Here is a 226,576-nt window from a genome sequence, read left to right as displayed (position 1 = left end):
GCACTGTCCACATAGGAATAGCGACGCGGCTGGTACGGCCAGTCCCAGTAGGCGCGGTCGTAGGTCCCGCCGTGCAACAGGATCTGGATCGGCGTGCGCGGGGTGAGCTTCCCGCGGACGCAGAGTTCGCCGGCGACCGTCTGACGTTCGCCGTTCACCTGGACCGCGAAGCGGTGTTCGGCGCAGCGGGCCGGTCTTTCCGCGGCGGTCGCCGTCGTGATCCCGGTCAAGGAAAGGAGCGCGGTGAGCAGAGCCGCTTTCGCAGTGAGTTTCATGGCGGAAGCGTCGCTCGCGGGCCGGGGTCGCGTCGTCGTGCCGGCGTGGGGATCGGTGGCTACGTCAGGCGCGCACCATCCCGCTCTGATAGGCGAAGACCACGAGCTGCGCGCGGTCGCGGGCGTGGACCTTGGTCATCGCCCGGCTGACGTGGGTCCGGACGGTCGCCGCGCTGATCACGAACTCCCGCGCGATCTCCTCGTTCGACATTCCCTGCGCGACGCGAAGGACGACTTCGTGCTCTCGTTCGGTGAACGCCGAGCCGTCGGCACGGGGCAGCGAAGGTGACGGCCGAGCGGTGAATTCCGCGATCAGGCGCCTGGTCACGCTCGGGGAGAGGAGCGCGTCTCCCGCCGCCACGACGCGGACCGCCTGGATCAGATCGGCGGGCCTCGTGTGCTTGAGCAGGAAGCCGCTCGCTCCGGCGCGTAGCGCGTCGAAGACGTATTCGTCGAGGTCGAATGTCGTCAGCATGAGGACGCGGACACCGGGAAGCCGTTCGTCCGCCATGATCCGGCGGGTGGCTTCCAGCCCGTCCGTCCCCGGCATCCGGACATCCATCAGCACCACGTCGGGCACGGTTTCCGCGACGACGGCGACCGCCGCCTCGCCGTCGTCCGCTTCCCCCACCACGGTGATCCCGGCTTCCACCCGGAGCAGTGCCGCGAACCCGGACCGCACCAGGAGCTGATCGTCGGCGAGCACCACCCTGATCACGGCCATCGCGCGCTCACCCGGAACCTCCCGTCCTCACGGCCCGCGGTCAGTGTGCCGCCGGTCGTCCTGGCCCGTTCACCCATTCCCCTGATCCCGGCACCGGGGACGTCCGGCCCCGGCGTGCGGACTTCGTTGACCACGTCGAGCCGCAGGCCGCTTTGGTCGGCTCGCACCATCACCTCGGCGGCCGCCCCACCGTGTTTCGCGGCGTTCGTCAGGGATTCCTGGACGATCCGGTACACCGCGCCACCGACCGGCTGCCCGATCCCGGGAGCGTCGAGGTCCAGCGTGACGGCCAGGCCCGCCTGGTTCGCCGACGCGACCAGCGCGGGAATGTCCGCCACCTCGGGCGCCGGCCGGAGCGGGGCGGAGTCGTCACGCAGCAGCCGCACCATCGCGTTCAGCTCGTCCAGGATCGTCCCACTGACCGTGCGGACGACACCGAGCGCTTCCTTCGCCACTTCGGGGTGATCGTCGATCACGTGCTCGGCCATCCCCGACTGGACGTTGATGACCGCCATCGCGTGGCCGACGCTGTCGTGCAGATCCTGGGCGATGCGCAGCCGCTCGCCGAGGACGCGATCGCGTTCCGCCTGTTCTGCGGCCGCGGCCCGCTCACGCCGTCCTCGAAGCGCGTCGGCCGCGAAGACCGCGAAGCCTGCCCAGCCGACGAAGACCAGATCGAGGGCGCCCGCCCCGCCGGTGGCCAGGTTCGCGCCGACGACAATCGCCGCCGTACCGCTCGCGACGGCGTACGCGAGCCGTCGCGGACGCAGGGTTCCGAGCGCGAACAGCGGCACGAGACCGGCGAACAACACCGGACCGTCGGGATAGCCGAGCCCCAGGTAGAACAGCAGCGCAAACGCTTCCGTTCCGGCCGTGACAACCGGAAGCCGCCACGCTGCCGCGAGTGCGAGACAAGCGAGCGCGACGACGGCGAAGCCGAACGCGTCGACCGGGCGTTCCCCCGGCCCGGGTTCGAGATTCGCCGTGCCGACGACGAGCAGCGCGCTCACCGCGAGCCAAGCGGCGATTGCTCCGCCCCTGATCAGCCACTTCACCCGCCCAGTCTGCCGAAACCGGACGGCGTGCGCGTCCGCGTTCCGTGGAGCCCGCCTACGTCAGATGTGCAGCAGCCGCTCGTCGAGCGCCGCCAGATGGTCGCGGCCGAACTCGCCGTTCTCCAGGTCGCACCACAGCACCGGCGGCAGATCCTGAGCCACCTCGGGCGAGCGCGACGCGGCGGCCAGCGCGATCGTCGCGACGGTGTCGACGTCACCGGTGAGCGCGACGGCGGCGTGGAGCATTCCGCTCAGGCTCCGGCCGGTCGCGAGGGTGGTCAGCGCGGCGCGCACGCTCATCCAACCCTGCGGCCCGACCTTGCCCGACCACGGCAGCGCCCAGCCGCCGTGCCCGACGTCCTCCGGAAGGATCCCGTCGATCCACCTCGCGACCTCGGAAAGCGGACCCACCCGATGGTGGCAGTAGTGCACGGCCAGCGCGGCGGCCTGCGCCGCGGCGATCCCGGCCGGGGTGTCGTGCGTGATCCTGGCCTGCAGTTTCGCGTGGTAGAGGACATCGTCGACGGTCGGCAGGAGCCCGATCGGCCCCGCGCGCATGGCCGCACCGCTCTTGTCGCTTTGCGGCTGGAGGCGCCGTAGCAGCTCTTCGCCGTCCCGGACCTCGCTGAGCAGCTGATGGAAACGCGGCGCGTAGCCGTCGTGCGGATCGCGGTGATACGCCCGCACGAACTGCTCGGCGAGCAGCAGCGGCGTCCATCGCCGTCCCGACACGAGCACCTCGGCGATCGCGATCGTCATCTGCGTGTCGTCGGTGTAGCGACCGGCCGGGGCGCCGGGCTGACCGTGATGCGGCACGTAACCGGTCAGCTTGTTGTGTTCGGCGACGAAGCTCGGGTACGCGTGCTCGAAGGATCCTCCGTACGCGTCGCCGATGGCCAGTTCGACCAGCATCCGGTAATCCTGCCAGGCTGCGGGATGTCGCCCGATACCCATACCGTGGAGTCATGGCGACCGACAAGCTGCGCGCGTGGTGGGCACATCGGCAGGGGCTCGACGGAACGCCGCGCGGATCCTCGGCGGCCGCCGTGCTGGAGCGGACCGGCTGGATGCGCTCGGTCGGCGGATCGGCGCCCTATCTCGGGTTGTTCGCCAGGGCGGGCCTCGATCGCGAAACGGTCGACGCGGACGTCGCGCGGCTCGCCATCCACGAACTGCCTTCGGCGCGTGGCTGCACCTACGTCCTGCCGTCGGTGGATTACGAACTCGGCCTGACCGTCGGCGCCGCGGCGCCCGCCGGTGAACTCGCGGCCGCGGAGAAATACCTCGGCGTCACGCAGGCCGAGATCGAGCAGTTGTGCGTCACCGTCGCCGATCTGCTCGACGGCGCCGGCGAACCGCTCGTCCCGGCCGCGATCAAGGACGCCGCCGGACCGGTGGTGCGCAATCTCGGGGAAGCGGGCCGCAAACGCGGCACCACCACGACGTTGCCGCTCGCGCTCGGCCTGCTCCAGGCCCGCGGCGACATCCGCCGGGTCCCGGTCGACGGGCGGCTGGACCAGCAGCGTTACGGCTACGTCCGCTGGGCGCCGTCCCCGCGCGGTGGACTGTCCGATATGGACACCGCGCGGACAGGACTCGCCCGGCGGTACTTCTCGTGGGCGGCCCCGGCGTCGCTGAAGCATTTCCGCTGGTTCTCCGGTTTCACCGCGACCAGTGCGAAGAAGATCGCGGAACAGCTGGAACTCGTGCCGCTCGACGGCACCGATCTCTTGATGCCCGAGGAGATCGCCGACGAGTTCGCCGCGTTCACCGTGCCGGCCGAGCCGTCGTACGCGCTGCTCGCCGGGATCGACGGCGTCCATCTGCTGCACCGCGACCTGCCGCGGCTGCTCGCCGACGCCGACGTCGAACGCCCGGTGCCCGGAGGCCGCGCGGGGGAGACGCTGGGCGGGCAGGCGGATCCGCCGAGTCACGTCATCGTCGACCGGGGGCGCATCGCCGGCTTGTGGGAATTCGACACGGAGACGCGCAAGATCGTCCACAAGTTCTTCGGTGATGAGGACGCCGCGTTGCGCGAGACGATCGCGCGGACCGAGGAATTCGTCCGTGACCAACTGGGCGACGCCCGGAGCTTCGGCTTGGATTCGCCGAAGAGCCGGGCGTCGCGAGTGGCCGATCTCAGGAACTGAGGTCAGCCCTTCGCCTCGTTGATCAGGATGTCGACCGCCTTGTCGTTGCGGGCGGTCTGCTCCGGGATCACCGAAGCGGGCGGGTAGAAGCCGTCGATCCCGCCGTCCTTCGGGTACATCTCGAAGGTGTAGCTGAGGATCTTGTGCTTGCCCCACAACCAGTCGTTGACGTCGCCGTCGGTGACGTACAGATCGCTGGACTGCTCCGGCGTGTAGCCGTTGGTGGCGGCCATCTGCTTGCCGACGTCGGCGAAGCGCTTCGCTTCCTCTTCGTTCAGGCCCGTGTCGGTGTCGGCCTTCGTGTAGCCGTACGGCCAGAGCACCAGTTCCGAGAAGGTGTGGAAGTCGATGTGCGTCTTGATCTGCTGCGCGCCACCGACCACGCGGGAGTCCACGAAATCCGCGACCGCCTTGGTCTCGGGCTCGGAGAACGCCGACGGACCGTGGTAGTCCTCGGCCGACGGGCTGTTGCTCGACCCGCCGCAGCAGTTCCACTTGTAGTCCCAGTTGCGGTTCGGGTCGGTGCCGATCGCGCTGCTGCCCGGCACGGGCTTCCGCGTCTTGCGCCAGCCCTGGTACTCGCCGCCGGAGATGTCGTACTCCGAGCCGTCCGGGTTGACGTTCGGGATCACGTAGATCTCGTGCTCGTCGACCATCTTCTTGATGGCCGCGTCGGTCGCGTAGCCGCTGGTGAACCGCTGCACGATCCGCAGGCACATCTCGGTGGTGAGGTGTTCGCGCGCGTGCTGGTTGCAGGTGAACAGGACCTCGGGTTCGTTCTCGTCCGTGCCCGCGTTGTCGCTGATCTTCAGCAGGTTCAGCTCGCGGCCCTCGTGGGACTTGCCGACGCTGGACAGCGTCGCGATGTCGCTGTGGTCCTTCGCGGCCTTCTGCAGCTCAGCGGTCGTTTCGGCGTAGGTGTGGTACGCCTCGTCGCCCGGAGGGAAGTCGCCCGCGACCGCCGCGGTGCCCGCGCGACCGCTCCGCTGCTTGAGCATGCTGTCGAAGTCGCCGAGCGGTTTCAGGCCGAAGCCGTTCGCGCGCAGGGCCGCGGCCTGCCCCGGCGTGGCGACGACGGTCAGCGCGCCGCCGCGCGAGCCCGCGACGTCGACGCCGGTTCGAGCGACCTCGGTGCGTTTGTCCGGCGTGGACGCGCCCTCCACCGAGTACAGCCCTCTCGCCGGGTCGCCGGTCTGGGCGCTCGCGACGGGCGTCGTGACGGCCAGCAGGGCGAGCCCTGTGGCGGCCAAGGCGCCCCCGATGCGACGGCGTGTGGACATTTCGCCTCCGAACGATCTGGGACAAGGTGTCGTTCACCGTCGCCGAAGTCAATCATCCACGACAACCCGACGATCGTCGTTCCCAGTTACCGTTTACGGCCAGAGGCGTTCTTTGCGCCAGCTTCCGTTCTCGCGCCGGTAGCGGAGCCGCTTGTGCCGCCGGTCGTGGCTCGCCTGCCAGAACTCCACTTCGGACGGCGTCACCAGGTAGCGGGTCCAGGTTTCCGGTGCCACGCCGGGATTCTCCTCGACCCACCGCTCCGCTTCCGCGGCGGCACGGTCGAGATCGGCCGGTTCTTCGAGCACCTGGGACTGCCTGCCGATGAACGCCTCCACCCGGGACGCCGGCGGCCTGGCGGTGAAATCGGCGGCGGACACTTCGGGATCGGCTGCCGAGACCGGACCGCGCAGGCGCACCTGACGGCCTCGTCCCGGCCAGAAGAAGGTCAGCGCGGCGAACGGATTCTTCGCCAGCTGAACCCCTTTCGGGCTTTCGGAACTCGTCGCCACCGCCCAGGTGTCCCCGTCGACGTCCTTGAGGATCACGACCCGCGCGTCCGGCACCCCGTCGGCGTCCACTGTGGACAGAGTGACGGCGTGCGGCGCCAGTACGTGTTCGCCCGCTTCGTCGAGCCATTCCAGGAAAAGCTCCCGCGGGGTCGCCGGTGCGGCCTCGATGCCGAACTCCGGAAGTTCCTCGGGGAACGAAGGCCAGCCGCGCAACGTGCGGTTCATCAGTACCCCGGCGGGCGCTGCGGCGGATAGCCGGGCGCGGGCGGCGGATAGTGCGGCGGATGCTGACCCGGCGGCGGACCCTGCGCGGGCGGTGGCCCGACCGGGTACTGCGGCGGCTGCTGTGGCTGCCAGCCGGGCGGCGGCTGCTGACCGGGTGGAGGAATGGGCGGCCCTGGCGGCATGGGTGGCTGCTGGCCCTGCGACTGCGCCCACTGCACCTGCTGATAGACCTCGGCGGGCTGCGGGAAACAGAACGTCAGCTTCGCGTTGACCGAACCCTGCACCGCCGCGCCCCACAGCTTCCCGCCGACGAACGCGTACATCTGGGCCGCTGAAACGTCGACGGCCACCATGCGCGTCTCGCCGCCGAACTGGTTGCCGGACTTCGCCGACGCGGCCTGCGCGGCGTCCGGGTACACCCGGTCGCCGATCAGCCCGGCGATGACCACCGAAGCGGCCGTCCAGCCGACCGTGCCCATCACGTTCGCGCGCGCGTGCTGCGTCGCCAGCCCGGTGAAGTCGTACAACGCGGGCGCGGTCACCTCCGGGATCGCCGCGGCGACCACGCAGTAGTTCATCGTCGACATCATCACGGACTCGGTGAACAGCCCCACGACGGCCGCGCTCGGCCCGATCTGCACGGTGTTCAGCCTGCCCCCGCTGCGCTGGATACGTTCTGCCACCGCACCCAGGTACTGCTCCTTGCTGAGCACTGACCCTCCCGAAGACTCCTCGCGCAGCGCCATCGTCGCACGAAAACGGCGATCTGCTTCACTGGACGCCACTATGCGACGTCTTCTGATCTTGCCGCTCGTCGTGCCGCTGCTGGCGGCCTGCGGGCCGACGGAACAGCCGCCGCCCGCGGCGAGTTCGCCCGCGCCGTCGAGCACCGCGGCGCCCAGCATCCCGCCCGCCCCGGAACCCACCGGCAAAGGCCCGTGCCCGTACCTCGGTACCGACTTCGTCTCGGACGCCAACGGGCAGAAGGTCTCCAAGGTCAAGACCTCGGCCGATCAGCCGCATCCGACCTGTTTCTTCTATGCGCTGAGCGGGAAACTGCAGCTCACCGTGCGCGTGTACGTCGGGGAACCCGCCGTGGCCAAGGCGCTGGTGGACCAGGCCGCGCCCATCGACACCTCGAACCCGGCCGACGAACCGGCGGGCTGGAAGGGCGGCTACCAACCTTCCGGGGAAGGCGCCGTTTACGCGGTCGCGAAGGGTGGGAACGCGGTTGTCGTGACCACCAACCAGAAGCAGAGCATCAAAGCACGTACGGTGGCGAAGGAGGCTATCGGTGAGCTGAAGCTCTAGGTAGTGGTATCCACACGTCAGAGTGAAGTTGATCTTGTACTACCCTGTGCCGCACGCGCGAGGTTTCGCGGGACCAGCGCGGGCGCCAGATCCGGCGGAGGCCGCCTTGCGGTGTGGCTCGGCGGCACAAAAGATCATTTCTCCCCATAAGACAAAAGGACAGGTTTCGTGGCTGACACCCTCAAGGAAATCTTGCTCGACTCCAGCCGTCGCCCGGCGGTCGTGAGCGACTTCGAAGGTCTCGTCGACGCCGAGGTCTCGGACAAGGGCGGCGTTTCGGGTGCCGTCGTGAAGACCGGCTTCGCCGCCGTCAAGAAGATCAAGCCGGGCATCATCCCCGCCGCCGTCGACACCCTGCTCGACGACTTCACCGTGGCCCTCGAGCCGTTCTACGGCGACTACAAGGCCAAGGGTGGCAACGACTTCGGCGCCTACCTGGTCGGCCGCAGCGACGAGGCTTCGGACGCGCTCCTGTCGGTCACCGACTCGCGCGCCGAGAAGAGCAGCCGCGACAGCATCAAGAAGGTCTACTCGAAGCTGCGCCCGAACGGCAAGAAGAACGTCGAGGAGGCCCTTCCCCGCCTCGGCCAGCTGATCGACAAGCACGCCGCGAACGCGTGACCCGTTCAGCCACGCGCTGAGCCGAACACCCGAAAGGGCGCCGTCCGCTCTCGGCATCACGTCGGGAGTGACGGCGCCCCTTCGTAATTCTGACACCTTGTCAAAGCTCGTGCTCCGCAGATATCTTACAGCGTGTAAGAGTTAACTCAGGCGGCTTGGGGAGCACGATGACGCCCTTTCACGGCACCGATCCGAAGAAGTTCATCGCGGACTTCCACGAGTCCTTCCACGACGAACTGGTGAACGGCGACGAAGACGCGGGCGTGATCGTCGACCGCTATCACACGCCGGACATCGTGCAGATCGCCGACGGGCACCGGATGGACCGGGACAAGCTCATCGCGCACACCCGCCCGGTCCGCAAGAACCGGCCCACCGCCCGGATGGAGGTGCACGACGCGGTGGCGGACGGGAACCGGATCGCCGCGCGGAGCACTCTCCACGTGACGAATCGCAAGAGGGACCTCAAGCTGGAGGTGTACTTCTTCGGGGAGTTCACCCCCGACGGCCGGATGCGGCGGGGACATACGCTCACCCGCACCGTTCCCGCCGAAGCGGCGACGGCATGAGCACGAGCACCTATGCCGTGCGCGGCATGGCCTGTGGGCACTGCGCGGGTTTCGTCACCGAGGAGATCGAGACCATCGCGGGGGTCACCGCCGTGGCGGTGGACGTCGACAACGGCATGGTGACCGTGACCAGCGACCAGGACCTCGACGTCGCAGTCGTCCGCGCCGCCGTCGAAGAAGCGGGCTACGAACTCGTCCCCGGAACGTGAAAGGGCCGCCCAGGACCGGACAGTGGTCCTGGGCGACCCTTCGCGACAAGCAGAAAAGCGTGAGGCGTCAGTTCTTCTTGTCGGCGGAGCCGGCGTTCGAAGCCTGGTGCCCGTTCTTCGGAGCCGCGGGCTTGGCCGCACCCGAACCCCCAGCCGGACCGGAAGCAGCGGGCTTCGCGGGAGCGGCAGGCTTCGCCGGAGCGGGCTTCGGAGCGGCCGCGGCCGGAGCCGCGGGCTTGGCCGGAGGAGCGGGCGGAGCCTTCGGCGGCGCGGGCGCGACCGGCGGCTCCTGCTTGGAACGCAGCGCGTAGGCGGCACCGGCGCCGACGACCGCGATACCGATCACCCACGGCCAGCGACGACGCTTGCGCGTCCCCTTGGCCGCCGACTTCGCCTCGACGAGCGCGGCCTTGAAGTCCTTCTTCGCCGCCTTGAAGTCCTTCTTGCCCCGGCGCTTGGACTCACCGGCGGACTTCGCGGCCTGGATGGCGGCCTTGCGCGCCTTGCGGCCCGGCTTCCGCATCTCGGAAATCCTGGCCAGCGCCTCCTTGCGAGCCGCCTTGGAGCTGCGCTTGAGCTCCTTGCGGGTCAGTTCCGTCTTCTTCGCGAGCTTCTTGCGCGCGCGACGGCTGGTCTTAGCGATCTCACCGGCGCTCTCGGAGAGCTTCTGCTCGGCTACCTCGACGGCGTGGGCGGTGGCTTCCTTGCCCGCCTCGACAGCACGTTTGCGCAGGCCGAGCGCGCCGGCCTTCGCCGACTCGCTCACCGAATCTGCGGCCCGGGTCATGGCCTTCACCTCATCAATCGTTTTGATTCTGCTTCGTTGCTTGTAACCTATCGTGCCCCTTTTCCCCAGATCTTGCCGCAGATGGCACGATGAAGCTCGTGACTGAAAGCAAGGGATCCCTCATTGGTGGCGCGCTGAAGGCCACTCTGCACACCAACCAGGGTGACATCAACCTGAACCTGTTCCCCGACCACGCGCCGAAGACGGTCGCGAACTTCGTCGGGCTCGCCGAGGGCAGCAAGGAGTACACCCAGCCCAACGCGCAGGGCACGAACTCGGGCCCGTTCTACGACGGGTCGATCTTCCACCGCGTCATCGACGGCTTCATGCTGCAGGGCGGCGACCCGACCGGCACCGGCCGCGGCGGCCCCGGCTACAAGTTCGGCGACGAGTTCCACCCGGAGCTCCAGTTCTCCAAGCCGTACCTGCTGGCCATGGCCAACGCCGGGCCCGGCACCAACGGCTCGCAGTTCTTCATCACCGTCGCGCCGACGACGCACCTGAACTTCAAGCACACCATCTTCGGTGAGGTCGCGGACCAGGCGTCCCGCGACGTCGTCGACGCGATCGGCCGCACGGCGACCGGTCCGGCGGACCGTCCGCTGCAGGACATCGTCATCGAGAAGGTCAGCATCAGCCGCGAGGGCTGATCGTAGAGCCGGTTACGGGGGATTTCGGTAGGTTGGTGGCATCGTGAGCCAACCACCGAATCCCCAGTACCAGCAGGCCGCCATGCCCGGCTGCTGGTGGCACCCGAACCGGCCGACCGGGCTGAGCTGTTCACGCTGCGAGCGTCCGGCCTGCCCGGATTGCCTGCGCGAAGCCGCCGTCGGCTTCCACTGCACCGATTGCATCCAGGCGGGCCGCCAGCAGGACCGCGTCCAGCAGAAGCAGTACCGCGACGCGGGCTACGGCGCGCGCACCCTCGCGGGTGCCCAGCCCGTTCAAACGGCTGTCGTGACGCCGGTCCTCGTGGCGGTCAACGTCGCACTCTTCTTCATCACGGTCGCCCTGGCCGGAAGCCTCGCGAGCAACAACATCTCGGAGTTCTTCCAACTCGGCAATCTGGCCAACGCGCCGACGCTCGCGGGCAACGAATGGTGGCGGATCTTCACCTCGGGGTTCCTGCACTTCGGCCTGCTGCACATCGCGAGCAACGCCTTCTCGCTGTGGTTCGTGGGCCGCCCGCTGGAGATCGCGCTCGGTCGTGTCCCGTTCACCGTGCTGTACTTCGTGTCGATGCTCGGCGGCTCGGCCGCGTGCTTGGTGTTCACGGACCTCGGTGCCCGCCCTGTGGTCGGCGCGTCCGGTGCCATCTTCGGGCTCGTCGGCGCGTACACGGTCATCGTCATCAAGCTCAGGCTCAACCCGACCTGGCTGCTGGTCATCCTCGGCCTGAACGTCTTCATCACCTTCCAGGTGCCGGACATTTCGATCCTCGGGCACGCCGGTGGCTTCGTCACGGGCCTTTTGGTGACCTTCGCGCTGCTCTACGCGCCGGAGAAGAACAGGCTCAAGTGGCAGATCGGCGGGATGGCGATCGTCGTCGTGGCGATCATCGGGCTCATCACCTGGAAGGACACCCAGACCGTTACGGCGGCGTACTGCGACTTCGTGCGGTTCCAGGGCCAGATCGTCTACGGCTGCTACCGATAGCTATCCCACTTCCCCCAAGTGGGTTATCCGAATACCCGGTGGAGAAGCAACAAGTCCGGGTACCTTCGAGTTGATCATTGACATCATCAACTTGGGGGTTGAGATGAAGATCCGGAAAGCAGCAGCTCTCGCCGCCGTCGCCGTGCTGGCGTCGGCATTGGCGCCGTCGATCGCGCAGGCCGGTCAAGCCGCCGAGACCTGCCAGACGTACACCAAACGCTATTTCCTCGGCTCCGGCAGCGCGATCACGCTGCGTGTCGCCTACGTCGACGCGGCGTTGAAAATCTGCTTCGGCGATCCCGGAGTCACGTCGTCGGCGGCGACGCAGACCGTCGGCACGACGGGGCCGGGCGCGGCCACCGGCTGGGAGATCACCGCGGGCCAGGCGGTGGTCGAGGACCAGCGGCCTCGGCACGTCAAAGCGAAGTTCAGCGGGTCGCTCCGGAACTGCGTCGTCAAGATCAACCCGATCTGCTCGCCGGCCGCGCCGTACGAGATCTTCGGGGAATACGCGCCGCCCGCGGTCGGCCCGGCCGTCCCTGGCTGGTCACACGGCCCGAACGGCGACGTCCACTACTACGACAACGCCTGACCCTTGAGGGCGGTGAGGACGTCCAGGACGTCCCTGGGGTCCTCACCGAGGTCGATCCGGCCGAACACCAGCAGGTGTTCGCCGGATTCGACCTCGAGGGTCAGGCTGTCCCGGCCGAGCCGTCGTGTCGTGCGCACCCGCAGCCGGGCTTCGGACCAGGAGTAGCGGCGCGTGCCACCGACGGTCCTGGCCAGGATTCCGTCGGGTCCGGCGGCCAGCCGGGGACGGAGCAGGGTGCCGTGCAGCGCGAGCGCGCCCACGGAGAGCATCGCGAGCCCGGTCAGGATCGTGCCGCCGGCGTCACCGCCGATGGCCAGCCACAGCACGCCTGCCAGCAACAACAGGGTGATCACCCAGGCCACTACCACAACGTTCCGCTGCGGCGCCCACGAGGTGGGGTAGTTATCCACAGGGGTTATCCACACTGGGGATGAGTCACACCGGTGTAATTAGGCGTCAAGCCGCCATCCGGGGTAATGCTCACCGCCACCGCATCGTCATGAGCAACCCGGCGATCATCAGCACGAAACCGATGGCGAAGTTCGTGTTGCCCAGATCCGCCATGAAGGGGATCTTGTCGCCCGCGATGTAGTTGACGACCAGCCACATCAGGCCGATCAGCATGAGGCCGAACATCACGATCTTGTAGAACAGGTTCGACGGGCCCGCGGCCTTGACCTTCACCGGCGTGCGGCGGTCGGTCGGCGGGGTGTACGCCGTCTTCTTGCGGACCTTGGACTTCGGCATCGTGTTCCTCGCGTACTGTTCGGCTTCCCTGGTGGCGATGACCCGCTTTCGGGTGCGCAACCAGCGCCACGTGCACACGTTAACGTAAACGAGCGCCGCTGGGCACCGTCCGGGACCGGTCGATTTCCCGCACTGTGACAATGGTGTCACACACGGTTCGACACACTGTGCTGGTTCGACACTGCGGCTTGGTTCGAGACTGAGGAGCTTGGGTGGTGGCTGAGCGGGAAGAGCCGGGCGGGGACCGGCGGCGGTACTCCGAACGACCACCCGGTGGCGGCCGTCCGGCCCCCCGGCGTAGGCCGGAGGACGCAATTCCGCCGCGCCGGGCACCGGGAGAGGCGCCGACGCCTCGACGGAGGCCGCCGGACGGCAGGGCGTACGACGGACCTCCGCCGCGCCGCCGGACGGACGCGCCGCCGCCTCGCCGTCGTCCCGCGCCGCCGGGGTCGACCGAGGAGACCGTCGTCTTCGAACCGGTCGGCGGTGGCACCGCGACCGAGGAACGGCCGCCGCCGCGCGAACTGGGCAAGGGCGGCGCCGCGATCCGGACCGTCGGCGAGCTCCTCATCACCGCGGGCCTCGTGGTGCTGCTGTTCATGGTCTACGAGGTCTACGTGACCGACCTCTTCTCCGCGGGCAAGCAGTCCGAGGCGAGTTCGGAACTGGACGGCGAGTGGGGCAAGGACCGGCAGCTGCACCCCGATCTGGTCGACGGGAAGGCGTTCGCCAGGATCCACATCCCGGTGTTCGGCGCCGACTTCAACTTCACCATCCAGGAAGGCACCACCGAGGCGGCGCTCGAAGTCGGCCCCGGCCACTACAAGGGCACGGCGCTGCCCGGCGAGCCGGGTAACTTCGCCATCGCGGGCCACCGTGTCGGCAAGGGCGCGCCGTTCAACGATCTGGACAACCTCAGCTCGTGCGACCAGATCATCATCGAGACGCAGACCGACTTCTACATCTACAAGGTGCTGCCGTACAAGGACGAGGTCGAGGGCTGGGCGGCGGGCAAGGGCGCACAGCCGAAGTGCAAGAACGTCGGGACCCTGCGCGACCCGAACGCCGTCGACGGCGGCCCCTACGGCGAGACCAACGGCCGCCGCATCGTGTTCCCGTCCAAGGGTGAGACGGTGAACCCGGTGCCGTACAAGGACCCGGAGATCCTGCCGAAGGCCGAGCAGGTCTCGCTGCTCACGCTGACGACGTGTCACCCGAAGTTCTCGGCGAAGGAACGGCTCATCATCCACGCGGTGCTGGCTCAGCAGGTGCCGAAGAACCAGGTCGGCTCCTACGCCGAACTCCTGCCCAAGATCTCGGAGGCGCGCTGATGTACGGCTGGATCTGGCGCAAGCTGCCGGGCCCCTTCGCGGTGAAGCTCGCGACGGCCGTCGTGCTGGCGCTCGGGATCGTGGCGCTGCTGATGTTCGTCGTCTTCCCGTGGCTGGAACCCCGGCTCTGGTTCAACGAAGTGAGCGTCCAGTAGACGCGCGGTTCGGCGTCTTCCTTGTCTCCGGGCGGTTCCCCGGGCAGGAGGACGCCGATGTCCTGCGCCGGTCGGTCGACGCCGCCATCGCCGCGGAACGGGCCGGGTTCGACGACGTGTGGTTCGCCGAGCACCACTTCATGCCGTACGGCGTCTGCCCGTCCGCGATCACCCTCGCCGCGCACGTGCTGGGCCGCACCGAGCGGATCGCCGTCGGCACCGCGGTGAGCGTGCTGTCGGTCGCGCATCCGGTGGCGCTCGCCGAACAATGGTCGCTGCTCGACGCGGTTTCGGGCGGTCGGCTGCGGATCGGTGTCGGCCGGGGCGGGCCGTGGCAGGACCTGGAGGTCTTCGGCACCGGCGCGGCCCGCTACGAAACCGGGTTCGAGGAGAGCCTCGATCTGTTGCTCGCCGCGATGACGTCGAAGACTGTCTCGGCGGACGGGGAGCACTTCCGGTTCCGGGAGGTGCCGATGGTGCCGCGGCCGGAGTGGGCTCCGCGCATGGTCGTGGCCTGCGGGGACGCCGGCTCTCGCGCGGTCCGGCTCGCCGCCGATCGCGGGCTGCCGATGCTGCTCGGGCTGCACACCGACGACGACGGCAAGATCGAAACGCTTGCCGCGTACGGGGATTCCGCCGCTGAACACGTCTCGACGGTGATGTGCCAGGTCGGGGACGACGCGCTGGACGTCGTGCGGTCCGCGCTGCCGGGTTCCCTCAAGGAGGGATTCGCCGGGCATGTGTACCTCGACGGCAAGCGGGGGCTGGACAAGGATCCGGTCTCCTACACCGACCGGCTGTGCGAGATGCACCCGATCGGCGGCGTGGAGTACTGCGTCGACCGGCTGGGAACGAGCATCCGGCGTACCGGGGTCTCCCACGTGATCATGATGGTGGAAGCGTCCGGTACGCCGGAGGGAACGCTCGAGAACATCGCGCGGATCGGGGAAGAGGTCCTTCCCGCGCTACGCAGGGGTTAGCAGTCGCGGAGTTCCGGGCTCTGGTTCAGCAGCTGGCCGCGGACGGAGACGAACGCGCGGTAGCGGTCACTGTCCACTTGGGACTTTTTGAACACGGCGACGCGGTGGCAGTTCTGGAACGCCAGCTTCACGCCGAAGTGCCGTTCCAGCCCGCCGCGGATGGCGTCCGAGGCCAGCGCCCGCAGCAACTGGCCGCGTTCGGCCTCGCTCGGCGGCGGCGTCTCGTTGTCGGCGAACCCGTCGGCCGCGCCCTCGGCCTCCGCGATGACACCGGTGATCACGGTCCAGGCGTAGGGCAGGGACTCCCGGACACAGGCGACGAATTCGGCGTCGGAGACCTCCCCGCGCTCGGCCTTCTCCAGCAGCGCGGGCGATACATCCAGAGACATCGAACCTCCGAGAGAGACACAGTGAACGTGGGCCATCTCCCTGACTACTCACCCTCGGCCCCAGCCACAAGAGAAAACGATCATCATCACCACTTTGGCGGAAGCCGTCGTCACTCCCAGCGAAAGAGCTTCGCCGCCACGACACAACTGCCCACCGCGAAAGCCGCCAGTACGGCGAGTTGCAGCGGCTGGGCGCCGGTGCCGGTCCAGGCGTCTTCGAGGGCTTTGACGCCCGGCGGGACGTACGCGCCGATGTCCCGGATGGCCTCCGGCAGCAAGGGGCGCGGCAGCCAGACGCCGCCGAGGAACATGATCGGGACGTAGGCGATCATCGCGATCCCGCCCGCGGCGCGGCTGGTCTTGGCGACCGCCGCGGCGATCAGGCCGAGACCGAAGATCGCGGTCGTGCCGAGGACGAACGTCAGCAGGAAGCCAAGTGGGTGACGCGGGCTGGGGACGTCGAAGACGACGCCCGCCGTCACGAGGAGGATGCCGACCCCGCCGATCGTCACGGTGACGTTGATGATCAGCTGCGCCACCAGCAGCTGGGCCGGGTGCACCGGGGTGGTGGCGAAGCGGCGGAGGATGCCCTGTTCGCGGTAGGACGCGATGATCCCGGGGATCGCTTGCAGGCCCATCATCGCGATGGTGAGCACGATCATCGACGGCACCCAGGCGTCGAGGAAGCGCATACCCGTCGTTGTCCCGCTCTCCGCGCGAATGCCGGGGATCACCCCGAGCACGGCCGTGATGGCGGTCGGCAGCACGAGCCCGCCGATGACGAAGCCGGGCGTGCGGAGGGCGAGTTTCGTTTCGGTGAGGGTGATTTTGGCGAGTGTGTTCATTTTCCTCTCCTCCGATCAGTCGCGGCCGGTCAGGGTCACGAAGGCTTCGTCCAAAGTGGATTTACCGGCGCGGTCACGGAGCTCGCCGGGGGTGCCGGTGCCGACCACGCGGCCGGCGTCGAAGATCGCGAGCCGGTCGCAGAGGCGTTCGGCCTCGTCCATGAAGTGCGTGACGAGGAGGACCGTGACGCCGGTGTCGCGCACGGTCTCGACGAGCTTCCAGGTGTCGCGGCGGGCGTGCGGGTCCAGTCCGGTGGTCAGCTCGTCGAGAACGGCGACCTCGGGGCGGCCGACCAGCGCGAGCGCGATCGAGACGCGCTGTTTCTGGCCGCCGGAAAGCTTGCCGAAGTACTTGTCCCGCTGCTCGGTGAGACCCAGTTTCGCGAGCAGCTCGCCGGTGTCGGCGGGGTTCGCGTAGAAGGACGCGTAGAGGTCGAGCGCTTCGTGGACCTTGATCTTGTCCGGCAGGCGGCTCTCCTGGAGTTGCGAGCCGAGGCGCTGCCGGAGGGCGCCGTGATCCTTGCCGGGGTCGAGGCCGAGGATCGACATGGTGCCGGAGTCCGGCGTCCGCAGGCCCTGGAGGCATTCGACGGTGGTGGTCTTGCCCGCGCCGTTGGTCCCGAGGATCCCGAAGATCTCGCCCTGTTCCACGTGGAACGAAACGTCGTCGACCGCGACGTGCTCCCCGTACGTCTTGCGGAGGTTGCTGACTTCGATGAGTGGCATGCGAAAACGTTATGGCGCAAGGGACTTCGCCAGAATGGCGCTGAACCCACACCTGGGGTGGGGCTGGGCCCACCCTGATCGGGGGCCTGTGATCACTGTGCCGGGCCGGGGCGGTGGGGAAGACTTCGCCGCATGATCCGCACCTACCTCACCTCAGTGCGCCGGGGCTGCGTGCTCGCGGCCTTGGCGCTGGTGAGCTGGCTGGACCTGCTGCTCGAACTGGTGGGTTTCTGCCTGCTCTGTGTCGGCCTGGTCTTCGCGTACACGCTGGCGCTCGAAGGGACGCGTCCGCGAGCCGCGTTCACCCGGCGGCTGGCCGGACGCTGGTGCGGTGTCGACGTCGAACCGCCCTACCGGCCGGCGCCGCCGGAGCCGGAACGCGAGCGCGACGGCTGGTATCGCGACGGGAACAGCCTGTTCAAGCGGTCGTGGTTCATCAAGTGGACCAAACGGTTCGAGTGGATCTCCGACGATCCGGCCACCGGCCGCGACCTCGGCTGGCAGCTGTGGAATCCGCTCGCTGGCCTGCTGCTGGTGCCCGCGGTCCTGCTGACCGGGCAGCGCGCGCTCCGGCTGTACGGGAAGTGGACGCGCTGGTGGCTCGGACCCCGCCCGGCCCGCGACCGGGACGGTTGGATCAAGAAGGGGTTGAAGGCGCTGGGATTCCAGCTGGGCCTGTTCGCGCTTTCGGTCGCACAGCTCGGGATGGTGATCCCGACGCTGCTCAGCCTGATCTGGCCGTCGCCGCTGTTCCCGACGATGGTCGTCGCCGGCCGTTCGGTGACCGACACCCTGCGCCGCGAGGCCAAGAACTGGACCGGTGTGCGGATCGACCGCCCGTACCTGCCGGAGCCGCCGTTCCCCGTCCCGCGCGCGGACGGGATGTACCAGCATGGACGGCAGCTGTACGACACACCGTGGTGGCCGGCGCGGCTGGCGCGCTGGCGCTGGGCGATGTCCGACCGCGCGACCTGGCGCGACATGGCGGCCGCGGTGGTCAACTCCGTGGTGCTGCTGCTGATGGTGGTGCCGACGGCGGCGCTGGTGTTCTTCGGTCTCTGGGGCGTGGTGGCGCTCTGGGTCTTGCGGCCGTTCGGGCAAGCGCTCGCGCTGACTCCGGTCGCCGTGGCGGCGTTCGTCGCCGGACTGGCCGCGGCGCCGTGGCTCGCCCGCCAAGGAGCGCGTTTCGCGAAGCTGCTGCTGGGGCCGACAGAGGCTTCGCGGCTGGCGCAGCGCGTCGAACGGCTGAAGCAGACGCGGACGGACGCGTCTGTCGCGCAGGCCGCCGAGCTGCGGCGCATCGAGCGGGACCTGCACGACGGGGTCCAGTCGCGGCTGGTCGCGATGGGGATGAAGCTGGGCGCGGTCGAAGCGCTGATCGACGGCGATCCGGCCGCGGCGAAACGGCTGGCCGCCGAGCTCCGGCAGACGTCGTCCGAGACGCTGACCGAGTTGCGGCTGCTGGTGCGCGGGATTCATCCGCCGGTGTTGTCCGAGCGCGGGCTCGGTGACGCGGTGCGGGCGATGGCGCTCGACAGTCCGTTGCGGGCTTCGGTGAACGGCGTCCTGCCTCGACTGGAGCAGCCCGCGGAGGCGTGCGCGTACTTCGCGGTCAGCGAGCTGCTGGGCAACGCCGCGAAGCACGGCGAGGCGCGGCGAGTGTCGATCGACCTCGACTACGACGACGGTCTGTTGCGGATCGAGGTGACCGACGACGGCAAGGGCGGCGCGAACGCGGCCCGGGGGAGCGGGATTCGCGGGATCGAACGCAGGCTGGGCGCGTTCGACGGTACTTTTGCCCTGACCAGCCCGCTCGGCGGGCCGACGAAGGCGATCATGGAGATCCCGTGCCAGCTCGACCCCGATGCGTCGTCGCCGAAGACCAGTACCTCCTCCGAGACGGCTTGACGCATTTGCTGACCGCGCACGGTTTCGACGTCGTCGAGGCGGTGGGCACCGGGCCGGAACTGGACCGGGCGCTGCGCACGCACCGGCCCGACGTCTCGGTCGTCGACGTCCGGATGCCGCCGACGCTCACCGACGAGGGGCTTCAGGTCGCCCTGGCGGTGCGGCGTGACCTCCCCGGACTGCCGATTCTCGTTCTGTCACAACACGTCGAGCAGCTCTACGCGCGTGAGCTGCTCGCCGACGGCGCAGGCGCGATCGGCTACCTGCTGAAGGACCGCGTCTTCAACGCCGGCCAGTTCATCGACGCGGTCCGGCGCGTAGCGGGCGGCGGGACCGCGATGGATCCCGAAGTGATCGCGAAACTGGTGGCGGGCAACGCATCCGACCCACTCGCGGCGTTGACCCCACGCGAGCGCGAGGTGCTCGGCTTGATGGCGGAGGGTTGTTCCAACGCGGCCATCGCCGGACGGCTGCACTTCAGCGAAGGGGCGGTGGGGAAGCACACCGCGAACATCTTCGCGAAGCTCGGCATCGTCGCCTCGGACGACACGAACCGCCGCGTCCTGGCGGTCCTCGCTTACTTGGGCACGCCGTGAAGGCCTCCTTTCCTACCTTGAGCGTAGGGAAGGAGGCCTTCACGGAACGGGTTCAGGAGCGCGAGATGCGGGTCATCTCGTCGCGCTCGACGACCTTGACGCGTTCCCGGCCGTGCGGAGTGCCGAGGGACTTCTCGTGGGCGTCGAGCTTGCCCCAGCCTTCCCAGGTCGTGAAGGGCACGCCGCGTTCGGTGAGGAAGCCAAGGATCGCGTCGGGGTCGTCCACGGCCGGGGCCGTCAGTGCGTCGGCGTCGGCCAGCAGGCTCGCGATCGTTTCGGCCGCGTCGCCCTTGGTGTGGCCGATGAGGCCGACCGGGCCGCGCTTGATCCAGCCGGTCACGTAGACGCCCGGCACCTGCTCCTCGTCGATGTCCAGCACCCGGCCGGCCTGGTTCGGCACGGTCCCGGTGGTGTGGTCGAACGGGATCTCCGGCAGATGCGACGACAGGTAGCCCACCGCGCGGTAGACGGCCTGGACGTCCCAGTCGTGGAATTCGCCGGTGCCGCGCACGTTGCCGTCACCGGTCAGTTCGGTGCGCTCGGTCCGCAGGCCGGTCACCTTGCCGTCCTCGCCCACGATCTCGCAGGGCGAGTGCAGGAAGTGCAGGTGCAGCCGCTTCGGCCGGTCGCCCTGGTCGCGGATCGCCCACTCCTGCAGCGTCTTCACGACCATGTCGATCTGCTTCGACGCCCGCAGCGCGGCGATGCTGCCCTCGTCGAACTCGATGTCCTCGGGGTAGACGATGACCTCGACGTTCGGCGAGTGGTCCAGCTCCCGCAGCTCCAGCGGCGTGAACTTCGCCTGTGCCGGGCCGCGGCGGCCGAACACGTGCACGTCGGTGACCGGGCTGGCCTTCAGCCCCTGGTAGACGTTGTCCGGGATGTCGGTGCTGAGCAGCTCGTCGGCGGTCTTCGCGAGGATCCGTGCCACGTCGAGCGCCACGTTCCCGACACCGAGGACCGCGACCGAGGTCGCGTTCAGCGGCCAGGTGCGCGGCACGTCCGGGTGCCCGTCGTACCAGGAGACGAAGTCGGCGGCGCCGTAGCTGCCGTCGAGGTCGATCCCGGGGATGTCGAGCGCGCGGTCGGCCATGGCGCCGGTCGAGAAGATCACCGCGTCGTAGAACTGGCGCAGGTCGTCGAGCTTCAGGTCGGTCCCGTAGTCGACGTTGCCCAGCAGCCGGATGTTCGGCTTGTCGAGGACCTTGTGCAGGGCGGTGACGATGCCCTTGATCCGGGGGTGGTCGGGCGCGACGCCGTACCGGATCAGCCCGAACGGCGCCGGCATGCGCTCGAACAGGTCGATCGTCACGTCGGCGTCGGACTTGTCGAGGATGTCGGCGGCGTAGATGCCGGCCGGACCGGCACCCACGATGGCTACACGAAGAGAACGGCTCACTCCTACCACGGTAAGTTAGGCAGCCCTAACAATCATTGTGATCTGGCGTACGGTCCACCTGGTGGGAGCCGCTAAGCTGGCTCCATGCGCGTGCTCGTCGTCGACAACTACGACAGTTTTGTCTACAACCTGGTCCAGTACCTGGCCCAGCTCGGCGCCGACTGCACCGTCTGGCGGAACGACGTGGTGGACGTCGGCAAGCTCGGCGAGTTCGACGCGGTGCTCGTCTCTCCCGGCCCCGGCACCCCGGAACGCGCTGGTCAGAGCATGGACGTCATCCGCGAATGCGCCGAGAAGCGCATCCCGATGCTCGGCGTCTGCCTCGGTCACCAGGCCCTCGGCGTCGTCTTCGGCGCCACCGTCGACCGCGCCCCGGAACTGCTGCACGGCAAGACCAGTCAAGTCCACCATTCGGGCGACGGAGTACTCGCCGGGCTCCCCTCCGAATTCACCGCCACGCGGTACCACTCGCTGACCGTTCTGCCCGAAACCATCGACGACGCCGTGTTCGAGATCACAGGCCGCACCGAATCCGGTGTCGTGATGGGCATGCGGCACCGCGAGCTGCCGCTCGAAGGCGTCCAGTTCCACCCCGAATCCGTGCTCACTCAGGGCGGGCACCGGATGCTGGCGAACTGGATGGCTTCGGCCGGGCACCCGGTCCCCGACGCCACGGTCAACGAACTCGAGCAGGAGACCCGCGCGCTGCAGAAGGCCGCTGCTGCGTGACCTCGCTGATCCGGCTCGAAGGAGCCGGTAAGCGCTACGGCCGCGGCGAACCCGTGCTCGCCGACGTCGACCTCGACGTACCGGCGGGTCGCGTGATCGGCGTCCTCGGCTCGAACGGTTCGGGGAAGTCGACGCTGCTCAGGATCCTCGCGGCACTTTCACGGGTGACTTCGGGAAGCGTCGTGGGCAGCCCGCGTGTCGGCTACCTGCCGGACCGCTTCCCGGCGGGACAGCGGATGAGCGCCAGGGCGTACCTGCGGCATATGGCCCGCATCGACGGCCATGTCGACTTGTCGGCGATCGATCCGCTGCTGGACCGGCTGGCACTGGTCGGCGGCCCGGACGCGCCCTTGCGGACCCTGTCGAAGGGCAACGCCCAGAAAGTCGGCCTCGCGCAGGCCGTCCTCGCCGAGCCGGACCTGCTGATCCTCGACGAGCCTTGGTCCGGGCTCGACGTCGAAGCCCACACCGTGCTCGGCGAACTCGTCGCCGAGACCAAGGAACGGGGCGCGAGCGTGGTCTTCACCGACCACCGCGCGGCCGCCGTGCACGCCCACGCGGACGACGTCTATCGGATGGACGGCGGCCTCCTGACCCGCGTCGAAACGAGAGCCGAAAACGCGACGAGGATCGTCCTTCACGGGCCCGCCGGCGACTGGTCCTCGGAACCCGGCGTCAGTCAAGCCGTGGCCGAAGGCGGGAAGGTCGTCCTGACGGTCGAAGCCGGGCACACGGACGCGGTCCTGCTGCGTGCGCTCAACCGGGGCTTCTCGGTCCGGGAGGTGGCGCCGTGCTCGCCATGACCCGCTACTACCTCGCGCTGCTCGGCCATTCCCAGCGCTACCTTCCCGCGATCCTCGCCTACCTCGCGGTGAACACCGTGCTCTACACGGATCCGAAGTCGCCGCTGCTGCCGCAGTACGGGATCAGCGCCGGTTCGCTCCTGGTGGTCTCGTGCTGGCTGACGATCGCGATGCTCGACGTCGAGGACCCGGTCCAGCGGCTGGTGACCTTCAGCCACGCACGACGCTGGCGATCGGTCCTCGGCGGCGCCACCCTGGCCGTCTTCGGCTGCGCCGCGGTGCTGATCGTCGTGACACTGGGCTGGTCGGGCCTCCGCTCCGGCGGCTTCCCGATCGGCGCCCTCGCTCTCGGGGCCGCGGCGCACGCGTTGTGCGCGCTGTTCGGGATCGCTATCGGACTGCCCTGTTCGCGGCTGCTGGTCCCGCGCGTCGGTTGGTCCGTGCTGGCCGCGATCTTCGCGCTCGCGGCCGTGCTCCTGATCAAGTGGCTGCCGCTGGCCAACCCGCTGTTGCGGGCCCTGACCTCGCAACAACCGCTTGCCGTCCCGTTCACGGTGGCCGCGGTGGCGGCGGTCGCCGCCCTGCTGCTGAGCGCGACGGCCGTCGGACACCTGCTGCGGCGCAACGCCTGATGCCGCGTCTCATCGTGCTCAACGGCCCACCCGCCTGCGGGAAGTCGACGCTCGCCCGGCGGTACGCCGAAGATCACCCGTTGACGTTGGATCTCGACATCGACCGGATCCGGGGCCTGCTCGGTGCCTGGCGCGACGACCCCGCGAAAGCCGGAACGCTCGCCCGCGACCTCGCCGTGAGCGCCGCGCGGACCCATCTGCTCGCGGGCCGCGACGTGATCGTCCCGCAGTTCCTCGGCCGCGCCCCTTTCCTCGAACGACTGGAAACGCTCGCCAGGGAGACGGGCGCGGAGTTCCACGAGATCGTCCTCCTCGACACCAAGGACAACGTGCTCCGGCGGTTCGCCGAGCGCACCCGCGCCGCGGCCGAACCCGAACACGTCGAGGCGCACGAGATGCTGGGCGGCCCCGAACGGCTCGCGGCCATGTACGACAGGCTCGTGGCACTCGTCGCGACGCGACCGAAGGCGGTCGTGGTGCACACCAGCGCGGGGCGGATTCAGCAGGCCTACCAGGGACTTCTTCGCAGCTTGGCGCCTTAATCCCTGCTTCCGGCGACAGGCGTGCCGTCGCAGGTGAGGACAAAGCTGTCCCTTCTTCGACGGCACGCATGATGTTCGGCATGTCGTCGCACAGCTCGCGGTGGAGTCCTTGTGCGTGGTTCGAGCCGGTCGACAGGTGCCGGCCGTGTCCGCTTGATGCCTCTATGTGCGGTGTCGCGAGGGGTCGTGAGTGGCAAGGGCGGTTCTAACACTCTTTTTCACTCACGACCCCTCGTGAAACCGTGCAAATCGGGCATCACCCTCTGGGAACGAGTCCCTTATGGATGGTTGAGAAGGTGCCAGGTCTCTTTGGCGGGATCAGCCGGCATGAAAAGGGCCCCGCACGAAACCGTGCGGGGCCCTTTCGCGTCAGCGATCGATCACGGAGGCGGGAAGAGCCGCGAACTTGACGACGTCGGCGTCTCATCGCCTTCGACGATGAACAGCGTGATCGGCGCGTTCTTCGCGACCTTCGAACCGGCCTGCGGGTTGGTCTTGCTGACCTTGCCCGCGTCGTCCTTGTCACCGTTCTTGTCCGCCTGGGTGTTCAGCTGACCGCTCCAGCCCAGCTGCTGCAGCTGGCGCGTCGCCTGCTCCTCGGTCATGCCCTTCAGGTTCGGCATGTCGAAGGTCTCCTGGTTGCCGTTCGACACCGACAGCTTGACCACACTGCCGACGGGGACCTTGCCGCCGTTCGGGGTCTGGTCGATCACGGTGCCCTTGGGCTGGTCGGAGTCCACGGTGGTGACCTGCGGGGTGAATCCGGCCGCCTTCAACCCGGCCTCGGCCTCGGCCTGAGTCTTGCCCTTGTAGTTAGGGACCGTCTTCAGTTCCTGGGACTTCGCGACCGTGATGTCGACCTTGGCCCCCTGGTCGACCTCGGCCTGCGCGGCCGGGTTCTGTGACGTGACCTTGCCGGCTTCGTTCGGGTCGTTGCTCTCTTCCTCAGTGGTCGCACCGAGCTTCAGGCCTGCTTCGGTCAGGGCCGCAAGGGCCTCGGCCGCGGTCTTGCCCTTGAGGTCCGGCGTCTTGACCTTCTCCGGTTTCGCGCCGACGGTCAGCGTGATCTTCTCCGAGGTCGGCGTCATCTGCCCCTCGGCCGGGCTGATCGCGATGACCTTGTCGATCAGGTTCTCGTCGCAAGCGGGCAGGCCGTTGACGGCCTCACCGGTGCAGGGCACCTTCTTGGTGGGTTCGAACGAGTTGAACCCCGCGGCCCGGAGCGTGTCCTTCGCCGCGGACTCGAACTGGCCCGTGACCTTCGGGATCGCCTTGCTCTCCGCGCCGGTGCTGTTGAACGCGTTGGACAGCCACATGATCAGCAGCACCACGGCGGCCAGCGAGACCACGAGACCGGCGATGAGCCAGGCACGCCGCTTCTTCTTCGCGGCCGGGTCCTCTTCTTCGTCCTCGTACTGGTCGTAGCGCGGCGGCACCCGGCGGTCGGAGTCCATGACCTGGGTGCGCTCGTCCTCCGACATCACCATCGGCGCGGCCGGACGCTGGCCGGACAGCGTGCGGACCAGGTCCGAACGCATCTCCGCCGACGACTGGTACCGGTTCGCCGGGCCCTTCGCGAGCGCCTTGAGCACGACGGCGTCGAGCTCGGGCGCCACCGCCGGGTTCACCGACGACGGCGGGTTCGGGTCTTCCCGGACGTGCTGGTACGCCACCGCCACGGGCGAGTCGCCGGTGAAGGGCGGCTCGCCGGTGATGAGTTCGTACAGCACACAACCGGCGGCGTAGACGTCGGAACGCGCGTCGACGGACTCACCGCGCGCCTGCTCCGGCGAGAGGTACTGCGCCGTGCCGATCACCGCGGCGGTCTGCGTCATCGCGGACTGCCCGTCGTGCATGGCGCGCGCGATGCCGAAGTCCATCACCTTGACGGCGCCGTTCTTCGTGATCATCACGTTCGCCGGTTTGACGTCGCGGTGCACGATGCCGTGCCGGTGCGAGAAGTCCAGTGCCGCGCAGACGTCGGCCATGACCTCCATCGCCCGCTTCTGCGACATCGGCCCTTCGGTCTTCACGATGTCCCGCAGAGTCCGTCCTTCGACGTACTCCATGACGATGTAGGGCAGCGGGCCGAACTCGGTGTTCGTCTCGCCGGTGTCGTAGACGGCGACGATCGCCGGGTGGTTCAGTGCCGCCGCGTTCTGTGCCTCGCGACGGAAACGTTCTTGGAACTGGGGATCCCGCGCCAGATCGGCACGCAGGATCTTGATCGCCACCTCCCGGCCCAGGCGCACGTCGTGGCCGTGGTGGACCTCCGACATGCCTCCGTAGCCGAGCGTTTCGCCCAGCTCGTAGCGGTTGCTGAGCAGTCTTGGTGTGCTCATCTCTGCGTGCCGTTCCATTCCGTCCAAGGTTTGCTGCTCATCATTCCCGGATTCGCCTGTCCGGCCGGCTCCTCGGTGCCGCCCTCCGTCGGCACCGCTGGGTATGCGGATGTCGGCGAAGGACCTTCAGACTCCTTACCCGGAGCCGGCGCGTGTTCACTGGTTTCCACGCCGCCCGACTGCGGTCCGTTGCCCGAACCGACCAGTCTCACGATGAGGAAGGCGCCTGCCACCAGTACTGCGATCAGGATCACCGCGAGCAGTACCCACCAGCCCCATTGTGGCCGTCTGCCCGGCAGGCGGCGGACCGCCATCGGCGGCGGGCCGCTGACCGGGTGCATCGCCGGATGCGACGCAGGCCCGACGGCCACCATCGGGTTCGGCGGCGAATGCGGGCCGGGCTGCATCACGGGCTGACCCGCGGAGTACGCCACGTTCACCAGCCCCGACGGTGTCGGCAGCGGAAGCCCGGCGCGGACCGCGGCCACCGCGGCGGCGAACTCGCCACCGCTGTTGTACCGCTGTCTCGGATCCTTGATCAGGGTCGCTTCGATCACCGCGCGGGCGCCCGGTGGCACGTCCGGCGGCAGCGGCGGCGGGAGGTCGCGGATGTGCATCATCGCGACGGTCACCGCGTTCTCCGAAAGGAACGGCCGGTGCCCGGTGAGGCATTCGTAGCCGCATACGGCCAGCGAGTAGACGTCGCTCGCCGGTTCGGCGTTGTGCCCGAGCGCCTGCTCGGGTGCGATGTAGTGGGCGGTGCCCATCACCATGCCGGACCTGGTCACGGGGGCGGCGTCGGCGGCCTTCGCGACACCGAAGTCCGTGATCTTCACCTGCCCGGCCGGGGTCACCATGATGTTGCCCGGTTTGACGTCGCGGTGCACAAGACCGGTTTCGTGCGCGGCCTGCAGCGCGTTACCGGCCTGCTCCAAGATGTCCAAGGTGCGCTCGGCGTTCAGCCGTCCTTCGCGGGTGATGATCGCGGCCAGCGGATCGCCTTCGACCAGCTCCATCACCAGATACGCGATCGACAGCTCGTCCGCGACCGTCTCGCCGTAGTCGTGCACCGCGGCGATGCCGGGATGGTTCAGCGACGCGGTCATCCGCGCCTCGGTCCGGAACCGGTGCAGGAACTCCGCGTCGCCGGACAGCTCCGCCTTCAGGATCTTGACCGCGACCGTCCGGTCCAGCCGCGTGTCACTGGCCTGCCAGACCTCGCCCATCCCGCCGACGGCGATCCGGTTCGTCAGCTTGTACCGGTCGGCCAGCAGCTGACCCGAGGACAGCATCCGCTATCCACCCCCGAGCATGGCGTTGACGGCGGCGCGGCCGATCTCCGCGGCCACGGTGCCACCGGTCGCTTCGAGCCCGCGGTTACCCCCGGATTCGACGATCACCGAGACGGCGATCTTCGGGTCCATCGCCGGCGCGAACCCGGTGTACCAGGCGTGCGGCGGGGTGTTCTTCGGGTCGTTGCCGTGCTCGGCGGTGCCGGTCTTGGAGGCGATCTGGATGTCGCCGCGTTTGCCGGCGCCCTTCGTGTTCTCTTCCGACGCCAGCATCATGTCGCGCAGGATCGCGGCGTTCGCGCTGGACATCGCGGCGTCACCGGTCAGTTCGATCGGGGTGTAGTCCTCGATGGTCGACAGGTTCGGCGCCAGCAGCGACTGCACGAGCTGCGGTTTCATCGCCATCCCGTTGTTCGCGATGGTCGCGGAGAGCAGGCAGTCCTGCAGGGGCGTCAGCCGCACGTCGCGCTGGCCGATGGCGCTCTGGTACAGGGCCGCCTTCGATTCGAGCGGGCCGAGGGAGGATCCGGCGACCCGCATCGGCACGGTCAGGTCCTCGCCGACGCCGAAGTTCTTGGCCGTCGCGTTCAGCTTGTCCTTGCCGAGCTCGCCGGCGATTTCGGCGAAGGGCACGTTGCACGAGTACCGCAGCGCTTCCTTCAGCGTGCTGCCCTTGCAGGCCGCGCCGCCGTAGTTCTCCAGCGTCGTCTGCGTGCCGGGGAGCTTCACGTTGGGCGCGGTGTTGACCGGCATGTCCGCGGTCTTGCCGTCCTCGAGCGCGGCCGCGGTCACCAGCAGCTTGGCCGTCGAACCCGGCGGGTACGTCTCCGAGATCGCGCGGTTCAGCATCGGCTTCTTCGGATCGTCGCGCCACTGCGACCAGGCCGCGACCTGCTCCTTCGTGGTGTGAGAGGCCAGCTTGTTCGGGTCGAACGACGGCGTCGACACCATCGCGAGGATGCGCCCGGTCTTGGGCTCCATCGCGACCACCGCGCCGGTGTAGCCCTTCCGCGTCATCAGGTCGTACGCGGCCTTCTGCACGGCCGGGTTGATCGTCAGCCGCACGTTCCCGCCGCGCGGGTCGCGGCCGGTGACCATGTCCGAAAGACGCCGCACGAACAGCCGCGGGTCGGAACCGTTGAGGACGTCGTCCTCGGACCGCTCCAGACCGCCCGAGCCGTAGTTGATCGAGTAGTAGCCGGTGACCGGCGCGTACATCGGGCCGTCGGCGTAGGTCCGGATGAACTTGTACTTGTCGTTCGACGGGTCGACCTTCGCGAGCGCGGCGCCGTCGGGCGTCACGATCAGCCCTCGCTGGCGGGAGTACTCGTCGTAGAGCACGCGCACGTTGCGCGAGTCGGTGCGGTAGTCGTCGGCCTTGACCACCTGGATGTAGGTGGCGTTGGCCATCAGGAGCACCACCATGACGAGCATGGCGACACCCACCTTGCGGAGCGGGGTGTTCACGACGGGCTCCCCTCACCGGTCGCGGGCGGCCGCTGGACCATCACCGTGTGCGCTTCGGCGAGCGGCGCCTGCGGCTGCTGCGGCTTCGGCCGCACCGCGGGTTTGCGGGCGGCGTCGGAGATTCGGAGCAGGAGAGCCACCAGGATGTAGTTCGCGAGCAGTGAAGAACCACCGCGGGAGAGGAACGGGGCGGTGATCCCGGTGTTCGGGATCAGGTTCGTGACGCCGCCGACGACGACGAAGATCTGCATGACCAGGGCGAACGACAGACCGCCGCCGAGGAGTTTGCCGAAGGTGTCGCGCACGGCGAGGGCGCTGCGCATCCCGCGCATCGCCAGGATCAGGTACAGCATCAGCATCGCCGTGAGCCCGATCAGGCCGAGTTCCTCGCCGATCGCGGTGGTGATGAAGTCCGTCTTGGCCTCGGGGACCATATCCGGCCGCCCGGCGCCGAGGCCGGTCCCGCCGACCCCGCCGGTGCCGAGCCCGAACAGCCCCTGCGCGACCTGGTAGCCGCCGCCGGGGTCGTCGTAGGTGGCCAGCGGGTCGATCCAGTTCCGGACGCGCTGCTGGACGTGCGTGAACAGGTTGTAGGCGATGATCGCGCCGGCGGCGAAGAAGCCGACACCCAGCACGACCCAGATGACCCGCTCGGTGGCGACGTACAGCATCACCAGCGTGACACCGAAGAACAGCAGCGACGTGCCGAGGTCCTTCTCGAACACCAGCACGCCGAGGCAGGCGGCCGCCGCGATGAGGATCGGGCCGAGGTCACGCGCGCGCGGCAGCTCGACGCCGACGATCCGCTTGCCCGCGACCATGAACAGGTCGCGTTTCGTCACCAGGAACGAGGCGAAGAAGATCATCAGCAGGATCTTCGCGAACTCGCCCGGCTGGATCGAGAAGAACGGCAGCTTGATCCAGACCTTCGCGCCGTTGACCTCGGACAGGCTCGACGGCAGCACCGCGGGCAGCGCGAGCGCCACGATCCCGACCAGACCGCAGGTGTAGCCGTAGCGGGTCAGCGTGCGGTGATCGCTGATCACGACCAGCACCACCACGAACAGCACCAGCGAGATCGCCGTGAACAGCACCTGCTTGGTGACGTCCGGCGTGTACTCCCTGCCCTGCTGGATCGCGCGTTCCGCGAGCGCCAGGTCGATCCGGTGGATCATCACCAGGCCGAGCCCGTTCAGCAGCGCGACGCACGGCAGGATCACCGGGTCCGCGTACGGCGCCCAGCGGCGGACCGCCAGATGCGCCGCCGTCAGCACCGCGAGGTACGAGAGCCCCAGCCAGATGATCGAGCTGGTGAGTTCCTGCTCCTGGTTCGCCTCCACCAGCACGAGCGCGACGGTGACGATGAAGGTCGCGAACGCCAGGAGGACGAGTTCGGTGCCGCGCCGCTTGGGCAGCTCGCGCGGAGGGTTCGTGGCGAACTGGGCCGAAGCCGGATCGGCGAGCGGCGTGCTCATCAGTTACCGCCCCCTGGTGCTGCCGTGGTCGGCGTCGAGCAGTCCCTCCCCGCTGGCTGATTCGCCGGACTCGGCGAGGCGGGGGTAGAAGGGGCGGCAGCCGACGACGACACCGGCGGTGCCGGTTCGGTAGGCGGCGTGGAAGTCGAGCTGGAGTTCGGTTTGCAGTCGGCCAGCTGCTTGTGCGGCCGCAGGAAGTCGTCGATGTACTTGCGGGCGTCGTCGAGGTTGTCCTTCTTGACGCCGTTCTTCACCGCGATCCGCGCGTCCTCCTGCAGTGCCGGCACCAAGAGCTTGTCGGTGCACAGCCCGCCCGGCGGGCACGAGCCCTGCTCGAAGGCGTGCAGGTCGATGCCGAGGACACTGCCGGGGACGCCGCGATAGATCACGACCTCCTCGCCGGGACCCTCGCCGACGTAGTACTGGCTCAGCACGAAATACCGCGTGGCGATCGCCGCCGCGGCCAGCACGATCAGGACGACCACAGCTCCCGCCAGCCAGCGAAATCGCCTCCGGCGCTTGACCTTCGGGTCCTCCTGTTGGGGCTGGACCTCGGGCCGCGGCTGCGGCGCGGGCTGGGTCAGCGCGCGGGCGCGGGCGGCGGGGGAGTCGCCCTGGTGGAACTCGTCACTGCCGTCCCCGGCGGCGCCGCCCACGATGGGCGCGTCCTCACCGAAGTCGACGTCGACGACGTCGGCGATGATCACCGTGACGTTGTCCGTGCCGCCGCCCTTGAGCGCCAGCTCGATCATCCGGTCGGCGCAGGCCTGCGGATCCGGGATCTGGATCGCCTCGGACAGCGTCTCGTCACTGACCATGCCGGACAGGCCGTCCGAACAGATCAGGTACCGGTCACCGGCGCGGGCCTCACGCACGGTCAGGCTCGGCTCGACCTCATGGCCGGTGAGCGCCTTCAGCAGCAGCGACCGCTGCGGGTGCACCGCGGCCTCTTCCGGCGTGATCCGGCCCTGTTCGAGAAGTTCGTTGACGAAGCTGTCGTCCCGCGTGATCTGCGAGAACTGACCGCCGCGCATCAGATACGCCCGCGAGTCGCCGACGTGCACGACACCCATCCGCGAACCGGCGAACAGCACGGCGGTCAGGGTGGTGCCCATGCCGTCGAGGTCCGGGTCCTGCTGGACCAGTTCGGCGATGGCCGCGTTGCCGTTCTGGACGGCCTCACGCAGCTGAGCGAGAAGATCGTCGCTCGGATCGTCGTCGTCGAGTGGGGCGAGGGAGGCGATGACGACCTTGCTGGCCACCTCACCCGCGGCGTGACCGCCCATGCCGTCGGCGAGGGCGAGCAGGCGGGGACCGGCGTACACGGAGTCCTGGTTGCTGGAACGCACCAGGCCCCGGTCGCTGCGAGCCGCGTAGCGGAGGACGAGAGTCATGGGCGAAGCTCGATCACCGTTTTGCCGATCCGGATGGGGACTCCGAGCGGGACCCGGAGGGGTGCCGTGACCTTAGCCCGGTCGAGGTACGTCCCGTTCGTCGAGCCAAGATCTTCCACGTACCAATCCTCCCCGCGCAGGGCGATCCGGGCGTGGCGGGTCGACGCGTAGTCGTCGTCCAGCACCAGGGTCGAGTCGTCGGCGCGGCCGATCAGGATCGGCCTGCCGTCCAAGGCGATCCTGGTTCCTGCCAGCGCACCATGGGTCACGAGCAGCTGCTGCGGCGATTTCCCGCCGCGCGGCTTCTTGGTTTCCTTCTTCTTGCGACCGAACGTCGGGACGGCGACTCGCAGCCCGGAGGCCGCGTACAGATCCGAACGGACGACACGCAACGCGGCGAACACGAAGAGCCAGAGCAGCACGAGAAAGCCCACCCTGGTGAGTTGAACGACCAGCTCTGGCACTTGTTGTGTCCGCTCCCGTTTCTCCTGTACGCCGCGGAGAGCCCGTGCCGCCCGGGATGGTCGGCTCCGGACAGCGCTGCTCTCCGCGTACGACCCGAGGTGCCGATCCACCACAGGTCCCGCACCGCAATTCTGCGATACCCCCTCCGGACGCCGCCGGTCAGCCCTGCGTACGGAACACGAGAGACGAGTGGCCCACGCGGATCACGTCGCCGTCGGCCAGCTGCCAGGTCTGCACCGGGGTGCCGTTGACCGTCGTGCCGTTGGTCGAACCGATGTCCGCGAGCGTCGCGCTCTGGCCGTCCCAGGTGATCTCCAGGTGACGGCGCGAGACGCCGGTGTCCGGGAGCCGGAAGTCGGCGTCCTGGCCGCGGCCCACGACGTTCCCGCCCTGCTTCAGCGAGTACGAACGGTTCGAGCCGTCGTCGAGCTGGAGGCTCGCGGTGAGCTGACGCCCGGCCGCCGGCTGACCGCCGTAGCCGCCACCCTGCGCGTACGGGTCCGCGGCGGGCTGGCCGTACTGCTGCTGGCCGCCGCCGTACTGGTCGTACCCGCCCTGCTGCGGCTGGCCGCCGTACTGGTCATAGCCGGGCTGCTGCGCGGCGCCGCCGTAACCTTGGTCGTAGCCGGGCTGCTGCTGGGCGCCGCCGTATTGGTCGTAGCCGGGCTGCTGTGCTCCGCCGTAGCCCTGGTCGTAGCCGGGCTGCTGCTGGGCGCCGCCGTATTGGTCGTAGCCCGGTTGCTGTGCTCCGCCGTAGCCCTGGTCGTAGCCGGGCTGCTGCTGGGCGCCGCCGTATTGGTCGTAGCCGGGCTGCTGTGCTCCGCCGTAGCCCTGGTCGTAGCCGCCCTGCTGCTGGCCGCCATAACCCTGGTCGTACCCGGGCTGCTGCTGGCCAGCCTGCTGTCCGTAGCCGTACTGGCCCTGCTGGCCGTACGGGTCACCCTGGTCGTATTGGCCGTAGCCGGGGGGCTGGCTCATTGCTGGGTCTCCTGCGTTGCTGGGTCGTGCCGACCGTGGCGAACCTTCGGCGCCGTGGGGCTTGACGTCGGGATCGACGGACGAACGGGTCTTGAACTGTCCAGTATGCAGCGCCTCGTTGCGCTCGAGCGAAACTACGACGTCACCATAGGTGTCCCATCCGTGCTCGGCGAGGTGTTCCTTGACCGCCTCCGCCAACACCGAAGTGACCCGACGCTCGTCTCCGGCCATGCGCTCGTGATCAGCCTGCCCCAGCGACACGATGTAGTGATTGGGGGCGAGCTGTCGACCACCGGCCAGCTCACGAACGTTCTCCTCGCTCTCGCGCTCAAGCGCCACCGCCACTTCCTGCGTGACGACGTTGCCACCGAACATGCGCGCGAAGGTGTTGCCTACGAGGTTCTCGAGCCGTCTGTCAAAGCGTTCGACGCGGCCCACCGGGCAACCTCCTCACACGTGTGCTTCCCCGTCGATCCTATCCGGGTACGGCCAGTCGGACACGGCCCCCGGTGAAACCCGCGAAATCCGCCTGCTACGCTTTGCGAGCTGTCAGAGAACGAAGCACTCGGGCGAGTGGCGGAATGGCAGACGCGCACGGTTCAGGTCCGTGTGTCCGAAAGGACGTGAGGGTTCAACTCCCTCCTCGCCCACTCTTGTTCGAGGCCCCCTTCGCTACGCGACGGGGGCCTCTTTCGTGAGGTCGTCGCTCGTCAGCTCCCGGGGGGCCGAGCCCCCCCGGACCCCCGCGGTGCGTCCGGCGGCGGTTGGCGAGCGGGGGCGGCCTAGGGCCTGGCGGCCCTGGCCTGGGAAAAGAAAAAAGACCCGGCCTGGGCCGGGTCTTCGTGGTGCGGGTGTGGGTCAGTTCACGCCGACGAGGTCGACGACGAAGATCAAGGTCTCGTTCGGCTTGATGACGCCGCCGGCGCCGCGTTCGCCGTACGCGAGGTGCGGCGGGATGACCAGCTTGCGACGGCCGCCGACCTTCATCCCGGCGACGCCCTGGTCCCAGCCGGGGATGACCTGGCCGGCGCCGAGGCCGAAGCGGAGCGGCTCACCGCGGTCCCACGACGCGTCGAACTGGTCGCCGGTCGAGTGCGAGACGCCGACGTAGTGCACCGTGACGGTGTCGCCGGACTTGGCCTCCTGGCCGTCGCCGACGGAGATGTCGGTCGTCTCCAGCTCGGAGGGTGCGGGCCCCTCGGGGCGGTCGATCTGGGGCTTCTGCGAAGACATGCACAGGAAGATACGTGAAGCGAAGCTTCTCCGCTGAGGGCGGCGGTGGGGAAGAAGGAGGGATACCTGCGCTGGTCCCGGGTCCGCAGGGCGAGTGTTCCGCCGAACGGTGGCAAGAACGCGAATAGTCTTCACAAATTTGGATACCCGTGGGTAGTGTGCGCCTCGTCACTCTCCGACGACGGAGGTCTTTCATGCGACGAGGCATACGGGTCTTGACGACGCTGGCGGGGCTGACGCTGGTGGCGGGAACCGTCCCGGCACTTCAGGCGAACGCCGCGGAAACCCCACCGGACTCGGTGGTGGCGGCCGCGCTCGACGACTACTGCGGCGGCCAGTGCGGTGACATCCTCCCGCCCGGCACGAAGGGGAACGCCACCCTCGCCGAGATCCTGGCGCACAAGGCGTTCGGCACCCGGCCCGCGCATTCGGCCGATCAGCTCGGCAAGTACGCCTCGCTCGCCGACGGCTACAAGACGCTGACCACGGACAAGATCAACCAGTTCTTCAACGACGCCTCGTTCGGGATTCCGTCCGGGCAGGTCGAGAGCACGATCAAACCGCGTCCGGACGTGACGATCACCCGCGACAAGGCGACCGGCGTGCCCCGGATCGTCGGCACGACGCGGCCGGGCACGATGTACGGCGCCGGATACGCCGCCGCGCAGGACCGCCTGTGGCTGATGGACATCATGCGCCGGGTCGGCCGCGGCCAGCTGACCTCGTTCGCCGGTGGCGCCCAGGGCAACCGCGAACTCGAACAGAGCTTCTTCTCGTCGGCGCCGTACACCGAACAGGAACTGCAGAAGCAGATCGACAACGCGGCGGCCAGTGGTCCGCGCGGCGCACAGGGCAAAGCCGACGCCGAGGCCTATGTCCAAGGTGTCAACAAGTACATCTCCGACGCGCACAGCGGCCGCTACTTCCCCGGCGAGTACGTGCTCACCGGGCACGTCGACGCGATCACGAACGCCGGGACCATCGAGCCGTTCAAGCTCACCGACCTCGTCGTCCTCGCCGCCGTCGTCGGAGCGCAGTTCGGCGCCGGCGGTGGCGGCGAGGTGCAGAACGCCATCGCGAAGATGGCGATGCAGGAGAAGTACGGTCTCGAACAGGGCGACAAGGTCTGGCGGAGCCTCCGGTCCGAGGACGACCCCGAGACGGTCAAGACCCTCCACAATGGACAGACCTTCGACTACGGCAAGGCGCCGTCGAATCCGCAGGGCGCCGCGATGCCGGACAAGGGTTCGGTCACCGGGCAGCAGCTGGTCTTCGATCCGACCGGTTCCGCCGGGACGGCGGCACCCGCCAAGGTGGACGTTCCCGCGCCTGAAGACCAGAAGGCCGTCCGCGGCATCTTCGACGACGGCGTCCTGCCGGGCAACATGCTGTCGGAGAAGCACGGCATGTCCAACGCGCTGGTGGTCTCCGGCGCCAAGACCGCGAGTGGGCACCCGGTCGCCGTCTTCGGCCCGCAGGCCGGCTACTTCGCGCCGCAATTGCTGATGCTGCAAGAAATCCAGGGCCCTGGCATCAGCGCCCGCGGCGCCTCGTTCGCGGGGATCAGCATGTACGTGCTGCTCGGCCGCGGCAAGGACTACTCGTGGAGCGCGACGTCGGCGTCGCAGGACATCGTCGACACCTACGCCGTCGAACTGTGCGAGCAGAACGGTTCCGCGCCGACGAAGAACTCCAACTTCTACCGGTTCCGCGGGCAGTGCCTGCCGTTCGAGATCGTCGAACGCAAGAACGCCTGGAAGCCCACCGTCGCCGACGGCACGGCCGAAGGTTCGTACACCCTGCGCAGCTTCCGCACCAAGTACGGGCCGGTGACGAGCCGGGCGCTGGTCGGCGGCAAACCGGTCGCGTACGCGTCGCTGCGGTCGACGTTCCAGCACGAGATCGACACGATCATCGGCTTCCAGAAGTTCAACGACCCGGACGCGATCAAGTCCGCGCAGGACTTCCAGGCCGCGGCGGCCGACGTCAACCAGACCTACAACTGGTTCTACGCCGACTCGCGTGACGTCGCGTACTTCAACTCGGGCTCGAACCCGGTCCGCAATCCGAACGTCGACCCGGCCATGCCGGTGAAGGGCGACGCCGGATTCGACTGGCAGGGCTGGAACCCCGACGGCAACCTCGCGAACTACACGCCGTCGTCACAGCATCCGCAGTCGATCAACCAGGACTACTACATCAGCTGGAACAACGCGCAGGCCAACGGCTACGCGGCCAGCGGCGCGGACAAGAGTTCCGTGCACCGCGGCGATCTGATCGACGCGCGGGTCAAGAAGATGATCTCCAGCGGCACCAAGGTGACGCGGGTGAACCTCACGCAGGCCATGGAGGAGGCCGCGCTCGCCGACCTCCGCGCGGAGAAGGTGCTGCCGGAACTGTTCAAGGTGATCGACAAGGCGCCGGTGACCGGTCCGGCCGCGGACGCGGTGGCGAAGCTGAAGACCTGGCTCGCCGCGGGCGGTCTGCGCTCGGAGACCTCGCCGGGCAGCAAGGCCTACGCCGACGCCGACGCGATCCGCATCATGGACGCCTGGTGGCCCCTGCTGGTGAACGCGCAGTTCAAACCGGGCATGGGCGACGCCTACGGCGCCATGGTCGGGGTGCTGAAGATCAACGAGTCACCGTCGGGCTGGCAGAACGAGGTTCCTGGCAAGCACGTCGGCCAGTCGCACGCGGGTTCGTCGTACCAGGCGGGCTGGTGGGGCTACGTGCACAAGGACATCCGTTCGGTACTCGGGCAGAACGTCGCCGGTCCGCTCGCCGTGAAGTACTGCGGTGGGGGCGACCTCAACGCCTGCCGCCAGGTGCTGCTCGACTCGCTGACGCAGGCGGCCGCGCAGCCCGCCAACACCGTCTATCCCGGTGACGGCGACTGCGCCGCGGGCGATCAGTGGTGCGCCGACACGATCATCCACCGCGCGCTCGGCGGCATCACGCAGGACAAGATGAGCACCCAGAACCGGCCGACCTTCCAGCAGGTCGTGGAGTTCCCGGCGAAACGCGGCGACAACATCGCCAACCTCGCCACCGGCCGCTCGGTGAGCGCGACCAGCCACGAAACGGGCTGGTACAACTCGCCGCCGTCCAACGCCATCGACGTGAACCTGTCGACGCGCTGGGCGAGCGATTGGAGCGACAACCAGTCGATCACCGTCGACCTCGGTTCGGTGCAGCGCGTCTCCCGCGTGGTTCTGCGGTGGGAATCGGCGTACGGCAAGGCGTACAAGGTGCAGGTCTCGTCCGACGGGACGAACTGGCGGGACGTGGCGTCCATAGTGGACGGAGACGGCGGGCAGGACAACGTCGCCTTCGAAGCGGTGGACGCGCGTCACGTCCGGATGGCCGGTCTCCAGCGCGGCACGAAGTACGGCTACTCCCTCTACGAGTTCGAGGTCTATGCCCACTAGGCGCGCTGCCCGCCTCGCGGCCGGCTCCGGCGATGGCGAAGAACCGACGTGGGAAACGCCGAGGTGACGGAGCAATCCGGCGTCGCGAAGCTCGGCCAGCGCGCCGAAGTGGCCGGCGATCGGAACCGACCCGGACAGCCGCAGGTTCACCGGACGGGTCCCGGCGAGGGGCCTCGCTGGGCAAGCGCATCGCGCCGAACCCCGACCCGGTTGACCGGCAGGTCTCCGAGCGGCCAGGTCGTCACGTGGTGATCATCGCGGGACGGTTTACGGTGACGAGGTGGACACGAACGACTGGTCACCTCGCACCCTCGCCGTCGCCGCCGGACGACCGGAGGGCCCCGGCGAACCGCTGAACGTGCCGATCGTCGCGGCGAGCACCTTCGACGCCGGCGCCGACCGCGCGTATTCACGGGAGGACGGCACCCCGACCTGGGAGGCCCTCGAAGCCGCGATCGGCGCGCTCGAAGGCGGGCACGCCACCGCGTTCGCCTCGGGGATCGCGACGCTCAGCGCCGTGATCGACACTCTGCCGGTGGGCGCGAAGGTCTGCGTCCCGACGTTCTCCTACGCGGGATCGCGTGGCCTGCTCGCGCACGCGCAGCGCACCGGACGCCTGGTGGTGACCGAGATCGCGCCGGACGACACGGCCGCCTGGGTCGCGGCCGCGGACGCCGACCTGCTCTGGCTCGAATCGCCGACCAACCCGACGCTCGACGTCATCGACATCGAGACGATCGCCGCCGCCGCGAACGGCCTGGTCGCCGTGGACAACACGTTCGCCACCCCGCTCGGGCAGCGGCCGCTGGACCTCGGCGCCGACATCGTCGTGCACAGCGCGACGAAACTCATCGGCGGCCACAGCGATCTGCTGCTCGGACTGACCATCGCGGCCGACGAAGGCGTCGCGAAGGACCTGCGCGACGCGCGCACCAGGTTGGGCGCGACGCCGGGAGCGCTCGAAGCGTGGCTCGCCCTGCGCGGGCTGCGGACGCTCCCGGTCCGCCTCGCCGAGCAGACGCGCACGGCCGCCCTGCTGGCGGCGCGCCTGGTCGACCATCCCGCCATCACCCGGGTGCGTTATCCCGGCTCCGGCACGATGATCGCGTTCGAACTCCCGGACGCGGAGACCGCGGACAAGGTCATCGGTTCGCTGCGGCTGATCCGCGCCGCCACCAGCCTCGGCGGCGTGGAGAGCCTGGTCGAGCGCCGGGCCTGGCTGGCAGGCGACGCCCACGTGCCCGCCGGGCTCGTCCGGTTCAGCGTCGGGCTCGAAGATCCGGAAGATCTCTGGACGGATCTGGCCTCGGCGCTCGGCTAGCTTGGGCATGTGGACGAGACGAAACCGCCTCGGCGGCTCGGTCAGTTGCTGTGGGGCCTGTTCTGGCTCCTGGTGCTCGGCTTCCTCGCGATCGTCACCGCGGGTCTGCTGGCCGAGCTCGCGGCGTCGCCCTGCCCGAGCGACGCGATTTGGGCCTGTGCCGCGGAAAACCGGACCTTCGCCACCTTCCTGCCCGCGATCGGGTTCGGCCTCGGCCTCCTGATCGCGGCGGTGGGCGGCGGCCGGGCGGTGCGGAACCGGACGTCGCCGAAGCCCTGGCTGTTCGGCGCGGGCCTCCTCGGCGCGCTCTCCCTCGCCGTGGCCCTGTTCCTGGTGTTCTGATCGTGACCTTCTGGTTGCCCGGCGCCGGTATCCGGACGTAAATGGTCAGGCCTTCACCAAAACGTGGTCCGGACGGGTGAACCGGTCGGCGGCAAGTGTGCGGAGAGTCTTCGAAAAAGGGAGATCCGGCCAGGAAAACCGGCGATTCCGGGCGGTTCGGCTGGCGGAGAAAAAATACTTCCGCACCGCAACCGATCCGGCCCTCCGGGTGTTAACATTCCTTCGTCGCCGCGAGACTTTCCCTCTGTTGAGCGACTTTCGGGCCCTTGTATCGGGCAGAAATACCGCGGCGTTACCGGTTTTCCCAGTGGTTCTTGTCACGACTTTTCCACTACGGCCCCGCTGTACTTTTCCGGCAGGATCACGCTGTCACCCGAACGTGCGATTCCTTTCGGGTGACCACAGGGTGGGGGTCACCCTGTGTTGCGATGTTTCCACTGGGAGATCACTTTGAAGAAGACGTTGGGCCGCCTCGCGGGCGCGGTGCTGGCCGGCGCCGTCATCTCGCTGGCCGTGACGCCGGTCGCGATGGCGCAGACCGAAACGACGACCACGCCTCCCGCGCCGTCGAGCGAAGCGCCCTCCACGGCACCTTCGCCTTCGTGGTCGGGCGGCAAGGTGACGTCGGCTCCGCCGGAGACGAGCACCCCGGCCTCGTCGTCCTCGCAGGAGCCGACGCCGACCAGCAGCGGCAAGCCGACTTCCGGCAAGCCGTCGCCGACCTCCACCTCTGAGGCGCCGACCAGCACCACCCCGCCGATGCCGGAGCTGAACGTCGGCGCCGGATACGTCGAGGGCAACGAGGGTGCGTTGGCCATCCTCTGCGGTTCGGAGCCCGCCGACGTCACCGCGCCGGACTTCACCATCGTCGACTCGTTCCAGGACGGTGGCGAGGCCTACCTGTGGATCTACATCATCGAGGCCAAGCCCGGCTTCAAGGGCACCGCGAGCACCTTCACCTGGACCTGCGACGGCAAGCCGGGCAAGGGTGACATCGAGTTCGAGGAGATTCCTGGCGGCGGCGCGACCGCGCCGGGCGCCGACAAGCCGAAGAAGCAGGTCAAGCTGAAGCCCAAGGGCGGCATCGAGACCGGTTTCGGCGCCACCGCGGCCTGATCCGATGAAGCTTCTGACGCAGGGCGGCCGCGTGGTCGCGGCCGCCCTTGTGCTTTCCCTCGCGCTGACGGGATGCGGCACCGACGAACCCGCCCCGCCCGCCGCGCAGGCGGCGGCGGAATCGACACCGCCGGTCGTCAAACCGTTCAACGGGACTCGCCCGACGAACGTGCGGATTCCCAAGATCGGCGCGGAATCGAGCCTGGTCACGGTCGCCATCGGCAAGGACGGCAAGATGTCCGTCCCGTCGGCGAAGAACCCGATGCAAGCCGCTTGGTACCGGCTTTCTCCGGTGCCGGGTGACGTCGGCCCGGCGATCCTGCTCGGCCATGTCGACGGCAACAAGCAGCCGGGCATCTTCTACAAGCTCAAGGACGTCAACCCGGGTGACGAGGTGCTCGTCGACCGCAGCGACGGCAAGAGCCTGAAGTTCGTGGTCGAGAAGAAGGACCAGGTCCCCAAGGACCAGTTCCCCGAGGAAGCGGTCTACGGCAACACGGACAAGCCGCAGCTGCGGCTGATCACCTGTGGCGGTGTCTTCGACAAGGAAGAGCACAGCTACAAGGACAACGTGATCGTCTACGCGAACCTCGTCGCCTGACGAACGAGTGCCATGAAAGGTCCTTTCCTTGCAAATTTTGCGAGGAAAGGACCTTTCCTCGCATCCGGGGACCCGCTCAGCCCAGGCCCGCGGCCGGGAACGGGAACCCGTCGGGAGCCACCGCCTCGGTGTCGACCCACTTCCGCATCCCCGCGTCACAGGCCGCGTAACCCCAGTTGATCAACCGCTCCTGCAGCACTTCCGGCAGTTTCGTCAGGCGCGTCGGGGTCTCCGCCAGCTTGTGCGTGAGATCCACAGGCGCCTTCAGCGAATCCTTGAGCTCGAAGTTCTCGAGATCGACGTAGGAACCCCAGTAGGCGCCACTGAAATCTTTCTCCACATAGGACTTCAGCAGCGCGCCCCGCCGCAGCTCGCGCACCTGGTTGTCGATCACGTCGAGGACGCGCAGCAACTGCCGCCCCCAGTCACGTTTGACCTTCCGCGCGACCTTCATCCGCTTGCCCGCGTCGCTGACCAGCACCGTCGCGTGCCCTTCGACCGGGTCCAGGCCGAGGTTGTCGTAGACGCCGGCGTCGCTGAGCACGATCTTGCGTTTCCGCTCGTCGGAAAGCGGGTCGTGGATCACGACGGGTGAAAGCATCGGCGGGAAGGCCGAAGACGCGGCCACCGCGGTCGCGAGCGGGATGTTCCCGTGCGGCCCGTTCTGACGGAAGAACCACCACAGCGCGCCGTCCTGGAGGTTCGTCGCGGTGAAGACGAACTGCGGGCCGCCGGGGTCGATGTCCTTGAGGCAGCAGTCGCCGAACAGGTGTTTCGCGTACACCCGCGCGAGCTCCTCACCGGCGCTTCGCCAGGGCATCGCCATGGCCAGCAAGGTGACCGGGATGTCGAGCCGGGTACGTGCCAGTTTCCGCACCGGCGCGACGACCTCGTCGTAGAAGTTGTCCGCGACACCGTTTTCGAACTTCAGGTCCGACCACGCGTGCGCGAGCACGCCCGCGGCGATCGAGCCGCCCGAGACGCTCGAGAACGTCGAGATCTTCGACAGCCAGCCGAGTTCGTTGAGCCGCCACAGCGCTCCGGTGTGGAACAACATCGCGCGGTAGCCGCCGCCGGACAGGGCGAGACCGACACCTTGGCGCGCTGTCGAAGGCTTCTTGATATCCCCCACCTGAGCGAGTGTAGAGGCGGTCAAGCGAGCAGGGGCCGCAAGAGGCGACGTTGCTCCTCGGGGACGTACTCGGCGTAGTTGTCGTACAGGGCTTGCTTCGCCAGCCGTGACGCGCGCTCGCCGTCGGAATCCCGGATCGCCCCCAGCACCTCTTCGTGGTGTGTCAGCCAGTTGCGCATCAGTGCCGTCCGGTCGTCGGCGTGCTCCAGCTTGTCCTCGATGAGCTCCAGTACGACACCGCGGACGACCTCGCCGCTGATCACCAGCAGCGGATTCCCGGTCGCGCGGGCGATGGCCTCGTGGAACGCGACGTCCGCGTGGGAGAACTCCGCGAAACCCTTCGAGACGCCCTCGCGCATCGCCTCCAGCGCCGTGTCCAGCTCGGCGAGATGGTCTTCGGTCCTGAGCTGCGCGGCGAGCAGATGTGCGGAACCGTCGAGGACCATGCGGAACTGCAACAGCTCGGAAAGGCCGATGTGGTCGGCGCGCGCGAGCCGGTGCATCGACCGGTGCAACGCGGCGGGGGAGGCGGCTAGGACCTCGGGCCCGCGCGGGTCGCCCGGGCGCGAGCGGATCATCTCCGCCGCCTGCAGCACGCGCAGCGCCTCTCGCACGGTCGAGCGGCCGACGTCGAACTGCACCATGAGTTCGCGTTCGCTCGGCAGCCGGTCGCCCGGTTTGATCCGGCCGCTGAACACGGCTTCCTCGATCTGCTCGACGACACGCTGGTACGCGCGGACAGGGGCGACCGGCTCGAATTCCATCTTGACCCTGCCGTCTCGTCTGGTTTACTGGTCAGACCAGTCTACCGGTCAGGGGGCAGGATGAAACCCCGGATTCACGCGGCAGTGGCAGCGTTGCTGCTGGTGGCGTCCGGCTGCTCCGCCGGATCGAGTGCCACGGTGGCCAAGGATCCCGGCACGCTCGCCATCGGCTACACCGCCGAACCCGCGAACTTCGACTTCACCCGCACGGACGGCGCCGCCATCCCGCAGGCGTTGCTCTACAACGTCTACGAGGGCCTGGTGAAACTCGACGCGGACGCGAAGATCGTGCCGCTGCTCGCCGAATCGTGGACGATCTCGGAAGACCGCAGGACCTACGACTTCAAGCTCCGGAAGAACGCGAAGTTCAGCGACGGGGCGCCGTTCACCGCCGAGGACGTCAAGTTCTCGCTGATGCGCGTGAAGACCGACTGGACCGTGTCGATCAAGTCCACAATGGACGTCGTCGACCGGGTCGACGTCGTGGCGCCGGACCACGCGCGAGTCGTGCTCACGAAGCCCAGCAACGGCTGGCTGTTCAGTCTCACCAGCCGCCTCGGCGCGATGTTCAGCCGCACCGGTGTCGCGGATCTGGCGAATAAACCGATCGGCACCGGGCCGTACACGGTGTCCTCACGCAGGCGCGGAGACTCCATCGTGCTCAAGGAGAACCCCGCGTACTGGGGCAGGAAACCGGCATATTCCACGGTGGTCCTCAAGTACATCAAGGATCCGACGGCGCTCAACAACGCCTTGCTCAGCAACGGGATCGACGTCATCTCCGCGATCACCGTGCCGGATTCGATCCCGCAGTTCCAGAGCGACGACCGGTTCACCGTCGTCGAAGGCACGACCAACAGCGAGGTCACGCTCGCGTTCAACAACTCGCGCCCACCGCTGAACGACGTCCGCGTGCGGCGAGCGCTGTCGTACGCCATCGACCGGAAGGCCTTGCTGGACACGGCTTGGGGCGGCCGCGGCACGCTCATCGGCAGTATGGTCCCGCCGACGGATCCCTGGTACGAAGACCTTTCGAACGCGTACCCGTTCGATCCCGCGAAGGCGAAAGCCCTGCTCGCTGAGGCAGGCCAGCCGAATCCTTCGCTCCGGTTGAGGATTCCCAACCTGCCGTACGCCGTCTCGTCCGCGCAGGTGGTGGCGTCGCAGCTGGCGGACGTCGGGGTCACGGTGACGATCGAGCCGCTGGACTTCCCGGCGGTGTGGCTCAAACAGGTCTTCACCGACCGCGACTACGACCTGTCGATCATCCAGCACGTCGAGGCGCGCGACATCGTGACCTTCGGCAGGCCGAAGTACTACTGGGGTTACGACAGCAAGCCCGTCCAGCAGAACCTGGCGAAGGCCGACGCCGGAACGCCCCAGGAGCAGGTCGACGCGATGCGCCAGGTCGCGCGGCGGCTGTCCGAAGACGCCGCCGCGGACTGGCTCTTCCTGTTCCCCAACGTGATCGTGGCGAAGAACAAGGTGACCGGGTTCGTTCGCAACCAGGTCAGCGAGTCCTTCGATCTCACGGGATTGGCGCCGCGATGACGGTCAAGGTGCTCCGCCGCCTGGGGATCCTCGTGGCCAGCGTGCTGGTGGCGTCCATCGTGGTGTTCCTGTTCATGGCCGTGCTGCCGGGGGATCCGGCGCAGGTCGCGCTCGGCGTCAACGCGACGCCGGAACTGGTCGCGAAGACCCGCGCCGATTTCGGCATCGACAGGCCGCTGGTGACGCAGTACCTCGACTGGATCGGCGGTGTCCTGCAAGGCGACTTCGGCCGCTCGTACGTCACGCGCGAGGAGATCGGGCCCGCGCTGACCGACCGCCTCGGCGTGACGTTGTGGCTGGTCGGGGCCGGGATGCTGGTGGCGCTGCTGATCGCCGTACCGGCCGGGACGTTCGCCGCGGTGCGGCATCGGAAGGCCGACGGCACCGCGCTTTCCGGGCTGTCGCAGATCGGTGTCGCGATCCCCGCGTTCCTCGCCGGCATCATCCTGGTGCAGATCTTCGCGGTGCAGTTGCGCTGGCTGCCCTCCGGCGGCTGGACACCGCCCGTGCAGGACCCAGGCGAATTTCTCCGCGGTTTGGTCCTGCCGGCGCTGTCGCTGGGGCTCGTGCAGGGCGCGGTCCTCACGCGGTACGTCCGGTCCGCGGTGCTCGACACGCTCGGCCAGGACTATCTGCGCACGGCGCGGTCCAAGGGACTTCGGCCGTTCCAAGCGCTGTTCCGCCATGGTCTGCGCAACGCCGCCGTGCCGGTGGTGACGGTGCTCGGCCTGCAACTTTCGACCCTGCTGATCGGCGCGGTCGTCGTCGAGCGCGTGTTCGTCCTGCCGGGGCTGGGCAGCATGCTGCTCGACTCGGTGGCGTCGCGGGATCTGTTGTCCGTGCAGGGGATCGTGCTGGTCTTGGTGGTCGGCGTGCTGCTGGTGAACTTCGTGGTCGACGTCCTCTACACGGTGCTCGACCCGAGATTGCGGGGTTCCTGATGCGTAGCCGCAGTCTCGTGATCGGCGGCGTGCTCGTCGCGCTGATCGTGCTCGCCGCGCTCCTTTCGTTCGTGTGGACACCGTTCGATCCGGTGAAGGTCGACGCGGCCAACCGGCTGCACGACTTCAGCGGCGCCAATCCGCTGGGCACGGACAGCTTCGGCCGTGACGTGCTGAGCCAGCTCATGGTCGGTGCGCGGACGACGCTGTACGTCGGTGTGGTCGCGGTCGGCATCGCCGCGCTGATCGGGACGCCGCTGGGCATCCTCGCCGGGATGTCGTCGCGCTGGCTCGGCGAGTTCGTCATGCGGGTCAACGATCTCGTGCTCGCGTTCCCCGCGTTGCTGCTGGCGATCATGTTCGGCGCGGTGTTCGGGGCGGACACGCTGACCGCGATGGTGGCGATCGGCATCGCGACCATCCCGTCGTTCGCGCGGATCGCGCGTTCGGGGACGCTGCAGGTGATGAGCAGCGAGTTCGTGCTGGCCGCGCGGTCGGCCGGGCGCTCGCGGCTGAACATCGCGGCGCGGCATGTGCTGCCGAACATCTCCGGGCTGCTGATCGTGCAGGCGTCGGTGTCGTTCGCGATCGCCGTGCTCGCGGAAGCGGCGTTGTCGTTCCTCGGGTTCGGCACGCGGCCGCCGACGCCGTCCTGGGGCCGGATGCTCCAGGAATCCCAAATGTTCCTGACCCTGCACCCGAGGCTCGCGCTCGTGCCGGGCGTCGCGATCGCCATCGCCGTCCTCGGCTTCAACCTGCTCGGTGACGGCCTTCGCGATCGTCTCGACCCCCGATTGGCGGCGCGGCTATGACCCTCGAAGTGCACGGTCTCGGCATCGGCGGCCTGGTCCGCGGCGTCTCGTTCGGCATCGCACGCGGTGAGCGGGTCGGGCTGATCGGCGAGTCGGGTTCCGGGAAGTCGTTGACGGCGCTGTCGATCATGGGCCTGCTGCCCGAAGAACTCGCCGCCTCCGGCTCGGTGAAACTCGACGGCCGTGAACTGCTGGGCGCGCCGGAGAAGGACCTGTCGCGGCTGCGCGGCAACGAGATGTCGATGGTCTTCCAGGAACCGATGACCGCGCTGAACCCGGCCATGCGGGTCGGCGCGCAGGTGGCCGAACCGATGCGGATCCACCGAGACGGCGGGAAACATCGCGAGGCGGCCGAGGCTTTGCTGGATTCCGTGAGGTTACCCGGTGTCGCTCGCGCTTATCCGCATCAACTGTCCGGCGGGCAGCGGCAGCGTGTCGTCCTCGCGATCGCGCTGGCCAACGATCCGAAGCTGCTGATCTGCGACGAGCCGACGACGGCGCTCGACGTCACCGTGCAGGCACAGATCCTGGAATTGATCCTCGACGGCGTCCGGGAGCGGGAGAGCGCGCTGCTGTTCATCACGCACGACCTCGCCGTCGTGGCGTCGGTATGCGAGCGGGTTCTGGTGATGCTGGACGGCGAGATCGTCGAAGCAGGCACCACCCGCGAGGTGCTCACCGCACCGAAGCACGAGTACACGAAGAAACTTCTGGCCGCTTCGGATCTGGAGGCGAGCCGATGATGCTCGAAGTACTCGACCTCGAACGTCGCTACACGCGGCGCGACGTCCATGCCCTGCGCGGAGTTTCGTTCGACGTCGCGGAAGGTCAGCGGTTCGGGATCGTCGGCGAGTCGGGTTCGGGAAAGTCCACTTTGGTCAGACTGCTGGCCGCGCTCGACAAACCGACGGCGGGCAGTGTCTCGTTCCAAGGCCAACGGATCGACACGCTGCCCGAACGCAAACTCGGCTTCCTGCGGTCGGAACTGCAGATCGTCTTCCAGGATCCGATGGGTTCGCTCGATCCGCGGATGCGGGTGCGCGACATCATTTCCGAACCTCTGGGCCGCCGGGATCCCGCGCGGGTGGCGGAACTGCTGAAGGCCGTTGGCCTGCCCGAGGACGCCGCCGGCCGCTATCCGCACCAGTTCTCCGGCGGGCAGCGGCAGCGCATCTCGATCGCGCGGGCGCTCGCGCCGAACCCGAGCGTCCTCATCGCGGACGAGCCGGTGAGCGCGCTCGACGTGTCGGTGCGGAAACAGATCCTCGACCTGCTCGCGTCGCTGGTCGAGCTGTACTCGCTGACGCTGATCTTCGTCTCGCACGACCTCGGCGTGGTGCGGCACGTCTGCGACCGGGTCGCGGTGATGCGGCGCGGTGAGATCGTCGAGATCGGTGACGTCGACCAGGTCTACGACGCGCCGGAACACGAGTACACCAGGGAACTGCTGGCGGCCGCGCCGAATCTGCGGGCCGAGCTGGCGCGGCTGAGGGGAGGGGACGATGGCTGAGTACCCGGAAGGACTGCCGATCGGTGACGAGTGGGTGTCCACTGTAGACACACAGCCGGTCGTGTTCCCGTACGACGGGAGCGAGATCGGCCGGGCGCCGGTCGGGACGCCGGAGCTGGCCACGCGCGCGATCGACGAGGCGGTCGCGGTGTTCAAGCAGGTCGCGGCCCTGCCGTCGCGGACCCGGCGGTCGCTTCTGAACGACGTTGCCGCCGCTCTGGAAGCACGACGCGCCGAATTCGAGCGGCTTCTGGTTCTCGAAACCGGAAAGCCGCTGGTCGACTGCCGGGTCGAGGTCGCGCGCACGATCGTCACCTGGCAGGCCGCCGCGGAGGAGGTCTCGCGGCTGCACGGCGAGACCGTGCCGCTCGACCTGCTGCCGTCCGGCGACGGGCTGGTCGGGTTCTGGAAACGCAAGCCGATCGGTGTCGTGGTCGGTATCGCCGGGTTCAACTACCCGCTGCTGCTGGCGTCGCACAAGATCGCGCCCGCCATCGCCGCGGGCTGCCCGGTGGTGGTGAAACCGGCGCCGCAGACCCCGCTCGCGACGTTGTGGCTCGTGCATCTCGTACGGTCGCTGACCGACCTGCCCGCGATGGTCCAGCTCGTCACCGGCGACGCGGCCGTCGGCTCGGCGCTGGTCACCGACCGGCGGGTCGGCGCGGTGTCGTTCACCGGATCCGCGCTGGTCGGGCACCGGATCGCCCGCGACGCCGCACCCACGAAGACGCTGCTGGAGCTGGGGTCCAACGCCGCTCTGGTGGTCACCGAGGACGCGGATCTCGACGCGGCCGCGGACGCCGTGCTGCGCGGTGGGTTCTACGCGTCGGGGCAGGCGTGCATCTCGGTGCAGCGGGTGCTGGTCGTCGAAGCCGTCGCCGAGGAGTTCACCGAACGGGTTCTCTCACGGCTCGGCGAGGTCGTCATCGGTGACCCGCGAGACGAGAAGACGCGGGTCTCGGCGCTGATCGACCCGGGATCCACTCAGCGCGTCCAGGAATGGGTCGACAAAGCGACTTCGGCCGGTGCGCGGGTGGTCGGGGGAGGTGTCGACGGCACGGTGATCCGGCCGACCGTGCTGCTCGACGTGCCCGACGGCCTCGAATGCTGGGACGAGGAGATCTTCGGCCCCGTGGTCTGTATCCGCACTGTGTCCTCTGTGGGCGAAGCGTTCGACGCGGTCAACGCGTCGCGCTACGGGCTGCACGCTTCGGTGTTCAGCACGTCCTTGAAGACGGCGTTCCGCGCACTTGACGAGCTCGAAGTCGGCGGCGTGGTCGTCAACGAGGTACCCGGATTCCGGTCCGACACCATGCCGTACGGCGGCGTGAAGGACTCCGGTATCGGGCGTGAAGGGCCGCGGTTCGCGGTCGAAGAACTGACCGTGACGAGGATGGCGGTGCTGCGCCCGTGAGCTATGAGAACCTGTTCCGGCTCGACGGAAAGCGAGCCGTCGTCCTCGGCGGTGGCAGCGGGATCGGCCGCGAAGCCGCGAAGGCGCTGGCCGCGCACGGCGCCGAAGTGATCGTCGCGGACCGCGATGTCGCCGCCGCCAAGGAAACCGGCGCGGGCGAGGCGTACGAGATCGACCTGCTCTCGGACGGTGCGGTCGCGCGGGCGGCGGCGGAACTCGGCGAGATCGACATCGTGGTGCTGACCGCCGCGACCAACGTGCGCAAACGGCTGCTGGAGTACTCGCGCGAGGAATTCGACCGGGTGATCGCGCTGAACCTCGGCGCGACCTTCGAGGTCGTCCGCGCGTTCGGCGCCGGGATGGTCGAGCGGGGGCGGGGGAGCATCATCGGGTTCTCGTCGATCCGTGGCACCACCGTCGAGCCGGGGCAAGGACCGTACGCGGCGACGAAAGCCGGGCTGGTGCAGCTGTTCCGCACCGCCGCGGCGGAGTTCGGCCCGGCCGGGGTACGGGTCAACGCGATCGCGCCCGGCGTCGTCGAGACTCCGCTGACAGCGCAGATCAAGGCGAATCCGGGCTGGTACGACGCGTACGCGACCAAAGGCGCGCTCGGCCGATGGGCGCGTCCGGACGAACTCGCGGGCGCCGTCGTCTATCTGGCCTCGGACGCGTCGTCGTTCGTCACCGGCTCCGTGCTGGCGGTGGACGGCGGCTGGACCGCGGTCGACGGCCGCTTCGAACCGCCCGCGACGTAAGCACCTGTTGGCGTAGCTGTGCTTTGTCGGGAAAGTGACTCAATGCGTGAACCCGCCCTGGCCGGAGGCCCCGCTATCGCGGTGGCAGGGCGCCTTCACCACCTTCGTGACCTGGATGTCAGGTCGTGCCCTGCCGACGTCGATCGCGGACGCGGGTTCACCAGACGCTAAGGAGTGCTGCCGTGCCGGAGTTGCCTGATCTGACCGCTGTCGAACTTGTCGCGCGGTACCGTGCCGGGACACTGTCGCCGGTCGAAGTCACCGAAGCCGTCCTCGCCCGCATCGAGGCACGCGAACCCGAACTGCACGCGCTCTACGCGTATGACCCGAGTGGCGCGCGCGAAGACGCGAAGGCGTCCGAAGGCCGTTGGCACGCCGGGGAACCGCTCGGCCCGATCGACGGCGTTCCCTTGACGCTCAAGGAGAACATCGCGACCCGCGGCACCCCGGTCCCGCTCGGCACGGCCGCCACCGCGCTGGAACCCGCGCCCGAAGACGCCCCGGCGGGCGCTCGCGTGCGCGAATCCGGCGGTGTCCTGCTGGGCAAGACGACCATGCCGGACTACGGGATGCTGACGTCCGGGCTGTCGAGTTTCCACACCGCGTCGCGGAATCCGTGGGATACCACGCGCACGCCCGGCGGTTCCAGCGCCGGTGCCGGCTCGGCGGCCGCCGCGGGTTACGGCCCGCTGCACGTCGGCACCGACATCGGCGGCTCGATCCGGCTGCCCGCCGGCTGGTGCGGCCTGGTCGGGCTGAAGCCGAGTTTCGGCCGGGTGCCGGTGGATCCGCCGTTCCTCGGCCGCGTCGCCGGGCCGATGACGCGGACCGTGGCCGACACCGCGCTGCTGATGAGCGTTCTGTCCGGTGTGGACGGTCGCGACCACCTTTCGCTGCCGCCCTCGTCGCTCGCTTGGACTTCGTTGTCGGGCGAGGTCAAGGGCCTGCGGATCGGGCTGCACCTCGACCCGGGTGTCGGTCTTCCGGTGCTGCCGGAGACGATCGCCGCCGTCACCGAAGCCGCACGCGTCTTCGAGGCCGCGGGTGCCGTCGTCGAGCCGGTTTCGCCGTTCCTGCGCCGAGAAATGCTCGACGGCCTCGACACTTTCTGGCGCGTCCGTGCCTGGTCGGACATGTCGGCCCTGCCCGAAGAGCGCCGCGCGAAGGTCCTGCCGTACATCGCCGACTGGGCCGCCGGCGGCGCCGACGTCAGCGGTGTCGACGCCTACCGCGGTTTCGCGCAGATCGACGCCATCGCCGTCGCGACCCTGCGCGCGACCGAACGTTTCGACGTCGTCCTGTCACCGACCTGCCCGGTCTCGGCCCCGCCCGCCGAATGGCCCTCGCCGACCAACGACCCGCGCCGCCCGTTCGAGCACATCGCGTTCACCGTGCCGTACAACATGTCCGGCCAGCCCGCTGTCTCGATCAACTGCGGCTACACGAGCCATGACCAGCCCATCGGTCTCCAGATCAGCGGCCGCCGCTTCGCCGACCTCGACGTCCTTCGCGCCGCTGCCGCCTACGAATCCCTTCGCCCCACTCCGCGCCCCTGGCCCTGACCCGCATTTAGTCCTCTGAATGCGGTCCTTGCGCGCGCAACTACCGCATTCAGAGGACTGAACGCGTCAGCCGCCGATCGCCTCGGCCAGCGCCAGGATCCGCCGCGCGTTGTCCACGTGCAGGTTCTCGATCATCCGCCCGTCCACGGTCACGACGCCCTGCCCGGCCGCCTGTGCTTCCTCGAACGCCGCGATGATCTTGCGCGAGCGGGTGATCTCCTCCTCGGACGGCGCGAAGATCCGGTTGCACGGCTCCAGCTGCGCCGGGTGGATCAGCGTCTTGCCGTCGAAGCCGAACTGCCGTCCCTGCACACATTCCGCCTCGAAGCCTTCGAGGTCCTTCACGTCGTTGTAGACGCCGTCGAGGATCGCCTTGCCGGTCGCCCGCGCGGCCAGCAGCGCGAGCGAAAGCCCGCCCAGCAGGGGCGCGCGGCCGGGGACGAACTCGGCGTGCAGCTCCTTCGCCAGGTCGTTCGTGCCCATGACCAGCACGGTGAGCCGTTCGGACGCCGCCGCGATCTCCTCGGCGTGCAGCATCGCGACCGGCGTCTCCACCATCGCCCAGATCTTCGTGTGATCCGGCGCGCCGCCGAGCTCCAGCGCGCGCTCGATGTTGTGCACTTCGGCGGCGGAGTCGACCTTCGGCACCACGATGGCGTCCGGGCCGGCCTGCGCGGCGGCACGGAGGTCGGCGTCGTGCCATTCGGTGTCGAGGCCGTTGACGCGGATGGTCACCTCGCGCGAGCCGTACTCCTTCGACGACGCGGCCGCGCAAACGCGTTCACGTGCGGCTTCCTTCGCGTCGGGCGCGACGGCGTCTTCGAGGTCGAGGATCAGCCCGTCCGCGTCCAGCGACTTGGCCTTTTCGAGCGCTCTTTCGTTCGCGCCGGGCATGTAGAGGACGGATCGCCGGGGGTTCATTCGGAAGCCTCCTTGGTTGCCGCGTCGTAGGCGGCGGCGAGTTCAGGATCGTCGGCGGCGAGGGCGTCCGCGAGTTCGGCGACCACCCGGCACTGCTTCACCGAGGCGTCGTCCTGCATCTTCCCGTCGATCATCACCGCACCGGTGCCGTCACCCATCGCGGCGATCACGCGCCGCGCCCAGGCGACGTCCTCGGGCGAGGGCGAGAACACCTTCTTGGCGATGTCGATCTGCACCGGGTGCAGGCTCCAGGCGCCCACGCAGCCGAGCAGGAACGCGTTGCGGAACTGGTCTTCGCAGGCCACGACGTCGCGGATGTCGCCGAACGGCCCGTAGTACGGCAGGATCCCGTTCGCCGCGCAGGCGTCGACCATCCGCGCGACGGTGTAGTGCCACAGATCCTGCTGATACGTCGTGCGCCCCTCGTTCAGGTCTTCGCCGGTGGGGTCCGTGCGCACCAGGTAACCGGGGTGCCCGCCACCCACCCGGGTGGTCTTCATCCGGCGGCTCGCGGCGAGGTCGGCCGGGCCGAGCGAGATACCCTGCATCCGGGGGCTCGCGCCCGCGATCTCCTCGACGTTCGCGACGCCGCTGGCGGTCTCCAGGATCGCGTGCACCAGCAGCGGTTTCGTCAGGCCTGCCCGTGCCTCGAGCTGCGCGAGCAGCCGGTCGACGTAGTGGATGTCCTGCGCGCCTTCGACCTTCGGCACCATGATCACGTCGAGTTTGTCGCCGATCTCGGTGACCAGCGTGATCAGGTCGTCGAGCACCCACGGCGAGTCGAGGCTGTTGACGCGGGTCCACAGCTGCGTCTTGCCGAAGTCGGTCGACTTCGCGATGGAGACCAGTCCGTTCCGCGCGGCCTCCTTGCGATCGGCGCGCACGGCGTCTTCGAGGTTCCCGAGCAGGACGTCGACCTTCTTGGCGATATCCGGGACCTTGGCGGCCATCTTCTCGTTGCTGGGATCGAAGAAGTGGATCATCCGCGAAGGAGGCACGGGGATCTGGCGGAGCGGTTCCGGCGCCCCCACCGCGAGCGGGGCGAAGAAATCCTTCGGCGAACGCATCGTTCCTCCATCGCAACGGGCCAAGTGACCGACGAGTAACCCTAAACCCGGAAGGCGGGGAACCGCTGCGGCGCAGCTCACCTCCAAGGGGACACGATCGGGAATCGCGGAGGAATCTGTGGACGACTGGGCCTTGCCGGGTTTCACCGAGATGGGGTCGCTGGGCGAAGGGGGATTCGGCCGGGTCGTGCTGGCTCGCCACGACGAATCCGCGCAGGTCGTGGCCATCAAATACCTGTACGCACGGTTCGCGGCAGACCCGCGGCGGCTGGCCGAATTCCGCCACGAGGCGCAGATCCTGAGCCGCGTTTCGGGGCCCCACATCGCCCGGCTGCACCAGTTCGCCGAGACCCCGCAAGGGGCCGCGATCATCATGGAAGCCGTTCACGGAATCTCCCTGAAAGAGATCCTCGGCCGCCAGGAGAAGCTCGAACCCGAAGCCGCGCTGGCCATCCTCAAGGGCTCGCTGCTCGGTCTCGCCGGCGCGCACGCCGCGGGCACCGTCCACCGCGACTACAAACCGGCCAACGTCCTGGTCACCCGGGAGGGGCAGAGCAAGCTCGTCGACTTCGGCATCGCCGTGCTCGCCGGGCAGACCGGGGTCGCCGCGGGCACACCCGCGTACATGGCGCCCGAGCAGTGGGCGGGTGGCATCGCCACCCCCGCGACCGACGTCTACGCCGCGACCTGCGTGTTCTTCCAGTGCGTCGCCGGACACCGGCCGTACGAGGCCGAACAGACCGAAGTGCTGCGCACGCTGCACGAATACGCCCCGATCCCGTTCGGCGAGGTCCCCGAACCGGTCCGCGACCTCATCGCGCGCGGCATGGCGAAGGACGCCGCCCATCGGCCGTCGGGCGCGGCCGAGTTCGTCACCGAACTGGAGGCGTCCGCCAGGAAGGCGTACGGCGAGGACTGGGAGCGCAACGGCTGGCACTGGCTCGCCAAAGGCGCCGGTGTCCTGGTCGCCCTGTCCCCGTTGGCCCTGCTCGGTGCCGGGACGGCCGCGGCACCGGTCATCGCGGGTGGCGGGGTCGCGGCCACCACCGGTGGCGGGATCGCGCTCGGTCTCAAGGTGACGGCCGCGGTCGCCGCCGTCACCGCGGCCGCCGTCGGCACGGTCGTCGTGGTCAACGCCGACGGTGACGAAGCGCCGCCTCAGACGACGACCGTCGCCGCGATGAAGGTCGACCTCCTCACCCGCACCGAAAAGCTCGACGGCTTCGACTACAACGGCAAGTACGTCCGGATCAGCGGGCTGAAGGACAAGGCCGCCGAAGAACGGGTCAACAAGGCGCTGATGGCGCCGATCGACGGGTGGCTCGCGGGCTTCTGGCCGGACAGCTACCCGCCCCAGCGGGAACCCGACGGCGACATCCCGCATATGAAGACCGAAGCCGAGATCCTGCGCCAGGACGACAAGCTGCTCTCGGTCGTCTACAAACGCTCGATCGACTCCGTCCAGTTCGGCAACCACGGCGGGTTCAGCATCCGTCCCATCGTCATCGACCTGACGAAGGGCGAGCCGATCCCCACCGCGCGGCTCTTCGACAACGTCGACGGCACCGCCGACCGGATGCTCATGCTCGAAGACATGCTCTTCGACGCCGCCAGGCCGGGTGACTGCCTCGCCGACGCGCCAAGCTCGCCCGAGCACTTGCCGGCCCGCGCGATGTCGGATCCGTGGTCCGTCACCGGCGACACCGTGCTGCAGGCGGCACCGACCGCGAACGGGATGACGTTCTACGTCTACGGATCCGTGCTCGGCTACCCCCGTGTCTGCGACCCGACCCAGGTCACCGTCGAATTCCGCCACCTCCTCCACCTGCTGAGCCCGGGGGTCGTGAACCTGCTCGGCGGCACGCAGGGGCAACGCACCAAAGTGGACGACGTCGGCGCCTTCACCATCACCACCCCGGAAAAGTGGTCGCTGCTCTCCGGCGTCCCCATCGAGCGCTACCTGGTGACCGCCGACCAGTGCGCGGGAGGCGGGACGCAGCCGTTCCACTGCGCGGGCGTCGTCTTCAGCGACAACTCGCGGGCCGACCCGGCCACGCGGGCGTATGAACCGGGCAAGCCGTACAACCGCTCGACCGGCCCGCGTCCGTGCCATTCCATCGGCGCACCCGGTGAGACCCAGGGAGCACCTACCCTCCAGATGAAGGAACTTCGCCCGGTCGGGACGAAGCGGGCCGCCTACGAAGAGTGGCGGCTCACGTGTTCTGGCGGCGGCACGGTCACCCAGCGGGTCTGGTTCCTGCCGAAAACGCAGCTCGTGATCGTCGACGAATGGAACACTCCAGGCCTCGACAAGATTCTGGAAGAGGCGCAGTGGAACTGACTGACGAGTGGAGACTGCCCGGCTTCACCGAGCTGGAGCAGCTGGGCACGGGCACCTTCGGCCGCGTGGTGCTCGCACGCCAGGACACCACGGGCCACCTCGTCGCGATCAAGTACCTCTTCTCTAGCTTCGCCGCGGACCCCGCGCATCTCGCCGCGTTCCGGCAGGAAGCCCTGGCGCTGCACCGGGTGTCGAGCCCACACGTCGTGAAACTGCACGAGTTCTTCGAGACGCCGCAGGGCGCCGCGATCGTCATGGAGGCGATCAACGGCGTCTCCCTGCGTTCGGTGCTCCAGGCCGAAGGCGCTCTCGAACCCGAGGCCGCCCTCGCGGTTCTGAAGGGTTCGCTGCTCGGCCTGGCCGCGGCGCATTCCGCCCACGTCGTCCACCGGGACTACAAACCGGCCAACGTCCTCGTCGCCGACACCGGCGAGAGCAAGCTGGTCGACTTCGGCACGGCCGTCCTGGCGGGGGAACGCGGCCCGTCCGTCGGCACGCCCGCGTACATGGCTCCCGAGCAGTGGTCGGGCGGACAGGCCACGCCCGCGACCGACGTCTACGCCGCGACCTGCGTGTTCTTCCAGTGCGTCGCCGGGCACCGGCCCTACCAGGCCGAAGACACCGAAGTGCTCCGCACGCTGCATGAACACGCGCCCATCCCGTTCGGCGAAGTCCCCCAGCCGGTGCACGAGATCGTCGCGCTGGGAATGGCGAAGGACCCGTCGAAACGACCGGTCGACGCGCTCATGTTCGTCAGTGAACTGGAACGCGTCGCCCGCGCGGGCTACGGCGACGAATGGGAGCGCAAGGGCTGGTCACGGCTGGCGAAGGCGGCGGGTGTGCTCGCCGCGGCGACCCCGTTGGTCCTGCTCGGTGCCGGTACGGCGGCCGCGCCCGGGGTCGCCGCCGCCGGGACGGGCGCGGCGGCCGCGTCCACCGGCGGGATCGCGGCAGGACTGAAGATCGCCATCGGTGTCGTCGCGGCGACGGCCGCCGTGGTCGGCTCGGTGGTCGTCTTCTCCGACGCGAGCACGCCGCCGCCGTCTCCGCCGACCACGCAGCAGGCCGTCGCGCTCAAGGTCGCCATGAAGACCCGGACCGGGACCGTGCCCGGGACGAACATCGCGTACAGCGGGGATCACCCCGAGGTGACCGGGTCCACCGATCAGGCCTGGCTGAAGCGCGTCAACGACGCACTGACGGCGCCGATCGACGACTGGAACCGCAAGACCGGCCCGGGCGCCGCCAAGCTGGAGCCGGAACGCGGCCCGTACAAGCTCCTCACGAAGGCCGACGTGCGCTCGCGGAACGAGCGGTACCTCTCGGTGCGCTACACGCACGATCTCGCGAACAAACCGCATTCGACCTGGGGAAATGGTCGTGCCGCGGTGACCATCGACCTGAAGGAGGGCAAGGCGCTCACTCCCGCCGAGCTGTTCGCCCCCGGAAAGTTCAGCGACGACGGCCTGCGGACCCTCGCCGAACTGCTCTGGCCCGACAAGCAGCAGTGCGGTGCGGTCAGCAGCACCTTCCCGTACCAGCCCCTCAATACGGCCGACCTCGCCGAAGAGCCGAAGGTGTGGCTCGCGTTCACCCCGGCGGTCGTCGAGGTGACCGTCGACCTCAACTTGCTCGGCTTCGCCACCGCCTGCGGAGTCCAGGACTACACGCTGCCGTACGACAAGCTGAGCGGTCTCCTGAACCCGGAGCTCGTCGAGGGCGTGACCGGCGGAAAACCGCTGAAGGGAACTTCGTCCGCCCCGCCCGCGCCGGGAGTCACCGACGTCTCGGCGGGCGCGCTGACGCTGCATCTGCCGCAGGGCTGGTCCGTGGTCTCGCAGGGGCTGGAGAAGGTGCTCGTCGATCCTGGCTGCCCGGACCCCAAGAAGTACTTCAACTGCAAGTACGTCCTGCTCACGGACAACACTCAGCAGTCGGCGGAACAGCCGCCGTACCGGCCCGGTGAGTTCTATCGGCGCAGCGCGGGCGGCCGGGCCTGCAACGCCGCCGGGCGAAAGGACCTCCGCCAAGAGGGTGACGCCGTGCGGACGGTTTCCACCACCGCACCGGTGGGCGGGACATCGGCGACCTACGAGGAGTGGACGATCCAGTGTGTTCCTCGTGGACAGACGGGTGGAAGCGGCGAGACGCAAGTGACCCAGCGGATCTGGTTCGTTGCGGACAGGCAAATCGTGGTGATGGACGAGTGGCGGACACCGGGCGTCGAAGAACTCCTCCGCACCGCGACGATCTCGTGACCTGACCTGCGAAGGTCCAAAGTGGAATGGGTATTCACTGGGCTGAATGGTCTAACGTTTTACTTCCCTTGCCGCGCCGGTGTTCGGTGGCGATCAGTCCGTGCTCGTGACCGTTCGGAGACGCCGGGTGACACCACTTACCTCTCCCTCACTCGGTTGGCGGCACGTCGGACTGAAGTCCGATGACCGCCTACCGACCGGTCACCGATGACAAGGCGCCGCCGATCGCAGCCACTCCCGTTGTCCGGCGCCGTCGCCTCCCCGCCCTGTTAGACAGATCATGTGCCGCTTCCACCGAGGTGGCACGGGATGAAGAGCCCTAGGGAAACCAGGTTCGAAGGAGGCGGAACGTGGCGGCTACACCGAACATGGAGAGCTCGACGGTCGCCGGTGGCGCGAAGCGCAGCCGGTCACTGCCGAGCCGGGTGGTGCCGCCGATCGAACTGCCCGCGAGCGTCGGGGAGCTTTCGCGCAAGGCGGCGGCCCTGCTCGGCTGGAACGGCATCGTCTTGCCGGAGACCACCGTGCTCGGCCGCAAGATCTGCGTGGTCGCCCGGCTCCGTACCGACGTGCACGCCGAGCGCATCGCGATGGGCATGGGTCCCGTCATCGATCGCGCCACCGTCGACACCTGGACATGGCCAGAGCTGGCCGCGACCGCACCCGCGCCGGCCGCCGAGATCATCGGCGTCCTCGCGGTCGCCCGGCACTGGCGCACCGCGATGGCCTCCGCGGTTCCGTTCGCACGTTACGGCGAGGCCGCGATGGTTCTCCCATCGCCTGCCGTACTGACGGAAGACTACGTCGGCAACTGCCTGCCGCGAGCCCGCGCCTACGGGCTCGGCATCGTCACCGCCGACCCCAACGCGGTGGCCGACCTCGACCTCGAGGGCCACGGTGAGCGCATGATCCTCGACGAGGACCCTGTCTCGCGCCTGGTCAACGAGATCGTCTACGACCAGCTGCTGCGCGAAACCGAGCTCCCTGCCGAAGTGGACTGAACGCACTAGGCTCGCGGGAATGCGAGTCGTCATTGCGGGTGGACACGGACAGATCGCGCTGAAGCTGGAGAAACTGCTCTCCGCACGCGGTGATCAGGCGGTGGGGATCGTGCGTAATCCCGACCATGTCGCCGACCTCGAAGCCGTCGGTGCCGAAGCGGTCGTCCTCGATCTGGAAAAGTCCGATGTGGACGCCGTCGCCAAGGTGCTCGACGGCGCCGACGCCGCCATCTTCGCGGCAGGCGCCGGGCCGGGCAGCGGCACCGCCCGCAAGGACACTGTGGACAGAGCGGCCGCCGAACTCTTCGCGGCCGCCTCCGAGCGGGCGGGCGTCCGGCGGCATATCCAGGTCGGCTCCATGGGGGCGGACAAATGGGAGACCGTGGACGTCCCGGACGATTTCCGGATCTACCTCAAGGCCAAGAAAGCGGCCGAAGACGATCTGCGCGCCCGCGATCTCGACTGGACGATCCTGCGGCCGGGACAGCTCACCAACGACGAAGGCACCGGCGAGATCCTGATCGCCGAGTCCACCGGCCGCGGACCCATTCCCCGGCAGGACGTCGCCGCGATTCTCGTCGCGCTGCTCGACGCCCCGTCGACGGCGGGCCGCGTTCTCGAAGCGATCTCGGGTGATACTGCTATCTCTCAGGCCTTTTCCGCTCTGTGAAACTCTAGTGTGTGGGCGTAATCCGTCTTTTGACTGAACGGAGTAGGTCCTTGCGCGAGGACATCGCGGTCTTCAGCGGCAGCGCACATCCCGAGCTCGCCGAAGAGATCTGCGCCCATCTCGGCGTTCCCCTGCATCCGGTGAAGGTGCAGCGATTCGCCAACGACTGTCTCGAAGTCCAGCTCGAAGCGAATTGCCGCGAGCGCGACGTCTTCCTGATCCAGCCGCTGGTGCGGCCGGTGCAGGAACATCTCGTCGAACTGCTGCTGATGCTGGACGCCGCGCGGGGCGCGTCGGCCAAGCGGATCTCCGTCGTCATGCCGCACTACTCGTACGCCCGCTCGGACAAGAAGGACGCGCCGCGGATCTCGATCGGCGGCCGTCTCGTCGCCGACCTGATGGCGACCGCCGGCGCCGACCGGGTTCTCGCGATGACGCTGCATTCGCCGCAGGTGCACGGCTTCTTCAGCGTTCCGGTCGATCACCTGCACGCGTTGCAGGAGCTGGCGAAGCACTTCCGCCAGTACGACCTCTCCGCGGCCACCGTCGTTTCGCCGGATCTCGGCAACGCCAAGGAGGCCGCGCATTTCGCCCGGCTGCTCGGAGTTCAGGTCGCCGCCGGCGCGAAGCAGCGCTTCGCCGATGACAGGGTCGAGATCAGCTCGGTGATCGGCGAGATCACCGGCCGCGACGTGATCGTCCTCGACGACGAGATCGCCAAGGGCAGCACGGTGATCGAGCTGCTCACCAAACTGCGCGAGCTGAAGCCGCGCTCGATCCGCGTCGCCTGCACGCACGGCCTTTTCTCCAGCGGCGCGCTCGAACGGATCGGCAGCCAGCCCGACGTGCTGGAGGTCGTCTGCACGAACACGGTGCCGATCCCGCCGGAGGAGCAGAGCCCGAAGCTGCGAGTCCTGTCGATCGCGCCCGCGCTGGCGGAGGCGATGCGGAGGATCCACAACGGCGAGTCGGTCAGCGCCTTGTTCGAAACGGCTTAAGCGGTGCCGAGGACCCGGTCGAGGTACGTGTTCGTGAAGACCCCGGCCGGGTCCACCTCCTTGCGGACCCGCAGGAAGTCGTCGAAGCGCGGGTACCGCGAGCGCAGGGTGGCGGCGTCGAGGTCGTGCATCTTGCCCCAGTGCGGGCGGCCGCCGACCTCGCCGACGATCGACGCGAATCCGGCGAAGTACTCGCGGTAGGGCATGCCGACGAACTGGTGGATCGCGATGTAGGCGGAGTCGCGGCCGTTCGCGGTCGAAAGCCAGATGTCGTCCGCGGCGGCGACGCGCACCTCGACCGGGAACGCGACCGGGTTCTCCAGCTTCGGGACGAACGCGCGGAGCTCGGAGAAGACGTCATGCAGCGCTTCGCGGGGGATCGCGAACTCCGACTCGACGAACCGCACGCCGCGGTGGGTCACGAAGACGCGATGCGACGTGTCGCTGTACTCGCGGGCGGAGAGGATGCTCGAGGCGAACCGGCCGAGCGGCTGCACGAGTTTCGGCACCGCGCGGCCGAGACGGCACAGGCCGCCGAACGCGATGTTCTCCGTGACCTCGTAGTCGACGAATTCCTTCAGCTTGGCAAGCGGACTGCGTTCGCTGCCCGCCGGAAGCCGGTTGTTGCGCTTGACCAGGGCGTTCTTGCCGTAGGGGAACCAGTAGAACTCGAAGTGGTCGTTCTCGTCGGCGAACCGGTCGAAACCTTCGAGGACCTGTTCGAGGGGTTCCGGCCGCTCCTGGGCGGAGAGCAGGAACGACGGTTCACACTGCAGGGTGACCGTGCTGATGACGCCGAGCGCGCCGAGCCCGACCCGCGCCGCGGCGAAGAGGTCGGCGCGTTCATCCGCCGAACACGTGACCACGGCGCCGTCGGCGAGCACGAGTTCGAGCGCGGCGATCTGGGTGGCGATCCCGCCGAGCCGCGCGCCGGTGCCGTGGGTGCCGGTGGAGATCGCGCCCGCGACGGTCTGCGCGTCGATGTCGCCGAGGTTGGTCATCGCCAGGCCCAGCGCGTCGAGTTCGGCGTTGAGCTGCTTGAGCGTGGTGCCGGAACGGACCGTGACCTGGCCTTTCGCGACGTCGGCCGACGCGATGCCCGTCCAGCCGGTCAGGTCCATGGCGTCGGAATCCGCCGCGGCGATCGCGGTGAAGGAGTGGCCGCTGCCCAGCGGGCGCAGGCGCCGTCCGTCCGCGGCGGACCGGCCGATCGCCTCGGCGATCGCGGCCGTGTCCCGCGGCCGATGTACGCGCAGCGGCGACGCCGTCGCGGTGCCGGCCCAGTTGCTCCACCGTGTCATGAGCCACCCGTTTCGTGAGCTGCTGCCCTTGAGATGTCCGAGTGCCGAAACATTAAGTGAATAGTATTCGCGTTTCAAGCCCTTCTGTCGTACCTTAGTTCGGGTGACCAGTGCGACGGTGTACGACTTGGCGACGAAGGACCTGGATCCTCCGTTCGCGGTTGTCGACTTGGATGCGTTCGACGCGAACGGCGCCGACCTGCTGCGGCGGGCAGGCGGCAAACCGATCCGCGTGGTCAGCAAGTCCGTGCGCTGCCGGTATTTGCTCGAACGGGTGCTCGCGCGGCCCGGTTTCGAAGGCCTCATGTGCTACTCGCTCGCCGAAGCCGTCTGGCATGTCGAGCAGGGGACGTCCGAGGACATCGTGGTGGCGTACCCGACCGCCGACCACGGCGCGCTCCGCCGGCTGGCGGCGAACGACCGGGCGCGGGCGGCGATCTCGATCATGGTCGACTCGCCCGAACATCTCGACCTGGTCGATGCCGCGCTGGGGCAGGGGCATCCCGAAATCCGCGTCTGCCTGGAGCTTGACGCTTCGTGGCGGCCGCTGCCAGGGGTGCACGTCGGCACCCGGCGCTCGCCGGTGTTCAGTCCGAGGCAGGCCGCGGATCTCGCGCGAACCATTTTGTCCCGCAAGGGTTTCCGGCTCGTCGGGATGATGGCGTACGAAGGTCAGATCGCCGGGCTCGGCGACGCGGCGGGTGGCGGCGTCAAGAACTCGCTCGTCGGCTGGATGCAGCGGAAGTCCATTGTGGAAATCGCGAAACGCCGCGCGGCCGCGGTCCGCGCGGTGCGGGCCTTGGCCGACCTGGAATTCGTCAACGGTGGCGGCAGCGGCAGCGTCGAATCGACCGGCGCCGAAGCGGCCGTCACCGAGATCGCGGCGGGCTCGGGCCTGATCGGGCCGACGCTCTTCGATGGCTACGCGCATTTCTCGCCGCGCCCGGCCGCGATGTTCGCGCTGCCCGTCGTCCGCCGCCCGGCACCGAAGGTTGCGACGCTCTTCTCCGGCGGCTACATCGCTTCGGGCCCCGCCGAGTCTTCGCGGCTCCCGGCGCCTTACCTGCCCGAAGGCCTCTCGCTGCTCGGATTCGAGGGCGCCGGCGAAGTCCAGACCCCCGTCTCCGGTGAGGCCGCCCGCCACCTGCGGCTCGGCGACCGCGTCTGGCTGCGCCACGCGAAGGCGGGCGAACTCGCCGAACGCTTCACGCACTACCACGTCGTCGTCGGCGACCGCGTCGACCGGACCGTCCCCACCTACCGAGGCGAATCCCAAAACTTCGGCTGACCCGCGCGACCCCACCCCCCACCCATCCCTGGGGGGCGCGCCCCGCACCAGCGTATCGGGAGGAGGTGTCGGGGACGGCGGTTCCGAGGGGTGAGGGGCGAGGTTGTCCACAACTGTGGGTGGGTGTGGACAGGTTATGTGGATAACCGGGTAAGGCCAGGTCAGCGGGCGTGTGCGCGTGGTTGCTGGGAGTCGTGTGACTGGTGGGACGTGGGGTCCAGGCATCGGTGGACACGAATGGAGCAACGGGGATCCACCGGTGTCCTGAAGGCCTCCTTTGGGACGCTCAACGTCTCAAAAGGGGCCTTCAGGACGTTCACCGGGAGTCCATAATGGACGGAGCCGGGCCGGGCTGAACCCCCGGCGAAGCCCAGCAGCGAGCCCCAGCGGAAGTAACCCTCAGGACTCGCCGAACTTGCTCGCCAGGTACCCCTTCACCACGGACTTCGCCTCCGCCACGATCCGCTCTTCCCCTCGCGGGTCCCGCCGGAAGGCCAGCTTCAGCAAGGCGTCGGCCGTCTCGTTCGCGATCGTCAGCGCGAACCGGATGTCGTCCGGCGGCGACTGGATCCGCGCCGAAAGCACGTCGGTGAGCGCGTCGACGATGACGGCGTTGTTGTCGCGGGTCTCGTCGAGGAGCTGCCGGTCCACGACGTCACCGAAGTGGACCTTCGAGAAGCCGGGAACCTCGCGGTGCATCGCGAGATAGATGTCGAGGATCGAATCCACGACGTCCCACCAGTGTTCGGGCGCGAGCTCGTTCAGGGTTTCCGACACCGAGGCGACGAACCGTTCGAGGTTCCGCTGCGTCAGCGCCTGCACCACGGCCCGCTTGTCGGGGAAGAACTGGTACAGCGAACCGACGGCCACGCCGGCGCGCTTCGCGATCAGCGTGGTCGTCAACGCGTCGTAACCGAGTTCGTCGATCAGCTGGGCGCTGGCGTCGAGCATCTGCTCCACCCGCTTGGCGCTGCGCTGCTGGACGGGCTGCCGCCGGAGCGGAGTGGTCTCCGCTTGCGGTTTCGCGGCCTGGATGTCGGACACTCGGGCTCCTCCTTCGCTGATCTGCGACTTTATCGTGCCGACAGGGTTCCCCCCGGTCGAGTGAAGGCATAGTATCTGAGAACTTTTCATGTTCGGCCGAGTCTGAAGAGGAAAGGTGTGCCGCCGGTGGAGAATCCGACCTTCCCGTCCGAATTCCTGTGGGGTGTTTCGACCTCCGCCTTCCAGATCGAGGGGGCGACCGGGGAAGGCGGCCGAGGGCAGTCCATTTGGGACACTTTCACCGAAACGGAGGGAAAGATCGCGCGGGCTGAGCACGCCAAAGTAGCCGCCGATCACTTCCACCGCTACTCCGAGGACATCGCGCTGATGGCCGAACTCGGCGTCGGCGCCTACCGGATGTCCTTCGCCTGGCCCAGGATCCAGCCCGGCGGCGAAGGCAAGCCCCACGCCGAAGGCCTTGCCTTCTATGACAAATTGCTCGACGAAGTCTGTGCCGCCGGCATCGCGCCGACCGGGACGCTGTTCCACTGGGACCTCCCGCAGGCGCTCGAGGACAAGGGCGGCTGGCTTTCCCGTGATACCGCCGAACGCTTCGGGGAGTACGCCGCCATCGTGGGCGAACGGTTCTCCGATCGGGTGAAAATGTGGATCCCGCTCAACGAGCCCATGGTCATGTCGATCTTCGGTTACGCGATCGGCGAGTACGCCCCCGGCAAGACGCTCCTGCTCGACGCCTTGCCCACCGCGCACTACCAGAATCTCGCGCACGGTCTCGCCGTCCAGGCGCTCCGCGCCGCCGGTGCCCGCAGCGTCGGCACGGCCAACAATCATTCGCCGATCTGGCCCGCCTCCGATTCGCCGGAGGACAAGGCCGCGGGCGAATGGATCGACGCCCTCATCAATCGCACATACGCGGATCCGGTGCTCCTCGGCCGATATCCCGAACAAGTCGTCGAACATCTCCCAGCGGGCTTCGCCGATGATCTGCCCACCATCGCACAGCCGCTCGACTTCTACGGGGTGAACTACTACGAGCCGCAGGGCGTCGCCGCGCCCGGCGAAGGCAACCCTCTTCCCTTCGAGCTTCGCGCGATCGAGGGATATCCCATGACCACCAACGATTCCCCGATCGTCCCGCATGGGCTGCGCGATCTTCTCGTCGGCTTCCACGACCGCTACCGCGAGCACCTCCCGCCCGTCTACATCACCGAAAACGGGTGCAGTTTCGACGACGTCGTCGCCGAAGACGGGCACGTCCACGACCAGGAGCGCATCGACTTCCTCGACAGCCACCTCGTCGCGGTGCGCGAGGCGATGGACGCCGGTGTCGACATCCGCGGGTACTTCGTCTGGTCGCTGATGGACAACTTCGAATGGTCGAAGGGCTACCAGCCGCGCTTCGGGCTGGTGCACATCGACTACGAGACGCAGAAGCGCACGCCGAAGGACTCCTTCGGCTGGTACCGGGATCTGATCCGCCATGAGTGAGGTCCGGGAGCTGCCCGAGGCGCTCGCGGAACCGGTCACCAGGGTCCGCGCGGGCTGGATGAGCCTGCTGTTCTTCGCGAACATCGCGCTCTGGCTCGGCGTTTACGCGCCCATCCAGGTCCTCCTGCCGAAGCAGGCCGAGCTTCTGGACGCCGCCAACAAAGAAGCGGTGTTCAGCCTGGTCACCGGAATCGGCGCGGTCGTCGCGCTGATCGCCAACCCGGCCATCGGCCTGCTGTCGGACCGCACCTGCTCCGCCCGCGGCCGCCGTCATCCGTGGACGGCGGCCGGTGCGGCGGTCGCCGCGGCCGGTCTGCTCGTCCTCGCGTTCGCGCCGAACGTCGCGGTCATGGTGCTCGGCTGGTGCCTGGTCCAGGCTGGGCTGAACGGGATGCTCGCGATGCTGGTCTCGGCCATCGCGGACCGCGTGCCCGTGCCCCAGCGTGCGCAGGTCGGCGGGCTCGTCGGCATCGCGCAGATGCTCGGGACCGTGCTCGGCGCGGTGGTGGTCGTGGTGATGCTCGACCTCGCCGGTCTCCCGCTGGGATACGCGGTGTGCGCGGCCATCGTGCTGGCGGGCGCGGCGGCGTTCGTCCTGCGCACGCCGGACGCGCGGCTGCCGGTCGCGTTCCGCCCGTCCGTCCGGACCCGGGACGTGCTGGCGAACCTGTGGATCTCCCCGCGCGGGCATCCGGACTTCGCCTGGGCGTGGGCCTGCCACTTCATGATCAACCTCGGCAACGCGTTCGGGACGCTGTACCTGCTGTTCTTCCTCAAGGACGCGGTGCACTACGAGGATCCGGACACCGGCCTGTTGATCATGATGGGTCTCTACGGTGCCGCGCTCGTCGTCGGCGCGCTCGTCGCCGGGCATTTCTCCGACAAGTCGGGACGGCGCAAGCCGTACGTCCTCGCGGCCTCGGCGGTGATGGCGGTCGCGGCGTCGCTGCTCGTCGTCTGGCAGAACTGGACGGCCGCGCTCGCGGCGTCACCGTTGCTGGGTGTCGGTTTCGGCGCGTACATGGCCGTCGCGCTGGCGATGCTCACCCAGGTGCTGCCCGCCGCGCAGGACCGGGCGAAGGATCTCGGGGTCATCAACATCGCGAACTCGCTGCCGCAGGTGGTCGCGCCGATGCTGACCGCGCCGATCCTGGCCTACCTGGGCGGATACTCGAGTCTCTTCGCGGCTTCGGCGCTGTCCACGGTCATCGCCGCGGTGCTGGTCACGCGGGTGAAGGGCGTCCGCTAGAACGTTGGAGACCGCGGACCGGTGCCGGTCGGGGGAGGGGAGTGCAACGGCACCGGCCCGCGGGGTTCGGGGGATGACAGCGCGCTCCGGGCAGGTATCGCGCTGCGTTTGTGATCATCAACCTAGCGGCCGATTACTGCCTTCGCTAGGTGTTCTGCCGATAATTTTCGATTAATCGCGGTGGGGACCGGAGTGATTACCGAGAGCGGCTCGTCGCGTTCGGGGGTACGCGCGAACCACTGCCGGCGGAGGCGAGATCGTGGCGTGGTTGCCGAGGGGGCGCTCGGACCGCCGTTCACTCGCCCGGCTTCAAGCTGTGTTTTCTCAAGATGAGTCAGGCTGCGGCATTCTTCTAAGCGTGCACGCCGCCGATGGCGGCACGACGCGGGTTGACCAGCGCGTGCCTGCCGGTCGTTTCAGCCGCGCTGACCCTGCTCTGCCCCGGGACACGGCGGCGGCTTTCGCGCCGGTGGTCCTGGGTGGCCGCGGTCTGCTGGGGGGCGAGGCCACCGGCGACCAGGTGCTCGTGCGCGACCTGCCATACCGAGCAGGGGGCCTTGCACTTGTGCCAGCGGGTCGAGCAGGTGGGGCAGTCCCCGCGCTCGTCGGGCTCGTGCGCCTGGAGCATCGCACGCCAGCCTTCGGTCAGGCGGGGGAGCTCCGAGCGGGCGACCGAGACGAGCGACTGCGCGTCGGCCCTGGTCGCGAGATCGGAGAGCATGTCGAGGCGTTCCCAAACGGCGTTGCGGAGAACTTGCCCTAGGACCTGATCCACGGAGAACTCACCGTTACCTTTCCGCCATCTTGGCGGCTTCGTTGAGCGCTGCCCTGAGCTGGCCGAGCTGGCCGGACGTCAGGCGCGCGGTCTCTCCTGGCGGCGAGACGAGAACCACCTGGTTGTCTTCGACGAACACGGTGACGGCGCGTTCACGGCTGATGAGATCGCCGCACTGCACCCGCCAGACCAGCTGTCCGCCTTCGTAACGGCGCACACTCGCGGTACGAGGGTCGACCGGGGCGGAAGGGGAGACCGGACGGTTGGCGACCGTCTGCTGACCGACGGGGCCGGCCGCACGCAGGTGGCGCGTGGCCATACCGGGCCGTCCCGCGGTGATGGAGCCTGTTGCGATCGAGTCCACGAACTCCACTGGCTCTTCTCCGCTCTCTCGTTCCACGTCGTCTTCGTATCCGCGTGTCCGCACCCTTGCGGGGGTTCGGAGACTTGGTAGCTCTCCGTGATGGCTGCCGGTGGCTGGTCGGTCACGGAGATCTGACAACTACAGTGATGTGAAACCGAGTGCGATAGAAGGTCGAACCGCCGTCATAGCGGTGACCGGACGAGGTTTCACGGTAAGCGGTCAAACGACTTCTGCCGGGCCGATCACGACGGGCGATCCGGTGTTTCGCACGGTTGAATAGGTGTGCCTACGCTGTTTCTCGACCCCAACGGAACTGTGAGGGGGCGCAATGGACGCCAGTATCGGTGGCGGCGCTGTCGCCGGCTCGGACGCTGTAAGCGGTTCGAGTCGCCAGAGTCACCCCGTGCCGCCGGATGCCTGGGAGCAGCCGGAGATGCGAGCCGCACTGGCCACACGGGAGATCTCCTCCGTGTACCGGCTGTTGCGCAAGCACGGTGTTTCGCAGCGTCAGATCGCCGCGATGACCGGCCAGTCGCAGTCCGAGGTGTCCGAGATCCTCAAGGGTCGCCAGGTGATGGCGTACGACGTGCTCACCCGCATCGCTGACGGCCTTGGTGTCCCCAGGGGATACATGGGTCTCGCCTATGACGAGGCGACAGCGATAAAGGTCGTCGGTGCTGCCGACGGCAAGCAGGCGGAGGAGGACGAGTCCGTGAAGCGACGGAGGTTCCTCGCGCACGCCGCCCAGGTCACGATGGGTGCGGCGGTGTTCGGTCCGGAATCGGGTACGTGGTCGGCGGGGCCCGCCAAGACGCCCGCCCCCGGGCGGATCGGCATGACCGACGTCCGCCAGGTGGAAGCCGCCACCAGAGCGCTCCGGTCCCTCGACTACCAGTACGGCGGCGGTTTCTGCCGTGACGCCGTGGTCGCCCAGCTGTCCTGGGGACAGCAGATGCTCGAGTCCACCGGCACCGAGATGGTCAAGAGCAGGCTGTACGTCGCCCTCGCCGACCTGCACAGCCTGGCCGGGTGGACCTCATTCGACACCGGGCTCATGGATTCCGCGCGCGGCCATTTCGCGAACGCGCTGGACCTGGCCAAACAAGGCGACAGTCACCCGCTGGTGGCCAACGTGCTGTACCGGATGGGCCGGGTCTACCTGCACAACGACGCTCCCAACGACGCGCTGAAACTGTTCCAGCTCGGCCAGATCGCCGCCCAGGAATCGGGCTCCGAGCTGGCGGTCGCCGTGCTCTGCGCCAACGAGGCGTGGGCCTACGCGATGATGGGCAACGAGGAGCAGGCCACGAAGCTGCTCGGCCGGAGCAAGGACGAGTTCGCCCGCGCCGATCTGGCCGAGGCCGAGTCCTGGGTCAAGTTCTTCACCGAGACCGACGTCTACGCCATGATCGGCACCGTGCACACCGTGCTCGCCGAGAAGAACGCCGAGCACACCAAGTACGCGATCCCGGCACTGACCAAGGCCGTCGAGGCCTACACCGACGACATGGCCCGCAGCAAGACGTTCATGCTCAGCGCCTTGGCGACGAACCACCTGCTCGAAGGCGACCTCGACCACGGTGCGAAGGTGGGTTCGAAGGCCATCGACTGCGCCGAGGGCATCAAATCGGAGCGGGTGAAGGACCGGATGCGACCTCTGCAGGTCGAGGCGGAACGCCGCCGGAACAACGCCGACGCCCGTGACCTCGCCGACCGCCTCAACTCGTTCTACGCCGCCTGAGCCGATCGGCCCGGGCGGCCGGTTCACGCCCGCCATCCTGCGCGACGCCCTCGGGCGGACGTGCGATCTGCTGGGTGTGGACCCCGAAGGCGCCCGCCTGCTGAGGTTCACCAACAACGCCGTCTACGAGCTGGCGAGCGCGCCGTTCGTCGTCCGGATCGTCGGCTCCACCCGGCTGCGGCATCGCGTCGGCACGGTCGTGCGGGTCGCGCGGCACTTCGAACGGCACGACGTGCCCGCCATCCGCCTCGTTCCCGGCCTCGACCAGCCACTGCCGGTCGGCGGACATCTCGTGACGGTCTGGTGGAAGGTGCCGGGGACAGGCCGGAAGGCGAAGGCGGCCGACCTCGCCGCGCTCCTGCGCCGGGTCCACGCGCTCGAACCGCCGGAGGGGCTCGCCGAATGGGCGCCGGTCGCCGCGGTCCGTGCCCGGGTTTCGGACGCGGAGGAACTGGACGACGGCGACCGGCGGTTCCTGCTCGAACGCTGTGCCGAGCTCGAAGCCGCGCTCGCGAACCTCGACTTCCCCCTGTCCCGAGGCCTCGTCCACGGGGACGCGCACACCGGGAACGTGATCCCGGGGCCGGACGGGCCGGTGCTGTGCGATTTCGATTCGTCCTGTGTCGGGCCGCCGGAATGGGATCTGACGCCGCTCGCCGTCGGCCGTGAACGGTTCGGTGATCCACCCGCCCGCTATCGCGTGTTCGCGCAGCGATACGGATTCGACGTGACCACTTGGTCCGGCTTCTCGGTACTGCGCGCCATCCGCGAACTCAAGCTCACGACGAGTGTTCTCCCGATTCTCCGCAGTCATCCCAGCGTGCGGGATGAACTGCGGAAACGGTTGAACGATCTCCGGAACGGGCGCACCGGGGCACGCTGGAACCGGTATCGGTGACTCACCCGGGAAAGGCGTCTGCACGTGCATTCGCCGACGACGAATGACCGTTCGTCGCTTGTCCGAATTCGCCGATCAATCGGTGACGAATTCGCCCCGGCTAATCACTTCTCCGGACCCAATGCTCCCCCGAATGTGCAACTTGCAACTACGCTGCGTCATTCGGCGCGGCGAGCTCACCCGGTCGCCGGGTACCGATTGGGGCCACCGGGTCAGAGCTGCTCCAGTCGCGTGCGCAGAGCGTCAGCCTCCGGGCGGCCGAGGCCGACGAGGATGGGCAACGCCCGGTCGTAGAACCGCCTCGCCTCCTCGGGGTTCCCTTCCGCCTCGGCGACCTCGCCGAAGGCGGACAGCGCCCTGGCGACCTCGAACCGCGACCCGCTGGCCTCCATGGTGGCGAGCGACGCTTCGAGTTCGGTCCGCGCGGCGGCGAGATCCCCGGCCGCGGTGAGGGCGCGGCCGAGGTCGGTCCGGGCGCGGGCCACGTTGTAGGGGTCGGCGGCCAGTGCCTCGCGAGCGCGGGTGAGATGCTCGATCGCGGGATCCGGCCGACCGGCCTTGAGCTGGGTCGAACCGAGGTTGATCAGCGCGAGCCCGACGTCGTGCGTCCGGTTCTGGCGTTCGCTCAGCCGGTGGTCTTCGGTGAACCACCGCACCGCGTCTTCGAGCCTGCCCTGCGCCAGCGCGACCAGGCCGAGCCCTTCCACCGACCGGATCTCGACGACCTCGTTCCCGGCCTTCCGCGCGGCTTCGCGGCCCGCCTCGTAATGCGCGACGGCTTCGTCGTACCGGCCGGTGCCGCGGCAGGCGGCTCCACTGCGGTTGTGCATCAGGGCCTCGGCGGAGGCGTTGCCCCACGCCCGCGCGCACCGCACGCCTGCCTGGCTCACCTTGAGGAAGTCCGGATAGTGCTTGCGCAGCAGGAAGAGCGGCCACATCGCGGCGGCGAGCTGCCAGCCGAGTTCCGGCAGCTGCCACGTTTCGGCGGTCTCGACGGCGGCGATGAGGTTCTCGCGTTCCCGTTCGAGCCAGGCGAGTTCCTCGTCGGCGGACTCGAACGAGACCGGCGTCGGCGGCCGGTATTCGTACCGGTACGGGATCGGGTCCTGGTCGGGGACCGTCATCGCGGTGGTCTTGGACGCAGTGTGCAGGTACCACTCGAGCATGCGGCGCACCGCGATGTCGCGGTCGTACTCGTTGCCCGCCGTCTTCTCCTTGGCGTGCAGCCGCGCGAGGTCGTGGAAGGTGTACCGGTCGTCGCCGCGGTCGATCAGCAGGCCGACGTCGACGAGCTGGTCCAGCAGGTCTTCGGCGACCTCCTCGCGGACGGCGATCGACGCCGCGGCCACGCCGACGCCGAAGTCGGGTCCGGGATGCAGGCCGAGCGCCGCGTACAGCGCGGCCGCGTCCGAGGGGAGTTCGTCGTAGGAGAGGTTGAAGCTGGCTTCCACCGATTGCGCCTCTTTCGTCGAGAGCGTGGCCAGTCGACGATATTCCTTTCCCAGCTCGGTGGCGATCTTCTCCAGCGACATCTTCGGCCGCCCCGCGAGCTTGGCGCTGACCGTGGTGAGGGCGATCGGCAGGCCGCCGCACAGGTCGGCGATGGCCCGCGCCTGCGCGGCTTCGGCGCCGACCCGCTCCGCGCCGACCGCGCGGCCCAGCAGTTCGGCGCTGTGCGCGGAACCGAAGGGGGCCAGCTCGACCAGACGCGCGCGATGTTCGGTCTGGAGCCTGCCCAGACGGCGCCTCGACGTCACGATCACGAGGCTTTCGCCGCCGGCGGGCAGCAGCGGCAGCACCTGTTCGGTCGAACCCGCGTTGTCGAGCAGCACGAGCAACGGTCGTTCGGCGGTCGTCGTGCGGTAGAGGGCGGAGAGCTCCTCGACGTCCGCGGGCAGCCCTTCCGGCGGAACACCCAAAGCGCGGAGGAACCGGCCGAGCGCTTCGCTCGCGGAGAGCGGGCCGTTGGCGCTGAAGCCGCCGAGATCCGCCCAGAGGTGCCCGTCCGGGAACCGGTCGCCGAGGTGCCGGGCCCACGCGGTGGCCAGCGCCGTCTTCCCGATCCCGCCCTGGCCGCTGATCAGGTGCACCGCCGGCCCGTCGGTGTCGTCCTGGGACAGGAGTTCTTCGAGCAGCGCGAGCTCGGCCGTGCGGTTGGTGAAATGCGCGGGCGCGGGCGGGAGCTGACGCGGCCCCGAACTCACCTGCCTGGTGAGTTTCACCGCCGATCGCTGGCGCGGTACCTGTGGCGTGCTGACTTCACTTTCACCCGGCAACGGGCCGCCCATCTACATCCCCTCTTCGGGTTAACCCAGCGAACGCGTAGAGCATCCCGGCGTAGGTCCGACGAGAACAGCGAAATCGGTCAAATGCGGCCGGATGGAGCAAGGCGTGTAACAGCTCGCGAAAAGTCGCGCGGGTGATGTCGAGATCGGTCCGGCGGCTTCGTCCCCGGGGCGGACGCGGCCGGAGTGGCCGCGCGAACCGGAGGGACGGACATGCGCAAGCTCATCGTTCAGCAGTGGGTCACCGTCGACAACATCGCCGCGGAGGAGGACGGCGGCCTGAGCTTCGTGTCGGGCGAGCCCTTCTCCGAGAAGACCGAGCCGGCGTTCAAGGCGAGCGTGATGGGGCTCGTCGATTCGGTCGACACGATGATCCTGGGAGCGAACACCTACGCGATGTCCAAGGACTACTGGCCGCACGCCCAAGAGCAGGGCGAGTACGGCGAGAAGCTCAACAACCTCACCAAGTTCGTCGCGTCGTCCAAGCTGGACGACGCCCCTTGGGGCGGTTTCCCCGCCGCGACCGTAACGCGCGACCCCGCCGCCACCGTCCGCGAGCTCAAGGAACAGCGCGGCAAGGACCTGTGGCTGTGGGGAAGCTCGACCCTCATGAGGTCGCTGCTGGACGCGGGACTCGTCGACGAGATCCGGCTGATGGTCTGCCCGGTGACTCGCGGCAAGGGGACGCGTGTCTTCCAGGACCGGCGGGAGCTGAAGCCGATCGAGGCCACCGCGTTCGAGAACTGAGGGGTGAGGCGAATACGGCGTGATCGGACCCCGGTCGTGCAGGCTGTGTCGGCCGGCTTCACTAGGGATGAGGTGTCCTGGGTGGCGTGGTTCGGACCGGCCGGTGGTCCGGTCCTGCTCAGAGAGTCCACAAGGGACATCCCGCGCCGCTTGAATGCCCGATTTATTCTGATATGTACAGTTCAGCTTCGGGGTCGTGAGTGGCAAAGAGGGTTAGAACGATCATCGCCACTCACGACTCCTGGGCAAAGCACTCATATCGGGCGCGCGGGGCAGACTTGGTGTCCTTTGTGGACAGTTGAGGGTCGTGGCGAACCACAGGCGAACTAGGTGGTCGGCACGACCGGGGCTCGCGTGAGGACGACGGCGAAGCCGAACGCGAGCCCCATCACGGTCAGTTCGAGCGTCGCCCACGCGGCCAGCGCCGTCCGGTTGTGCCGGACGATCTGGGGCATCAGCTTCCAGCGCGTGTACGCGCCGAGGCTCGCGATCACGCCGGTGCACAACAGTTTGAGCAGCACCAATTGCCCGTAAGGTGTGGTGAAGACGCCTTCCCAGAAACCGAGCGACGGGTTGAGCGAGATCTCGATCAACCCGTTGAACAGCCCGGTCGCCGCGCCGAGGATCAGGCACAGCGTCGCGAGTTTGGAGAACCGCGGCAGGGCGTGCGCCAGCAGGGTCCGGTTCCCGACGAGCAGCACCGCCATCGCGCCGAGCCCGCCGGTCCAGGCGACGGCGCTCATCACGTGCAGTTCCATCGAGATCATCGTGTAGTCGTGGTAGTTCCAGTTCGACGCGTGCCCGGTGACCGGCAGCGGCAGCAGCGCGAACAGGCCGAGCCCGACGCGGACCTCGGCGGGCACCTTCTCGCCGTGTTTCAGGGCGAGGACGCCGAGTCCCGCGTGCAGCAGGGCCAGCACCGCCACGATCAGCAGCGCCTTCCCGGCGCCGACGTCGGCGATGTAGCCGCCGACGTCCGACATCGACAGCGTGCTGGAACCCGGGCGGTACTCGGCGGTCTGCAGGATCAGCGCGACGAGCGCGGTGGTCGCCCAGACCAGCGCGGCCGCGACACTCGCGGGCCGCGCGATCCGCATGATCGGCTCGGAGAGCTTCGGCCGGTCGTAGCCGACCAGCACCGAAAGCAGCGCCAGCCCGATCGTGGCGACCGCCGAGATGTCCAGCAGCACCCGCACGATCGGGATCGAGACCGAGACCACCTCGCTGACCTGCGCGACCCCGGGGACCGGGGCGGTGGCCGTCAGCGCGACACCGATCAGGGCGCCGACGATACCCGCCGTCACCACGCAGAACAGGACGGCGACGCGGGCACGCGAGGTGGTCTCGGCCTGGGTCATGAGCCGCTCTTCTCCTTGTCCGCGCCGGTGCGCAGCGCGACGGTCAGTCCGACGGCGAGCAGCACGACGGCGCCCGCGATCCACACCCAGATCGGCACCCCGGACGAGCCTTCGCCGCCGGTCGCCGGGGCCGTCTCGACCTGGCCCGCGTTGCTGCGCGCCGCGTCGGCGCTCGCCGGGGTCCCGGTGCCCGCGGCGGTGAGCGTGAACGGCACTTCGCCGGTCACGGCGTGCCCGTCCGCGGACAGGATCCGGTAGCCGATCTTGTACTCGCCCGCCGGGCCGAGCGGCCGCAGCGGCACGGTCACGACGCTGTCGCGGACCTCGACCTGGCCTTCGGCCCACTGGCCGCCGCCCGGTCCGATGACCGCGATCTGGTTGACGTTCGCGTTCTGGACGTACTGGTCGAACGTGAGCGTGATCTTCGCGGGCCCGGCGGCGATCGAAGCGCCCTTCGCCGGGTCCGAGGAGATCAGGACGTTGTGCGCCAGGGCCGGGGTGGCGGTGGCGAGCCACGCCACCCCGGTGATCGCCAGCGCGACGATCGCTTTACGCATTTACTTGGTTCCCTCGGTGTTGCTGGTGCCGGAAGCGGCGGTGGCGCGGCGGGCGCGCAGGGTGGCACCGGCGCCGACGCCGAGGCCGAGCGCGCCGACGACCAGTCCGGCGCCGCCGAGCCAGCGGGCGGTGTTGTCGGAAGAGGACGACGCGGCGTGCGACTCCTCGGACGTGGCCTTGGTGTCGGTGCCGTGGCCGCCACCGTGTCCGTCAGCGCTCTTCTCGGCGAGCTTCACCGTCGGCGCGGGGTGCTCGGGCTCCTCACCGGAGGCCGGGGTCGGCTGGTTCCACTCGACGACCTTGCCGTTCTCGTAGGTCTGGGTGGCGGGGAACTCGATCGCGTCGACGTTGGTCGGGAACTTACCCGCGCTGATCTGGAACTCCTGGAACTCGGTCGATCCGGCGGCGATCTTGGTGCCGGGCTCCGCGGTCCAGGAGACCTTGGTGACGGCCTCGGTGATCTGCGTGCCGGAGTCGGTGGTCACCGGGGCGGGCAGCTTGGACTTGACGACCTCGGCCTTCCAGCCGGGGAGCGGCTTGGCGCGCACGGAGCTGAGCGCGTACTCGGGCTTGAGGGTGATCTCGACCTTGACCGTCCCGGCGTCCTTCTCCTCGTTGGGGACGCGGAAGAAGATCGATCCGTAGCCGCCCTTCGACGGCTGGGGGCCGTAGACGTTGGCGGTGACGTGGGCCGAGGCGATCCCGGCCGAGAGCAGGCCGGTGATCCCGACGGTGGCGGCCAGGAAACCGGCGCGCTTGAAGACGTGCTTGGACACGAGAACTCCTGAACGTGAATGAGACGGCGGGTTCGGGGACCGCGCCGATTACGGGGGATGAGCTGGGGTTCAGGAGAACAGGGGTGGGCCGCGCCTGCCGTGGACGCGGCGGAGGTCCACGCGGACGAGGTGGCCGGGCCCGGCCGGACGGGCGAGCACCGGGGACCCCACCGCGGCGGGCACCGGGAGCGCGTTGAGGATGAAGGGGACCAGCGCGCGCAGGCAGGCGAGGACGCCGAGCAGCAGTCCGTCGGCCTTGGCCAGCAGCAACGCGGTGATCAGCGTGGCGACGACGTGCGCGACGGTCATCGCGAGGCCGCCCGAAAAGGGTCCGGGTTCGCCGTGCGGTTCGTGGCTGCTCAACGAGCTGAGCACGAGGTGCATCACGACCTGACCGGCGCCGAGGTCGACGATGGTGGCCAACGGCCCGCGCGCCTTCTCTGCGAGCGCGGCGGCGTTCCAGCCGATCAGCACGGTGAGCAACAACGTCATCGCCGTATCGGGGAGATCGCCGTCCCCGATCATGTGCGCGGTCACGGCCAGCGCCGCGGAACTCACGCCGAGCAAGCCGCCACGCACAGCGCGTAACGCGCTTCGGTGATGGCTGCCTTTACTCACGGGTGAAGGGTATTCGACGTACGTCCGAGTGGTCGATCTCCTCCCGGCTGGTGAGCAGTGGGAAAGACACCGCCGGACCGGCGCGTGCGTTTGCCCATTTAGGCCGAATGGGGAAGGTTGACGGGATAAAAGGCGGTAAACAGGGGTTTGACCGCGCGGCTTTTGGGTAGTCAGGCTCCCGATACAGCTACTCCGAATGGGTGAGGAGTCTCACCCAGAGGCGGCGGGAGAACCAGCACGCGATGAATCTCTTCGAGTACATCTCGGATCGGTGGGACAGACTCGCCCTCCAAGGGCTCCTCCATGTCAGCGCGGTCGTGCAGTGCACGATCCTGGCCGCCGTCCTCGGCGTGGTGATCGGCGTCGCCGTCTACCGCAGCCCGATCGGGTCGGCCGTGGCCACGGCGCTGGCGAGCACGATCCTCACCGTCCCCTCCTTCGCCCTCTTGGGCCTGCTCATCCCCGTGTTCGGTCTCGGCGCGAACACCACCGTCATCGCCCTCGTGCTCTACGCGCTGCTGCCGATCGTGCGGAACACGATCGTCGGGCTGAGCGGCGTGGATCCGGCGGTCAGCGACGCGGCACGCGGGATCGGCATGAGCCGCTTCGGCGTGCTGACCAAGGTGGAGCTGCGGCTCGCCTGGCCCGCGATCCTCGCCGGTATGCGGGTCGCGACGCAGATGCTCATGGGCATCGCGGTCATCGCGGCCTACGCGAAGGGGCCGGGCCTCGGCTCGGAGGTCTTCTCCGGCCTCACCAACGCGGGGAGCACGAACTCCCTCAACCAGGCACTGACCGGGACGCTCGGGGTGGTCGTCCTCGCACTGGTCCTCGACGCCGTTTACGTCCTGATCAACCGTTTGACCGTCTCTAGGGGTGTCCGTGGCTGAGTCTCCTGAAACCGTATCCGGCGTCGAAATCGAGCTGGAGAACGTCACGAAGCGCTACCCCGGCACCCGTGAGCCCGCGGTCGACGACTTCTCGATGGTGGTGCCCGCCGGCAAGATCGTGGTCTTCGTCGGCCCGTCCGGCTGCGGCAAGACCACGACCATGCGGATGATCAACCGGCTGATCGAGCCGACGTCGGGCCGGATCACCATCGGCGGTGACGACGCGCTGAAGCTCGACGTCGACACCCTGCGCCGTCGCATCGGCTACGCGATCCAGCAGGCCGGGCTGTTCCCGCATTTCACCGTCGCGCAGAACATCGCCGTGGTGCCGGGGCTGCTCGGCTGGGACAAGAAGAAGGTCAACGACCGGGTCGAGGAGATGATGGACCTGGTCGGGCTGGACCCGGCCGATTTCCGCGACCGGTTCCCGCGTCAGCTGTCCGGTGGACAGCAGCAGCGCGTCGGCGTCGCGCGGGCGCTCGCGGCGGATCCGCCGGTGCTGCTGATGGACGAGCCGTTCGGCGCGGTCGACCCGATCACCCGCGGCAACCTGCAGGACGAACTGCTGCGGCTCCAGACCGACCTGAAGAAGACGATCGTCTTCGTCACCCACGACTTCGACGAGGCCGTGAAGCTCGGCGACAAGATCGCGGTGCTCGGCAACCAGTCGAAGATCCTCCAGTACGACACCCCGGACGCGATCCTCGCGAACCCGGCCGACGACACCGTCGCCGGCTTCGTCGGTGCCGGCGCCTCGCTGAAGCAGCTGACGCTGCTGCGGGTCCGTGACGTCGAGCTGAAGCAGGACGCGCTGACGGCGACGGTGAGCGAGTCGCCGTCCTCGGTCCGCGAGAAGCTGACTCAGCAGCGCAAGCATTTCGTGCTGGTGCTCGACCAGCGCCGCCGTCCGATGCGGTGGGTGCACGTCCGCGAGCTGACCAAGGCGACGTCGCTGTCCACCGCGGGCAAACCGCTGCGCGACTACGTCAGCCTCCAGTCGACCCTGCAGGACGCGCTCGAAGCCATGCTCGCCGAGGGCGGCAGCGTCCCGGTGACCGGCGCGCGCGGCGAGTACGCCGGGACGATCGAACTCGACACCGTCATCGCGACGATCCAGCAGCTGCGCGAGGAGCACTCCGACGACAGCCCGGCGGAAGGTGTGACCGCATGACGGCCACCGTCGATACCGGCTTCTCCACCGAGTCCTCGTCGAGAGGCGCCGAACGGGTCCGGCTGTTCGCCCAGCCCGCCGCGGTCCTGCTGATCGTCGCCGCGGTGCTGATCTGGGTCTTCGCCAGTGACCTCACCGCGACGGAGAAGGAAACGCTCAACGCCGCCGGGCTGCTGGCCGCGCTGCGCGACCACCTGGCGATGACCGTCGTGGTCACCGCGATCGTGGTCGCCGTGGCGGTGCCGCTCGGCGTGCTCGTCACGCGGCCGTGGGCGAAATGGGCGGCGCCGGTCTTCCTGGCGGTCGCGAACATCGGCCAGGCCGCGCCCGCGCTCGGTGTGCTGGTGCTGTGGTTCATCGTCACCGGCGCCACCGGCGGGCTGTGGGTGGCGGCGCTGCCGCTGGCGTTCTATTCGCTGCTTCCGGTGCTGCGGAACACGATGGTCGGCCTGCAGCAGGTCGAGCCCGCGCTGATCGACGCCGGCCGTGGCATCGGCATGTCGGCGTCCGGCGTGCTGTGGCGGGTGGAGTTCCCGCTGGCCATCCCGCTGATCCTGGCCGGTCTGCGGACCTCGCTGGTGCTGGCCGTCGGCACGGCGACCTTCGGCATGTTCGTCAACGCCGGTGGTTTCGGCCTGCTGATCGACACCGGCTACAAGCTCAACCTGACGAAGGTGCTGATCACCGGCTCGGTGCTCGCCGTCGCGCTGGCGCTGCTGGTCGACTGGCTCGGCGCGGTGGCGGAACAGTTCTTCGGACCGAAGGGACTGCGCTGACATGCGACTCAAGGCGATCTTCGGTGCGGTCCTGTTGTGCGGCACGCTTTCCGCGTGCGGGCTGGAGGTCAACACCGCGCTGCCGTACAAGATCGAACCCGGTTCGATCCAGCCCATCGAGTCGCTCAAGGGCGTCAAGGTGACGGTGGGCTCGAAGGACTTCACCGAGAACATCATCCTGGGCTACATGGCCGAGATGGCGCTTTCCGCGGCGGGCGCGGACGTCGTCGACCTGACCGACATCAAGGGCTCGAACTCGTCGCGGCAGGCGCTGCTCGCCGGCCAGACCGACGTCACGTGGGAGTACACCGGCACCGGCTGGATCAACTACCAGGGCAACGAACTCCCCGTCCCCGGCGGGGAACAAGCCCAGTACGAAGCCACGAAGGCGGCGGACGAGGCGAAGTTCGGTGTCACCTGGCTGAACTATTCGCCGCTCAACGACCAGTACGCCTTCGCGGTCACCGAGGCCTACGGAGCGGCGAACAATCTGAAGACGACGTCGGACCTGGCGGAGTTCCTGAAGCGGAAGCCCGATCAGAACGTGTTCTGCCTGGAGACCGAATTCACCAGCCGCCAGGACGGTTTCCCCGCCGCCGTGCGGGCGTACGGGTTCCAGAACCCGGTGATCAAGAACTTCGGCATCGGCACGATCTACTCGGCCGTGGCGAGCGGGACCTGCCCGATCGGCGAGATCTTCACGACCGACGGCCGGATCGCCGGGCTCAACCTTCGCGTCCTCGAAGACGACAAGAAGGCGTTCCCGCAGTACAACGCCGTGCCGACGCTGCGGACGGAATTCCTGAAGCAGCACCCGGAACTGCGGGGACCGCTCGAAGCCGTCGCCGCGGCCCTCGACAACGAGCAGATGATCGAGCTGTGCAAGCAGGTCGACGTCGACGGTCGTGACCAGGGCGAGGTCGCCTACGAGTGGATGAAGAAGAAGGGGTTCATCTCTTAGGCCTCGTGAGTGGCTAGGACGGTTCTAACCGTCCTAGCCACTCACGAGGCAGCTCAGATCCCCAGCCGGTGCAGCAGCTTTCCCTCCAGCTGGTCCAGCTCCCCGGCCACGGCCCGATGCGCCGCCTTCCGCCGCGCGGCGGGCATCCGCTCCGAAGCGCGAACGGTCGCCGAAAGCTGCTCCAGCGTCCCCTGGGTGTCCTTCGCGAAGGCCGCGTCGGCGTCGGTCGCCTTCGCCGACCTCTTCAGCTCCGCGAGCCCCTGCGTCAGCCCCGCGATCCGCGCGTGCAGCGCGGCACCGCGTCCGCTGTACTCGCCGAGCTGGTCGACGGCGACGCCGAGCTTCTTCGCTTGATAACGGTCGTATAGCTCTCGCGCGGCACCCGCCGCTCGAACGGCGTACGGCGCGATCACCGGCAGTACGGCCGGTCCGAGCACTTTGGCCACCGCGACGGCGTTCTTCGCCTTCTTCGGGGTAAACCTGCCTTCGCCCTCGACGGCTTTGGCCTTGCGCGCCATGGCACCTCCCACGCTGTGTCACAGACGAACTTACTGGTCCCCGATGTGGCGGGCATGTCGGCTTGCCGGACGCCTTCTAGAGTGTTGCCTGTGAGTAACGAGGTGCTACTGGACGCGGGAGCGGTGAGCCGCTGCCGGCGTCGCGTGCACCTGGAACACGATCCGGCGATGCGCGAGGTCCCGCTCGCCCCGCCCGACCCCGCCGCGCAGCAGCGGATCGCCGACGCGTCAGCGCATCGCGAGGCGATCGTGCAGCGCCTCATGGAGGCGACGGGACCCGACGCGACCTGGGTCAAGATCCCCCGGGACCTCCCGGCCGCCGAGCGCGTGCAGCTCACCGAAGAGGCCTTCGCCGCCGAAGCGCGCTACGTCTGGGGCGCGCTGCTCCCGGTGGATCGCGCCGGTCACCGGCGTGGTGGCTCCGAACTCCTGGTCCACACCGGTGACGGATACGTGCCGGTGCTGGTCGTGCGGCACCGCGTCACCGATCGCGGCGCGGGCGCGCCGACCACGGTGATGACCGACCTCGATCCGGCGAACCGGCTGCCCGATCCGGCGCGAAAGATCCGCTCGCAGCCGCGGGACCAGATGCGGCTCGCGCACCTCTACCGGATGCTCGAAGCGCTCGGAAAGCACGAAGGGCACCGCGCCGTCGGCGGCGTCATCGGGCTCGACGCGGACGTCGTCGTCTGGCACGACCTGTCCGCGGCCACCTGGCCGGGCGGCCGAAGCGCGCTGACGGAGTACCAGAGCCGCTTCGTCGACAGGCTCGCCATCGCGAGCGCTGCCGCCGAGGGCGAGGAGCCGCTCGCCGAGCCGTCCCGCGTCCTCGAATGCCGGCGCTGCCCGTGGTGGCCGACGTGCGAGGTCGTGCTCACCGAAACCCGTGACGTCAGCCTGGTCGTCCGCGGCGAGGACGCGATGGAGCTCCGCCGCGCCGGGGTGTCCACAGTGGACAAGCTGGCCGCGCTCGATCCGGCCGACGAACCGCCGCCGATGAACTGGACCGGCGGCACGTTCGCCGACGCGATCATCCTCGCGCGCGCCTGGCTCGCCGATCTCACGATGGTGCGCAAGGTCGACCGCGTCGAGGTCCCGCGCGGTGACGTCGAGGTCGACGTCGACATGGAGAGCTTCGGCGATTCCGGCGCGTACCTGTGGGGTTCGCTGCTGACGGGCGCCGACATCGGGATGGAGCAGGGCTATCGCGCGTTCGCGACGTGGGAGCCGCTGCCGACCGCGGACGAGGCCCGGTCGTTCGCCGAGTTCTGGGCCTGGTTCACCGAAGTCCGCGAGCGCACGCTCGCCGCGGGCCTGACCTTCCGTGCCTACTGCTACAACGCGCTCGCCGAGAACCGCTGGCTTTTCGGCTCCGCCGACCGGTTCGGCGAGTACCCCGGCGTTCCGAAGAAGGCGGAGATCGCGTCCTTTGTGGACTCCGAGGAGTGGATCGATCTCTTTCGCAGCGTCACCGACCAGTTCCTCTGCTCGCAGGGCAAGGGGCTCAAGGTGATCGCGCCGGTCGCGGGATTCGCCTGGCGCGACCCGGAAGCGGGCGGCGAGGCGTCGATGAGGTGGTACCGCGACGCCGTCGGCATGGACGGCGGACTTTCGGACGCCGCCCAGCGGGAGCGCCTGCTGCGCTACAACGAGGACGACGTCCTGGCGACGCACGCGCTGCGGAACTGGATGACCGACCACGCGCAGACGTCCGTGCCGTACATGAACGACCTCTGAGCACCCGGTCGCCGGGAAACTTGCGAGCACGCGCGTCCCTGCGGATACTCGTAGACGAGTACTCGTCAACGAGGAGGCGTGTTGAAGCGGCGGAAGGTCGGGAATCTGCTGGCGCTGGCGATCCTGTCCACGCTGAACGAGCGGCCGATGCATCCGTACGAAATGGCCTCGATCCTGAAGAGCCGCGGCAAGGACCGCGACATGGGGATCAAATGGGGCTCGTTCTACACGGTCGTCGGCAACCTGCGGAAACACGGCTTCATCGAGGCCGCCGAGAGCGGTCGCGACGGTGCCCGCCCCGAGCGCACGGTGTACCGGATCACCGACGCCGGCCGTGACGAAATGCTCGACTGGCTGCGCGAACTGCTGGCCGGACTCGCGCCGGAGGAGCCCAAGTTCGTCGCCGGGCTGTCGGTGCTGGGCTGGCTCGGGCCGGACGAGGTGATCGCCCTGTTCCGCACCCGGCTGGCCGCACTGGACGAAGACATCGCCTCGACCCGGGCCGAACTGGCGCGGCTGCTGGAGGAGATCCCGCGGCTGGTGCTGCTCGAACTCGAATACCACCTGGCGATCCGAGTGGCGGAAGCCGAATGGGTCCGCTCGATCCTCGGGGAACTGACTTCCGGCTCGATGCCCGGTCTCGCCGAATGGCGGGCCCTGTCGGCCGAAAGGGGGAGCACCGGCTAGCCGAAAGAACCCCGGCGAGGTGTTGCAGCACCCCGCCGGGGCGACGATCCCGCAACCGGAACCCGGCCACGAGACGGCACTTCGCGGAACTACGCCCGGCAGCGCGGCACCGAACCGCAGATCGAACTCTGGCGGAAACAGGCCCGCGAACTCACGGCCGGCCTGCCGGAAGGCGCGAAGATCCTTGAGGTCGCCTTCGGCCCCGGCTACTTCGCCGTCGAGCTGGCGCGGCTCGGGTTTTCCGTCACCGGACTGGACGTCGCGCCGACGTTCGTGGAGATCGCGGGCGAGTACGCGCGGGCCGAAGGCGTCGAGGTTTCGTTCCGCGAGGGTGACGTCGCGGCGATGCCGTTCGACGACGAGACGTTCGACTTCGTCGTCTGCCAGGCCGCGTTCAAGAACTTCGTGTGGCCGGTGAAGTCGCTCGACGAGATGTACCGCGTGCTGCGCCCAGGCGGCACGGCGGTGGTGCAGGACATGAACCGGGACGCGACCGACGGCGACATCGTGCGTGAGGTCGCGAGCATGAAGCTCGGCAAACTGGCCGCTCTGGCGACCCGTCAGACACTCGGCCAACTGCGGCGGCGCGCTTACACGCCTGTCGATTTCAGCGGGCTGGTCGCCGAAACCGCGTTCCGGACGTGCGAGGTCACCACGGCCGGGATCGGCTTGGACGTCCGCCTCACCCGCCCCTGACGCGCTATGAAAGGTCCTTTCCTTGCAAATTTCGCAAGGAAAGGACCTTTCCTCTCACGCGGGGCAGGCTCAGCGAGGGGCCATGCGCAGCGAGCCGTCCATCCGGATGACCTCGCCGTTCAGGTAGTCGTGGTCGATCAGCGACAGCGCGAGCTGCGCGTACTCGTCCGGCCGCGCGAGCCGCTTCGGGAACGGAACGCCCTCGGCCAGCGAAGCGCGGAACTCCTCGCTCACCGTCGCCAGCATCGGGGTGTCGACGATGCCCGGCGCGATGGTCAGCACGCGGATGCCGTGCGACGCGAGGTCGCGCGCGGCGGGCAGGGTCATCCCGACGATGCCGCCCTTGGACGACGAGTACGCGACCTGCCCGATCTGGCCGTCGAAGGCGGCGACCGACGCGGTGTTGATGATGACGCCGCGCGCGTTGTCGGCCAGCGGCTCGGTCTTGGCGATGGCCTCGGCGGCCAGCGTCAGCACGTTGAAGGAGCCGACCAGGTTGATCTGGACGACCTTCGCGTACAGGGCGAGGTCGTGCGGGCCCTTCTTCGAAAGGATTCGCGCGGACGGCCCGATCCCGGCGCAGTTCACCACGGTCCGCAGCGGCACCCCGGACTCGGCGGCGGTCGCGACCGCCGCCCGCACCTGCTCCGGGTCGGTGACATCGGCCTCGACGTAGGTGACGTTCTCGACCTGCTCGGCGTTCGCGATGGCACCGGCGAGGTCCAGCGCGAAGACCCGCGCGCCCTTCGCGGCGAGCGCCTTCGCGGTCGCGCCGCCGAGCCCGGACGCGCCACCCGTGACGAGCGCCGCGGTATCGGTGATCTGCATGTTCTCCCTTTCGTCGACAACCGTTCATAGGTTAACGCTCGTTCGCATCGGGCCTGGGTGGGATGGCTCACTCCGGGTGCGCAGCATGTCGTGAGGAGTATTCGGACCTGAAGCATTCCGTTCGCTCGGAGGTCAACTCCGGCTGTCACCTTCAGCACCATGAGCGCTGCTCGGATCGTGGTGGTGGGGACGGGTTACGTCGGATTGACCACGGGAGCCTGCTTGGCCGGCCTGGGGCATCGAGTCACTTGCGTCGATGTCGACCAGGCGAAGGTCGCAAGGCTCTCCGCCGGACGGGTGGACATCCTGGAGCCGGGATTGTCCGAGCTGGTGTCGAGGGGGCTGACCAGCGGAAGACTCGAATTCGTGGTCGGCGCGCGCGACGCCGTTCGTGACGCGGAGGCCGTTTTCCTTTGTGTGCCGACGCCGATGGGCGCGGGCGGCTCGGCGGACCTGCGGGCCGTCGAGGCCGTGACCACCGAGATCGGCGACGTCATCCCGCCGGGGTGCGCGCTGGTCACCAAATCGACCGTTCCGGTGGGGACGTCGAAGCGCATCCAGGCGATGCTCGGTCGCACGGACGTGCCGGTCGTGTCGAACCCGGAGTTCCTGCGTGAGGGCACCGCGGTGGAGGACTTCCTCGGCCCCGACCGGATCGTCGTCGGTTCGGACGACGTCGCGGCCGCCCGCTGGGTCGGCGATCTCTACGCCGACCTCGCCGCCCCCGTCGTCGTCGCCGACGCGGCCAGCGCGGAACTGGTGAAGTACGCGGCGAACTGCTTCCTCGCGATGAAACTGTCCTATGTGAACTCGATCGCCGAACTGTGCGAACGCCTCGGCGCGGACATCGACCTGGTCACCGAGGGCATGGGCTACGACCGGCGCATCGGCCGCTCGTTCCTCAAGCCCGGCCCCGGCTGGGGCGGCTCGTGCCTGCCGAAGGACACCAGCGCGCTGGTCCGGGTCGCCGAGTCGGTGCAGTACGACTTCACGCTGCTCACCTCGGCGATCGAGGAGAACATCGCACAACGGGACCGGATCGTCGCGAAGATCGCCGGCGCCGTCGGCGGCACGCTGGCCGGTTCGCGGATCGGCGTCCTCGGGCTGGCGTTCAAAGCCGGGACGAACGACCTGCGCGACTCGCCCGCCCTCGCGGTCGCTTCGGTGCTGGGCGCGCTCGGCGCGGAACTGACCGCCTACGACCCCGCCGTCGGCGGCCACATCGACGGCATGACCGTCGTCGACGACCCGTACCAGGTCGCGAAGGCGGCCGACGCCGTCGTCGTGCTGACGGAATGGGACGAGTTCAAGCGGCTCGACTGGACGTACATGGCCGAGCAGATGGACGGCGACGCGGTCGTCGACACGCGCAATCTCCTGGACCCGCAACGGATCCTGGACGTCGGCCTGTCGTGGCAGGGCGTCGGGCGGCCGCGGGCGGCGCTGCGGCGGACGGTCGCCGTCTCCTGACCCACCTGCCCCGCCCGCTGGTGCAATGAAAGGTCCTTTCCTTGCAAATTTCGCAAGGAAAGGACCTTTCATTGCACCAGCGAGACGAGCTTGAGCAGCCCGTCCACGACCTCCTCGGCCGTCGGACCGTTCTCCGGGTCGAGCATGTGCTGCAGCATCACGCCCGAGTTCAGGGCCGTGGCCACCGCGCCGATCCGCCGCTCGTCCGCCTCGGTGAGGGTGTCCTCGTCGATCCCGAGGATGCCCGCCGCCATTCCCCGGCGGCCTTCGCGTTGTGCGGCGGCGAGCTGCCTCCGCAGCTCAGGGTGATGCTCGGACTGCACGAACGCCTCGATCGAGGCGATCCACAGCTGCCGGTTGCGCCCGTAGGAGTCGATCATCGCGCGCCAGGACGCCGCGTACTGCTCCGAGGGCGACGCGTCGGGGTCGACGGCACTCCGCATCTCGATCTGGATCTCTCGGCCCCAGTCGTCCATCGCCTGGGAGAACGCCGTCAGCAGCAGGGCTTCGCGCGATCCGAAGTGGTAGCCGATCGCCGCGTGGCTGACCCCGGCCGCCGTCGCGATGTCCCGCACCGTCGTGCGTGACCAGCCCTTTTCCTTCAAGCACTGGATGGCGCCCGCCATCAGGTCCTCGCGATTACCCATGTCCGGATCCTAGACCACGCGGTTTATCCACTTGGTTTAACCAAATGGATTGACCAAGCGTGCAAATCTGCCGTACGGTCGCTCCCATCACCGCGAACCCAGGGAGCAGCCATGACGACCACCGTTCTGATCTCCGGCGCCGGCATCGCGGGCCCGGCTCTCGCCTTCTGGCTGCGGAAGCGCGGTTTCGCGCCGACCGTCGTCGAACGCGCCCCGGCGCTGCGCGAAGGCGGCAGCGCGGTCGACTTCCGCGGCGAGCAGATGACCCTGCTCAAGCGCATGGGGATCCTTGAAGACATCCGCGCGAAGGAGACCGCGATGGGCGCGCAGGTCATCGTCGACACGCGAGGCAAGAAGGTCGCCGAGATGCCGTCCGTCTTCTTCAGCGGCGAAGTCGAGATCGAGCGCGGAGACCTGACGCGCATCCTCTACGACCACACGAAAGACGACGTCGAGTACGTCTTCGGCGACTGGATCACCGGGTTGGACGAGGTCGCGGACGGCGTCGACGTCGGCTTCGTCCACGGCGAGCCGCGCAGATTCGACCTGGTCGTCGGCGCGGACGGGCTGCACTCGGGCGTGCGGCGGCTGACGTTCGGCGACGAAGAGCGATTCCGCACCGACCTCGGCTTCCACACCGCGGGCTTCACCGTGCCGAACCACCTCGGCCTCGACCATCTCGGCCAGATCTGCAGCGTCCCCGGCCGGACGGTCATGGTCGCCGGCGGCCGCGATCGCTCGGCTCTCAATGTCAGCCTCGTCTTCGCGTCGGAGTCGCTGGAGGTGCGGCGACGCGACGTCGAGGCACAGAAGAAGGTCCTCACCGAGCGCTACGCCGACTTCGGCTGGGAAACCCCGACGTTGCTGGAAGGCCTTGGCGACGTCGACGCGCTGTATTTCGATTCACTCAGCCAGATCCATCTCGGCAAGTGGTCGCAGGGCCGGGTCGTGCTGCTCGGTGACGCGGCGTGGTGCGCGGGTCCCGGCGGTTCGGGCACCGGGCTCGCGATGATGGGCGCGTACATCCTGGCCGGGGAACTCGCCGCCGCGCAGGGTGATCACGAAGTCGCTTTCGCGCGCTACGAAGAGAAACTGCGCGGTCCGGTGAAGGTCTCGCAGAAGCAGGCCGCCGGGATCGGCACGTTCCTCGCGCCGAAGACCCGGTTCATGCTCGGCTACCGGAACTTCCTGTACCGGGTGCTGGGTTCGCGGCCGATGACCAAGGTGTTCACGTGGATCACGTCGCGGGCGGCGAACGCGGCGACGCTGGAAAACTATGACGCTCCGGTCGCCGCGCGGGGATAGTTTCGGTGGGTACGAGGCTGCCCGGCGGACGGAAGGCGACGTGAAGGAGTTCCGATACTCCGGTTAGGCGCCGAATTTCGACCAGTGCCACATCGCTTATCCCCACCGCACCGTCGCCGTGCTGTGGACGCGGACTGGAGCAAGAACGCGACCTGGCATGGGCTCGGCATCGCCGCGACGCCGGTGGAATCCGGTTCGCTCGGGTTCATCGACGAGCCGGGTTTGCTGGCCGTCCTGAAGCATGGTCCGCTCGACCTGGCCGCATGGCCTTGGGTCGATGAAGACGACGTCGGGTACTGGCGGCCCGACAACCTCGGCGAGGGTCTCTTCAACTTCTGGGACTGAAAAAGTAGTTAGCAAAGCGTAGTATCGGCTTCGTGTTCACGACCAGGCCGGAACTGGCCGGCACCCACGGCATGGTGGCATCGACGCACTGGCTGGCCTCGGCCACCGGCATGGCGGTGCTCGAAAACGGCGGCAACGCCTTCGACGCGGCGGTAGCGGCCGGGTTCGTCCTGCAGGTCGCCGAGCCGCATCTGTGCGGCCCGGCGGGTCAGGTCCCCGGCATCTTCGTCACCGCCGCGGATCGGACTCCACGTGCTCTCGCGGGTCAGGGGGTCTCGCCCGCGGCCGCGACACCCGAGTACTTCGCGGACCTCGGGCTCGACCTGATCCCCGGCAGCGGTTTGCTCCCCGCGACCGTCCCGGGCGCCTGGGACGGCTGGCTGCTGCTCCTGCGGGATCACGGCACGAAGTCGTTGCGTGACGTGCTCGGCTACGCGATCTCGTACGCGCGCAACGGGATTCCGCTGGTCAGCCGGGTCGGTGACACGATCCGCGCGGTGCAAGACCTCTTCACCGAGCATTGGCCGACGTCGGCGGCGCTCTGGTTGCCGGATGGCAAGCCCGCCGAAGGGCTGCACCGCAACCCGGCCCTCGCGGACACCTGGGAACGGCTGGTCGCCGAGGCCGAGTCGGTCAGTGGCCGGGAGGCACAGATCGACGCCGGACGCCGCGCGTGGTCGCGAGGTTTCGTCGCCGAGGCGATCGAAGCGTTCAGCCGCAAGGCTTTCCGCGACGATTCCGGGCGCGATCACGCCGGTCTGCTCACCGGCGAGGACATCGCGGGCTGGGAGGCGACGTACGAGGACGCGCTGCAGGTCGACTTCGGTGACTGGGGCCTGGTGAAGATGGGCGCCTGGACGCAGGGCCCGGCGTTGCTGCAGCAGGCGCGGTTGCTGGACGGGCTGCGCGACGAACTGTCCTATGTGGATGGTATTCCGACGGAACGCACGATCCACTTGGCCGTCGAGGCGACGAAGCTGGCGTTCGCGGATCGTGAGGCTTGGTACGGGGATTCGCCCGACGTGCCGATCGAGTTGCTGATCTCCCGCGAGTACGCGGACGCCCGCCGCGCGTTGATCACCGAAGAAGCGTCCGCCGAACTCCGGCCCGGTGGTCCCTCGCCGAGGCTGCCCGCGATCCTCGAAAAGCTGCGCGGACTGGAATCCGGCTCCGGTGCGACAGGGGAGCCGACGGTCGGGCCGCTGGGCGAGACTCGCGGCGACACCGTGCACATCGACGTCGTCGACGCGGCCGGGAACATGATCTCGGTGACGCCGTCGGGTGGCTGGTTGCAGTCGAGCCCGACGATCCCGGAACTCGGTTTCTGTCTCGACTCGCGTGGGCAGATGTTCTGGCTGGAACAGGGTTTGCCGAACTCGCTGGCACCTCGGAAGCGGCCGCGGATCACGCTTTCGCCGTCGATGGGCCTGCGTGACGGCGAGCCGGTGCTCGCGTTCGGGACCCCCGGCGGCGACCAGCAGGACCAGTGGCAGCTGTGTTTCTGGCTGGCGCACACGCTCGGCGGGCTGAACCTGCAGGAGTCGATCGACTCGCCCGCGTGGCATACGACCGCGTTCCCGAGTTCGTTCTATCCGCGCTCGTGGACGCCGCGGGAGCTGGTGGTCGAGTCGCGGCTCGGTCAGTCCACAATAGACGCTCTCGGCGCGCGCGGGCACGCCGTGGTCGACGCGGGACCTTGGGCGCTCGGGCGGCTTTCGGCCGTGTCGCGTTCCGGTGGTGTCTTGCGCGCCGCCGCGAACGCGCGCGGAATGCAGGGCTACGCCGCCGGCCGCTGACGCTCTCCAGCCTCGTGAGTGGTAAGGACGGTTAGAACCGTCCTTACCACTCACGAGGTCAGGAGCGCGGCTGTTCCCAGAGCCAGAATTCGATGCCCTGGTCGTCCACGCAGTCGGCGCTCAGGCCGTAGGGCTGCTGTTCGGTTTCGCCTGCCTGGCCGCCTTGGGCGCGGACACGGTCGAGGGCGGCGGCGAGATCGTCGACGGCGTACATGAGTTTCCAGCCCACCTGCCGTCCCGGGCCACCCCAGAGTCCGCCCTGCAGTCCGGAACCTTCGACGCCCCAGCCGCCTTCGACCCGCCCGGGCGAGAACTGCCAGCCCAGAACGGCTCCGTAGAACGCCTTCGCGCGTTCGTCGTCGGGCACCTGGAAAGTGAAGTAACCCGCTTCGCCGTGCCGGATCGGCGTAGTGCCCGAAGCGGGCCGAGGCGCAGCCTGCGCGACAAGCCACCGCTGGCCGTACGGGTCCTTGATCTCCCCGCTCAGCCCGTGGCCTTCGTCCGCGACGGGACGTCGCAGTTCCCCGCCCAGCTCCACGGCTCGCGCGGCCGAAGCATGCGCGTCCGCGACCTCGACTCGGATCAGCGGGCCACCGGCGGGCGCCACGACGATGCCCAGCTCGGGGAATTCCTCCGCGAACATCAGCACGCTGTCCCCGATGGCCAGTTCCGCGTGGCCGACCCGGCCGTCCTCCAGCACGATCGGATCGGACCGCCGCCGTGCCCCGAACACCTCGACATAGAAATCGAGCGCGGCGCGGGCGTCCGTCACCACGAGGTACGGCGTCAAAGAGCGGACTTCGGCATCGGTAGTGAGTGTTTCCGTCATATCGGCTCCGTTCAGGACGGCGCGACGAAGGTTGTCGCGCAGTTCGGCGGCGAAGAGCGGGTCAGGCTCGACAGGCTGCGAGGGCGCGCGAAGCGCGTCGAACGGATCAGGCATCGCGACCCTCCTTCTCCTGGTAAGCACGCCGGAACGCGGCACGGGCCCGCACGAGCAACGCCTCCGTGGCGTGCACCGTGCGCTCGAGATGCTCGGCGACCTCCGGGACCGGGAGGCCGTCGACGTAGCGAAGCGTCAACGCGGCTCGATGATGTGCCCCGAGCGACGCGAGCACCTCGCGCGCCAGAAGCGCGTCCAGCCGTTCGTCCCACGGATCGGTGTACTCCTCCTCGTGGACGAGCCGCAGCCCGCGTTCCTCACGTGCTTTGCGCCGCCAGTGATCGGCGAGCTTGTGCCGGGCGACGCCGATCAGCCACCCGGTGCTCACTGGAGGTGCGAACTCCTTGCGACAGGCCCTCACCGCGCCGAGGAACGTCTCGGACGTCAGCTCCTCGGCGAGGGTGCGATCACCGCACCGGGACAGCAGGTACCCGTAGACCTCCGGCAACGCCGTCTCGTACAGCGAAAGCAGCGCGAAGGCCGGGTCCCGATGCACCCGTGGTTCCGTCACATCCCCATCGTCGCTCGGGGAGCCACAACTCCGACGGGTGAACTCGAACTTTCTCAGCCCCGTGGATCCGGCAGCCGCCGGGCCACCGTGATCACCCCGACCGTCAGCACCGCCTGAATCCCGATGACCAGCACGAACGCGCCCTTCATCCCGAGCGGCCCGGCGCCGGCGGAAGCGAACAACGTTCCCAGCGTCGCCACGCCCAACGCCATCGCGGCCTGCTGTGACGTCGTCAGCATCCCGCTGCCGACCCCGGCGATCTCCGGCGGCACCTTCGACAGGACGATCCGGAACACCGTCGTCATCGCCAGTCCCTGACCGAGACCGCACAGCAGCATCCCCGGCACGAAATCGAGCACTCCCAGGTCCGCGCCGCGATGGCCGAACACATCGCCGAGCCGGCGTGGAAGAACCTGGTCAAACGCCTGCGACAGGAGTCCGAGCTCTTCGAACGGATGTGGAAGGAGCACGACGTCTCCACCGAACGGATCGTGCTCAAGCGCTACCTGCACCCGGACGTCGGCCTGCTGCGCTTCGAATTCTCGTACCCGTACCTCGGACGGCGTTCCGAGATCTCCCTGGCGACGTTGACCCCGGCGGACGAGGAAACCGCGGCGAAACTGCCCAGCTCCCTCTGAAGGGTGAGGCGGACGAGGCTCGCGAGGGAGCCTTTCCGCGGCGCGCACGCCGACGCTGGTGAGCATGACCGTAGCGATGGCTCCCCCCAAGATCTCCAGTGCTCGCCTGATCGTCTGCTACGCCGCGATCCTGGGCACGCTCCCGTACCTGACCCTCAAGGCGTCCTGGGTCACCGGCGGCAGCCTCGGCCTGCGTGATCCGTCCTTTGTGGACTCCGACCTGATGATGTTCGCGAACCTGGTCACCGGCGGGATGGACGTCGTCGCGGTGATCCTCGCGCTGGCGTTCACCTACTCCTGGGGCCGCCGGATCCCCGCGCCGCTGGTCCTGTTCCCGATCTGGATCGGCACCGGGCTGCTCGCGCCGATCGTGCTGAACGTCCCGGTGATCGTCGCCGACCTGTCCACGGCGCACCTGACCGAAATGCCGCTGGAGAACTGGGTCTGGGCCGTCGTCTACGGCGGCTTCGCCTGGCAGGGCATCCTGCTGCTGACCGCGTTCGTGCTCTACGCCCGCGATCGCTGGTGGTTCGTCCTCACCGGCACCGTGAAGCCGGGCACGATCGGTGTGGCGGGCCTGCTCGGCATCGTCGCCGCGCTCGTCACGGCGATCGGCCACACGATCTGGGCGTTCGGGACCGGCGGTATCGCGGCCCGCGGCCAGGACGTCGTGATCGCGGTGCTCGGCGTCCTCGCCGCGATCGCGCTGGCGAACGTGTCGCGAGGACGGTTCTGGCCGCGGCTGGTGCTGGTGTGGACCGGCGCCGGGGCGATGGCCGGCACGGGGGCGTGGGCCTTGTTCAGCGCGTTCACCATGGGATCCACCGGGCGCGTGGCGGTGCTGGCCGTCCAGGTGATCGGCGGCGTGCTGATGATGATCTCGGTCCTGCGGCGTCTACCGCGGGCGGCGTAGCCGGGAAGCCGCTTTTCAACGGACGCGATCCGTCTCCGCCCCGGGTAGCTTTCGCTCTGTGCTGCTGAAAGAACGGTTTCCGTGGAGCCCCTGGGTGGGCCGCGTGCTGCGCGTGGTGCTTCCGCTGGGGTTCGTCCTCGGTGCCACGAGCGGCGCCTCACGCTGGCAGCCGGACTCGCCGCAGCTGACCACGTCCGGCGTGCTGTGGCTGGTCGCCATCGCGGTACCGCTGCTGATCGTCCACCGCTTCCCGATGACGATCTTCCTGCTCACCTCCGCGCTGACGCTCGGCTACTACGCGTCCGGCAACCCGGGCGGGCCGGCGATCTTGCTGCCGACCATCGCGCTGTTCCTGCTCACCAAGATTCGCGGGCCGGTCGTCGCCGGCGGCACCGGCGGAGCGCTCCTGGCGGCGTCGGGGATCGCGTTGTTCGTCCGGCACGGGTTCGCCGGCTTCGATCTGCGGACGGGGTTGGGCCTGGTCTGGGTGATCGCGGTCGTCGGGGTCGGGACGGCGGTGCGCAACGGGATGGCGGCCGCAAGGGCGCGCCGCGAGCAGGCCGACGAGCACCGGCACCGGATCGCCGAGCAGGAGCGGCTCACCATCGCCCGCGAGGTGCACGACGTCGTCGCGCACAGTCTCGCGATGATCAACGTCCAGGCCGGGGTCGCCGCGCACGTCGCCGACCGGCGGCCTGAACAGGCGAAAGAGGCGTTGCTGAACATCAAGGAGGCGAGCGCTTCGGCGCTGAAGGACCTTCGCGCCACGTTGGCCGTGCTGCGTTCCGGTGAGGACAAGGCGCCCGCGCCGAGCCTCGCCCAGGCCGACGAGCTGTTCGAGCACGCCCGCGCCGCCGGGCTGGAGGTCCGCGTCGATGGTGCGCCGGGAGAACTGCCCGCGCCCGTCGACGGCGCCGCGTACCGGATCCTGCAGGAATCGCTGACGAACGTGGTCCGTCACGCGCATCAGGCGCGGGGTGTCGACGTCAGATTCGAACGGAAGACCGGTGCGCTGACGCTGCTCGTCCGCGACGATGGCCGTGGCGCCGTCGATCCCGCGCCCGGTCACGGCCTGCGCGGGATGTCCGAACGGGCGGCCGCGCTGGGCGGCGCGCTCACGACGTCCGTGGTGGACGGCGGATTCCAGGTCCGCGCGGACCTGCCCATCGAGGGGGAACGATGACGATCCGGGTGGTTCTCGCCGACGACCAGGTGCTGGTCCGCGCCGGTTTCCGGGTTTTGCTGGAGACCGAGGACGGGTTCGAGGTCTGCGCCGAGGCGGGGGATGGCGAGCAGGCCGTCGCGGCCGCCGTCGACCACAACCCGGACATCGTCGTGATGGACGTCCGGATGCCCGGCGTCGACGGGCTCGAAGCGACGCGGCGGATCACCGCGAATCCCGAGCTGGCCGGGGTGAAGGTCCTGGTCCTGACCACGTTCGACGTCGACGAGTACGTCTACGAGGCGTTGCGCGCCGGCGCGAGCGGGTTCCTGCTGAAGGACACCGATCCGGTGGAGCTGCTGCGGGCGCTGAAGGTGGTCGCCGCGGGCGAGGCCCTGCTGGCGCCGACCGTGACCAGGCGGCTGATCGCGGAGTTCGTCGACCGGCCGGAGAACCGCCGCATCGACGTGAACGCCGTCCGCGAGATCACCGATCGCGAACGCGAGGTCCTCGGCCTGGTCGCCGGCGGTATGTCGAACGACGAGATCGCCGCGCATCTGGTGATCTCGACGGCGACCGCGCGCACGCACGTCAGCCGCATCATGACCAAGATCGGGGCGCGGGATCGGGCGCAGCTGGTGGTGCTGGCGTACGAGTCCGGCCTGGTCAGTCCTCGCCGGGGTTGAGGTTCCCCCAAAATGCTGACTTTGCCGGAAAAACTCCGCCGGTCACGTGGAGTCATCAAGAGTAACCCAACGCTGACGCTCCGTTAATTCCGCGTCTAGCTGGCTCGCCATCGAGCTTCGGACAGGACGTGCATCTGCACGTGCACTCTTGGTGACTCGGCCTCATCTCCGTCTCCACCAGGGGCGAGGGGAAGCGACGGGTCTACCCGAGACGACGACGCGAAAACAATACGCACGTACGGCAAACCCTGATTTCCTGACGAGTATAGAAGTATCGCGTGAGGCTGCTGCTCAAATCCGTGTACGGTGGGTGATTTTTTCTTCGGCCGTCGCGCGGAATGACGGTCACTTTCCGTCGCGAAATCGCTCCCTGGACGGGAGCGGCTCCCACTGTGTTGCTTTGTCGCAATGGCGCTGAGCATTAGTCTCCGGCTGAACGGCAAGGGGGATGTCACCTACCCGACACGATTCTCACTCGGCCGGGTCCAGAATTCGATTCACTTTTTCTCTCACGGGGAGTCACTATTGACGACAAAGACACCTGACCCGCTTCTGGTGGTCACTGCAGGCGTCGTCGTTCTCGCCTGCATCGTCTTCGCCGCGATCCTCTGTGCGTTCGCGGCGGTGGTCGGCTGATGGGCGGGGATTTCCTGGCCGCGGTCACCGAACGGCAGCGGCAGCGGCTGCTCGACCTCGGCAGGCACGTGGACCACACGGCGGGCTCGGCACTGCTCCATCAAGGCGATCCGGCGCCACCGGTGCTGATCCTGCGATCCGGCTTCGTCAAGGCGCTGCGTGCGGCCCAGAGCGACACGCCGCCGACGATCGTGGACCTGCTCGGTGCCGGTGACGTGCTCGGCGTCGAGGACTGCCTGGCCAGACGGCCGAGTCATCTCTCGTACGTGGCCACGAAACCGGTTCGTGCCCTGGAGATCCCGCGGAACGCCTTCCACGGCTTCCTCGACGACGATCGGGTGATGGCCCTGATCGCGGTGGACATGGCCGTCCGGTTGCGGCTGCGGAACGTCGCGCAGGGTTTCGCGACGGCCAAGGTCCGGAGCCGCCTGACCGCGTTCCTGACCAGATTGCAGGCGCTCTACGGGGTTCCCGGCGATGCGGGCGTCGTCATCGACGTGGGACTGAACCATACGGACATAGCCTCTGCGATCGGCGCTTCACCAGCGTCGGTCAATGCCGAGATGGCGAAACTGAAGAGCGAGGGCTACCTGAGTACCGGTTACAAGACGATCCACGTGAAAGAACGCCTGCGAGAGGACGGCCCTCCGCTTTTCCCTGCCGTCTCGTCCGCCCTCATCGGCCCACGGAAGATTCCGCAGCTACGGATGAGGCGGATAGCGATGGGGTGAACGGGACTTTCCTCGTGAGACCCTCGAGGAAAGTCCTGTTCCCCTCATTCACCGCGCCGCGGGGTGCGCGAAAACCGGGTCAACTGCGCTTCAGCTGAAGCGCGAGCCGTATGACGAACACGACGGCCAGCGCGGCGACCAGGGCGATCTCCCAGGCCATGGCGGCTCCTCTCGGCCGGCATCCGGACTCACCGATGCTCTGCCCATAAGGCGCATCAGCGGGGGAGGACGTTCATCGACACGGCCCAACTCACACTTTCGGGCTAACGCCGCGCCCACGACCGTTCATTGCACGGGAGGCACCTACAGAGCGCTTTCGACCGCCGCCCACACCCGATGCGGGTCGTGGTCCATCGGCCGCGAGTCCGGATCCGGCCGCTGCCGCCGCAACAGGACCTGCTGCACCAGCGCCGCCTGCCGGTCCGCCGCGGCCACTCGCCGCCAGAACAGGTGATCCTCCAGGCCTTCGAACAGCACCTCGGTGGTCCACCCGCCGAAGTCGTCGACGAGCGACCGCCGCACCAGATAGCCGCTGCCCAGGTACGGCAGCGTCCGCAGGCGCTGCTCCTCCGGCGGCAGCGCGCCGACCAGGCCTTCCACTGGATCCGCGATCGGGCAATGCACGACGTCGGCGCTTTCCGAAGCGGCCAGCAGCCGCTCCAGGAGGAACTCCGAAGCACGCGTCCCGCCGTCGAGCACCAGCAGCCACGACGCCGTCGAACGCTCCAGCAGGGAGTTCCGGGTGAGCCCCCGGCCGAGCGGAGCGTCGTGCAGAAGGACGTCGTACGGGCGCGGGCGCGGCCACGGGTGCACGCCGTCCTCACCGACGAGCACCTGCTTCGGCGTCACGCTGGCGGTGAGCAGGTCGTTCACGAGTTCGTCCGGGTCGGCTTCGCCGGTCCGTCGCACGATCAGCACGTCCACGTCGGCGGTGGCAGGCAAGGAAGCCGCCGCGGGTTCCCAGCGTGGTGTGGCGACCCGTCGCGCGACCTCGACCTGCCGGATGATCTGCGCCGAAGCCACCAGGCCTTCGGGTGAGGCGGCGCCTTGCACCGAGCGGTCCCCGGCGAAGCGCGCATCGAACGGCGCGGTGTCGACCGCGAGCGCGTTCGCCGGGCTGCGCAGGGTCGACGCGAACCGCCGCATCGAGGCGAGGTCCGTCACCGGCGCCGCGGTGACCCCGCGGGCGAGCGACGAAGCCACGTCGATCAGCATCCGGGCCGACGGCCCCATGTCGAGGGAACGCACGAATTCGTACGCCGCGGCCCGGAGCCGTCGTTCACGTCCGGGTTCGGCGGCCAGCGCCGCCGCGACGGTGCCCAGCGACTCCGCTCGCGCGATCACCAGGTGTTCGCCGGGGACCAGGGGCTCGATGTCGGCCGAGGTCTCGCTGATCACGACACAGCCGTTGGTCATCGCTTCGAGCGTGCGGACCCACTCCAGCGTCTGCTTCTGCTCCCGGTGCAGGTTCAGCAGGAACCGCGACCGCGCGAGATGCTCGAACTTCGCCTTGCCGGGCAGGAAGTCGACGCGGGCGGCGGTCATCGGCTCGTGCGGCGGGGTCAGCAGCCGCGTCCGCAGGCCTTCGAGGTCCCGTGCGTACGAGCCGAGCAGTGCCGACCGGCGGCGTTCGGCCGTGCCCAGGTACGTCACGTCGAGGTCGCGAGGGCTGTCGAGGTCGCCGCCCCACAGATCCCACAGCGGGGTGTAGCCGAGCTGGAAATGCTCGACCTTCACCCCGCGCCGTCGCAGTTCCACGGTGGCGTCGACGTGGATGTCGACCGCGGCGCCCAGCGCGCGGACGAGCGACACGGTGCGTTCGAACGTCGATGTGCCGGGATGCTCCACACAGAACCCGATGGTCCGCCGGACCTGTTCGGCGTCGGGGAAGTCGGTGTCCGGGCAGATGACGAAGTACTCGTGCGGGACGACCACGTAGACGGTGTCCGGCCCCGCCTCGGGGTACTTGCCGACGGCGGTCCGAGCCCGCCCGCCCGCCGTACGCACCGCGTCGGCGACCACTTCGAGCAGTTCCTCCATGAAGGACGAGCCACCCTCGGCGGACACGAAACAGAGATCGGTCACGGCCGGTTCATCCTCCTGCGCACCAGCCGCAGTGGCGCGGTGACCCGCCAGCTGAGCGTCCGTCGCGTCGCGTCGAGCTCGTTCGCCATCTCGGCGGCCACCCGTTCCGCGGTCAGCATGCGCTGCCGGTCGGCGGACGGTTCGCCACCGGGCAGGATGTCCGCCTCGACGACCCCCGCGGACAGCACGAGTTCGGCGTCCAGCAAGGCGAGCCGGAGCCTGTCGCGCTCTTCGCGGGCCGACAGGAGCTCGGCGCGCATCGAATCACGCTGCTGCCTGGCGAAAAGCACGTCGCCCTCCAACGCCGTCGTCCTGGCGTTCGCGACGTCGAGCTCTTCCCGCAGCGCGGCCGCTCGCTCCTGCACCGCGGCCGCTCGCTCCTCCATTTCGGCGAGCTCCGCGCGCAGCGAACTCATCGCCGTGACATCGACGCTCACCGCGCGCAGTTCCTCCTCCGTGCCGGTCAGCTTCGCCTTCAATCTGTCCTGTTCGGCGGTGAACATCTGCCGTTCGGCCCGCAGCCGGGTCAGTTCGGCCTGCACACGGCCGGGCAGACCGGTGAACTCGGAGTTTTCGTCAGGCACGGTCGCCCCCCGCACTGTGGCGCCCGCTGAGGGCGAGATCGGTCAGGATTTCGGAGTATTCGCGTGCGTAGCCCGCCGGATCGAGCCACGGCAGGAGCTTCTCGTACGCGGCTTCCGCCATTTCGCGTCGCCGGGCAGGAGGTGTGCCGAGCGCCCGGAGCAACGTCGCCGTCAAGGCGTCGACGTCGTTGGTTTCGAACAGCCAGCCGGATACCCCGTCCACGAGCATTTCCCTGGCGCCGAACACGTCGGTCGCCGCGACCGGGACCCCGCAGCTGACGGCTTCGAGGATCGACCGCGGCAGCGATTCGACGTCCGAATTGTTGACGAAGAGGTCGGCCGCGTGGAGCCAGCGCATCGGATCCGGCTGGATCGGCACCAGATCGACGGCCTTCCCGAGCCCGGTCCGCTCGACCGTCCGCCGCATGGCCAGCCCGTACGGGGTCGGGTGCAGGCCGATGATGCTGAGCTTCACTTCGGGGTGGACGCGGCGGATCCGGCGCATCGCGGAGAGCAGCGGGGCCTGGCCCTTGCGCGATTCCGTGATCCCGACGTTCACCAGCACCACGTCGTCCGGCGAGTAACCGAGGTCCGAGCGTGCCCGGCGGCGGGTCTCGGCCGGAGTCCGCCCACCCAGTGTCCACATAGGAGTCCCGTAGCGGACCGTCCGGCACCGTTCCGGCTTGCTGTAGGGAAGGAACATCTCCCGCGTCGAGTCGGCCACGAACAGCAGCATGTCGGTCTCGGCGAGGGTGGACTCCCAGCGCCGCCGAACCGCGGACGGCGGTTTGTTCGGGCCCCAGTTGTGAAAAGCGAAGGTGGACAAGGAGAAACTCTCGTGGATCACCCACGCGGTCGGGAGCCCGGCGCGTTTGGCCGCGTCCGCGGCGGGGAAACCGCCGAGGGTGTTGACCAGCGCGACGCCCGCTCCGGACAGCTTGGCGAACCGGGCCAGCTCGGCGACGTGCCCTTCGTACTCGGGGACCGAAGACGTGCGGTAGTGCGTCGTGACGTGCACCGGCACACCGAGTTCGCGGCATTCCGCCCGCAGCGGGCCGTCCACCGCGGTCACCAGGTCGACTCGCCAGCCATGGTCGCGGACGAGCCTGCCGAGCAGTTCCTGCAGCCACAGCTGCCCGCCGCCGACGGCGAGGCTGTGCGTGAAGATCAGTGCGTGCCGCGGATCCGACGGCACCGTGGTCCTGGCCAGCACGCGAGCGGTTTCCGCGGTCAGTTCGTCGGCGAGCGCGGCTTCGTCAGGATCCGCTTCGGCGTGCCGAAGCGTGAAGGTGTGGCGAGGGGAGACGTGTTCGCCGATCCCTTCGGTGCGGAACCGGACCCGGAGCGACAGCGTCCGCTCGGTGCCCTCGGGCAGGTCGACCGGGACCCACGCCTCGAACCCGCTCACCTCGGCGTCCACGAAACCGGGCAGCACCGGGTGCACGTCCTCGCGGGGAAGGCGGGTGCGGGCGCGCACGGTGCCGCCGCCTTCGACCTGTACTTCGATCAAGCTCGGCGCCCGCCCTTGCAGCAGCGCCCAGCCGGACACGTACACGACTTGGGCGTCGGTGACCTGACCCGACGGCGGCGTGGTGATCTCACCGATCCACAACGGTTCCTCACCGGGCAGCGTTCCGATGTGGACGGTCGCCGTGGACAGGACACGCTGGCCGGGGCCGTAGACGACCACATCGTGCCGCCCGACGGGAAGCCATCCGTGCGGCACCGCCCGCCAGCCGAACGCGCCTTCGGGGGCGTCCGGGCAGTCGTCCGGGACGACGGTCGTGGACACCCTGCCGAAGCTCACGGACATCTCGCCGGCGCCGCCGACGCCGGTGGTCCAGCCGCGGAGCTCGTATCGATGCCCGACCGGCCGGCCCGGGGTCACGATGCCGGCGGTGTAGAGGCTCGTCATGGCTTCGCTTCCTTGTTCTCGTCGCTGAGGCGACCGTACCCGGCGGCGTGGATCGTTCTCTCCAGCCGCGCGTGCCAGATGTCCGAGATCGCCGCGCGGATCTCGGCGGTGCCGTGCGCGGCGCCGCACGACCCGATCGTGGCGAAGTCGATCTCGCGCTCGACCGCACTGTCCACAAAGGAGGGATCGAGTCCCACGAGCACGCCGAGCCAGCCTGCCAGCTCACGCGTGGTCCCGCCGTCGGCCGCTCCGCGCCAGCCCGCCGAGGCGAGTTTGTCGGCCAGCACCAGCACTCCGCGTTCGGTCACCTCGGCGACGCCCGCGCCGGTGTGCCGCCATTCGAGGTCGATCGGGCGGAGGTCTTCGCCGTCGACGACGACGTTGTGCGGTACGAGATCCCACAGCGCCCGCACGCCCCGTTCCGCCTCGGTCCGCAACAGTTCGCGCCAGGCGGGCAGGAGGTCACCCGCTCGTTCCGGGGCGGCCAGCAGAACTTCGAGGATCGTGGCGGCGTCGTACACCGGATCCGTCCACGGGCCGACGGAGATCCCGGCGACGGTCGTCGGCGGACGCAGCGGCACCCGCCGTACCTCGGCCCCGTCCGCCGTCCGGACGACGTCGGCCCGGGTGCAGGCGAACGCGGCGCGGTCGGTGGTGTTGAAGTAGGTCGCGAGCCGGTCCGGCGGCCACAGCGCGTCCGCGCCGGGACCGGCCAGGAGCAGCAGACCACTGGCGGGCTCGTCCACGATCGCCGCGGCCAGCCGTGGCGTTTCGGCGTCGAGCCGCGCCGACCGCACCGATCGGGCGATCTCGTGTCCTGGCGAGCAGAGGAGCTCCTGGACGACGTCCAGCCCGGCGGCCGCGAGCGTGCCCACGACCGCGCGCGAGCGCGTCGTCACCACCACGGCGCCGTGCGGCGGCAGCCGTCGGCGGACGGAATCGAGCAGGCCCCTGGTCGCATACGGCTGGGCGACGAGCACCACGTCGTACTCGACATCGCTCGAAAACCTCGCCGGATCGACGGTGAAGACCTCGACCGTGCCCAGTTCACCGGTCCGCGACCGGACCGCTTCCGCGCAGTCCTCGTCCGGTTCGATCGCGTGCACGACCTCGGCCCGCTCGCCGAGGTACCTCGTCAGCGCCCCGAGACCGGCGCCGATTTCGAGCACCCTGGCGTTCCCGGGCAGGGTGAGTGCCCGGAGCACGTTCGCCGCACCGTGGTCGAGCGGCGCGTGGCAGGCGAGGTCCTGGCCGGCGAAATGCAGCTCGTCGCTGAGGGAATCCAGGTCCTCGGCGAGCGAAAGGACCGTCGAGAGCAGCCTGCCGACCCCCATCTGCCCCACTCAGTTCGTGGCGGGGAAGTTTTCCAGCAGGCCCTGCTTCACCGCACGCTGGTAGGTGCCGCTCAAGGCAGCCTCGCCAGGACCGCCGCCGAGCGGGTTCTGGACGACGTCCACCCGGATGATGTTGTTGCCGGAGACCCAGGTGCCGCGGTAGTCGCCGCTGTCGCCCTCGACCTTCTTGTGGAAGTTCACCTTGGTCGGGATGCCGGGCAGCACGGTGTCGGTGATGTGCACGAACCCGTGGCTGGTCTGGTACTGCCGGAGCTTGCTCACCAGGTCCTGCGCGCCACCGGGGTTGTTCATCGGGATGATCGTGATCGAGATCTTGGCCTTCTGCGGCCCGGTCTCGTCCGGCTGCTTCTCCGAGCCCCGGTAGATGACCTCCTTGACCCCTTCGGCCGTGACGAGGTCGATCTCGCCCTGCTCCATCCCGGTGATCGACGCGGCTTCGCCGACCTTGATCACGCCGCTCTTGGGGTCCGGGGTCCCCGACTGCTCGGGGATCCTCTCCAGCAGTTTCTCCTGGGGAGTGAGCACCTTCGTGGACGAAGGCGGCGGAGCCTGCGACTGGCTCTGGGGAGGCGTGTTCGGGTCGGTCGCCTGCGGGTCACCATCGCCGGAGAAGAGGAAGTATCCGCCGACGCCGAGACCGCCCAGCACGAGTACGGCGACGATCGCGATGACGGCGATCTTCCCGCCCTTGCCGCGGGGCTTGTCGTCGAAGAGTTCGGGGCCCTGCTTGACCCATTCCGTGCTGCCGACCGGCGAGATCGGCGGGAAGTCCGAGCCGCCCCAAGGCGGTGCGGCGTCCGCTTCGGGCGCGTTCCAGCCCTGCTGCGGCTGCTGCTGGTAGCCGTGTTGCTGGGGGAAGCCACCCGCGGGCGACGGCTGACCCTGCTGGGGGAAGCCACCGGGGGGTGAAGCCACCGGAGGGACCACCTGGGTGCGGTTCGGGTCGGCGGGCTGCTGGGCCTGCTGTTGCTGCCAGGCCGGGACGACCTGCGTGCGCTCGGCGCCGTCACCCTGCGGCTGGTTCACCGGCGCGATGATCTGTGTCGAATCGGCCGAGGGCTGGCCGGGCTGCTGCTGAGGCTGACCCTGCGGCCCGGCGGGCGGCTGCGGGGTGCCGGGCTGCTGTGGCGCGTCGCCATAGGCCACGGCCGAGGACAGCACCTGGTCGCGGCGGATGCGGTAGTCGTCCGCCGAGAGGCGGCCGGATGCGAGCTCCTCGTCCAGATTCCGCAGCTCTTCCTGCCAGGACACCACCAGCCCCCTTTTCGTTGATGGCCGGGCTCGCGGAGAGCGCCCGGTCGTCGCGTTGTCACCACAGCGGTGACCTCGCACATTCTGCACTGCCGGGCACCATGGTGTTCTCGCGGGTCGAATCGTGATCTGCCCGCGATCTGGGCGATTCAGCCCGCCGGGAGCACGTCCCCCAGCGCGGTGGCCGTCTTCGCCAGACGCTCGTCGAGCGCCTTCGAATCGCCGCCGAGCGGCTGGGACACCCACGCCGTCACGGCCATCGTCCCGGACGTGTACCCGAGACCGCTGAGCTGGCCGTTCTTGTTGGCGCCGACGAGCGCGAGCTGATCACCGACGCGCTGTTCGCGCATTCCGGCGTTGATCGAGTTCTGCCGGAAGTACTTGACGATCGCGTCCGCGTCCTTCGCGTCGTTCGCGGGGATCACCAGGACGAGATAGCCGTTCACGCCTTCGGAAGACCCCTTGTAGGTCACCGACGTGACCCCTTTGGTCCGCAGGAATTCGGCCGCCGCCTGGGAATAGAGCTTCAGCTCGGCGCCTTTGGCGACCGACATCGTGGAGTTGTCCTTGGACGGCGTTCCCGGCAACGCGGGGAGCCGGTCCTCCAGCGGCGTCTGCGCGCTGTCCGGTCGTTCACTCGGTGCGAGCCCGGACAGCCCGCCCGGCGGCTGGGCGGTTTCGGGCGGTGACGCGGCGGTGTTCGAAGACGACGAGCCGAGCCACAGGGTCCCGCCGATGATCAGTGCCAGCACGAGGAGCACTCCGGCGCCGAGGAAGAGCCACGTCGGCTTCTTCTTGCCGACGACGGCGTAATCGTCGGTGGGAGCACTGTGGCGGGGGCCTGGCTCCTGCGTCAGCGGCGGGAGCGGCAGGCCCTGCTCGACGGTGGCGGGGCCGCGCCGGAGCTGCTGCGGCGGTTCCGCGCGGAGATAGACCGTCGGATTGATGTCGGCGGGCGAAGGCGCCGTGGTCTTGTGGTGCGCGATCCGGGGGATTTCCCGCTTCGGCGGAGACGGCGGCTCGGCCGCCGATTCTGGAAAAGGGGCTGGGACGGTCCGCGGTTCCGCCGGGCGGACGGCGGGGTTGGTGCTGTGCCACGGTCCGGCCGGATGACGCAACGGCGAGGCGACCGGCGACGGCATCGCACCCCCCGACGCCTCCGCGAGGAGCTCGTCGCGCCGCTTGCGGTGTTCGGTGTGCCCGATACGGCCTGAGGCCAGCTCGACATCCAGCTGCCGAAGCTCGTCCTGCCAGCTCATATAGCCCCCTGCCGCCGGGTGTGGGCAGCCAGTGTCGCATGACCCGGACGGGTGGTTGATATTGGTCTTTCCCATTCTTGCGTCCGTTTCGGCGCAGGTCCAGCACGGTCCGGAGGCGACGGCGCGGGTCCATCGGGGTGATGCTCTTTCGGCTGGTCAGCGGCGATCGGGCGGTCCCGCCGGTACGGTGGCGGACGTGGGAAGTGCCGGGTGACGGAAATCGACGCGTGTCGCGGCGCGCTGCGCGAGCTGGCCATCGGCAGGCTCGCCGGACGTGACGTCCGCACCTCCCATCTGGTCGAGGCCGGTCTGGACGCGATCGTCGCCGGACTCGACACCCCGTCCCTCGCCTTGCTCGCCGGGCTCGAATCCTCCGCCGAAGCCGCCGTCGACAAGGCTTTCGGCCAGGTCGTCGACGAGCTCGGCCTCGAACTGCCCGCCGATCCGACGGCCGCCCGCTGGCTGCTGATCCACGGCTGGCTCACCGCGATGGTCGAAGGCCGCCTCTCGCCCGCGGCAGGCGGCGCGCTGGTCAGCGAGGTCGGCGAGCTGCTCGGGTCGCCGCCGTCGTTGCGCGGGATCGCGCGGTGGTCGGCGATGCTCGACGGCTGGATCCCGACCGACCTCACCCCGCGGGACGTCTGCGAGGTGCCGATCCTCGAGGAGTCGGCCGAGCTGCTCGAAGGGCCTTGGCCTCCTCCGCCGCGTCACCCGTAAAGCCCCGGTTTCTGTCGTACATGTGTTCTAAAATGGTCGTTGTCCAGCAGGAACAGCGGCGAAAGGCAGACACGGATGGCCTACATCACCCTGCCCACGTTCGTGGGGTACAGCACGAGCTCGGGTCCCTCGCGTTCCTCGTTCGTCCGGCGCTGGCGCCGTCAGTACGAGGACCCGGCCCGGGGCGGGTTCAATTTCTACCTCCGTGCCGCGAACGCGATCCGTGCCGGGCGGATCTCCGGAGGGGATCGCGAGGTGCTGCGGGCACTGGTCGAGAACGCGGACGAGCGCACGCGGCCGCACTACACCGAGATCGCCGACGGCTGGCTGCGCTACGTCGGGCGGCGTGACCTGCGGCTGGCGGAGGTCGGCCGGTCGCGATGGCGGCTCGGCTCGCTCGAAGTGGGGATCAACCCTCATCTCGGCCTGCGCAAGGGAGACGGGCCGGTGTACGTGACCTGGCTCTATTTCAAGGAGGAGCCATTGAGCCGGGACGCCGCGCAAATGGTGCTGTGGTTGCTCGAGCAGACCATGGACGAGCTGCGGCCGGGCGGGCGGCCGCTGGTGATCGACGTCCGGCGCTCGAAGGAGTTCGCGTTGTCGCCGCGCGATCGCGACAAGGTGCGGCCATGGGTGCGGAGTGAGGCCTCGGCCTTCATGAGTCTTTGGGAGGCGGCCGCGTGAGCGAACGACGGCGAGCCCGCGTTCGGTGGGCTCGCCGTTCACGCACCGTCATTCTCACGGTTCCGGCGACGGCGCAAGACACCTGATCAGGTGACAGTTTCGCGGAGAATGCCCACGAGCTGGACAACTTGGGCCCTGAACACGAAGCTTTCCCAGTCTTAACCGGCCGAACCACCGAGGGTCGCTCGTGAACAACGCTTGGGAAGCCATCTCCAGGGTCGTAGATGAGCCCGCCTGGTACTGGGTCTACGACAAGCTCGCGTTCTGGCCGAGCACCTACGCGCACGCCTGGCCCGGTTTCCGTGAACCCGCTCCGTCCGTCGCGTGGGATCTCGCGCCAGGAGGTCTCGACCGTTCGTCACCGGAATTCCGGCTCGGCCCGTACGCCGTCGAGCAGAACGACGTCGCCCGTGTCGCGCTCGCGGCGTTGAAGGACTGCGTCGCCGAGGACGAGTGGGTCTGGGTGCTGCATTGGCAGCACCAGTCGTACCGCTTCTATCCGCATCGGCACGCCGCGCTCGACCCGTGGCCGGTTTCGGTGTTCCCGCGCACGGACTACCACATGTTCCTGGCGAACGACTTCCGCTTCGGCACGCTCGGGCACCCGTGGGAGCGGACGTTGTGCGTGTACGGCGAGAAGCTCGTGCCCGCCTTCGAGAAGCACGGCGAACAGATTTTCAAGAACGTGCTGCGGCGCGACGGGGCACCGGCCGTGATGGCGGGCGGACCTGCCTAAACTCAGGCGGGTGTTCGAATACCACGGGTGGGTGACCATCCAAGCGAGCCCTTCCGGTGACGACGACGCCGCGCTGCTCGAGCGCATCGTCGAGCGGGTGCACCGAGCCGTCCGCGACTTCGGCGACGCCGACCTGCTCGACCTCCGCTGGGCCGCCGGGGTGCCGGTGCTGCACCTTGGCGGCATGGACAAGCACGGCACCGCGATCGCGCCCGAGCTGGTGGACCTGTTCACCCGCGTCGGCGATCTCGCGCCGGGCTCCTACGGTCTCCTCCACGTCTGGGACGACCAGGATCCCGACCACGACAACGAGTTCAAGGTGTACCGGATGGCCTGCGGCCTGGTCTCCGAACGCGGCGACGACCACCTGTCACCGGTCGCGCCGACCGTGATGGACGGCTACGAGATCTGAATCGCAACCCTTCTTGAGTAGCCGTACTCAAGACATCGCGGGGTGCTCGGCGCGACCTTGGTACGCATGACGAAAACCTCCGCAGTGCCTCCCACCACCGTCGCGTTCTTCGTCCAGGCCGCGTGTTCGTTCGGGCTGGCGCTGATCGCGGTCGTCATCGGCATCTGGTACCTGCCGGTCGACGGCTGGGTCCGCGGCTTCCTCGCCCTCGGCATGCTCTTCCTGACGACCTCGGCGTTCACCCTCGCCAAATGCATTCGTGACCGGCAGGACGAGAACACCGTCGTCAGCAGAGTCGACCAGGCTCGCGTCGACAAACTCCTCGCCGAGCACGACCCCTTCAAAACGCCCGCGCTATGAGCCGGCCGGGGCTCCGGGGGCCAGCCGGTAGAGGCGGCCTTCCCGGCTCGCGAACACGAGACCGTCCTTCAGGCCCGGCCGCGCCACCGCTTCCCAGCCGGCGCGGCCGGTGATGGTGCCGAACTCCGTCGCGACGTCGCGACGTGGCAACCCCACCGCACCGCCACCGACGACCGTGCCCGCCGCGTCGGTGACCAGTACGCAGTCGGGCTGTTCGCCGCCGAGGAAGGCCCAGCCGGTGAGAGTGGTGTCGCCGGTGACCGCGGGGCTTTCGATGAATCCGGCGGTCCGCTCGGCGTTCGGCGCGCCGGTGATCACCGGCGTCGCGGCCACGTCGATCCGCGACCCGAGTTCCGGCCCGCCCGCACCACACCCGAGGGTGAAGTCGGGGGTGAAGGGGTAGACGCCCAGAAGCTGGTACTTCGGAAGGAACTCCGGGTAGGCGTTCATCTTCTTGACGACCGACGCGGCGCCGGTCTGCATGGCGACCGCGAGGACGGGCTGAGTCGGATAGTCCTTCCGGAGGAGGTACGCACTCGATGATCCGACGGCATAGGTGCCGAGCCCGACGACGAGCGCGATCGGGACGAGGTAGCGCTGGACGCGCCCTTGTGCCCGGACGGCCAGCAGGACGAGGAGCGCGCCGACGGCGAGCAGGCCGATGATCGCGTAGCGGGCCGAGAGGCCCTCGATGTTGCTGTACCGTCCACGCCCGAGCCCGATCAGCACTGCCGCCAGCGCCATGTGGAGGCCGAGGCCGACCCAGCCCGAATCGTTCACCTGATCCGTCTGTTCGGGCGCCGTCCCGCGTCGTTTGACCGCGTCGGTGACGGCCAGCCCGATGGCCACGAGCATGGCGACACCGCAGACCATGGCGGTGTCGGCCGTGGAGGCCGCCCAGGTGCGGCCGAGGACGGTCACGACCGAGCCGAAGTAGGTGTCCGCGCCCAGGATGGCGGGTGGCGAGCCTGCCTCGTTACTGGTCGCGAGGCGCCACAGGACGAGGACGCCGAGGCCCAGAACCAGGGGAAGGAGCACCTTCCACGGCCTGTCCCGGCGAAGCCACGCGATCAGGCCGAGCGCGATCCAGACCGGGAAGGCGGCGCCGTGGCCGAGACTGGCGACGACGGCGAGGATCGTGGCGGGGACGGTGTGGCCGCGATGGGCGAACGCGATGGCCGCGACGGCCGGGGCGATACCGGCGAACCACTGGATGCCCATCCAGCCCGCGCCGTAGTAGTCAGTCCCGGCGGAAGAGAAGACCAGCAGGGAAAGCGCGGTCAGGACGGCGAGCCGGGGAAGGCCGGTGAGCTTCTCGGGGAGCATGCGCCAGAGCGCGAGGTAGGTGGCCAGTGCCAGCACGAACGTGGCGATGCCGAGGGCCGCGTTGGAACCGGCGAAGAGTTTCGCGTCGGCCCAGAAGAGCATCGCGACGATGACGACCGGGTGTTCGTTGTACAGCTCGGTGAAGGTCGCCGGGTCGAGCGAGCCGTTCGCGTCGGTGGTGATGCCGATGACGCGCCAGAAGTCCCAGTAGTTCATCCGGGGTGACCTGACGGCCTCGGCGAGCGCGAGCACGATCGGGGCGAGCAGGAGGAGCCACAGCGCCACGGCGCCGGGGCGGGGCAACCGGGCAGCTCGCGGACGGTCGGCGGCGGGCTCGACGCTGGCGGTGTCGCCGCTCGACGTGCGCTCGCTCATGCTTGTTCCCCCATGCTCGAAGATCCGGTCCACAAAGTACCGAACCCCCAGGTGAGGGCCTCCGCCAGCGGGTCGACATATGCACAAATCCGAATTACTACGGTCGTGTGACCCCACTCACCGAACCTGTAGCAGTTAGTGACCATCAGAACGAGTGAACGAGACGCGCCCGAAAACCGACTCGCCAACGCGAGCTATAGGGAACGCGGGGGTCCGAGGGCTCGAGCCCCCGGGAATCATGGTGAGCAAGTCATGGTCCAGGCGTTCCCTGGACACGCCGTGCCCACTTGCGAGCGGATGACGGGATTCGAACCCGCGACCCTCACCTTGGCAAGGTGATGCGCTACCAGCTGCGCTACATCCGCATGTCACTCAGCGCTTCAACACTCGTTTGAAGCAGTGTGGACACACCATACACAGACCGTCTGTAGCCGTTCGCACCCACCCCTCCAGGTGCTTCGGTGTCACACCTGGCGTACAAGGGGTGACGACGGCTGCATACCTCCGTATGGTGTCCCCATTCGACCGAATGGTGAGTCCTTCGGGGAGGAGGTGCCTGGCCGGATGACCGAGCAGGGCACGGTGCCGCTTCAGGCGGCCTCGGAATCCGACGAGCAGGCATTGCTCCAGCGTCTCCGTGATGGGGAGGACGCCGCCTTCGGGGAGCTTTTCGAACTTCACGCCGCCGCCGTGCGCCGGCTGGCCCGCAGTCTGGCCGCCGACCGGTCGGAGGCGGAGGACATCACGGCCGAGACCTTCTTCCGGGTGCTTCAGGCGTTGCGCCGGGGCGCCGGGCCGCGGGACTACGTCCGGGCGTATCTGCTGACGGTGGCTCGCCGGGTCTCGTGGGAGTGGCACGGCGCGCGTCGTGACGTGCCGGTGAGCGACGACGAGCTGACCTTCCGGGCCGGGGCGGGCGCGGACACGCATGCCCGCACGGCCGAACATTCGCTGATCACGACGGCGTTCACGAGTCTGCCGGAGCGGTGGCGTTCGGTGTTGTGGCAGACCGAGGTCGAAGGCGAGCAGCCGTCGATGGTCGCGCCGCATTTCGGGTTGAGCGCGAACGCGACGGCGGCGCTGGCCCGGCGGGCGCGGCAGGGGCTGCGGGCGGCGTACCTCCAAGCGCATCTGTCGGTGAACCGCGGGCCGGATTCGTGCCGGGCCGTGGTGGAGAAGCTGGGCGGGTTCACCGCGGGCAGTGTCACCGGGGCCGAAGCCCGCCGGATCAAGACCCACCTGATCGGGTGCCAGTCCTGCCGGGCGACGCACGACGAGCTGCGTGACGTCTGTTCCTCGCTGCGGGCGCACGCCGGTGTCGTCGCCTTGCTGGTGCCGGCGGCCGCCGGTGCCCACGCGAGCGGGGCGTTGTCCGGGCTCGCCGCGTCGGTCAAGGGACTTCTGCTCGGGTCGAAGGTGAAGGTCGGCCTGGCGGTGACGTCGACGGCCGCCGCGGGCGCGGTCGGGATCGTCGCCGGTCCGGCCGTGTTCGGCACCGACGTGACGCATACCGTCGGCCTGTCCGGGGGCGGCCAGCCGGAGCTGGCGTTGCTACCGGCGCAGGTGGCGCCGCCCGCCCAAGGTAAGCCGGTGGAGCTCCCGCCCCAGCGGATCGCCGAGGACCGGATGCACGGCAAGAGCGATCGGCCCGCCGTGACCGGGCGGGGCCAGGCCGCGGAACTCGGAGTGTCCGACCTGCCGAGCCTGCCGGGTGTGGGCACGTCGCGGAAGGACCTCGGCGGCGGTGATAACGGTGCGGCCGGCGATGGCGGTGCCGATAACGGCGTGCGGCCACCGGACGAGCAAAATCCGGCGCAGGAGACCGCGCCGCGGAACGAGGTCCCGGAACCGGGCACCGGCACGAACCAGACCACCTCGAAACGGGACGACATCCCTCCCGGGGAATCGCTGAGCCCGACGTCCACGACGACCTCCCGTGACGAGACGGAGCCGTCGAGCACGCCGGAGTCGACGACTGACCCGGAAGGGTCCACTTCGCCGGAGACGGGCACGCCCGAGAGTGAGACCGGGACCCCGTCCGGCGATCCGTCGGAAGACGAGCCGAGCCCGGTGAAACCGACTTCCCACTATCCGGAACCGGGTGTCGACTACCCGACGTGCCCATAACGCCCGAGCGGGCATATCGCCCTCGAACTCTCGCGAATCCGGCTCCCGTCACGGTACGGTGGAGCTCGCTCACGACGAGCGAGCGGCCGCGCGGGAGGCGACTGAATGAACCGGCTGGTGCACGGCGAGGACGGCCGTGACTGGGTGGTCCGAGCCCAGATGGAATGGCGTGCTCCCGCGACAGCGGACGATTTCGAGCACGATGTGGCGGGCAGCTACGGCCCGGGTATCGCGATGATCGCCGTGACGGCGCTGCTCGCGATCGTGCTCATCATGTGGACCCCCGCCGACGTGAGAATCCCGTCGTGGGTTCCGCTGGCGCTCTTGCTGGTCGCGTTGTTCTTCCCGTTGCGGTGGATCCTGCGCCGCCCGTGGACCGTGGTCGCCGAGACCGAGGGCGACCTGGCGGGCGACAGGCCCTCGGAGCGCTGGGTCGGCACCATCCGCGGCATGTTCACCGTGCGCGGCGAGGTCTCGAAGATCACGAAGACCATCCAGAAGCACTCGCTGCCGGATTTCGACGGCCCCTTGCACCCGGTGGAGTAGTCGCGGCGGCCTGAACACGCGAGACTGGGGCCATGCCCGAGTTACCCGAGGTCGAAGCGCTCGCCCACCACCTGCGTGAACACGCGGTGGGCAAGACGATCTTCCGTGTCGACGTGGCGTCCCTCAGTGTGCTGAAGACGGCGACCCCGCCGTGGACGGAGCTGCACGGCCGCGAGGTCACCGGTGCCGGCCGCTTCGGCAAGCACCTCGATCTCGTCGCCGGTGATCTCCACCTGGTCGTCCACCTGGCCCGGGCGGGCTGGCTGCGCTGGTCCGACGCGTTGGCGCCGGCACCGCTCAAACCCGGCAAGGGGCCGATCTCGCTGCGCGTCCACCTCGACGCGGCCGCCGGTCCGGGCTTCGATCTCACGGAGGCCGGGACGAAGAAGGGGCTGGCCGTCTGGATCGTGCGTGATCCGGAGGAGGTCGCGAGTATCGCGCGGCTCGGGCCGGACGCGCTCTCGCTGGACCGCACGGGGCTCGAGAAGTTGTTCGCCGGACGCACCGAACGGTTGAAGACGGCGCTCACCGATCAGTCTCTGATCGCCGGGATCGGCAACGCCTACTCCGACGAGATCATGCACATGGCGAAGCTTTCTCCCTACGCCACAACCGGAAAGCTGTCCGAAGGGGCGCTCGACGGGCTCTTCGAAGCCATCAGCGAAGTGCTGACCAGTGCGGTGACGCGGTCGGTCGGCCAGTCCGCGGCCCGGCTCAAGGGCGAAAAACGGTCCGGGTTGCGGGTGCACGCGCGCACCGGGCTGCCGTGCCCGGTCTGCGGCGACACGATCCGCGAGATCTCGTTCGCGGACAAGTCCTTCCAGTACTGCCCGACCTGCCAGACCGGCGGGAAACCCTTGGCCGACCGGCGGATGTCGCGCCTGCTCAAGTGACCCGTCACTGCCGCGTTTAGTCCTCTGGATGCGGTACTTGCGCATGCAAGTACCGCATCCAGAGGACTAAACGCGGTCAGCAGAGGGCGGCCATCACCGCGGGCATCGGCGGCTTCGGCACCCGCTGCCCGCCGTGCACGTCCGCGGCGAGGTCGTACACGTTCAGCGCCAGCACGATCTGCTTCGAGCCGTCCTCGGTGCTCATCGAGACGCTGTAGAACCCCGGTCCCGCACCGGTGTTGCCCCAGACCGTCTTCTTGCCACCGGCGCAAGGCAGGTTGAGCGTCTCGACGCCGGCGCCGTACGCACCCAGCTCGCTGTACGGCACCAGCCGCTTGAGTTCGGCCTGTTGTGCGGGTTCCAAAAGCCGTCCTGTCGGCAACGCGCGATGGAACGTCGCGAGCTCGTCGACGGTCGACACCATCGCGCCCGCGGTCCAGTCGTACGACGGGCTGAACACGGTCATGTCCCTCCCCCGCATGTCGTACCCGTGCAGGTGCGGACCTCGCAGGAACGGCGACCACAGCGGGAAATACGTCCGGCCGAGCTCGAGCGGGTCGAGGATCCGCCGCTGGATCTCCTCGCGGACGTCGTTGCGGGTGATTTTCTCGATCACCTTGCCCAGCAACAGATATCCGGTGTTCGAGTACTCCACCCCGGTGCCCGGCGCGAACGAGGGCGGGTCGGCGAGCGACCGCCGGATCACCTCCGACGGCGTGATGACGTGCGCCCGGTTCCCCTGGACGAGGTACGGGTCGAAGAAATGCGGATCCAGGGGGTCGTGCACGCCGGAGGTGTGGTTCAGCAGCGTGCGCAGCGTGATCTTCTCCGGCTCGTAGCCAGGTCCGCGTACGACACCGGGCAGCCTTCGCTCCACCGGATCGTCGAGGGAAAGCGAGCCTTCGCCCGCCAGTTGCAGCACCACCGTGGCGACGAACGCCTTGGTGTTGCTGGCGATCCGGAACCGGTGATGCGGCCCCGCGGGTTCGCGCGTCGCCTGGTTCGCGTATCCGGCGCCGAAGCGCGAGACCGCCTCACCGGTCCGGACCTGGACGACCGCTCCCGGGAAACCCCCTTCGCCGACCAGATCGCCGACGGCCGCGCGCACCGGATCCCCGGCCGCGGCCGCCGTCCCGCTCGCCAGCAGGACCCCCGCCAGCACCCCCGCCGCGAGTTTCCCCGATCCGTGCATTGTGTTCCTCCCCCGGAAGCGATTGCCTGCGCACAGTCTTCCCGGCGCGACGGGGAGCGACCATGGGGACAACGCCCCGGTCTTGGGTAGGGTCGGCCCCACCCTCAGTTGTCACAACTCAACGGAAAGTGGGGAGCAGACCTTGCACCCGGTTGGTCGAGCGCAGAGCATGGACGCCGTGTCCGGGCTCGAGATCGCGCAGATCATCCCTTGGGGTGTGGCGCTGCTGCTCGCGATCCTCGTCGTCGTCCTCCTGATCAAGCTGAGGCGTCCCGCGAGCATCGTGGAGAACGCGGTGCTGCAGGCCGTCCACCGCATGTCGAAGGCGACACCGGATCTCCGCGAGGGGCTCGACGAGCAGGTCGCCGACAAGATCACCAGCCAGCTGCTGGAGATGCTCGACTGCGTCGCCGTCGGCATCACCGACAGCGAAGGCACGCTGCTGTCCTGGGACGGCGAGGCCAACGACCACTACGTCGATCTCGTCGACGCCATCGGCAACGCGATCCGCAAGCACCGCCGCGAGGTCGTCGCGCACGACAAGATGCCGTGCAACCACCGAGGCACCTGCCGGATGCGGACCGCGGTGATCGTGCCGCTGATCGTCGAGGGCGAGACCGAGGCGGCGCTGCTGGTCGTCGGGCGCACGCGCGGGCGGCTGGTGCAGATGGCCGACGCGGTCGCGCAGTTCGTCTGCACCCAGTTCGAGCTGGCGCGGCTGGACGAATCGAAGAACCAGCTCCAGCAGGCGGAGATCAAGGCGCTGCGCGCGCAGATCTCCCCGCACTTCGTCTACAACGCGCTCAACACCATCTCGTCGTTGATCCGGACAGACCCGGAGGAAGCGCGAGAGCTGCTTCAGGACTTCGCGGACTTCACGCGCTACTCGTTCCGGACGTCGGGCATGTTCACGTCGCTCGCCGAGGAACTGCGGAACATCGACCGGTACCTGACCATCGAGAACGCCCGCTTCGGCGGACGGCTCGAAGTGCGGATGAAGATCGCGCCCGAGGTGCTCTCGGTGGTCGTGCCGTTCCTGATCATCCAGCCGTTGGTGGAGAACGCCGTCAAACACGGCCTCGCGTCGAAGCCGTCCGGCGGCTGCGTCACGGTGATCGCCGAGGACTACGGCGCCGAAGCGCTGATCAGCGTCGAGGACGACGGCATCGGCATGGAACCCGCCAAGCTCGCGGACCTCCGCAGCCAGCACCGCACGGGTGCGCACGTCGGTCTCGGCAACATCAACCAGCGGATGCAGCAGGTGTTCGGCCGCGACTACGCGCTCATGGTCGAGACGGCGCCCGGCGCCGGCATGAAGGTGACCCTGCGGGTGCCGAAGTTCATGCCCGGTGTGCGGCCGAATCTGCCGGACTTCTCCGCCGACAGCGCGACCGTCCCGCCTCAGGGCGGTCCGAACGAGTCCAGCGGGGTGAGCGGTTCGCGCAGCGGCGTGCTGCCGTCGTGAACGTCGGTAACCTGGCGGTATGAGCGTTGCGGACAAGCTGACCTCCCGTCTCCCGATGATCGGCGATCGAGGTGAACGCAAGGACGTCGTCGCCGTGGTGAAGCTGCACGGGGTGATCACGCCGACCCCGTCCCCCCTGGCCAGGGGGTCGATCAACCTCGCCGCCGTCGAATCGGCGCTGACGCGCGCGTTCGGGCACGAGCGGTTGAAGGCCGTCGCGCTGCAGATCAACTCGCCGGGTGGCGCGCCGACGCAGTCGGGTCTGGTCGCCGAGCGGATCCGTCAGCTCGCCGACGAGAAGAACGTGCCGGTCCTGGCCTTCGCCGAGGACGTCGCCGCGTCCGGCGGGTACTGGCTGGCCTGCGCCGCCGACGAGATCTACGCGCACCGGACGTCGATGGTCGGCTCCATCGGCGTGATCAGCGGCGGGTTCGGGTTCACCGGCCTGCTGGAGCGGTTCGGCATCGAGCGGCGGCTGCACACCGCGGGCGCGAACAAGTCCCGGCTCGACCCGTTCAGCCCGGAGAAGCCGGAAGACATCGAGTGGCTGAAGAAGATGCACGGCCAGCTCCACGAACTGTTCGTCGACTGGGTCACCGAACGTCGTGGTGACCGGCTTTCCGGCTCCGAGGACCTGTTCACCGGGGACGTCTGGCTGGGTGCCCGTGCGGTCGAGCTCGGCCTGATCGACGGCGTCGGCAGCCTTCGTCAGGTGATCACGGAGCGGTACCCGGACGCCGAGATCGCGATCGCCGAACCGAAGAAGCCGCTGCTGGCGCGGCTCGGTATCGGCGCGCCCGCCGCGGCGAGCGCGCTTCTGGACGCCGTTCAGTCCAAGGCCGCCTGGAGCCGCTTCGGCCTCTGACCCGCGTGCAATGAAGGGGCCTTTCATCGCAAAATTTGCGATGAAAGGCCCCTTCATTGCACCTGCGGCAGGGAGCGATTCACCCGAACGGTGGTAGGCGTAAGTGGTTCAGACCAGGTCTCATATCGGACATACCGCTTTGTTGTGAACGGCAACAAACCTCGACAGCGTTGACGAGGAGGTCCGATGTCCGTTACTTCTCCCCGAACGAGCCGCTGGAAGATCGCGCTCGCCGCCACCGCCGGCGCGGCTCTGATCACGGTCCCCCTGACCTTGCCCGCGTCCGCCGCCGTCCCGCCGCCCCCGGCCGGCTGGACCACCGTGTTCACCGACGACTTCACCGGCGCCGCGGGTTCGCTCCCGTCGAGCGCGAACTGGATCATCGACACCGGCCACGGCTACCCCGGCGGCCCGGGCAACTGGGGCACCGGCGAGATCCAGAACTACACGGCGAACCCCGCGAACCTCGCCCAGGACGGCTCCGGGAACCTGCGGATCACGCCGCTGCGTGACGGCGCGGGCAACTGGACCTCGGCGCGGATCGAAACGCAGCGCACGAACTTCAAACCACCCGCCGGCGGCGCGCTGCGGATCGAAGGCCGCATCCAGATGCCGAACGTCACCGGCGCCGCGGCGCTCGGCTACTGGCCCGCGTTCTGGGCGCTGGGCTCGCCGTATCGCGGCAACTACTGGAACTGGCCCGCCGTCGGCGAGTTCGACATCATGGAGAACGTCAACGGGATCAACACGGTCTGGGGCGTGCTGCACTGCGGCGTCAACCCCGGCGGTCCCTGCAACGAGACCACCGGACTGGTCGGCAGTCGCACTTGCCCCGGCGCGAGCTGTCAGAGCGCGTTCCACACCTACACCTTCGAATGGGACACGAGCGTCAGCCCCAACGTGTTCCGCTGGCTGGTGGACGGCCAGCAGTTCCATTCGGTCAGCCAGAACCAGGTCGACGCCACGACGTGGGCCAACATGACGAACCACGCCGGCTACTTCGTGCTGCTGAACGTCGCCATCGGCGGCGCGTTCCCGAACAACAACTCCGGCACCACCACGCCGGGGCCGGGGATCGTGCCGGGACACCCGATGCTCGTCGACTACGTCACCGTCCTGACCCGCGGCGGCGGCACGACCCCCACGACCACCACGGGAAGTCCCGGCGGCGGTGGCAGCGCGTACGGCACGATCCAGGCGGAGTCGTACGGCCAGGCGGCCGGGATCGCCAAACAGGCCACGTCCGATTCCGGCGGTGGGCAGAACATCGGCCCCGCGGGCAACGGTGACTGGGCGTTGTATCCGGGCATCGACTTCGGGACACGAACGGCCAGGCAGTTCCAGGCGCGCGTCGCGTCCGGAGCGGCGGGCGGCGTCAGCGGACTCGTCGAAGTCCGGCTCGACAGCCGCTCCAACCCGCCCGTCGGCAGCTTCGCCGTCGCGAACACCGGCGGCTGGCAGAGCTGGCGGACGATCCCGGCGAATATCAGCGGCGTCACCGGCGAACACGACGTCTACCTGACCTTCACGAGCGGACAGCCCGCCGATTTCGTGAGCGTCAACTGGTTCACCTTCACACCGTGAAGGGATAGATGTGGCACGGCGAGGCGGTTCGTGTCACCGGAAAAGATGACGGCACCGGTCACCCCAGGCGCGGGGGTGCCGGTGCCGTCCTTTTCGTTCGACTTTCGTGAAGCGGGCTGGACAAGGAACGCGGCAATGGGCAGGATGCGTCTCACTGTGAGTGCTCACGATGACACCCGGAAGCTCATCGTCCTGGCGGTGGACGACGAGCCCAAAGGGCTAGACGAACTCGTCCACTGTCTCCGCAACAGCCCGCGCGTCGCCCTGGTCTACCCGGCGATCGACGCTTCGGAGGCGCTGCGCCTGCTGTCCGCGGACGACCCGAGGCTGGCCGACCGCAAGGCCCGCGGGCTGCCGATCGTGGACGCGGTGTTCGCCGACATCGACATGCCCGGTCTGTCCGGCATGGAGATGTCGCGGGTGTTCGCCGCGCTGCGCCCGTCGCCGGCGCTGGTGTTCGTGACAGGACACGCGGAAGAGGCCGTCAACGCCTTCGACCTCGGCGCGCTCGACTACGTGCTCAAGCCGTACCAGCAGGATCGTCTCGACCGCGCCATCACGCGCGTGATGGACAAACTCGCCGCCAACGCCGCGCCGAAGTACGGCCCGGAAGGCGGGCTGGGACAGGTCAAGAACGACGACGAGGTCATCCCCGTGGAGCTCGCGGGCACCACGAAGCTCATCCCGCGGTCTTCGGTCCGCTGGGTCGAGGCCCAGGGCGACTATGCCCGGTTGTTCACCACCGACGGCAGCCACCTGGTCCGCATCCCGCTCGCCCAGCTCGAAGAACGCTGGGAGAAGGCGGGTTTCGTCCGCATCCACCGGTCGTTCCTGGTCTCGCTGCCGCTGATCACCGAACTGCGCATGGGGCAGGGCGGCTATCAGGTCGTGATCGGTAACGAGGAGAAGGTGCTGCCGGTGAGCCGCCGCCACACGCGTGCCCTCAAGGACAGGCTGGTCGGCGCCAACCGGTCGACGTGACCGACGACTACTACCGCCGCGTCAACGGCGTCCGCGAACCGGACCCGACGCTCGGCAAGAGCAGGAAACCGGCGGTGCCCGAGGGCGCCGCCGTCGAACCCGTTCCCGGCGCGCCGTCCGGTCCGAAGCACGAGCAGGCCAAACCCGAACATCACGCGAAACCCAAGCGGCAGCGGGTGATCCTCGCCGACCCGCGGCAGGCCACCAGCACCCTGCGAGCCAGGGTCGAACTCGAAGAACAGACCAGCTGGGGAAAACTCCTGGTCCGGGACCTGGTGAAGATCCAGTTGCGGACGGCCTCCCTGCTGGCGCTGCTGGTGATGGTCACCCTGTGTTCGCTTCCGGTGCTCTTCTATCTGATCCCGTCATTCGGCAGGGTGACCGTCGTCGGTATCCCGGTGCCCTGGCTGATCCTCGGCGTGGCGCCTTTCCCGTTCCTGTTCGGCATCGGCCTCTGGTACAACCGGCTCGCCGAACGGCATGAACGCGACTTCGTCGACATGATCGAGAACTGACCGCGGAGCTGCACATGCGAGGATCCACACCGTGCAGCTGAATCCGTGGGCCATGGCCGGCATCGTGCTGGTAGCGGTCCTGACCTTCTACCTCGGACATCGCTCCTCGAGGTCGGCCGTCAGCACGCACGATTTCCTCGTCGCCCGGCGCACCGTGCGGTCCCGGCGCAACGCGGCCGCGATCTCCGGTGAGTACCTGTCCGCCGCGTCGTTCATGGGCGTCGCCGGCATCGTGCTCAAGGACGGCGCCGACGCCCTGTGGTTCCCGATCGGCTTCACCGCGGGCTATCTCGCGCTCATGCTGTTCGTCGCCGCGCCGCTGCGGCGGTCCGGCGCGTACACGCTGCCGGACTTCGTCGAGATGCGGCTGGGTTCGACGATGCTGCGCCGGGTCTCGACGGCGTTCGTGGTGTTCATCGGGATCCTCTACATGGTCCCGCAGCTGCAGGGCGCGGGCCTGACGCTCGCGACCATCCTGCCCGTGCCCGCGTGGGCCGGCGCGATCCTGGTGACCTGTGTCGTCGGCTTCAACGTGATCGCGGGCGGGATGCGCGCCATCACCGTCGTCCAGGCCTTCCAGTACTGGCTGAAACTGTTCGCCATCGCGGTGCCGACGTTCATCCTGTGCATCGTGTTCCTCGGTTCCGGTGGGCCGGGCAGCGCGCGTCCGCTGGGGCAGCCCGCCCCGCCGACGTTCCCGGAGAACACCACGGTTTCGGTGCAGGCCGACGTCACGCTGAAGGTCACGTCGGTGACCGTGCTCGAGGCGTACGGACAGGTGGAAGGCGCGCGTGCCAACGGTTTCGCGGTGTGGGCGCCGGAGGCCGGGCACAAGGTCGAGAAGGGCACGACGCTGAAGTTCACCGCCGGCACCCCGGTGCCGGTGGTCAGCGACGCGCCCACGTCCAACGGCGACTGGCTCCGGCCGGGGTCGGGCAGTCTCACCGATCTGCTGCAGGTCTATTCGCTGATCCTCGCGACCTTCCTCGGCACCATGGGCCTGCCGCACGTCCTGGTCCGCTTCTACACCAACCCCGACGGGAAGGCCGCGCGCCGCACGACGGTGCACGTCCTGCTGCTGCTCGGGCTGTTCTACCTGTTCCCGACGCTGCTGGGTGCGCTCTCGCGGATGTACGTCCCGGAACTGCTGGTGACCGGCAAGACCGACGCCGCCGTCCTGCTGCTGCCGTCCGCCGTTCTCCCCGGGCTCTGGGGTCAGATCCTCGGCGCGGTGACGGCGGCAGGCGCCTTCGCCGCGTTCCTGTCGAGTTCTTCCGGGCTGCTGGTGAGCGTGTCCGGGGTGGTGTCCACCGACGTCCTGCCCGGCCGCGTTCGCGATTTCCGGGTGGCGACGGCGATCGTCGCGGCCATCCCGTTCGGGCTGGCTCTTCTGCTGCCCGCGGACGATCTGTCGCTTTCGGTCGGGATGTCGTTCGCGCTGGCCGCGTCGACGTTCAGCCCGCTGCTGCTGCTCGGGGTCTGGTGGCGCAAGCTCAGCTGGCCCGGCGCGCTGGCCGGGATGCTCGTCGGCGGCGGGCTGGTGCTGACCGCGCTGGTGGTCAACATCGTCAGCAAGTACAGCGGTGGCTGGGCGCCGTGGTTCTCGAACCAGCCCGCGCTGATCACCGTGCCGGCGGCGTTCCTGACCACCTACGTGGTGAGCCGCGCGACCGGATACGGGCGGCCGGACGACGTCCACGGCGTCATGCTGCGGCTGCACGCGCCCGATCCGCTCGGGTTCATGCGTGATCGTGCGGTCGCGCGGTTCGGGCAGGCCGAAGAGAAGACAGAGAAGCCACGGACCACCGGCAAAGGCCGCCACCGGAAGTAAATCACTCTTTCGAGTCGCGAGCGTCTACGCAGAGTCGTACCGTTCACTCAAATGGATCGCTCCTTTCCTGCCCTAAGAGGGGCATGATCTTTCGTGGCAACGAAGTCATCGAATGGTCGCGGCAGACGGGAGGTCCGATGTGAGCGATACCGATCAAGGTCTCGGGTCCGATCCGGAATCCGACTGGGAAAAGATGCAGGCGAGCCCCGAATTCGCCGAGTTGCGACGAAGGCTCCGGGTATTCGTCTTCCCGGTCTCGGCCCTGTTCCTCCTCTGGTATCTGCTCTACGTGCTCCTCGCCGACTACGCGACCGAGTTCATGAGCACCAAGCTCTTCGGCAACATCACCGTCGGCCTGGTCTTCGGCCTGCTGCAGTTCGTGTCCACCTTCGTGATCACCGGCCTCTACGTCCGGTACGCGAACCGGAAACTCGATCCGCTCGCCGACAAGATCCGGCACGAGGTCGAAGGGACCGAACGGTGAATACGCTGGCAGCGGGCGTACAGGGGAGCAATCCGGCGCTCAACATCACCATTTTCGCGATCTTCGTCGCGATCACGCTCGTGATCGTTTTCCGGGCGAGCCGGAATACGAAGACCGCGTCCGACTACTACGCCGCGGGCCGCGCGTTCACCGGTCCGCAGAACGGTATCGCGATCTCGGGCGACTATCTGTCCGCGGCGTCGTTCCTGGGTATCGCCGGTGCGATCGCGATCAACGGTTACGACGGTTTCCTCTACTCGATCGGGTTCCTCGTCGCGTGGCTGGTGGCGTTGCTGCTGGTCGCGGAACTGCTGCGCAACACCGGCAAGTTCACCATGGGCGACGTGCTGGCGTTCCGGATGAAGCAGCGCCCGGTCCGCGCGGCGGCCGCGATCTCCACGCTGGCCGTCTCGTTCTTCTACCTGCTCGCGCAGATGGCGGGGGCGGGCGGCCTGGTGAACCTGTTGCTCGGCATCGAAGGGAATCTCGGCCAGGACCTGGTGATCGCCGTCGTCGGCGTGATCATGATCCTGTACGTGCTGATCGGCGGGATGAAGGGCACCACCTGGGTCCAGATCATCAAGGCCGTCCTGCTCATCGCGGGCACGTTCGCGATGACGTTGTGGGTGCTCGGGAAGTACGGCTTCAACCTGTCCAGCCTGTTCCAGGCCGCCGTCGACAAGGGCGGGCAGACCGGGGAAGCGCTGCTCGGGCCGGGCAAGCAGTACGGCAAGACCGGCACGACGAAGCTCGACTTCCTGTCGCTGGGTATCGCGCTGGTGCTCGGTACCGCGGGCCTGCCGCACGTGCTCATGCGCTTCTACACGGTGCCGACCGCGAAGGACGCGCGCCGTTCGGTGGTCTGGGCGATCGCGCTGATCGGCATCTTCTACCTGTTCACGCTCGTACTCGGCTACGGGGCGGGCGCGCTCGTCGGCCCGGACGTGATCGCGAAGGCGCCGGGGACGACCAACTCGGCGGCCCCGCTGCTGGCGCTCGAACTGGGCGGCCCGATCCTGCTCGGGTTCATCGCGGCGGTGGCGTTCGCGACGATCCTCGCGGTCGTCGCGGGCCTGACGATCACGGCGTCGGCGTCGTTCGCGCACGACGTCTACGCCAACGTGCTCAAGAAGGGCAAGACCGCCCCGGACAGCGAGGTCCGCGTCGCGCGGATCACCGCGCTGGTGATCGGGGCGGTCGCGATCGTCGGCGGGATCCTCGCGAAAAACCAGAACGTGGCGTTCCTCGTGGCGCTCGCGTTCGCGGTGGCGGCGTCGGCGAACCTGCCGACGATCCTGTACTCGCTGTTCTGGAAGCGGTTCAACACCCAGGGCGCGCTGTGGAGCATCTACGGCGGTCTGAGCGTGTGCGTCGTCCTGATCGTCTTCTCGCCGGCGGTCTCGGGTAAGCCCATCGACCCGAAGACCGGGAAGAGCGCCTCGATGATCCAAGGCGTCGACTTCCACTGGTTCCCGCTGGACAACCCGGGCATCGTCTCGATCCCGGTCGCCTTCTTCCTCGGCTGGCTCGGCACCGTGCTGTCCAAGGAACACAACCAGAAGAAGTACGCCGAGATGGAGGTCCGGTCGCTCACCGGCGCCGGTGCGGAAAAGGCCGTCCGGCATTGAGTGCCTCTTCACGCGCGCGCAACGGGACGGGATGCGAGGATGGGACTGTGGTGAGCCCTGCTGACATCCCGACCGTCGCCGTCCGTGACCTGCCGAAGGACGGTGTCGCGCTGCTCGACGTCCGCGAGGACGACGAGTGGGCCGCCGGGCATGCCCCGGGTGCCAAGCACATCCCGATGGGTGAGCTGCCCGCGCGCGTCGCCGAACTCGACGACCTGCCCGACGACCAGCCGGTCTACGTGATCTGCCGCAGCGGCGGCCGGTCCGCGCGCGCCGCCGCGTGGCTCAACGCGAGCGGCTGGGACGCGGTGAACGTCGCCGGCGGGATGGGCTCCTGGAAGCAGGAGGGGCGCCCGATGGTCGGCGACCATCCCGGCGTCGAACCCGAAGTGCTGTAACCGTGCAGCCAGGCCACTACCCGCCGAGAGCACCGATGCCGCCGGTGCGCCCCGCGCCGATGCGGCAGCCGACGCGTCATCGCGTCCGCTGGGTCGCGTCGCCGCCGCCCGGCGCCTTGTCGCAGCGGCGCAATCCGGTGGCCGAGCGCTACTCCGGTCCGCCGTCCTATCCGGTCCCACCGCGTTGGGGCTTCCCGAACCTGGTCTGGCGGCGGCCGACCGCGGTCCCCGGGACGGCCTCCGGCGAGGTCACCGCTGGGGAACGGCTGCGGGTGATCACGCGAAGCCTCCTGCCGGTGCTGTGGACCTTCGCCGCTCTCGCCGTCGTCGCCTCGGCCGCCGAAATCTGGCGCTACGTCCTGCTCGTGCAGAGCCGCGACTCCGCGTTGTCGACGTCCGTCGTCTCGGTGTCCGACAGCTTCGTGATCACCGCCGGCCTGCTCACGACGATCCTTTCGCTGCTGCCGTCGGGGCTCACCGTGTGGTGGCTGCTCGTGGCCAGGCACGCCGCCGCGGACGCCCGCGGCGAGGGGCCGCCGAGGCGGCAGTGGCACGTGCTGGCGTTCGTGCTGGTGCCGGTGGTGAACCTGGTCATGGTGCTGCCGATCGTCGCCGAACTCGAACACGCCGTCCTGCGCCGGACACGGGACACCCGGCCGAAGCCGTCGCGGCTCGTGCTGATCTGGTGGGGCGTCTGGATGCTGAACTGGGTGCTGCTCGGGCTCGTCATCGTCTGGCGGTTCCGTGACGGCGTCCAGGCCTTGGCCGACGGGGTCGTCCTGGTCGCGCTGACCGACCTGGCCGCGGCAGGGCTGGCGGTGGTGACGGCGCTGCTCGTGAAGCGCATGTCGGACCTGCTCGCGCCTGTGGCGGAGAAGCGCCTTCGGCTGCTTCGCGTGCTGAAGGTGGAGGGGGCGCCGGATCCGGACCGGCGGGAGCGCCCGGCCTCTTCAGTGCGCTGACGCAACTTCTCCACTGAACGTTTGAATGCGGGATCTCCGCACTCCGCTGGAAGTGGATCGGTCTGTAACATGGGGGTATGAGCAGCGAGCAGCAGGAGTGTGATCTGCCCGCCGGGGAGACCGGCCGGGCGAGGTCTGCTGTGCTCGGTCTGTACAAACCGTCCGCCCCCAGACCGAAGATCGCGCGGCCTGCCGCTGAGCGATTTTACCCTGGCGTGAAAACAGGCCTCACCGCTCATGGAATCCGCAGGCCTGAGCCAGCCAAGGACGAGCCGTCGAAGCCGTATGCGCCGCCGTCCTTTTTGGGGATGTTCGATCTTCCTGCGGACGCGTCCGAAAGCGTGAAGGCCGTGGTGCGCGGCCAGGATGTCGCCTGAGGCGCACCAGGTAATCCGATGGCGCGCCCGATAGTGGTGGATGCTGGCCCGCTCATCGCCATGGTCAGCCGAAAAGATGATCATCATCTGGCCGTGGTGTCGTGGCTGGAGACCGCGGCCACGCGTGATCTGCTGGTGCCGTCGCTGGTGTTGACCGAGGTATGTCACTACATAGAGAAGTACCTCGGCGGTGAAGCCGAGGCGGCGTTCATCGAAGGGCTCATGCGCTCGCCTCAGTTCGCCGTCTACCACCCCATGGACGACGATTTCCGGCGGATGGCCGTGCTGATGCGCCAGTACTCGGATTGGCCGCTCGGCCTGGCCGACGCCGCGGTCGTGGCCACGGCGGAACGGTTGAAGACGGTAGAGGTGGCGACGGTTGACCGCCGGCATTTCGAGCACATCAAGCCGGTGCACGTTTCCCACTTCACGCTCTATCCCGAAACCGCGCGCTGACCTGCCGAAAGAGAGCAAGGGACCTTTGCTGCCGTCGCCGCCGGGGTGAGCCAGGTCACCGTTGACCTCCAGTTCGCTGGAGGTTCGAGACTGTGCTCATGAGCGACGACGGCGTCACCTTCATCAATGTCTTCGAGATCCCCGCGGACCGTGTGGACGAGTTCGTCGAGACGTGGCGAGAGCGCGCGAAGCTGATGCGGGACGCGCCCGGTTTCCGCGACGCCAAGCTCCATCGGGCTCTGCTGCCCGATTCACGCTTCCAGCTGGTCAACGTCACGCACTACGACAGCAAGGAAGCCTGGGAGGCGGCAGGCAAGAACCAGGTGTTCCAGGCGTCGACCGAACGCGCGGCGGAGGTCGCGACGCCCAACGCCGCGCTCTACGAAGTGGTCGTCGAGTACTCCTAGGCCGTGTCCTGCAAGTCTGCCCGCGGTCTTCGCGCCCAGGCGTCCCCTGACGGCACGGGCGGCTCAGCCGAGTACAACCCGGTACGAGGCCGAACCGCCCGCACCGCCAGGAACCACCTGGATCACGAAGCCCATCGGACAGACTTACAGGACACGGCCTAGCCCGTGGTGACCCGGAGCGAGCGCAGCCCCCGGATCACGAATTCGGGCCGCCGCTCCGGGGTTTCGGCGAGTTCCAGTCCCGGCAGCTTCGAGGCGAGGGAGCTCAGCGCGGCCGCGATCTCCACGCGCGCGAGCGGGGCGCCGACGCAGTAGTGGATGCCCATGCCGAAGCCGAGGTGCGCGTTCGGTGTGCGGCCGATGTCGAGGATGTCGGGCCGGTCGAAGACCTTCGGGTCCCGTGCGGCGGCGCCGAGGAGCGCGCCGATCTTCTCGCCCTCGGCCACCGGGAATCCGGCGATCTCGACGTCGGCGGTCGCGGTTCGCTCGAAGAGCTGGAGCGGCGCGTCGAAGCGGATCAGCTCCTCGACGCACGGGTCCAGCAGATCCGGGGAGTCCAGCAGCCGCTCCCACTGGTCGCGGTGGGTCAGCAGCGCGTTGACGCCGTTCCCGATGACGTTCACCGTCGCCTCGTGCCCGGCCATCAGGAGCAGGACGGCGGTCGCGACCAGTTCGTCCTCGGTGAGCTCACTGCGCAGAAGATCGCTGACGATGTCGTCGCCGGGGGAGTTCGCGCGCTGCTTCGCGACGCCACGCAGGTATTCGACGAACTCCGAGGCCGCGGCTTCGGCGGCGTCGCGCTTCTCCTCGGCGAGCCCGTATTCGTACATCTTCACGATGTGGTTCGAAAGGGTGACCATGCGCGGGCCGTCCTCGACCGGGACGCCCAGGAGTTCCGCGATGACCGCGACCGGCAGCGGCTGCGCGAGATGCGCCAGCAGGTCGGCCGAGCCGGTTTCGGCGATCTCGGCGGCGAGCCCGTCGACCATGCCGTCCGCGAGCTCGGCGACCATCGGCCGCAGCCGCTGGACGTGCCCGCGCCCGAACGCGCCCGCGATCACCCGCCGCAGCCGCGTGTGGGCGGGCGGCTCGTTCTCCAGCAGCGAGTTGCGGTGCAGCAGGTTGAACGACGCGAACCGCTCCACCGGCAGCGCGTCCTGCCAGATGCGGCCGAGCCCGCGATGCCGCAGGACGGCGGCCGACGCCGCGTGCGACACCGCCACGGCGATGCCGAGGCCGTCGTGGCGGTGGACTTCGCCGCGCTCGCGGAGGTCGGCGAAATACGGGTACGGATTCGCGAGGAAGGCCGGGTCGGCGAGGTCGAACACGTGCCGACTGTAACCCGCGCCGGGGTGGCCGCCCCGGCGCGGCAGAGAGCTACAGATGCAGCCAAAGCCCCAGGTGCAGGTGCAGGCCGTGATGGTGATGCCCGTGGTGATGGCCGCCGCACAGCAGCAGGCAATGACGGGCCTGGTCCGCTCTGCCGGGCTCCGGCGCGGCCGAAGCCGTGCCTGCCGCGGGCCCGGCCAGCATCAGTCCGAGTGCCACGGGAACCGCGGCCAAGGCGGCCCGGCGCTTCGAGGTGCTCATCTGTGATCCCTTCTCCGCACTACGGCGCCGGAATGGCGCCGTGATCGAGTATTCGGTGCGGTACGGGGGAAACGGCAGGCTGATCACCCGCGATTCGATCGTCCGGATGATGACAACCGTTTTCAGTCACGTTTCCGTGGTACCCGGATGGCCGCTGAAACCCACCGATCCGGTCGATCCGGTGGTCGGCCGGGTGTCGTCCGCGCCGCCTTCGTCACCAACCCCGGGGGCCTTACGAGACGCGTGCCTTCCCGCGATAGCGTTCCGAACCGAGCTTTGAGGAGGCTGACGTGGGCAAGGGTTCGCGCAAGAAGGGTCCCAAGACGACCTCGGATCGCAAGCCGAAGGTGCGCGACGTCTTCGTCGGCCAGCCCTTCGAGGGGCTCGCGGCGGAGACCGAGCTGATCGCGCTGCGCGAGTTCGTCCCGTCGGCGACGGCGGCGCTCACGCTGGGCTCCGGCGAGAAAGTCACGCTCGGCACGGTGCTGCCGATGGCGGCGGCCGCGTTCGTCCGGTCCGACGGCGAGCGCTACGTCGGGATGCAGGTGCAGACCCGGTCCTCGGACATCAGCCGCGACCTCGGCCGCGCGCTCCAGTGGGTGCTGGACGCCAAGGAGGGTGACGTCCTGTCCGTGCCGGATACCACGACGCCGCCCACCGCCGACGAGAAGGCCCGTCTCCAGGACCTGCTCGACGTGAACGCCGAACTCGACGTCACGCTCTACAACGACTTCGCCTGGTGGCTCCCCGAAGACGCTGACGCCGGCGGCGACGTCGCGCTGTCCCTCGAGCGCGCGAACGCGGCGATCATGCCGACCGAACGCCTCGGCGCGGGCGCGTACTGGGTGCTCGCCGGCGAGAAGGCGCACCTGCGCTGGGTCCGCCCGGAACCGGAGAACCTGCTGCTGCAAGCGCTTGCGCGGCTGTCGGCGGCCGGCGAGCTGAGCCTCGGCGAAGGTTCCCGCTACGCCGGTTCGTTCCGCGCGCACGGGCTGCTCGTCCCGGTGTGGGATCTCGACCCCGAGGCTCACGCCCGCGAGTGGGCCGACGCGAAGGAACAGCTCGGCGTCCGCCTCGAGGCCGCGCTGAAGTCGCTCGACAACGAGCCGCTCAACGCCGCCGAACGGCGCTCGCGCGACGGCCTGATCGGCCGCCAGCTCACCATCCGCTGATCCCTTCCCGCGCGTTTCGTCCTCTGAATGCGGGCTCCGCATCCAGAGGACGAAATGCGCGAGGATGGGTGCGTGATCCTCCATATCTGCCCCAAGGCCGACTGGGCCGCGGTGCCCGAAGGCGGCGTCTACACTGCCGCGTCGCTCGGCTCCGACGGCTTCATCCACTGCTCGGACCCGGGAACGGCGCATATCCCGGCCAACGCCGTGTTCCCCGGCCGCACCGATCTGGTGCTGCTGGAAATCGACCCGGCGCTCGTCGGCGCGCCCGTCGTCTGGGAGGACGGCGACCCGCCGCATCCGGCAGGCCTCCAGTTCCCCCACGTGTACGGGCCGATACCGCGTAACGCCGTGGTGGCCGTCCACGAATTCCCTGTTCAGGGGGACGGTACGTTCAGAATTCCCGGCTCCGTGTCGAGGCGTTGAGCAGGCGTCCCTCGAACTGGTTCGCGGCAAGAGACAACCTGTGGGGGCGGTCATGCGTTTCGGGAGAGGTGAGCCAGGCGAACCTGGCCGGATGACCCCGGGAGGAGGCGATACGGTGACCGCTGCCGCGACGGTCATACCGGGGACGGACGTCTGGGGGGCCGGCGAGAGCCGGAGGAGTGACGTGCCGGGTGAACTCATCGACTTCGGCGACTTCGTGAGGGCCAGCCTCCCGGGTCTGCTGAGGTACGGCCACGCCCTCACCGGAAATCCGCACGACGCCGCCGACCTGGTCCAGACCGTGCTGGAGAAGATCGGTTCCCGCTGGTCGTACGTCCAGCACAAGACCGGCGACCCGATGGCCTACGTCCGCCGTTCGATGGCCAACGCGCATATCAGCCGCTGGCGCCGGACCAAACGCGAGAACCTGGTCGCCGACCTGCCGGACACCAAGCCGTACAGCCCCGCCGACCCGTTCGAGCACGAGCCGTTGTGGCAGGCGTTACGCGCGCTGCCGCCCAGGCAACGCGCGGTGATGGTCCTGCGTTACTACGAAGGCCTGTCCGAAGCCGAGATCGCGGATTCGCTCGGGGTCAGCCAGGGCACCGTCAAAAGCCAGGCGAGCAAGGCGATCGCGTCGCTGCGCACGAAGCTCGCCCTGATCGAGCCCAAGGACGAAGGGAGGGAAGCGGGATGAACATGTCCGAAGAGGACGTGCAGCGGAAGCTGCGTGACCTGTTCTCTGATGAGCGGCTGGGCGTGGGACCCACGCTGAATCCCGAGACGATCGTCGCGGGCGCCCGCCGTCGCCGTCGCCGCCGTCAGCTGATGCAGACGACGAGTGGGATGGCCGCCGCGGTGGTCCTGCTGGCCGGTGGGGTCACGGTCTTCACGATCCACGACAAGGACAACGGCGCGGCCTTCCCCGGAGGCGATCAGCTCACCATGGGGGCGGCCCCGTCGAGCCTGGCGCGGCCTGGGCCGGGGAGTTCGGCACCGCCGGTCTCCTCCCCGGCGGCGTCGCCGAACCCGTCGGCCGCGTCACCGCCGTCGACGGCCCCCGACGGGCCGGTCAAGCCGCCGAAGAGCACCGCCGCCACGAACCCGCCGACACCGCGCAAGGTGACCACCGGCGCGCTGCTGACCCCGGCCGGCTTCGGCAAGCTCCGGCTCGGGATGAGCGAGGAGGAGGCGGAAGCCGCCGTCGGTCCGCTGCGCGCGAAGGATTGGCGGCAAGACTGCGTCTACGGTTACGTGGAAGGAACCGCCGTTCCGGGACCGACTTCGGTGTCGCTGACCGAGGCGGACGGGATCACCGTCATCAACCCGGCCGGGGCGGTGCACACCCCCGAGGGGATCGGGGTCGGTTCGAGCGAAGCGGACATTCTCGCCGCCTACCCCGGCGGCACCAAGAACGGCAGCGCCTACTTCGCGCCGATCAGTTCGGTGAGCGCGTACCGGATCGCGCTGGCCAACGACGGGTCGGCCCTCGGCATCCTGCTGACCCGTATCGAGCAGGGCTGTCAGTTCAGCTGACGGGATGAAGAAAACCCGGGCTTCTCCAAGGGGGAGAGCCCGGGTTTTCCCGTGGTGGGAGCGTTGGCCGGTGCGTCAGAGCGCGCCGCCGGCGACCGGGGGCATCCCCGAGTCGGCGCCGCCGTCCCCGACGGATTCGCGGTGCAGGTGGTTCTCCACCTCGAACAGGTTGCCGTTCGCGCGCTTGACGATGTTGAGCAGCGTGGACATCTGGGAGATCTCCTCGACCTGCTCCTTGAGGAACCACTGCGTGAACTGCTCGCCGATGTAGTCCTCTTCGGCGCGGGCGGCCTTGGCCAGCTGCTGGATGTCGGTCGCGACGTCCTTCTCCTGCTGCAGCGCGAGCTCGATCAGTTCACGGACGTCGGAGAAGTCGTTGCGCACGTCGCCGGTGCCGGGGATCTCCACATGGTGGTCGGTGTCCAGCATGTACTGGACCAGCGCCATCGCGTGGTTCCGCTCCTCGACGGACTGCTTGTAGAAGTGCTTCGCGAGCTGTGGCAGGTCCTCGGCGTCGAACCAGACCGCCAGCGCGATGTACTGCTGGGAGGCGTTGAACTCGTTGTGGATCTGCGCCTGCAGCAGTTCGTAGAACTTCGAGCGCGGTTGCTTCTTCTTGGTGAGGGCCATGTGTTCGACGATACGTCATCCGCATATTCGATTTCCACTTTTCTCTGGTGATGTACCCCCTATTAGGTTAGTATTCCCAATACTAGGTTCACCTCAATTAAGTAAGCCTTCCCTAATCAATTGAAATCGATTAGGGAAGGCTTACTTAATTTCTCTGTCAGATGCTTTCGCGCCGGATGGGGCACGACATGCAACGCGGCCCGCCGCGGCCGGAGCCCAGCTCGGAGCCGGTGATGGCCAGTACCTCGATACCGGCTTCCGCCAAGCGCGCGTTGGTTTCCACATTACGTTCGTACCCGACGACCACGCCGGGCGCGAGGGCGAGGGTGTTGTTTCCGTCGTCCCATTGCTCGCGTTCGGCGGTGACCGGATCGAGGCCGGTGTCGATGACCCGGAGCCGGTCGATTCCCATTGCTTCGGCGGCCGCGGTGAGGAATGGGGCCGGGCCTTCCACCTTCACGGAACCGTCGCCGGTGGGCCGCATCGTGAACGCGGTCAGTGAATCGCGGGAAAGCGGATACATGACGACGGCGTCGGCGTCGACCATCGTGCAGACGGTGTCCAGATGCATGGTCGCGCGGGTCTGCTGGATGGGGACGGCGAGCACGGTGTGCGCGATCCCGTCGGCGAACACCGACCGCGCCAGCGACTCCGCGCCCGCCGCCGTCGTCCGCTCGCCGACGCCGATGGCCAGCACACCCGGCGAGAGCAGCATGACGTCGCCGCCCTCGATCGGTGCCGAATGCGCGCCGTACGCGCGGGACGCGTGGCGGAACCACGGGTGGTAGGCGTAGATGAGGTCCAGCACCGCGGTCTCGCGGACCCTGGCGGGCATGGTCAGCGAGGAGACCGCGACCCGGTCGCCGATCCACGCCGACGAGTCACGGGTGAACAGCAGGTTCGGCAGCGGATCGACGGCGAAGTCGTTCGGGTGGTTCATCAGCCGGACCAGCGAGGCGCCCTCGGCGGCGGGCAGTTCCTCGAAGGTCATACCCGCCATCAGGACCTCGGCCAGTGTCGCCGGGGTGACGCTCGACAGATGGGAGCGGAGCGAATCGGCGAGGTCGGGCCCCAGCCGCCGCTCGTCGACGGCCGCGTGCACGCCCGCCGCGTGGGCGCGGGTGTCCGCGAGCGCCGTGCGCAGCGCGTCGGCCAGCAGCAGCACCTCGACGCCGCGGCCGCGCAGCACCTCGGCGAACGCGTCGTGCTCCTCCTGCGCGCGGTCCACCCAGGGGATGGAATCGAACAGGAGCTGGTCGTTGTTGCGAGGCGTGAGCCTTTTGAGCTCGTTGCCGGGCCTGTGCAGCAGCACCGCACGCAGGGGGCCGACTTCGCTGTCAACTCGGGGTGGAGTCGTCTCGTCAATCACGGTTTCACACTAGCTAGGGAAGCCAGGAAACTCGCCCTTTGAGCAGCGCGTATCCGACGAAGGAAACGAAATCCAGCGCGGTGTGCGCGGCGATCAGCGGCCACAGCCGGTTCGTCTTCTGCCACAGCCTGCCGAACACCAGGCCCATCACGACATTGCCGACGAAACCGCCGAAACCTTGATACAGGTGATACGACCCGCGAAGCACCGAAGACGCGACCAGCGAGGTGTTCTCGCGCCAGCCGAGCTGCCGCAGCCTGGTCAGCAGGTACGCGACGACGAGCACTTCTTCGGCGAACGCGTTGCCGAAGGCCGACAACGTCAGCGTGATCGGACGCCACCACGTCTCGCTCAAAGTGGACGGTTGCACCGACAGGCTGAACCCGAGGCCGTAGGACAGGAAGTACAGCCCCAGCCCCGGAATCCCGATCGCCGCGGCGAGCAGCAGCCCGTGGGCGACATCGCGGCCCGGCCGCTGTTTGTCGAGGCCGATCTCCGCGAGCTTCATCCCGCCGCGCCACAACAGGTACAGCCCGAGCGCGCCCCAGCCGACCAGCTGGCCGGCGCTCAGCAGCTGCTTGAGCAGGTCGACCAGGCTCAGTGTCGCCTGGGGAACGTTCAGCTGGGCCTGTTGCTGCGCCAGCGGCACCGGCTGCAGCAGCGAGTCCACAAGGGACAGCAGACTGCGCAGCCCGGACAGGCCGAGGGTGATGCCGAAGACGACGGCCAGTTCGATGACGATCGCGCGGCGGCGCGCCGGATCTTCCACGAATTCCGGCAGCGCCGGGCGTTCGGGACGCAGCCAGCTCATCGGCCGCACGTTACCGTCGGGTCATGCCAAGGAGCATCGCGACCAACGAAACTCCTCGACCGCGCCGCGCTCGTCGACTTCCTGTCCACCCGTCACCGCGCCATCCTGATGACCACCAAGGCCGACGGCGGCTCCCAGCTTTCCCCGGTGACCTGCGGTGTCGACGCCGAAGGTCGGCTGGTCATCTCCACGTACCCGAAGCGCGCGAAGGTCGTCAACATCCGGCGCGAGCCGAAGGTGTCCGCCTGCGTCCTCTCCGACGAGTGGAACGACCGGTGGGTCCAGCTGAACGGCACCGCCGAGGTGCTCGACCTGCCCGATTCGATCGAGCCGCTGGTCGACTACTTCCGCGCGATCTCCGGTGAGCACCCCGACTGGGACGAGTACCGCGAAGCGATGGTCAAGCAGGGCAAGAGCATCATCCGCGTCACCATCGAGTCGTGGGGTCCGATTGCCAAGGGCGGTTTCCCGGCAGAGCTGGCCTAACCCTGCGGAAAGTACGGGCAGCCGACGAGACGGCGGATCTCGCCGCTCAGCTGCTGCGGACCTTCGACCGGACGCGAGAACGCGAGCCGGACGTCGTGGTCGCCGGAGTCGGCCTCGACCCGCAGCCGCAGCCCGTAGCGGTCCAGCCCGAGCGGCCGGATCCACCCGCCGCGCAGTTCGGCGGGCACGTGTTTGGCGAGCTGCTGGACGACGTCGGCGTGGTCGGTCTCCAGATGCCGCAGCCAGTCGGCCTCGTAGTCGTGGAACGGATCCGGCGGCGCGGCGCTGAACATGTGCGGCCGGAGCGAATGCGTGCCCTCGGCGTCGGCGAGGACCAGTGACGCCGGGGTCAGCCGCAGCAGCGTCAGGCCGTGCCCGACGTCCAGGAGCCGCTCGTCCGGCCGGGTCTCGGCGATCGAGACCGCGCGGGCCCGCGCCGAAACCTCGGAGAGCGGGCGGAGCCAGCCCGTGATCCACAGCAGCCCGCGGATGGGTTCCCGCAGGTCGACCGGCGCCTGATCGGTCAGTTCGACCATCACCGCGAGCTCGCCGCGCTGGGCCTCGTGCGCGCGTTTCACCAGGTGGTGCTCGTCCGGCAGCAGGATGCTGACGCTGCCGCTCGTGTGCACGTGGTGCAGTTCGGGGATGACACGGCCGTACTGTCCTGGCTGGTCACGCTGCTCCGCGGTCGGCATCAGCGTCGCCGGCCCGTTGCGGGTCGCGATCGTCTTCGCGCGTTCGGCGGGGTTCGGCGCCGGCGGGCGGCGGATGGACGTCGGTGTGGTCACGGCTCACCTCCTGGTTAGGTGAGCCTAACCTGATCTGGCCACCGAGTGGAAGTAGCCTGGATCACGTCTCACCGCATCCGTATACGTTGACCAGGTGGAAACCCACGGAATCCGGGTGCTCGAACCACCCGAAGGGATTCCGGCGACGAACATGCCGGTCCTGGTGGACCTGCTCGACCGCAACACCGTCACCGCCGGGACGATGGCCATCGCGACCGGACTGCTCGTGGCGCTGGGCGTCGTGCTCGCGGTGTCCGGGGGACACGGGATCGCCGCGCCCCTGGCCCTTCTGGTCTTCATGACACCGTCTTCGGTGTACTTCGGCTACTCCGCCCTTGCCGGATCCTCCTCGATGCGGAAGCTCACCGGCAAGCCGTTCCGCCTGGTGAACGGGCTGGACGGCGCCGTCGTCGCCGGTGCACGGGTGAGCGTTCCCCTGGACGGGCGGTGGCTCGTCGTGCGGTTACCCGCTCCGCTCCGGGCGCAACTCGCGGCCCAGCGACGGCTCTGGGTGCTCGGCCCGTTCGTCGTGCTGCCCGGTGTCGTCGTCCCGCGCCGCGGTGCGTTCCGCGACACCGCGGTGAAGGGCTCGATCCCGTTCGCCGCGGAGCCGGTGTCGCCGGGCCGGATGCTCGCGACCCAGCGGCGTTTTCTCGCGGCGTACTACTTCATCACTGTTGTGATGCTGCTCGTCGCGAGCGCGTTCGGCTTCTGGACGGCGGTCGACTATCCGCGGCGGGACAGCGTCGTGGTGAAGGTGACGTGGTTCTTCGGCTACGGCTGCGCGGTGGGCGCCCTCGGGCTCGCGATCGTCGCGGTGATGCTGCTCAGGAAGCTGCCCGAGCCGCGGTGGACCGAACTCGCCGTCGTGCCCGGGCCTGCCTCGGTCAACCAGTTCGGCATGGTCACCGTGAAGGGCAGGACCGTCCTGCCCGACGGACGCGAGGTCGGCGTCACCGCCGGTGGTTCGGATCCGTCGCTGGCCGCGAACATCGCCGCGACCGGACGGCTGTGGGTGCTCGGCGTGCCCGCGGCCGGGAAGACGGCGAAGGCCGGAGTGCCCGGTCACGCGGTTTTCGGACCGGTCCGATTCGGCCGGTGACGTCAGCCGAGCGAGCGCCGGGTCGCCTCCTCGGTCTCCACGACACCTCGCCGGATCCCTTCCAGTTGTTCGCTCAGCTCGCCGATGGTCGTCGTGTCGAGCAGCGAATCCCCGGTGGCGGCGGACAATTCGGCCGCCCTGGCGACCAGGCCGTCGAGTCCGAGCGCGCCGGATCGCAGCTGTGCCAGCAGTTTCCGCTGCGCGCTCGAAAGTCGCGCGTGCACGTCCTCCTGTGCTTGCACGGCTTCGAGCGACTGGGTCAGGTCGCCGCGGATGTCGTCGTCGGCGGTCTTCAAATCCTTCCGCAGCCTGGCTTTTTCGGCCGACACCGCGCCGAGGTCCACGCGCGCCAGCGCCTTCCCGGTGGCGGACGTGCGGGCGGCCAGGCGCCGGAGGGTGTCGACGGTTTCCCGCACCACCGGTTCCATGTCGGCCACCCGGCCGGCGAGCGGTCCGGTGTCGAGCGAAGCGGAAATCGACCGGAACCCGTCGGCCGCGGCCTCCGCGCGCCGCAGCCAATCCGCCTCCGGGGAACCGGGCTTGACGTCGGGGAATGGCCGTTCTTCGGGCTCTGGCAAGGGTTTCGGCCGCGTGGCGGCGGCGACTCCGGCGCGGGCGGCCAGCACGGTCACGCCGACGCCGAGCGCGGCGAGCACCGGCAGCTGCACGGCCCAGGCCGCCCCCGCCGACGTCGCCGCGAGGAGCAGTCCCCACGGCTCACCGAGTTCACGGACGAAACGCATAACCGAGGATCTCAGAAATTCGAGATCACGGCGGTGAAGACCTGGTCGATCGAGTCCGGTTCGGACGAGTCGTACCCGACCCCCTGGGTGGTCTCGGCGATCTCCTTGAGCACGTCCAGATCGGCGTCGGACCCGTACGCGATGGTGAACAGCCGCACCGCTTCGCCGCCGCCCTCGGCCCGCAGCCGTCCGACGAGGTTCGGCAGATCGATACCGCCGGGATCCTCGTTCCGGCCGTCGGTGAGCACGACGACCGCGTTGATCGCGTTCGGATCCAGCCGCTGCTTCATGAACTCGTACGCGGCGAGCGACGAATCGTAGAGCCCCGTGCCGTTCTGCGGGGTCAGCCCGTTCAGCCGCGACGCCAGCTCCTGCCTGCCCGGTTCACCGCCGATCGGCGACACCGGCCGCAGCTCCACGAAGTCCTTGCCGCCGTCGAGTTTCGTCGAGAACATCCACAGCCCGACCTTGTCCGCGTCGCTGAACTGCGGCAACGACGCCACGGCCGCCTGTTTCGCGAGATCCATCTTGTTCTTCCCGGTCCCGCCGACGCCGTCGCCCATCGACCCGGAGACGTCGACGACCAGCAGCACGTTCGCCTTCTTCCGCAGGTCCTTCCACGACTTCAGCACCTCGGTCAGCACCGGCGGGCTCGGCGGGCGGATGAGGTTGAGCTTCGAATCCGGCTCGGCGCCGTTCTCCTTCGTGGTCTGCGAACCGGGCTTGCCGTCGAACGTGCGGAAGCCGATGTCACTGAACTTCTGCTGCGCTTCGGCGCCGCGCAGATGCGCGAGGAAGTCCGCCGCGACCTGCTTGTGGAGATCGTCGGCCCAGTTCAGCACGGTGAACGGGTGATCGGAGTTGAGCGTGCCGTCGCTCGGATAGATCCCCACGAGCGGCACCTTCGGCGGCGCGTGCTGCCCGCGTTTCGCCGGGTCGTTGGTGGGATTGCCCTGGTTGTAGCCGACGAGCGAGTTCTCCTCGACCGTGACCGCCGAGATGTACGACATCGCGGCGCCGCGGTCGTCGGCCTTCTGCAGGTTCGTCAGGAACGTCAGCGTGTTGTCGCCGTAGTGGACGATGGCCTGCTCGACGTTCTGCACGAACGTCCGCGCCTCCGGCTTCGCGAGCGCGTTCGCGGTGAGGTCGGAAGACGTGCCCGTCGCCGCGTAGTAGGCGCCGATGGTGGCGTTGAGGCCGGAGGTCGAGATGTTCGGATTCGTCTTGCCCAGCCGGAACTTCCCCCATTCCGGGTGGCCGTATTTCGCCCAGCCCTGCGGATCCGTGGCCAGCGCGGCGAGATCCTTCCAGCCGATGCCCTTGCCCGGCCAGCCGAGCGCCTCGGCCATCGGTTTCGGCATCGCGACGACCAGCGGCGCGTTCGCGACCGATTCCGGGTCGCCCTCGGGCACCAGCGCGGGGTGGTCGGAGCCGGTGAGGTTCTGGCGCAACAGGTTCACCCAGCCCGACGCGGCGGGTGTCCAGACGTCCGGGCGCGGGCCGTCGATCGCCTCGTTCCAGCCGCGGGACAGCGCCTGCATCGCGGTGCCGGACGATTTCGACCGCACGAGCACGTCGACGCAGCGTCCGGCCACCGTGCGGCCGCTGTAGCCCTTGGCGATCTCGGCGACCACGCCCGCCTTCTCCGGCGACGACGACACCTGCAGCTTGACGGCGTCACCGGTGGTGCACTTCGCCTCGACGGCCTCTTCGCCGGAGTCGCTCGTGATCGCGCGCAAACCGATGATCAACCCGATCGCGACCACCGCGGCGGCCACGAACGCCAGCACCTTGCGGCCGCCGCGGGACTGCCCTGGATTCACGACCATGGAGAACCTCCCGGTGAGAAACACCGATTATCCGGAGGTTTCGCCTTGCCAGGCTTGGCGTTGCCGAACCGTTGCGGCCGTGGCGGTACTTATCCCGCCACGTTCCCGCATTTAGTCCTCTGAATGCGTGAGCGCCTGCTCGCGCCGGCCTTCGAATGCCGCATTCAGAGGACTAAATGCATGGGCACTAAGCGCCGGGACCCCGGCCGGACCAGGTCCACGCGTAGCCGGGGTCTTCCGACGCGTCGGCCGCCTCACCGAGGTCCAGCGGCGCGAAGGTGTCCACCATGACCGCGGTCTCGTCGAAGAACTGCGCCCCGATCGACGCTTCCGCCGCCCCGGGCTGCGGCCCGTGCGTGAAGCCGGACGGGTGCAGCGAAAGCGAGCCGACCCCGATCCCGGAGCCCTTGCGCGCCTCGTAGTTCCCGCGCACGTAGAACATCAGCTCGTCCGAGTCGACGTTCGCGTGGTTGTACGGCACCGGGATCGATTCGGGGTGGTAGTCGACCTTGCGCGGGCAGAACGAACAGACCACGAAGTTCGGGCCCTCGAACGTCTGGTGCACGGGCGGCGGCTGGTGCACGCGGCCGGTGATCGGCTCGAAATCGTCGATGTTGAACGCCCACGGGTACAGGCAGCCGTCCCAGCCGACGACGTCGAACGGGTGGGTCGCGTAGGTGTAGCGCGTCAGCCCGGCGCGGTGCCGCACGAGGACCTCGACGTCGGTGCCGTCGACGACCAGCGGCTCGGACGGGCCGCGGATGTCGCGTTCGCAGTACGGCGAGTGCTCCAGGAACTGGCCCTTCGCCGACAGGTACCGCTTCGGCGGGCCGATGTGGCCGCGCGCCTCGATGGTCAGCAGCTTGACCCCGCCGTCGTCGTGCGGGAGCACGCGATAGGTGCACGACGTCGGGATGACGAGATAGTCGCCGTCCCCGACCTCCAGGGAGCCGTAGATCGTCTCGACGGTCGCGCCGCCGCCCTGAACGTAGAACAGTTCGTCGCCCGCGGCGTTGCGGTACAGCGGCGACGGCTTGGTCGCGTGGACGAAGCCGATGGTGACGTCGGCGTTGCCGAACAGCCGCCGCCGGTCGGTGACCGCGTCGGCGTCGCCGAACTTGAGGTCCTGGGTCTTGAACGCGCGGGGCTTGAGCGGGTGGTTCGGGGTGATGGGGCCGCGCTCGTCCTCGATCGCGACCGCGTCGACGATCGCGGTGGGCAGCCCGCGGTGGTACAGCAGCGCCGAGTCCGCCGAGAAGCCCTCGACACCCATCAGTTCCTCGGCGTACAGGCCCCCGTCGGGCTTGCGGAACGCCGTGTGGCGCTTGTGCGGGATCTCGCCTACCTGCCGGTAGTAAGGCATCGGAATCTCCCCGGAACGTGTCCGTTGTGCGAACGATTTTGTCCTGATGTCGTACGCTACTAGCGTGTCAGTCGTGTCAAGCGCTGTGGAACTCACGCCACCCGGCCCCCGAGGAATCCCTCCCCTGTTCGCGCGGCTCGTCGACGACTCGGCGTTGTTCCCGCCCGGCGAGGCGTCCATGCCCGAAGCGCTGCGAGCGCACTTCGTGTCGAGGGCCGGTGAGCACTCCGGCGTCCTCGGTGTGTTCCTGTGCCAGGCGTCGCGGCTGCCCGAGCTCATCACGGAACTCATCAAGATCAAACCCAAGGAACCGCTGCCGCTGTCGCTCATCATCGACACCGGCCTCGGCGGCGTCCCGAAGGCGATCTCGATCGTCGAATCGCGCAGCGAGATCCTCAGTCTGCGCATGGTGGAGATGCCGGCGCCGTCGGACGTCGACGAGGTCTGGCTGGAGCGGGTCTCCGAGTTCGTGCCCGAGGACGTCATCCGCGTGGTCGAGCCGCGGCGCGGCGTCGGCTGGCTGGACGGCGTGCGGAAGGTGATCGAGCACGGCAGCTGGCCGAAGATCCGCTGCGGCGGCAAAGCGGGTGAGAACTTCCCCAGCGTCGACGAGGTCGCGGACTTCCTCGCGGTCGTCAGCGGCTCGACAGGGGCGTCGTTCAAGGCGACGAACAGCCTGCACCGCGCCGTCCGGCACACCGAGGAGTCGAGCGGCTTCACCCACCACGGGTTCCTGAACCTGATCGTGGCGTCCGCGCGCTGCCTTTCGGGCGGTGACGTGCGCGCGGCCCTCGAATCGACCGACGGCGCCGCGCTGGCCGCCGAGGCCAAGGGGATGTCGGACGAGGCGGCGAAGGCCGTTCGCGGGCTCTTCGCCTCGTACGCGGCGGCCTCGTTCGACGAGCCGGTCGCCGACCTCGGGGAACTCGGGTTGCTGTGACTCGTGAAGGGTCGCTGACCCTGGACCGGGGGCTCGCGCTGCTCCAAGCGGTCGCGGACGCCGGTGGCGAGGCGGCGACGATCTCCGAGCTCGCCGTCGCCATCGGCGCGAGCCGGGCCGCCGTCTACCGGCTGCTCGTCCCGCTGTCCGAACGCGGACTGGTGTGGCGTGACGGCAACAAGGTACGGCTGGGGGTCGGCCTGCTCCGGCTCGCCGGACAGGTCCTCCCGCAGCTCCGCGAGGCCGCGAGGCCGGTCCTGCGTGAGCTGGCGGAGAAGGTCGGCGCGACCGCGCACCTGTCGGTCGCGCAGGGAGACCAGGCGCAGGCCGTCGCGGTCGTCGAACCGTCCTGGACGAGCTTCCACGTCGCCTACCGCGTCGGTACCCGGCATCCGCTGTCCGCCGGCGCCGCGGGCAAGGCGATCACGCTGCGTCCCGGCGGCGGCGAGGGCTGGGTCACCTCGTCGGGTGAGCTGGAAGCGGGTGCCTCCGGGGTCGCCGCACCCGTGCGGGGGGTGCCGGGCTTGAAGGCCAGCCTGGGTGTCGTGTCCCTGGAGCCGCTGGACGCGTCCGTGGTGGGTCCGGCGGTCGTGGCGGCCGCCGTCCGGCTGGCCGAGGTGCTGAAACAGCCCGAGTAGCGCTCAGTGTCTGTTGGTGAAACCCGCGTCCGCGATCGACGTCGGCAGGGCGCTGCCTGGTCATCCAGGTCACGATGAAGCGAACAGGGCACCCTGCCACCGCGATAGCCGGGGCCTTCGGCCGGGGCGGGTACGTCTCAGCTCCGCCAACAGGCTCTCAGCGGTGGCTGAGCAGCGGGCGGACCATGGTCGCCAGCAGCGTGAGGTCGACCGCGAACAGCAGCCGCTCGAACAGGCCGAGCGTGACCTCCTGATGCGACGGGCCGGTGAGCATCGTCCAGACGAATCCGCCTAGCACGATCACCACCGCGGCGAAGCTGGCCACCGAAAGCCGCCGGATCGTCGTGCGGCGCGGCTCCCACGGGCATCGTGCCCGGCCGGGGCGGGTCAGCACCCAGGCGGCGGCGGGGAGCGCCAGGAAGGCCGCCAGCGCCGCGTAGTTGTGGATCTGCCCGGCCAGTGACCGGGCCTGGCCCTCGGGGTCGACGGGGACGAGCGCGAGGACGAACAGCCCGGCGCACCACACACCGAGGAGGACGAGGACGGACTCGTAGCCGCGCCGGTGCGCTTTCGCGATCCCGCCGAGCAGGGCGAGCGAGCCGAACCCCAGCGCCAGGCACATCGCGCCGAACAGCGGGGCCGCCGTCGAACCGGGCGAGAGGTAGCCGTAGACGTACTCGGACAGCGTCTGCCAGATCGGGCTGACCTGGCTGGACAGCCTCAGGTGCAGGTCGATCGAGATGGCGACCGCGACGGCCATGCCGAAGACCGCGAGCCTGCCGTGCACAGGGGAAACGGCGAGTGTCTTCGGCGAGGTCACGACCGGTTTCTCCAGGCACGTCGGGGCGGGTGTTCACCTTTTCGTTCCCGAAAGGTTACCCGGCGAACCTGTGAAGACCCCGTGCGCCTCAGAACGCCAGCTGGGCCAGCGCGAACAGCGAGAACCCGGCGAAGACGAATCCCGCCACGCGCTGGATGAGCTTGGGACGGATCCGGCTGCGGACCTTCGCGCCGATGAAGACGGCGAGCCCGGCGACGGCGACAAGCGCGACGAAGGAGCCGAGGGCGACCGCGAACGGGTTGCCGAAGCGAGCCGTGAGGCTGGCTGTCGCGAGCTGGGAGGCGTCGCCCCATTCGGCGGCGAACAGCACGCCGAACGACGTCAGCGCGGAGCGGAAGAAGGTCGCGGGGCTCGGCCCGGAGCGCGACGCGTCCTCTCCGCCGTCCTTGCCGGTACTGAACCCTTCACGAAGGAGCATGAACGCGCCGATTCCGAACATCGCGGCGACGATCACGGTCACCAGTGTCTCCGGCAGCAAAGTGAGCACGCTGCCGAAGGTGGCGGCGATCGCGGATTGCACGGCGAATGCGGCGGTGACCCCGACGAATACCGGCCACGCGCGGAAACGGGTGGTGAGAACCAGGGTGGCGACGAGGGTCTTGTCCGGTAGCTCCACGGCCATTACCAGGCCAAACGCGCTGATCAGCGCCAGCATCGAGCTCGACATGACAGTGCTTCACCCCTTTCACTGCAACGATAAAAGGGTGTTTCAGATAAAGGCAAGCTGATGGCTTTTCCGAATCGCATGGGATGTGCGGGCGAATTGTATTTCATGGCTGGGCTGAATTGAGTTTTCGGCAAACCGAATTCTTTTTTCCGGCTCCGCTGGTAGCGTCCGGGCGCATGGACGAGAGAGCGCGGATCGAAGACGTGTGCAAACGGCTGAAGGAGCACTATGTGTTCCCCGACGTCGCCGAGAAGCTGACGGTGCTCCTGCGGGCGAGGCTGAGTGACGGCGCGTACGCGGGCCTCGACGATCAAGCGTTCGCCGTCGCGGTCACCCAGGACCTGCAGTCGGTCAACGGGGACAAACACCTGCGGCTGCGGCATCACGTCGACCCGTTGCCCGAGGTGGACGGGGAGTCGTTCGATCCCGAGCAGTATCGGCGCGAGGCGGAGCTGAACGGCCATGGCATCGCGTCGGCGCGGCGGCTGGCCGGGAACGTCGGCTACCTGGAGACCAAGCTGCTCTACGGGCCGGATATCGCCGGCGAGGCGCTGGCCGCGGCGATGACGCTGCTCGCGACCACCGACGCGCTGATCGTCGACGTCCGGGAGAACCGGGGCGGGGATCCGATGGCGGTCGCGCTGCTGATCAGCTATCTGGTCGGCGAGCCGACGCATTTCAACAGTATCTATCTGCGCGACGGCGACGTGACCAACCAGTTCTGGACGCTGCCGTACGTACCGGGCCGCAAGTTCGGCGCGGACAAGCCGGTGTGGGTGCTGACCGGGCCGACGACGTTCTCCGGCGCCGAGGATCTGAGCTACTCCTTGCAGCAACTGGGGCGGGCGAAGACGGTGGGCGCGGTCACCGGCGGCGGGGCGAACCCGCGGCGACAGTACAAAGTGGACACCCATTTGGACGTCACCGTCCCGGGTGGACGGGCCGTGAACCCGGTCACGGGGACCAACTGGGAAGGCGTCGGCGTTCAGCCCGACATCGCCGTCGACGTCGAGGCCGCTTTCGACACGGCGTACGCGTTGGCGCTGGAACACGTGCTGACGCTGGGGGATTCGGGTGTGCGGCGGCAGGTCGCCGACGAGGCGAGGCTCACACTCGCCGGCCTCGGCTGACCAGGGCGCGGGACCTACGTCCCGGCGAGATCGGGACCACTTGAACTGGCGGGCTCATCGGGCGTTGAGCAGGCTTGAGGCGTGGAAGTTCTCGATCTCGCTCGGTGGCAGTTCGGCATCACCACCGTCTACCACTTCCTGATGGTCCCGCTGACCATCGGGCTTTCGGTCCTGGTCGCCGGGATGCAGACGGCCTGGGTCCGCACGGGTGATCAGCGGTACCTGAAGATGACCAAGTTCTGGGGAAAACTCCTGCTGGTCAACTTCGCGATGGGCGTGGTCACCGGCATCGTGCAGGAGTTCCAGTTCGGGATGAACTGGAGCGCGTACTCGCGATTCGTCGGTGACGTGTTCGGCGCGCCGCTGGCGATGGAGGGGCTTGTCGCGTTCTTCGTCGAGTCGACCTTCCTGGGGCTGTGGATCTTCGGCTGGGACAAACTGCCGAAGAAGGTCCACCTGGCGTGCGCGTGGGCGTACTCGCTGGCGACGGTGGCGTCCGCGTACTTCATCCTGGCGGCGAACTCGTGGATGCAGCATCCGGTCGGGGTCGAGTTCGTCGACGGGAAGCCGACGATGAACTCGATCTGGGCGGTGCTGACGAACAACACCGCGCTGGCCGCGATCCCGCACACGCTCGCGGGCGCCTTCTCGGTGGCCGCGGCGTTCCTGGTCGGTGTCGCGGGCTGGCAGCTGTGGCGCAAGCGTTCGGAGGACGACGAGCACCGCGCGGTGTGGCGTTCGTCGTTGCGTCTCGGCGGCTGGACCGGCGTGGTGGCGTTCGCGGTGCTGGCGATCACCGGCGACCTGCAGGGCAAGCTGATGTTCGAGCAGCAGCCGATGAAGATGGCGTCGGCGGAAGCGTTGTGCCACACGGAGAAACCGGCGAGCTTCTCGATCATCGCGATCGGCGACGTGCGGAACGCCAACTGCGAGGACGTCAAGACGTTCAATGTGCCCGCCCTGCTTTCGTTCTTGGCGCACAACGACTTCTCGACCGAGGTCAAGGGCGTTGAGAACCTGGTGACCGAATACCAGGCGAAGTACGGCACGAACTACCCGGACGACCCGCAGCTCGGTTCGCTCGCGGGCAAGCCGATCGACTACGTGCCCAACCTGCCGGTGACCTACTGGGGTTTCCGCGCGATGATCGGCTTCGGCGCGATCTCGGCCGGGATCGGGGTGCTCGCGCTGTGGCTGACCCGGCGTGGGCGGATCCCGGGGCAGCGGTGGTTCCCGTGGCTCGTGCTCGGCGGGATCGCGACCCCGTTCATCGGCAACAGCGCCGGCTGGATCTTCACCGAGATGGGCCGTCAGCCGTTCGTGGTGGTGCCGAACCCGACCGGTGTCGACGGGGTGTGGATGTTCACCGCGCAGGCGGTCTCGAAGTTGTCCACAGGCGAGGTCTGGACGTCGCTGATCGCTCTGACGACCGTCTACGCGGTACTCGGCGTGGTCGAGGTCTACCTGATGCGGAAGTACGTCCGCGGCGGCGTCGACGCGGTCATGCCACCCAAGAAACCGGCCTCGACCAGCGAAAACAGCGACTCGAAAGGCGGTGACGGCGATGACGACGCGCTGGCCTTCGCCTACTGATCGCCTCTTTACGTCACCTACCCAGCCCCCCGCCCTTCCCGGGGGACGGCCCCGCACCCAGCGTATCGGGGGTATCGCTCAGGCGGGTTACCCACAGCCGATCTGTGGACAACTTGAGCGGTTGTGGATAACTCAGGGCGACCGGGGCTTGAGGGGGCTGCTCGGGCGGGCTCGGGCGGTCACGAGGCGTTGTGAAAGCCACTTTCGCAACGTCCCGGCGCGGGAAGCGGCTCAGCGCCGAGCGAAGGCTGTCGAAGCAGTGCAAGCACTCGAAGTGAACGAAGCAAGCAGGAGTGCCCGATGACCCTCGAAACGATCTGGTTCTGCGTCATCGCCCTGTTCTGGCTCGGCTACCTCTTCCTCGAAGGCTTCGACTTCGGCGTCGGCATGCTCATGCCGGTCCTCGCGAAGGACAACACCGAGCGCCGCGTCATGGTCAACACGATCGGCCCGGTCTGGGACGGCAACGAGGTCTGGCTGATCGTCGCCGGCGGCGCGATGTTCGCCGCGTTCCCCGGCTGGTACGCGTCACTGTTCTCGGCCGCGTATCTCCCGCTCCTGGTGGTCCTGCTCGCCCTCATCGGCCGCGGCGTCGCGTTCGAATACCGCGGCAAGGTCGACTCCGATCGCTGGCGCCGCAACTGGGACCGCGTCATCGGCATCGGCTCGTGGATCCCGCCGTTCGGCGTCGGCCTCCTCCTCGCGACCACCGTCCTCGGTCTCCCGCTCGACGCCGACGGCGACCGCGTCGGCGGCCCGTTCGCCGCACTCAGCGTCGAAACGCTGCTCGGCGCGATCGCGGTCGTCGGGTTCTCGCTGGTCCACGGCGCCGCGTTCCTCGCGCTCAAGACCGAAGGCGACCTCCGCCACCGGGCGCGGAACCTGGCCACCCGCCTGCTCCCGGTCGCGCTGATGCCGTTGCTCGCGTTCCTCATCCTCGTGCAGCTGCGCTCGGGCGACCTGTGGACGCTGCTCCTCATCGGCGTCGCGGTCCTCGCCGCGGTGCTCGCGTGGTTCAAGATCCGCGCCGGCCGCGAGGGGCAGGCGTTCGCCGCGCTCGGCGGGGTCATCGCAGCGTCCGCCGTCGCGATCTTCGTCGCCCTGTACCCGAACGTCCTGCCGTCCACTGTGGACCCGGCGAACACGTTGACGATCGCGGGCGAGGCGTCGAGCCCGTACACCTTGACCGTGATGACCTGGGTCGCGCTGTTCGGCGCTCCCGCCGTCCTGATCTACCAAGGCTGGACGTACTGGGTGTTCCGCAAGCGCATCGGCACCCGGCACATCCCACCGGTCCACGCGCCATGACCGAACTTCCCGGCCGCGACACCCTTTCCGCCACGGAGTCCACAATGGACCCAGCGCGACCGGGGAAGGGTCCGCTCGGCGCGCTGGCTCCACTTTCGAGTGCGGCGCGCCGGGCGTTGATCCTCAGCGGGACCCTGTCCTTCGTCAACGCGGTCTTGCTGGTGGGACAGGCGTTCCTGCTGGCCGATGTCCTCTCCGCGGTCGTCCGCGGAACACCGGGGGACCGCACCGCCCAGCTGGCCGTGCTGCTCGCACTCGTCGCCGGGCGCGCGCTGACCGGCTGGGCGGTGCGGATCGTTTCCGTTCGCGCGGCCGCCCGCGCGAAAGAGGAGCTGCGTGCCAAAGCCCTCGACCACGCCTTGAAACTCGGCCCGGAATGGATCGCGCGCCGCGGTCACGGCGAGCTGACGTCGTTGACCACCAAGGGACTCGACGCGCTCGACGCCTACTTCACCCAGTATCTCCCGGCATTGGTGACCGCCGCGATCGTGCCGCTCGCCGCCGGTGCCGCGATCCTGGTCGCCGACTGGCCGTCGGCCGTGCTCGTCGTGATCACCGTGCCGCTGGTTCCGCTGTTCGCCATCTTGATCGGCAAGCACACCGCCGAGCGGGTCACCGAAGCCGCCGACGCCGAACAACGACTGTCGGGGCATCTGCTCGAACTCGTCCGTGCACTGCCGATCCTCAGCGCGTTCCGCCGCGCCGGGGCGCAGGCCGAGACGGTCCGGAAGATCTCCGAACGTCATCGCCGCACGACGCTCAAGACGTTGAAGGTCGCCTTCGCGTCGGCGTTCGCGCTGGAACTGATCGCGACGCTTTCGGTCGCGCTGGTCGCGGTCGTCATCGGTGTCCGCCTGGTCTCCGGCGAACTGTCGCTGGCCATCGGGCTCGGCGTGCTGATCCTCGTACCGGAGTGCTACCAGCCGCTGCGAGCGGTCGGTGCCGCGTTCCACGCCAGCGAGGACGGCGTCGAGGCCGTCCGCCGCGTCGCGGATGTGCTCTCGGAATCCTTGCCGGACAACGGTTCCGAGACACCCGCCCAGGGCGAGATCGACGTCCGCGGACTGCGTGTCGCCAGGCGGGGAGGATTCGCGCCCGACGGCGAGACGTTCAGCGTCCGGCCCGGCGAGATCACCTGGTTGCGCGCGCCCAGCGGCGGCGGCAAATCGACGACGCTCGCCGCACTGCTCGGCTTCGTGCAGGCGCACGACGGGTCGATCACTGTCGGCGGTACCGACCTCGCCGACGCCGATCTGGAGCGGTGGCGGGAGAACGTCGCCTGGGTGCCGCAGTCGCCGGTGTTCGGCGGGGGCACGGTCCGCGAGGAGGCCGGCGGCGAAGACGTCCTCGGCGAACTCGGGCTCGCCGGCCTCGCCGAGCGGCCGGTTTCGAAGCTGTCGCAAGGACAACGGCAGCGTGTCGCGGTGGCGCGGGCGCTGACGCGGGTCCGGTTGGGCGCGTGGCTGCTCCTGCTCGACGAACCCACCGCCCACCTCGACGAGGCCAACGCCGCACTCGTCATGACCGCGGTCCGCGAAGCCGTCGACGAGGGTGCCGCCGCGATCATCGCCGCCCACGAGCGCACCTCCGGTGTCGACATGTCGGCCAATGCGATACCTGAAGCCGGAGTCGTGGAAGAAACGCGGGCGATCCGGCCGCTGCCCTGGCGCGACCTGCTGAACCCCAGGTTTTTCGGCGGCGCGTTGCTCGGCGCCGCCGCGTTGCTCGCCGGGGTCGCGCTGACCGCGCTTTCGGGTTGGCTGATCGCCAAAGCGTCGCAACAGCCGCCGATCCTGACCCTGACGGTGCTGATCGTCGGCGTGCGGACGTTCGGTCTCGGCCGCGCGGGGCTGCGTTACCTCGAACGGCTGGTCACGCACGACGCCGCGTTCCGGATCGCCGGAAGCCTGCGCGTCCGGCTGTGGGATTCGCTGGTGCGGCTCGGCCCGGCACGAGCGCTTCGGGCCGGCGAGGAGCAGCGGCGGCTCGTCGGCGACACCGACACCGTGCGCGACCTGCTTCCGCGCGTGATCACGCCGCTGATCGTGGTCGCGCTGGTGGCCGTCGGCGCCGTCGCGGTCCAGGCCGTCGTGCTGCCCGAAGCCGGTCTCGCGCTGGCCGCGGCCGTGCTGGTCAGTGCGTTCGCGCCGCTGCTCGCGCTCCGGGCGGAACGCCGCGCGACCAGCGCGCTGGCCGCCGGACGGCGTTCGGTGGCGGCGCAGGTGCTGAGCCTCTTCGAAGCCGCCGCCGAACTGATCGCGTACGGGGCCGACAAAGAGCGACGTCGCCGAATCGCCACCACCGACGCCGCGCTGACCGCCGAAGCCCGGCGACAGGCCTTCGGCGCCGGAGCGGCCGACGCCCTGATCATCCTGGCGACGGGGGCCGCCACCGTCGTGAGCACCGGGTTCGCGGTGAGCGCCGTCGCCGCAGGCGCGCTGAACCCGGTACTCGCGCCCGTGGTCGCCCTGGTACCGCTCGCGCTGGCGGAGGTCCTCTCCCTTCTTCCGCCCGCCGCGCAGCACTGGGACACCCTTCGCCAGGCCCGGCTGCGCCTCGCCGCGTGCAATGAAGGCGTCCTTCATAGCAAAATTTGCAATGAAGGGGCCTTTCATGGCACCGGCGGGGTGCGGATCCGGAACGCCGACCTCGGCTGGCCCGGCACCGATCGCCCGGTCCTCACCGGGGTCGACCTCGACATCGCGCCCGGGACGCACGTCGCCGTCGTCGGCCCGAGCGGCGCCGGGAAGTCGACGCTCGTCGCGGCCCTGCTCGGCTTCCTCAAGCCGAGCAAGGGTGACGTCGCCGTTCCCGAGAACGTCGCCTGGGCGCCGCAGGAACCGATGCTCGTCTCGACCACGGTCGCCGAGAACCTGCGTCTCGCTCAGCCGGCGGCGTCCGAGGCCGACTTGCGGAAAGCCTTGTACGAAGCCGTTCTCGAGGACGTCGAGCTCACGACGATGCTCGATAGCGCCGGCGCCGGGCTCTCGGGTGGACAGGCGCAGCGGGTCGCGCTGGCGCGGGCCGTTCTCGGTGCCGCCCGGGCCGATCTCGTGCTGCTGGACGAGCCCACCGCCCACCTCGACGAACCGACCGCGCGCAGCGTCCGCGAACGGCTCGGCGAGGCACTCGCCGGGAAGACCGTCGTCCACGTCACGCACAACGCCGCCGAAGCCGACAGCGCGGACGTGATCCTGGAGGTTCGGGAGGGCCGGGTCACAGCGCGAACAAGGGCCGGAGCGGTCTAATGTCGATAGCGCTCATGGATCCCACGCTTGCCGCGCGCGCACTGTCCGCCGCCACCGAGATCACCGGCACCGCCCTGTCCGGCGAAGACCCGGGCGACGTGCTGGAGACCGTTGTCGCCCGCGCCGTCGAACTGGCCGAGGCCGACCTCGGTCTCGTCATGGTGCGCGCGGACGACGGCCAGGTGGTCGCCGAGGCCGCGCACGGGGACACCACCCAAGGCCTCCGGGGGCTGGCCTTTTCCGCCGATTCCGCCGCGGGCCAGGTCGCCAGGGGCGGGAAACCGGTGGTCAGCGAGGACTTCACCGTCGATCCCCGCACGGCGCCGTTCGTACCGCCGGAGCTCCAGGGCTTCGGGCCTTTCGCCGCGTCGGCGTTCGGCGCGGGCGGGCGCGTCCTCGGCGCGCTCACCGTGTACCGCCGCCACGGCGGGGAACCGTTCTCCGCCAGCACGGTCGAGGTGCTCACGGCGTTCGCCGCGCAGGCGGGTGTGGTGCTGGCGCTGGCGGAAGGCGCCAACGCCCGCCACCGCGTGACCCTCTACCAAGAGCGCGAACGCATCGCGCGTGAACTGCACGACGTCATAGTGCAGCGTCTCTACGGCGCCGGGATGCAGCTCGACCGCGTCCGCAAGAACATGCGGAAACGCTTCGCGCAGGCCGATGGCGCACGGCTGTCCGAGGCGATCGACCAGCTCGACCAGACCATCGAAGAGATCCGCGGCACCGTGCGCGCCCTGCGCAGCCCAGAGCCCGCGAACCAGTCGGTCACCGCCACCGACCTCGCCGAGTCCGCGCGGGGTGAGGTGCGCATCGCGGGTGAGCTGCTCGGCTACCCGCCGACCCTCGAACTGTCGGGCGAACTGGCCGACATCCCCGCCGAACAGGCGGACCACATCCGCGCCGCCCTGCGCGAAGCATTGTCCAATGTGGTCAGGCACTCCGGGGCGAGCGAGACCCGCGTGACGCTCAGCCGCGACGCGGAAGGCGTCAAACTCCGGGTGCGGGACAACGGATCCGGTGTTCCGCAGGGGGTGGCCAAACGCGGCCTCCGGCATCTCGCCGAACGCGCGACGACGTCCGGTGGGCGCTTTTCGATCAATTCTTCCCCGAGCCTGGGGACCTTGGTCGCTTTCGACGTTCCACTCGATCAAACCGTGTGAAATTAACGGGTCTTTGCCGCTCGTTGGAGTGACAATTCGCGAATTCTGATTAATCAGTAACAGCTGGGGCCGGTGCGCGACTGTAAGTGTATCGAACGCGCTCAAAGCGCGAATTCCGAGTGAAAGGACTCCCCATGTCCTCGATTCGTCGCGCCCTCGGCGCGGCCGCCATTCTCGCCGGATTCTCCTTGTTCGGACCCGCTTCCGTGGCGTTCGCGCTGGCGGAAGCGCCCGCGATCGCCGACCTCAACTGCCGTGACTTCCAGTATCAGGAAGACGCTCAGGCCGAACTCGAGAAAGATCGGTCCGATCCGCACAACCTGGACGACGACAACGACGGAATCGCCTGTGAAACGCGGCCCAAGCGTGGAACGGCGCCGACCAAAACGACCACGCCCACTCCGCCGCCGAGCACCACGGAAACGCGGGCACCGCGATCCACCGACAAGGATTGCGCCGATTTCCCCTCACAGGCCGCCGCGCAGGCCGAGCTCAAGAAGAACCCGCGAGACCCGCACAAGCTCGACGGTGACCACGACGGGTACGCCTGCGAATCCCGGTTCGGCGAACCCGCGAAATCGGGTCAGGTCAAGGTCAAACCCGTCGGCGGCGTCGCGACCGGCGGGGGCCCGGTCGAAACCAACGGCGGTTTCCCGGAGGTCGCCACGGTCGCGCTGACCGGCGCGGCGCTGCTGACCGCGACGGCCGCGGGCGCGTCACTGATGCTCCGGCGGCGTGCCGAGCGATGACCGGATCTTTCTGGCGCCGATGGCCGTTTCCGATGGTCATCGGCACCCTCATCGGGATGGTGTGCGCGGCCGTGCTGACCGCGTGCGCCGTCCCGCCGCCGGGCAAGGTCGCGTCGCCCGCACCACCCACCACGGTGGCCTCGGCGATGTTTTCGGCCGTGGAAGCGCCACCGCTCGCGCCCGCACGGCCGTCGAGGCTCGAGATCCCGGCTATCGGGGTCAGTACCGGCGAGATCATCGACCTCGGCCTCGCCGGTGACGGCACCCTGGAGGTGCCGCACGACGCGATCACCACCGGCTGGTTCACCGGCGGCCCGGCACCCGGTAAGATCGGGCCCGCCGTCCTCGCCGGGCACGTCGACTACAAGAAGGTCCCCGGCGTCTTCGTCCGGCTCAAGGAACTCAAGGTCGGCGACGAAGCCCTGGTCCACCGTGAGGACGGGATCACCGCGGTGTTCACCGTGTACGCCGTCGAACGGCATCCGAAGTCGTCTTTCCCCACGGAGAAGGTCTACGGCGATACGACCGGGCCTGAACTGCGCTTGATCACCTGCGGCGGTGATTTCGACTCCTCGACCGGCAACTACCTCGACAACGTCGTGGCCTTCGCGAAGCTGACCCGCGTTTAGATTCTCCGGATGCGCACCGTCTACGTCGTCACGCATCCGGAGGCCACGCACCACGTCGATCGCCTGGTGGGCGGGTGGTTCGACGCCGAACTCACTCCTGCCGGAGAACGCGCGGCCGCCGCCGTCGCCGAGTCGCTGCGGGCGAAGGTGCCGGAACAGGTGGAGCTGTACTCCTCGGATCTGCGCCGCACCGTCCGGACGGCCGAGTTGATCGGTGAACGGCTCGGCGTGACCCCGATCCTGGACCGGCGGCTGCGCGAGAAGTCGTACGGGGAAGCCGGTGGCAGGCCGCAGGAGTGGCTGGACAGCCGGTTCGTCCCGCCTCCCGCCGTCGGGGACCGGCTGGGACACGACGAAGGAATCCCGGGCGCCGAAACCAAAGGAGCGATGGCCGCGAGGGTGTACGCGGCCATGGAGTCGATCCTGGAAAGCCGTTGCGAACACCAGATCGTCGTCACGCACGGTGGTGCGCTCACCTTCGTGATCGCCGCGTGGATCCGGATGCCGCTCGAGTCGGCCGGGTACGTCGACTTCCGCGGTTCACCCGGGAGCGTCACGGTGCTGCGTGAGGACGACTACTTCCACAACCGGCAGGTCGTGACGCTCGCCGGGATCGGCCATCTCCCGATCGGGGAGACCGATCGTTGATAGCCTCGGTACCAGCCGTGACGAGGGGAACACGCCGTGTGGGAAGCCGTTCTGGGTGAGGCCGTGAAAGCGCTGGCGGTCGGCGCCGGCGGCGGGGTGAAGGACCTGGTGGCCAAGCGGCTCGCCCGCCGCCGCACCGCACAGGACGTCGAGGCGCTGCTCGCGGATCCCGGCGGCGCCGAGCGGGCGGTCCGGGAACTGGTCGAAACCGATCCCGAATTCGCCGAGCGGTTGCAGGAGATCCTCGCGGGAGACGGCACCGGTGTTCGCGATGTGCCGGGCGCGCCCGCGCATTTCGTCGACCGGGACAGGGAACGGCGAAGCGCCTCGGGGCCGGGCGTCCACGTCATCACCGGTCCGCGCGGGGCCGGGAAGAGCGCGCTCGTGTACCGGCTCGCGGACGACCTCCGCGACCGGTACCCCGATCAGGTCTATGTCGACCTCTCGGACTATCGCGACGGCACCGTGCTGCGCCGCTCGGAGGTGGCGACCAGGGTCCTGCGCGCGCTCGGGGTCGAGACGAATCTGGTGACCACGAACACCGCCGAGCTGTGGGCCCAGTACCGGTCGGTCACCGCCCGGCGCCGGTTCCTCCTGGCACTGGACAACGCCGAAGTGGCCACGGACATCCGCGAACTGATCCCCTCGTCACCGTCGAGCCTGGTGCTGGTGACCGCCATCCGCCAGGACGACGACCTGCTGGCCGGCAACGTCGCTCCGCCGATCGAACTGGACTCCCTCGAACGGGACTTCGCGCTCGAACTCCTCGGCAAGGCGTCGGATCGGGCGGCCATCGAGGCGGAACGCGACTCCGCCGCCGAACTCGCCGCGCTGTGCGACCACATGCCGTTCGCCCTGGTGCAGGCCGGCGTCCGGATCCGCAAACGCCTGCGGCGCGGCCCTGGCGCGGTCGCCTCGGTACTGGCCGATTTCCGGCGGACCGGGGTGCTCGGCGGAGTCGACGTCATCGCGATGGCGTTCGAGCAGTCGTTCGCCGAGCTGTCCACCGACGCCGCGGAACTCTGCGAGGTGCTGGCGGCCCATCCCGGCCCCGACTTCACGACGGCGTCGGCGACCGCGGTCTTCGGCGAACCCGCCGAAGACGCGCTCGACGAACTCGCGGACGCCGGGTTCCTGGCGCCCACGGGCACTCCCCGGCAGCGGCTGTTCAACCTGATCCGCGAGGGGGCGCGCCGGCGCGGGAGCCGGGACGTCGTGACCGATCGCGCGTTGGTCTTCTTCCGCGACCAGGCCGTCGCCGCGGACCACCTCACCAGCCCGGACCGCCTGCGCCGCTACGCGCCGATTTCCGTGCCCACCCCGGATTTCGAGCGGAAGGCGCCGCTCGACTGGGTCGAGGACGCCCGGGAAACCTATGGCGCACTGGCGTATCAGGCCTTCGAGCGGGAACGGGACGTCGAACTCGGGCAAATCTGCGGCGCGCTGGAAGTGCTCATGCTCAACCGTGGGCACCACCGGCTCTTCGCCCACATCAACCACTGGGGCCTGCTCGCGGCGAGGCGGCATGGCGATCCGGCCCTGACCACGAGGATCCTCAGCCAGCAAGGCCGTACTTTCTTCCTGCTGCACGACTTCGACCGCGCTCAGCCGCTGCTGGAGGAGGCTCTCGAAACGGTCCGGACCCTGGACGACCCGGCGCTGGAGTCGTCCGTGCAGGAGTTCTGCGGCCGGTTTCACGAAGAGAAAGGGCTCCTCCCGGCCGCCGCGGACTTCCTCCGGCGAGCCGTGACGCTGGACCGCGCGATGGCCGAAGCGGGCCGCCGGTCACTCGGCATCCACAGCCGCATGCTGGCGAACGTACTGCTGAAAGCCGGTGCGTACGAACACGTCTGGGCGTTGCTCGCCGAATCCGCACGGCAGTTCCCCGCGTCCGACAGCCGGAACCTCGGCCGGGTGTCGATGGTGCGGGCCAAGTACCTCCGGACGATCGGCCACTACGACGACGCCGAACGCGAATTGCTCGAGGCGTGGCGGCTGGTGTCCGGTGCGACGCAGTACACGGCGGAGTTCGAGGAGGAGTTCGGCAGGCTTTTCGCGGCTCGGGGGGACCACGGCCGGGCGCACACGCACTTCCAGCGTGCCTGGCAGACGTACTTCGACGCGGGGCATCCGCGGGAGGCCGAGTTCCGTTCGGTCTTGGCTAACACCGGGCGACGGTGACCGGCTGCCCGTTGACCGCGTGCGTCCCTGCGACGTCCGCGTGCGAGACGAGCAGAAGGTAGAGATGACTCGCCAGCAGTGTCGGATCCGTTTCCGCTGACAGCAGGAAATCGCCGCGATCCCGGATCCGCGCGAGACAGCCGCCGGGGGCGGGAGCGGCGACGAGCCGGGCGAGCGGCCAGTGGGTGAGCAGCTCGTCGAACCGGCCCGGGTCCTCGGCGAACACGATGGCCGCACCGTCCAGGTCACGCAGGGTCGCTTGATCGGCGTGGGCGAGAACATGCCGGTGGCGCAGGCCTTCCGGCCGGGTGGACGCGGGAAACCGGACCACTTTCCCGGTTTCGTCCCATCCGGCGGCGAGCGCGGCCACCGGATGGGTCACCGGTGCCGGAGCGGGCACGGGCGGGAAGACGGGACGGGGATCCGGCCGCTTCAGATCGAGGAGGTCGTAGAGCACATCGCCCAGCCGCGGACCGCTCGCGGCGTCCTCGACGGCTTGGTCGATGATCGGCCGGTAGCGATCCGGCACATGGTTCGCGATGGTCGCGTCGATCTGCTCGCGCAACCCCGTTTCCGCCACTTCGGCCGTGGCCCGCGTCAGCATCGCGAGGGGCGAGTCGTCCACCGTCGTGATCGCGGCGGACGGGGCGAGGAGGACGGGTTTGCCCGCCGCGGCGGCGTACAACGCGGCGGAACCCTGATCGGAGAGCACGCAATCCGCCGCCAGCAGCGCGGCTTGCCAGCCGTGGTCCGGGGGAATGAGCGTGAGCCCCGCGGCGAGTTCCGGGCGCAGCCACGACTCCAGCTGCCACGGGCCGTGCGCCGCCCACACCCCGGGATGCAGGGTGAGGACGATCTGGTAGTCGTCGAGCGGCAGTTCGGTCAGCAGCCGGTGAGGCAGGCGCGGATGCCTGGCGTAGAGCGAATGCCTGCCCCAGGTCGACGCGATCGCGACGACCCTCCGGTTCCCGGCGCCGAGCGCCGCGCGGTAGGCCGCCACCCGGTGCCTGCTCGCCATCATCCGGTCGTGACAGGGATCGCCGACGACGACCGCCCGGTCCAGCGCCTCCGGGCAAGCCGATTTCAGCTGTTCCCGTTGCACGGAGTGCGAAAGCGCGATCGCCGCCGGTATCACCCGGTCGTGGTGCAGGAGCCGATCCGGGTCCATCCCCGACGTGACTCGTCCGCCCGGGTAGTACTTCTGGTAACCGATCCCGTGCGGCACCAGCAGAATCGGCCCGTTCAGCTCGTGAAGGGCGTCGTTCTCGCTCGCCGCGAGGATGAGGTCGAAGGTGTTCTTCGCGGCCTGTTCCCACGGGGTGACGGCGACACGCAGGGCCCGCAACGCGTCACTCACCCCGGCCGAAAGGATCCCCGGCCGGGCCTCGTCGAAGGTGAAGGTCGTCTGGATCCGGAGATCGGCGCTCGTCAGGGTCAGGATGTCCTGAAGCCGGTTCAACGTCGTCAACGTCCGGACGACCACGAGGAGCTGTCGTTCGGGAGCGTTGGTCAACCAGGAGCGGAATCCCGGGTCAACCGGGACCTTCGGCCAAAACGACGGGGGGATGCTTTTTTCGCGCACTACCTGTCCCGGCGCGCGATCCACGCCGCGGCCTGCGTGCGGCGCTGCATGCCCAGCTTCGCGAGGACCGACGTCACGTAGTTCTTCACCGTCTTCTCGGCGAGGAACAGGCGTTCCGCGATCTCGCGGTTGGACATGCCCTGCCCGATCAGCTCCAGCACCTCGCGCTCGCGTTCGGTGAGGGAACCGAGTTCGTCCTCGGGCGGATGCCGCAGCTTGTCGAGCACCCGTGCCGTCGACAGCGGGTCGAGCAGCGACCGGCCGGCCGCGACCTCGCGGACCGCGTTGACGACGTCCTGGCCGCGGACCTGTTTCAGCAGGTACCCGGCGGCGCCCGCCATGATCGCGCCGACCATGGCCTCCTCGTCGTCGAACGCGGTCAGCATCAGGCACTGCGGCGGGTTCGGCTTCGAGCGCAGCTCGCGGCAGAGCGCGATGCCGTCGCCGTCGCCGAGCCGCACGTCGACCACCGCGACGTCCGGCTCGACGTGCATCGCCACGGCCAGGGCCTCGTCGACCCCGCTCGCTTCGGCGACGACCTCGATGTCGGGCTCGTCGGTGAGGAGGTCACGCAGGCCGCGCCTCACCACCTCGTGGTCGTCGATGAGCAGCACCTGGATCGGCATACCCTCACGTTACTTCGCGGCGGCCCAGTAAATCGCCTTGGCCACTTGCGAGTACAAGCCCTTCGGGTGATCGCGGAACAGCGGTTCGGTGCCGAACAGCACCGCCCGCCCGCCGAGTCCCGAGGTCCCGGACACGACCGCGGCCTGTCCCGCCGCCTGCAGCGGCCCGCCCGTCCCGTCGTCCTGTGTCCGCCAATGGCCCGCGACCAGCGGATTCCCGCTCGCGTAGCGTTGCTCGACACTGACCGAGGAGCCGAGATCGGTGAACCAGAACGGTCCGTAGACGAACGAGTCCGGCAGCGCGCCGCTCCCCACCGGGCCGGTCCCGTTGACCACCGAGACGACGCCGTTCCCGTCCTCCCAGCCCGCGACCGGACGCGCTTCGAGAAGTCCCACGTCGGTGTTGAACCGCGCGCCCGTGGCACCGCGGGTGACCACGCCGCCGCGAGTGAGGAAGGCACGCAGAGCGTCCTTCGCGGCCGGATTGAGATCGGTGTAGCGCAGTCCTGATGAGACGAACAGCAGGTCCACCCTGGACCAGTCGAAGCCGGCGTTGAGCACCGCCGCGGACACCGGTCGCACGTCGAAGCCCATGTCCCGCAGCGCTTTCAGCTCGTCCGGTCCGACGGCGGCCGCGATGGTCTTGCGGGTCAACGGTGTCGCCGTCCCGCGTGCTTCGGTGAACCGGACGCCGTAGCGGTCCGCCACCTCGGCGGCCGCCGGGCGGGCCGACGCGGCGACGATGATCGTGCCGTCGTCCGCACGTCCCAGCGCGAGGCCCCGGTTCAGCAGGTCGTTGACGGCGCTGACGTCCTTGCCGTCGACGAGCTTCAGCGCGAGGTCGCGGCCGGGCGCGGCGTCGATGCCGCCGGTCGGCGACGCGGCGACGACGTCGTGCGCCCGGACGTCGAGCCTGCCTTGCTTCACGATGTCGACCGACGCGCCCCACAGCAGGCGGTGGCTCCAGCCGGAGATGTCGTACATGACCGGCACCTTCGCCGAGATGTCGCTGCCCTGTTCCAGCATCACGTTCGCCAGGCCGCGTTTCGGCTGGTGCATGTCGACCACGTACGAACCGGCCGGATACCGGCGCCCGGCCAGCGAGAACGGGCGATCCGCCTGCCGCACGCGGACGTCGTTGGCCACCAGGTGGTCGACGAGACGCGAAGCGGCGACGGCCGAACGCTGGTCCGCGCCGGCGGGGATGACGTACGCGCGCGGGAACTCCGTGCGGTAGCGGTCTTCCGGCCCGAAACCGGGCACGAATCCGTCGGGGATCTCACGCTGCGCCTCGCCCGCCGTGCCGCGGCGGAACATCTCGATCTGGTTCGCGATGAGCTCACCGCGATTGCGGTCGACGTACCGCAGCGTGCTGCCGATGGTGGCTTCGACGACCTCGGTGTTGATCACCGCTCGCCGCTGGAGCTCCGCCACCGGCCGCGTTTCGTAGTCGGCGTTGTTGACCCGCATCGGGATCTCGATCGTGAAGGACACCGCGCCGTGGTACATCGCGTACTGGGCGGTGTAGATCGGCGCCCAGCCGTCCCAGCTGCCGGGTTCGTAGTCGCGGAACGGGATCTCGGGTTTCGCCGTTTCCGGCCGTCCGAGCGCCTTGACCGCCTGCTCCATGCCGAGCCCGTTGGCGTACCCGTGCTTGATGTAGAGGTCGAAGTCGTAGTTCTGGCCGTGCGGCGGGGTGGTCGGTTCGATGAGCGTGTTCGCGACGTAGCCGTGTTCGTCCAGCATCATCAGCGGCTGCTTGCCGATGGCGATCCCGCGCATGGCCCGCACTTCCGGCTGCGACGCGGTGACGAAGTCGCGGTTCGGGTCGAACCCCTGCGACGTCTGCCGCGTACCGGCGACGCGACCGTCCGGATTGGCCGTGACGTTGAAGTAGAAACGGTTCCGTTTCAGCAGTTCGGCCGTCGTGCGATCGGTCGACGTCGCCAGCTTCTCGATGACGCGGAGCGCGCCGTCGGTGCCTTCCCATTCGTTGCCGTGGATGTTGTTGTTGATCCACACCGGCGCCTTGTAGCCGTGGCGCAGGAACGGGTCGCGCGCGGCGCGGGCCGGGTCGTTCTCGATCAGCGAGCGCCAAGCGTCCTGCCGCCGCGTCTCGGCGGGACTCTCCGGCGCGGTGAGCGTCACCAGGTAGAGGTCCCGGCCGAGGCCCGACTGTCCGGCGATCTCGACCGAGATCCGGTCGCTGCGCGCCTGCAACGCGTTCAGTTTCGGCGCGATCGCGTGATACGGCGCGAGCCCGAGCTTGATCGACTTGTCGGCCGTGTTCTCCGGGTACACGCGCAGCTGGGTCTTGCGCGGATAGCCGGAACGGTCGCCCGCGAGGTTCTCGCCCGCCGCGGCCCGCGCGACGCCCATCGGCTGATCGGTCGCGGCGACTTCATTGCGTTCCGGCCCGTTGCCGGGGTCCCGATGCGGTGCGGTCGGTGGCGGCGCCGCGTACGCCGGCGCGGCGACCGCGCTCAGGGACAACACGAGGGCCAGGAACACGGTGCGGGCCGAACGCGACAAGGGGCCACCTCCAGGGACGTCGGCACAGTGTTTCCGCCGAACGAACGCCCCACAAGACCCGAAAGGCGGCTAACCGGGCGCCGGGAAGCGGATTTCGTTCCGGTCGATCTTGGCGTTCGCCGCCTCGATCAGGTCCACACCGAGGCTGTTCGCGAGCTGGAGGAGGTACAGCGTGACGTCGGCGATCTCGTCGACGACGTTGTGTGCCAGTTCAGGGTCGGAGCGCCACTTCGCGGACTCCTCCGGGGTGAGCCACTGGAACAGCGAAGTCAGCTCGCCGACTTCGCCGGACAGCGCCATGACCAGGTTCTTCGGTGTGTGGAACGGTTCCCAGTCCCGTGCCGCGGCGAAGTCGCGGAGACGCTGGTTGAGGTCGTCGAGTGTCACGTGCCGTGCCTACCAGATCGTCACGGTGCGCTAACGGCCGTATGGCGGACGAGCGTTGACGTGCAAAGTGCAACTTGCATAACGTCGGCCGGCGTCGGGAGACCGATCCGGAAGGAAAGCCTTGACGTATCAGCGAAGCCTTCGGTCTCGCATGCTCTCCATCGCGTTCGTGCCGAGCGCGGCCTTGGTGCTCGTCGCGTTGTTCATCGGCGGTTTCCTCGTCCAGCAGGCCATCGAGGACCGCGACGACGCCGAGAACGGAGCGGTCACCCTCGCCGGGGCGAGCCGGGTGATCGCGTCGCTGCAGCGGGAGCGGGCGTTCGCGTTGAAGGCGCCGGGCAGCCGCTCCGCCACCTACACCGCGTACGCCGATCGCATCGACACCTCGCTTTCCTCCCTGCGCGAGATCGCCCGGGCCGCCCCTGACGCCGAGGTCGGCTACCAGCAGACGATCGCCGTCGAACTGCTCACCGCCGTCGAAGGCATGGACCGCAGCGATTCCCTCGCGGTCGCCGGGATCGACGACGCGGGGCGGCGCGACTACGCCGCCGCCGTGGGCGCCTACCGGTCCAGGCTCGACGCGATCGCCGGAAAACTCACGGAAAGTAGCCGGAAGACCTACCGGGATCTCGTCGGGAGCGAGGACTGGGGCCGGTTCCGCGCGGTCGAATCCGCGTTGAGCGCGGCCACGCCGCCGCCTGTCGGCCAGGACGCCTGGCGGGTCGCGGCCGGCGTCGTCGGCCGGACCCTCGGCGACCTCGCCGCGCGCCAGATCGAGTACTCGGCGCAGCTCGCGATCGACGGCGGGCGGCGGGTGCTGAGCGGCGCCCTCGCCGCCGCCGCGGCGATTTCGCTGCTCGCGGCGGTGGTGATGGCGATCGTCATGCAGCTCGCCCGCCGGCTGCCGATCCCGGCCGTCCGCTGCCCTTCGCGCCTCGAAGCGACGCCGCTGACCTGGTCACACCTGGTGAGCGATTACGCCGAAAAGAGCACGCTGTTGGCCCACACGAGTCGGCGAAGTGGTCGGGCAGACTTGTCCGGGTGAGTTCCCCGACGGATCTGCGCCCCTACCTGCGTACCTTGGACGCGGAAACGCTGGCGGACCTGCTGCACGCCCAAGCCGAGCGTGACCCTGCGTTACGGCAGGCCCTGGAGAACCGCTTCGCCACCCAGGGGAGTGACGTCGCCGAGGCGCACCGCCTCCTCGACACCGCCGTGCTGGCGGGCAACGTCGAGTACGCCGCGAAGGTCGGCTCCGTCCTCGACACGCTCCAGCGGCTTCTCGACGCCGGCAGCCGGGCGGATCTCGCTCCGCTCGCCCGCCGGACCGTGGACGACATCAGCGAGATGCTGGAGCAGATCGACGACGCCTCGGGCGAGGTCGCGGACCGGCTGGACCGGGCCGTCGAGCTGTACGCGCGGGCCTGCGTGGCGCACCCGCCGGATCCGGAGAGCCTGGCCGCCTGGATCCTCGAAGTGGAGTTCGACGGCCCCGGCTGGCCCGTCATCGAGCTGGCCGACTTCGCCTCCGCGTTGGGGGACAAGGGAATCGCGCGGATAAAGTCCACTGTGGATGGTGTGTTGGCGGAGCATCCGTCCGGGGCGAAACGCGAGACCGCCGAGCGGCTGCGCGAGGAGCTGGCGGAGGTGTCCGGCGACGTCGACGCGCTCGTCGCGATCCTCGCCGCCAAGCCGCCGCGGGTGGACGTCAGTCTCAAGATCGTGCGCGTGCTGCGCGCGGCGGGGCGGCACAGCGAGGCCATCGCGCATGCGGCGCGGGCGCTCACGCACGATAAGAAAGAGGAGGCGCCTCCGCTGGAGGAAGAGCCGGTTCCCTTGTCGCGTAAGGACTTCGACGAGAACCCCACGGCCGCGACGTACCTCGCGCTGCGCGCGGAGTCGCTGGAAACCGGGCGCTGGGTCGCGCAGCGGAAGACCGCGCTGGCCCGGTTGCGTGAACTCGCCGCCGGGAGCACGGAGGCCGCCGACGAACTCGTCCGCGCGTTGCTCGGCGAGGACCGCGCCGACGAGGCATGGCGGGCGGCCGTGCGCTTCGAGGCGTCTTTGCCGGTGCGTGTCGAACTCGCGGATTCCCGTTCCGTCGCCCATCCGGCCGAAACCATTCCCGTATACCGGGACCATGTCGAAGAATTGATCACGCGGAAGGATCCGAACGCCTACCGCGAGGCGGCCCGGCAACTGCGCAAACTGCGCACGGCGCACAAAAAGGCCGGTACGGCTGAAGAATTCAGCTCGTACCTCGGCACATTGGTGGAAATACACAAACGCAAGACCCGGCTGATCGCCGAGGTCAAAGCGGCGAGAATCGCGATTCCCAAACCGGTCAGGGCGTAACCGCGCCCGTCGCCTGTCGTTGTTCGCAGTGAACCGAGGAAACCCGGCGAAGAGGGTGAAGTCGCGGTGGTCGGTGAACCGGTGTCCGCCCGCGTCCGGGACTCCGTGTTCCGCGCCCGCGACCACCGCGACGAGCCCGGCCGGGTCCGCGTGAAAACATGTCGCCATGAGTCCGGTCAGCCGTGCGCGCAAGAAGGCAGCCCAGCCCTCCACTCCGAGTGTGACGGGCCTCTTCAAGGACGTCCTCCGGGACTTCTCGACCCTTGGTGCCGAACCCGAGGTGCTCGACGTCGAGCTGCTGACCTCCGAGGTGCTCGGCCAGTGGTGGGAGATCGAGCTCGAAGAGGACGAAACGCCGCTGGGCCTGGAGCTCATCGCGTTCGCCGAGCGGAAGATCACCCCCGCCGCGGCCGCGCTGCTCGCCGGGCTGAAGGTCTTCGCCGAGACCGAGGAGGAGCGCGAGGCGGCCGCTTCGGCGCTGAACACCGTGCTGGGCCGCGGGATCCCGGAGCCGGAATGGGTGGCGGAGCTGGCCGCGGTGACCATCGGGGAGTGCTGGCGGACCGGTGACGTCTTCGGCGACGAGTCCTCTCTCCTGTGCGTCTTCTCCCGCGGCGGTGCCGAGCACGGTTTGCTCGCGCTGGTCGACTTCACCGAGGGCGGCCGGATCCGCGACGTCGTCGTGGTCGACAAGCCGCAGGACGTGCTGGCCGAGATGCGGCAGCAGGCCGCCGACGACCCGGAGCTGGTCACGCTGGAGCGGGTGCTGCCCGAGCGTGCCCACCAGCTGCTCGCGGACGGGCTGGCCGCGACGGACGTCGTCGAAGAGCCCGACGTCAGCGAGGACTACGCGCGGTTCCACGCGCTCGCGCTGGCGTGGATCCGGGCGCTGCCCGCTCCCGAGCCGTCGCCCGAGATCACCGAATGGCCCGAGCAGGTCCGCGAAGAGGTCGTGGCCGACTTCATCGGGTCCGGACTCGTCGAGGACACGGAGGCGACGCGGTTCTACGCGCGCTTGCTCGTCGACTACGGCTGTGAGACCGAGCCGGGCAGCCCGCTGCGGGTCGGCCCCGAGAAGCTCGCCCGGTTCCTCGAATCACTGCTGGACGGCGAGTTCGAGATCGACGAGGCCTACGAAGACGCGCTGGAGCCCGCCCTGCTCGGCTGGGTCACCTGGGCCGCCGACCGCGCCGGACTCCCCGAGGCCGCGCGTGTCGCGCTGCTGGAGAGCGCGACCGAGTTCCTGGAGGAATTCGCGCAGGACGAGGATTCCGCGCTCGACGTCTACTTCGACGGCTCCGAGGGGATCGAAGACCCGGCGGACCTCGCGGAAGCCCTGGCGCGCCGGATGTTCGCCGTCCCGACGGTCTACGCGGAGATCGGTGACGAGGAGCTGGAGCTCGAACCCGCCGACCCCGAACAGCGCCGCCTGCTGGTGATCGGCGAGCACCCCGAATACCACGAGGCGCTGGCCGAGGAGACCTTCGACGGCGAACCGCGGATGCGGCTCGCGCTCAAGACCACGATCGTCGACCAGCTCTGGGCCGACGAGCCCGCCGAGGTCTGGCAGGCCGTGCGGCGGCTGAGCGAGACCGGGCAGGAGCGCGAGGAGATCTTCGACCGCCTCATCGACGCGCTGTCCGCCCAGCTCACCGAAGCGGGCGAGCACGAGATGGACTACGACATCGACGACTACCGGAAGGCGCTCGGCGAGCTCGCCTGACACCCGTTTTCCCCGGTCACCCCCCTCCAGCCCTTGCCAACCCACCTAGTTCTGTCTAGTCTGTCTAGATGAAAGCAGCAACCTGGCAAGTGCAGGACGCCAAGCAGCGGCTGAGCGAGCTGCTGCGCCGAGCCGCGTCCGATGGGCCGCAGTTCGTCACGAAACATGGGGAGGAGGTGGCCGTGGTGCTGGACATCGTGGATTACCGCAGGTTGACCGGAAGTGGCGAAGCCGTCGATTTCAAGCTCGTGCTCTCCGGGGAGCAGCATCATCCCGAGTACGGGGAGGCGCTGGCCGACGTACTGGAGGAGATCGCCGCCGAACGAGCGGAAGACCTGCCGAGGGATGCCGTGGAGGTGAGCGGGTGAGCTTTCTGCTGGACACGAACATCGTGTCCGAGGCTCGGCGCCGCACGCCGAACCCGGGTTTCGCCCGGTGGTGGGGAGGGGTGTCGTCGAGCAGGCTCTATCTGAGCGCGCTGACGGTGGGGGAAATCGAGAGGGGGATAACGAAACTCAGGCATCGAGGGGAGCGGGACAGGGAGCGTGCGGAGGCGCTGGCCGATTGGCTGGCCGGGCTCACCGCGCAGTTCTCGGAACGGATCCTTCCGGTGACCGCCGAAATCGCGGCCGAATGGGGCAGGCAGTACGCGCCGCGGAAGGTGCCGTCGATCGACGGGCTGATCGCCGCGACCGCCCGGGTCCACGAGCTGACCCTGGTCACCAGGAACCTCGCCGACATGGCCGGGCTCGGCGCGCAGGTGCACAATCCGTTCGATTGAGCCGAGCTCCGCGGGGATCAAGACGTCCGGACGCCTTGATCGGCCGGAGTTCAGCTCACCGGGGTTCAGCCCAGCGGTGCCGCGGGAGTGCCCTTGCTCTCCGTGACTTGTGGCTTCTTCCGGCGACGGTCACCGCGGGCGTCGTCGAAGTCGACGACGAAGGCGCCGGCGGCCATGGCCACCAGGAGTGCGAGTCCGAGAATCGAGCCGACCCAGGTCAGGATGGTCGAGAACATCGTGAGCCTCCTCCCTGCTCAAGGTCCTTTCGAGACCTCGTGAACCCTTGACACAAGGGTCGCCTCGGGGGGCTGTAGCCGGTATCGGCCAACCGGTTACACGTACTGTGCGTGGATCGGCCGATCGGCCGAGGAAAGCCACCGGCCGACAGCGGTGCGCGACCGGCGGGCACCACAGGCTCTCCCGTGGTGCGAAGGCTGGTCCTTGTGAGGGAACAGCCGGAAGCCGCCCGCGTGAACGGCTTACGGCGAAGTGATCTTGGCCGTCGTCGTGAACGTTCGCCGTGAGTAGAGAATCCGTGGGTGCCCGGTTACGCGGCGTTGTGGTCTCGAAGACGTGACACTCGTGATCAGAGCCGGAACTCGCGTACTGGGCGCCGGACTCTGGTGTGCGGAGTCCGATCACGCGAGTTACGCCTTCGATCACGCGAGTTACGCCTTCGATCACGTGAGTTACGGGTCCGATCACGCGAGTTCCGCCTTCGATCACGTGAGTTGCGGCTCCGGCCTCAGAGCTTGCGCAGCCGGACCCGGTTGATCGCGTGGTCGGCGTCCTTGCGGAGGACGAGGGTCGCCCGGGGCCGCGTCGGTTTGATGTTCTCCATCAGGTTCGGCTCGTTGATCGTGCGCCACAGGTGGCGTGCCTCGGCACGGGCCTCGTCGTCCGGGAGGCCGGCGAAGTGGTGGAAGTGCGACGCGGGGTCCGCGAAAGCGGTGTGCCGCAGCTTGAGGAAGCGCTCGATGTACCAGCGTTCGATGTCGGTCGTCGGCGCGTCCACGTAGATCGAGAAGTCGAACAGATCGGAGACAGTGAGCCGAGGGCCGGGCTGAAGGACGTTCAACCCTTCGAGGATCAGGATGTCGGGCCGCTGAACGACCTGTTCCTCGTCGGGAAGGATGTCGTAGGCGAGGTGCGAGTACACCGGAGCGCTGACCCGGTCCGCCCCGGACTTCACCTCGGTGACGAACCGCAGCAGCGCCCGCCGGTCGTAGCTTTCCGGGAAACCTTTGCGGTGCATGATCCCGCGCCGCACCAGTTCCGCACGCGGGTAGAGGAAGCCGTCGGTGGTGACCAGGTCGACCCTGGGGTGATCCGGCCAGCGGGCGAGCAGGGTGCGCAGGATGCGCGCGGTGGTCGACTTGCCGACGGCGACACTGCCCGCGATCCCGATGATGTACGGCACCTTGGTGCCCCGACTGTCTTCACCGAGAAAGGTGGTGGTGGCCTCGTACAACCGTTGCCGGGCGGCGACCTGGAGATTGATCAGCCGGGAGAGCGGCAGATAGACCTCGGCGACCTCGGCCAGGTCGACCTGTTCGCCGAGACCGCGCAGCCGCAGCAGTTCCGCGGCGGTCAGCGGCAGAGGAGTCGACCTGCGCAACTCGCGCCACTGCTCACGGTGCAGCTCGACGTAGGGACTGAGCTCACGGACCCGCGGCATCGCACACTCCTCGCCCGTCGCCTGCGCTGGCGCCGTACAAAACCGTGTTGACGAGTTCTCGGCGGGTGAACGTGCCTCGAACCGGATGAAGCCGCTTTAACGGTAGGGCTTACGGCTCGTGAACGCGCTGCGATGTGATGTACCCCGCTTCAGGGCGTTACCATCCGTTACGGGTACGGCCCGGCGTGAAGACCTCGTTCCACGCGGCGGCGACCTGCCGTGCGCAGGACGCGGGCGCGACCTCGCCGAAGCCGGTACCGAGTCCGGGCATCGCGATCGTGTGCACGAGATCACGGACCCGGCCCTGGTCGAGCCTGCCGTCGCGCCACTGCTGGAACACCGCCCTGGCGGCCAGGTACGGATGCACGGTGTCACGCGGGAGGCGTTCGCCGGGTTCCCGCGTCGTCGGCGCGCTGATCAGCCAGGCGGGCTCGGCCTCGCCGGTGGGCACGATAACCGCTTCGCCGATCGGGAGCTCCCCGCCGTGGTAGGCGAGCACGGCGCTGCGCACGTTCTGCTCGACCTCGGGATAGGCGCGGGCGTACACGGCGTCGATGCCGCCGCGCATCCAGCCGTAGGAGTTCGCGGGGCTGACGACGGCCTGCGCGACGACGTCGAGCACGGACCCGCGGTGCACGAAGACCCGGCCGTCCACAGTGTCCGCGACGGTCGTCCAGGCTTGTGCGAGCAGGTCATCGACGGCGCAGAGCACCAGCTCCGGAGTGGGGCGGTCCGACGGGGGAGCGAAGGAGGAGCCGGTGTCCTCGTGGCCGGTGCGCGTGCCCGGTTCGGCGGTCACGCCCTAAGCATGGCAAAAAAAGCCACCCGGCGTAACCGGTGCGCGTACCGGCTGTCCGAGTGAAAGTCGCCATCCGCGCCGTGCGTAATCTGGCGGGGTGTCACGGATCGCTTACTTCGGCCCCCAGGGAACCTTCACCGAACAGGCCGCGCGCCGGCTCGCCCCCGGGGAGGAGCTGATCCCGGCGGAGACCATCCCGGCGGCGCTGGCCGCGGTGCGCTCGGGCGCGGCCGACGCCGCGTGTGTCCCGATCGAGAACTCCGTGGAGGGCGCGGTCACCGCCACCCTCGACAGCCTGAGCGAGGCCGAGCCGGTCGTCGCGGTGGCGGAGGTGCTGCTGCCGGTCCACTTCAGCGTGCTGACCCGGCCGGGCACCACCGAGATCCGCACCGTGGCCAGCCATCCGCACGCGCTCGCCCAGGTCCGCCACTGGGTCGAGGCGAATCTGCCGGGTGCGCGCCCGGTCGCCACGTCGTCCACGGCGGCGGCCGCGGTCGCGGTCGACGCGGGCGAGTTCGACGCCGCCGTCACCGCGCCGGTCGCCGTCGAGCACTACCCGCTGGAGGTGCGGGCCACCGAGGTCGCCGACGTCCGCGACGCCAAGACCCGGTTCATCCTCGTCCGCACGCCCGGTGAGCTGCCGGAGCCGACCGGGGCGGACCGCACGTCGATCGTCGCCGCCGCGACGAACCGGACCGGCGCCTTGGCGGAACTGCTCACCGAGCTGGCGGTCCGCGGGATCAATCTCACCAAGCTGGACGCCCGCCCGACCAGGAACAACTTCGGCGAGTACCGCTTCTTCATCGACTTCGAGGGACATGTGGCAGAGCCCCGGATCGGCGACGCGCTGGCCGCGTTGCGCCGCCGGTGCCGGAACGTGCGGTTCCTCGGCTCCCACCCGCGCGCGGACAACGGCACGACCGAGATCGAGCCGGGCGTCGCCAACGAGGATTTCACCGACGCGATCGCCTGGGTCGAGTCGGTACGGAAGGGAGCACAGGCGTGAAACTTCTCCTCGTCCGCCACGGCCAGACCGACGGCAACGTGCGGGGCGCGCTCGACACGGCGCTGCCGGGGCCACCGCTCACCGAGCTGGGCCGCGAGCAGGCCCAGGACCTCGCGAAGCGGCTGGACGGCGAGCCGATCGTCGCGGTCTACGCCTCGCAGGCGATCCGCGCCCAGCAGACCGCCGCGCCGCTGGCGGCGAAACTCGGCTTGGACGTCCAGGTCCTCGACGGCGTGCACGAGGTCGCGGCGGGCGACCTCGAAGGCAAGACGGACAAGGACTCGATCACGACCTACATGAGCGTCGTGCGCCGGTGGACGCTCGGCGAGCTCGACCCGCCGATCCCCGGCGGCGAGACCGGTGCGCAGGTCCGCGCCCGCGTGCTCGACGCGGTCGCCCGGCTGCGTGCCAAGCACGAGCAGGCCGACCCCGACGGCACGGTGGTGCTGGTGAGCCACGGCGGCGCGATCCGGCTGGGCGGCGAATGGCTCGCCGGGAACGTGACCGCCGAGGTCGCCAACCAGGGGCTCGTGCCGAACACCGGGATCGTCGAGCTCGTCGCGACCCCCACCGGCTGGAGCTGTCTCACTTGGGCGGAGGCCCCCGTCGAACCCTGATCAGGGACGTTTGCCTCCGCGCCCGCCGGGGAATACACCCCACAAGATCGATTAACACCTTGTGGGGAATTAACCGGTGGAGCGCAACCCCCACGGCGGACAACACGTCTACTGGACGGTGGGTCACCCGGCAGCGTCGGACTACAGGGAGGCGAATGACCATGGTTCGTTCGAAACTGATCTCCATCGGCGGTCTCGTCGCGGGTACCGCCGGGCTTCTGCTGCTCAGCGCCTGCGGTGCGGAGACCGCGCCCGTCGCGCAGAACACGTCCGCGTCGCCGTCCGGTTCGGCGCCGGACACCTCCGCCGCGCCCAGCGCGAGCTCTTCGAGCCCGGCGCCTGCCCCGCAGCCCGTCCAGCCGCCCGCGCAGGCGCCGAAGAACGACGGGCTGTGCAAGGCCGGCGACGTCAAACTGTCCGTCAAGGACAGTGACGCCGCCGCGGGCACGGTGTACCGCAAGCTCGTCATCACCAACGCGAGCGGACACCCGTGCACCGTCCAGGGCTTCCCGGGCATCTCGTACGTGACCGGCGCCGACGGCCACCAGGTCGGTGAGGCCGCGTACCGCGACGGCGCCAAGGGTGGCCCGGTCCAGCTCGCCAATGGGGAGAGCGCGATCGCCGACGTCGGTTTCGTGAACGTCCGCAACTACGACGAGGCGGTCTGCAAGCCCACCGAGACCCGAGGGCTGCGGGTGTACCTGCCGCAGGAGACGGCGTCGAACTTCGTGCCGGTGCAGGGACTCGGCTGCGCCGGGAAGATTCCTGGCAATCAGCTGACCGTCAAGACCGTCCACAAGGGCTAGAGCTGGGCACAGAGCTGTTCGGCCTGCGCCAGATGCCGCTGTCCCGAAATCTGGTTGAAGTGCAGGCTGAACACCATCCGGCTGACCCCGTCGATATGTTCGGCCAGCGGCCGGTAGGTGTCCTTGGCGGCGGCCGCCGCGGCGGAGAGTTCGCGTGCGGCCGTCATCCGGTGCAGGACTTCGGGGGCGAGGACGGCCACGGTCCGTTCGCCGGGTGCGGAGTCGGTGGTGTCCGGGATCGTGCCGATCCTCGCCAGCGCCGAGCAAGCGTGCTTCGCGTCTTCGAGCGCCCCCGCGTTGACGCCCGAGAGCGCCCACAGCATGCCGATCACGCCACCGCCGATCACGAAACCGGCGACGGCGGTCAGTACTTGCGGCCGTCTCGAAGGTTCTGTCGTCCCCACGCCGGCCTCCGGCACCAGTGTCTGCTGCATCGCGGACCTCCCCGTCACCCGTGGCGGTGATGGGCTATTTCAGCACCAAAGGCCTTTGTTTTCACCGGTCTCGGTGGAGAACCCGCTCCTCCGTGGCCGATTCGTCATCGAAGGTTCCTTGCCGTAACGAGACGAACGCGAAACCGGCTACTCCGAACAGCAGCAGCCCGGACGTGAGGAACGTCCTGGCCGGGGAACCGAGGGCGTGGGTGAGGACGCCGCCGAGCAGGGCGCCCACCGGGATCGCACCCCAGACGACGGTGCGCCACACGCCGAGGACCCGGCCGAGCAGGTCGCCGGGGACGAGCGTGTGCCGCGCCGTCCCGAGCACGATGTTCACCGCGACCACGGCGGCCGCGAACAGGCCGAACAGTGCCGCACCCGCCACCGGCGAGCTCGTCAGGCCCATCCCGGTGAACGCCGCGCCGCAGCAGGCCGTGCCCCCGACGAGCACCGCGCGCCGGCTGGTCGCCTTCACCAACCGAGGGGCGAGGGCCGCGCCGAGCAGGCCGCCGATGCCGCCGACTAACGCGAAGAGCCCAAAGGCCGCTTCGCTGAGACGCAGGTACTCGATCGCGTAGAGCACCAGCTGCGCCTGCGCGAGTTCGCTGACCAGGCTGATCAGCCCGGCGATGACGACCAGCCGCAGCACCAGCCTGCTGTGCTTCAGCCAGCGGAAACCCTCCGCCAGTTCGGTGCGGAGGCCGGCGGGCGCGTTGCCGGTGGCTCTCGGCCGATAGCTCCCGGCGAGTCCGATCAACACGGCGGCCGCGATCGCGAAGCCCACCGAGTTGAGCAGGAACGGGAACGTCGCGAAGAGCGCGAAGGTGGCGCTGCCGACCGGCCCGCCCAGGAAGGTCTGCCCCACGATCTCGCACGCCTGGAGCTTGCTGTTCGCGCTGTCGAGTGATCCCTTGCCGACGACCGCCGGGATGAGCACGTTCGCGGCGCTGTCGGCGACCACCTCCGCGAAGCCGATGAGCAGGGCGGCGGCGTAGACCAGCCAGATCGTCACTCCGCCCGCCGCGACCAGGGCGGCCGTCCCGCCGACGACGACCGCGCGGACGCTGTTCGCGAGGATCATCGCCCGTCGCCGGTCGATGCGGTCGAGCAGCGCGCCCGCCGGGAGCGCGAACAGCAGCCACGGCAGGAACTGGGTCGCCGAGAGGCCGGCGATGAGCAGCGGATCACGGGTCAGGGTGACCGCGAGCAGCGGGAACGCGACCTTGCCGATCCCGTCGCCGAGGTTCGACGCCGCGCTGGACGCGAGCAACCAGCGCAACCGCCGGTCACTCCTCCCTCGTGTCGCCGACTCGGTCATGGACCGCCTCCCCCAGGCATTCGCCGGCGCAGGCCGGCGACAACGTGTCGAAAAGTTTAGCGGGGGCTGTCGCCCAAAGTGGCTGGGTTGTTACGCCCAGTTAAAAATCCGGAGTACCCTTGGTGCTCCACGCACGAAAATCACCGACCATGCCGCCTTCGGCACGGAATCCACTGTGCACGTGTCGGGGGAGCAAGGGACCTTTGCTCTCGTCCGTCCGGCGGCTCAGCCCCACCCGAGTTCGTGCAAGCGCGCGTCGTCGATGCCGAAATGATGGCCGACCTCGTGGACGACCGTGATCAGCACCTCCTCGACGACGTCCTCCTCGGTATCGCACATCTCCAGCAGCGGACGCCGGTAGATCGAGATCCGGTCCGGCAGCACCCCGCCGTACTCGTGGGTCCGCTCGGTCAGTGCGACCCCGTGGTACAGGCCGAGGATCGTGGGCGACTCCTCGTTGAACTCCTCCACGAGTACCACGACGTTGTCCATGGCGTCCGCGAATTCGGGCGGGAGCTCGTCCAGTGCCTCCGAAACCAGCTCCTCGAACCGCTGCTGGGTCATCTCGACGGGCACGCGATCACCCTCCGGTCTTCGGGGCCGAAGACGACGACGGCGGCGGGGTCTCGCCGGTGCCGACCTTGACGCTCCCGGTGACCGGCGCCAGCCCCTTGTTCTCCGGCAGGACCGCCGCCACCTTGCAGTTCACCAGCGTCGACCCGGCGTCCCAGCTCTCCTGCTCGCGGACGTCCCAGCTGAGGATGAGCTTCTTCGCCGCCAGGTCCGCGTTGCCGGTGTACTCCTGCGCGGCCGTCGAGCACTCGGTGTCCAGCCAGGTGTTCTGCTGCTCCTGCGACGGGTAGCCGTCCTTGAACTTCGTCTTGAGATCGAGCGTCGCGATGATCTCGTACGAATGCGTCTGCGCGCAGTCGATGGGGTCGCCGAAGCTGTTGTTGAGCAGCGCGAGGCAGGTGCCCGGCTCCCAGACGGCGGACTGGTCCTGTTCCTTCGCCGGCCCCTTGGTCGGCTGGAGCTTGCCGCCCTGGCCCGCCCACTGCAGACCGCACCGCAGCTGCCGGTCGCCGTCGGCCCACTGCGCGGGCGTCGGCCGGAGCAGGTTCATGCTCAGCTTGCCGTAGGGATCGAGGTTGCGGCCGAGATACGGCTTGACGTCGACAGTGCACTGTGACCTGGAGATCTCCTGCCACTGCTCCAGGTTCGGGCTCGGCGCCCCCGGCGGGTACTGCGCGCCGATGTCGACGATGCTGGTGACCTCGAACAGGTGCGCCTCGGCGCACGGCACGCGCCGCGCGTCGGTGGCGTCCGGATTGTTCCAGGTCAGACAGGTGCCCGGAGGAGATTGAAACGCCTCGGCCGCGGCGGGCGACAGTTTGGGGGCGCCGCCGCCCGCACCGCCCTCCGGGCCCACGTTCCACGAAAACGCCACACTCAGCGAAAGCGCGATGATCGCGCCCGCGAACACACCGGCCATGACGAGCCGGGTGCGCAGGGTGCTCAGCGCGTTTCGCGGATCACGGAACCGCTTGGCCTGTTGAGACATCCACTCCATGATGCCCGCGCCGCACGTAAGGTGCGCGTACCGGGTGGTTAGTGTTGAGGTACGGATACTTGGCGGGCCGTCGATTACGGAGCTTTTGATGACGCAGGATGACAACCAGGGGGCACAGCCGCCTCAGGAGCCACCGAAGCGCGGCAGCATGCGGTTTCAGGACGAGACGACGCGGGTGCGGCAGCCGTCGCTGGCCGAGCAGCGGGCACGGCAGCAGGCGCTGGCCGAGCAGGAGCGCCAGGAGGTGCTCGCGGCCGAAGCCGCCCGCGCCGCCGAGAAGAAGTCTTCGACCAAGAAGAAGATCCTGATCGGCACCGGCGTGACCGTCGGCCTGGTCGGCTTGGTCGCGACGTTCTACACGGTCGCGAAGCCGGAGAACGTCACGGCCGTCTGCGCTGCCAAAGACACGGAGATCATCGGCGACGACCGGAACTGCGACGAGAACTACGTCCGGTCGCAGGGCGGTTACGTCAGTGGCGGGTTCTTCTTCATCCCCATCGGCGGTTTCGGTGGGCCGATGCAGAGCTACCGCTACAACTACGGCGGGACCGGGCAGATCGGGCAGCGCGTCTCCGGCGGCTCGTACACCGCGCCGTCGGGCGCGAACATCAGCACCAAATCGGGCAAGTCCGTCCAGCGCGGCGGGTTCGGCATCAGCGGCAAGAGCGGCGGCAGCGGCAAGAGCGGGGGCTCGTAGGTGTACCGGGATTCCAAGCCGCCCCGGCGGGACTGGCAGAACATCGTCGAAGAGCAGGGGCTGGTCTTCGGCACGCCCGCCCGCGACGGCTCCGGCAAGTCCCGGCCGTACTGGGACGAGTCGGTCCACTACGTCTTCGACATGGACGAGATCCTGTCCGTCGAGGCTGACGTCGAACTCCTGCACTCGATGTGCCTCGAAGCCGTCGACAACGTGATCACCACCGAGCAGTACCACCGCTTCGGCATCCCCGAGTGGGTCTGGCCGCATATCGCCGAGTCGTGGAAACGGCAGGATCCGCACGTCTACGGCCGCTTCGACCTGCGCTACGACGGCAAGAGCCCGGCGAAGCTGCTCGAGTACAACGCCGACACCCCGACCTCGCTGCTCGAGGCCGCGGTCCTGCAGTGGCACTGGAAGACCACGGTCTTCCCCGAGGACGACCAGTGGAACTCGATCCACGAGAAGCTGGTCGAGCGCTGGGGCGAGCTCGCCGACAAACTGCCGTCGAACGAACTGCACTTCACCTGGTCGTCGGCCGATCCGTCCGGTGAGGACCACGTGACGACGGCGTACCTGCAGGAGACCGCGGCCGAGGCCGGGCTCGACACCGTCGGCCTGTCGATCGAGGAGATCGGCTGGGACCCGGTGCTCAAACGGTTCGTCGACCTCGAAGAGGCGCAGATGGCGACCGTGGTGAAGCTCTACCCGTGGGAATGGGTGGTCGACGAGGAGTTCGGCCGCTTCGCCGTCGAGACCATGCCGCGCACGCTGTGGGTCGAGCCGCTGTGGAAGATGATCCTCTCCAACAAGACGCTGCTCGCGATCCTGTGGGAGAACTACCCGGGGCATCCGAACCTGCTGCCCGCCTTCGCCGACGACCCCGGTCTGCTGACCGAGTACGTCCGCAAGCCGAAACTCGGCCGCGAGGGCGCGAACGTGCAGATCGTCGCCACCGGGTACGAGACGCAGACCGACGGTGTCTACGGCGCGGAAGGGTTCGTCTACCAGGCGTTCGACCCGCTCCCGGAGTTCCAGGGCTACCGGCCCGCGCTCGGCGCGTGGATCGTCGGGGACCAGGCCGCCGGCCTCGGCATCCGCGAGACCGCGGGTCTCGTCACCGACGACGGTGCGGCGTTCGTCCCGCACCGCATCGTCGAGACGTGATAGAAGCAACCGCACAAACCTGACATTCCTGACTCCTGGAGAACCCCTGTGACCACCACCCTTGCGCTGTCCGACACGTTCGGCTCCGACCTCGTGCGAGGGATCGGCGCGATCCTGTTGTACGGCGTCGTCGGCCTGCTGATGATGTTCGCCGGGTTCTGGGCGATCGACTGGACCACGCCCGGCAAGCTCGCCCAGCTGGTCACCCGCGGCCTGCCGAACGCGGTCATCGTCACCGCGTCGGGCCTGCTGTCGATGGCGTTCATCATCGTCGTGGCGATCGCGAACTCCGCCAGCGACCTGACCGAGGGGCTCATCACCTCGCTGGTCTACGGCCTGCTCGGCATCATCGTGCAGGTGCTCGCCGTCCGGCTGCTGGAGTGGGCGACCCGGATCGACGTCCGCTCGACGATCGAGAGCGAGAAGTTCGCCCCGGCCAGCATCGTCGTCGCGGCCGCGCACCTCGCCCTCGGCCTGGTCGTGGCCGTCGCCATCTCGTGATTTCCTGACGCACTGAAACCGGCATGGGCGCACGATTCCCACTAACGTGGGAGTCGTGCGCCTTTTAAGGACACCGGACGACCGGTTCTCGGACCTGCCCGATTTCGACTTCGAACCGCGCTACGCGGAACTCGTCGACCTTCACGGCGGCGTGATCAGAGTGGGGTACGTGGAGGCCGGACCCGAGGACGGGCCGCCCGTTCTCCTGCTGCACGGCGAGCCCACCTGGTCCTACCTCTACCGCAAGGTCATCCCGGTGCTCGCCGACGCCGGGCTGCGCGCCATCGCGCCCGACCTGGTCGGCTTCGGCCGATCCGACAAACCCGGCGACATGGTCGACCACACCTACCAGCGGCACGTCGAGTGGATGCGCGCGTTCGCCTTCGACGTCCTCGACCTGACCGACGTCACCCTGGTCGGCCAGGACTGGGGCGGCCTGATCGGCCTGCGGCTGGTCGCCGAAAACCCCGACCGCTTCGCGCGGGTCGTCGCGGCCAACACCGGCCTCCCCACCGGCGACACCGACATGCCCGAACTCTGGCACAAGTTCCGCGACGCCATGGAGAACGCCCAGGTCATCGACGTCGGGCGGTTCGTCCAGTCCGGCTGTCAGACCAAGCTGTCCGAGGAGGTCCGCGCCGCCTACGACGCGCCCTTCCCGAACGAGATGTACAAGGCCGCGCCGCGCGCGATGCCGTCCCTGGTGCCGATCACTCCGGGCGATCCGGCCTCGGCCGCCAACCGGGCCGCGCTGAAGGTGCTTTCGGAGCTGAACAAGCCGTTCCTGGTCTCGTTCTCCGACGGCGACCCGATCACCGCGCCGTGGGGCCTCGAACTGCGGGGTTCGATGCGCGGCGCCCGCGAACTCGAGCATCCGACGATCACCGGCGCGGGCCACTTCCTGCAGGAGGACGCCGGTGGGCGGCTGGGCGAGGTCATCGCCCGTTTCGTCCGCTCCTGAACGCTAGGAAGGGACCTTTCCTTGCAAATTTTGCAAGGAAAGGTCCCTTCCTAGCGTTTGTCAGGAGATGGCGGCCAGTGCGTCGGTGATGATCCCGAGGCCTTCGGCGGCCTCTTCGGCGGTGAGCGTCATCGGCGGCGCGATCCGCAGCACGTTGCCGTGCAGCCCGCCCTTGCCGATCAGCAGCCCGCGTGCCTTGGTCTCCTCCATCATCCGCGCCGCGGCCTCCGGGTTCGGCGTCATACCGCCCGGCTCGACCAGCTCGACACCGATCATCAGGCCCTTGCCGCGCACGTCCCCGATCAGCGGGTTCCCCGTCGCGCGCAGGCCGTCGAGCAGTTCGTTGCCGCGGGCCAGCGCGTTGGCCTGGAGGTCGTGGTCGGCGATGTGGTCGAGTACGGCGGCCGCGCCCGCCATCGCGACCGGGTTGCCCCCGAAGGTCGAGATCGAGTTCGCGGTGAGGCAGTCGACGAGGTCGCCGCGCGCCACGAGCCCGCCGATCGCGAGACCGTTGCCGAGGCCCTTCGCGAAGGTCATCGCGTCGGGGACGACGTCGTGCGCCTGGATCCCCCAGTAGTGTTCCCCGGTCCGTCCCCAGCCGGTCTGGACCTCGTCGGAGATGAACAGGATCCCGTACTGGTCGAGGACCTCCTTCATCGCCTTGAACAGGCAGTCCGGCGGTGAGCTGAAGCCGCCGACGCCCTGGATCGGCTCGGCGATCATGCACGCGACGTCGCCCGATGTGCCCGTCTCCAGGACGTCGACCAGGTCCGCGACGCAAGCGTCGATGTACTCCGTGTCCGAAAGCGCCCGGAACGGGCTGCGGTACCGGTAGCCGCCGTGCACGTAGCTCACCTTCACCGGGCTGAGCGACGACGCCGACCAGCCGCGGTTGCCGGTGATGCCGACCGTCGCGAACGACCGGCCGTGGTACGAGTTCCGCATCGCCAGCACCTGATTGCTGCGCCGGTACTGGGTGGCGAGCATGAGCGCGGTGTCGTTGGCCTCGGTCCCGGAGTTGGTGAAGAACACCTTCGCGTCGGGGATGCCGGAGAGCTTCGCGATACGTTCGGCCAGTTCGACCTGTGACCGGATCAGGTACAGCGTCGACGTGTGCAGGATGCCGGTGTCGAGCTGCTTGCGCACGGCGTCGCTGATCGCCGAGACGTCGTAGCCCATCGAGTTCGTCAGGATGCCCGCGAAGAAGTCGAGGTAGGTGCGCCCGGTCGAGTCGATGACCCGGCGGTCCTGCGCGTGCACGATCTCGATCGGCTCGTCGTAGTAGAGCGCCAGCCACGACGGCAGTACCGCCTTGTGCCGCGCCAGCAGGTCCGCATCGGTCATCGGGTTTCTCCGTCCGCAGCAGGGAGATCTCAGTATGGGGACGGCCCGAAACGGGCGGCAACGATCAGACTGTCGGGTTATCCGCGTGGACCCGCACATTTTGTGCGGCTCGCACGGACTACTCTCAGCACTCGTGATTGACCCCAGGACTCTGCGCGATGACCCGGACGTCGTGCGCGCTTCGCAGCGCGCCCGTGGCGAGGACGAAGGAGTGGTCGACAAGCTGCTCTCCCTCGACTCCCGCCGCCGCTCGTCCATCGCCGCCGCCGACAAGCTGCGCGCCGAGCAGAAGTCGCTGGGCAAGCTCATCCCCAAGGCACAGGGTGACGAGCGGGCCGAGCTGCTCGCCAAGGCGAAGGACCTCGCCGCCCAGGTCAAGACGGCCGAGATCGAGCAGACCGAGGCGTCGGAGGAGTTCGAGCAGCTGCACCGCCTGGTGCCGAACCTCGTCCACCCCGAGGCACCCGAAGGCGGCGAGGACGACTACGTCGTGCTCAAGCACGTCGGCGAGCCGAACAAGTTCGACTTCAAGCCGAAGGACCACCTCGAACTCTGCGAGGGCCTCGGCGCGCTCGACATGGAGCGCGGCGCGAAGGTCTCGGGCTCGCGGTTCTACTTCCTCACCGGCATCGGCGCCCAGCTGCAGCTCGGCCTGCTGAACATGGCGATCGCGCAGGCGACCGCGAACGGGTTCACCCCGATGATCACCCCGACCCTGGTCCGGCCGGAGATCATGGCGGGCACCGGCTTCCTGGGCGCGCACTCGTCGGAGGTCTACCGCCTGCGCGACGACGACCTGTACCTCGTCGGCACCTCCGAGGTCCCGCTCGCCGGCTACCACGCCGACGAGATCCTCGATCTGAACGACGGCCCGAAGCGGTACGCGGGCTGGTCGTCCTGCTACCGCCGCGAGGCCGGGTCGTACGGCAAGGACACCCGCGGCATCATCCGCGTCCACCAGTTCGACAAGGTCGAGATGTTCGTCTACACGCGTCCCGAGGACGCCGAAGCCGAGCACGCGCGCCTGCTGGACTGGGAAGAGCAGATGCTCGCCAAGATCGAGGTCCCCTACCGGGTGATCGACACCGCCACCGGCGACCTCGGCACGTCCGCGTACCGGAAGTTCGACTGCGAGGCGTGGGTGCCGTCGCAGGAGACCTACCGCGAGCTGACCTCGACGTCGAACTGCACGACCTTCCAGGCCCGCCGCCTCGGCATCCGCTACCGCGACGACGACGGCCGCCCGCAGACCGTCGCCACGCTGAACGGCACGCTCGCCACCACCAGGTGGATCGTCGCGATCCTGGAGAACCACCAGCTCGAAGACGGTTCCGTCCGGGTGCCGGAGGCGCTTCGCCCCTTCCTCGGCGGAACCGAGGTGCTCACGCCGACATCCAAGTAGCGGTCGGCGGTGAGGGGAAGAGGACGCATGCGGTATCGGAATTCGCTCGCGATCGGGCTGGCGGTGCTGACGCTCGGCGGCTGCACGTCGGTCATCGGCGGTACGGCTTCGCCGGTGCCGGGGCAGGGGCCGGTCATCACGAAGGCCGAGCCGTGCGAATTGCTCTCGCAGGAGCAGGCGGAAGCCATCGGGGTCACCTTTCCCGGCAAGGAACGTCCGGCGGACAAGGCACGGAAGATCCCCGGGACGTGCCGGTACCCGGAGCTGGAGGACGCGCCCGACGGGGTCGCGCTGGAGGTGTCGCAGAGCTTCGACCTCTCGCTGGTCGACTACGTCAGCGGTGCTCTTCCGGGGGAGAAGTTCGGCATCGGCGGGTTCACCTGGACCCGGTACGCGTCCATCTTCGGCCCGAGCCACTGCTCGCTGATGACCGAACTCGATCCGAAGACCTTCGTCGAGATCACGAGCCAGGCCCCCGGCGAAGACGTCACCAAGGCCTGTGACCTGGCGAAGGCCGCGGCTCCCGCGGTCGCGTCCCACCTGCCTGGCGGACAGCCGAGCCCGCCGCTCACCGCGCCCCCCGGCCAGAAGCCGATCGAGGCTTCCGGACCGCTCGTGACCGTCGATCCGTGCTCCCTGCTCAAACCGGACCAGGTGACGCCGTTCAACCTTCAGGCCGCGCGGCCGATGAACGGTTCGTCGAGGGATCCGAAGAACGGCTGCCAGTGGGACGACAACGATGGTGACGAGGGCAAGAAGGCCCTCGACCTGTGGCTCTACACGGCGACGAAACTCGAGGACGTCCCCGGTCTCGACGGCACCCCGGTCGAGCAGATGGTGGCGGGCAAGAAGTGGTTCGTCTACTCGAGCCCGGACAGCCCGATCTGCGTCGCGATGCTGCCGGTCACGGAGACCTCCTCGGTCAAGATCGACACCGGTGACCTCAGCGACAACGCCAAGGCCTGCGAAATCCCGCAAGCCGTGATGCCGCTGGTGACCGGGAACATGCCCGCCTTCTAGACCAGTTCGTCGGAGATGTGCTTCGCGATTTCCAGCGCGCTGGTCGCCGCCGGTGAGGGCGCGTTGAGGACGTGCACCTGGTTCCGCGCGGTCTCGATCAGGAAGTCGTCGACGAGCGCGCCGTCCGGGCGCAGCGCCTGCGCGCGGACGCCGGAGCCGTGCCGCACGATGTCGTCCTCGGTGACGGCGGGTACGAGCCGCGCGAGGCTTGCGGCGAAGCGGCGGCGCGAGAACGACCGGCGGACCTCGTCGAGCCCGGTCGGGTACGCGTACTTGCGCGCGAGCCGCCAGACGCCGGGGAAGCGGGCGACCTCGGCGAGGTCCTTCGCCGAGATGTCGCGCCAGGTGTAGCCCTCGCGGCGGAGCGCGAGCACGGCGTTGGGGCCGGCGTGCACGCTGCCGTCGAGCATGCGGGTCAGGTGCACGCCGAGGAACGGCAGCGAAGCGTCCGGGACCGGGTAGATCAGGCCGCGCACCAGATGACGGCGTTCCGGCTTCAGCTCGTAGTACTCGCCGCGGAACGGCACGATCCGCGCACTCGGCGTCAGCCCGGCGAGCCGCGCGACGCGGTCGGCGTGCAGGCCCGCGCAGTTGACGAGGGCGTCCGCGTGGATCACGTCGTCACCGGTCGCCACCTCGACACCGCCGGAGCGGCCAGGGCGGATCCCCAGCGCGGGAGTGCCGAGACGCAGGTCGGCGTCGGATTCGTCGAGCAGCCGCACCAGGGCGGCGCAGACGGCGGGGAAGTCGATGATGCCGGTGGACTCCACGCGCAGCGCGGCGACGCACGAGACCTCGGGTTCGTACTCGCGGGCTTCGCTCGGGGTGATCAGCTTGGCCGGGACACCGTTCGCCTCGGCGCGTTCGGCGAGCACCTTCAGTGCCGGAAGCTCCGCTTCGGAGGTGGCGACGACGAGTTTGCCGCAGACCTCGACCGGCACCCCGTACTGCCGCGCGAAGTCCACAATGGACCGGTTGCCCGCGCTCGCCATCCTGGCCTTGAACGAACCCGGCTTGTAGTAGAGCCCCGCGTGCACGACGTTCGAGTTGTGCCCGGTCTGGTGGGCCGCCCAGTGGTCCTCCTTCTCGAGCACCGTGACGTCCAGACCTCGTTTGGTCAGCTCCCAGGCGGTGGCGAGACCAACGATCCCGCCTCCGATGACTACGACTGTGCGCACGATCGACCAGGTTACCCGGAGCGCTACCTGACAGCTGTCAGGTTCGGTGGTAGCGTACCTGACCGATGTCAGGTAAACGGCTGAGCAGGGAAGAACGCCGGGAGCGGATCCTCGCCGCGGCGGCGCGGGTGTTCGCCGCGTCCGGCTACGACGCGGCCGGGATGCGCGAGGTCGCGACGGCCGCCGGTATCAGCACGCCCGTGCTCTACGACCATTTCCCGTCCAAGGCCGCGCTGTACGCCGGGCTCCTGGAGTCCGAAGTGGACAGTCTGCTGGCCGGCTGGGCGGACCTGCCCACGTCGGGCACCGCCGAGGAGCTCCTGCGAGGCCGGGTGGCGGCGATCTTCGCCTGGATGGAGACGAACGAACGCGGCTGGCGGATGATCTTCGCCGAGACGCCGTCCGACGAGGCGGTCGCCGAGGTGCACCGGCGCGGACAGGCCAGGGCCACGGGGCAGCTGACCGAGGTGTTCGCCCGCGTCCCCGGCCTGGCGCTGACCGCGGACCTGCCGCGCGACCGCGCGAACGAAGCGCTCGCCGAAGCGGCGAAGAGCGCACTGAACGCCATCGCCACCTGGTGGTGGAGCAACCGCGACATCCCGCGGGAACAGGTCGTCGCGCTCACGGCGGATCTGTTGTGGCGCGGGCTGGGGAACCTGATCCAGGAGGACGCATGAGCACCGAAACCGCCGAGCGGTACCGCCGGGCCCTCGAAACCCGAGACGTCGAACTCGCGCTGAGCGCCTTCGCGCCGGACGCCGTCGTGCGCTCGCCGTTGACGAGCCGCGTCCGGTTCACCGGGCACGCGGAACTCAGGCCGCTGCTGGAGGTCGCGTACTCGCATCTGCGCGACGTCCGGTTCCACACCGACACCGGCGACGAGGCCACGCGGGTCGTCGTCTACACCGCGCGCATCGGCGGCGAGGAGATCGAAGAGGCGGCGGTGCTGAAGCTCGGCGAAGACGGACTCATCGCCGAAGTGACGCTGTTCGTGCGGCCGCTGCCGGGGCTCGTCGCGCTCATGGACGCCTTCGGCCCGGACATCGCGCGCCGCAACGGCCGCACGTTCGCGGCCCGGCTACTGAAGGTGGCCGCGAAACCCTTGCTGGCCATGGTCCGGTCGGGCGACAAACGCGCGGTCCCGTTGGCCGGGCCCCGCTGACGAGAGCCGGCCTGGTCCCTGAGTGTCCACAAGGGACACTTTTCGCTGACTTAATGTCTGATTGATTCCGGGATGGGCGATTTCACGAGGGGGTCGTGAGTGGCGTTTCGGGTTCTAACCCGAAACGCCACTCACGACAGTCGACCCACGGCCAGGCCGAAGGCGTCCCTTCGTCGCATCAGACGCAGCGAAGGGAGCGTTCATTCCACCTGTCAACCTCGCCCAAGATCAACTTAAGCTACGTGACATTGCGTTCTAACCGTCATTATCACTCACGACCCCGCCGTGGAACCGCGCATAGCGCCTGAATCGGGCAGCTCCTTCTCGGGAAGAGTCCCTTGTGGACAATCAGGAGTTCAAGGTCCCCTTCAGCCCACCGGGGTCGGAACCGGAGCGGGCTCCTCTTCGGGATCTTCGAGGACCTTCGGCACCCCGCGCAGCGTGAACAACGCGCTGACCGCCAGCAACGCCATCAGCCCCGCAGAGCACACCATCGTCACCTGCAACCCGTCGACGAACGCCGACTTCGCACTGGCCAGGACCAGCGCGCCCTGCTCGGGCGGCAACTGTGCCGCGACCTGGACGGCGCCGCCCAGGGTGTCCGAAATCGCCGCCGAAGTCTCCGGCGGTACGCCCGCCGGGATGACGAGTTCGCTCCGGTACAGCGCGCCGAGCGCACTGCCGAGGACGGCGATCCCCAGCGCACCACCGAGTTCGGTCGCCGTCTCGGAGATCGCCGACGCCGCGCCCGCCCTGGCCTTCGGCACGACGCCGAGCACCGTGTCCGTCGCGACGGAGAGGATCAGCGACAGCCCGACGCCGAAGATGATCATCGCGGCGAGCAGGTCGGTGTAGACGATCGTCACGCCGACCCCCGCGTACAGCGCGAACCCGGTCGCCGACAGGGCACAGCCGAGCCCGATGGTGACAGCGCGGCCGAAGGCCTTGATCGCCAGTGGCGTGAGCATGCCGCCGAGGATCGCGCCGCCCATCCCGGGCAGCCCGGCGAGCCCGGCCTTCAGCGGCGACCAGCCCGCCACCAGCTGCAGGTACTGCGCGAACATCAGCGAGACCGCGAGCTGCGCGAACATCGCCAGGATCGTGGTGCCGACGGTCGCCGAGAACGCCCGCTGAGCGAACAGCTTCAGGTCCATCAGCGGTTCGGCCAGCCGCGGCTGCCGCAGGATGAACGCCAGCAGGCAGCCGAGGCCGAGCACGGCGGCGACCGCGACGTCCCAGTGCCCCCAGCCCTTGTACGCGACTTCCTTGATCGTGTAGACGATCCCGACCATGCCGACGAGCGAAAGCAGCACGCTGGGCACGTCGATGCGATGGGACACCGGGTTCTTCGATTCGGGCAGGATCAGCGCGCCCGCGATCACCATGACCACCACCACCGGCACGTTGACCAGGAACACCGAACCCCACCAGAAGTGCTCGAGCAGGAAACCGCCGACGAGCGGCCCCATGCCGAAACCGAGGATCGTCAGCCCGCTCGAAACCCCGATCACGGCCGCGCGTTCCTTGCCGGTGAACACGTTCCGCACGATCGACAGCGTCGACGGCATCAGTGTCGCGGCGGCGATCCCGAGCAGCGCGCGGGCGGCGATCAGGAGCTCCGCCGTCGGCGCGTACGCCGTGATCACCGAAGCGACACCGAACAGCGACGCCCCGATCAGCAGCAGCTTCTTCCGCCCGACCCGGTCGCCGATGTTCCCCATCGTGATCAGCAGCCCGGCGAGCGCGAAACCGTACGCGTCGGCGATCCACAGCAGTTCCGTCGTCGACGGGTGCATCTGCTCCGAAAGCGACGGCAGCACCAGGTGCAGCACGGTCAGGTCGATCGCGATCAGCAGCTGCGCCAGCACGCAGACCGCGACGGTGCCGATCTTGCGGCCCTTGCCGATGGTCACCGAGAGACCCCGAACGTGAGTTCCGGCGTGTGCCGCGTGGTGCCGTTTTCGCCGTCACCCAGGTAGAAACGGGTGCTCAGGGTGCGGGCCGCCGGGTCGAGGACGCTGCGCCACAACGTCCGCCACGGCGCGCCGGGCTCGACCGCGAAGGACACCGCGTCGAGCGCGTCGCGCGGCCCGGCGTCCGCTTCCTTGGTGACGGTGCGAAGCCGCTCGTAGGTGCGCATGGTCTCCGGGGTGTCCTCGGGCAGCGCGCCGAGATCCGGATGACGGTGCAGCAGGTGGTTCGTGACGCACAGCGGCCCGTCGGCCACCTCGACGAAGTACTCGACGTCGTGCGCTCCGCGTTCGTAGACGAAGCCGCGGCCGGAGGCGTCGGCGACGATGTAGTGGCAGGGCGCGCCGTGCGCGTACTGCTTGGCGAGCATCAGCGCTTCCTTGGCCTCGTCGACGGTTTCGCAGGTGTCCAGCAGATACCGGCACACCTGCAGTACCGAGAGGCCTGCCTGCGGACCGTGCTCCAGCGGCATGGCCGTCTCGACCTCGGCCATCAGCAGCGCGACGACGAGCCCTGCCTCGTTGACGCCCTCCATGCCACCGTCCATTGTGGACATCGTGAGGGACGTCGAGGCGATGCCGTCGTCGGCGATCGTCGTCAGGACGTAGGGCCGTGACGCCATCGGCACGGTCCCGTCGTCGACGGGCTCCTCCCCGGCCAGCACCGCGCCCAGCTGAGTCCAGCTCATGGTGAAGAAGTCGTAGTTGCGGCCGAGCTCGCTCCCCGTCCACAGCGCCGAACAGCCCGATCCGGCGGGCAGGGCACTCGCGTCGTCGAAGGAGACGGCCGCGTCGGCGGGGAATCCGTGGGCCTCGGCGAACCCGGCGGTGCGCGCCGCGTACTGCGGCCAGTTCCGCGCGAACCAGGTACGCCGCGCCTTGGCCACGGCCGGGTCGAGCGGCGACGGCGACCAGTCCGAGCGCGCCTTCACCTCGGCGCCGAGGGCATGGCCGATTTCGGCCTGGGAGCCGCGCAGGGTCAGATGCCGCACGGCGAGGAAGTCTTCTGGAGATCCGGCTACGTAGGTCATGTCCGGAGGGTGTCCGCCGCCGCTGACCGTCCACGCACCGAACGCTGGCAGTGTGTCATCCGAATGTCATGTGCCCCGAGCGAAAGTGGTCCCACCAGGCAACGACGAACGAGGGAAACCATGCTCAGCAACAAGGTGTACATCATCGGCGGGGCGGTCATCAGCGTCCTCTTCCTCGCGCTCGCGATGGTCGAGTTCTCCACCGGCTACCCCGACGACGGCCTCCAGGACCTGCTCTACGCCGCCGTGAGCGCCGGCGCCGGCGCGCTGCTGTACGTCCTCGACCGCCGCCAGCGTGAGCGCCGCGCCGCAGCCAACGACGCAGCGCAGCGTGACGCCCGATGAGGAACATCGACGGCGGCTTCCTCGCCACACCCGACCAGGCCTCGCTTCAGCGCCGCGAACAGGACGTGCGCAAGGGCAAGCTCGCACTGCTCCTGACCGTCGCGGGCGGCTTCGTCACGCTGGTCGCCGGCTACCAGGTCTTCGCGGACTTCTCCCCGGTTTCGCTGGTGGTGACGATGCTCGCGCTGGCCGCCGCGATCGGCGGCGGGCTGCTCACCAAACACCTGATGCGTGCCGTGCGGTTCCGGGTGCACAAACCGAACGCGGGCCTGGTCGGCGCCGCGAAACTGACCGGGATGGTCGTGGCCGTCCTCGCGTTCATCGGACTGGTCGGCGCGATCGAAGGCCCCGGGGTGCTGCGGATCATCGCGATCGCCGTCGGCTGCGCGGCCATCGGCTACGTGAAGTCGCTGCACGACCAGCAGTGGGTGCTCTTCGAACTGGACGCGGTGGGCGTCCGGATCGAGCGGACGGTCGTGCCGTGGCGGGACGTCACCCGGCTCACCATCGACCCGGTCGGCCCGGGGATGACCCGCCTCGGCGCGGTGCCGGTCAACGCGGCGCCGCTGTACGTCGCGGTCGAGGACACCGAGCTCGACCAGCGGCTCCTCGCCGAGGCCGTCGGCCGCTTCGCGCCGCAGGGCACGCAGCTGACCCGCGCCTAGGCCAGCTGAGTGGCGCCCCGCAGGCCGAGCCCGCGGCGGTAGGCCCGGTCGAAGTCGTCACCGAGCCGCTCCCGCACGGTCGTCCTGAGCAGGGCGGCGTCCAGATCGACGGCGAACGGGGTGCCCCGGATGGTCACCGCCGCGCCGATCAGGACCGCCGCCCGCTCGGCGTCGCCCCGCACCAGCGCGACCCCGGCGAGACCCTCGGCGGCGCAGGCCATGGTGGTGCTGTCGTGCCAGCGGTCCGCCGACACCAGCGCCAGCCGGTGCAGTTCCTCGGCCCCGTCGAGGTCACCCTCGGCGGCAAGGACCCAGCCGAGAGAGATCTTCGCCCCGGCGCGCACCCCTTCGGCCGCGAACGAACCACCGGAACACTCCGCGAGCGCGCGTTCGCTCAGCGCGCGAGCCGCCGCCAGATCGCCCTCGTGCCGGGCGAGGAACGACAGCCCGACGTATCCGGCCGCCCGGCTTTCGGGCATCCCGGCGCGGCGCGCGATCTCGATGGCGAGTTCGAAATCCGCCCGCGCGCCCGCCGCGTCGCCGTGGAGCAGCTTGCTGCCGCCGCGACGGCACAGCAGGTCCGCGTTGTCGTCGGACGCGCCGAGTTCCCGCATCAGCCGCAGGGCCTCGTTCATCGTTTCGAGGGCTTCGACCTGCCGGTTCGTCCAGATCAGGATCTGGGACAGATGGTCGAGGGCCATCGAAAGGCCCCAGCGTTCCCCGATCGAGCGGAACGCCTGCGCCCCTTCGAGCAGGAACTCTTCCGCCGTGTCGAGTTCGCCCTGCAACAGCGCGCGAAGGCCGTAACCGGTCGGCGCGAGGGCGAGACTCCAGGCCTCGCTGTTCGCCAGCAGCACCCGGCTGCGTTTGATCAGCGCGTCGTCGTCACCGGGCGGGCCGGACACGACGCCCATCAACAGCAGCAGTGCCGGGTTCCGGGGCGCCTTGGTGAGATTCAGCATGAGGCCGTCCACCAGCGGCAAATGCCGGTCGAGCGCCTCGTGGCCCCGCAGTCCCGCGGCGGCGGTGAGCACGCAGAGCTGGTACTCCTCTTCGAGACCGTCCGGCGCCCGTTCGCCGAGCCGTTTGACCACTTCCAAGCTCAGCGTCGAGCCTTCGAACCGGCGGCCGCGCATCCACCAGTACAGCACCAGCGAAGCCGATAACCGGAGCGCGATCCGCACGTCGGACTCGGCGGCCCAGCGCAACGCGGCGAGGAGGTCGTCGTAGGCGGCGTCGAGCCGATCGAGCCAGACCAGTTGGTCGCCGGTGCGCAGCAACGGATCGGCTTCCTCTGCGAGGGCGAGGAAATACTCGGCGTGCGCGCGCCGCAAGCGCTCTGTTTCACCCGCTTCGGCGAGTTTCCCGGCGAAGAAGGCCCGGATGGTTTCGAGCATCCGATACCGGTCCCCGGTGCGCTCGACCAGCGATCTGTCCACAAGGGACGGAAGCAGCTCCGCGATGTCCGGCACGGCGCAGACCGCTTCGGCGTCGGCCAGGGTCGTGCCGCCCGCGAACACGGTCAGCCGCCTGGCGAGCAGGCGTTCGTCCTCGTCGAGCAGATCCCAGCTCCACTCGACGACGGCGCGCAGGGTGCGATGACGGCTCTCGGCGACCCGGCTGCCCCGCGAAAGCAGCCCGAACCGGTCGTCGCCCTCGAGGTGCTCTTTCCCGCCGAGAGGCCATGGACCCAGCCGGGCGGCGATCTCCCCGACCGGCAGGGTCCGCACCCGCGCGGCTGCGAGCTCGATGGCCAGCGGCAGCCCGTCGAGCGCGGCGCAGATCCGCTGGACGTCGCCCGCGGTCTCGTCGTCGACCGCGAAGCCCGGATCACTCGCCTGGGCCCGGTCGGCGAACAGGCGGACCGCGGCGAACTCCAGCGACCGGGCGGGAGGCGTGCCCGGCGGCGGCACGGCGAGCCGCGGCACGGGGGAGACGAGCTCGCCGGTGATGCCCAGCGGTTCGCGGCTGGTGGCGAGCACCCGCAGCGCGGGAGCCGCGCCGAGCAGCCGGGCGGCCAGTTTCGCGGCGGCCTCGACCAGGTGCTCGCAGTTGTCGAGCACCAGCAGGACCGCCCGTTCGGCCAGCGCGTCGATCAGCCGCTCCAGCGGCGCGTTCTCCACCGGTGCGGTGACCGTCCCGAGTGGGACGGTCCGCAGGCCGAGCGCGGTCAGCACGGCGTGGGCGACGTCGGCGTCTTCGGTGTACGGCGCCAGCTCGACGAAGACCGCCGGGAGGTCCATCGCGGCCGCGGTCTCGATGGCCAGCCGGGTCTTGCCCGCCCCGCCCGGTCCGGTCAGCGTCACCAGCCGCGAGCTCTCCAGCCTGCCGAGCACGTGCCGGAGATCGCCCTCACGGCCGATGAAGCTGGTGAGCTGCGCGGGGAGCGCCGCGGTCTCGATGGGCGCTGTCTTGACCGGCGGCGTCTCCCCGCGAAGCACGGCCAGATGCGCGGCGGCGAGTTGCGGTCCGGGGTCCATGCCGAGTTCGTCGGCGAGGACGCGGCGGGCGTCCTCGAACGCGGTGAGCGCGTCGGCCTGACGTCCCGCGGCGTGCAGCGCGCAGATCAGCAGTGCGCGGGTCCGTTCCCGTAGCGGCTGCTCGTCGATGACCTCGCGAAGCTCGGCAAGGACGTCTTCGTGTCTTCCCAGCTTGAGCTCGGCCTCGGCGCGGTCCTCGATCGCCGACGTCTTCAGCTCGTTCAGCCTGGTGACCTGCGGATCGCGGAACGGCGCGTCGGTGATGTCCGCGAAGGCCGGGCCACGCCAGAGCCCGAGAGCGTCGCGAAGCAGTTCCGCCGCCTTCGCGGCGTCCCCAGCCGCGAGAGAGCGCCGTCCCTCGGCGGCGAGCCGCTCGAACCGATGCACGTCGACGTCGCCGGGGTCCACGGCGAGCCGGTAACCCGCCGGGCTGAACTCGACGGGCGCGAGCTCCTTCAGCGCGCCACGCAGCCGCGAGACCTGCGATTGCAGCGCGTTCGCCACGCCTTCGGGTGGCTGCTCGCCGTAGAGGCCGTCGATGAGACGCTCCGCCGGGACGATCCGGCCGGCCTCCAGCGCGAGCAACGCGAACAGCGTGCGGGCCCTGGGTCCGCCGATCGGAACGGCGGTGCCGTCCCCGCGGCGCACCTCCGTCGCCCCCAGAACGCCGAATCGCATGAGTTAGAGGTTAGGGATGGAAGCGCAGCTTCTCCATTGAGGGCGGTGGCGGGGGCATGGATGGACTAGGGCGTCGTTGACCTGGGCGGATCCAGCCCGCCCGAGATCGGCCGAATGGCGTCTATACACTTCGCCGGGTCCCCACGCAATGGGAGAGGTATGTCTGAGCAGGAACCCGTCGTTCTGGGTCAGCCGACCGTCGGCGACGAAGAACTCGCCGCCGTGGCGGAGGTCTTCCGGTCCGGCTGGCTGGCCGGAGCCGGCCCCGCGTGCCGTCGTTTCGAGGAACGCTTCGCGAAGACCGTCGGCACCGCGCACGCCCTGACCACCAGCAACTGTGGGTCGGCACTCTTCCTCGGGCTGCGTGTGCTCGGCGTGAAGCCGGGCGACGAGGTCATCGTCGGCGACTACACCTTCCCCGCCACCGGCCACGCCGTGCTCCAGGCCGGCGCGACGCCGGTGTTCGCGGACATCCGCCCCGACGTCTGGAGCGCCGACCCGGCGTCGATCGAAGCGCTGATCACCCCGCGCACGGTCGGCATCCTCGCCGTCGACGTCGCCGGTCAGCCCGGTGACTTCGACGAGTACCGCGCCATCGCCGACAAGCACGGCCTGTGGCTGTTCGAGGACGCCGCCTGCGCCGCGGGCGCGACCTACAAGACCCGGCCGGCGGGCAGCCTCGCCGACCTGGCCGCGTTCTCCTTCCACGGCCGCAAGGGCATCACCGCGGGCGAGGGCGGCGCGCTGGTCTCGGATCGCGAAGACCTCATCGCGCACGCGCGCAAGCTGCACACCTACGGCATCGAGCCCGCCATCACCCGCGAAGGTTCCGGCGCGCTGCCGATCCCGGAGTTCCACGAGCTGGGCTACAACTTCCGGCTCTCGGACGTGCAGGCCGCGATCATGAACGTGCAGCTGGACCGGCTCCCGGACCTGCTCTCGGCCCGCCGTTCGGTGGCCAAGCGCTACCACGAGGCGTTCGAGAACCTGCCCGGTCTCGACGTCCCGGTGGAACTGCCGGACCGCGAGCACCCGTGGCAGGCCTACATCCTCACCGTGGCCCCGGAGATCGACCGCGACGCGCTCGCGTTGCGGATCCGCGAGCAGGGCGTGCAGTGCAACTTCGGCACGTACGCCTCGCACCTCCAGCCCATCTACGGCAAGAAGCAGACCTTGCCGGTATCGGCGGACCTCTTCGCCCGTCATCTCGCCATCCCGATGCACGCCAACCTCACCGATGCCCAGGTCGACCGGGTCATCGGGACCGTCAGCGCCGCACTGCCGAGCTAGGAGAGAAATGCCCGACAAGAAGGTCCTCTTCACCGGGGGCGGCGGTTTCATCGCCGCGCACGTCATCCCGATGCTGATCGAGGGCGGGTACACCGTCCGCGTCTTCGACAACATGACCCGCGGCGACCGCGCCCGGATCAACGAGTTCGTCGCCACCGGCAAGGTCGAACTGGTCGAGAAGGACGTCCGCTACGGCGGTGCCGTGCGCGAGGCCATGCGCGGCTGCACGCACGTCATCCACTTCGCCACCGTGTCGATCAACAAGTCGGTCGCGGACCCGCACGAGTCCATCGACATCAACATGGTCGGTAACCACAACGTCTTCGCCGCCGCGGCGGACGAGGGTGTCGAGCGGCTCGTGTTCGCCTCGACCGCGTCCGTCTACGGCGACCCGAAGCGGCTGCCGATGCACGAGGACGACGAGCTCAAGCCGCTCACGCCGTACTGCATCTCGAAGCGCGCGGGCGAGGACATGCTCGGCTTCTACGAGCGCACCAAGGGCCTGTCCTGGAACGCGCTGCGGTTCTTCAACGTGTACGGCCCCGGCCAGAAGATCGAGGCCTACTACACGTCGGTGATCAACCACTTCATCCAGCGCCTGCGCGCCGGTCAGCCGCCGATCATCGACGGCCGCGGCGACCAGTCGATGGACTTCGTGCACGTCACGGACCTGGCCCGGGCCGTCGTCGCGGCGCTCGAGTCGGAGAAGGCGAACCTGCCGATCAACGTCGGCACCGGGATCGACACCTCCATCGCGACGCTGGCGAAGATCCTCATCGACGCCGTCGGCGTCAACGTCGAGCCGCTGTTCAACGAGCGCGACGTGCTGGTCTCGCGCCGCGCCGCGGACATCACCCGTGCCCGCGAGGTCCTCGGCTGGGAGCCGAAGATCTCCGTGGAAGAGGGCATGTACGAACTGGTGAAGGCCTCCGAGTGAGTTCCGTCGACGCACTCTTTTCCGCGGAGACGGCATGGTGATGGCGCCGGGGGAGAGCCGTCCTCTTCGTATCGCCGTGGTGAACAACTTCTTCCCGCCGAGGGTGGGCGGAAGCGCGCACATGGCGGCGTCCCTGGCCGAGCAGTACGCGGCGCGCGGGCACGAGGTGCTCGCGATCACCGCCGCCTACGCCGACGCCCCGGCCGACGAGACGAAGGACGGCTACCGCGTCGTCCGCCTGCCCGCGGTGAAGATGCCGCAGCTGGGCCTGTCGATCGACTTCGACATGAGCTTCGCCTCGCTGCGGCCGGGGAACTGGCGGCGGCTGTGGAAGCTGCTGGACGAGTTCAAACCGGACGCCGTCCACCTGCACGGGCAGTTCTTCGACCTCTCGTGGCTGGCCGGCCTGTACGCGCGGCGGCACGAGCTGCCGATGCTGCTGACCATCCACACCCTGCTGATCAGCGACAACAAGCTGTACGGCGGTGTGTTCCGGTTCCTGGACAGCGTGCTGGTGAACCCGATCCTGCGCTACCTCAAGCCGCGCTACGTCATCCTCGACAAGCTCGGGGTCGACTACTGCGTCGAGCGCTACGGCACGAGCGACGCGAACTCGGACTACTTCCCGATCGCCGTCGACACAGGGAACTTCGAGAAGCCTTTGACACTCGATGTCCGGGCGGAGCACGGGCTCGGCGACGGTCCGGTGATCGTCTCGCTCGGGCACGTGATCCCGCTGCGCAACCGGCTCCCCCTCGTCGAGGCGCTGCCGTCCATTTTGGACAAGCACCCTGGCGTGAAGGTGGTCGTCGTCGGCCGCGTCTACCACGACGTCTTCCTGAAGCGGGCGGAAGAACTGGGCGTCGCGGACGCCATCATCGTCACCGGCGCCGTGCCGAAGGCCGACGTCCCCGCGTACTTCGCCGCCGCCGACATCGTGACGCACGACCTCAACGGCGGCTGCGGTACCGCGTCGCTGGAGGCGATGCTCTCGGGCACCGCGACCATCGCGTCGGTCACCGAGGACAACTACCCGGGTATCGAATTGCGCAACGGCGAGAACATCCTGCTGGTGCGGCCGGACGACAGCGAGGCGGTGGCGAACACCGTCATCGACCTGCTCGACGACCCGGAGAAGCGGGCTTTGGTGGCACAGCGGGAAAGCGCGATGGTGCGGGCCAACTTCGGCCTCGACGTCGTCGCCGAAGAACACCTGCGTACCTTCGAGAAACTGGTGACCGAGGCCGATGTTCTTCGATGACGAGCGCAGCAACCGCCTGCGCCCGCAAATCCTGACCGAACTCGTCTCGCAGTACATGAACGACGCCGAACGCGCCCGGTTCTACGGACTGCCGGAGACGACGAGGGTCCGCGAACGGGTCAAGATCATCAGCCCGGAGAACCTGAAGATCGGCGAACACTGCTGGATCGGCGAAGGCGCGGCGCTCGACGCGAGCGGCGGGCTGGAGATCGGCGAGCACACCAGCATCGGGCTCAACACGCTGATCTTCACGCATTCCAGCTGGCTCGCGAACATGACGCTGCAGAACCACTCCGGCAGCGACCTCATCGAGCGCAAACCCGTGAAGATCGGCAAAGGCTGCTTCATCGGCGGCCTCGTGGTGATCATGGCCGGGGTCACGATCGGCGATTTCGCCACCGTGCAGCCCAATTCCGTGGTCGCCAAGGACGTCCCGCCGCGCAGCCTGGTGGCGGGCAACCCCGCGCGCGTGTTCCAGAAGTACGACGACGAGTACATCCAGTCCGAAGTGGAGCGTGTACGCGCCGAGAACGCGCGGCGGCGCGCGCTGGCGGAGGAACGTGGGGACGCCGCTGGTTCTTGGGGCGCGCCGGCGGGCGACTTCACGGAGTAGCTCGGCCCTGATCACAGCCTGTCGGCGAACAGTTTCGCCAGCGTGGCGTAGACGTCGGACCTGGTCTTGTACAGGTACAGCGTCGCCACCCTTGTTTCGCCATGGCCGCGTTTCCCGACGCTCACCAGGATGTCGAGGTCCGGGCCGTCGGTGGGGATCTCGCACCACAGGGCCTGCTCGCCGATCCCGGGTAGCTGGGTGGCCGGTTTTTCGCATTCCTTCGCGAGCTTGTCGATCGTCGCGCGGGGCGGCTGGTTTCCGGGGATGGCCGCGACGAAGAGCTCCGCCGATTTCCCGTACTTTCCTTTCGGGTCTTCGTAGGCGCACCGGTAGGCCTTGCCTGCGCCGACCCGTTCGGACTCGCCTTCGTTGGCGACCAGATCGTCTGATCTCCCGATCACTTGAAGGAATTCGGTCACGCCCAGTACGGGGCAGGCCGCGGTGATCTTGGTGAGAGGCGCCGGTGGCGTCGTGGCCGGGCTGGGTGTCGCGCGACTGGCCGGTTTGCTCGACGACGGTGTCGACGACATCGGCGCGGGCTCGGTCGCGGTGCCGCTCGAGCAAGCCGTGACGGCGAGCAGCAGGCATACGGTGGTGAGGATTCCCCTCGATCTGTGCACGCCGGGAACGTAGCCAATGTGGGGCGGTCGTGACCAGGCGTTTCTTTCCGTCCGGTCAGAGAATGCACCGACAGTCAAGAACCTCCAGGGTTCTTCGTTTCTCGAAAGGAAGACGACCTGCGGAAACGCAGGGAGCACGATGGTGCACCCCGATGCGGGCCTTGCTTCCCCGCAACTCCTCACTGTAATGATTCACTACTTTCCGTGCTGATACGTTCTCGGGGAAACCGTGGGAAGATGGTCTGGTGATCACCGGCGAAGGAGGAGTTCGATGAGTGTCGTGGAGTGGCCTCACCGATTCCTGACGCTTGACGACTGGGCCGCGTTGCCGGAAGACCCGGAACACCGCGCGGAAGTCGTCGAAGGAGTGCTGGTCGTGTCACCCCGTCCGTTGTTTTTCCATCAGCGTGCGGTCAATCGCCTGACATATTGGCTCGACGAACAGACGTCGCCGGAGTACAGCGCGATGGGTGAGGCCGAAATGGTCGTCGCCACCGCGCCGCTGACGGTCCGAGTTCCCGATGTGCTGGTCACCTCCGCCCTCGTGGCCGACGAAAACCCGGCGAGAGTCTCCGCCGAGGAAGACGTGCGGCTGGTCATCGAGGTCCTGTCCGAGGGCACCGTCCGCACCGACCGGGTCACGAAGTTCTCCGAATACGCGGAAGTCGGCATCGAGCACTACTGGATCGTCGACCTCGACGATCCGGCGAGCATGACCACCTACCGCCTGATCGACGGCGAGTACGAGAACTTCGGCGAGCACACCGGCAAGGTGAGCCTCGACTTCGACGGCACTCCGCTCACTCTCGACCTCGACGCACTGACCACCCGCCACGCGCAGCGCCCGTGATCGCCCTCGTGAGTGGCTAGGACGGTTAGAACCGTCCTAGCCACTCACGAGACGCTGGCCGAACGCGAGGTGACGCGTCCTCGGGCCTTGCTCAACGGAGGATCGGGGACACTCAACGTCCCCGATCCTCCGTTGATCAAGGTCATGCCGAGCGGGGGCCGCCAGAACCGTCCTAGCCACTCACGACCGGGAACCACCACCCCGCTCGACCCGACTACTAGGCTCGGCGGGGGAGTTCCCCGGTGAGAAGGGTGTCAGATGAGGCTCAAGCGGTTCGGTGCGTCGTTGCTGGTCACCGGGTTGGCCCTGCTGGGCACCGCGTCCCCGGCGCTCGCCCATTCGGAGCTGAAGAGCAGTGACCCGGCGAGGGGTGCTTCGCTGGCGACGCCCCCGACGCAGGTCAAGCTGACCTTCTCGGGCCCGGTCACCCTCGCCGACGACAACCCGATCCAGATCACCGGCCCGGAGAACGCGTCGTGGACGGTCGGCCGCGCGGAGGTCGCCGGAGCGGTCGTCACGGCGCCGGTCCAGGCCGTCGGCCCCGCGGGCGAGTACACGCTCCGCTACAAGGTCACCTTCGAGGACACGCACGCCGCGAGTGGCTCGGTGAAGTTCAACCTCAGCGCGCCGGTACCAAGCCCGACGAGCCAGGCCCCGACGAGCAGCCAGGCCCCGGCCGGCAGCGCGTCCCCGGCGCCTCCGGCCGGCGAGACCACCCCCGAAGATCTGGTACCGGCCTGGGTGTGGATCGTCCTCGCGGTGGCCGTGGTCGTGGCGGGGATCGTCGTCGCGCTCCGGTTCACTCGTCGGAAGGACTAAGCGGTCAAAGCAACCTTTCACGTGGTCAACCGTCGAACGGAGATGAGGACCAGGGTGGCTCGCGGCGATGACGAGTTCGTCGAGTTCGTGCGGAACTCGGCGACGCGTCTTCAGCACGCCGCCTACCTGCTCACCAGCGATCGTCATCAGGCCGAGGACGCCACCCAGACGGCGCTCGCGAAAACGTATGCGGCCTGGTCGCGCGTACGCCGTAAGGACGCCTACGCGTACGCGCGACAGGTCCTCGTCAACCATGTGATCGACGGCTGGCGGCGTCCGATCCGCGAGAACGCCACGGAGGACATCCCCGAGCAGCCGAGCGGCCTGGACGTCGCCGGTGCCGTCGTCCAGCGGAAATGGCTGCTTGACGCGTTGCGTACGCTCACTGACCGGGAGAGAGCCGTCGTGGTGCTCAGGCACTTCTTCGACTTGAAGGAATCCGACGTGGCCGGCGAACTGGGTGTCTCGATCGGCACCGTGAAGAGCACCAATTCCCGCGCCCTGACCAAGCTGCGGATCACCGCGGAGGACGGAACGGAACTGATCGGGGGGCTGGGACGATGACCGACCTCGAGATGCTGCGTTCGGCCTTGCGGGAGCCGCCCGTCGAAGGGTTCGCCGAACCTGACCTCGGCGCGATCATGACCAAGGGCAGGCGTATCCGCCGTCGCCGCCGTCTCGCGACCGGCGCGGGCGGGGGCGCCGCCACCGTGGTGACGGTGCTGGTCATCGTCGGCGCGGTCGCGCTCAAAGGCTCTTCGTCCGAACAGCAGCCGCTTCCGCCCGCCGCGAGCGCGCCGGCCGCGCCCGTCCCGACCCCGGCACCGGCGAGCCCGTCGATCACGGCGGCCCCGTCGCCCTCCCCGCTCGGTGACGTGATCCCGCTCGGGTTCAAGGGTGAAGGTGGCCGCGAGCTGGTGATCTACGCGTCCGAGATCGACGAGCCGTCGATGCCGGACGTCCGGTTCGGTCTTCAGGTCGCGTACCGGGACGGCGCGGGCGACTACGACGCGCTCCTGGCCGCCAACGAATTCAAGGGATCCGATCGGTCGTTCGGCTTCCACGCCGTGGACGGCGGCGACCTGATCCGGGGCACGTTCGTACCCGTGTTCGGCTACTTCTCGGGTCCGGCGGTGCGGATCACCAGCACCGTCCGCGGGAAACCGGTCGAGGCCAAGGCCATCCCCTGGAGCGAGGACCCGTCGGTCGTCATCTTCTGGTTCGACCCAGGCCAGGTGGAGTCGCCGTACGTGCTGACCCCCCTCGTCGCGTACGACGCGAGGGGCCAGCGCCTCACCAAATAACGCATTTAGTCCTCTGGATGCGGTAGTTGCGTGGGCAACTACCGCATCCAGAGGACTAAATGCGAGAGATCAGGCCGCGGCCTGCGTCAGCACCTGGTCGACGACGGCGTGCGACGGCAGGATCAGGTCCCGCTCGGTGTCGGCGTCGATCTTGCCTTCGAGCAGGTCGACGAACCGGTCCAGCTGGGTCGCGAGCGGCTCGCGCGCGGTCACCAGTTCCGGGATCTCGATGACGGTCTGCTGGCGGTAGCCGAGGCCGTCCTCGGTGACCGAGTCGTGCGAGACGTGGCGGTAGATGGTGACGTCGCGGCGGAGCAGGTCGATCTCGATCATGCGGTCCAGTTCGGACACCCAGAGCGAGCGGACCTTGCGCTGGCCGAGGCGGGACGCGGAGACCGTGGCGAGCCCGGATTCGAACGACAGCACCGTCTCGATGGTGTCTTCGGCGCCTTCGACCGAGCTCGGGTGGAAGTAGCCCGCGCCGGAGGCGACCCGCTGCGGGGTCGCGCCGCCGAAGAACTGGATCGCCAGGTCGACGTCGTGCACCAGCAGGTCCCACGCGACACCGGTCTTGATCCGCGGCGCGTACGGGCCGTGGCGGCGGGCCATCAGGTGGATCGGCTCGTTGACCAGCGCCCGCGCGGTCATCACGGCCGGGTTGTAGCGCTCCAGGAGCCCGCACATCAGCGGGACGTCCTTCTTCGCCGACAGCCCGACGATCTCCTGGGAGAATTCAAAGCTGTTGCACACCGGCTTCTCGACCAGCATCGGCTTGCCCTGGCCAAGGATCTCCTGCGCCAGCTCGTAATGCGCCTCGGTGGCCGAAGCGAGCACGACGGCGTCCACATCGGACAGTGAGCCGATTTCGGGCGTCCACTGGGTTTCGTAGCGTTCGGCGACCTTGCGGCCCGCCTCTTCGCGCGGGTCGATCACGCGGACGAGGTCCACGCGCTCGTTCGCGGCGAGGACACGGGCGTGCAGCGAACCCATGTTCCCCGTGCCGATGAGGGCGATCTTGTGGGTGGTCATGCGCCGAGTACCTCGCGAACCGTTTCGATGATGGTGTCCAGGTCGGACTCGGAAAGGTGCGGGTGCACCGGCAGGGAAAGCGCCTGCGCGGCGACGGAAGCGGCCACCGGGAAGTCCTCGACCTTCGCGTCGGGGATCAGCGGGTTGTTCCGGTAGCAGTCGTAGTCGAAGACGATCTTCGGGTAGTAGATCCCGTTGCCGATGCCCCGCTCGGTCAGCGCGGCGGCGAACTCGTCACGCGAGAGCATCGCGTGCGGGCCGACCAGCACGGTGTACTGGTGCCACACGTGTTCACGGCCGGGCAGGACCTGCGGGAGGTCGAGGCCCGGGGTGCCGGCGAGGCCCTCGGTGAGGCGCTTCGCGTTGGCCTGGCGGGCGGCGGTGAGCTGGTCCAGCTTCTCCAGCTGCGGGATGCCGACGGCGGCATGCAGGTCGGTCATCCGGTAGTTGTGCCCGGCGACCTCGTACTGGTACCGCGCACGCATGCCCTGGTTACGGAGCACCCGCAGCGCGTCGGCCAGCTTGTCGTCGTCCGTGGTGATCACACCGCCCTCGGCGGTGGTGACGTTCTTGGTGGCGTACAAGGAGAAGCAGCCGATCCCGAACGAGCCAGACGGCTTGCCCTGGAACGACGCGCCGACGGCCTGCGCCGAGTCCTCGATGACCTTGAGACCGTGCTCGGCGGCCAGCGGCGCGAGCTTGCCCATGTCCGCCGTCTGCCCGTAGAGGTGCACGGGCATGAGGACCTTGGTGCGGTCGGTGATCGCGGCGGCGACGGCGTCCGGGTCGATCGCGAAGTCGTCGCGCCGGATGTCGGCGAAGCGGACGGTCGCGCCGGCTTCCAGGATCGCGTTCAGCGTCGCCACAAAGGTGAACGGCGAGGTGACGACCTCGTCGCCCGGCTGAAGGTCGAGCGCCTGGATGGCGGCGACCAGCGCGGTGGTGCCGTTGTTGACGGCGATCGCGTGCTTCGTGCCGGAAACGCTCGCGAACGCGTCCTCGAAGCGCTTGACCATCGGTCCCTGTGCGATGGCGCCGGATCGCAGCACCTCGACGACGAGGTCCTCCGCGTCACGGACGTCGACCACGGTAATGGGGATCATCTGCAAGTCTCTCTCGACTGGGCGTTCTGGTGCGTCCGGTACAGTGAGCCGCCGGTTCTGCGCCCGGCCGCCCTCTCTGGCGCGGGCCACACGTTACCGGGACCGCCGAAGCGCCCAATACCCCAGGCTGTCTCCAGCCACGACGAACGGATCTTCACGTGGTGAACCGCATCCACCCGACAGCAGTCATCGGCGAGGGTGTCGAGCTCGGCGAGGACAACGTCATCGGACCGTTCACGGTCATCGTGGGCCCCACCCGGATCGGGGACGGCAACTGGATCGGCCCGCACGTGACCATCGGCACCCCGGGTGAGGATCGCGGCCGCGAACACCCCGCCGCCTGGGAGGCCGCGCCGGACGGTGATCCCGATCACGACGGCCACGGCGTCGTCATCGGCAGCCGGAACCGGATCCGCGAGTACGTCAGCGTCCACCAGGGCACCTGGCGCACCACCAGCATCGGTGACGGCGGCTACTTCCTCCGCGGCAGCCACATCGCCCACGACTGCATCGTCGAAGACGCCGTCACGGTCGCTTCGAACGTCATCACCGGCGGCCACTGCCACATCTGGTCCGGGGCGAACCTGGGCATGGGCGCGATCCTGCACCAGCGGGTCGTGGTGGGCCCCGGCGCGATGGTCGGGATGAGCTCCGCGGTCCGCAAGGAGGTGGGCGCGTTCACCATCGCCGTGGGCAACCCCGCGCGGGTGACCGGCGTCAATACCGTGGGCCTGTCCCGCCGAGGCCTGGACGAGGCCGCCATCGAGGCGCTGGGACCTTGGCTGAAGGGTAAGGCCGGTCTCCCTGAGGACGGGCTGGCCGACCGGCTGCCCGGCGACCTCTCTACCTTGGTGAAGGCGTGGGACGCCCGTCCACGCGACGATCATTAGGAGTACGGACATGGCGGAAGTCGCCGGCAAGCTGCGTGAGGTCTTCGTCGAGGCGCTGGACCTCGACGGCGAGGTCGACGTCGAGAACCTGAAGTACCGCGACATCGAGGCCTGGGACTCGGTCGGTCACATGGCGCTGGTCGCGGCCATCGAGGACGAGTTCGATGTGGAGTTCGACACCGACCAGGTGATCGACATGTCCAGCTTCAAGGTCGCCGTCGACATGGTGACCGACCTCCAGTCCAAGTGATGCTGGACGGAAAGGTCGCCCTGGTCACCGGGGGTACCCGGGGCATCGGGCTGGCCACCGCTCGGGCGCTCGCCGAGGCGGGCGCCACCGTCGTGCTGACCGGCCGCGACGAGGCGAAGGCCAAGGAAGCGGCGTCCGCGGCGGGGGCCGCGAGCGGGCTCGCCCTGGACGTCACCGACGCCAAGGCCGTGTCGACGCTGGTCCGCGGGGTGGCCAAGGAGCACGGCAAGCTCGACATCGTGGTCGCCAACGCCGGGATCATGGAGGACGCGCTCCTCGGCATGATCCGCGAGGAACTGGTCGACACCACGCTGAGCACGAACGTCGCCGGCACGCTGCACACCGTCCAGGCCGCGGCCCGGGCGATGATGCGCAAGAAGACCGGTGCCATCGTCGTGCTGGCCTCGATCGTCGGTGAGTATGGAAGCGCAGGTCAGACGGTGTACGCGGCCTCGAAGGCGGCGGTGGCGAACATCGCGCGTTCGGCCGCGAAGGAGCTCGGCCGTTCCGGGATCCGGGTCAACGCGGTGGCGCCCGGCGTCATCGACACCGACCTGACCTCGGGCCTGACCGAGGACGCCAAGGCCGAGAACATCGGCAAGACCCCGCTCGGGCGGCTCGGCACGCCCGAAGACGTGGCGAACGCGATCCGGTTCCTCGTCAGTGATGACGCTTCGTTCATCACCGGGCAGGTGCTGGGCATCGACGGAGGACTTGTTCTGTAATGACCCTTTTGGGTGTGGGTGCGCGACTGATCGACGTCACGAGCGGCAGGACGCTCGAGGGCGAGGAACTCGACACCGAGGTCACCCGCGTGGGTGCCGCGTTGTCGCTGCTGCCGCCGGGCGCGCTGTTCGCGCGGATGTCGGTGGACCTCGAAAGCGTCCTGAACTACCTCGGCGCGTTCGAGGCGGGCCGCGCGATCGCGCTGATCGACCCGGCGCTGGACGCCGACGTCCTCGCGGGGCTCATCGAGCGTTTCCGCCCGGCCGCCGTGCTGTCCGCGCCGGACGCGCCCGCACCCGAGGGGTACGGCGTTTCCGACGGCCACTGGGTCCGGAAGTCCACCGAGGGCGTCGAGCCGCATCCGCATCTCGCGGTCCTGTTGCCGACCAGCGGTTCCACCGGCAACCCGAAGCTGGTCCGGCTCTCGCGCGGCGCGATCTTCGCCAACGCCGACGCGATCGCCGAGGTGCTCGGCATCGACCGCCACGAGATCGCGCCGACCAGCCTCCCGTTGCACTACAGCTACGGCCTGTCGGTGCTGAACTCGCACCTCGTCCGCGGCGCGACCGTGGTCATCGAGCCGTCGGGTGTGCTCGGTCGCGGGTTCTGGGACGCGGTCAACGAGCACAAGGTCACCTCGCTCGCGGGCGTGCCGTACCACTACGAGATGCTGCGGCGCCTGAAGTTCGACCCGGCGAAGTACCCGACGCTGCGCACGCTGACTCAGGCGGGCGGCAAGCTCCGCGACGACCTGGTCGCCCAGTTCAACGACAGGATCCGCGAGGTCGGCGGGCGGATGTTCGTGATGTACGGGCAAACCGAGGCCGCCCCGCGGATGACCACCGTCCCGGCGGAACGGCTCGCGGAGAAGCTCGGCGCGGCCGGACCCGCGCTGCCCGGCGGCTCCTTCGCGATCCGGCGCGAGGACGGTTCCGAGACCACGCATCCGAAGATCGTCGGCGAGGTCGTCTACCGCGGGCCCAACGTGATGATGGGCTACGCCGAGGACGAGGCGGGGCTGGCCGCGGGCGACGAATACGGTGGCGTCCTGGCCACCGGCGACCTCGGGTACCTCGACGAGGACGGGTTCCTCTACATCACCGGCCGCCTCAAGCGGATCGGCAAGGTCTTCGGCAACCGCGTCAGCCTGGATGATCTCGAGCACGCCGTGCGTTCCGCCTCGGTGGGGATCGACGTCGTGGCCGCCGTCCCGGCCGGGGACAAGGTCGTCCTGTTCGCCGAAGGCGCCGACAAGGACATCTGCAAGGACGCCGCGAAGGCGCTGTCCGAGCGGCTGCACCTGCACACGAGCGGGTTCGACGTCCGCGCATGCGACACCGTGCCGCTGCTGGCCAGCGGAAAGATCGACTACCGGTCGCTGGAGGCCCAGGTATGAGTGTGTTCACGCTTTCACAGGCTGAGCGCGAGAAGCATCTGCTTCCGCAGCTCGCCGAATTGACCGCGCACCACCGCGAGAACTCCGAGGGGTACGAGCGCATCCTTTCGTCGCTCGGCATCGCGCGGGACGCGTCGTTCGGCTCCATCGCGGACCTGCCGTGGCTGCCGGTGCGGATGTTCAAGACGCACGACCTGCGCAGCATCCCCGAGTCCGAGATCTTCAAGACGCTGACCTCGTCGGGTACCACCGGCGCGGGCGCGTCGCGGATCTACCTCGACAAGGCCGCCGCGGGCGCGCAGACCAAGCAGCTCGGCGCCACGCTGCAGGAGGTCCTCGGCGGCGAGCGGCTGCCGATGCTGATGGTCGACACCATCGGCATCATCAAGAACCGCCGTTCGTTCTCCGCACGCGGCGCGGGCGTGCTGGGCATGGCGAACTTCGGCCGCAAGCACACCTACGTCCTCGACGAGAACGACCAGCCGGACGTCGAGGCGGTCAAGACGTTCCTGGCGACGTACGGCGACAAGCCCTTCCTGATCTTCGGCTTCACCTTCATGGTGTGGCAGTACCTCTACGAAGTCGCGCGTGAGCACAAGCTGGACTTGTCGAACGGGATCCTGATCCACTCCGGCGGCTGGAAGAAGCTGATCGACCGCGCGGTGGACAACACCGAGTTCCGCCGTCGCTTCAAAGAGGACACCGGGCTCACCCGGATCCACAACTACTACGGGATGATCGAGCAGATCGGCACCGTTTTCCTCGAAGGACCGTCCGGGAACTCGTTGTACTGCCCCGATTTCGCCGATGTGGTGATCCGGAACCCGGAGACCTGGGAAGAGCAGCCGGTCGGCGAGCCCGGCGTGATCGAGGTCGTCAGCACACTGCCGCACTCGTACCCCGGGCATGTCCTGCTCACCGAGGATCTCGGTGTCTACAACGGGATCGACGACGGTGACTGGCCGGGCAAGCACTTCTCGGTCATGGGCAGGCTGCCCAAGGCCGAGGCCCGCGGTTGCTCGGACACCTTCCAGGGAGCGGCGGCATGAGCCTGAACCAGCGTTTTCCGCTCGCGGACGCGATCGAGGTCGACAAGCTCGTCGAAGAGCTTCGGTCCGAGCCGGTCGGCGGACGGCTTCGCGTGGGTGATCCGCGTGTCGTCGAGTTCCTGACGAAGTTCGCGCGCAAGCTGCTCGCCCCCGCGACGGCCCGCCGCTTCCCGGAGCTGGCGTCGCTCGGTTTCTTCCTGCGCAAGGGAGAAATCGCCAAAGCACTGTCCACTTTGGAGACTTCCGGTGACGCGCTGCGCTTCCCGCGCGGCCTCGTCTTCCACGTGCCGCCCGCCAACGTCGACACGATCTTCGTGTACTCGTGGGCGCTTTCCGCGCTCGCGGGTAACCACAACGTCGTCCGGGTGTCTTCGCGTTCGGCCGGTGCGGCGGAAACGGTGCTGGAGGCACTGAACGCCGCACTGTCCGAAGTAGACGCCGACACGGCCGCCGCGATCACCGCGACGCAGCGCATGGTCACCTACGACCGCAGCGACGCGATCAGCGGCGCGCTGTCGGTCGCCGCGGATCTGCGGGTCATCTGGGGCGGCGACGCCTCGGTCGCCGCGCTGCGCAAGTACCCGCTCGCCCCGCACGCGCGTGACCTGACCTTCCCGGACCGGTCGTCGTTCGCGGTCGCGTCGGTGCGCGGCTGGCAGAACGCCTCCGAGGCCGAACGCCGCGGGGCGGCCGAGGGTTTCTACAACGACTCGTACTGGTTCGACCAGGCCGCCTGCTCGTCGCCGCGCGCGGTGTTCTGGGTCGGCGACGAAGACGGCGCCCGTGAAGCGGGTCAGGAGTTCCGGAAGCTGCTCGCCGAGGTGCTGGCGACGAAACAGCACGTCACCGAGCCCGCCATGGCCGTGCAGAAGCGGGTGTCCGCGTACGGCGCGGCCGTCGACGGGCTCGTCAACGGCATCGAATTCCAGGGCAACGGCATCGCGACACTCGAACTGGCTGACCCCGCAGTCCTGCCGCGCGAATGGCTCGGCGCGGGCACTTTCGCCAACGCGCGGGTCGACACGCTTTCCGACCTCGTCCCGATCGTGCTCCGCAAAGATCAAACCGTCGGTCAATTCGGCTTCACCAAAGAAGAATTGGCGGAATTCGTGACGGAATTGGCGGGCCGCGGCGTCGACCGGGTCGTTCCGTTCGGCTCGGCCCTGACGTTCTCCGCGATTTGGGACGGCTACGATCTGCTGACCGAGTTCAGCCGCTTGGTGACCGTACAGGCCTGACCTGCGGTGACGAGGTAGCAGCAGAGGAGGTTCAGTGACGACCGTCGAAACGCCCGAAGAGGACACTTCGGTAGCTCTAAAACAGCCGAAATCCACGAAGGCGAAGATCCTCGACGTCGTCCGCTGGGTCGCCATCCTGCTGGTCGTCGGTTTCGCGGCCAAGACCTTGGTCACCAATTGGGGCGAATTCTGGCGGACCTTGTCCGAGGTCGCGTGGGAATCCTCCACCTTGAGCCTGCTCGCGCTCATCGCCGCGATCATGGTGTCGACCTACGGCTGGCAGGTCATGGTCGACGACCTCGGCAAGCCGATCGGCTACGCCCGCGGCGCGCAGATCTGCCTCGTCGGCTCGCTCGGCAAGTACGTGCCGGGTTCGGTGTGGGCGTACCTGCTGCAGATGGAGCTGGGGCGCAAGGCCGGGCTCGCCAGGGCGCGGATCTTCACCGGCTCGCTGATCCAGCTCGGCGTCGGCGTGGTGTCCGCGCTGGTCGTGTCGCTGCTCGCGGCGCCCGCGGTGTTCAGCAACAGCCCGCGGGCGCTGTGGCTGTTCGTGCTGATCCCGGTCGGCCTGGCGATGCTGCACCCGCGTGTGCTCACCTGGGGCACGTCGCTGGTGCTGCGCATCCTGCGCCGTCCGCCGCTGGACCACCGGCTGAGCTGGTCGGTCGTCGGGAAGGTCTTCGGCTCGTCGACCGCCGCCTGGGCGCTCCAGGGCGTGCACCTGTGGCTGCTGGCGAACTCCGTCGGCACGCCCGGGTTCAGCGGGTTCGTGCTGTGCGTCGGCGCGATGGCCGTCGCGATGACCGTCGGGACGTTCGCGTTCATCCTGCCCAGCGGGGTCGGCGTCCGCGAGGTCGCGCAGGTCGCCGTGCTGACCGCGTCGGGCCTCACCGTCGTCCAGGCGACGGCGTTCGCCATCGCCTCCCGGGTCATGTTCACCGTCGCGGACCTGATCACCGCCGGCGGCGCCGCCCTCTCGGCCCGCCTCGTGACCAGCCCCCGCAATTAGTCGACTAATTGCGGGGGCCGCGTCAGGGGTTCAGCCGGTAGATGACGGCGTCGGCGTTGCGGTACACCTCGGTCACGAAGTTCAGCCCGTCCAGATCGCGCAGCCCGGCCTGGCGCGGGGCACCCGTCGGGTAGCCGTATTGCCCGAGGATCACCCACCGCACGTTCAGCCGCGCCACCGCCGCCCGCACCTGGGCGTTCGACGGGTACTCGCGGAAATGCCACTCCAGCAGCCGCGCGTCCGACGGTGACAGCGTCTCGTCGAAATGCCCGGAGGTCGTGCGGACGCCGGAGAGCGCGTAGGTCCACACCGTCCCGTCCAGCCGGTCGTTCAGCGCGCGCTCGCCGGGTTTCACGAACTCGGCGAGCTTCTCCATCGCGACGACCTCGTCCGGGCTCACCGGCAGCTTGTGCGGGTCGACGCCGGGCGTGTTCGCGTAGCCGGGCGCGACCTTGTCCGCGTTGGACGGCGCGTAGAAACCGTTGCTCAGGAAGGCGAACGCGCCGAAGACCGCCACCGCGACGGCGAACGCGGGCACCTTCCGGTGCGCCACGTTGTCCCGGAGCCACGCCTGCGTTTCGGCGAGGCCGTGTGCCGCGATGATCGCCAGCGGGATCGCCGCCATCGACATGAACCGGTACGGGTCGTTCCACCACGGCCGTGACAGCGCCAGCACGAGCGGCTGCTCGGACGACGTCACCGCGATGTAGGCGAGCCCGGTGATCAACGCCGTCACGCCGATCCAGCGCAGCCCGCCCAGCCGCGAGAAGAAGATGAAGCCCAGCAGCAACGCGGCCGAAAGCCAGACCTGCGGATACGGCTCATGGTGCTGGAAGCCCAGCAGCGCGCCGAGTGCCGTCGTCGCCCGCCATTCGACCGGCCAGCTGCGGTAGGGCACCTCGCCGTTCGCGAGCCCGATCGCGCCGAACAGCTGCAACCACGCCACCAGGATCGCGACGACTCCGACGATCGCCAGCGCGCGCAGGTCCCGGCCGATCCGCCGCCACTGTTCGCCCGGCGCGATCCAGCGTTGCAGCAGCAGCGGCCCGGCGAACAGGATCGAGCCGAACAACGCGGACGAGTGCACGCACAGCAGCCCGACAGCGGCGGCCAGCAGCACGAAACCGGTGTCGGGAGCGGGCCGGTCGAGGTAGCGCTTCACCGCGACGGCGGCCAGCGGGGTCAGCGCCAGGCCGAGCAGGAACGGGAGCAAAGGTCCCCTGCTCATCGATTCGTACAGGCCCATCACCGGCGCGATGGAGACGAGGGCGGCCGCGCCCGCGAACACCGCGCGCCCCCGGAACACGCGCACCATGGTGACCAGCGACAACGCCAGCAGCGCGGGCAGCAGCGCGGTGTTCACGTCCAGCGTCAGCGGGATGCTCGCCGGGCTGAGCAGGTACACCACGGACGCGAGCAGGTGGTACGCGTTCGGGTAGAACACCGGTGCCGCGTCGCCGTACCAGTTGACCTCGCCGGTGCCGAACAGGCTGCCGTCCCCGGTTTCGGCGATCTGCCGGACCCCGTTGGCGTGATAGACGGCGTCGAACCCCTGCGGGATGGCGTCCAGCCTGCCCATCCCGCGCACCACCGCGTACATCCCGACGGCCGCCGCGAGCAGCAGGCACGCCCCGACCGCGAGATGACCGGACCGTCCCCACAGCGGTTCGTCGGGCTCGGGCGGCCAACGGCGCAGGGTGAGCCGCCGCAGGCCGTACGCGAGTCCGGCGAACAAGGCCGTCGCCACCGCGTACGTCACCGGGTTGAACGGGAGTCCGAGCGCGGCCGCCCACGGCCCGGCGAGGCCACCGATGGCGTAACTCAGCAACGGCGTCATCCCCGCGAGCACCCAGCCGCGCAGGCCGGCGGCGAGCCCGGTGAGCAGACCGGGGAGGCCGATGACGAGCAGCGCGACGCACAGCGTGACGACGTCGGCGGACAGGGAGGTCTGGGTGGGCACGGGCTACCTCGGGTGGGGAATCCGCACAGAACCCCCGAGGTGCGGAACGGAATGGGAAGCCAGATTAACCGCCGGGGACCGTTACCCGAAGGAGTCACATCCTGACGGGCAAAACGGTGGGCCGTTGCCTACTTTGTGCACACTTGCTGGACCATTCGTGTCAAATGACTGCGCCGAAAGAAACACACCGGCGCGGTGATCGATACTTGACCGTAGTCTTTCGTCAGGGGAGTGGCCGGCCCGGGAGGGTGGGGGATCAGGTGGTGATCGCGCTTGTCGTCGCCTGGTTCGTGGTCGCGGTCTTCGTCCTGGTGGCCTGGGCCAGAATCGGCGCGGACAAGGCGTGGCGCGCCGTCGCGCTGATGCTGACCCTCGTTTTCTCCCTGGTGCACCAGTTGATGTTTTCGACCATCTCGGAGGACGCGTACATCACTTTCCGTTACGCCCAGAACATCGCCGACGGCAATGGCCCGGTGTTCAACCCCGGCGAGCGGATCGAGGGTTACGCGAATTTCCTCTGGATGATCGTGATCGCGTTGCCGAAGGCCGCTTTCGGGGCCGACATCGAGAATTCCGCGATCGTTCTCGGCGTTCTCGCCACGCTCGGCGCGGTCCTGCTCGCCCACGTGACGGTGAACCGCGTGGTCGCGCGGGCGGCCGGTGAGGCGCGCCCTGCCTATGGCGTGGCCGCCGCGGTACTGGTCGCGGGCGCCGGAGGCCTCGCCGCGTACGGCGGATCGGGTACCGAGACGCCGTTGTTCGTGCTGCTCGTGTTCGGTGTCTTCGCCGCGCTCGCGGCCCGGCGGCCGGTGGTCGCGGGTGTGCTCGTCGCCTTCGCGATGATGACGCGCCCAGCGGGGTTCCTGCTCGCTGTGCTGGTCGGGATCTGGCTGGTCGTCGCGGCCCTGCGCGGCCGCTACACCTGGTGGTCGCCGGTGGGGTCGCTGCTCGGCGGGTTCGTCTTCGCGGCGCCGTGGATCGCCTGGCGGGTGACCTACTACGACCATGTCCTGCCGACGTCGGTCATCATCCCCTTCGACCTCGACCTCGCCGCCCGGATCGACGGCGGGTGGCGGTATCTGTCGGGTTTCTCGCTGGTCCACCAGGGATTCCTGCTGCTCGGCCTGATCTCGGTGGTGGCCCTGCCACTGCGCCGCACCGGCCGGACGCCGCACGAGGCCGAGGCCAGGTCGCTGACCTGGCTGATGCTGGCCACCGCCGTCGCGCTCACCGCTTTCGTGGTCTTCTTCGGCGGCGACGCCGGGCCCGCCTGGCGACTGCTGGCGCCGATCCCGCCGCTGCTGTCGATGGCGGCGGTGTCGATCTACGGCGTGCTCGTCTCGGGCGCGAAGCCGAGCCCGCGGCCGCGTCCGCCGGTCCAGCGGCTGATGCCCGCCGCCGCGGTGGCGTTGTCCGGGCTCGCGGTGCTGGTGTCGGTGTTCAGCCCGGAGATGCTCGCCCGCGTGCGCGCCTGGCACGACCACGGCGCGCAGATGGAGGAGATCGGCCGCTGGCTCGACGCCTATCTGCCGCCCGGTTCGGTCGTGAGCACCTCCGCGCCCGGCGTGCTCTCGTACCACGCCGGGACGCAACTGCAGATCGTCGGCGTCCGGGGCCAGACCGAGGAAGCGGGCGAGGCCGTCGTCTCCCGGCGGCGTCCGACGATCGCCGTCATCACCGACAGTGGCTACTCGGCGAAGCAGACCTGCGTGATCGACCCGGCGTACGCGGCGAGGTACCGCGTCGCGACCTTCGCGCGCGAAGGAACCTCGTCGTGGATCACCGTCTTCATCCGGGCGGACGTCGAGCGGGCGGTCACGTCGGCCCTCGACCGCTCGCCCGATTTCCGCCACGTACCGTGCCTCTCGTGAGTGTCGACGAACGCGTTTCCCCCAGCAGACCGGCAGCGCTCGAGGCTCGTTCGCGCCTGTTCGGCCTCGGTGTGTTCGCCGCCGCGCTCACCGTGCTCCTGGTCCGCTTCCTCGTGCCGCGGCCGATCGCGATGTCCGACAACGGCGACGGTTTCCGCGTGCTCTGCGGCGCGGGCATCCCGTGGAAGGGTGAACCGGAGGGATTCGTCCACCTCGCCTACACCGTCCCGGCAGGCGAATGCGACGCCACCTATCTCCTGACCCAGAGCTGGTTCGCGCGGATCGCACGGTCGATCGGCGGGTTGCTCGGCCTCGAATCGACGCTCAGTCTGGTCGTCCTCGGCGTGCTCACCAGCGTCCTCGCCGCCGCGGCGGTCGCGCTGATCGTCGCCGGACTGCCGTATTCGCGCCGTGTCCGCGGTTTCGCGGCCGTGGGACTGCTGCTGGTCGTCGCGGACTCCGCGTTCTTCGGCTACTTCGCCTCGGTGCTCGGCGAGGGGGCCGCCTTTCTCGGCCTCCTGCTCGCCGTCGGCGGCTTGCTGGTCGCCGCGCGGCCTGGCTGGTGGCGCTACGCGGGTCTCGCCGTGCTGCTCTTCGGCGGCCTGATCGCGGTGAACGCCAAGGTCCAGACGCTGATGATCCTGCCGTTGCTCGCGCTGGCCGCGCTGCTCGTCCGTCCGGCGGGAGTCCGCGGCCTGAAGCGCTGGCTTCCCGTGGTGTTCGTCATCGGCGCGCTCGCCGGGGGCACGGCCTACGCGCAGCAGACCGTCGAACCGGCGAAGCTGCCCGACGGCTCGCTCGCCGCGCGGCCGGGCGACGATTCGCGGGAGATCAACATGTTCAATACGATCTTCCTGACCATTGTGGACGGTCGGCACGACACCGGGGCCGATCTCGCCGCGCTGGGGCTGCCCGCCTCGTTCGGCCAGTACGCGGGCAACGGCTGGTGGCATCCGAAGCCCGCGACGCAGGATCCCGAGTACCCGAAGTACCGCGAACAGATCAGCAGGCGCAACGTCGTCGGCTACTTCGCGACGCACCCCTGGCGCACCGTCGAGATCCTGGATCGCGCGGCGGGCGATCTGCTCACCGCGCGGCCGCCCTACCTCGGCAGTTTCGACCGTTCGGCCGGCTTCGCCCCGGAGGCGCAGGAATACCGCGTCCCGATCGTTTCGACCGTGACGAAACTGCTGGCACCGCTGGGTTTCTTCGCCCTGCTGCCGATATGGGCCCTGATCGCCTGGCGTGGCTGGAAGACCCGGCGCGCCGCGCTGGGTGTCGCGCTGGGCCTCCTGCTCGCCGTCGCCGCCGGGCAGTTCGTCCTGGCCGCGCTGGGCGACGGCTTGGAGAACGTCAAGCATCAGGTGATCGCGCTGTACTGCACGGTGCTCGGCGTCGCTCTGGCACTGGTGACCTTCGCGCGGCAGGAACGCTCGGAGTGATGTGACCTACGCTACCGTAGGTTGGTTACCCTACGGTAGCGTAACCTGAACGAATGGCTGAGCTCGTTTACCCGCCCGTCATCATGGCGGCGAAGTTGATGTTCCGGGTGCTGGACAACCGCATCCGGGTGGAGGGGACCGAGCACATCCCGTCGACGGGCGGGGCGGTCATCGCCTGCAACCACGTGAGCTACTTGGACTTCATCTTCTGCGGGCTCGGCGCGCAGCCCGCGAAGCGCCTGGTCAGGTTCATGGCGAAGAAGGAGATCTTCAGCAACCGTGTGGCCGGGCCGCTCATGCGCGGTATGCACCACATCTCCGTCGATCGCGGCGCGGGTCTCGCTTCGTACCGCGAAGCCGTCGAGCGCTTGAAGGCCGGAGAGGTCGTCGGCGTGTTCCCCGAGGCCACGATCAGCCGGTCGTTCACCGTGAAGGACATCAAGTCCGGCGCGGTCCGGATGGCCGCCGAGGCGGGTGTCCCGGTCGTGCCGATGGCGCTGTGGGGCACGCAGCGGCTGTGGACCAAGGGGCGCCCGAAGGACCTCACCAGACGCCACGTCCCGATCTCGATCCTCGTCGGCGAGCCGATGCACCCGAAGGCCGACGAGGACGCCGAAGTCCTCTCGAAGGACCTTCGCGTGCGGATGTCGGCGCTCGTGGACCGCGTCCAGGCCGGCTACCCGGAGAAGCCGTCGTCCGACGACGAGCGCTGGTGGCTGCCCGCGCACCTCGGCGGCACCGCGCCGACGCCGGAAGAGGCCGCGAAACTCGATCGCGAAGGCCGCTAGACCGCCTTGCCGTGGGTCGTGAGTGGCGTTTCGGGTCAGAACCCGAAACGCCACTCACGACCACGGTGACCGATCACTTCCTAGAACCAGCGTTCGAGCACCTGCGCGACACCGTCCTCCGAGTTCGGCGCGGTGATCTCGTCGGCGACGTCCAGCACAGAGCGGTGCCCGTTGGCCATCGCGACGCCGTGCCCGGCCCAGCCGAGCATCTCGACGTCGTTCGGCATGTCCCCGAACGCGATCACGCGTTCGGGCGGGACATCCAGCCGCTCGGCGACCTCGGCCAGCCCGGTCGCCTTCGTGATGCCGTGCGCGGCGACCTCGATCAGGCCGGTGTTGGTCGAGTAGGTGATGTCGACCGAGCCGTCGAGCACCTCGCGTGCCGCCCGCGCCATCTCGTCGGAGTTCATCCCGCGCCTGCTGATCAGCAGTTTGATCGCCGGATGCCCGAGCACCTCGGCCCGCGGCGCCTCCGTGCCCTCGTGGTTGCCCCACGGATTGTGGTAGTCCGGCTCGATCACGAAGTTGCGCATCTCGGGGTCGAGCGCGGACTCGCCGACCCGCTCCGCGGCGAACCGGCAGCCGGGGAGAGCGTGATCAAGAGCACTCACCGTGTCGTGCAGCAGCTGCGGTTCCAGCAGGCCGTGGACCGCCGCGATCCGGTCCGTCCCGATCTCGTACAGCACCGCGCCGTTCGCGCAGACCGCGTACCCGGTGAGGCCCAGCGGGTTCGCGATCGGCGCGATCCAGCGCGGCGGACGGCCGCTGGCCAGCACGAACGGCACTTCGGCCGCGGCGACGCGCCGGACGACGTCGATCGTGCGTTCGGACAGGACCTCCAACGGGCCGAGCAGGGTGCCGTCGACATCGGAGGCGATCAAGAGAGGCTTTTCCACCGGCACATCATCCCCGAAGATCCGCCCATCGGGCGAAGTGTCGGTCTGGACCAATACCTCCGCCTTCCTCCCCTCCGCCACCCTCGACGGAGGAGCTTCGCTCCGCTGTTACTTTCGCGGTGTGCGCGTAGGCATCGTGATCCTTCCGGAAGATCGTTGGTGGGCGGCCGAGCCGAAATGGCGGGCCGCCGAGGAATACGGCTTCGACCACGCTTGGACGTACGACCACCTCGGCTGGCGGAATCTCGTCGACGGCCCGTGGTTCAGTGCGATGCCGACGTTGACGGCGGCCGCGATGGTGACGTCGCGGATCAGACTGGGCACCTTCGTCGCCTCACCGGTCGCGCGGCACCCCGTGCCGTTCACCCGCGAGCTGACCACCCTCGACGACATCTCCGACGGCCGCTTCATCCTCGGCGCGGGCGCCGGGGTCACGAACACCAGCTACGACGCCGTCGTCCTCGACGGCCCCGAACTGTCGGTCAAACAGCGCACGGACCGCTTCGCCGAGTTCGTCGAGGCGCTCGACGGGCTGCTGATGACCGACGGCTTCGACTTCGAGGGCGAGTACTACCGGGCCAAGGGCGCGCGGAACCAGCCGGGCTGCGTGCAGCGGCCGCGGCTGCCGTTCCTGGTGGCCGCGAACGGTCCGCGCACGATGACGCTCGCCGCGCGGTTCGGCGCGGGCTGGGCCACCACCGGCATCAAGGCGGACACCCAGGACGAGTGGTGGAAGGGCGTCGCGGAACTCGTGAAGATTTTCGACGAGCGGCTCGACGTCGTGGGCAGGGACAAGGCGAGCGTGCAGCGGTTCCTGAGCCTCGACTCGGCGCCGGTCTTCTCGCTCTCCAGCGTGGGCGCGTTCACCGACGCCGCCGGGCGGGCCGGGGAGCTCGGATTCACCGACATCGTCACCCACTGGCCGCGGTCCGGGGACCACTACGTCGGCCGTGAGTCGACTCTCGAAGAGGTCGCGAGCGACGTACTCCCGGTACTGCAGGGAAGAACTTCTTAGGCCGATCGGGTGACGTTGGCGGGTCGGGTAAACCACTTCCGCCTAATGGTCGTCTGACAGACAAGTACTGCGAGTGGGCGCGGCCGGCGACGGCTGCCCCTCATGGGTCACCCCGGGGGTGAATGGGGGACTGAGGCTCGCGTGGTCGCGGCAGGGGCAGTCCGCGACCACGCGAGCCTTTATCTTTTCCGCCCCGGCACCGGTCCGGATGTCATGAAAGGGTCGTTCAGGACAAAAGATGTCCTGAACGACCCTTTCGTGACATTCGTGAAGGGCAGCCGTCAGCGGGTCAGTGTGTAGATCGAAGCCCCCGCGTTGGAGAAGTCCTTCCGCAGGAAGCCCAGCCCGTCCAGATCCCGCAGCCCCGGCGCCGGCGGCTCGCCGATCTTGATCGGCGTGCTCCCGATCAGCACGTGCTTGATGTTCAGCCGCCGCACCGCGGCCCGCACCTCGGGGTCGGTGTCGTACTCCCGGAAGTGCAGCGCCAGGTACTTCGCGTCCGGCGGCGGCACGCCCGGGTCGTAGTGCCCGGCGACCGGGTGGATACCGGTGATCGCGTACAGCCAGGCCGTCCCGTCGAAGCGCTCGTTGAGCACCTTCTCGTCCGGTCCGATGTTCATCTTGGCCAGCTCGTTCATCGCGGCGAGCTCGTCGGCGCTGACCGGCGGCGTGACCTCGCCCTCGGGCCCGTTGTAGTACAGGAACGACACCGCGTGCGCGTTCGACTCGGTGTAGAAACCCTTGGTCAGCACGGCCGAAGCGGCCACGACGAACACGGCGGTCGCCAGGCCCAGCCGGGCGGGCAGCGCGGGACGGCTCTTCACCCACGAGCGCCCGCTCGCCCATTTCGCGAACCAGCGCTGCAGCTCCGCCATCCCGTGCCCGGCCAGCAGGCACAGCGGGATCGCGGCGAGCGCCATCAGGCGGTACCGGTCGTTCCACCACGGCCGCGAGAGCGAGATCACCCACGGTTCGGCGCCGAACGACGCGACCAGCACGAACAGCGCCGAAAAACCGATCGCCGAAAGACCCACCCAGCGCATCCGGCCGAGCCGGAACAGGCTGAGCACGCCGATCACCAGCAGTACCGTCAGCCACACCTGCGGGGCGCTCAGCACCTGCCGGAAAGTCACCAGCAGCCCGAGCGACTTCACGACCGGCAGGTCGGAGCCCCACGCGTAATAAGGGTATGAACCCGAAGTGAATTTCAGGGCGCCGAGAATATGCGGGGCCGCGAGCAACCCGCTGCCCACCATCACCGGCACCATCTTGACGACGTCGCCGCCGATCACCCGCCAGCCGCCACGGCCTTCGGGCACCCCGTCGAGCGGTTTGTGCCGCAGCGCGCGGTACCAGCGCTGCACCACCAGCGGGAAGGCGAACAGCAGCGCGCCGAACAGCGCCGACGAGTGCGCGGCCAGCAGCCCGACCGCGGTCAGCGCGAGCACGTAGCCGGTGTCGAGGCCGGGCCGCGCGAGGAACCGGGCCAGCGCGACGACGGCCAGCGGCGTCAGCACGATCCCCAGCGCGAACGGCAGCAGCCCGCTGGACACCGACTCGTACGCGCCGGTGGTGGCCGCCGCGGCCACCAGCGCCGTGCAGCCCGCGAACACCGCCCGCCCGCCGAGCTGGCGGATCAGCGCGACCATCGACAGCGCGAAGACGCCGGCCACCGGCATCGTGATGGCGTTCAGCGTGACCGGGATCGTCGTACCCGAGATCGAGTACACGAGCGAGCCGACCAGGTGATACGCGTTCGGATAGAACGAGCCGTCCGGGTACCAGTTGATGGTGCCCATGCCGGTCAGGGAGCCGTCGCCGGTCTCGGCGATGTAGCGGATGCCGTTCGCGTGGAACACGGTGTCCCAGCGCTGGAACACCGCCGTCGTCCCGCCGCGGGCCGAGAGCACCACGAGGATCGAGATCCCCACGGCCAGCGCGACGCAGGCCGCGACGGCGTAGTGCGCGCGCGGGTGCCACTTCTTCGGCGGCTCCTCGGCGCCCGGCTTGATCCAGCCGCGGCTCTGTCCCAGCTTGCGCAGGCTGAAGCCGATCCCGGCGAGCACGGCCGTGACGGCCGCCACGGTCAGGGGGTTGTACGACACGCCCGCGAGTGCCAGCCACGGACCGGCCAGTCCGGTTACCGTGTAGGACAGCAGCGGAGCCAGCCCCGCCAGGGCCCAGCCACGCAGGCCGGCGGCCCGGCCGACGAGCCCGCCGGGGACCGCGAGGACGGCCAGGTAGGTGAGGGTCGCACCGAAATACGACCAGAAGGTGTCCGGAGTAGGCACTGCTTCCTAAATGTGTCTGTCGAAGGTGAAAACCGGTGCTCGCTGCAGGGCACGGAGTCGACGTGCGTACCCTCGACGCCCGTGAGCGCGCACACGAACCCCGACAAGATTACTGAAGCCGATTTCACCGGCTACGACCTCATCGTGGTCGGGTCCGGATTCTTCGGGCTGACCGTCGCCGAACGGGCCGCGGCCGAGCTCGGCAAGAAGGTCCTCGTGCTGGAACGGCGTCACCACATCGGTGGCAACGCCTACTCCGAGGCCGAGCCCGAGACCGGGATCGAGGTGCACCGTTACGGTGCGCACCTGTTCCACACCTCCAACAAGCGTGTGTGGGAGTACGTCAACCGCTTCACCGAGTTCACGAACTACCAGCACCGCGTGTTCGGCAAGTACCAGGGTCAGGTCTACCCGCTGCCGATGAACCTGGCGCTGATCAACCAGTTCTTCGGCAAGTCGCACACGCCGGACGAGGCCCGCGAGCTGATCGCCAAGCAGGCGTCGGAGTTCGAGACCGCGAACGCGCAGAACCTCGAAGAGAAGGCGATCTCGCTGATCGGCCGTCCGCTCTACGAGGCGTTCATCCGCGGCTACACGGCCAAGCAGTGGGAGAACGACCCGAAGAACCTCGGCGCCGACATCATCACCCGGCTCCCGGTCCGCTACACCTTCGACAACCGCTACTTCAACGACACCTACGAGGGTCTGCCGGTCAACGGCTACACCGCGTGGCTCGAGAAGATGGCGGAGCACGAGAACATCGAGGTGCGGCTGAACGTCGACTACTTCGACGTCCGCGAGCACATCCCCGCCGGCACCCCGACCGTCTACACCGGGCCGCTGGACCGCTACTTCGACTACTCCGCGGGCCGCTTCACCTGGCGCACCGTGGACTTCGAATCCGAGGTCGTCGAGACGGGTGACTTCCAGGGAGCCTCGGTCGTCAACTACAACGACGAAGAAGTGCCCTACACCCGGATCATCGAGTTCCGGCACTTCCACCCGGAGCGCAAGCACTACCCGAACGACAAGACGGTCGTGTTCCGCGAGTACTCCCGCTTCGCCGGCGAGGCCGACGAGCCGTACTACCCGATCAACACCCCGGAGAACCGCGAGAAGCTCGAGGCCTACCGCGAGCTGGCGAAGGCCGAGGCCAAGAACAAGAACGTGCTGTTCGGCGGCCGTCTCGGTACCTACAAGTACCTCGACATGCACATGGCCATCGGCTCGGCGCTGTCCGTGTTCGACAACAAGATCGCGCCGCACCTGACCGATGGCGCGCCTCTGGACGGGTCCCTCGATGCTTGAGAGGGGCGCTCCCACCGGCGAGGTGGCTGTTCTCGCTAAGGCTCAGGGCGTCCTGAAGAGCGACGTCACGGTGAAGGCGGCACGCGGTCTTTCGCACTTCGGCGAGCACAGTGCGGGATGGTTCGCGCTGGGGCTCGTCGGGGCGGCGGTCGACAAGAAGCGCCGCAAGGACTGGCTGGTCGCGGCGGCGGGCGTCGTCGGCGCGCACGCCGCGTCCATCGCGGTGAAACGCGTGGTCAGGCGGCCCCGCCCGGACCACCCGAGCGTGGAGGTCCTGGTCTCCACGCCGAGCAAGCTGAGCTTCCCGTCCTCGCACGCGACCTCGACTACGGCGGCGGCGGTGCTCTACTCCGGATTGACCGGGCGTAACCTGGTCCCGGCCCTGGTACCGCCGATGCTGGCCTCCCGGCTCGTGCTCGGCGTCCACTACCCGACCGACGTTCTGGCCGGAGCGGCCCTAGGGGGCGTAGTCGGCGGCCTGATACGTAGGAAGCTGAAGCGACGATGAGTGAAACGACCGAGAAGGCCGATTCCAAGCCTGACGACGTAGAACCCGTGGCCGCGACAGAGGCCGCCGAACCGAAGAAGGTCGCCGGCGGTCTCGTCGGCGGCATCATCAAGACGGCACGCCCGCGCCAGTGGGTGAAGAACGTGCTGGTGTTCGCCGCACCGTTCTTCGCCTTTTCGAAGTCGACGGACCGGACCGGCCTGCTGATCGCCGCGCTGATCGCCTTCGCGGCGTTCTCGCTGGTGGCCTCCTCGGTCTATCTCATCAACGACGCGATCGACGTCGAGGCGGACAAGGCCCACCCGACCAAGCGGAACCGGCCGATCGCGGCCGGGATCGTGCCGGTGCCGGTGGCCTTCGTCGCGGCGGGCGTGTTCTTCGCCGCCGGTCTCGGCATCTCGTTCTTCGCCAGCTGGCAGCTCGCGGTCGTGCTGGCGGTCTACGAGGCCGTCCAGCTCGGCTACTGCTTCGGGCTCAAGCACCAGCCCGTGGTCGACCTGGCCATCGTCGGCTCGGGCTTCCTGATGCGGTCGATCGCCGGTGGTGTCGCCGCGGGTATCGCGCTTTCGCAGTGGTTCCTGCTGGTCACGGCGTTCGGCTCGCTGTTCATGGTGGCGGGCAAGCGCTACGCCGAGATCATGCTCTTCGAGCGCACGGGCGCGAAGATCCGGTCTTCGCTCAAGAAGTACTCGGCGAGCTACCTGCGGTTCGTCTGGGCGACGTCCGCGGCGATCCTGATCATGTCGTACTGCCTGTGGGCGTTCGAGATCCGCCAGGTCGAGCACGACTCGGTCTGGGCGGTCGTCTCGATGGTCCCGTTCGTGGTCGCCGTCCTGCGCTACGCCGTCGACGTCGACGGCGGCAACGCGGGCGAGCCGGAGGAGATCGCGCTCAAGGACCGCGTGCTCCAGGTGCTCGGCGCGAGCTGGGTCATCACGCTGTTCCTGTCGTTCTATCTCTGATCGACAGCTCGGACACAGCGCATCCACAGGATGCGCACGCATCCTCGGTGATGGGGGTGGGCACACAGCCCGCCCCCATCGACTTGAGGAGCGAAGAGATGAGCGACCCGCAGCGGCCGTCCGATGACGAGGACAAGACGGTCGAGCAGCCCTCCGTGGCGGACGAGAACCCGAAGAAGCCCGCCGAGGCTTCGGCCGCGCCTCCGCCGGCGCAGCAGGTCCCGCCCCGGAAGGGCGGATTCCGCCGGTTCGCCGGGCATCGTGCGACGCAGCTGGTCGCGGTCGGCGCCCTCGGCTTCCTCCTCGGCGGCGGCATCATCGGCACCGCCGTCGGCCTGGCCTCCCGCGACGGTGATCGGCGGCCCGGTATCTCCCGCGAACACCGAGGTCCGGGCGGTCCCGGCATGCACAGGGACTTCCGTGACGGCCATGGCGACCGCGGCCGGCGTGACGAGTCCCATGGCGGGTAGATAACGGAATCATCACGCCGCCGTGTACGGTGTCCGTGATGCGAAGCGCCTCCGCCGATCTGCCCCAGGCTCCCGGTGCGCTGCCGGGAGCCGCCGTCCTTACCCGCACCTGGGTGCTCCCGGCCGGGGCGGCGGTTGCTTCGGCTCTGGTGTTCGTGCTGGTCAGCGGGCATTTGATCGACGACACGTACATCACGCTCTCGTACGCGAAGAACCTCGCCTTCCACGGCCACTGGGGCCTGATCGAAGAAGGCACCGCCAACACCGCGACGTCGCCGCTGAACGTCCTCGTGCTGGCGCTCGTCACCTTCATCGTGCGGGACGCCGTCTTCGCCGCGGGGGTCGTCTTCGTCGCGAGCCAGGTGGCGCTCGTCCTCGGCCTGCGCCGGATCGGCGCCGCGACCGGTCTCTCCGGCTGGTTCGCCCCGCTGGTGCTGGGCATGCTGCTGGTGAATCCGCTGCTGCTGTCGTCGGTCGGGCTGGAAGTCGCCCTCGGCGCGACCGCCGTCGTCTGGTCGATGGTGTTCCTGCACGAACGCCGTCCCGCCGCCGCGGGCGCGGTGATCGGCCTGATCGCGCTGATCCGGATCGACCTGCTGCTGATCGCCTTCGTCCTGTTCCTCGGGCGCCGTGAATTCTGGGTGGGCATCTGGCGGATGACGTTCGCCGCGCTGGGGGTGATGCTGCCGTGGTTCCTGTTCAGCTGGCTGGTGCTGGGTTCGGCGGTGCCGGACACGCTGGTCATCAAGATCATGCAGCGCTCGTGGGGGCCGTTCAGTTTCACCAACGGCCCGCTGCTGTACCTGCGCAACTTCCCGTCGGCGGCGACTCTTTCCTTCCTGCCGCTCGTGATCGGCGCGCTCGCCGGTCTACTGTGGACATTCCACTTCCGGCGCGGTTCGGAGCGGGCGAAGCGGCTGCTGCCGTTCGCCACGCTCGCCATCGCCGGTGCGGCGCATTACCTGGCCTATTGCTGGCTGAACGTCCCGCCATACCACTGGTATTACGCGCCCAGCATCATCGGCGCGACGGTCTTCCTCGCCGCCGGAGCCTGCGCTCTGCCCGGCCGGGCGCGGCTCGGCGCGGGGATCCTCGCGGGCGCGTTCGTCCTCGTGAGCGCCGTCGCCTACGCGGCTCCTGAGCTGCCGCGCCGGTTCGCGCCCATCACCAGCAACCACGCCGCGTCCGACGAGTACCGCGCGATCGGCGCGCAACTGGGTGAACTGACCAAGGGGCGCAAGGTGGAGAGCGCGGGCGAGGTCGGCGCGCTCGCGTACTCCTGCGATTGCGACATCGTCGACCAGTTCTCCGACCGCGGCTCCGTCGACCCGGCGATCGTCGAGACGAAGAACCGCAGCAGCGATCTGGGCAAGGCCCTGCTGGCGGCGAATTTCCGGTTCTTCGACCACAGCGTCCCGCCCGCGACCCCGGATCTCGTGCTGGCCACCACCCGCAAGGCGCCGCCGCCGAACGCGCTGGCGACCTGGACGATCAGCTCGCCCTGGATGGGCACCCAAAGCCTGTACCTCCTCCCGGCCCGATGACCTCCCGCATTTCGTCCTCTGAATGCGGTAGTTGGCATCGCGAACTACCGCATTCAGAGGACGAAATGCGAGGGGTCAGCGGCGGGAACGGGCCCGGTCGGCTTTCGTGACGGCCAGCATGTCGCGCTGGTAGACCACGGACCCGTCGGCGAAGACGAACTGAAGCACCGGCCGCGCCGGGAAACTCCGCCCCAGGTAGAGCGCGGACACCGAACGCACCACTCCCGGCGGCATCTCCTCGAAGGTCCGGAACGGCTGGGCGGGATCCTCGCCCTCCAGCATCCGCGCCGGGTACACGACGGCCAGCCGCCGGTCGGACAGCGTCAGCCGCGCCTCGCCCTTCCCGCCGGCGAGGTGGTCCGCGAGCCGCGCGGCGGTCTGGTCCGCGGTCCGCGCGACGGCCCAGTAGGCGATCGTCGGGTCGTCGGTCCAGTCGGCTTCGAGGACCTCGGGCGCGGGCAGCGGCCACCGCGGTTTCCCGGTCACCGCGGGGGTTTCCCGCGACGGCGAATAGGGCAGCGTGAGCTTGCCGTCGAGCACCAGGCCGACGTACCCGTGCGCGGGCGGGCAGCCGATGATCAGGCGCTCGCCGGGCGCGAGCCAGAACTGGTGCAGTTCCCGTTCGACGATCTCGTCGACGGTCTTCGCGGTCAGTGGCGTGTTCTCCATCAGCTCACCGTCACCGAGTACAGCCAGGCGAACTGCCGGGGATCGTCGCAGTCGAAAAGGAAATCCATCCCAGATCCGTCCACAAAGGACGCGCGAAGACACGGGCGCCGCTTCTTGCCGTGCTCGGCGACCGCGAAACCGGCGATCCGGTCGCGGGGGATCTCGGCACACGGCACCATCTCGTGCCGCGCGATCGGGACGCCCTCGGCGTTCTCGCCGTAGGTCTTCGTGGTCATGATCGCCGCGATGTCCTTGCCGAACCCGATCGCCTTCGACATGAACGACTTCTTCGAGGGCTTCTCCGGAGCGACGAACTTCTCCAGCACCAGCAGCCGCGCGCTGGTCAGCGCCCAAAGCCGCGAAAGCGAGCCGCTGGTGGGCAGCTCCCGCACCGCCGCGTGCGCGAGGCCGCCCCGTTCGCCGAGCACGACGACCTGCGGCGATGGCGGATTCGACTTGCCGCCGTCGTCACCCCCGCCCAGCGCCGCGCCGACCACGTCGCCCGCGAAGTTCGCCGCGCCGGAGCCGATCTTGCCCAGCACGCTCTTCTTCGGCACACCCCAGGGATCGAGGCCGCGCACGTCGTAGTTCACCGTCCGGCCGTACGCGGCCCACAGCAACCGTTCGCCCGGGTGCAGCGAAGGCAGGGCCTGCGACGCGGCCCCGAGCGGGTAGCCGAGATTCATTCTTCGATCGTGAACCCTCTGTCGGTCGCCGCGCGGCGCTCTTCCTCGGACGACGTGTCCTGTGACTCGTGGTAGCCCGCCTTGACGCCCTGCTCGACGCCCAGTTCGGCCAGGTTACCGGCACTGCCGCGGAAGGCGGCCTTGCCGACGCTGGTCGTGCCGCTCATGCCCATCGCCCGCAACCCGGCCTCGGTGAGGTTCGTGGTGAGCGCGTCCGAGCCCTCGCCGCCGACGCCGTAGCGGTCCGCGAACCTGTTGGCCGTCTTGGAGGCGCCGGTCGCCGGGTTGGCCTTCGTGACGATCTTGGCCAGCGGGTTCTTGTCGATCTGGTCGGCGAGCCGCTTCTGCAGCCAGTTGCCGTCGCGCAGCCCTTCGGTGCGCTCGACGACCTTCTTCAGCGGCCCGTTGCGGAGCGCCTTCAGGATGTCTTCGAGCTTGTCGATCAACGGCTTGAGCTTGCCGAGCAGCTGCTTGACCTTCATCCCGAGCCGTCCGCCGGTCACCGCGACCTGACCGGCCGTGGCCGCGCCCGCCGCGCCGACCGAGGCGCCCGCCGTGATCCACGAGGCGGCCAGCGCGGCCAGCCACTCGATGATCAGGCCCATCACCAGTTCCTGGATGATGTCGATGACGATCTCGACGAACGCGTCGAACAGGTCGGCCGCGATCTCCAGGATCTGCCGCAACCCGCGGACGTCGTTCGCGAACGCCTTGGCGCCGCCCGAGAACTCGGTCATCTGGCCGCGGAACGCGTCGCCCGCCTGGCCTTTCCAAGCCTCCTTGGTGCCATCGGCGCGCTTCTGCTCGTGCTCGGCGACGCCGTCGAGCCACTTCGCCGTCTGCTCCCAGCCCTTGGCGGTGCTGCGCATCTGCTCGGGGTCACCGATCGCGGGCTCCAACACCAGCTCGACCAGCGGGCTGATCACGATCCCGATCAGGAAACCCAGCCCGTTGTCCACAAAGGACTGCCCGGGGCTCGTCACGAGCTGGAGTTGTTCCATCCGAGCGTGCACCGTCGCGATCGCGACGTCCGGCGGGCTGCTCGCCCTGGCGACCTCCGAGGAGGTGCTGATCCACGAACTGCCGTAGCCACCGTTCTGCTCCCAGAACCCCTTGCGGCCGGAGTCGCCGGCGCTGTTGAGGTCGCTCAGGCTGCCGGGGCCGCTGCCGCCGTCGTCCAGCCCGGCGCCGAGGCCGGTGATGACCTCGGCGGTGCCCTGGTTGTGGTCGAGATAGGTCTTCGCCGCGGTGGTGGTCTTGTCGGCGATCTGGTCCATGAAGGACTTCGCCTGCTCGGCGAGGTCCTGGCACTCCTGCAGCCCCTCGAAGTACTTGAAGGCCATCAGTTCGCCGAGCGGGCCGAAGCAGTCGTCCGAGACCCTGGCCTGCTCCAGCAGGCCGGCGAGGCCGCCGAAGTTCCCCGAGGCCTCTTTGGACCCCGTCGCGTGCGCGGTGAGCGCTTCCGTCTGTACGCCGAAGCCGGTCAAAACGAGTCCCTCCGCAGGATCGGGCCGCCGAAGTCGTCATCGTCGGCGGGAGCGGGGCGTGTCGGACGAGACGTGCGGACGGGCTGCTGGAGGGCGGGCCCGGCGAGGGATTCCGCGGGCGGGGGAGCGCTGGGCCCGAGCGGTTCGACGTGGGCGTTGAACGCCTCTTTGAACTGGTCCGCGCGGTCGCCGAGGATCGGCTGGACGGTCTGCTGCATCGCGGCCGCCGCCTGCTGGGTCGCTTCTCTGACCGCGGTGAGGATCTCCTGCCGCAGCGCGGTGTGCGTGCGGTTCATCGCCTTGGGGGACAGCTGGAGTCCCAGCAGGGCGCCGGACGGGGCGACGGTCGCCGTCACCGAGCCGTCGGCGTTGCGCGCGGATCCGCGCAGCCCGGCGATCTTGTCCTTCAGTTCCGCGGCTTTGGCGGCCTGCTCCTGAAACGACCGGATGGCCGCGTCGAGCCTGGCTTCCTGGTCAGCCATCGATTCCTCTCAACCCGGGGACGGAGGGAGTCCGTGCCCGGGTGAGACGAATGGAGTAACGCGCTCGTTCCCTAGATCGGAAGTTTGCGGAAGATCGGCCGGGGGATGTGCCGCAGGGCCGACATGACCAGGCGGAACGGCGCGGGCGACCACACCAGTTCCTTGCCGGCGCGCGAGGCGGCGACCGCGGTCTCGGCGACCTGCTCGGCGTCCACCGTCAGCGGGGCGTCCTTGAGGCCCTCGGTCATCTTGG

General features: G+C 68.9%; 224 protein-coding genes, 2 tRNA genes and 2 pseudogenes (2 of these 228 only partly in view). 140 read left to right on the top strand and 88 right to left on the bottom strand.

Going from position 1 to position 226,576, the window contains the following annotated elements:
* The 4 genes from AC0685_RS02435 to AC0685_RS02420 form a co-directional block, all read right to left on the bottom strand.
* On the bottom strand, positions 1-275 hold the start of the coding sequence (locus AC0685_RS02435) for an alpha/beta hydrolase (RefSeq protein WP_478223907.1). It extends 661 nt beyond the left edge of the window; only the first 275 of its 936 coding nucleotides appear in the window; it begins with the start codon at positions 273-275; the stop codon falls past the left edge of the window.
* Positions 276-339: 64 nt separating this feature from the next.
* On the bottom strand, positions 340-999 hold the full coding sequence (locus AC0685_RS02430; RefSeq protein ID WP_478223906.1) for a response regulator: 660 nt from the start codon (positions 997-999) through the stop codon (positions 340-342).
* On the bottom strand, positions 990-2,054 hold the full coding sequence (locus AC0685_RS02425) for a sensor histidine kinase (protein ID WP_478223905.1): 1,065 nt from the start codon (positions 2,052-2,054) through the stop codon (positions 990-992). The genes AC0685_RS02430 and AC0685_RS02425 overlap by 10 nt, the downstream gene beginning before the upstream one ends.
* Positions 2,055-2,114: 60 nt before the next feature.
* Positions 2,115-2,966, bottom strand: a complete 852-nt coding sequence (locus tag AC0685_RS02420) for an ADP-ribosylglycohydrolase family protein (RefSeq protein WP_478223904.1) — start codon at positions 2,964-2,966, stop codon at positions 2,115-2,117.
* A 53-nt stretch (positions 2,967-3,019) separates the two neighbouring features.
* Between AC0685_RS02420 and AC0685_RS02415 the strand changes: the two genes are divergently transcribed.
* Positions 3,020-4,204: a DNA glycosylase AlkZ-like family protein gene (locus tag AC0685_RS02415; RefSeq protein ID WP_478223903.1), complete on the top strand. Its 1,185-nt coding sequence runs from the start codon at positions 3,020-3,022 to the stop codon at positions 4,202-4,204.
* Between the two features lie 2 nt (positions 4,205-4,206).
* Here AC0685_RS02415 and AC0685_RS02410 read toward each other — a convergent pair whose 3' ends face one another.
* The 3 genes from AC0685_RS02410 to AC0685_RS02400 form a co-directional block, all read right to left on the bottom strand.
* Positions 4,207-5,484 carry a M14 family metallopeptidase gene (locus tag AC0685_RS02410; protein ID WP_478223902.1) on the bottom strand — a complete coding sequence of 426 codons (1,278 nt, stop codon included), beginning with the start codon at positions 5,482-5,484 and terminating at the stop codon, positions 4,207-4,209.
* 93 nt (positions 5,485-5,577) lie between these two features.
* Complete coding sequence (locus tag AC0685_RS02405; protein ID WP_478223901.1) at positions 5,578-6,219, bottom strand: pyridoxine/pyridoxamine 5'-phosphate oxidase; 642 nt, start codon at positions 6,217-6,219, stop codon at positions 5,578-5,580.
* A complete protein-coding gene (locus AC0685_RS02400; protein ID WP_478223900.1) occupies positions 6,219-6,932 on the bottom strand; it encodes a hypothetical protein in 714 nt (237 codons plus the stop codon). Before AC0685_RS02400 ends, AC0685_RS02405 begins: the two co-directional genes overlap by 1 nt.
* Positions 6,933-7,005: 73 nt before the next feature.
* On the opposite strand from AC0685_RS02400, the gene AC0685_RS02395 reads away from it, so the two are divergent.
* From AC0685_RS02395 to AC0685_RS02380, 4 genes are all read left to right on the top strand, one after another.
* Positions 7,006-7,530: a DUF2020 domain-containing protein gene (locus AC0685_RS02395; RefSeq protein ID WP_340686065.1), complete on the top strand. Its 525-nt coding sequence runs from the start codon at positions 7,006-7,008 to the stop codon at positions 7,528-7,530.
* A gap of 168 nt (positions 7,531-7,698) precedes the next feature.
* Complete coding sequence (locus tag AC0685_RS02390; RefSeq protein ID WP_340686064.1) at positions 7,699-8,151, top strand: DUF6918 family protein; 453 nt, start codon at positions 7,699-7,701, stop codon at positions 8,149-8,151.
* A gap of 167 nt (positions 8,152-8,318) precedes the next feature.
* Positions 8,319-8,720, top strand: coding sequence for a nuclear transport factor 2 family protein (locus AC0685_RS02385; protein WP_478223899.1), 402 nt, complete (start codon positions 8,319-8,321; stop codon positions 8,718-8,720).
* On the top strand, positions 8,717-8,929 hold the full coding sequence (locus AC0685_RS02380) for a heavy-metal-associated domain-containing protein (protein WP_478223898.1): 213 nt from the start codon (positions 8,717-8,719) through the stop codon (positions 8,927-8,929). Before AC0685_RS02385 ends, AC0685_RS02380 begins: the two co-directional genes overlap by 4 nt.
* A gap of 67 nt (positions 8,930-8,996) precedes the next feature.
* Here the strand turns inward: AC0685_RS02380 and AC0685_RS02375 are convergent, their stop codons facing one another.
* Positions 8,997-9,716: a hypothetical protein gene (locus AC0685_RS02375; protein WP_478223897.1), complete on the bottom strand. Its 720-nt coding sequence runs from the start codon at positions 9,714-9,716 to the stop codon at positions 8,997-8,999.
* Between the two features lie 89 nt (positions 9,717-9,805).
* On the opposite strand from AC0685_RS02375, the gene AC0685_RS02370 reads away from it, so the two are divergent.
* From AC0685_RS02370 to AC0685_RS02360, 3 genes are all read left to right on the top strand, one after another.
* Positions 9,806-10,366 carry a peptidylprolyl isomerase gene (locus AC0685_RS02370; protein ID WP_034321953.1) on the top strand — a complete coding sequence of 187 codons (561 nt, stop codon included), beginning with the start codon at positions 9,806-9,808 and terminating at the stop codon, positions 10,364-10,366.
* A gap of 43 nt (positions 10,367-10,409) precedes the next feature.
* Positions 10,410-11,372 (top strand): rhomboid family intramembrane serine protease, encoded by a 963-nt coding sequence (locus AC0685_RS02365; RefSeq protein WP_478223896.1) that lies wholly within the window; start codon positions 10,410-10,412, stop codon positions 11,370-11,372.
* Between the two features lie 103 nt (positions 11,373-11,475).
* The gene (locus tag AC0685_RS02360; RefSeq protein WP_478223895.1) at positions 11,476-11,964 is read left to right on the top strand and encodes a hypothetical protein; all 489 of its coding nucleotides are present in this window, start codon (positions 11,476-11,478) and stop codon (positions 11,962-11,964) included.
* Here AC0685_RS02360 and AC0685_RS02355 read toward each other — a convergent pair.
* Both AC0685_RS02355 and crgA read right to left on the bottom strand, forming a co-directional pair.
* The gene (locus AC0685_RS02355) at positions 11,949-12,326 is read right to left on the bottom strand and encodes a PH domain-containing protein (protein WP_478223894.1); all 378 of its coding nucleotides are present in this window, start codon (positions 12,324-12,326) and stop codon (positions 11,949-11,951) included. The genes AC0685_RS02360 and AC0685_RS02355 overlap by 16 nt on opposite strands.
* A 118-nt stretch (positions 12,327-12,444) precedes the next feature.
* Positions 12,445-12,711, bottom strand: coding sequence for a cell division protein CrgA (crgA, locus tag AC0685_RS02350; protein WP_034322048.1), 267 nt, complete (start codon positions 12,709-12,711; stop codon positions 12,445-12,447).
* A gap of 215 nt (positions 12,712-12,926) precedes the next feature.
* On the opposite strand from crgA, the gene AC0685_RS02345 reads away from it, so the two are divergent.
* Genes AC0685_RS02345 through AC0685_RS02335 form a run of 3 tightly spaced genes read left to right on the top strand, consistent with a single transcriptional unit; the run spans position 12,927 to position 15,177 of the window.
* Complete coding sequence (locus AC0685_RS02345; RefSeq protein WP_478223893.1) at positions 12,927-14,042, top strand: class E sortase; 1,116 nt, start codon at positions 12,927-12,929, stop codon at positions 14,040-14,042.
* Positions 14,042-14,197 carry a hypothetical protein gene (locus AC0685_RS02340; RefSeq protein ID WP_005161850.1) on the top strand — a complete coding sequence of 52 codons (156 nt, stop codon included), beginning with the start codon at positions 14,042-14,044 and terminating at the stop codon, positions 14,195-14,197. The genes AC0685_RS02345 and AC0685_RS02340 overlap by 1 nt, the downstream gene beginning before the upstream one ends.
* Positions 14,152-15,177: an LLM class flavin-dependent oxidoreductase gene (locus tag AC0685_RS02335; protein WP_478223892.1), complete on the top strand. Its 1,026-nt coding sequence runs from the start codon at positions 14,152-14,154 to the stop codon at positions 15,175-15,177. Before AC0685_RS02340 ends, AC0685_RS02335 begins: the two co-directional genes overlap by 46 nt.
* Here AC0685_RS02335 and AC0685_RS02330 read toward each other — a convergent pair.
* From AC0685_RS02330 to AC0685_RS02320, 3 genes are all read right to left on the bottom strand, one after another.
* Positions 15,174-15,566, bottom strand: a complete 393-nt coding sequence (locus AC0685_RS02330) for an SCO5389 family protein (RefSeq protein ID WP_005161845.1) — start codon at positions 15,564-15,566, stop codon at positions 15,174-15,176. The genes AC0685_RS02335 and AC0685_RS02330 overlap by 4 nt on opposite strands.
* Positions 15,567-15,676: 110 nt before the next feature.
* Positions 15,677-16,411, bottom strand: a complete 735-nt coding sequence (locus AC0685_RS02325; RefSeq protein WP_478223891.1) for an ABC transporter permease — start codon at positions 16,409-16,411, stop codon at positions 15,677-15,679.
* A 15-nt stretch (positions 16,412-16,426) separates the two neighbouring features.
* Positions 16,427-17,137, bottom strand: coding sequence for an ABC transporter ATP-binding protein (locus AC0685_RS02320; protein ID WP_478223890.1), 711 nt, complete (start codon positions 17,135-17,137; stop codon positions 16,427-16,429).
* Between the two features lie 132 nt (positions 17,138-17,269).
* On the opposite strand from AC0685_RS02320, the gene AC0685_RS02315 reads away from it, so the two are divergent.
* Together AC0685_RS02315 and AC0685_RS02310 are read left to right on the top strand one after the other, a co-directional pair.
* Positions 17,270-19,045 carry a sensor histidine kinase gene (locus tag AC0685_RS02315; protein WP_478223889.1) on the top strand — a complete coding sequence of 592 codons (1,776 nt, stop codon included), beginning with the start codon at positions 17,270-17,272 and terminating at the stop codon, positions 19,043-19,045.
* Complete coding sequence (locus AC0685_RS02310) at positions 18,985-19,641, top strand: response regulator (RefSeq protein WP_478223888.1); 657 nt, start codon at positions 18,985-18,987, stop codon at positions 19,639-19,641. The genes AC0685_RS02315 and AC0685_RS02310 overlap by 61 nt, the downstream gene beginning before the upstream one ends.
* A gap of 52 nt (positions 19,642-19,693) precedes the next feature.
* Here the strand turns inward: AC0685_RS02310 and AC0685_RS02305 are convergent, their stop codons facing one another.
* Positions 19,694-21,013, bottom strand: coding sequence for an FAD-dependent oxidoreductase (locus AC0685_RS02305; protein WP_478224441.1), 1,320 nt, complete (start codon positions 21,011-21,013; stop codon positions 19,694-19,696).
* Between the two features lie 111 nt (positions 21,014-21,124).
* Here AC0685_RS02305 and AC0685_RS02300 point away from each other — a divergent pair, with 111 nt between their 5' ends.
* The 4 genes from AC0685_RS02300 to AC0685_RS02285 are packed head-to-tail and all read left to right on the top strand — an operon-like array spanning position 21,125 to position 23,746.
* Positions 21,125-21,769, top strand: coding sequence for an aminodeoxychorismate/anthranilate synthase component II (locus AC0685_RS02300; RefSeq protein ID WP_378434910.1), 645 nt, complete (start codon positions 21,125-21,127; stop codon positions 21,767-21,769).
* The gene (locus AC0685_RS02295) at positions 21,766-22,572 is read left to right on the top strand and encodes an ATP-binding cassette domain-containing protein (RefSeq protein ID WP_478223887.1); all 807 of its coding nucleotides are present in this window, start codon (positions 21,766-21,768) and stop codon (positions 22,570-22,572) included. Before AC0685_RS02300 ends, AC0685_RS02295 begins: the two co-directional genes overlap by 4 nt.
* Positions 22,560-23,204 carry a hypothetical protein gene (locus tag AC0685_RS02290; protein WP_478223886.1) on the top strand — a complete coding sequence of 215 codons (645 nt, stop codon included), beginning with the start codon at positions 22,560-22,562 and terminating at the stop codon, positions 23,202-23,204. Before AC0685_RS02295 ends, AC0685_RS02290 begins: the two co-directional genes overlap by 13 nt.
* Positions 23,204-23,746, top strand: a complete 543-nt coding sequence (locus AC0685_RS02285) for an AAA family ATPase (protein ID WP_478223885.1) — start codon at positions 23,204-23,206, stop codon at positions 23,744-23,746. Before AC0685_RS02290 ends, AC0685_RS02285 begins: the two co-directional genes overlap by 1 nt.
* A 380-nt stretch (positions 23,747-24,126) precedes the next feature.
* On the opposite strand, the gene pknB is transcribed toward AC0685_RS02285, so the two are convergent.
* The 7 genes from pknB to AC0685_RS02250 form a co-directional block, all read right to left on the bottom strand.
* Complete coding sequence (gene pknB / locus AC0685_RS02280) at positions 24,127-26,088, bottom strand: Stk1 family PASTA domain-containing Ser/Thr kinase (protein WP_478224440.1); 1,962 nt, start codon at positions 26,086-26,088, stop codon at positions 24,127-24,129.
* Complete coding sequence (locus tag AC0685_RS02275) at positions 26,085-27,380, bottom strand: protein kinase domain-containing protein (RefSeq protein ID WP_340686048.1); 1,296 nt, start codon at positions 27,378-27,380, stop codon at positions 26,085-26,087. Before AC0685_RS02275 ends, pknB begins: the two co-directional genes overlap by 4 nt.
* Positions 27,381-27,383: 3 nt before the next feature.
* Positions 27,384-28,847, bottom strand: coding sequence for a peptidoglycan D,D-transpeptidase FtsI family protein (locus tag AC0685_RS02270; RefSeq protein ID WP_340686047.1), 1,464 nt, complete (start codon positions 28,845-28,847; stop codon positions 27,384-27,386).
* Complete coding sequence (locus AC0685_RS02265; protein WP_340686046.1) at positions 28,844-30,322, bottom strand: FtsW/RodA/SpoVE family cell cycle protein; 1,479 nt, start codon at positions 30,320-30,322, stop codon at positions 28,844-28,846. Before AC0685_RS02265 ends, AC0685_RS02270 begins: the two co-directional genes overlap by 4 nt.
* Positions 30,322-31,716: a PP2C family protein-serine/threonine phosphatase gene (locus AC0685_RS02260; protein WP_478223884.1), complete on the bottom strand. Its 1,395-nt coding sequence runs from the start codon at positions 31,714-31,716 to the stop codon at positions 30,322-30,324. The genes AC0685_RS02265 and AC0685_RS02260 overlap by 1 nt, the downstream gene beginning before the upstream one ends.
* Positions 31,713-32,180 carry an FHA domain-containing protein FhaB/FipA gene (locus AC0685_RS02255; RefSeq protein ID WP_219146788.1) on the bottom strand — a complete coding sequence of 156 codons (468 nt, stop codon included), beginning with the start codon at positions 32,178-32,180 and terminating at the stop codon, positions 31,713-31,715. The genes AC0685_RS02260 and AC0685_RS02255 overlap by 4 nt, the downstream gene beginning before the upstream one ends.
* Positions 32,181-32,340: 160 nt before the next feature.
* Entirely contained in the window at positions 32,341-33,597 is a 1,257-nt protein-coding gene (locus AC0685_RS02250; protein WP_478223883.1) for a DUF3662 and FHA domain-containing protein, read from the bottom strand.
* 129 nt (positions 33,598-33,726) lie between these two features.
* Here AC0685_RS02250 and AC0685_RS02245 point away from each other — a divergent pair.
* Positions 33,727-33,809: transfer RNA gene (locus AC0685_RS02245), tRNA-Leu, on the top strand.
* A gap of 208 nt (positions 33,810-34,017) precedes the next feature.
* Here the strand turns inward: AC0685_RS02245 and AC0685_RS02240 are convergent.
* Entirely contained in the window at positions 34,018-34,392 is a 375-nt protein-coding gene (locus AC0685_RS02240; RefSeq protein ID WP_340686044.1) for an FKBP-type peptidyl-prolyl cis-trans isomerase, read from the bottom strand.
* Positions 34,393-34,586: 194 nt separating this feature from the next.
* Between AC0685_RS02240 and AC0685_RS02235 the strand changes: the two genes are divergently transcribed.
* The 5 genes from AC0685_RS02235 (at position 34,587) to AC0685_RS02215 (ending at position 41,200) form a co-directional block, all read left to right on the top strand.
* Positions 34,587-37,820: a penicillin acylase family protein gene (locus AC0685_RS02235; RefSeq protein ID WP_478223882.1), complete on the top strand. Its 3,234-nt coding sequence runs from the start codon at positions 34,587-34,589 to the stop codon at positions 37,818-37,820.
* 280 nt (positions 37,821-38,100) lie between these two features.
* Positions 38,101-39,141 (top strand): trans-sulfuration enzyme family protein, encoded by a 1,041-nt coding sequence (locus AC0685_RS02230; RefSeq protein WP_478223881.1) that lies wholly within the window; start codon positions 38,101-38,103, stop codon positions 39,139-39,141.
* A 9-nt stretch (positions 39,142-39,150) separates the two neighbouring features.
* Complete coding sequence (locus AC0685_RS02225) at positions 39,151-39,483, top strand: hypothetical protein (RefSeq protein WP_478223880.1); 333 nt, start codon at positions 39,151-39,153, stop codon at positions 39,481-39,483.
* A 450-nt stretch (positions 39,484-39,933) separates the two neighbouring features.
* Complete coding sequence (locus AC0685_RS02220; RefSeq protein WP_478223879.1) at positions 39,934-40,599, top strand: hypothetical protein; 666 nt, start codon at positions 39,934-39,936, stop codon at positions 40,597-40,599.
* 4 nt (positions 40,600-40,603) lie between these two features.
* Positions 40,604-41,200: a class F sortase gene (locus AC0685_RS02215; protein ID WP_478223878.1), complete on the top strand. Its 597-nt coding sequence runs from the start codon at positions 40,604-40,606 to the stop codon at positions 41,198-41,200.
* 76 nt (positions 41,201-41,276) lie between these two features.
* Here AC0685_RS02215 and AC0685_RS02210 read toward each other — a convergent pair whose 3' ends face one another.
* Together AC0685_RS02210 and AC0685_RS02205 are read right to left on the bottom strand one after the other, a co-directional pair.
* Positions 41,277-42,332: a patatin-like phospholipase family protein gene (locus AC0685_RS02210; protein WP_478223877.1), complete on the bottom strand. Its 1,056-nt coding sequence runs from the start codon at positions 42,330-42,332 to the stop codon at positions 41,277-41,279.
* 20 nt (positions 42,333-42,352) lie between these two features.
* Positions 42,353-43,096, bottom strand: coding sequence for a FadR/GntR family transcriptional regulator (locus AC0685_RS02205; RefSeq protein ID WP_478223876.1), 744 nt, complete (start codon positions 43,094-43,096; stop codon positions 42,353-42,355).
* 60 nt (positions 43,097-43,156) lie between these two features.
* Between AC0685_RS02205 and AC0685_RS02200 the strand changes: the two genes are divergently transcribed.
* From AC0685_RS02200 to AC0685_RS02165, 8 genes are all read left to right on the top strand, one after another.
* Positions 43,157-44,647 (top strand): ABC transporter substrate-binding protein, encoded by a 1,491-nt coding sequence (locus AC0685_RS02200; protein ID WP_478223875.1) that lies wholly within the window; start codon positions 43,157-43,159, stop codon positions 44,645-44,647.
* Entirely contained in the window at positions 44,644-45,588 is a 945-nt protein-coding gene (locus AC0685_RS02195; protein WP_478223874.1) for an ABC transporter permease, read from the top strand. Before AC0685_RS02200 ends, AC0685_RS02195 begins: the two co-directional genes overlap by 4 nt.
* The gene (locus AC0685_RS02190; protein WP_478223873.1) at positions 45,588-46,400 is read left to right on the top strand and encodes an ABC transporter permease; all 813 of its coding nucleotides are present in this window, start codon (positions 45,588-45,590) and stop codon (positions 46,398-46,400) included. The genes AC0685_RS02195 and AC0685_RS02190 overlap by 1 nt, the downstream gene beginning before the upstream one ends.
* Positions 46,397-47,143 (top strand): ABC transporter ATP-binding protein, encoded by a 747-nt coding sequence (locus tag AC0685_RS02185; RefSeq protein ID WP_478223872.1) that lies wholly within the window; start codon positions 46,397-46,399, stop codon positions 47,141-47,143. The genes AC0685_RS02190 and AC0685_RS02185 overlap by 4 nt, the downstream gene beginning before the upstream one ends.
* Positions 47,140-47,910, top strand: coding sequence for an ABC transporter ATP-binding protein (locus AC0685_RS02180; RefSeq protein WP_478223871.1), 771 nt, complete (start codon positions 47,140-47,142; stop codon positions 47,908-47,910). The genes AC0685_RS02185 and AC0685_RS02180 overlap by 4 nt, the downstream gene beginning before the upstream one ends.
* Positions 47,903-49,324 carry an aldehyde dehydrogenase family protein gene (locus AC0685_RS02175; RefSeq protein ID WP_478223870.1) on the top strand — a complete coding sequence of 474 codons (1,422 nt, stop codon included), beginning with the start codon at positions 47,903-47,905 and terminating at the stop codon, positions 49,322-49,324. The genes AC0685_RS02180 and AC0685_RS02175 overlap by 8 nt, the downstream gene beginning before the upstream one ends.
* Positions 49,321-50,079 carry an SDR family NAD(P)-dependent oxidoreductase gene (locus AC0685_RS02170; protein ID WP_478223869.1) on the top strand — a complete coding sequence of 253 codons (759 nt, stop codon included), beginning with the start codon at positions 49,321-49,323 and terminating at the stop codon, positions 50,077-50,079. The genes AC0685_RS02175 and AC0685_RS02170 overlap by 4 nt, the downstream gene beginning before the upstream one ends.
* A gap of 182 nt (positions 50,080-50,261) precedes the next feature.
* Entirely contained in the window at positions 50,262-51,641 is a 1,380-nt protein-coding gene (locus AC0685_RS02165) for an amidase (protein ID WP_478223868.1), read from the top strand.
* Between the two features lie 66 nt (positions 51,642-51,707).
* Here the strand turns inward: AC0685_RS02165 and AC0685_RS02160 are convergent, their stop codons facing one another.
* Complete coding sequence (locus AC0685_RS02160) at positions 51,708-52,562, bottom strand: HpcH/HpaI aldolase/citrate lyase family protein (RefSeq protein ID WP_478223867.1); 855 nt, start codon at positions 52,560-52,562, stop codon at positions 51,708-51,710.
* Positions 52,559-53,629, bottom strand: a complete 1,071-nt coding sequence (locus tag AC0685_RS02155) for an HpcH/HpaI aldolase/citrate lyase family protein (RefSeq protein WP_125679246.1) — start codon at positions 53,627-53,629, stop codon at positions 52,559-52,561. Before AC0685_RS02155 ends, AC0685_RS02160 begins: the two co-directional genes overlap by 4 nt.
* Positions 53,630-53,747: 118 nt before the next feature.
* Between AC0685_RS02155 and AC0685_RS02150 the strand changes: the two genes are divergently transcribed.
* The 5 genes from AC0685_RS02150 (at position 53,748) to AC0685_RS02130 (ending at position 60,897) form a co-directional block, all read left to right on the top strand.
* Positions 53,748-55,970: a serine/threonine-protein kinase gene (locus AC0685_RS02150; RefSeq protein WP_478223866.1), complete on the top strand. Its 2,223-nt coding sequence runs from the start codon at positions 53,748-53,750 to the stop codon at positions 55,968-55,970.
* On the top strand, positions 55,961-58,228 hold the full coding sequence (locus AC0685_RS02145; protein ID WP_478223865.1) for a serine/threonine-protein kinase: 2,268 nt from the start codon (positions 55,961-55,963) through the stop codon (positions 58,226-58,228). Before AC0685_RS02150 ends, AC0685_RS02145 begins: the two co-directional genes overlap by 10 nt.
* Positions 58,229-58,578: 350 nt before the next feature.
* A complete protein-coding gene (locus AC0685_RS02140; RefSeq protein WP_340686024.1) occupies positions 58,579-59,229 on the top strand; it encodes a hypothetical protein in 651 nt (216 codons plus the stop codon).
* Between the two features lie 19 nt (positions 59,230-59,248).
* Positions 59,249-59,899 (top strand): NAD(P)H-binding protein, encoded by a 651-nt coding sequence (locus AC0685_RS02135; RefSeq protein WP_478223864.1) that lies wholly within the window; start codon positions 59,249-59,251, stop codon positions 59,897-59,899.
* A 50-nt stretch (positions 59,900-59,949) separates the two neighbouring features.
* Entirely contained in the window at positions 59,950-60,897 is a 948-nt protein-coding gene (locus AC0685_RS02130) for a ribose-phosphate diphosphokinase (RefSeq protein WP_478223863.1), read from the top strand.
* Here AC0685_RS02130 and AC0685_RS02125 read toward each other — a convergent pair.
* Positions 60,894-62,198 (bottom strand): D-arabinono-1,4-lactone oxidase, encoded by a 1,305-nt coding sequence (locus tag AC0685_RS02125; protein ID WP_478223862.1) that lies wholly within the window; start codon positions 62,196-62,198, stop codon positions 60,894-60,896. The genes AC0685_RS02130 and AC0685_RS02125 overlap by 4 nt on opposite strands.
* A 103-nt stretch (positions 62,199-62,301) precedes the next feature.
* On the opposite strand from AC0685_RS02125, the gene AC0685_RS02120 reads away from it, so the two are divergent.
* Positions 62,302-63,486, top strand: a complete 1,185-nt coding sequence (locus AC0685_RS02120) for an amino acid deaminase/aldolase (RefSeq protein ID WP_478223861.1) — start codon at positions 62,302-62,304, stop codon at positions 63,484-63,486.
* A 399-nt stretch (positions 63,487-63,885) separates the two neighbouring features.
* Here the strand turns inward: AC0685_RS02120 and AC0685_RS02115 are convergent, their stop codons facing one another.
* Entirely contained in the window at positions 63,886-64,530 is a 645-nt protein-coding gene (locus AC0685_RS02115) for a TetR family transcriptional regulator (RefSeq protein WP_478223860.1), read from the bottom strand.
* Positions 64,531-64,656: 126 nt separating this feature from the next.
* Here AC0685_RS02115 and AC0685_RS02110 point away from each other — a divergent pair, with 126 nt between their 5' ends.
* Both AC0685_RS02110 and AC0685_RS02105 read left to right on the top strand, forming a co-directional pair.
* Positions 64,657-65,979: a GH1 family beta-glucosidase gene (locus tag AC0685_RS02110; RefSeq protein ID WP_478223859.1), complete on the top strand. Its 1,323-nt coding sequence runs from the start codon at positions 64,657-64,659 to the stop codon at positions 65,977-65,979.
* Positions 65,972-67,228, top strand: a complete 1,257-nt coding sequence (locus AC0685_RS02105) for an MFS transporter (RefSeq protein WP_478223858.1) — start codon at positions 65,972-65,974, stop codon at positions 67,226-67,228. The genes AC0685_RS02110 and AC0685_RS02105 overlap by 8 nt, the downstream gene beginning before the upstream one ends.
* A 352-nt stretch (positions 67,229-67,580) precedes the next feature.
* Here the strand turns inward: AC0685_RS02105 and AC0685_RS02100 are convergent, their stop codons facing one another.
* Both AC0685_RS02100 and AC0685_RS02095 read right to left on the bottom strand, forming a co-directional pair.
* Positions 67,581-68,003: a hypothetical protein gene (locus AC0685_RS02100; RefSeq protein WP_478223857.1), complete on the bottom strand. Its 423-nt coding sequence runs from the start codon at positions 68,001-68,003 to the stop codon at positions 67,581-67,583.
* A 13-nt stretch (positions 68,004-68,016) separates the two neighbouring features.
* On the bottom strand, positions 68,017-68,376 hold the full coding sequence (locus tag AC0685_RS02095) for a hypothetical protein (protein WP_478224439.1): 360 nt from the start codon (positions 68,374-68,376) through the stop codon (positions 68,017-68,019).
* A 319-nt stretch (positions 68,377-68,695) separates the two neighbouring features.
* Between AC0685_RS02095 and AC0685_RS02090 the strand changes: the two genes are divergently transcribed.
* Both AC0685_RS02090 and AC0685_RS02085 read left to right on the top strand, forming a co-directional pair.
* The gene (locus tag AC0685_RS02090) at positions 68,696-70,108 is read left to right on the top strand and encodes a helix-turn-helix domain-containing protein (protein ID WP_478223856.1); all 1,413 of its coding nucleotides are present in this window, start codon (positions 68,696-68,698) and stop codon (positions 70,106-70,108) included.
* Positions 70,068-71,006, top strand: a complete 939-nt coding sequence (locus AC0685_RS02085) for a phosphotransferase (RefSeq protein WP_478223855.1) — start codon at positions 70,068-70,070, stop codon at positions 71,004-71,006. Before AC0685_RS02090 ends, AC0685_RS02085 begins: the two co-directional genes overlap by 41 nt.
* Positions 71,007-71,218: 212 nt before the next feature.
* Here the strand turns inward: AC0685_RS02085 and AC0685_RS02080 are convergent, their stop codons facing one another.
* Entirely contained in the window at positions 71,219-73,228 is a 2,010-nt protein-coding gene (locus AC0685_RS02080; protein ID WP_478223854.1) for a tetratricopeptide repeat protein, read from the bottom strand.
* Between the two features lie 276 nt (positions 73,229-73,504).
* On the opposite strand from AC0685_RS02080, the gene AC0685_RS02075 reads away from it, so the two are divergent.
* On the top strand, positions 73,505-74,038 hold the full coding sequence (locus AC0685_RS02075) for a dihydrofolate reductase family protein (RefSeq protein ID WP_478223853.1): 534 nt from the start codon (positions 73,505-73,507) through the stop codon (positions 74,036-74,038).
* Positions 74,039-74,364: 326 nt separating this feature from the next.
* On the opposite strand, the gene AC0685_RS02070 is transcribed toward AC0685_RS02075, so the two are convergent.
* The 4 genes from AC0685_RS02070 to AC0685_RS02055 form a co-directional block, all read right to left on the bottom strand.
* Complete coding sequence (locus tag AC0685_RS02070; protein ID WP_340686013.1) at positions 74,365-75,396, bottom strand: copper resistance D family protein; 1,032 nt, start codon at positions 75,394-75,396, stop codon at positions 74,365-74,367.
* On the bottom strand, positions 75,393-75,953 hold the full coding sequence (locus AC0685_RS02065; RefSeq protein ID WP_478223852.1) for a copper resistance CopC family protein: 561 nt from the start codon (positions 75,951-75,953) through the stop codon (positions 75,393-75,395). The genes AC0685_RS02070 and AC0685_RS02065 overlap by 4 nt, the downstream gene beginning before the upstream one ends.
* Complete coding sequence (locus AC0685_RS02060; RefSeq protein ID WP_478223851.1) at positions 75,954-76,730, bottom strand: YcnI family copper-binding membrane protein; 777 nt, start codon at positions 76,728-76,730, stop codon at positions 75,954-75,956.
* Between the two features lie 69 nt (positions 76,731-76,799).
* Positions 76,800-77,288 (bottom strand): hypothetical protein, encoded by a 489-nt coding sequence (locus AC0685_RS02055; protein ID WP_478224438.1) that lies wholly within the window; start codon positions 77,286-77,288, stop codon positions 76,800-76,802.
* A gap of 302 nt (positions 77,289-77,590) precedes the next feature.
* On the opposite strand from AC0685_RS02055, the gene AC0685_RS02050 reads away from it, so the two are divergent.
* Genes AC0685_RS02050 through AC0685_RS02035 form a run of 4 tightly spaced genes read left to right on the top strand, consistent with a single transcriptional unit; the run spans position 77,591 to position 81,146 of the window.
* The gene (locus AC0685_RS02050) at positions 77,591-78,238 is read left to right on the top strand and encodes an ABC transporter permease (RefSeq protein WP_340686010.1); all 648 of its coding nucleotides are present in this window, start codon (positions 77,591-77,593) and stop codon (positions 78,236-78,238) included.
* The gene (locus AC0685_RS02045) at positions 78,225-79,409 is read left to right on the top strand and encodes an ABC transporter ATP-binding protein (RefSeq protein WP_478223850.1); all 1,185 of its coding nucleotides are present in this window, start codon (positions 78,225-78,227) and stop codon (positions 79,407-79,409) included. Before AC0685_RS02050 ends, AC0685_RS02045 begins: the two co-directional genes overlap by 14 nt.
* The gene (locus AC0685_RS02040; RefSeq protein ID WP_478223849.1) at positions 79,406-80,185 is read left to right on the top strand and encodes an ABC transporter permease; all 780 of its coding nucleotides are present in this window, start codon (positions 79,406-79,408) and stop codon (positions 80,183-80,185) included. Before AC0685_RS02045 ends, AC0685_RS02040 begins: the two co-directional genes overlap by 4 nt.
* 1 nt (position 80,186) lies before the next feature.
* Positions 80,187-81,146 carry a glycine betaine ABC transporter substrate-binding protein gene (locus tag AC0685_RS02035; RefSeq protein WP_478223848.1) on the top strand — a complete coding sequence of 320 codons (960 nt, stop codon included), beginning with the start codon at positions 80,187-80,189 and terminating at the stop codon, positions 81,144-81,146.
* Between the two features lie 53 nt (positions 81,147-81,199).
* Here AC0685_RS02035 and AC0685_RS02030 read toward each other — a convergent pair whose 3' ends face one another.
* The gene (locus AC0685_RS02030) at positions 81,200-81,664 is read right to left on the bottom strand and encodes a DUF6474 family protein (protein ID WP_125679227.1); all 465 of its coding nucleotides are present in this window, start codon (positions 81,662-81,664) and stop codon (positions 81,200-81,202) included.
* A gap of 90 nt (positions 81,665-81,754) precedes the next feature.
* Between AC0685_RS02030 and AC0685_RS02025 the strand changes: the two genes are divergently transcribed.
* The 3 genes from AC0685_RS02025 to AC0685_RS02015 all read left to right on the top strand — a co-directional run bounded on the left by AC0685_RS02025 (position 81,755) and on the right by AC0685_RS02015 (position 84,784).
* The gene (locus AC0685_RS02025; protein WP_478223847.1) at positions 81,755-83,401 is read left to right on the top strand and encodes a TM0106 family RecB-like putative nuclease; all 1,647 of its coding nucleotides are present in this window, start codon (positions 81,755-81,757) and stop codon (positions 83,399-83,401) included.
* A gap of 81 nt (positions 83,402-83,482) precedes the next feature.
* Positions 83,483-84,088 (top strand): PadR family transcriptional regulator, encoded by a 606-nt coding sequence (locus AC0685_RS02020; protein ID WP_478223846.1) that lies wholly within the window; start codon positions 83,483-83,485, stop codon positions 84,086-84,088.
* 120 nt (positions 84,089-84,208) lie between these two features.
* Complete coding sequence (locus tag AC0685_RS02015) at positions 84,209-84,784, top strand: class I SAM-dependent methyltransferase (protein ID WP_478224437.1); 576 nt, start codon at positions 84,209-84,211, stop codon at positions 84,782-84,784.
* A 69-nt stretch (positions 84,785-84,853) separates the two neighbouring features.
* On the opposite strand, the gene AC0685_RS02010 is transcribed toward AC0685_RS02015, so the two are convergent.
* Complete coding sequence (locus AC0685_RS02010; RefSeq protein ID WP_478223845.1) at positions 84,854-85,612, bottom strand: SDR family NAD(P)-dependent oxidoreductase; 759 nt, start codon at positions 85,610-85,612, stop codon at positions 84,854-84,856.
* A 159-nt stretch (positions 85,613-85,771) separates the two neighbouring features.
* Here AC0685_RS02010 and AC0685_RS02005 point away from each other — a divergent pair, with 159 nt between their 5' ends.
* Positions 85,772-87,082, top strand: coding sequence for a UDP-glucose dehydrogenase family protein (locus AC0685_RS02005; RefSeq protein WP_478223844.1), 1,311 nt, complete (start codon positions 85,772-85,774; stop codon positions 87,080-87,082).
* Positions 87,083-87,150: 68 nt separating this feature from the next.
* Here AC0685_RS02005 and AC0685_RS02000 read toward each other — a convergent pair whose 3' ends face one another.
* Positions 87,151-87,729 (bottom strand): TetR/AcrR family transcriptional regulator, encoded by a 579-nt coding sequence (locus AC0685_RS02000; protein ID WP_478223843.1) that lies wholly within the window; start codon positions 87,727-87,729, stop codon positions 87,151-87,153.
* Positions 87,730-87,840: 111 nt separating this feature from the next.
* Here AC0685_RS02000 and AC0685_RS01995 point away from each other — a divergent pair, with 111 nt between their 5' ends.
* The 3 genes from AC0685_RS01995 to AC0685_RS01985 all read left to right on the top strand — a co-directional run bounded on the left by AC0685_RS01995 (position 87,841) and on the right by AC0685_RS01985 (position 91,175).
* Positions 87,841-89,034, top strand: a complete 1,194-nt coding sequence (locus AC0685_RS01995; protein ID WP_478223842.1) for an FAD-dependent monooxygenase — start codon at positions 87,841-87,843, stop codon at positions 89,032-89,034.
* Between the two features lie 123 nt (positions 89,035-89,157).
* A complete protein-coding gene (locus AC0685_RS01990) occupies positions 89,158-89,379 on the top strand; it encodes a hypothetical protein (RefSeq protein ID WP_478223841.1) in 222 nt (73 codons plus the stop codon).
* Positions 89,380-89,411: 32 nt separating this feature from the next.
* On the top strand, positions 89,412-91,175 hold the full coding sequence (locus tag AC0685_RS01985; protein ID WP_478223840.1) for a gamma-glutamyltransferase family protein: 1,764 nt from the start codon (positions 89,412-89,414) through the stop codon (positions 91,173-91,175).
* 58 nt (positions 91,176-91,233) lie between these two features.
* Here the strand turns inward: AC0685_RS01985 and AC0685_RS01980 are convergent, their stop codons facing one another.
* The 3 genes and pseudogenes from AC0685_RS01980 to AC0685_RS01970 form a co-directional block, all read right to left on the bottom strand.
* Entirely contained in the window at positions 91,234-92,118 is an 885-nt protein-coding gene (locus AC0685_RS01980) for a VOC family protein (protein ID WP_478223839.1), read from the bottom strand.
* A complete protein-coding gene (locus AC0685_RS01975; RefSeq protein WP_478223838.1) occupies positions 92,111-92,629 on the bottom strand; it encodes an RNA polymerase sigma factor in 519 nt (172 codons plus the stop codon). Before AC0685_RS01975 ends, AC0685_RS01980 begins: the two co-directional genes overlap by 8 nt.
* Before the next feature lie 53 nt (positions 92,630-92,682).
* A pseudogene (locus AC0685_RS01970) lies at positions 92,683-92,997 on the bottom strand (MFS transporter); the annotation flags it as partial.
* A gap of 9 nt (positions 92,998-93,006) precedes the next feature.
* On the opposite strand from AC0685_RS01970, the gene AC0685_RS01965 reads away from it, so the two are divergent.
* The 6 genes from AC0685_RS01965 to AC0685_RS01940 all read left to right on the top strand — a co-directional run bounded on the left by AC0685_RS01965 (position 93,007) and on the right by AC0685_RS01940 (position 97,395).
* On the top strand, positions 93,007-93,267 hold the full coding sequence (locus AC0685_RS01965) for an MmyB family transcriptional regulator (RefSeq protein ID WP_478223837.1): 261 nt from the start codon (positions 93,007-93,009) through the stop codon (positions 93,265-93,267).
* A 64-nt stretch (positions 93,268-93,331) separates the two neighbouring features.
* Positions 93,332-94,180: a hypothetical protein gene (locus AC0685_RS01960; RefSeq protein WP_478223836.1), complete on the top strand. Its 849-nt coding sequence runs from the start codon at positions 93,332-93,334 to the stop codon at positions 94,178-94,180.
* Between the two features lie 58 nt (positions 94,181-94,238).
* Positions 94,239-95,363 (top strand): sensor histidine kinase, encoded by a 1,125-nt coding sequence (locus AC0685_RS01955; RefSeq protein ID WP_478223835.1) that lies wholly within the window; start codon positions 94,239-94,241, stop codon positions 95,361-95,363.
* Complete coding sequence (locus AC0685_RS01950; protein WP_478223834.1) at positions 95,360-96,028, top strand: response regulator; 669 nt, start codon at positions 95,360-95,362, stop codon at positions 96,026-96,028. The genes AC0685_RS01955 and AC0685_RS01950 overlap by 4 nt, the downstream gene beginning before the upstream one ends.
* Before the next feature lie 408 nt (positions 96,029-96,436).
* On the top strand, positions 96,437-96,664 hold the full coding sequence (locus AC0685_RS01945; protein ID WP_478223833.1) for a hypothetical protein: 228 nt from the start codon (positions 96,437-96,439) through the stop codon (positions 96,662-96,664).
* Positions 96,664-97,395, top strand: coding sequence for a Crp/Fnr family transcriptional regulator (locus AC0685_RS01940; protein ID WP_478223832.1), 732 nt, complete (start codon positions 96,664-96,666; stop codon positions 97,393-97,395). The genes AC0685_RS01945 and AC0685_RS01940 overlap by 1 nt, the downstream gene beginning before the upstream one ends.
* A 303-nt stretch (positions 97,396-97,698) precedes the next feature.
* Here AC0685_RS01940 and AC0685_RS01935 read toward each other — a convergent pair whose 3' ends face one another.
* The 6 genes from AC0685_RS01935 to AC0685_RS01910 form a co-directional block, all read right to left on the bottom strand.
* Positions 97,699-99,480, bottom strand: a complete 1,782-nt coding sequence (locus AC0685_RS01935) for a glycosyltransferase family protein (RefSeq protein ID WP_478223831.1) — start codon at positions 99,478-99,480, stop codon at positions 97,699-97,701.
* On the bottom strand, positions 99,477-100,064 hold the full coding sequence (locus tag AC0685_RS01930; protein ID WP_478223830.1) for a hypothetical protein: 588 nt from the start codon (positions 100,062-100,064) through the stop codon (positions 99,477-99,479). The genes AC0685_RS01935 and AC0685_RS01930 overlap by 4 nt, the downstream gene beginning before the upstream one ends.
* Positions 100,057-101,979 (bottom strand): glycosyltransferase family 4 protein, encoded by a 1,923-nt coding sequence (locus AC0685_RS01925; RefSeq protein WP_478223829.1) that lies wholly within the window; start codon positions 101,977-101,979, stop codon positions 100,057-100,059. Before AC0685_RS01925 ends, AC0685_RS01930 begins: the two co-directional genes overlap by 8 nt.
* On the bottom strand, positions 101,976-103,313 hold the full coding sequence (locus AC0685_RS01920) for an rRNA adenine N-6-methyltransferase family protein (RefSeq protein ID WP_478223828.1): 1,338 nt from the start codon (positions 103,311-103,313) through the stop codon (positions 101,976-101,978). The genes AC0685_RS01925 and AC0685_RS01920 overlap by 4 nt, the downstream gene beginning before the upstream one ends.
* A 9-nt stretch (positions 103,314-103,322) precedes the next feature.
* The gene (locus AC0685_RS01915; RefSeq protein ID WP_478223827.1) at positions 103,323-104,588 is read right to left on the bottom strand and encodes a flagellar basal body-associated FliL family protein; all 1,266 of its coding nucleotides are present in this window, start codon (positions 104,586-104,588) and stop codon (positions 103,323-103,325) included.
* 146 nt (positions 104,589-104,734) lie between these two features.
* Positions 104,735-105,844, bottom strand: a complete 1,110-nt coding sequence (locus AC0685_RS01910; protein ID WP_478223826.1) for a hypothetical protein — start codon at positions 105,842-105,844, stop codon at positions 104,735-104,737.
* A 210-nt stretch (positions 105,845-106,054) separates the two neighbouring features.
* Between AC0685_RS01910 and AC0685_RS01905 the strand changes: the two genes are divergently transcribed.
* The 5 genes from AC0685_RS01905 (at position 106,055) to AC0685_RS01885 (ending at position 108,753) form a co-directional block, all read left to right on the top strand.
* A complete protein-coding gene (locus tag AC0685_RS01905; RefSeq protein WP_478223825.1) occupies positions 106,055-106,561 on the top strand; it encodes a hypothetical protein in 507 nt (168 codons plus the stop codon).
* 75 nt (positions 106,562-106,636) lie between these two features.
* Positions 106,637-107,245: a hypothetical protein gene (locus AC0685_RS01900; RefSeq protein ID WP_478223824.1), complete on the top strand. Its 609-nt coding sequence runs from the start codon at positions 106,637-106,639 to the stop codon at positions 107,243-107,245.
* A 187-nt stretch (positions 107,246-107,432) separates the two neighbouring features.
* Positions 107,433-107,981, top strand: a complete 549-nt coding sequence (locus AC0685_RS01895; RefSeq protein ID WP_478223823.1) for a DUF2716 domain-containing protein — start codon at positions 107,433-107,435, stop codon at positions 107,979-107,981.
* A 10-nt stretch (positions 107,982-107,991) separates the two neighbouring features.
* Positions 107,992-108,393, top strand: a complete 402-nt coding sequence (locus AC0685_RS01890; protein ID WP_478223822.1) for an immunity 7 family protein — start codon at positions 107,992-107,994, stop codon at positions 108,391-108,393.
* A gap of 66 nt (positions 108,394-108,459) precedes the next feature.
* Positions 108,460-108,753: a YiaA/YiaB family inner membrane protein gene (locus AC0685_RS01885; protein ID WP_478223821.1), complete on the top strand. Its 294-nt coding sequence runs from the start codon at positions 108,460-108,462 to the stop codon at positions 108,751-108,753.
* Here the strand turns inward: AC0685_RS01885 and AC0685_RS01880 are convergent.
* Positions 108,748-110,454 (bottom strand): hypothetical protein, encoded by a 1,707-nt coding sequence (locus AC0685_RS01880; protein WP_478223820.1) that lies wholly within the window; start codon positions 110,452-110,454, stop codon positions 108,748-108,750. The two genes, AC0685_RS01885 and AC0685_RS01880, sit on opposite strands and share 6 nt — an antisense overlap.
* A gap of 292 nt (positions 110,455-110,746) precedes the next feature.
* A tRNA-Gly gene (locus AC0685_RS01875) sits at positions 110,747-110,819 on the bottom strand.
* A gap of 199 nt (positions 110,820-111,018) precedes the next feature.
* Here AC0685_RS01875 and AC0685_RS01870 point away from each other — a divergent pair.
* From AC0685_RS01870 to AC0685_RS01860, 3 genes are all read left to right on the top strand, one after another.
* A complete protein-coding gene (locus AC0685_RS01870; RefSeq protein WP_478223819.1) occupies positions 111,019-112,581 on the top strand; it encodes a sigma-70 family RNA polymerase sigma factor in 1,563 nt (520 codons plus the stop codon).
* A 105-nt stretch (positions 112,582-112,686) separates the two neighbouring features.
* Entirely contained in the window at positions 112,687-113,127 is a 441-nt protein-coding gene (locus AC0685_RS01865; protein WP_125679202.1) for a DUF983 domain-containing protein, read from the top strand.
* Between the two features lie 32 nt (positions 113,128-113,159).
* Positions 113,160-114,020 (top strand): Fpg/Nei family DNA glycosylase, encoded by an 861-nt coding sequence (locus tag AC0685_RS01860; RefSeq protein ID WP_478223818.1) that lies wholly within the window; start codon positions 113,160-113,162, stop codon positions 114,018-114,020.
* Between the two features lie 76 nt (positions 114,021-114,096).
* Here the strand turns inward: AC0685_RS01860 and AC0685_RS01855 are convergent, their stop codons facing one another.
* The gene (locus tag AC0685_RS01855; RefSeq protein ID WP_478223817.1) at positions 114,097-115,212 is read right to left on the bottom strand and encodes a serine hydrolase domain-containing protein; all 1,116 of its coding nucleotides are present in this window, start codon (positions 115,210-115,212) and stop codon (positions 114,097-114,099) included.
* A gap of 169 nt (positions 115,213-115,381) precedes the next feature.
* On the opposite strand from AC0685_RS01855, the gene AC0685_RS01850 reads away from it, so the two are divergent.
* From AC0685_RS01850 to AC0685_RS01790, 13 genes are all read left to right on the top strand, one after another.
* Positions 115,382-116,677, top strand: a complete 1,296-nt coding sequence (locus AC0685_RS01850; RefSeq protein ID WP_125679199.1) for a histidine kinase — start codon at positions 115,382-115,384, stop codon at positions 116,675-116,677.
* A gap of 19 nt (positions 116,678-116,696) precedes the next feature.
* A complete protein-coding gene (locus AC0685_RS01845) occupies positions 116,697-117,542 on the top strand; it encodes a S49 family peptidase (protein ID WP_478223816.1) in 846 nt (281 codons plus the stop codon).
* Positions 117,543-117,728: 186 nt separating this feature from the next.
* Positions 117,729-119,126: a glycoside hydrolase family 16 protein gene (locus AC0685_RS01840; RefSeq protein ID WP_478223815.1), complete on the top strand. Its 1,398-nt coding sequence runs from the start codon at positions 117,729-117,731 to the stop codon at positions 119,124-119,126.
* Between the two features lie 144 nt (positions 119,127-119,270).
* Entirely contained in the window at positions 119,271-120,107 is an 837-nt protein-coding gene (locus tag AC0685_RS01835) for a LytR/AlgR family response regulator transcription factor (RefSeq protein WP_478224436.1), read from the top strand.
* Positions 120,104-120,622: a DUF485 domain-containing protein gene (locus AC0685_RS01830; protein ID WP_340685972.1), complete on the top strand. Its 519-nt coding sequence runs from the start codon at positions 120,104-120,106 to the stop codon at positions 120,620-120,622. Before AC0685_RS01835 ends, AC0685_RS01830 begins: the two co-directional genes overlap by 4 nt.
* 31 nt (positions 120,623-120,653) lie before the next feature.
* Positions 120,654-122,453: a sodium/solute symporter gene (locus AC0685_RS01825; RefSeq protein WP_478223814.1), complete on the top strand. Its 1,800-nt coding sequence runs from the start codon at positions 120,654-120,656 to the stop codon at positions 122,451-122,453.
* Between the two features lie 139 nt (positions 122,454-122,592).
* The gene (locus AC0685_RS01820; RefSeq protein WP_340685970.1) at positions 122,593-122,937 is read left to right on the top strand and encodes a DUF485 domain-containing protein; all 345 of its coding nucleotides are present in this window, start codon (positions 122,593-122,595) and stop codon (positions 122,935-122,937) included.
* Positions 122,934-124,565 carry a solute symporter family protein gene (locus AC0685_RS01815; RefSeq protein ID WP_478223813.1) on the top strand — a complete coding sequence of 544 codons (1,632 nt, stop codon included), beginning with the start codon at positions 122,934-122,936 and terminating at the stop codon, positions 124,563-124,565. The genes AC0685_RS01820 and AC0685_RS01815 overlap by 4 nt, the downstream gene beginning before the upstream one ends.
* 47 nt (positions 124,566-124,612) lie before the next feature.
* The gene (locus AC0685_RS01810) at positions 124,613-124,963 is read left to right on the top strand and encodes a rhodanese-like domain-containing protein (RefSeq protein ID WP_125679193.1); all 351 of its coding nucleotides are present in this window, start codon (positions 124,613-124,615) and stop codon (positions 124,961-124,963) included.
* 35 nt (positions 124,964-124,998) lie between these two features.
* Entirely contained in the window at positions 124,999-125,925 is a 927-nt protein-coding gene (locus AC0685_RS01805; RefSeq protein WP_478223812.1) for a DUF4328 domain-containing protein, read from the top strand.
* A gap of 77 nt (positions 125,926-126,002) precedes the next feature.
* Positions 126,003-126,302: a hypothetical protein gene (locus tag AC0685_RS01800; protein ID WP_478223811.1), complete on the top strand. Its 300-nt coding sequence runs from the start codon at positions 126,003-126,005 to the stop codon at positions 126,300-126,302.
* A gap of 18 nt (positions 126,303-126,320) precedes the next feature.
* Positions 126,321-126,758 carry a type II toxin-antitoxin system VapC family toxin gene (locus AC0685_RS01795; RefSeq protein WP_478223810.1) on the top strand — a complete coding sequence of 146 codons (438 nt, stop codon included), beginning with the start codon at positions 126,321-126,323 and terminating at the stop codon, positions 126,756-126,758.
* Positions 126,759-126,856: 98 nt separating this feature from the next.
* The gene (locus tag AC0685_RS01790) at positions 126,857-127,165 is read left to right on the top strand and encodes an antibiotic biosynthesis monooxygenase family protein (protein WP_478223809.1); all 309 of its coding nucleotides are present in this window, start codon (positions 126,857-126,859) and stop codon (positions 127,163-127,165) included.
* Between the two features lie 158 nt (positions 127,166-127,323).
* Here AC0685_RS01790 and AC0685_RS01785 read toward each other — a convergent pair whose 3' ends face one another.
* Positions 127,324-128,493: a cytochrome P450 gene (locus tag AC0685_RS01785; RefSeq protein ID WP_478223808.1), complete on the bottom strand. Its 1,170-nt coding sequence runs from the start codon at positions 128,491-128,493 to the stop codon at positions 127,324-127,326.
* Positions 128,494-128,542: 49 nt separating this feature from the next.
* Positions 128,543-128,755 (bottom strand): hypothetical protein, encoded by a 213-nt coding sequence (locus AC0685_RS01780; RefSeq protein WP_340685965.1) that lies wholly within the window; start codon positions 128,753-128,755, stop codon positions 128,543-128,545.
* A 290-nt stretch (positions 128,756-129,045) separates the two neighbouring features.
* On the opposite strand from AC0685_RS01780, the gene AC0685_RS01775 reads away from it, so the two are divergent.
* The 4 genes from AC0685_RS01775 to AC0685_RS01760 all read left to right on the top strand — a co-directional run bounded on the left by AC0685_RS01775 (position 129,046) and on the right by AC0685_RS01760 (position 131,889).
* A complete protein-coding gene (locus AC0685_RS01775; RefSeq protein WP_478223807.1) occupies positions 129,046-129,927 on the top strand; it encodes a DUF5926 family protein in 882 nt (293 codons plus the stop codon).
* 72 nt (positions 129,928-129,999) lie between these two features.
* Positions 130,000-130,353 carry a DUF952 domain-containing protein gene (locus tag AC0685_RS01770; protein ID WP_340685963.1) on the top strand — a complete coding sequence of 118 codons (354 nt, stop codon included), beginning with the start codon at positions 130,000-130,002 and terminating at the stop codon, positions 130,351-130,353.
* A 184-nt stretch (positions 130,354-130,537) separates the two neighbouring features.
* Positions 130,538-131,050, top strand: a complete 513-nt coding sequence (locus AC0685_RS01765) for a SigE family RNA polymerase sigma factor (RefSeq protein WP_478223806.1) — start codon at positions 130,538-130,540, stop codon at positions 131,048-131,050.
* A complete protein-coding gene (locus AC0685_RS01760) occupies positions 131,047-131,889 on the top strand; it encodes a hypothetical protein (RefSeq protein WP_478223805.1) in 843 nt (280 codons plus the stop codon). Before AC0685_RS01765 ends, AC0685_RS01760 begins: the two co-directional genes overlap by 4 nt.
* Before the next feature lie 75 nt (positions 131,890-131,964).
* Here the strand turns inward: AC0685_RS01760 and AC0685_RS01755 are convergent, their stop codons facing one another.
* The 3 genes from AC0685_RS01755 to AC0685_RS01745 all read right to left on the bottom strand — a co-directional run bounded on the left by AC0685_RS01755 (position 131,965) and on the right by AC0685_RS01745 (position 134,699).
* Positions 131,965-132,519, bottom strand: a complete 555-nt coding sequence (locus AC0685_RS01755) for a ferritin (protein ID WP_478223804.1) — start codon at positions 132,517-132,519, stop codon at positions 131,965-131,967.
* 157 nt (positions 132,520-132,676) lie between these two features.
* On the bottom strand, positions 132,677-133,888 hold the full coding sequence (locus tag AC0685_RS01750; RefSeq protein ID WP_478223803.1) for an arginine deiminase: 1,212 nt from the start codon (positions 133,886-133,888) through the stop codon (positions 132,677-132,679).
* 13 nt (positions 133,889-133,901) lie between these two features.
* Entirely contained in the window at positions 133,902-134,699 is a 798-nt protein-coding gene (locus AC0685_RS01745; protein WP_478223802.1) for a CPBP family intramembrane glutamic endopeptidase, read from the bottom strand.
* Positions 134,700-134,722: 23 nt separating this feature from the next.
* On the opposite strand from AC0685_RS01745, the pseudogene AC0685_RS01740 reads away from it, so the two are divergent.
* A pseudogene (locus AC0685_RS01740) lies at positions 134,723-135,185 on the top strand (PPOX class F420-dependent oxidoreductase).
* Here AC0685_RS01740 and AC0685_RS01735 read toward each other — a convergent pair.
* On the bottom strand, positions 135,182-135,973 hold the full coding sequence (locus AC0685_RS01735) for a DUF2470 domain-containing protein (protein WP_478223801.1): 792 nt from the start codon (positions 135,971-135,973) through the stop codon (positions 135,182-135,184). The pseudogene AC0685_RS01740 and the gene AC0685_RS01735 sit on opposite strands and share 4 nt — an antisense overlap.
* 94 nt (positions 135,974-136,067) lie before the next feature.
* Between AC0685_RS01735 and AC0685_RS01730 the strand changes: the two genes are divergently transcribed.
* Entirely contained in the window at positions 136,068-137,075 is a 1,008-nt protein-coding gene (locus AC0685_RS01730) for a hypothetical protein (protein ID WP_478223800.1), read from the top strand.
* 2 nt (positions 137,076-137,077) lie between these two features.
* Here AC0685_RS01730 and AC0685_RS01725 read toward each other — a convergent pair whose 3' ends face one another.
* The 3 genes from AC0685_RS01725 to AC0685_RS01715 form a co-directional block, all read right to left on the bottom strand.
* Positions 137,078-137,818: a hypothetical protein gene (locus AC0685_RS01725; protein WP_478223799.1), complete on the bottom strand. Its 741-nt coding sequence runs from the start codon at positions 137,816-137,818 to the stop codon at positions 137,078-137,080.
* Between the two features lie 11 nt (positions 137,819-137,829).
* Positions 137,830-139,647, bottom strand: coding sequence for a substrate-binding and vWA domain-containing protein (locus AC0685_RS01720; protein ID WP_478223798.1), 1,818 nt, complete (start codon positions 139,645-139,647; stop codon positions 137,830-137,832).
* 187 nt (positions 139,648-139,834) lie between these two features.
* Positions 139,835-141,010 (bottom strand): homogentisate 1,2-dioxygenase domain-containing protein, encoded by a 1,176-nt coding sequence (locus tag AC0685_RS01715; protein WP_478223797.1) that lies wholly within the window; start codon positions 141,008-141,010, stop codon positions 139,835-139,837.
* An 85-nt stretch (positions 141,011-141,095) separates the two neighbouring features.
* On the opposite strand from AC0685_RS01715, the gene AC0685_RS01710 reads away from it, so the two are divergent.
* A complete protein-coding gene (locus AC0685_RS01710; protein WP_478224435.1) occupies positions 141,096-141,950 on the top strand; it encodes a hypothetical protein in 855 nt (284 codons plus the stop codon).
* Positions 141,947-142,588 (top strand): IclR family transcriptional regulator, encoded by a 642-nt coding sequence (locus tag AC0685_RS01705; protein ID WP_340685952.1) that lies wholly within the window; start codon positions 141,947-141,949, stop codon positions 142,586-142,588. The genes AC0685_RS01710 and AC0685_RS01705 overlap by 4 nt, the downstream gene beginning before the upstream one ends.
* 157 nt (positions 142,589-142,745) lie before the next feature.
* Here the strand turns inward: AC0685_RS01705 and AC0685_RS01700 are convergent, their stop codons facing one another.
* Together AC0685_RS01700 and AC0685_RS01695 are read right to left on the bottom strand one after the other, a co-directional pair.
* Positions 142,746-143,408 (bottom strand): DUF998 domain-containing protein, encoded by a 663-nt coding sequence (locus AC0685_RS01700; protein WP_478223796.1) that lies wholly within the window; start codon positions 143,406-143,408, stop codon positions 142,746-142,748.
* Between the two features lie 88 nt (positions 143,409-143,496).
* Positions 143,497-144,084: a TMEM165/GDT1 family protein gene (locus AC0685_RS01695; protein ID WP_478224434.1), complete on the bottom strand. Its 588-nt coding sequence runs from the start codon at positions 144,082-144,084 to the stop codon at positions 143,497-143,499.
* 188 nt (positions 144,085-144,272) lie between these two features.
* Here AC0685_RS01695 and AC0685_RS01690 point away from each other — a divergent pair, with 188 nt between their 5' ends.
* The 9 genes from AC0685_RS01690 to AC0685_RS01650 all read left to right on the top strand — a co-directional run bounded on the left by AC0685_RS01690 (position 144,273) and on the right by AC0685_RS01650 (position 156,742).
* Positions 144,273-145,226: a S41 family peptidase gene (locus AC0685_RS01690; protein ID WP_478223795.1), complete on the top strand. Its 954-nt coding sequence runs from the start codon at positions 144,273-144,275 to the stop codon at positions 145,224-145,226.
* A gap of 81 nt (positions 145,227-145,307) precedes the next feature.
* Entirely contained in the window at positions 145,308-146,819 is a 1,512-nt protein-coding gene (locus AC0685_RS01685; protein ID WP_478223794.1) for a cytochrome ubiquinol oxidase subunit I, read from the top strand.
* A gap of 300 nt (positions 146,820-147,119) precedes the next feature.
* Positions 147,120-148,127 carry a cytochrome d ubiquinol oxidase subunit II gene (cydB, locus tag AC0685_RS01680; RefSeq protein WP_478223793.1) on the top strand — a complete coding sequence of 336 codons (1,008 nt, stop codon included), beginning with the start codon at positions 147,120-147,122 and terminating at the stop codon, positions 148,125-148,127.
* A 44-nt stretch (positions 148,128-148,171) separates the two neighbouring features.
* A complete protein-coding gene (cydD, locus tag AC0685_RS01675) occupies positions 148,172-151,375 on the top strand; it encodes a thiol reductant ABC exporter subunit CydD (RefSeq protein ID WP_478223792.1) in 3,204 nt (1,067 codons plus the stop codon).
* Positions 151,376-151,389: 14 nt separating this feature from the next.
* Positions 151,390-152,535, top strand: a complete 1,146-nt coding sequence (locus AC0685_RS01670; RefSeq protein ID WP_340685946.1) for a GAF domain-containing sensor histidine kinase — start codon at positions 151,390-151,392, stop codon at positions 152,533-152,535.
* Between the two features lie 134 nt (positions 152,536-152,669).
* Positions 152,670-153,284, top strand: coding sequence for an excalibur calcium-binding domain-containing protein (locus tag AC0685_RS01665; RefSeq protein ID WP_478223791.1), 615 nt, complete (start codon positions 152,670-152,672; stop codon positions 153,282-153,284).
* Positions 153,281-153,913, top strand: a complete 633-nt coding sequence (locus tag AC0685_RS01660; RefSeq protein ID WP_478223790.1) for a class F sortase — start codon at positions 153,281-153,283, stop codon at positions 153,911-153,913. Before AC0685_RS01665 ends, AC0685_RS01660 begins: the two co-directional genes overlap by 4 nt.
* 9 nt (positions 153,914-153,922) lie before the next feature.
* Positions 153,923-154,561 carry a histidine phosphatase family protein gene (locus AC0685_RS01655; protein WP_478223789.1) on the top strand — a complete coding sequence of 213 codons (639 nt, stop codon included), beginning with the start codon at positions 153,923-153,925 and terminating at the stop codon, positions 154,559-154,561.
* Between the two features lie 63 nt (positions 154,562-154,624).
* Positions 154,625-156,742, top strand: coding sequence for an AAA family ATPase (locus AC0685_RS01650; protein ID WP_478223788.1), 2,118 nt, complete (start codon positions 154,625-154,627; stop codon positions 156,740-156,742).
* On the opposite strand, the gene AC0685_RS01645 is transcribed toward AC0685_RS01650, so the two are convergent.
* The 4 genes from AC0685_RS01645 to AC0685_RS01630 form a co-directional block, all read right to left on the bottom strand.
* Positions 156,723-158,255, bottom strand: a complete 1,533-nt coding sequence (locus tag AC0685_RS01645; protein ID WP_478223787.1) for a hypothetical protein — start codon at positions 158,253-158,255, stop codon at positions 156,723-156,725. The genes AC0685_RS01650 and AC0685_RS01645 overlap by 20 nt on opposite strands.
* A gap of 68 nt (positions 158,256-158,323) precedes the next feature.
* Positions 158,324-158,950: a response regulator gene (locus AC0685_RS01640; RefSeq protein ID WP_034309658.1), complete on the bottom strand. Its 627-nt coding sequence runs from the start codon at positions 158,948-158,950 to the stop codon at positions 158,324-158,326.
* 9 nt (positions 158,951-158,959) lie between these two features.
* Entirely contained in the window at positions 158,960-161,482 is a 2,523-nt protein-coding gene (locus AC0685_RS01635) for a M14 family zinc carboxypeptidase (protein ID WP_478223786.1), read from the bottom strand.
* Between the two features lie 69 nt (positions 161,483-161,551).
* The gene (locus AC0685_RS01630; protein ID WP_478223785.1) at positions 161,552-161,869 is read right to left on the bottom strand and encodes a nucleotide pyrophosphohydrolase; all 318 of its coding nucleotides are present in this window, start codon (positions 161,867-161,869) and stop codon (positions 161,552-161,554) included.
* Positions 161,870-162,020: 151 nt separating this feature from the next.
* Here AC0685_RS01630 and AC0685_RS01625 point away from each other — a divergent pair, with 151 nt between their 5' ends.
* The 5 genes from AC0685_RS01625 (at position 162,021) to AC0685_RS01605 (ending at position 166,728) form a co-directional block, all read left to right on the top strand.
* Positions 162,021-162,914, top strand: coding sequence for a nitrate- and nitrite sensing domain-containing protein (locus tag AC0685_RS01625; protein ID WP_478223784.1), 894 nt, complete (start codon positions 162,021-162,023; stop codon positions 162,912-162,914).
* Positions 162,911-164,224: a hypothetical protein gene (locus AC0685_RS01620; protein WP_478223783.1), complete on the top strand. Its 1,314-nt coding sequence runs from the start codon at positions 162,911-162,913 to the stop codon at positions 164,222-164,224. Before AC0685_RS01625 ends, AC0685_RS01620 begins: the two co-directional genes overlap by 4 nt.
* Positions 164,225-164,390: 166 nt before the next feature.
* Positions 164,391-165,947, top strand: coding sequence for a DUF1841 family protein (locus AC0685_RS01615; protein ID WP_478223782.1), 1,557 nt, complete (start codon positions 164,391-164,393; stop codon positions 165,945-165,947).
* A 68-nt stretch (positions 165,948-166,015) separates the two neighbouring features.
* Positions 166,016-166,315 (top strand): type II toxin-antitoxin system Phd/YefM family antitoxin, encoded by a 300-nt coding sequence (locus AC0685_RS01610; protein WP_478223781.1) that lies wholly within the window; start codon positions 166,016-166,018, stop codon positions 166,313-166,315.
* Entirely contained in the window at positions 166,312-166,728 is a 417-nt protein-coding gene (locus AC0685_RS01605; RefSeq protein WP_478223780.1) for a PIN domain-containing protein, read from the top strand. Before AC0685_RS01610 ends, AC0685_RS01605 begins: the two co-directional genes overlap by 4 nt.
* 65 nt (positions 166,729-166,793) lie before the next feature.
* Here the strand turns inward: AC0685_RS01605 and AC0685_RS01600 are convergent, their stop codons facing one another.
* The 3 genes from AC0685_RS01600 to AC0685_RS01590 form a co-directional block, all read right to left on the bottom strand.
* A complete protein-coding gene (locus AC0685_RS01600) occupies positions 166,794-166,964 on the bottom strand; it encodes a hypothetical protein (protein ID WP_478223779.1) in 171 nt (56 codons plus the stop codon).
* Positions 166,965-167,473: 509 nt separating this feature from the next.
* Positions 167,474-168,406, bottom strand: a complete 933-nt coding sequence (coaA, locus tag AC0685_RS01595; RefSeq protein ID WP_340685933.1) for a type I pantothenate kinase — start codon at positions 168,404-168,406, stop codon at positions 167,474-167,476.
* A gap of 157 nt (positions 168,407-168,563) precedes the next feature.
* A complete protein-coding gene (locus tag AC0685_RS01590; RefSeq protein ID WP_478223778.1) occupies positions 168,564-169,205 on the bottom strand; it encodes a macro domain-containing protein in 642 nt (213 codons plus the stop codon).
* A gap of 97 nt (positions 169,206-169,302) precedes the next feature.
* Here AC0685_RS01590 and pheA point away from each other — a divergent pair, with 97 nt between their 5' ends.
* The 3 genes from pheA (at position 169,303) to AC0685_RS01575 (ending at position 171,634) form a co-directional block, all read left to right on the top strand.
* Complete coding sequence (pheA, locus tag AC0685_RS01585; RefSeq protein WP_478223777.1) at positions 169,303-170,211, top strand: prephenate dehydratase; 909 nt, start codon at positions 169,303-169,305, stop codon at positions 170,209-170,211.
* On the top strand, positions 170,208-170,828 hold the full coding sequence (locus tag AC0685_RS01580) for a histidine phosphatase family protein (protein WP_478223776.1): 621 nt from the start codon (positions 170,208-170,210) through the stop codon (positions 170,826-170,828). The genes pheA and AC0685_RS01580 overlap by 4 nt, the downstream gene beginning before the upstream one ends.
* A gap of 155 nt (positions 170,829-170,983) precedes the next feature.
* Positions 170,984-171,634 carry a DUF4232 domain-containing protein gene (locus tag AC0685_RS01575; RefSeq protein WP_478223775.1) on the top strand — a complete coding sequence of 217 codons (651 nt, stop codon included), beginning with the start codon at positions 170,984-170,986 and terminating at the stop codon, positions 171,632-171,634.
* Here the strand turns inward: AC0685_RS01575 and AC0685_RS01570 are convergent.
* The 4 genes from AC0685_RS01570 to AC0685_RS01555 form a co-directional block, all read right to left on the bottom strand.
* On the bottom strand, positions 171,631-172,068 hold the full coding sequence (locus AC0685_RS01570) for a hypothetical protein (RefSeq protein ID WP_478223774.1): 438 nt from the start codon (positions 172,066-172,068) through the stop codon (positions 171,631-171,633). The genes AC0685_RS01575 and AC0685_RS01570 overlap by 4 nt on opposite strands.
* Positions 172,069-172,129: 61 nt before the next feature.
* The gene (locus tag AC0685_RS01565; protein WP_478223773.1) at positions 172,130-173,389 is read right to left on the bottom strand and encodes an MFS transporter; all 1,260 of its coding nucleotides are present in this window, start codon (positions 173,387-173,389) and stop codon (positions 172,130-172,132) included.
* A 225-nt stretch (positions 173,390-173,614) separates the two neighbouring features.
* Entirely contained in the window at positions 173,615-173,965 is a 351-nt protein-coding gene (locus AC0685_RS01560) for a metallopeptidase family protein (protein WP_093936420.1), read from the bottom strand.
* 4 nt (positions 173,966-173,969) lie between these two features.
* Entirely contained in the window at positions 173,970-174,950 is a 981-nt protein-coding gene (locus AC0685_RS01555) for a septum formation family protein (RefSeq protein WP_478223772.1), read from the bottom strand.
* Between the two features lie 97 nt (positions 174,951-175,047).
* Between AC0685_RS01555 and AC0685_RS01550 the strand changes: the two genes are divergently transcribed.
* Genes AC0685_RS01550 through AC0685_RS01535 form a run of 4 tightly spaced genes read left to right on the top strand, consistent with a single transcriptional unit; the run spans position 175,048 to position 178,285 of the window.
* Positions 175,048-175,656, top strand: coding sequence for a hypothetical protein (locus AC0685_RS01550; RefSeq protein WP_478223771.1), 609 nt, complete (start codon positions 175,048-175,050; stop codon positions 175,654-175,656).
* Positions 175,657-176,823 carry a glutathionylspermidine synthase family protein gene (locus AC0685_RS01545; RefSeq protein WP_478223770.1) on the top strand — a complete coding sequence of 389 codons (1,167 nt, stop codon included), beginning with the start codon at positions 175,657-175,659 and terminating at the stop codon, positions 176,821-176,823.
* A 48-nt stretch (positions 176,824-176,871) separates the two neighbouring features.
* Positions 176,872-177,324, top strand: coding sequence for a DUF350 domain-containing protein (locus tag AC0685_RS01540; protein WP_340685923.1), 453 nt, complete (start codon positions 176,872-176,874; stop codon positions 177,322-177,324).
* Between the two features lie 55 nt (positions 177,325-177,379).
* Positions 177,380-178,285, top strand: coding sequence for a haloalkane dehalogenase (locus tag AC0685_RS01535; RefSeq protein WP_340685922.1), 906 nt, complete (start codon positions 177,380-177,382; stop codon positions 178,283-178,285).
* A 60-nt stretch (positions 178,286-178,345) separates the two neighbouring features.
* On the opposite strand, the gene AC0685_RS01530 is transcribed toward AC0685_RS01535, so the two are convergent.
* Positions 178,346-179,629 carry an aspartate aminotransferase family protein gene (locus AC0685_RS01530; protein ID WP_478223769.1) on the bottom strand — a complete coding sequence of 428 codons (1,284 nt, stop codon included), beginning with the start codon at positions 179,627-179,629 and terminating at the stop codon, positions 178,346-178,348.
* Between the two features lie 133 nt (positions 179,630-179,762).
* Between AC0685_RS01530 and serS the strand changes: the two genes are divergently transcribed.
* Complete coding sequence (gene serS, locus AC0685_RS01525) at positions 179,763-181,031, top strand: serine--tRNA ligase (RefSeq protein WP_478223768.1); 1,269 nt, start codon at positions 179,763-179,765, stop codon at positions 181,029-181,031.
* Positions 181,032-181,058: 27 nt separating this feature from the next.
* Positions 181,059-182,051, top strand: coding sequence for a DUF3558 family protein (locus AC0685_RS01520; protein WP_478223767.1), 993 nt, complete (start codon positions 181,059-181,061; stop codon positions 182,049-182,051).
* Here the strand turns inward: AC0685_RS01520 and lhgO are convergent.
* Positions 182,048-183,301, bottom strand: a complete 1,254-nt coding sequence (gene lhgO / locus AC0685_RS01515) for an L-2-hydroxyglutarate oxidase (RefSeq protein ID WP_478224433.1) — start codon at positions 183,299-183,301, stop codon at positions 182,048-182,050. The genes AC0685_RS01520 and lhgO overlap by 4 nt on opposite strands.
* On the opposite strand from lhgO, the gene AC0685_RS01510 reads away from it, so the two are divergent.
* The gene (locus tag AC0685_RS01510; RefSeq protein ID WP_478223766.1) at positions 183,295-183,906 is read left to right on the top strand and encodes a TetR/AcrR family transcriptional regulator; all 612 of its coding nucleotides are present in this window, start codon (positions 183,295-183,297) and stop codon (positions 183,904-183,906) included. The genes lhgO and AC0685_RS01510 overlap by 7 nt on opposite strands.
* Positions 183,903-184,391, top strand: coding sequence for a nuclear transport factor 2 family protein (locus AC0685_RS01505; RefSeq protein ID WP_478223765.1), 489 nt, complete (start codon positions 183,903-183,905; stop codon positions 184,389-184,391). Before AC0685_RS01510 ends, AC0685_RS01505 begins: the two co-directional genes overlap by 4 nt.
* Positions 184,392-184,759: 368 nt before the next feature.
* Here the strand turns inward: AC0685_RS01505 and AC0685_RS01500 are convergent, their stop codons facing one another.
* Together AC0685_RS01500 and AC0685_RS01495 are read right to left on the bottom strand one after the other, a co-directional pair.
* Entirely contained in the window at positions 184,760-186,304 is a 1,545-nt protein-coding gene (locus AC0685_RS01500; protein ID WP_478223764.1) for an MFS transporter, read from the bottom strand.
* A complete protein-coding gene (locus AC0685_RS01495) occupies positions 186,301-187,392 on the bottom strand; it encodes a C45 family autoproteolytic acyltransferase/hydolase (RefSeq protein ID WP_478223763.1) in 1,092 nt (363 codons plus the stop codon). Before AC0685_RS01495 ends, AC0685_RS01500 begins: the two co-directional genes overlap by 4 nt.
* Positions 187,393-187,512: 120 nt before the next feature.
* Between AC0685_RS01495 and AC0685_RS01490 the strand changes: the two genes are divergently transcribed.
* Both AC0685_RS01490 and AC0685_RS01485 read left to right on the top strand, forming a co-directional pair.
* On the top strand, positions 187,513-187,737 hold the full coding sequence (locus tag AC0685_RS01490; RefSeq protein WP_478223762.1) for a hypothetical protein: 225 nt from the start codon (positions 187,513-187,515) through the stop codon (positions 187,735-187,737).
* The gene (locus tag AC0685_RS01485; protein ID WP_478223761.1) at positions 187,734-188,402 is read left to right on the top strand and encodes a hypothetical protein; all 669 of its coding nucleotides are present in this window, start codon (positions 187,734-187,736) and stop codon (positions 188,400-188,402) included. Before AC0685_RS01490 ends, AC0685_RS01485 begins: the two co-directional genes overlap by 4 nt.
* On the opposite strand, the gene AC0685_RS01480 is transcribed toward AC0685_RS01485, so the two are convergent.
* Complete coding sequence (locus AC0685_RS01480; RefSeq protein WP_478223760.1) at positions 188,399-191,560, bottom strand: AfsR/SARP family transcriptional regulator; 3,162 nt, start codon at positions 191,558-191,560, stop codon at positions 188,399-188,401. The genes AC0685_RS01485 and AC0685_RS01480 overlap by 4 nt on opposite strands.
* 159 nt (positions 191,561-191,719) lie before the next feature.
* On the opposite strand from AC0685_RS01480, the gene AC0685_RS01475 reads away from it, so the two are divergent.
* The 4 genes from AC0685_RS01475 to AC0685_RS01460 are packed head-to-tail and all read left to right on the top strand — an operon-like array spanning position 191,720 to position 195,661.
* Complete coding sequence (locus AC0685_RS01475; protein WP_257483685.1) at positions 191,720-192,850, top strand: DegT/DnrJ/EryC1/StrS family aminotransferase; 1,131 nt, start codon at positions 191,720-191,722, stop codon at positions 192,848-192,850.
* A 7-nt stretch (positions 192,851-192,857) separates the two neighbouring features.
* Positions 192,858-193,787, top strand: coding sequence for an NAD-dependent epimerase/dehydratase family protein (locus AC0685_RS01470; protein ID WP_478223759.1), 930 nt, complete (start codon positions 192,858-192,860; stop codon positions 193,785-193,787).
* A 34-nt stretch (positions 193,788-193,821) separates the two neighbouring features.
* Positions 193,822-195,048 carry a glycosyltransferase family 4 protein gene (locus AC0685_RS01465; protein ID WP_478223758.1) on the top strand — a complete coding sequence of 409 codons (1,227 nt, stop codon included), beginning with the start codon at positions 193,822-193,824 and terminating at the stop codon, positions 195,046-195,048.
* On the top strand, positions 195,035-195,661 hold the full coding sequence (locus AC0685_RS01460) for an acyltransferase (protein ID WP_478223757.1): 627 nt from the start codon (positions 195,035-195,037) through the stop codon (positions 195,659-195,661). The genes AC0685_RS01465 and AC0685_RS01460 overlap by 14 nt, the downstream gene beginning before the upstream one ends.
* An 11-nt stretch (positions 195,662-195,672) precedes the next feature.
* Here AC0685_RS01460 and AC0685_RS01455 read toward each other — a convergent pair whose 3' ends face one another.
* Positions 195,673-196,080, bottom strand: a complete 408-nt coding sequence (locus tag AC0685_RS01455; RefSeq protein ID WP_478223756.1) for a hypothetical protein — start codon at positions 196,078-196,080, stop codon at positions 195,673-195,675.
* Positions 196,081-196,102: 22 nt separating this feature from the next.
* Here AC0685_RS01455 and AC0685_RS01450 point away from each other — a divergent pair, with 22 nt between their 5' ends.
* The 5 genes from AC0685_RS01450 (at position 196,103) to AC0685_RS01430 (ending at position 199,254) form a co-directional block, all read left to right on the top strand.
* Positions 196,103-196,294 carry a hypothetical protein gene (locus AC0685_RS01450; protein ID WP_478223755.1) on the top strand — a complete coding sequence of 64 codons (192 nt, stop codon included), beginning with the start codon at positions 196,103-196,105 and terminating at the stop codon, positions 196,292-196,294.
* A 258-nt stretch (positions 196,295-196,552) separates the two neighbouring features.
* Complete coding sequence (locus AC0685_RS01445; protein WP_478223754.1) at positions 196,553-197,131, top strand: Uma2 family endonuclease; 579 nt, start codon at positions 196,553-196,555, stop codon at positions 197,129-197,131.
* A 258-nt stretch (positions 197,132-197,389) separates the two neighbouring features.
* The gene (locus AC0685_RS01440) at positions 197,390-197,950 is read left to right on the top strand and encodes a copper resistance CopC family protein (RefSeq protein WP_478223753.1); all 561 of its coding nucleotides are present in this window, start codon (positions 197,390-197,392) and stop codon (positions 197,948-197,950) included.
* A gap of 54 nt (positions 197,951-198,004) precedes the next feature.
* A complete protein-coding gene (locus AC0685_RS01435; protein ID WP_125679130.1) occupies positions 198,005-198,514 on the top strand; it encodes a SigE family RNA polymerase sigma factor in 510 nt (169 codons plus the stop codon).
* Complete coding sequence (locus AC0685_RS01430) at positions 198,511-199,254, top strand: hypothetical protein (RefSeq protein ID WP_478223752.1); 744 nt, start codon at positions 198,511-198,513, stop codon at positions 199,252-199,254. Before AC0685_RS01435 ends, AC0685_RS01430 begins: the two co-directional genes overlap by 4 nt.
* A gap of 69 nt (positions 199,255-199,323) precedes the next feature.
* Here AC0685_RS01430 and AC0685_RS01425 read toward each other — a convergent pair whose 3' ends face one another.
* Together AC0685_RS01425 and AC0685_RS01420 are read right to left on the bottom strand one after the other, a co-directional pair.
* Positions 199,324-200,283 (bottom strand): Gfo/Idh/MocA family protein, encoded by a 960-nt coding sequence (locus tag AC0685_RS01425; protein WP_340685904.1) that lies wholly within the window; start codon positions 200,281-200,283, stop codon positions 199,324-199,326.
* Positions 200,280-201,386, bottom strand: coding sequence for a DegT/DnrJ/EryC1/StrS family aminotransferase (locus AC0685_RS01420; RefSeq protein WP_478223751.1), 1,107 nt, complete (start codon positions 201,384-201,386; stop codon positions 200,280-200,282). Before AC0685_RS01420 ends, AC0685_RS01425 begins: the two co-directional genes overlap by 4 nt.
* Before the next feature lie 158 nt (positions 201,387-201,544).
* Between AC0685_RS01420 and AC0685_RS01415 the strand changes: the two genes are divergently transcribed.
* From AC0685_RS01415 to AC0685_RS01385, 7 genes are read left to right on the top strand one after another with little or no spacing between them, the layout of a single operon-like run.
* Positions 201,545-202,276: a UDP-N-acetylglucosamine acyltransferase gene (locus AC0685_RS01415; protein ID WP_478223750.1), complete on the top strand. Its 732-nt coding sequence runs from the start codon at positions 201,545-201,547 to the stop codon at positions 202,274-202,276.
* 10 nt (positions 202,277-202,286) lie between these two features.
* Positions 202,287-202,526, top strand: a complete 240-nt coding sequence (locus AC0685_RS01410) for an acyl carrier protein (protein WP_005149592.1) — start codon at positions 202,287-202,289, stop codon at positions 202,524-202,526.
* On the top strand, positions 202,526-203,251 hold the full coding sequence (locus tag AC0685_RS01405; protein WP_478223749.1) for an SDR family NAD(P)-dependent oxidoreductase: 726 nt from the start codon (positions 202,526-202,528) through the stop codon (positions 203,249-203,251). Before AC0685_RS01410 ends, AC0685_RS01405 begins: the two co-directional genes overlap by 1 nt.
* A complete protein-coding gene (locus AC0685_RS01400) occupies positions 203,251-204,648 on the top strand; it encodes an AMP-binding protein (protein WP_478223748.1) in 1,398 nt (465 codons plus the stop codon). The genes AC0685_RS01405 and AC0685_RS01400 overlap by 1 nt, the downstream gene beginning before the upstream one ends.
* On the top strand, positions 204,645-205,697 hold the full coding sequence (locus AC0685_RS01395; RefSeq protein ID WP_478223747.1) for a LuxE/PaaK family acyltransferase: 1,053 nt from the start codon (positions 204,645-204,647) through the stop codon (positions 205,695-205,697). Before AC0685_RS01400 ends, AC0685_RS01395 begins: the two co-directional genes overlap by 4 nt.
* Positions 205,694-206,935, top strand: coding sequence for an acyl-CoA reductase (locus tag AC0685_RS01390; protein WP_478223746.1), 1,242 nt, complete (start codon positions 205,694-205,696; stop codon positions 206,933-206,935). The genes AC0685_RS01395 and AC0685_RS01390 overlap by 4 nt, the downstream gene beginning before the upstream one ends.
* 34 nt (positions 206,936-206,969) lie before the next feature.
* Positions 206,970-207,944, top strand: coding sequence for a lysylphosphatidylglycerol synthase transmembrane domain-containing protein (locus tag AC0685_RS01385; RefSeq protein ID WP_478223745.1), 975 nt, complete (start codon positions 206,970-206,972; stop codon positions 207,942-207,944).
* A gap of 22 nt (positions 207,945-207,966) precedes the next feature.
* Here the strand turns inward: AC0685_RS01385 and AC0685_RS01380 are convergent, their stop codons facing one another.
* Positions 207,967-209,904, bottom strand: coding sequence for a DUF6541 family protein (locus AC0685_RS01380; protein WP_478223744.1), 1,938 nt, complete (start codon positions 209,902-209,904; stop codon positions 207,967-207,969).
* 260 nt (positions 209,905-210,164) lie between these two features.
* Here AC0685_RS01380 and AC0685_RS01375 point away from each other — a divergent pair, with 260 nt between their 5' ends.
* From AC0685_RS01375 to AC0685_RS01365, 3 genes are read left to right on the top strand one after another with little or no spacing between them, the layout of a single operon-like run.
* On the top strand, positions 210,165-211,775 hold the full coding sequence (locus AC0685_RS01375; protein ID WP_478223743.1) for a hypothetical protein: 1,611 nt from the start codon (positions 210,165-210,167) through the stop codon (positions 211,773-211,775).
* Positions 211,772-213,217 carry a glycan biosynthesis hexose transferase WsfD gene (wsfD, locus tag AC0685_RS01370; protein WP_478223742.1) on the top strand — a complete coding sequence of 482 codons (1,446 nt, stop codon included), beginning with the start codon at positions 211,772-211,774 and terminating at the stop codon, positions 213,215-213,217. The genes AC0685_RS01375 and wsfD overlap by 4 nt, the downstream gene beginning before the upstream one ends.
* A gap of 53 nt (positions 213,218-213,270) precedes the next feature.
* Positions 213,271-214,005 carry a lysophospholipid acyltransferase family protein gene (locus AC0685_RS01365; RefSeq protein WP_478223741.1) on the top strand — a complete coding sequence of 245 codons (735 nt, stop codon included), beginning with the start codon at positions 213,271-213,273 and terminating at the stop codon, positions 214,003-214,005.
* A gap of 80 nt (positions 214,006-214,085) precedes the next feature.
* Here the strand turns inward: AC0685_RS01365 and AC0685_RS01360 are convergent, their stop codons facing one another.
* A complete protein-coding gene (locus tag AC0685_RS01360) occupies positions 214,086-214,886 on the bottom strand; it encodes an HAD family hydrolase (RefSeq protein ID WP_478224432.1) in 801 nt (266 codons plus the stop codon).
* 136 nt (positions 214,887-215,022) lie between these two features.
* Between AC0685_RS01360 and AC0685_RS01355 the strand changes: the two genes are divergently transcribed.
* Complete coding sequence (locus AC0685_RS01355; protein WP_478223740.1) at positions 215,023-215,916, top strand: LLM class flavin-dependent oxidoreductase; 894 nt, start codon at positions 215,023-215,025, stop codon at positions 215,914-215,916.
* Between the two features lie 281 nt (positions 215,917-216,197).
* Here the strand turns inward: AC0685_RS01355 and AC0685_RS01350 are convergent, their stop codons facing one another.
* Complete coding sequence (locus AC0685_RS01350; RefSeq protein ID WP_478223739.1) at positions 216,198-218,207, bottom strand: DUF6541 family protein; 2,010 nt, start codon at positions 218,205-218,207, stop codon at positions 216,198-216,200.
* A gap of 81 nt (positions 218,208-218,288) precedes the next feature.
* Here AC0685_RS01350 and glf point away from each other — a divergent pair, with 81 nt between their 5' ends.
* From glf to AC0685_RS01325, 5 genes are all read left to right on the top strand, one after another.
* Complete coding sequence (gene glf, locus AC0685_RS01345) at positions 218,289-219,515, top strand: UDP-galactopyranose mutase (RefSeq protein ID WP_125686658.1); 1,227 nt, start codon at positions 218,289-218,291, stop codon at positions 219,513-219,515.
* Positions 219,508-220,023 (top strand): phosphatase PAP2 family protein, encoded by a 516-nt coding sequence (locus AC0685_RS01340; RefSeq protein ID WP_478223738.1) that lies wholly within the window; start codon positions 219,508-219,510, stop codon positions 220,021-220,023. The genes glf and AC0685_RS01340 overlap by 8 nt, the downstream gene beginning before the upstream one ends.
* Positions 220,020-220,985: a decaprenyl-phosphate phosphoribosyltransferase gene (locus AC0685_RS01335; RefSeq protein WP_478223737.1), complete on the top strand. Its 966-nt coding sequence runs from the start codon at positions 220,020-220,022 to the stop codon at positions 220,983-220,985. The genes AC0685_RS01340 and AC0685_RS01335 overlap by 4 nt, the downstream gene beginning before the upstream one ends.
* 98 nt (positions 220,986-221,083) lie before the next feature.
* Entirely contained in the window at positions 221,084-221,455 is a 372-nt protein-coding gene (locus tag AC0685_RS01330; protein WP_478223736.1) for a hypothetical protein, read from the top strand.
* A gap of 38 nt (positions 221,456-221,493) precedes the next feature.
* Positions 221,494-222,999, top strand: a complete 1,506-nt coding sequence (locus AC0685_RS01325) for a hypothetical protein (protein ID WP_478223735.1) — start codon at positions 221,494-221,496, stop codon at positions 222,997-222,999.
* A gap of 75 nt (positions 223,000-223,074) precedes the next feature.
* On the opposite strand, the gene AC0685_RS01320 is transcribed toward AC0685_RS01325, so the two are convergent.
* The 5 genes from AC0685_RS01320 to AC0685_RS01300 all read right to left on the bottom strand — a co-directional run.
* On the bottom strand, positions 223,075-223,668 hold the full coding sequence (locus AC0685_RS01320) for a hypothetical protein (protein ID WP_478223734.1): 594 nt from the start codon (positions 223,666-223,668) through the stop codon (positions 223,075-223,077).
* Positions 223,668-224,354, bottom strand: a complete 687-nt coding sequence (locus tag AC0685_RS01315) for a hypothetical protein (RefSeq protein ID WP_478223733.1) — start codon at positions 224,352-224,354, stop codon at positions 223,668-223,670. Before AC0685_RS01315 ends, AC0685_RS01320 begins: the two co-directional genes overlap by 1 nt.
* Entirely contained in the window at positions 224,351-225,841 is a 1,491-nt protein-coding gene (locus AC0685_RS01310; protein WP_478223732.1) for a WXG100 family type VII secretion target, read from the bottom strand. Before AC0685_RS01310 ends, AC0685_RS01315 begins: the two co-directional genes overlap by 4 nt.
* Positions 225,838-226,323 carry a YbaB/EbfC family nucleoid-associated protein gene (locus tag AC0685_RS01305; RefSeq protein WP_478223731.1) on the bottom strand — a complete coding sequence of 162 codons (486 nt, stop codon included), beginning with the start codon at positions 226,321-226,323 and terminating at the stop codon, positions 225,838-225,840. The genes AC0685_RS01310 and AC0685_RS01305 overlap by 4 nt, the downstream gene beginning before the upstream one ends.
* A 71-nt stretch (positions 226,324-226,394) precedes the next feature.
* A protein-coding gene (locus tag AC0685_RS01300) for an SDR family NAD(P)-dependent oxidoreductase (protein WP_340685883.1) crosses the window boundary here: on the bottom strand, positions 226,395-226,576 show its 3' end. 574 nt of this gene lie beyond the right edge of the window; the window shows 182 of its 756 coding nt (coding positions 575-756); its start codon lies beyond the right edge, outside the window; its stop codon occupies positions 226,395-226,397.

The sequence above is a fragment of the Amycolatopsis sp. NPDC043889 genome, assembly GCF_056435645.1.
This window is presented reverse-complemented; position numbering and strand designations above follow the sequence as displayed.

Coding starts and splice junctions, on each gene's coding strand:
- AC0685_RS02385 (WP_478223899.1), top strand. CDS start 8,319: ATGACGCCCTTTCACGGCACCGATCCGAAGAAGTTCATCGCGGACTTC.
- AC0685_RS02160 (WP_478223867.1), bottom strand. CDS start 52,562: ATGAACCCCCGGCGATCCGTCCTCTACATGCCCGGCGCGAACGAAAGA.
- AC0685_RS01430 (WP_478223752.1), top strand. CDS start 198,511: ATGACCGACCTCGAGATGCTGCGTTCGGCCTTGCGGGAGCCGCCCGTC.
- AC0685_RS02360 (WP_478223895.1), top strand. CDS start 11,476: ATGAAGATCCGGAAAGCAGCAGCTCTCGCCGCCGTCGCCGTGCTGGCG.
- AC0685_RS01610 (WP_478223781.1), top strand. CDS start 166,016: ATGAAAGCAGCAACCTGGCAAGTGCAGGACGCCAAGCAGCGGCTGAGC.
- AC0685_RS01845 (WP_478223816.1), top strand. CDS start 116,697: ATGAGCGTTGCGGACAAGCTGACCTCCCGTCTCCCGATGATCGGCGAT.
- AC0685_RS01495 (WP_478223763.1), bottom strand. CDS start 187,392: ATGACCTACGTAGCCGGATCTCCAGAAGACTTCCTCGCCGTGCGGCAT.
- AC0685_RS02185 (WP_478223872.1), top strand. CDS start 46,397: ATGACCCTCGAAGTGCACGGTCTCGGCATCGGCGGCCTGGTCCGCGGC.
- AC0685_RS02315 (WP_478223889.1), top strand. CDS start 17,270: ATGATCCGCACCTACCTCACCTCAGTGCGCCGGGGCTGCGTGCTCGCG.
- AC0685_RS01715 (WP_478223797.1), bottom strand. CDS start 141,010: ATGCCTTACTACCGGCAGGTAGGCGAGATCCCGCACAAGCGCCACACG.
- AC0685_RS01640 (WP_034309658.1), bottom strand. CDS start 158,950: ATGCCGATCCAGGTGCTGCTCATCGACGACCACGAGGTGGTGAGGCGC.
- AC0685_RS01520 (WP_478223767.1), top strand. CDS start 181,059: ATGCGGTATCGGAATTCGCTCGCGATCGGGCTGGCGGTGCTGACGCTC.
- AC0685_RS01475 (WP_257483685.1), top strand. CDS start 191,720: ATGTCTGAGCAGGAACCCGTCGTTCTGGGTCAGCCGACCGTCGGCGAC.
- AC0685_RS01755 (WP_478223804.1), bottom strand. CDS start 132,519: ATGGCCCTCACCAAGAAGAAGCAACCGCGCTCGAAGTTCTACGAACTG.
- AC0685_RS01880 (WP_478223820.1), bottom strand. CDS start 110,454: ATGAGCGAGCGCACGTCGAGCGGCGACACCGCCAGCGTCGAGCCCGCC.
- AC0685_RS02010 (WP_478223845.1), bottom strand. CDS start 85,612: ATGCAGATCACCGATACCGCGGCGCTCGTCACGGGTGGCGCGTCCGGG.
- AC0685_RS02195 (WP_478223874.1), top strand. CDS start 44,644: ATGACGGTCAAGGTGCTCCGCCGCCTGGGGATCCTCGTGGCCAGCGTG.
- AC0685_RS01565 (WP_478223773.1), bottom strand. CDS start 173,389: ATGACCGAGTCGGCGACACGAGGGAGGAGTGACCGGCGGTTGCGCTGG.
- AC0685_RS01410 (WP_005149592.1), top strand. CDS start 202,287: ATGGCGGAAGTCGCCGGCAAGCTGCGTGAGGTCTTCGTCGAGGCGCTG.
- AC0685_RS01530 (WP_478223769.1), bottom strand. CDS start 179,629: ATGACCGATGCGGACCTGCTGGCGCGGCACAAGGCGGTACTGCCGTCG.
- AC0685_RS01465 (WP_478223758.1), top strand. CDS start 193,822: ATGGTGATGGCGCCGGGGGAGAGCCGTCCTCTTCGTATCGCCGTGGTG.
- AC0685_RS02005 (WP_478223844.1), top strand. CDS start 85,772: ATGAGCGCTGCTCGGATCGTGGTGGTGGGGACGGGTTACGTCGGATTG.
- AC0685_RS02380 (WP_478223898.1), top strand. CDS start 8,717: ATGAGCACGAGCACCTATGCCGTGCGCGGCATGGCCTGTGGGCACTGC.
- AC0685_RS02240 (WP_340686044.1), bottom strand. CDS start 34,392: ATGTCTTCGCAGAAGCCCCAGATCGACCGCCCCGAGGGGCCCGCACCC.
- coaA (WP_340685933.1), bottom strand. CDS start 168,406: ATGCCGCGGGTCCGTGAGCTCAGTCCCTACGTCGAGCTGCACCGTGAG.
- AC0685_RS01570 (WP_478223774.1), bottom strand. CDS start 172,068: ATGCAGCAGACACTGGTGCCGGAGGCCGGCGTGGGGACGACAGAACCT.
- AC0685_RS01745 (WP_478223802.1), bottom strand. CDS start 134,699: ATGAGCTGGCTGCGTCCCGAACGCCCGGCGCTGCCGGAATTCGTGGAA.
- AC0685_RS02135 (WP_478223864.1), top strand. CDS start 59,249: ATGCGAGTCGTCATTGCGGGTGGACACGGACAGATCGCGCTGAAGCTG.
- AC0685_RS01470 (WP_478223759.1), top strand. CDS start 192,858: ATGCCCGACAAGAAGGTCCTCTTCACCGGGGGCGGCGGTTTCATCGCC.
- AC0685_RS01850 (WP_125679199.1), top strand. CDS start 115,382: ATGGACGCCGTGTCCGGGCTCGAGATCGCGCAGATCATCCCTTGGGGT.
- AC0685_RS01555 (WP_478223772.1), bottom strand. CDS start 174,950: ATGTCTCAACAGGCCAAGCGGTTCCGTGATCCGCGAAACGCGCTGAGC.
- AC0685_RS01320 (WP_478223734.1), bottom strand. CDS start 223,668: ATGGAGAACACGCCACTGACCGCGAAGACCGTCGACGAGATCGTCGAA.
- AC0685_RS01490 (WP_478223762.1), top strand. CDS start 187,513: ATGCTCAGCAACAAGGTGTACATCATCGGCGGGGCGGTCATCAGCGTC.
- AC0685_RS01725 (WP_478223799.1), bottom strand. CDS start 137,818: ATGCGTTTCGTCCGTGAACTCGGTGAGCCGTGGGGACTGCTCCTCGCG.
- crgA (WP_034322048.1), bottom strand. CDS start 12,711: ATGCCGAAGTCCAAGGTCCGCAAGAAGACGGCGTACACCCCGCCGACC.
- AC0685_RS01365 (WP_478223741.1), top strand. CDS start 213,271: ATGGCTGAGCTCGTTTACCCGCCCGTCATCATGGCGGCGAAGTTGATG.
- AC0685_RS02070 (WP_340686013.1), bottom strand. CDS start 75,396: ATGACCCAGGCCGAGACCACCTCGCGTGCCCGCGTCGCCGTCCTGTTC.
- AC0685_RS02395 (WP_340686065.1), top strand. CDS start 7,006: ATGCGACGTCTTCTGATCTTGCCGCTCGTCGTGCCGCTGCTGGCGGCC.
- AC0685_RS01440 (WP_478223753.1), top strand. CDS start 197,390: ATGAGGCTCAAGCGGTTCGGTGCGTCGTTGCTGGTCACCGGGTTGGCC.
- AC0685_RS02370 (WP_034321953.1), top strand. CDS start 9,806: ATGAAGCTCGTGACTGAAAGCAAGGGATCCCTCATTGGTGGCGCGCTG.
- AC0685_RS01305 (WP_478223731.1), bottom strand. CDS start 226,323: ATGGCTGACCAGGAAGCCAGGCTCGACGCGGCCATCCGGTCGTTTCAG.
- AC0685_RS01795 (WP_478223810.1), top strand. CDS start 126,321: ATGGCGCGCCCGATAGTGGTGGATGCTGGCCCGCTCATCGCCATGGTC.
- AC0685_RS01840 (WP_478223815.1), top strand. CDS start 117,729: ATGTCCGTTACTTCTCCCCGAACGAGCCGCTGGAAGATCGCGCTCGCC.
- AC0685_RS02265 (WP_340686046.1), bottom strand. CDS start 30,322: ATGAGCACGCCGCTCGCCGATCCGGCTTCGGCCCAGTTCGCCACGAAC.
- AC0685_RS02180 (WP_478223871.1), top strand. CDS start 47,140: ATGATGCTCGAAGTACTCGACCTCGAACGTCGCTACACGCGGCGCGAC.
- AC0685_RS01420 (WP_478223751.1), bottom strand. CDS start 201,386: ATGATCCCCATTACCGTGGTCGACGTCCGTGACGCGGAGGACCTCGTC.
- AC0685_RS01870 (WP_478223819.1), top strand. CDS start 111,019: ATGACCGAGCAGGGCACGGTGCCGCTTCAGGCGGCCTCGGAATCCGAC.
- AC0685_RS01940 (WP_478223832.1), top strand. CDS start 96,664: ATGGGCGGGGATTTCCTGGCCGCGGTCACCGAACGGCAGCGGCAGCGG.
- AC0685_RS01395 (WP_478223747.1), top strand. CDS start 204,645: ATGAGTGTGTTCACGCTTTCACAGGCTGAGCGCGAGAAGCATCTGCTT.
- AC0685_RS01860 (WP_478223818.1), top strand. CDS start 113,160: ATGCCCGAGTTACCCGAGGTCGAAGCGCTCGCCCACCACCTGCGTGAA.
- AC0685_RS01965 (WP_478223837.1), top strand. CDS start 93,007: ATGGCCGAACACATCGCCGAGCCGGCGTGGAAGAACCTGGTCAAACGC.
- AC0685_RS02235 (WP_478223882.1), top strand. CDS start 34,587: ATGCGACGAGGCATACGGGTCTTGACGACGCTGGCGGGGCTGACGCTG.
- AC0685_RS01340 (WP_478223738.1), top strand. CDS start 219,508: ATGCTTGAGAGGGGCGCTCCCACCGGCGAGGTGGCTGTTCTCGCTAAG.
- AC0685_RS01865 (WP_125679202.1), top strand. CDS start 112,687: ATGAACCGGCTGGTGCACGGCGAGGACGGCCGTGACTGGGTGGTCCGA.
- AC0685_RS02075 (WP_478223853.1), top strand. CDS start 73,505: ATGCGCAAGCTCATCGTTCAGCAGTGGGTCACCGTCGACAACATCGCC.
- AC0685_RS01405 (WP_478223749.1), top strand. CDS start 202,526: ATGCTGGACGGAAAGGTCGCCCTGGTCACCGGGGGTACCCGGGGCATC.
- AC0685_RS01900 (WP_478223824.1), top strand. CDS start 106,637: ATGGCCTACATCACCCTGCCCACGTTCGTGGGGTACAGCACGAGCTCG.
- AC0685_RS01800 (WP_478223811.1), top strand. CDS start 126,003: ATGAGCAGCGAGCAGCAGGAGTGTGATCTGCCCGCCGGGGAGACCGGC.
- AC0685_RS01615 (WP_478223782.1), top strand. CDS start 164,391: ATGAGTCCGGTCAGCCGTGCGCGCAAGAAGGCAGCCCAGCCCTCCACT.
- AC0685_RS01760 (WP_478223805.1), top strand. CDS start 131,047: ATGAACATGTCCGAAGAGGACGTGCAGCGGAAGCTGCGTGACCTGTTC.
- AC0685_RS01335 (WP_478223737.1), top strand. CDS start 220,020: ATGAGTGAAACGACCGAGAAGGCCGATTCCAAGCCTGACGACGTAGAA.
- AC0685_RS01950 (WP_478223834.1), top strand. CDS start 95,360: ATGACGATCCGGGTGGTTCTCGCCGACGACCAGGTGCTGGTCCGCGCC.
- AC0685_RS01720 (WP_478223798.1), bottom strand. CDS start 139,647: ATGGTCGTGAATCCAGGGCAGTCCCGCGGCGGCCGCAAGGTGCTGGCG.
- AC0685_RS02035 (WP_478223848.1), top strand. CDS start 80,187: ATGCGACTCAAGGCGATCTTCGGTGCGGTCCTGTTGTGCGGCACGCTT.
- AC0685_RS01330 (WP_478223736.1), top strand. CDS start 221,084: ATGAGCGACCCGCAGCGGCCGTCCGATGACGAGGACAAGACGGTCGAG.
- AC0685_RS02000 (WP_478223843.1), bottom strand. CDS start 87,729: ATGGGTAATCGCGAGGACCTGATGGCGGGCGCCATCCAGTGCTTGAAG.
- pknB (WP_478224440.1), bottom strand. CDS start 26,088: ATGAGCACACCAAGACTGCTCAGCAACCGCTACGAGCTGGGCGAAACG.
- AC0685_RS01485 (WP_478223761.1), top strand. CDS start 187,734: ATGAGGAACATCGACGGCGGCTTCCTCGCCACACCCGACCAGGCCTCG.
- AC0685_RS01390 (WP_478223746.1), top strand. CDS start 205,694: ATGAGCCTGAACCAGCGTTTTCCGCTCGCGGACGCGATCGAGGTCGAC.
- AC0685_RS02105 (WP_478223858.1), top strand. CDS start 65,972: ATGAGTGAGGTCCGGGAGCTGCCCGAGGCGCTCGCGGAACCGGTCACC.
- AC0685_RS02330 (WP_005161845.1), bottom strand. CDS start 15,566: ATGTCTCTGGATGTATCGCCCGCGCTGCTGGAGAAGGCCGAGCGCGGG.
- AC0685_RS02050 (WP_340686010.1), top strand. CDS start 77,591: ATGAATCTCTTCGAGTACATCTCGGATCGGTGGGACAGACTCGCCCTC.
- AC0685_RS01995 (WP_478223842.1), top strand. CDS start 87,841: ATGACGACCACCGTTCTGATCTCCGGCGCCGGCATCGCGGGCCCGGCT.
- AC0685_RS01980 (WP_478223839.1), bottom strand. CDS start 92,118: ATGCCTGATCCGTTCGACGCGCTTCGCGCGCCCTCGCAGCCTGTCGAG.
- AC0685_RS02405 (WP_478223901.1), bottom strand. CDS start 6,219: ATGAACCGCACGTTGCGCGGCTGGCCTTCGTTCCCCGAGGAACTTCCG.
- AC0685_RS02215 (WP_478223878.1), top strand. CDS start 40,604: ATGAAGCTTCTGACGCAGGGCGGCCGCGTGGTCGCGGCCGCCCTTGTG.
- AC0685_RS02300 (WP_378434910.1), top strand. CDS start 21,125: ATGCGCGTGCTCGTCGTCGACAACTACGACAGTTTTGTCTACAACCTG.
- AC0685_RS02420 (WP_478223904.1), bottom strand. CDS start 2,966: ATGCTGGTCGAACTGGCCATCGGCGACGCGTACGGAGGATCCTTCGAG.
- AC0685_RS02030 (WP_125679227.1), bottom strand. CDS start 81,664: ATGGCGCGCAAGGCCAAAGCCGTCGAGGGCGAAGGCAGGTTTACCCCG.
- AC0685_RS02090 (WP_478223856.1), top strand. CDS start 68,696: ATGGACGCCAGTATCGGTGGCGGCGCTGTCGCCGGCTCGGACGCTGTA.
- AC0685_RS01910 (WP_478223826.1), bottom strand. CDS start 105,844: ATGAGCTGGCAGGACGAGCTTCGGCAGCTGGATGTCGAGCTGGCCTCA.
- AC0685_RS01550 (WP_478223771.1), top strand. CDS start 175,048: ATGACGCAGGATGACAACCAGGGGGCACAGCCGCCTCAGGAGCCACCG.
- AC0685_RS02410 (WP_478223902.1), bottom strand. CDS start 5,484: ATGTCCACACGCCGTCGCATCGGGGGCGCCTTGGCCGCCACAGGGCTC.
- AC0685_RS01425 (WP_340685904.1), bottom strand. CDS start 200,283: ATGACCACCCACAAGATCGCCCTCATCGGCACGGGGAACATGGGTTCG.
- AC0685_RS02275 (WP_340686048.1), bottom strand. CDS start 27,380: ATGCTGTCCTCGGGTCAGCTGCTGGCCGACCGGTACAAGCTGACGAAC.
- AC0685_RS02205 (WP_478223876.1), bottom strand. CDS start 43,096: ATGGAATTCGAGCCGGTCGCCCCTGTCCGCGCGTACCAGCGTGTCGTC.
- AC0685_RS01460 (WP_478223757.1), top strand. CDS start 195,035: ATGTTCTTCGATGACGAGCGCAGCAACCGCCTGCGCCCGCAAATCCTG.
- AC0685_RS01780 (WP_340685965.1), bottom strand. CDS start 128,755: ATGAGCACCTCGAAGCGCCGGGCCGCCTTGGCCGCGGTTCCCGTGGCA.
- AC0685_RS02175 (WP_478223870.1), top strand. CDS start 47,903: ATGGCTGAGTACCCGGAAGGACTGCCGATCGGTGACGAGTGGGTGTCC.
- AC0685_RS01885 (WP_478223821.1), top strand. CDS start 108,460: ATGACGAAAACCTCCGCAGTGCCTCCCACCACCGTCGCGTTCTTCGTC.
- AC0685_RS01600 (WP_478223779.1), bottom strand. CDS start 166,964: ATGTTCTCGACCATCCTGACCTGGGTCGGCTCGATTCTCGGACTCGCA.
- AC0685_RS01655 (WP_478223789.1), top strand. CDS start 153,923: ATGCGCACCGTCTACGTCGTCACGCATCCGGAGGCCACGCACCACGTC.
- AC0685_RS02375 (WP_478223897.1), bottom strand. CDS start 9,716: ATGACCCGGGCCGCAGATTCGGTGAGCGAGTCGGCGAAGGCCGGCGCG.
- AC0685_RS01660 (WP_478223790.1), top strand. CDS start 153,281: ATGACCGGATCTTTCTGGCGCCGATGGCCGTTTCCGATGGTCATCGGC.
- AC0685_RS01315 (WP_478223733.1), bottom strand. CDS start 224,354: ATGAATCTCGGCTACCCGCTCGGGGCCGCGTCGCAGGCCCTGCCTTCG.
- AC0685_RS01575 (WP_478223775.1), top strand. CDS start 170,984: ATGACCATGGTTCGTTCGAAACTGATCTCCATCGGCGGTCTCGTCGCG.
- AC0685_RS02415 (WP_478223903.1), top strand. CDS start 3,020: ATGGCGACCGACAAGCTGCGCGCGTGGTGGGCACATCGGCAGGGGCTC.
- AC0685_RS01625 (WP_478223784.1), top strand. CDS start 162,021: ATGCTCTCCATCGCGTTCGTGCCGAGCGCGGCCTTGGTGCTCGTCGCG.
- AC0685_RS01325 (WP_478223735.1), top strand. CDS start 221,494: ATGCGAAGCGCCTCCGCCGATCTGCCCCAGGCTCCCGGTGCGCTGCCG.
- AC0685_RS01855 (WP_478223817.1), bottom strand. CDS start 115,212: ATGCACGGATCGGGGAAACTCGCGGCGGGGGTGCTGGCGGGGGTCCTG.
- AC0685_RS02260 (WP_478223884.1), bottom strand. CDS start 31,716: ATGACTCTCGTCCTCCGCTACGCGGCTCGCAGCGACCGGGGCCTGGTG.
- AC0685_RS01400 (WP_478223748.1), top strand. CDS start 203,251: ATGACCCTTTTGGGTGTGGGTGCGCGACTGATCGACGTCACGAGCGGC.
- cydD (WP_478223792.1), top strand. CDS start 148,172: ATGGACCCAGCGCGACCGGGGAAGGGTCCGCTCGGCGCGCTGGCTCCA.
- AC0685_RS02340 (WP_005161850.1), top strand. CDS start 14,042: ATGTACGGCTGGATCTGGCGCAAGCTGCCGGGCCCCTTCGCGGTGAAG.
- AC0685_RS01805 (WP_478223812.1), top strand. CDS start 124,999: ATGCCGCCGGTGCGCCCCGCGCCGATGCGGCAGCCGACGCGTCATCGC.
- AC0685_RS02285 (WP_478223885.1), top strand. CDS start 23,204: ATGCCGCGTCTCATCGTGCTCAACGGCCCACCCGCCTGCGGGAAGTCG.
- AC0685_RS01480 (WP_478223760.1), bottom strand. CDS start 191,560: ATGCGATTCGGCGTTCTGGGGGCGACGGAGGTGCGCCGCGGGGACGGC.
- AC0685_RS02325 (WP_478223891.1), bottom strand. CDS start 16,411: ATGAACACACTCGCCAAAATCACCCTCACCGAAACGAAACTCGCCCTC.
- AC0685_RS02040 (WP_478223849.1), top strand. CDS start 79,406: ATGACGGCCACCGTCGATACCGGCTTCTCCACCGAGTCCTCGTCGAGA.
- AC0685_RS01790 (WP_478223809.1), top strand. CDS start 126,857: ATGAGCGACGACGGCGTCACCTTCATCAATGTCTTCGAGATCCCCGCG.
- AC0685_RS02430 (WP_478223906.1), bottom strand. CDS start 999: ATGGCCGTGATCAGGGTGGTGCTCGCCGACGATCAGCTCCTGGTGCGG.
- AC0685_RS01510 (WP_478223766.1), top strand. CDS start 183,295: ATGTCAGGTAAACGGCTGAGCAGGGAAGAACGCCGGGAGCGGATCCTC.
- AC0685_RS02125 (WP_478223862.1), bottom strand. CDS start 62,198: ATGACACGGTGGAGCAACTGGGCCGGCACCGCGACGGCGTCGCCGCTG.
- AC0685_RS02200 (WP_478223875.1), top strand. CDS start 43,157: ATGAAACCCCGGATTCACGCGGCAGTGGCAGCGTTGCTGCTGGTGGCG.
- cydB (WP_478223793.1), top strand. CDS start 147,120: ATGACCCTCGAAACGATCTGGTTCTGCGTCATCGCCCTGTTCTGGCTC.
- AC0685_RS02155 (WP_125679246.1), bottom strand. CDS start 53,629: ATGCGTTCGCCGAAGGATTTCTTCGCCCCGCTCGCGGTGGGGGCGCCG.
- AC0685_RS01925 (WP_478223829.1), bottom strand. CDS start 101,979: ATGACGAGCCTCTACACCGCCGGCATCGTGACCCCGGGCCGGCCGGTC.
- AC0685_RS01835 (WP_478224436.1), top strand. CDS start 119,271: ATGCGTCTCACTGTGAGTGCTCACGATGACACCCGGAAGCTCATCGTC.
- AC0685_RS02065 (WP_478223852.1), bottom strand. CDS start 75,953: ATGCGTAAAGCGATCGTCGCGCTGGCGATCACCGGGGTGGCGTGGCTC.
- AC0685_RS01670 (WP_340685946.1), top strand. CDS start 151,390: ATGGATCCCACGCTTGCCGCGCGCGCACTGTCCGCCGCCACCGAGATC.
- AC0685_RS01665 (WP_478223791.1), top strand. CDS start 152,670: ATGTCCTCGATTCGTCGCGCCCTCGGCGCGGCCGCCATTCTCGCCGGA.
- AC0685_RS01960 (WP_478223836.1), top strand. CDS start 93,332: ATGACCGTAGCGATGGCTCCCCCCAAGATCTCCAGTGCTCGCCTGATC.
- AC0685_RS01695 (WP_478224434.1), bottom strand. CDS start 144,084: ATGCTGGCGCTGATCAGCGCGTTTGGCCTGGTAATGGCCGTGGAGCTA.
- AC0685_RS01445 (WP_478223754.1), top strand. CDS start 196,553: ATGAGTGTCGTGGAGTGGCCTCACCGATTCCTGACGCTTGACGACTGG.
- AC0685_RS02190 (WP_478223873.1), top strand. CDS start 45,588: ATGCGTAGCCGCAGTCTCGTGATCGGCGGCGTGCTCGTCGCGCTGATC.
- AC0685_RS02320 (WP_478223890.1), bottom strand. CDS start 17,137: ATGCCACTCATCGAAGTCAGCAACCTCCGCAAGACGTACGGGGAGCAC.
- AC0685_RS01505 (WP_478223765.1), top strand. CDS start 183,903: ATGAGCACCGAAACCGCCGAGCGGTACCGCCGGGCCCTCGAAACCCGA.
- AC0685_RS01945 (WP_478223833.1), top strand. CDS start 96,437: ATGGCGCTGAGCATTAGTCTCCGGCTGAACGGCAAGGGGGATGTCACC.
- AC0685_RS01920 (WP_478223828.1), bottom strand. CDS start 103,313: ATGGGGGTCGGCAGGCTGCTCTCGACGGTCCTTTCGCTCGCCGAGGAC.
- AC0685_RS01690 (WP_478223795.1), top strand. CDS start 144,273: ATGGACGAGAGAGCGCGGATCGAAGACGTGTGCAAACGGCTGAAGGAG.